Consider the following 162,490-nt stretch of genomic DNA (forward strand, 5'->3'; position numbering starts at 1 on the left):
CTGGCACGGCGATGCTCTGCTACGTCACACCGAAAGAACACCTCGGGCTGCCGAACCGCGACGATGTGAAAACGGGGGTGATTACCTACAAGATCGCGGCCCATTCTGCGGACCTGGCCAAACAGCATCCGCGTGCACAGGAACGAGACGATGCGCTCAGCCTGGCCCGGTTTGAATTCCGCTGGAACGACCAGTTCGCCTTGTCCCTCGATCCCGACACGGCCCGCAGTTTCCATGACGAAACCATGCCCGCTGAGCCGGCGAAAACCGCCCACTTCTGTTCCATGTGCGGGCCGAAATTCTGTTCCATGCGCATCTCAGCGGATGTCCGGGCGTACGCCGAAGAGAACGGCCTCACGAGTGCGGAGGCCATTGACGCGGGCATGGCCGACAAGTCTGCGGAATTCGCTCGGCTGGGCAGTTCGGTTTACCTTCCCATCCGGGCGATCTAAACGTCTGTCCACTTGGGTCCCCTCACGTGATGGCGCATCACGTGGAGCATTCGGACACGAGGTGCTCCGCCGGATGGGGGAGCGGAGATGAATACCCGTTGAACCTGTCTAGTGAGCACTAGCGAAGGGATATCGAACATGGCAACGCACGCCCTAGGCCTTGAGTTAAGCGCCACACCCCGGGTGCTGAGCATCGCCGGTCCCGGCGGTGCTGCAGGCAGGGAAGGCCGGCTAACCCAGCGGGGGCAGGTGGGCCAGGAGCCGCTGCGCGGCATCCATCGGGTCGTCCGCCTCGGTGATCGCGCGCACCACAACAACCCGGCTCGCGCCAGCCGCCACAACCTGCTCGATGTTCGTCAGGTCAATGCCGCCGATGGCATACCACGGCAGGACCCTTCCGGTCGCGGCGATCCGCTCCATCGCGTACTTGGCCAACTCCAGGCCGACCGCAGCCCGTCCGGGTTTGGTCGGTGTCGCCCAGAGGGGACCAACACAGAAGTAGTCCAGCGTCTCGGCGGCCAGAGCGGCATCGATCTGTCCCGGCGTGTGGCTAGAAAGGCCGATCGCGACCGTGTCGCCGAGCAGCCGACGGGCAGAGGACAGAGGCAGGTCCTTCTGGCCGATGTGGAAAACCGGGGCTTCGGAGAGTGCGGCGATATCGGCCCGATCGTTGACGGCCCAGAGTCGTCCGTGGCGCTCCGCGGCATCACGAAGGATGCCGAGGAGTTCCAGTTCTTCGGCAGCTTCGATGGCCTTGTCCCTGAGCTGGATGATGTCCACGCCACCGGCGAAGGCTGCATCCAGGAACTCGGCGAAATCGCCGCGCTCCGTCCGGGCATCGGTGCACAGGTACAGCCGGGCGTGATCATGGTCCATCTGACCAACAATAAAGGCGGTTCGGGGCAGCCGGTACCACTTCGGACACTGGTCGGAATGGAATGGTCCCGTGGCTGAGCGCGGCGTGGATGTTGTTGTCATCGGCGCGGGAATCGTCGGGCTGGGGATCGCTTGGACCGCGACGCAGTCCGGCCGCACGGTCGCCGTTGTCGACCCGGAACCCGCCAGGGGAGCGACGCATGCCGCCGCAGGCATGCTTGCTCCGGTTAGCGAACTGCACTACCAGGAGGAGGACCTCCTCACGTTGACGCTGGCCTCAGCGGCGTTGTACCCCGCATTCGTGGAGTCGCTGGGGGCGAGGACCATCGACGCCGGGTACCTGACCACCCAGACGATCACCGTCGGGGCGGATGCGGCCGACCGGCGATCGCTGGCCGACCTGCGTGAAGTACAGCAGAGGCACGGCCTGGCGGTGCAGCCGCTCACCATCCGCGAAGCCCGCGCCCTCGAGCCCTTGCTCAGCCCACAGCTGTCCGGCGCATTCACCATCGACCAGGACCACCAGGTCGACCCCCGACGGCTGGCCGCACAGCTCCAATCCTCGATCGGCCTGACCGCCGCCCGGCAGGGCTGGACCCACGACCACTCGATCCGGCAGAATGCCGCCGGGCTGCTGCACGAGAATCCGGCGGATGCCACCTCCCGCGTCACCGGGGTGATCCTGGCGGATGGCTCCACAGTGGCGGCCGGTGAGGTCATCGTCGCCAACGGCTTGGCTGCCAGGCAGCTGAGCGGACTGCCCGACCGGCTGACCCTGCCGCTGCGCCCGGTGTACGGAGACATCCTTCGGCTGCGCGTTCCAGAACACCTTCGGCCGCTCGTCACCGCCACCATCCGCGGCCTCGTCCGCGGAGTACCTGTCTACCTCGTTCCGCGCGACGACGGAACGGTGGTTCTCGGTGCCACCCAACGAGAAGACGGATCCGCCGCGGTATCGGCCCGCGGCATCTATCAGCTCCTGCGGGATGCCCAGGTGCTCGTGCCGGCGGTCGCCGAGCTCGAACTCATCGAAGTGATCGCCCGCGCCCGCCCGGGGACGCCGGACAACGCGCCGCTGCTCGGACGGGTCGCCAGCGGCCCAGGGCACCCACCCGACGACATCCCGGGCCTGATCATAGCCACCGGATTCTTCCGCCACGGTGTGCTCCTTACCCCCATCGCGGCTGAGCACTGCCTGCACCTGCTCGACGGCACGGCCGATGCCCGCTGGGATCGCTTCCGCCCCGACCGCTTTTCACCCGCCACCTCGTCTTCACCGCACCCCGAAGGAGTCCGTCCATGACTGAATCCCCACCTGCCGTGATCATGGTCAACGGCTCGGCCCGGACGCTGATGCTCGGCGAGACCGTCACCGACCTAGTGGGGGAGATCACCGGCCGCCGGATTGGCTACGACGGACAGCCAACGGACGGGAAGCGCCTCGGCGTCGCGGTCGCCCGAAACGCCGTCATCGTGCCAAGAAGCCAGTGGGCCGCAACGGCCCTCATGCCAGGCGACGACATCGAAATCGTCACCGCCGTACAGGGAGGCTAGACGTGACACTCACCACGCACATGTGCGGCGATTCGCTGGTGATCGACGGGATCTCATTAGGCTCGCGTCTGATCATGGGAACCGGCGGCGCGCCCAGCCTGGACGGGCTCGGCGCAGCGCTGCTGGCGTCGGGCACCGAGCTAACCACCGTAGCCATGCGCCGCCACAGCAAGGGCACCGCCGGATCCCTCTTCGAGCTGCTGGTCGACAACGGCATCCGCATCCTGCCAAACACCGCCGGCTGTTTCACCGCTAGGGAAGCCGTGATGACGGCCGAACTGGCCAGAGAGGCCCTCGAGACGGACTGGGTGAAACTCGAGGTTATCGCCGACGAACAGACGCTCCTGCCCGACGCCGTCGAGCTCGTGGATGCCACCGAACAATTAGTCACGCGCGGCTTCAAGGTGTTCGCGTACACCAACGACGACCCGGTGCTTGCGCTACGGCTCGAGCACCTCGGCGCCGTCGCTGTGATGCCGCTCGGCGCTCCGATCGGCACCGGCCTCGGCATCCTCAACCCTCACAACATCGAGCTCATCGTCGCCCGCGCCGGCGTCCCGGTGGTGCTCGACGCCGGGATCGGCACAGCCTCCGACGCTGTGCGCGCCATGGAGCTCGGCTGCGACGCCGTGCTGCTGGCCACAGCCGTGACCCGCGCGCAAGATCCGATCAGGATGGCCGACGCCTTCCGGCACGCCGTCATCGCCGGCAGGCTCGCCGCACAGGCCGGCCGCATCCCGAAACGCAAGCACGCGCTGGCCTCCTCCGCTATGGCAGGACGTCCGGACCTGTGAACGCGCTGGTCGAACCGGCCGCCGACCTCACCACGGCGGAGGTAGAACGCTACTCCCGGCACATCGTTATTCCTGAGATTGGCGCCATCGGCCAGCGCCGACTGAAGAACGCGCGCGTGCTCGTGGTCGGTGCGGGGGGCCTAGGCTCCCCGGTGTTGCTCTACCTGGCGGCCGCCGGCGTCGGAACCCTCGGCATCATCGACGACGACATCGTCGACCTCAGCAACCTGCAGCGCCAGGTCATCCACGGCGTGACGGATATCGGCCGGTCAAAACTGGAGTCGGCCCGCGCCGCCGTGGCCGAGCTGAACCCGCTCGTCGTAGTGCGGCTCCACGACGCCCGGCTCGACGCAACGAACGCACTGACGCTGTTCGCCGACTACGACCTGGTCGTGGACGGGTCGGACAATTTTGCCACCCGCTACCTAGTCAATGACGCCGCGGCACTGCTCGGTAAACCCTGCGTCTGGGGGTCGATATACCGCTTCGAGGGGCAGGTCAGCGTCTTTTGGGAAAAGCACGGGCCCACCTACCGAGACCTCTACCCTGAGGCCCCGCCCGCTGGCTCGGTGCCGAGCTGCAGCGAAGGCGGCGTCTTCGGCATGCTCTGCGGCGCGATCGGCTCAATGATGGTGTCCGAAGTGGTGAAGTTGATCACCGGCGTCGGGCGGCCCCTGCTCGGACGGGTCCTGCTCTTCAATGCCCTCGCCGCATCCTGGCGGGAGGTCACGATAGCCAGAGACCCCGCCGGCACACCCATCGCGGAGCTGGTCGACTACCCCGCCTTCTGCGGAACGTCCCCTGCGGAGGACGCCGCCGAGCACAGCCTCACGGTGCGCGAACTGGCCGCTATGCTCGACGCCAGGGGGCGCCGTGAGCGCGACTTCGAACTCATCGACGTGAGGGAGCCGGGAGAACACGAAATCGTGCACATCCCGGGGTCCCGGCTGATTTCGCAGCACCGCTTCGTGTCCGGAGAGGCGCTCTCCAACCTGCCTCGCGACCGGGATATCGTGCTGTACTGCAAAGCGGGGGCTCGGTCGGCCGAGGTTCTCGCCGACTTGCGACGGCTGGGCTACAAGCGGGTGAAACACGTGCCGGGTGGGGTCCTGGCCTGGGTTAGGGAAATCGATCCGTCCCTGCCTCTGTACTAGCGTCCGTCGCGCCCGTGAGGAGCAATAGGACGCGTACACTCACACCAAGAAAGTTGATAAATTCCCAATGATTCGAGTGATCGCTGGGATTGCTGGCAATGCGCCTACGATCTCGAAGCAGTTGATGACGCTGCTGAATTATCATGCGATTGTCTCAATCGCATTCAGAGGATCCGTCATATCGCGACGAATTCGATATTGAGTCAGTGGGCATCTACACGCTGACGGTGATAACTGACGACGAGCGACTGTAGGCAGCTACCGTTTCATCAGTGGAATAGGTCGCATCTGAATCACGACCGCTCTGGGGCTCGCTGTGGTATCCGATAATGCACATTATGTCAGGTAGTCGGAATGCGAGCCCTAGCTATTCACCTGCTTGCACTCCTCCGCACCGGATAGATAGCTCCAACCTCCAGTGCGCCTGCCCTCGTCGTCGGATGAAGCCCTCGACATGCTGAATACGTTTCGTGGCTGTCGTCACGCCGCGAGAACATCGAGCCTCGGTCATGGCCGCGAACTCCCCCACGGCCGCACACTCCGACCGCACGAGCCAGGACAAGCCACTCCCCCGAGATGCCAGCCCCAGAGACGAGCAACACGCAGCGCGATCCGCTTTCCTACATCATATGCAATAATCTGCGTATGAATGCAGATTACAGCAGAGCTCCTGACACAGAACACGTTTCCGTGGAGCTCGCAGTTGAAGTGTTTTCAATGCTTGCCGACGCCACACGAGTGCGAATTATTCTCGCTTTACGCGACGCGGAGCTGTCCGTGAACAGCTTGGCCCAGATCGTTGACAAGTCGCCGGCATCCGTTTCACAGCACTTAGCGAAACTTCGATTGGCGCGCATCGTGCTCACCCGCAACGAAGGCACACGGATCTTCTACCGACTTGCCAATGAGCACGCTAGCCAACTGGTGACTGAAGCCATGTTCCAGGCCGAGCACTCATTGAGCATCGATCCGGCACACCACCGCGCCGCACATCCTGCAACTCCGGATGCTTCCTGATGCTGCAGGTGCTGCGAAACCCCACCTACGCAAAGCTTTTCTCAGCGCAGGTGATTGCACTGCTGGGAACGGGCCTTCTCACTGTCGCGCTCGGCCTACTCGCATTTGACCTTGCCGGCGCGGCGGCAGGATTGGTGCTCGGTACGGCACTAACCATCAAGATGGCCGCCTATGTGGGAGTCGCCCCGCTCATCGCTGCGGCTGTGGACCGGCTGCCAAAGAAGAGTGTGCTGATCGGCGCGGATCTAGTGCGGTTAGCGATAGCGCTCATGTTGCCGCTGGTCTCAGAGATCTGGCAGATCTATCTGCTCGTGTTCGTTCTGCAGTCTGCTTCAGCGACCTTCACCCCGGCGTTCCAGTCGCTCATTCCCTCGGTCTTGCCCGAGTCGCGAGACTATACGCGGGCACTATCGCTTTCTCGGCTTGCCTACGATCTCGAGTCACTGTTGAGCCCAATGATCGCGGCGGTGTTGCTCACGGTGGTGAGCTACAGCAATCTGTTCGTCGGCACAGCACTGGGGTTCACCTCATCCGCCATTCTCGTACTCGCTTCGCGGCTTCCGGGTAGCGTCACCGGACCAACAACTACGACATTCTGGCAGCGACTCCCCCTCGGCGTCATGATCTTCGCCCGCACGAAAACCCTTCAGTTCCTGCTGCTCACCAACGTGGTCGTTGCCGCCGGCACTGCGCTGGTGCTGGTCAATTCGGTCGTGTACGCCCGAAGCGTGTTTGGCCTCGACGACGCAGCGCTCGCTATCACTCTTGCCAGCTACGGGGCTGGCTCGCTGATGGTTGCGTTCAATGTTCCCTGGCTCGTGGAGCGGTTCGGGGTTATCCGCACCATGGTGGCCGGAATGGGGCTCATCGTCGTAGGGCTCATTGCCGCAGTGATCGTGACCGCATCAGCAACCACCTCTTTGGCTGGGTGGGGCTGGCTTTTGGCTACGTGGACGCTGCTCGGCATGGGCACATCACTGGTGAGCACCCCCTCGGCACGATTGCTCGCCGACGCCTCAACACCAGCGGACCGGAACCTGGTCTACACAGCGCAGTTCGCGCTCTCGCACGCGTGCTTCCTCATCACTTATCCAATAGCGGGATGGATCGGGGCGATCGACCTCACCGTCGCGGCCATCGTGCTCCTCGTTGTTGCCGTAGCCGCTGCTGTTTTCGCGACCGGCTTTTCAATCAGGCAAGGATTGCGCACCAGAAACGATCAGCCAGTTCCGGCTTCGACTGAGATCGACGCCAGGTGAGCTTCTTAATTTTCCTTTACGATCGTCACACCATCTCGACGGAGCACAATATGAACGGAAGGCCGGACGTATGCCTAATCGCACAGATAAAATCTCGCTGACGGGGTCTATCTCCTTAGGAACTGGCGTAATGATCGGCGCGGGAATCTTTGCACTCGTCGGTCAAGTCGCCGAATTTGCTGGCGATTTTTTCCCGATCGCCTTCCTCCTAGGTGCGATTGTCGCCGCAGTCAGCTCGTACTCTTACGTCCGGTACTCCAGCGTGAATCCTTCGTCCGGTGGCATTGCCATGCTGCTGAAAGATGCCTATGGCCCTGGTGTGGCCGCCGGGTCGTTCTCACTGTTCATGTTCGTGTCCATGGTGGTCGCCGAGAGCCTTCTGGCGCGAACGTTCGGCACCTACCTACTACGGCCATTCGGCCTGCAGGACTCGGTGATTCTCGTTCCTGTGCTGGGTGTTGCCGCGATCGTCACTGCCGCTATCGTGAACTTCGTCGGCAACACGCTCGTCGAACGTTCAGCGACAACCACTGCAGTAGTGAAGATCCTCGGCATCGCCGTACTCGCCATCGCGGGGCTGATCGGTGTCGCCGCCGGCGGCGATGGACTCTTTTCGAAGTCATCCGGCGACTCCGTCGACCTCGTCGGACTCTTGGCAGGCACCACGCTGTGCGTGCTCGCATATAAAGGTTTCACCACCATCACCAATCAGGGTGATGACATTCGCGACCCGAAGCGCAATATTGCGCGCTCAATCCTCATCTCGCTCGCGATCTGCACGGTTCTCTACCTCCTGATCACGGTGTCCGTGAATTCGAGCATCGGCGCGAGTGGCGCAGTAGATGCCCGTAACTATGCGCTAGCTCAGGCTGCAGAACCGTTCTTCGGCGCATGGGGTGTTGGAATCACCGTCGCGATCGCCGTGGTCGCCACCCTTTCTGGTTTGCTCGCCAGCCTCTACTCTGTGTCACGGCTTTATGCGATGCTGCAGAAAATGCGGCAGGCTCCCTCGCTACCGAAGACGGTCCCCCATCAGCCGATGATCATCACCGCAGGTCTCGCCATCCTCGTGACGGTATTCCTCGATCTCAGCCAGATCGCATCGATGGGGGCGTTCCTCTATCTGTCCATGGACATGGCAGTGCAATGGGGCGTCATCCGCCACCTTCGGTCGAAGATCGAGGCCAACATCTGGATCCCGATTCTGACCATCGTGCTTGATCTCGCGATCCTGATCCCGTTCACCATTCTCAAGGTTCAGAGCGACCTTTTCACCGTGATCGTTGCGGCCGTCGTAGCCGCCGCCATAGTCGCTGCGCAGATCGTCACGATCCGTACACAACGGCGCGCAAAAATGGTGTAGCCAACGCCACAGCTGCAGGGATTCTCTTCACGAACCACACACGCCCACCCAGGCGACGTTCACTCCTGGCTACAAGGGAGCGATGATGTGACAACCTTCGGCGTCAGTGCAGCTAGCAGGATCGAGCCGATCGCTTCGACTGATGAGTCCTTCCAGTTCTGTCTCGAGCGCCGCCAGCTCGACCTGTCGCCTCCGAACATCGTGCAACTTATCGGCGAGCAACACGCTGACATGAGCACACGGGGCTATGCCTTCACCGCGCAGTCCGAGCACCGTCGAAATTTCGAGCAGAGTTAGCCCGGCTCCTTGCCCGCTCCGGATAAACCCAAGCCGGGAGAGCACGGCGGGGTCGTAGGCGCGGTAACCATTTGAATCACGCTGAGGTTGAGGAAGCAAACCCTTGCGCTCGTAAAAACGAATGGTCTGAGTGGGCACCCTGGCGACGGACGCGACTTCTCCTATACGCATACTTTGATAGTAGCCCCTTGACCTTGCACCATGGATTAAGGTTTAGTGTCGCAGTTATGGAAATCACTCTGCTCTACTTCGAAGGATGCCCCAACTGGAAGATCGCCGATGAGCGATTGAAGCTGCTGGCAATCGAGCGCCCTGAAATCACAGTGACTCACCAGTTGGTTGAGACACCTGAACATGCAGTAAAGGTTGGCTTCTTCGGCTCTCCCAGCCTGCAAGTGAAAGGTATCGATATATTCGCGGAGGACGGCGCACAAGTAGGCCTCGCTTGCCGGAGATACCCCACTCCTAACGGTTATGAAGGCGCGCCTACGGTCGATCAGTTGCGTATTGCGCTCGCGAAAGCGTGATCTTCCGCGGCTCAGCACGGCGCATTCCTATCCACTTATTGACTATTTCGAAGGACAATGGCTCATGAGCAAATCGTACGACTTGATCGTTATCGGCGCGGGCATGGCGGGCATCGCAGCCGCTAACAAGTGCGTATCAGCGGGGTGGCGGGTCGCCATCGTCGACTCACTCCCGTACGGAGGCACCTGCGCATTGCGAGGGTGTGACCCGAAGAAAATCCTGCGCCGAGGTGCCGAGATCGTCGATAGTGCTCGCCTCCTGCGCGGCAAGGGCATCAACGAAGCTGGACTGGCAATCAATTGGCCTGACTTGATGAAACACAAACACGGCTTCACTGACCCCGTCCCTCAGCGAATGGAGGACAACCTTGAGCACAACGGAGTCGACACACTCCACGGCCACGCTGGTTTCACCGGGCCCAACGAAATCGATATCGAGGGCACCGGCTACAGGGCTGACCGTTTCCTGATCGCGACGGGAGCGCGCCCACGCCCCCTCGGCTTCTCCGGACACGAAAGCGTTATCGACAGCACAGACTTCCTAGACCTCAATACCCTTCCGGCGCGGGTTCTCTTCATCGGTGGCGGCTTCGTTTCCTTCGAGTTCGCCCACATCGTTGCTCGAGCTGGTAGCAGCGCGGTCATCGTTGATCGCGGACCGCGCCCGCTTAAAAACTTTGACGCGGATCTCGTCGAACTTCTCATCGACCGCGGTCGCGAGGTCGGCATCGACCTTAAGCGAAGCGCGGAGATCACATCGGTTGAGCGGACCGAACGAGGCTACGTAGTCACCCTCGAACGTGACGGCGCCTTCGAGACCATTGAGACCGACCTCGTTGTGCACGGCGCTGGACGCGTCGCTGACCTCGCCTCGCTAGACCTCGACGCTGCCGGCGTGGAGTGGAGCGACCGCGGAGTCACGGTCAGTGGCCATCTTCAGAGCACCACTAACCCCGCCGTCTGGGCCGCCGGTGATTCAGCAGACACTGCCGGAATGCCACTGACTCCAGTAGCAGTGTCAGAGGCGAAGGTCGCTGCATCCAACATGATCAAAGGCACGACCGCTATTCCGGACTACACCGGAATCCCGACCGCCGTCTTTACGATCCCCGAACTCGCGCGCGTTGGCCTATCAGAAGCTGAGGCGAAAGCACAGGGAATCGACCTAAAGGTCCGCTATTCCGACACAAGCAGCTGGTACTCCAATTACCGTATCGGCGAGAATACGGCCGCCGCCAAAATTCTCATCGACCGCTCGAATGACCAAGTTGTCGGTGCCCATCTTCTCGGGCCTGAGTATGGCGAGCTCATCAACACTTTCGGGCTTGCTATCAAGCTCGGGCTCACTACTCGCCAACTCAAGTCGGCAACGGCCGCCTACCCTACGGTCGGATCCGACCTCGGTTCCATGCTGTAGGAACATAGCTTCAGCACAACCTGCAATCCGCTACGTGCGACCTTGGGCTACGGGTGCGTGCGGCGTCATGGGAGAGCCTGAGGCGAAGCGAAAGGACCATTGGACGTCTGTCTCCTACGTTCCTCACAAACTGGGTGGACTAATCTTCATAGATACAGCTTTCCCCTGCCCGCTACACCGATGACAGGACCACCACAGTGCAACCCCGCAACTCACAATCACCGCTGATTCCGCCCGCCGCCCGCAAAGAGCTCACCGTGAAGCAGCAGCGCACTGAGCGACGGGCAGTGAAGGTCGCTGCCCTCAAAAAGAAGCAGGCCGCTGAAAAGCGGAACCGGGTTATCGGCATCGTGACCGGCAGCGTCGCCGCTGTCGGTGTGCTTGCACTGGTCATCACTATGGTCGTCACGAACGGCACCCCAAAAGTAAGCCCGGATGCCATAGACATCACCGGATTGCAGAACTACCCGGATGTCGTCGCAGGACATGTCGAGGGCGCGGTCGACTACGCGCAGACCCCTCCCGCCGGCGGCGAGCACGCAGCTGCGTGGCTCAACTGTGGCGTCTACACCGAACCTGTCCCCAACGAGAACGCCGTCCACTCGCAGGAGCACGGCGCCGTTTGGGTCACCTACAACCCGGATCAAGTGACGGGCGACGACCTGAATACGCTCCAGGATTCTGTGCCTGCGACCTTTTCGGTGCTCTCCCCCCAGCCTGACCTGCAGTCCCCCGTCGTTATCTCAGCCTGGGCCAATCAGGTTGAGCTGGACGGCGTTGATGACCCGCGGCTACAGGACTTCGTCGACAAATTCTGGCAGGCCGGCGACGCGCCTGAGGCAGGTGCCTTGTGCTCAGGCGGGGTTGACGCCCCGGGGCGTATCGCTTGAGCGAACCTACAGTCGCCCCATTAGGGCGGCCACTAGCGCGATTAATCGCGGTAGTGCTTGCTGGCGTCCTGTTGTTGATCGTCGGCATCTTTCTTGGGCGACTGATGTTCCCGCCTGCCCCAACAACGCCCTCGACGACAAGTGCAGAAGCCGGCTTCGCCCGCGACATGCAGGCTCACCACCAGCAGGCGGTAGAAATGGCCATGATTATCCGTGAGAACAGCGGAAATGAGGCCATCCGCACACTCGCCTACGACATCGCCACCTCGCAGGCGCAACAGTCGGGCCAAATGTACGGCTGGTTGACGATGTGGGAATTACCGCAGGCTCCGGCCGAACCACCGATGACCTGGATGATGCAGCCGGCGCTCGACGGCACCCCTAGTGACATGGATTCTACGTTCACGTCGGACGCGACGATGCTCGGATTCGCCACATGGGAACAGATCGAGGCGCTCAAGGCCAGCGGGACTAGCGGGGCTAACGCCGACAAGATGTTTCTCGAATTCATGATCAAGCACCACTCCGGCGGGGTAGAGATGGGCCAAGCACTACTCGAGCGTTCGACCAACGAGGTAGTGACATCCCTTGCGGAAAAAATCGTGCGCACGCAACAGAGCGAGATGACGTATATGAATGAGCTTCTCGCGATGGTCGATGGGCGATGATGGCCAAGCGAGCGCCAAACGCTGCGGCAGTGCGTTCCCCTGCTCTCGTGCGCCCCTAGAACCCCTTACTCTTCCTAGGTAGAGTTCCCACGATCAGGTGAGCCAGCAATCAACTGCGACCGGTCGCGAGTCGAAACCGGATGCCCTGCCCCGGGCGCAACTGAGCCAGAGCGTCGAGCGAGTCATCCGTGATCACTGCGATAACAGGGTAACCGCCCGTCACAGGATGGTCTACAGCAAGAATTGTCGGCGCACCGTCTGGCGACACCTGAATGGCGCCGGGCAGCATGCCTTCGCTGGGCAGTTCGCGCCGCTCTGTGCGTTCCAGTGCGAGGCCTTCGAGGCGGATGCCGGAGCGATCTGAGCGGGCCGATACCTGCCACTCGTGGTCAAACAGTCGCTCCCAAGCCTCCGGCGCGAACCAACTACGACGCGGTCCAGGTCGCACCTCAAGCGTCAGAGCGCTGTCCGAGGGTGCATCGAACGGAACAACGTCAACGGGCGGAACGGGGCCGTGGGGTTCTACTCCCACCAAGAGAACGTCTCCTTCGGCAAGCGGTGCGGGTCCAAGCTGTGCGAGCGTGTCACGTGAGCGCGAGCCAAGCACGAGCGGTGCCTCGATTCCCCCGCGCACCGCCAGGTAGTAACGGATGCCGTGAGTTGCAGTCCCGAATGAGAGGGTCTTCCCTGGGTCAACAAGAGTCGCGCTGTTGTGCGAAACCGAGTGTCCGTCGGTAGTCACAATTCCCCGCGCACCCGTAACGGCTACCCATATCGCTTCTTCAGCTCGCAGCTCGACTGCACCTACAAGAATTTCGAGCCCGGCAGCATCCGGTTCATTGCCAACAAGCCGATTGGCCAGTGCTAGTGCGGCGCGGTCCATAGCGCCAGACGCACCAACGCCTAGATGCGCCAGACCAGGGCGCCCGAGATCTTGCACGAGCGTGAGTGGGCCGGGATGGGCAACGAGCAGCTGGCTCATCGTGCTTCCACCTCAAAGCGCACGGTCATTCCTGGGGTAATCGCCGCAGGAACGTCGCGAGATTCGTCCCATAATGTCACCGCTGTTGTCCCAATGATCTGCCAACCACCTGGTGAGCTGCGGGGATAGATTCCGGCGAACTCCCCCGCCAAACCAACGGAACCTGCCGGTACCATTGGCCGAGAAGTTTCTCGCCGGGGTATATCGAACTCGGCATCCGTGCTTGTGAGGTAAGCAAAGCCGGGTACGAACCCAATGAACGCGCACTGCCAGTGCGCCTGTGAGTGCCGCGACACAAGCTCATCGACGCTGATGCCCAGCAGTAGTGCTGTTGAGTCGAGATCCGGGCCGTCGTACCGCACGGGAATGGGGACACTCGGAGCGCCAGCGTCGGCCACGTCGTCAATGTTAATTGTGCGCGAATAGGTATCAGTGAGCCACTGCTCGGCGGCGCGCAGCGAGAGTCTGGCGGGATCCACTCGGACGAGCACGGTGGATGCTGCCGGAATGAGTTCGAGGATCCCCGCTGTTCGTGCCGCATCGAAGGCACAAAACGCATGAATAGTCTGTTCGAGGGTGGTGAACTCGGCTAGGAGTGCTCGGTCGCCGAACGCGAGAATTTTCATACGAAGGCTCGAATCTCTAGGCCCGCGTTTTCAAGCAGTTTCCGCACTGTCGCCGCCATCGTGGTGGCGCCCGCGGCATCACCGTGTACGCAAAAGGAGTCGAGTTCGACAGGCAAGAGGCTGCCGTCGATCGCCAACACCTGGCCCTCGACCGCCATCCGAACCGCCCGCTCCCCCACCATGATCGGATCGGTAATAACTGCGCCGTCCATGGAGCGTGGCGCCAGTGTCCCGTCCGGCAGGTATGCGCGGTCGACGAACGCTTCACGAAAGAATTGCACACCGTGACGATCCGCGGCTCGATGGATCGCTGTACCGACGAGCCCCAACAAGGGAAGATTTGCCTCTTTCGCTGCGCGTGCCACAGCATCCGCCTGCACATCGTCGATGGCGATGCGGTTGTAGAGTGCGCCGTGCGGCTTCAGATAGCGCACGCGAGCGTCCGCAGCACTGGCCGCGATGGTGAGCGAGTCGATCTGCTCCAGAATGTCGCTAACGAGAGTCGCGGAGTCGACCTCCCTCTCGCGCCTTCCGAAGCCCGCACGATCGCGGTACGACGGATGCACCCCAAGACTCACCCCGTGCCGAACTGCGAGTCGAGCGCTAACGAGCATGCTTCCTGGAGATCCCGCATGGAATCCGGCAGCTACGTTCGCACTAGTAATGAGGCCGAACATTCCGGCATCATCGGGGGTAGCGGCATCCGGAGTTTCCTCGTCGAGGTCCCACTCACCGAGGTCGCTGTTCAGGTCGATAGCGCTCACAGTTCTTAACCAGTCGACAGGGTGGGCGGGTGATCTCGCACGTATGCCGTAGCCTCTTGTTCGTCCAAAACGACCATTCCGCGATCGCTCATCGCTGTCATTGCGAGAGCTTTCAGCCATACTCGGTTCAGGTCTTCTGGGTGCGGCGTCTTAAATTGGAACTGCACAGGGATAGACGGTGACAGCCACACAGTGACTCTGCCGGATCCTTCTGATGCAGGTTTCACCCAACTCAAGTAGAAGGACTCTTGACGACGCAACTTCACTCCTGCCGCTACTTTCACATGAGCCAGGGTTCGATCGGTGAACTCGTACTTTGCGCCAGCACCGTACACGAATTGTCCCATCTTCATATACTGCGCCATGGTGTCCGGTAAAGCGACAGAAAACGTCGCGCTGGTCTTGTTCTGTTGCGAAACAACTTCCTGTGTCGCAAGCTGAGACGGTGGGTGAACTCATTTACGGCAGTGGAACTAGATACGATCTTGAAGACCGCACGTTGGCGCACATCAAAGCCATCACCGGGGCAAGACTGCGTCGGCGGGAATCGTTCTACCTCAGTTGGGTTTCTCCAAACGATCCTGAGACCGGACGGGTAAGCGTCTGGCTATCACCGTCAATCCCTCTGCAATTCCACTTCTTCGGCAACACTCCCCCAAAGATCAACCCTGTCTGGATAAGGGCGCTAGAGCTGAACGCCGCCGGGGACCGAGGAGTGGTCGTTATGACCGAGATTGAAGCAGCAAACTACATCCGTCAAGTTCCCCCTCTGGACTAGTTCGACGGCTCGACTGACAGCAGCCTTTACCCGCCGCGGATAACCGCGTCGGCTGAACGGCACGGAGGCAAAAAGGCATGAGTTTCCTCCTTCCCGCATCGAATGTCAACCCCTTGTCGTGTGCGATGTCTCTGGCGAAACTATCTCTGCCACAGCACCTCAACAATCAAATGAGAAGGGGAAATCTAATGAGCAATAAGGATGAGATCCACAACACCGCCGAGAATCTGAAAGATTAGGTCCACACCATGAATCTTCTACTCATTATTGTCGTTATCGTTGCGATTGTTCTCGCCATCACCGGTGGACTCGTCCAGTCCTTGAACTTCTTGCTCTGGGTTGGATTAGTCCTCGCCGCCATCGCCATTATTGCCTGGCTGATCCGCAGGGTAGCCGGCGGCACAAGATCCGGCGTGTAGTCACGTCTGATTGAGAGGGTACGCCTACCGTCCCGTAGGTGTGCCCCTCTCTTATTTCACGCGGGAGAATAATGAAGAACACAATGACGACCATGATCGACCTCAACGTGTTGCTGGCTGAAGTCGAGAAAAGCAAACGAAATGACGGGACCATCGACGAGAACAGCGTGCTCAAGTTGACCTTGGAATGGAAACTCGATATCGATCAGATAAAGGCGAGCAGCGCACCTGACCCAATCGACGATCCTTCTGATGACGCCGGAGCTACAGCACCAAACAATGAGCCCCATGGCGGAAGGTCCGACGACTGGCGAGCTACCGTCGCTCAATTTCCGGATGACTGATGCGCTACCCGGCTGCGCGCGCGATCGCTGTGCCGATCGGCACCGAATGGTAGAAATACTCTGCGGGCGCGAAAACGTCCTCGCGACATCAGAACTGCAGTGAACGCCAGCGCCTCAAGCTCGCGACCCAAATGGCCGATAAGGGCGACGTTGATGTTCTGGGTGAACCCACCACTGGCCTGCACTTGGCCGACGTCGAGCGGCTCCTCGGCCTGCTCGATCGCCTCGTCAACTCCGGAAAATCTGTGATCGTCGTCGAACACCACCAGGCAGTCATCGCCCATGCCGACTGGATCATCGACCTCTGGGCGAGGGATTACCAGCGATAAATTCGAGGGATGATTTTGTGTCGCGTGATCTGATCTGGTCCCGGATACATGATCATGATCGGCACGTGGTCAGGGCCAGGACCTTCTACCGCGTCGAACCCATCAAGATGTTGTCGGCGTACCTGGGTTGATTCTCGTCTAAGCACCTCCTCGCATCGCTGCAGATCTTCCATGCTGTCGGCACTCCAGATGAGGTACTGAATTCCGACTGAGCCAAGCGCGTGGCTCGTTTGAGAGCCCTTTCCACGGAGATACAGCTCATAATTTTCAGGCCCGACGAGCAGCGCTGCCGAACCATCGCGAACGGAGACAGTGACTTGGAGGAGATCACAGTAAAACGCCACGGATCTATCGAGATCGGAAACAAACATGACTGCGGATGAGAGACGCACAACTGCTCCTCGGCGAACGATTTCAGAGTCTCGCCGGTTAGCGCGCTCAACTGGACAGTCTCCGAGACAGCCAGTTCGTCGTCCTGTGCCAATGATAGGCTCCCCCGCTCTGGAGTAGGGGCTTCACTTGGCTCAAGGCAAACCAACCGGGAGTTACCGTGACGTTCTTCGAATCCATCTCGACCGTATTCCGCAAGTATGCGGACTTCAACGGAGTCGCGAGCAGGCCAGAGTACTGGTGGTTCGTGCTCTTTTCGTTTATCACCACCGCGATCTTCGGATCGCTCAACCTGACCTCGGCCGAGGGAACACTCGCCCTTGGCACAAGCCTCAGCACCGCTTGGTCACTCGCACTGCTGCTCCCCCAGCTCGCGGTCACCGTACGGCGCCTGCGCGATACAGGTCGTAACTGGACAAACATCTTCTGGATCCTCGTTCCTGTCGCCGGCATCATCGTTCTCATCATCTTTTTGACCCAGCCGAGTATTCCCCACCACGTCACAGATAATCCATAACCAATCCATAGACTTCTCCGAAACCACCACACCAACCACCGAAGCGACAGCGACGGACAGTACCGCTACTACTCCACAACCACCTTCCCCTACTTCCTCGGCTGCTACCACGGTGAAGTAACAGATGACGCCATCAACGGCAACAACGCGGCTGTCCCCAGCGGTGGTGCGGGCGGCCGACATCCTACAAAACCAGTCGTACGAATGCGGCGTGATGTACACGTGGCTCGCCGTCTGAGGAGAAAGCACTGCCCCACCGGACACCGTCATGGCCTGGATGGGCATGGAGATGCCTGCTGCTGAGATGACCGGTCTCGCAACCGATGAGCAAATGAGTTTGCCCGGTACGACTACCGGAATTGCTCAGGGACGTCTTTTTCTCACCCTCATGCGTGCCCACCACGTTGGTGGTGTACATGGCCGCCAGCGCAAGCGAGAACGCAGCCACGAGCATGGTTAGAGCCACCGTGGCACACGCGCATCTCCCCCGCTCAGCAACACTGGCCATTCTCAAGTGGCTAATCTGGGAGGATGCACGCGTGCCCCTGCCATTCTGGAGAAAACTACGACGACTGTTGCGGGCGTTTCCATCGCGGCGATGCACTCGCCCCCACTGCGAAACGGCTCATGCGCTCGCGGTACAGCGCCTATGTGCTCGGCGGGACCGCCTATCTGCTGAAGACGTGGCATCCGTCAACGCGCCCGCGAACGCTCGAACATGACCTGGATGTGCGCTGGTACCGACTCGACATCGTCGCGAGCACCGGCGGTAGCATGCTCGACACTCGAGGGACTGTCGAATTTCGTGCTCATTATCGGCATGATGGCATCGCTGACCAACAACACGAAAACAGCAGCTTCGTTCGCGAGAATGGCGCGTGGCTGTACGCCAACGCGGTTGAAGCGCTAGAGCTGCCCGCCACGGCTGAGAACTGAGAAGAAACAGTGGATTACATCCACTCAATCGACTAGGGCACCACCAGTACGCACGAATCGGTCGGCTAGCGGTTGGTCGCTGCGACCCATTCGTCGAGTTTTGCACTCGCACGCCCAGAATCGACGAGATCTTCCGCACGATCAAGTTGCTCACGCAATCGCGCCAAGAGCGGGCGCTGACTCTGTTCGGAATCTTGCGCGAGGTTGAACGACGCTAGTCCTGCCGCGGCGTTGAGCAGCACAACGTCTCGCGCAGGCGACTTTTCGCCAGCGAGCACCGAACGAATTACTTGCGCATTGTGCTCAGGGTCCTTGCCTAGCAGCGCTTCAATCGGTGCGCGCGGGATGCCGAGCTCAAGCGGATCAAGGTCGTGTTCTGTCACAAAACCTCGAGACACCTCCCAGACGTGACTGTGACCGGTGGTGGTGAGTTTGTCGATGCCGTCATCGCCGCGATACACAAGCGCCGTGGCACCACGCGTTTGGAAGACGCCGACAAGCAGGCTGACACGTTCACGGCTTCCCACGCCGACCGCGGAAGCCTGAGGCCGTGCCGGATTACACAGTGGGCCCAGAATGTTGAAAAGAGTAGGTATCGCTAGTTCGCGCCGGGTTGGGCCGGCGTGCGCGAAGCCAGGGTGAAAGAGCGCTGCGTATACAAACGTGATGCCCACTTCGCCCAGCACCTCTGCGACCCGCTCAGGTGTGAGATCGAGATTCAATCCCAAAGCACTGAGAACATCGGATGCTCCGCTCTTGCTGCTCGCCGCACGGTTGCCGTGCTTGATCACCGGCACATCGCCAGCAGCCGCAATGATCGACGCCACTGAGGAAATATTCAGCACAGCACCATAGGGGTCTCCCCCGGTGCCCACGATGTCCAGAGCCATCGGATCTACCGGCAACGGCAGAGCGCTGGCGAGTGCCGCATCCCGAAATCCAACTATTTCATCAACCGTTTCGCCTTTAATGCGGAGGGCGATGAGCATGGCGGCAAGCTGCGCAGGCGTCGCTTCCCCATTCATCACGGATTTCATTGCCCATTCGGCCTGGCTGATCGACAAATCGTTGCCCGAGACGAGAGAACTAAGGATTTCGGGCCAAGTTGGGGTAGATGCCATAACTGAAATACTAACGATGCTGGGCGACTGGCCGGAGATTGAAAAACGAACCCCGAGATATCCGCCATAATAGATAGGTGACCACAGCTGCCCTCAATCGCTCGCTCGGAGCCCAGTCTGTCCAACGACCGAACACTGTTGCGGTCGGTACCATCGTCTGGCTCGGAAGTGAGGTGATGTTCTTCGCTGGCCTCTTCGCCATTTATTTCACTCTGAGGTCCACTTCGCCTGGGTTGTGGGCTGAGCAGACCGAGAAGCTCAACGTGCCGTTTGCCACTACGATCACGATCATCCTCGTGCTCTCGTCTGTGACCTGCCAGTTTGGTGTGTTTGCTGCAGAGCGGATGCAAGTACACCGCACTGGCAAGCTCTTCGATATGAGGAAGTGGGGCATGACCGAGTGGTTCTTCCTCACCTACGCCATGGGCGCTGTATTCGTTACCGGTCAGGTCTTCGAGTACGCAACACTTGTCTCTGAGTACGTCAGTCTCTCGAGCGACGCGTACGGTTCAGTGTTCTACCTCACTACCGGATTCCACGGTCTCCACGTTGCGGGCGGGCTCATCGCCTTCCTGCTCGTGCTTGGGCGTGGATTCGCGGTCAAAACCTTCGGCCACAAAGAAGCAACAACCGCGATCGTTGTTTCTTACTACTGGCACTTCGTCGACGTGGTCTGGATTGGCCTCTTCCTCATCATCTATGTGCTCAAATGAGAAACGGACAAAAAGCAATGGCCACATCGGCAGCACGCGCGTCTCGCAGGTCACGGCCTGTCGGTCGACGCCATCCTCTTGCGACCGTAGCTCTGTTGCTCGTCGGTCTCGTGGGTACAGGTGGCGCTTACGCGCTCTTCACCTCTAGCGCGACGGCAGAGACCAACGCATCCGCCGAGGCACTGGTTGAAGAGGGCGGGAAGCTCTTCGTAGCGAACTGTGCTACGTGTCACGGGCTCAACCTTCAAGGAACCACCCAGGGGCCGACGTTGATCGGTGTCGGTGCAGCTGCTACCGATTTCCAGGTCGGAACCGGCCGTATGCCACTAGCTGTCACTGGTCCGCAGGCAGAAAAGAAGCCTGTTCAGTTCACCGAAGAGCAGATTCAAGCGCTTGCAGTATTTGTCGCTTCGAAGGGTCCCGGCCCCGCTATCCCGGCGGACATGTACCTCACGGGTGAGGGCGATGTCTCAAACGGAGCCCAGCTTTTCGTTAACAACTGTGCAATGTGCCACAACGTTGCCGGTGCCGGTGGAGCGCTCACCGAAGGCAAATATGCTCCGCCGCTTGCCGACATAGCCCCCAAGTACGCATACGAAGCTATGCTCACGGGCCCGCAGAACATGCCGGTGTTCAACGACACCAACCTCACGCCTGAAGAGAAGGCCGACATCATCACGTACCTCAAGTACTTGGATGAGACGCCGTCAGTCGGTGGATTTACCCTCGGGTCTCTCGGCCCCGTTTCGGAGGGACTGTTCATCTGGATTTTCGGACTCGGCGGGATCGTGGCAATCACGGTCTGGCTCACGGCTAAGTCAAACTAGTTAGCGGCCGCTACACAGCGGACGGTTGAAGGGATAAGAATGGCAGACGACCACGGCGATACCGCCCGCAGCATGGCTGCGGGTAAGGACGTCGCGCAGCACAGCGCTCCTGCACACGATGCAGGCACCGCTGTCGTCGCAACCGATGAAGTACCCAACCCTGGGTTCCCTCCGTACCGCCCACGCGTGACGGATCTCGATCCTCGGGTTGATCGGCAGCAGGAGCGCCACGTTTCAGCGTTCTTCTTCGTTTCCATCATCGGAAGTGTGCTCGCTGTAGCCGCCTACATTGCATTTCCCATCGAGCCCGGAAATATGCAGTCGGTTCGCAACAACACCCTTTTTCTCGGCCTCGGAATCACGTTGGGACTGCTCAGCATCGGAATCGGTGCAGTGCATTGGTCAAAGTCGCTTATGGAAGGTCACGACCTCGTTGAGCAGCGCCACAGCACCCGCAGCACCGATGAGAGCCGAGCGAAGGCCATCGAGGTATTCACACTCGGCAACAAGGAGTCCGGCTTCGGCCGACGCACAATGCTTCGCAACACTCTCATCGGTGCGCTCGTCGTCACGCCTCTTCCTGCTATCGCCCTTTTCCGCGACCTAGCTCCAGAAGAAGACCCGGTAAAACTTCTCAAACACACGTTTTGGGAGACTGGCATGCGCCTCGCGCGCGATCCTAGCGGCACCCCCATCAAGGCTTCCGACGTCACACTTGGCTCGGCGTTCCAAGTCATCCCCGAGGGAATCAATGACGCTGAACACCGCATTGAGGAAAAGGCGAAGGCTGCCGTGCTTCTTGTGCGGCTCAAGCCGGAAGATATGGAAGTCTCTGAAGGCCGCGAAGGCTGGAGCTATGACGGAATTGTCGCCTACTCCAAGATTTGCACGCACGTCGGATGCCCGGTCGCTCTCTACGAGCAGCAGACCCACCACCTGCTGTGCCCCTGCCATCAGTCGCAATTCGACATCACGCGCGAAGCCGCAGTGATCTTCGGACCAGCAGCACGTCCACTTCCACAATTGCCAATCGCGGTCGACGCTGAGGGCTACCTCATTGCACAGAGCGACTTCGAGGAGCCCGTCGGACCAAGCTTCTGGGAGCGCCAGTTATGACAACCACACCCACCCAGGACGTACAGTCGAAGTCGCGCGGACAGCGTTTCACCTCAGCTGCAGCGAACTACATTGACGAGCGCACCAGCATCTCTGGCCTCGTCAAAGAGGTAGGTCGTAAGATCTTCCCTGACCACTGGTCATTTATGCTCGGCGAGGTCGCCCTCTACAGCTTTATCGTGATCCTGCTGTCGGGAACGTTCCTGACGTTCTTCTTCGAAGCATCCATGGTCGAGGTCGAGTACGACGGCTCCTACGCGCCGCTGAAGGGCATCGAGATGTCTGTCGCTATGGCATCGACTCTCGATATCTCCTTCGACATTCGCGGTGGTCTCCTGATGCGTCAGGTGCACCACTGGGCTGCGCTGCTCTTCGTGGCAGCGATCGGCTTGCACATGCTTCGCGTGTACTTCACCGGTGCGTTCCGCAAACCACGTGAAATCAACTGGCTCATCGGCTTCGTTTTGTTCATCCTCGCGATGGCCGAAGGGTTCACCGGATACTCACTGCCGGATGATCTGCTCTCGGGTAACGGTCTACGGATCATTGACGGCATGGTCAAGGGAATCCCGGTTATCGGAACATGGATCTCCTATCTGCTCTTCGGCGGAGAATTCCCCGGCGTCGATATCATCAGCCGCCTGTACATCCTGCACATCATGCTCTTGCCCGCAATCATCATTGCGGCAATCGGCGTGCACATGCTGCTGCTCGTGATCAACAAGCACACACAGTTCGCTGGCCCCGGCCGCACCAACAACAATGTCGTCGGTTCACCTGTTATGCCTGGCTTTGCGGCGAAGGCTGGTGGATTCTTCTTCATCGTCTTCGGTGTGATCACGTTGATCGCATCGACATTCTCGGTCAACCCGGTCTGGGTTTACGGACCCTACGACCCCTCCCCCGTATCTGCGGGTACTCAGCCAGACTGGTACATCGGATTCGCCGACGGTGCGCTTCGACTTGTTCCGTCGGGGTGGGAGACCGAGTGGTTCGGGTACACGTGGTCGTTCAACATCATCGCACCGCTGGTGATCCTGGGACTCTTCATCGCCATCGTGGCGTTCTACCCCTTCATTGAGGCGTGGGTCACTGGCGACAAGCGTGAGCACCACATCGCTGACCGTCCTCGCAACGCTCCGACTCGTACCGCGATCGGCGCAGCGGGTGTCACGTTCTACGCAGTCCTCTGGGCCGCGGCAAGCTCGGACCTGATAGCGACGCACTTCAAGCTGACTATTGAGGGAGTCATCCTCTCCTCCCAGGCACTGCTCATCTTCGGACCGATCATTGCGTACTTCCTCACGAAGCGCGTATGCCTGGGTCTGCAGAAGAAGGATCGCGAGATCGCACTCCACGGTTACGAGTCGGGACGAATCGTGCGCATGCCGCACGGTGAGTACATTGAAGTTCATGAACAGCTCGATGAGTACGAGCGTTGGAAGCTCGTCAACTTCACCGACTACAAGCCGCTCATGATCCGCCCGAACGCTGACGGAAAAATCACGACTGGCCAGCGCCTTCGTGCATCCGCCTCACGGTGGTTCTTCGAAGACCGCATCGCGCCCGTATCTCAGCGCGAGATCGAACAATCAAAGGACGAGCACCACTAACTCTCCCCCGAATAAACGCTTGTGGGCCTTCACGGATACTCTCCGCCAAGGCCCACAGCCGTTTAAGGATGTCGAGCCTGGCCGGATAGGAGCAAGCAGCAAACCAGTATCTGCTTCGCTGTCAACAAGGCAGAGGAGCGGCAGCCGACCGTTTAACATGCCCCAGCGAAAGTACGCTTGGGGATGGCCGCAATGGGACACCAAAAACCAACGTCGGCAAACTGTGCAAAGACTCGGTATCACCCACCAAACCCTGTACCGGCAAGTCTCGCCGGTAGAAAAGATTCGACCGGACGGTTCGAAAACTACTCCCGGGACATTGAGCCTTAGAAATAACCATCTTCTTGGGTCAGCGGCCTTTCTTAGCAGGGTGTTGGCAACTTATGCACAGCGACCACGGCAGAAAGACAAGGCCGCGCGCGCCGCAACGCAGGACCCTGCGCGCGACTACCCAGCTGAAGGCTGGGAGCTCAGCTTCTAGTCGAAGACGCGTTTGAGGAAGTCGGCCGTCGAACGGTAGCCGATTCGTTCGAAAAAGTCGGCAGAGCCTCGGCTAGGAACCGTGAGCTGTCGAACGCCGCGCTCCAAACACACTGCTTCGACTGCCTCAACAAGGCGCGTGCCAATGCCCGAGCTCTGAACTGAGCCGTCCACGACGAGTTCTTGCAGTTGTGCTGAACTTCCATTGGTATGGAGCAAGTGCGCGATCGTCGCGAAAGCGTAGCCGACAACGCCAGTATCGGGCTGCTCAGCGACCAATATGAGCGTGGTGGCCTGATCGTCTACGGCATGCGAAAAACTGGCGTCATAGGCCGCACGGTCTGGTGCGTACTCGGTGCCGAGCTGCTTGAGGAGCTCGAATACCGGGCCCGCATCAGCAGCGGTCGCAGAACGTATCCGCACAGTCTCAGCGTGCGAAGTATCCGCGGTAGTACTCATACGTCCACCCTACGAGGCTAACGATAAGAATTCCGCCACCAATGAACGCGATCCATGGTCCAATCGCAACGCCGAGGAACACGAGCGAAACGGATGCGGCGAGCACGATGGGCCACCAGCTCCATGGGCTGAAGTGTCCCTGCTCCGCATCACCGTCTTCAATGTTCGCATCGAGGCGGTCCTCTGCGAGCTCACCACCCTGCGCGTCATGGACTTTGCCAAGGTAGAAGGCGATCAGTGCCCACAGCAGTCCGCTGAGGAGCAGTGTGATCGTTCCTACCCATTCAATACGCTGATGCGCCTGGTCAATGAGCGACCAGCCTGTGTAGAGAGCCGCAAGAACGACAAAGAAGACGGTCAGAATCCAATAAAGCTTGACGTTAGCCTTCATGAGCTATTTCACCTTCTCGTCTGCGAGATCGTATACGGGTGCATCCGGAGCATCTTTGCCCGGGCCGATGCCGACAGGGATTCCAGCTTCAGGGTGATTCAAATCGAACGCCGGCGACTCTGAACGAATTCGTGGAATCGACGTGAAGTTGTGGCGCGGTGGCGGGCAACTGGTAGCCCACTCGAGCGAACGCCCATAACCCCACGGGTCATCGACCGTGACGCGAGGTGCCTTGCGTGCAGTGATGTACACGTTGTAGAGGAAGGGGATCATCGATACAGCGAGGAGAAAAGCTCCGACTGTCGAGACCTGGTTCATCCACGTCACACCATCCTCTTCGAGGTAGGTGCGGTAACGGCGAGGAAGCCCAACGACTCCAATCCAGTGCTGGATAAGGAAGGTCGTATGGAAACCGATGAACAGCAACCAAAAGTGGATCTTTCCGAGTCGCTCATTGAGCATTTTTCCTGTCCACTTGGGCCACCAGAAGTAGAATCCACTGAACATTGCGAAGACGACGGTACCGAACACTACGTAGTGGAAGTGTGCGACGACAAAGTAGGTATCGGACACAACAAAGTCGAGCGGTGGGCTAGCGAGGATAACACCGGTAAGTCCACCGAAGGTAAACGTAACGAGGAACCCGATTGCCCACAACATAGGGGTCTCAAAGGTAATTGAACCGCGCCACATTGTGCCGATCCAGTTGAATATCTTCACCCCTGTCGGCACCGCGATGAGCATTGTCATGAGGGAGAAGAACGGTAGCAATACCGAACCCGTGACATACATGTGGTGAGCCCAGACCGTAACGGAAAGCGCAGCAATAGAGATTGTCGCGTAGATCAGAGTCGAGTAGCCGAAAATCGGCTTGCGGCTGAATACCGGGAACACCTCCGAGACGATTCCGAAGAATGGGAGCGCAATGATGTACACCTCGGGATGACCAAAGAACCAGAATAGGTGCTGCCATAGCAGCACTCCACCGTTGGCAGGGTCGTATATGTGTGCGCCGGCAACTCGATCTGCTCCAAGACCGAAGAGTGCTGCCGCCAAAACGGGGAACGCCATCAGTATGAGGAGCGAAGTAACGAGCGTGTTCCACGTGAAAATCGGCATACGGAACATCGTCATACCCGGTGCACGCATCGTGATGATGGTAGTGATGAAGTTCACAGCACCAAGAATGGTTCCGAAGCCACTCATTGTGAGACCGAAGACCCACAGGTTTCCGCCGATTCCCGGTGAGAACGTGGTGCTCGAAAGCGGGGCGTAGGCAAACCAACCGAAGGATGCCGCACCCTGCGGAGTAAGGAATCCAGCGACAGCGATCAGCGAACCAAAGCTGTAGAGCCAGTAGGCGAAAGCGTTGAGTCGCGGGAACGCAACATCTGGCGCGCCGATCTGGAGGGGCATGAGCACGTTCGCGAAACCAGCAAAGAGTGGCGTCGCAAACATCAGCAGCATGATTGTGCCGTGCATGGTGAACAACTGGTTGTACTGCTCACCAGTTGCAACAACCGCCAGGCCTGGCTCAAAGAGCTGCACTCGGATGACGAGCGCCATCACCCCGCCGAGGAGGAAGTAGAAGAAGGAGGTGATCAGGTACATATACCCGATAGTTTTGTGGTCAGTCGAGGTGATCCAGTTCACCAAGACGTTGCCCTTATGTTCGACGCTCATGAGCCCTATTCCTCGTCGCTGCTGCCGTTGCCGGGCAAGTTCTGGTTCACGTTGTAGTCAACACCGAGTTGACCTTCGTAGCCAGCGGAGCGCTGAGCCTCGATGTAGTCCTCGTACTCAGCCTCGGAGACAACCTTGACCGTGAAGAGCATGAGTGAGTGGTACTCGCCGCACAGCTCAGCACACTTGCCCTGATAGGTGCCTTCCTTGGTAGGAATGAAGTACATGTAGTTGCTCTTGCCAGGGATCATGTCCTTCTTGTACAAGAAGTCGATTACCCAGAAGGAGTGAATCACGTCGCGTGATTCGATCTTGATTTCAACCTTCTTATCGACCGGAAGAACCAACTGTGGCAATTCATCCACGTTGATCGTGCCGTCGGGATTGAAATCAGCCTGGACTCCCGGGCTGTAGACGTTCTCATCGATGTAGTTGAAGTCCCACGCCCAACGCTTTCCAACGACTTCGATGGAAACGTCGGGGTTTACCTCGACCCCTTCAATCGCTGCTTGGTCACGAGCGGTAAAGGCGAAGAAACCGATTACGAGAATCAGGGGCACAATCGTGTAGAAAATCTCGATCGGCAAGTTGTAGCGCAACTGAACGGGGAGCCCGGTCTGTCCGCGGCGACGACGGTAGACGACGGCGGCCCAGATGATGAGCCCCCACGTGATGACACCCACGATCAAAAGCACGATCCACGACGTAACCCAAAGCCCTATAACGCGGCTTGTGTTGCTAGTAGTCTCGGGGTCTCCTGGGAGGTAACCCTGAAGTTGGTCTTGGGTACAACCGGACAAAACCAGCATCGTAACCAGAGCGATGGGGATCGCTGCCCATCGAATTCGGCGGTTAGAGCGCACCTGTGACCTCTCGAAGAACACGGACTAATACCTTTCCAGTCTATAGGGAGCCAGAGTGTCTGATGATTACCGGCTCGCCCCACACAAGAGAAAAGGTGCGCCGGATCGGCGCACCTTTTCAAAAAATTGGTTCGAAACTAGTGAAAACTGTCACCACAGGCACAACTGCCCTCAGCATTCGGGTTGTCGATAGTGAAACCCTGCTTCTGGATGGTGTCTTCGAAGTCGATGCTTGCACCGTCAAGGTACGGAACGCTCATCTTGTCGACAACTACTTCTACGCCGTCGCCGAAGTCAACGCTCACATCGCCGTCGAGAATGCGCTCGTCAAAGTAGAGCTGGTAGATGAGCCCCGAGCATCCGCCCGGCTGTACGGCCAGACGCAAGCGCAGGTCATCGCGACCTTCTTGCGACATCAAGCTACGGACCTTGTCGGTGGCAGCCTCGGTCAGCGCAACCCCATGGGCAGCAGTTTCAACAACGGTTTCAGTCATGAGCTAATTCTACGCCCGACGTTCCAACTTTGCGAGCAGCAGCGCCTCCGTGAGGATGGCGCGCTTGAAAACGCCCAAATGTAACGACTCGTTCGGGCTGTGCGCACGCGACTCAGGGTCTTCGACTCCCGTGACCAAAATTTGCGCCTCAGGGAATACTTCGACGAGGTCGGAAATGAACGGAATCGAACCGCCGATGCCGGTCTGTAGGGGCTCATTGCCCCACGCCTCGTGCATTGCAGCTGTGACAACCTCGACGGCCCAACCGCTGGTATCTACAAGGAACGGGCTTCCACGGTCGACATCCGAGATCTCAAGGTGGGCTCCAAAAGGAGCATTGGCTTCAAGGTGGGCTTTCAGGGCATCGAACGCGTCATTGGGGTCCTGCCCGGGCGCAATGCGCGCACTGAGTTTCACGGTAACGCTCGGCGACAGAGTGTTGGATGCGTTCATTACTGTCGGCGCATCGATGCCTGTGATCGTGATGGCCGGCTTGTCCCAGAGGCGACTGAGCACGCTACCGATGCCCACTGAAGAGACACCGTCAAGCAGGCCAGCTTCATGCCGCAACTTTTCTTCGCTGTATTCGGGTGTCTGTCCATCACGGCTGATCAGTCCGTCTACAGCGACGGCACCGACCTCATCGTGCAGAGTCGCAAGAAGTTTTACTGTCGCGAGCATCGCATCCGGCACCGCTCCCCCGAACATTCCCGAGTGCGAGGCGTGAGAAAGGGTCGACACCTTCAGCTTGAACGTGACGTTTCCGCGCAGGCCGACGGTGAGCGACGGGGTATTGATGTCCCAATTGTCGGAATCAGCAACAACGATGACATCGGCGGCAAGCTTGTCGCGGTTCTCGGTGATGAAGCTCGCAAACGAGCGCGAGCCGAACTCTTCTTCTCCCTCGAAGAATGCCACGAGTCCGAGATCGAAGTCGTTACCCACGGTTGCAACGAATGCGCGGATCGCGGCAACGTGGGCCATGATGCCCGCCTTGTCATCAGCGGCTCCGCGACCGTACAGGCGGTCGCCACGCACGGTCGGCTCGAACGGCGGCGAATCCCAATCCGCATCCTGACCGGGAGGCTGCACGTCATGATGGGCATACAAAAGAATTGTTGGCTTGCCATTCTTAGCCTTGCGCGTAGCAAGAAGCGCCGGATGACCCAGCGTTGTCTCATCAATCGGTGCACGCGCGAGTTCCACGCTGTCGAAAACGCCGATGCCCTCGATCAGCACTTTGGCCGCCTCGGCGCTGCGCTGAACCTCCTCCGAATCGAAGCCATCCCAGGACACTGAAGGGATTCGCACAAGCGATGACAACTCCGCAATTGTTGCTGGCATTGCTGCAACGACCGCCTCAGAAAGTGAGTCGAATAGAGGGTCGGGAGTCGTCGACGCGGACATCGGCTGCGGCGTGTGAGTCATACGGGTAATCTTAGATCGACATCAACGCAAGGAACCTAGTGGCAAAAGCATCTTCGTCCGATAGCAACTCGACTCCCGAAACCCCGGCTGACCACGAAAGTGTCGCCGGAAAGGGACGCCCGACCCCCACGCGCAAAGAGCGCGAAGCGGCCAACCTGCGCCCACTCGTCTCTGACGACCGCAAGGAGGCCCGTCGCCAAGCGCGCACTCAAGTGCAGGCTGAGCGTGAACGCGCTCGCGTCGGCATGGCGAACGGTGAAGAGAAATACCTGCCGGTTCGTGACCGCGGCCCACAGAAGCGCTACGTTCGCGACTACGTAGATGCCCGCTTTAGCGTCGGAGAACTACTGGTTCCCGCGATGTTCGTGGTCATCATCTTGACCCTCTTCCCTCAGCCCGAGGTGCAGGTGTTCGGACTGTTCGCGCTGTGGGGCTTCTTCATCGTCGCAACAATCGACGCAATCCTGCTCGGACTACGCCTCCGCCGCAAGATCGCTGAAAAGTTTGGCGAATCGCGCGTTGAGAAGGTTCGGTGGTACGCCGCGATGCGTTCATTGCAGCTGCGCATCATGCGACTGCCCAAGCCACAGGTCAAGCGCGGGCAGTTCCCGAGCTAGACCTCGCGCTCAGCACCCAGCGCGGCGCTCGCGAGGCCGCGCTGGGTTGGCTAGGCCGCGCGCTCGGCGCGTAAGAGCGTTGCGAGCCTGCGATTGATCGACCGCGCCCAGAATGGGCCGCGGTAGATGAACCCGGTGTAGCCCTGAACGAGGGTTGCGCCCTCTCGCAGGCGGTCAGCGACATCCTCAGCCGTTTCGATGCCACCGACCGAGATCACACAGAACTCGGCAGGAACAACACCGCGGATGACCCGCAATAGTTCTAGCGACCGCGCGGCAACAGGTTTGCCTGAGACCCCACCGGCGCCAGCAGCGTCGATGATGTCGGGTTCCGTCGCGAGCCCTTCGCGAGAGAGCGTCGTGTTCGTCGCGATAATGCCATCGAGTTCTTCGACGGCAAGGCGAGCGATTGCCGCAGCTTCATCATCAGTAATGTCCGGGGCGATCTTGACGAGCACCGGGGTAACACCGGCGGCAGATTTCACTGCGGTAAGCAACGGCTTGAGCCTGTCAATCTCTTGCAACCCACGCAGTCCTGGGGTGTTCGGCGAGCTCACGTTCACGACCAAGTAGTCGGCAAGCGGAGCCAACGCACGAGCACTCGTAAGGTAGTCGGCAACGGCAGCCTCAACAGCAACGACTCGTGACTTGCCAATGTTTATCCCGATAATGGGTCGCTGTGCTCGCTTTCGTGCACGCTCAATCACCAAAGATGCTTTGACTGCACCTGCGTTGTTGAAACCCATCCGATTGATGACGCCGCGGTCGGCAACCAGACGGAAGAGTCGCGGCTTGGGGTTTCCCGGCTGCGGAAGCGCAGTAATCGTTCCCACCTCCACGTGGCTAAAGCCGAGCTGTCCAAGGCCGTGGATTCCAACACCAGATTTGTCGAATCCCGCAGCGACCCCAAATGGTGAATCAAAACTCAGGCCGAGCGTCTCAACTCGAAGTATCGGATCTGGAGTGCGTTGCAGTAAGGGGCCGATGCCAATCCCTGGAAGCGCTCGAATCACCGCGAACGCCAGTGAATGGGCGAACTCGGGGTCGAGTCGCTTGAGAACGGTGCGGAAGAAGAACTCATACATGGGCAGCGGTGCTCTCAGCGATAGAAGACAGTGTTCAACAACGGGGCCAGACTAGGTGTTCGTGCCGTGATCCAAACGGAGCTGGCTAATGGCCGAGTCAAAGTCGTCGAGCGAATCGAAAGCTTGGTAGACGCTAGCGAACCGCAGGTACGCGACTTCGTCGAGATCTCGCAGTGGCGAAAGAATGGCCAAGCCGATCTCGTTCGCATCAATCTGGGCAGCGCCCGTGGCGCGAATTGACTCTTCGACCTTCTGGGCAAGCACTGCCAGATCGCCGTCAGTAACTGGTCGCCCTTGGCATGCCTTGCGCACACCACTAACGATCTTCTCGCGGCTGAATGACTCAACAACCCCGTTGCGCTTGATCACGTTGAGTGACGCCGTTTCGGTCGTCGAGAATCGTCGCCCACACTCAGGGCACTGTCGACGTCGACGAATCGAAAGGCCATCGTCGCTCGTGCGAGAATCGACAACCCGGCTATCGGGATGCCTGCAAAAAGGGCAATACATAGTGGGTCAAGCGTACCCGGTTAGCGGTCTGTGAACCGTGCACTCACAGCCGCGCCGTGTGCAGGAAGATCCTCTGCCGTGCTCAGTGCGACGATGTGCGGCTCAAGCGCCCGCAGCGCATCGTGGCTGTACCGAATCACCTGCTGAGGACGCAAGAACGTATACGCGCCGAGTCCGGACGAGAAGCGCGACTGACCACCGGTAGGAAGCACGTGATTAGAACCCGCCAGATAGTCGCCGAGGCTCACAGGCGACTGCGCACCAAGGAATATCGCACCGGCATTGTCGATCATGTCTAGAACGGTGCCTGACTCTTCAGTCTGAATTTCTAAGTGTTCCGGACCGTAGGCGTTGCTTAGCGCAGCGGCAGCCGCCATGTCGCTGACCAACACGATCGCGGACTGTTGGCCTTCGAGGGCGGTACCTGCGCGCACGGAATGCGCCGTCGCCGCAAGCTGCTTGGCAAGCTCGATGCGCACGGCATCCGCCAACTCCTCTGAATCGGTGACCAAGACTGCGGCTGCGAGCTCATCGTGTTCGGCCTGGCTCAGCAGGTCTGCCGCTACGAGACGCGGCTCAGCATTCGCATCCGCGATGATCAGAATTTCGGTTGGACCAGCCTCGGAATCGATGCCGACCATGCCCCGAACTGCGCGCTTAGCTGCGGCGACGTAAACGTTTCCTGGGCCTGTAATGATGTCAACGGGATCGAGCCCCAAATCTGGGATTCCGTAGGCGAAAGCACCGATCGCTCCCGCGCCGCCCATGGCATAGACCTCGTCGACACCTAGCAAGCCTGCGGCGCCAAGAATTGTCGGATGCACCGCTCCCCCGAAATTGCGCTGCGGAGGGGACGCGAGAGCCACCGAAGAAACGCCGGCGACCTGCGCAGGAACCACATTCATGATCACGCTCGACGGGTAAACGGCCTTGCCGCCAGGAACATAGAGCCCGACGCGGTTGACGGGCTGCCAGCGCTGTACGATCTCAGCGCCATCGCCAAGTTCGGTCATGATCGGTGGCGGAACCTGAGCTTTGCTCGCGGTGCGAACACGGTCAATAGCAAGTTCGAGAGCCTCGCGCACGGCTGGTTCGAGTGCGCGAGTAGCACGAGTGATCTCATCGGCGTGGATCCGTACCCGGTCAGGTCGCACCCGGTCTAGGCGTTCAGCTTGGTCGAGCAGCGCCTGCTCGCCTCGCTCGCGGACATCGTCAATGAGCTGAATCGCCGCAGCAGAGGCGACCGAAACGTCCATTTGAGCACGAGGGATGACACGGGAAAGTTCAGCGCGGCTCAGAGTGGCGGCACGAAGATCGATTGTATTCAGTGACATGGCCTCACCATGTTAGTTCGTTCTGTGCCCGGAATTCTTTCACGCCGATTAGGCTTGATAGAGAAGACATGGATAATTCAGTAGCAACAGAGGGAATCGACGCTTTTAAGAGCGCATTCAGACGCCACGCGGCTGGCGTAGCAGTAGTGACGTCGATCGCACCCGATGGCCATCCGGTAGGATTCACAGCCACATCCCTCGCATCGCTAGCGGCCGTTCCCCCGCTCGCCACCTTCAATATGGCTCAAGTTTCAAGCTCCTGGCCCGCCATCACTATTGGAAACCAGGTCGCGATTCACATGTTGGGTCCGCGTAGCCGTCACTTGGCCGAACGTATGGCCGCTGATCATGACCTTCGGTTTGTTGGAGACCACTGGCACGCCGATGACAGCGGTCTCCCAATGCTCGATGGTGCGACTGCGATTGTGATTGGACGCATCGTTGACGTTCATCCCGTGCACAACAATGCGGTCGTGGTCGTTGAAATCGATCACGGCATTTTGGGCGACGAAGATGAAGCTTTGCTCTACCACGAGCGCACCTACATGCGCCCGCACGCTCTCGACGACTAGTCCAAGCGCGCTACAGACGTGCGCAGCCGACTAGCGCGTACTAGCCTAGGCAGCCGGGACCGAGCAGCGTTTTGAGTTCGCCGTAGAGGTCCGCTGACACCCTGACACGGTAGGGCACTTCAAAGACTCGCGCTACGTCACCGCGCACGAGGCGCAATCGCACTTCGACGTCGCCAGAGTGCCGAATGAGTACATCGCCGAGCCCCGCAACCACATCTGTGGTCGCCCGTTGCTCATTGAGCGATACCACGATCGGTCCGGAACCCAAGCTCGGACCAAGCTCTGGTGAGAACATGCTGACTGCGTGCAAATTCATGCCATCGTCCCGAGCACTTGCTCGCCCGCGAACCACAACGATTGAGTCATTGACAAGTCCCGGAGCGAACTCCTGATAGGTCTTGCCCAGGAACATGACGCTAATCTCGCCGCCGAAGTCTTCGACCGTGACAATGCCGTATTGGTTGCCGCTGTTGCGGGCGACCCGGTGTTGAACACTCGTGACAAGCCCTGCGATCGACACGTGCTCGCCATCGGAGACCACATCACCAGACAGAACCTCGGCGATGGAGGCATCCTGATGCTTCGCGAGCTGAAGCTCGAGACCCGACAGCGGATGATCGGACACATAAAGCCCCAACATCTCGCGCTCGAAGGCGAGCTTGTCGCGCTTTGACCACTCCGGTCGCTCGGGCACGCCATCATCGTCTTCATCGAAATCAAAGATGCCGCCGAACAGATCTACCTGACCGTTGGCTTCGTTGCGTTTGAGGCTCACTGCCGAGTCGCACGCATCCTCGTGGATCTCGAGGAGTCCGCGACGGGTTGCTCCGAGAGAGTCAAACGCACCCGACTTGATGAGAGACTCCACCGTGCGTTTGTTCGCCACCTGGATGGAAACCTTGCGCAAGTAGTCGTGGAATGACTCGAAGCGGCCCTTTTCAGTGCGCGCACGAACTATCTGCTCCACCACCGCGGAACCAACGTTACGAACAGCTCCGAGGCCGAACCGGATGTCGCCAGAAACAGCAGTGAAGTTGACGGTGGACTCGTTGACATCGGGCGCCAGCACCTTGATGCCCATGCGACGGCACTCGCTCAGATACATTCCGAGCTTGTCTTTGGAGTCTCCGACGCTCGTGAGCAGCGCTGCCATGTATTCGGCCGGATAGTTGGCTTTGAGATAGGCGGTCCAATAGCTGAGCACGCCATAGCCGGCACTGTGAGCCTTGTTGAAGGCGTAGTCGGCGAACGGCATGAGCGTTTCCCACAGCACCTTGACGGCTTCTTTGCTGAAGCCGTTGTCGATCATGCCGGTTTCAAAACCGATGAACTGTTTGTCGAGCTCTTCTTTCTTCTTCTTGCCCATTGCGCGACGCAAAACGTCCGCTTGACCAAGCGTGAATCCCGCAACTTTTTGAGCCACGGACATCACTTGCTCTTGGTACACGATCAGACCAAAAGTGGTGCCGAGAATCTCCTTCAGCGGCTCTTCAAGCTCGGGATGGATCGCATCGATGTCCTCCAAGCCGTTCTTACGCAGAGCGTACTTGGTGTGAGAGTTCATTCCCATGGGTCCCGGGCGATACAGCGCGATCACGGCGGAAATGTCTTCGAAGTTGGTGGGCTTGAGCTGCTTGAGCAGCGCACGCATTGGCCCGCCATCCAACTGGAACACACCCAGAGTGTCGCCGCGGGCAAGCAAGTCGTAGGTTTTCTGGTCGGCATCCAGATCAAGATCTTCAATGACCAGCGGCGAGCCAGTGTTTGCCTTGATCATCGTTAGCGCATCTTCGATGACGGTGAGGTTTCGCAGCCCCAAGAAGTCCATCTTGATCAAGCCGAGGCTCTCGAGCGGTGGCTGATCGAACTGGGTGATGATCGCGCCGTCGTCTTCGCGGCGCATGATGGGCAACACGTCGAGCAAGGGTTCGGCAGAAAGCACGACACCGGCCGCATGGACGCCCCACTGGCGTTTCAGTCCCTCGAGTCCCACAGCAGTGTCAAAGACTTTGGCAGCTTCGGCATCAGTATCGACGATGCCACGGATATCTGCGGCCTCTTTGTACCGTGGCGCGTCTTTGTTGCGCACATCATGAAGCGAGATGTCTTTGCCCATGATGGCTGGCGGCATCGCTTTGGTGAGTTTCTCACCTACCGAATACGGCATGCCCAGCACTCGAGCAGAGTCTTTGAGCGCTTGCTTTGCCTTAATCGTCCCGTACGTCACGATCTGAGCAACGCGGTCGTCGCCGTACTTATCGGTGACATAGCGAATGACTTCGCCACGTCGCCGATCATCGAAGTCGACATCGACATCGGGCATCGATACACGTTCGGGGTTCAAGAATCGCTCAAAGATGAGGCCGTGAGCGAGTGGATCCAGCTCGGTAATTCCGACCGCATACGAGGCCATCGAACCCGCTGCAGAACCACGACCCGGGCCGACCCGGATGCCCTGCGCTTTCGCCCACTCAATGAAGTCGGCGACCACTAGGAAGTAGCCGGGGAACCCCATCTGCTGAATTACGTCGACCTCGTATTTGGCTTGTGCGAGGTGCGCTTCGGATGGCGCGCTATTGAACCGCTTGTTCATTCCACGCGCGACCTCCTTTTCAAACCAGGTCGCTTCCGTCTCCCCGTCGGGAACCGGGAAGCGTGGCATGAGATCGCGGCCCTCAAAACTGACTTCGCAACGCTCTGCGATCACGAGCGTGTTGTCGCACGCTTCAGGATGCTCGCGGAACAAGGAACGCATCTCGGCAGCCGACTTGAGGTAGAACTCGTTCGAATCAAACTTGAAACGGTTCGGGTCATCGAGCGTGGACGCTGACTGCACGCACAACAGCGCCGCGTGTGCCGTCGCATCGTGAGAGTGCGTGTAGTGCAAGTCATTTGTCGCGAGCAGAGGCATGTCGAGCTCTTTGGCGAGCTTAATGAGATCGAGTATCGTGCGACGTTCGATATCGATGCCGTGATCCATGATTTCGGCAAAGAAGTTCTCTTTGCCGAAGATGTCTTGAAAGTCAGCCGCAGCCTGTCGCGCCTCGTCGTAGAGACCAAGACGGAGCTTGGTCTGAACCTCGCCACCGACGCAACCCGTCGTAGCGATAATGCCCTTGGAGTACTGGCTGAGTAGCTCACGATCCATTCGCGGCTTGAAGTAGAACCCCTCGATCGACGCCTTAGATGACATGCGGAACAGGTTGTGCATGCCTTCGTTGTTCTGAGAGAGCAACGTCATGTGGGTGTACGCACCACTGCCGCCAACATCATCCCGAGTCTGATGGCTGCCGCCCCAGCGCACGCGAGTCTTGTCGCCGCGAGCCGTGCCTGGCGTGATGTAGGCCTCGGTGCCGATAATCGGCTTAATACCGCGGGCGGTGGCCGACTTCCAGAAGTCATAGGCACCAAACATATTGCCGTGGTCGGTGATCGCGATCGCCGGCATTCCCTGTTCGACAGCAGCGTCGAGCAGAGGGCCAACACGCGCCGCACCATCGAGCATCGAATACTCACTGTGAACGTGCAAGTGCACAAACGAGTCGTTATTAGCAGCCACAGACACTCCGAATTCTTTCGAAATCCAGCCTAGGCCAGCACCCCAAACAGACTCTAACTGACGCGCCCTAGTCGGCCCGAAGCACCTCAAGTGCAGCCTGAAGGTCAGCCGGATATGGCGACTCAAACAGCACCTGTTCGCCGGTCGCTGGATGCGCGAATCCCAGCTTGTGGGCATGCAGCCATTGGCGATTCAGGCCAAGCCGCGCCGAAATCGTGGGGTCTGCGCCGTACATGCTGTCGCCAACACAGGGGTGACGCTGAGCTGCCATGTGCACACGGATCTGATGCGTGCGCCCAGTTTCGAGTTGCACTTCGACCAGAGCAGCAGAAGGAAACGCTTCAAGCGTCTCGTAGTGGGTGATGGAGTCTTTGCCACCGGCAACGACCGCAAACTTCCAGCTTGACCCCGGATGCCGACCGATCGGAGCATCGATTGTCCCCGCGAGCGGGTCAGGGTGCCCCTGTACGACGGAGTGATAAATCTTGTTCACTTCGCGGTCATGGAATGCACGCTTGAGTTCCGTGTAGGCGAGTTCTGACTTCGCTACCACCATGAGCCCGCTAGTTCCCGCATCGAGGCGGTGCACGATTCCTGCGCGCTCGGCGGCACCAGAGGTCGAGATGCGGTATCCAGCACCCGCAAGCGCTCCCAGCACAGTTACCCCATCCCATCCAACCGATGGGTGGGCTGCGACACCGGCCGGTTTGTCAACGATGACAATGTGGTCATCGTCGTAAACGATGCCCAGAGCATCGAGTAGGACTGGCACGATTTGCGGCTCTGTCTTAGAGACCCAGGAGACTTCGATCCACGCACCCTCAGCCAGTCGGTCAGACTTGCCGACTTCGACACCATCCATCGTCACGCCGCCAGATTCGGCAACCTCTGCGGAAAATGTGCGAGAGAAGCCAAGAAGCTTGGCTAGGGCTGCGTCTACGCGCTGCCCCGCAAGACCTTCAGGAACCGGCATACTACGGGTTTCCACAACTGCTCCTTGGGTTCGTGCTCAAAGTAATAACGGGTGCTGCGCTGCGGTCAGTTTTTGACACGAGCGCAAACATAGCAAAAGCCGCCAGCAGCGGAGGAGCCGAAGCTCTCACCGACTGCTGACGGCCTGTGCGAATAACTAGCTGCCGGAGAAACCGGTGAAGCTTGCCGGAGGCCGCTGGGCCGACTGCGGCGCAGCGAAGTCTTCGGGTGACGAGTGGCCCGCTGGCTGTGCAACAGGAGCAGACTCATCCTGAGCCGCATCCTCCTGAGCCGCATCCTCCTGAGCCGCATCCTCCTGAGCGGACTCTTCCTGAGCCGGTGCGCCGGCGGAGACGAGGCTATCGGAGTCGAGTTCGTGGAGTTGGCCCTCGATGTAGCTCTTCAGCTTCTCGCGGTACTCGCGCTCAAAGTCTTGCAGCGACTCGATGCGGCTTTCAATTGCTTCGCGCTCTTGCTCAAGCGAACCGAGCTGATCGCGCTGCTGGGCTTCCGCATCAGCGAGGATTTCTGCCGCGGATGCTTGACCTTCAGCGATGAGTGCGTCGCGCTTCGTAATGCCATCCCGAACGTGCTCTTCGTGCAGGCGGCGGGCGAGCTGGAGCAAGTTGTTGGTGCTGCTGGCATCATCGAGGGCCGACGAAGTGGGCTCAGACTCCGGAGCAGCAGGTGCCGGTGAGCTCTCGATTGCCGCACGAGCGGACGCCGCAACGGGTGCGGGGGCAGCGTTAGTGCTGTTTGGCGACTGCTGCAGTTCGTTCGAACGCGACTCGACAGCGGTCAAACGCTGTCGAAGCTCGTCGTTTTCCTGATTAAGCCGACGCAGTTCGACAACGACCTCGTCGAGAAAATCATCGACGTCATCTTGGTCGTATCCCTCACGGAATTTTGTTGATTCAAAGCGCTTGTTAACCACATCTTCTGGAGTCAAAGCCATTGCCGCCACCTCTAAAACTTTCTTTCAACGTATACACAACGTTTAACCTTCGAGTCACATCGTAACTACGAATCCTGACTAGTTGCCGCGTGCTCTCTGCACAAGAGTACATCTGCACGCGCTAGATCAGGAAGCCCCTCAAAATGGAGGTGAGAATAATGGCCACGAGCATCACAAGCATCCACGACAAATCAAGCGCACCGCTGCCAATGCGGATCATCGGAACAACCTTACGAACCGCCTTGATCGGCGGATCCGTGATCGTGAACACTACCTCCGACAGCACAAGCCCGACACCGCTCGGTCGCCACCCTCTGGCGAAAACGACAACAAGATCGAGAATAAACCGAGCCCACATCGTAAACATGAAGAGGTTGATGGCGATGATGGCCACCGTGGCGACAATTGAAACCGGATTCACTCTTCTAGGTTACCGGTGAAACTCGCTGGCGATGCGCAGGGTAGTTACTGAGCGAAGAACGAGGCGTCGACGTCAGACTCAACCTCGGCCTGCTCACCGCTAACCGCAACGTGTGCCGGCGACAGCAGGAAGACCTTGCTCGTGACTCGTTCAATCTTGCCGTAGAGACCCTGTGACAGGCCACTGGCGAAGTCGACCAAGCGACGAGCATCCGGCTCGCTCATCTGAGAAAGGTTGATGATTACGGGGATGCCCTCGCGGAAGTTTTCAGCAATGAGCTGGGCGTCCTTGTACTGGCGCGGGTGCACCGTCAAAATCTCGTTCATCTCTGCCTCCGCAGTACTGGGCGCAGCGCGACGCAAAGGAGTGACTGGCGCGCGATTAGAGCTCGCTGGTGCCTGTGCTGCCGCAACAGGGGCAACCGGCGCAACCGGCCCCTGCTCGTATTCGTAGTCTTCATCGGCGAGGCCGAGGTAGACCATTGTCTTGCGCAGTGGGTTGGCCATAATAATCCTCCGAATGGTGAAGCTTCTGCTTCGAGATTAACCATGGTCGGGTCGTTTTCCCGTGATTGCCGTGCCAATTCGTAGGTGTGTCGCGCCTTCAGTGATTGCTTCTGCGAAGTCGCCCGACATTCCCATCGAGAGTGCACGGGCGTGCGGATGCTGTGCCCCTATGCGCTCGGACAGCGCCCTTAGAGCGGCGAACGCGGGTCGCGGGTCCTCGCCAAGCGGCGCCACGCCCATGAGGCCTCTCAGCTCGATTCCTGCGGCACTAGCCACACGATCGGTGAAACCTTCAAGTTCGCTGGGAAGCACTCCTCCACGACCTGGATCATCGGTCAGATTCACTTGGACGAACACGTCGAGCGGATCGACTGCTTCGTCAATAGCGAGTGCTGCGATCAAGGAGTCGCGGTCCACCGAGTGGATAGCCTGACAGTAGGCGCGAACCTGACGCGCCTTCTTGCTCTGCAACTGGCCCACGAAGCTCCAGCGTGCGTCGAGATCAGAGAGCTCAGCAACTTTTGGCTGGGCCTCCTGGTGCCGGCTCTCGCCGAAATCTCGCACCCCGAGGTCATGCAGTTCACGCACCAAGCTCGCAGGATGGAACTTGGTGATGACGATTCTAGAGATCGAAGACAGATCGCGAGAAGCCGCGCGTGCGGCATCCGCGATCTGGTCGTCGACGTCTGCGAGTCGTTGGCCTAACGGTGTCAGGTCAGGCATGACTACTACTTCAAGAAATCAGGAACGTCGAGATCGTTGTCGTTCTCGGCATCATCATCAAAGCTGCGATCGATCGTCGCGGCAGCGACAACACTCGGCTGCGACTTCCAGTCAGTGTCTTTTTCCGTCGGCTTCTCAGCGGCAGCGATGTGCTCGGCTGGCGCCTCAGGCACGACATAGTTAGTGCGGCGACCTTCAACAGGCTTAGACGACGGCTCTCCCCCGTCGAACCCTGCAGCAATAACCGTCACGCGCACTTCGTCACCGAGAGTGTCGTCGATAACCGCACCGAAGATGATGTTGGCTTCTGGATGCACTGCCTCTTGCACGAGGCGTGCCGCATCGTTGATCTCGAAGATTCCGAGATTCGATCCGCCCTGAATCGACAGCAGCACACCGTGCGCCCCATCGATGCTGGCTTCGAGCAGTGGGGATGCCACAGCAAGTTCAGCCGCTTTTATGGCCCGGTCGGCCCCTCGTGAAGAACCGATTCCCATCAGCGCAGAGCCTGCGCCCTGCATCACTGACTTGACGTCGGCGAAGTCGAGGTTGATGAGGCCCGGAGTGGTGATGAGGTCCGTGATGCCCTGCACGCCGGCAAGAAGAACTTGGTCGGCGGTGGTGAAGGCTTCGAGCATGCTGATGCCGCGGTCGCTGATCTCGAGGAGGCGATCGTTCGGTACAACGATGAGGGTGTCGACCTCGTTCTTGAGGGTTTCGACACCGATTTCTGCCTGTGACGAGCGGCGCTTACCTTCGAAGCCGAATGGCTTGGTGACAACACCGATCGTGAGCGCACCGATTGACTTCGCAATGCGGGCAACTACGGGGGCACCGCCGGTACCGGTTCCGCCACCCTCGCCTGCAGTAACGAACACCATGTCGGCGCCAGCAAGTGCTTCTTCGATCTCTTCTGCGTGATCCTCTGCAGCACGGCGACCGACCTCGGGGTCAGCGCCTGCGCCGAGTCCACGGGTCAGTTCGCGACCGACGTCAAGCTTGACGTCTGCGTCGCTCATTAGCAGTGCCTGGGCGTCGGTATTGATCGCAATGAACTCGACGCCTCGCAGGCCAAGCTCGATCATTCGGTTGACGGCGTTAACTCCGCCACCACCGATGCCGACTACCTTGATGACTGCGAGGTAGTTCTGGTTTGATGTCACGTTCGGCCTCCACTGGAAACTATCAACCTCGACTTGAGGTTTAAAGTTATGCTCAGTATGTATTTCTTGAATTGAGAGTATGCGGACACTGGGCAACAGAGATGCACCGCTCACCGCGTGTCGGAAAGTGTTCGGGCAATTAGCGGAAATCGCGGTCTCGAGTTCGGTCAGATCGACCAACACGACAAACCAGTCGAGCTCGGGTCAGCTCGGATTAGCTCGGTCGGAAGATTCCGTTGCTCGGAGCTGACACATCGAACTCGCCTGGCCTACCGGCATCCGTTATGGAAATAAGCGACGCCAAGAGCGCAGCCTTCTTGGCAGAGTCACTCGCGCTACCCCAGACGACACGTTGGCCGACGCCCGCAAGCACGAATGACACATCGTCTTTCGTCGTCGCCGAAGCGCTCGTCACTTGCACCCTCAGATCAGACGGGAGCGAGAGTAGGACTCCGGTAACTGCAGCGAATGCCGGACTCGAAGTATCCGCTCCCCCGGCATCAATCAGAGGAACACCATCGATGCGCTCTGCAGACTCCTGAATGGTGATGCCCGCTGGATCGACCAGACGGAACACCCCGTCGATCTTCACCGAGCCGATCGGTTGGCGCTCAACGATATGAACGAGAAGTGTGTCTGGCGGAACGATCTCCGTGACGTAACTGCGAATCAGTGGGAACACCGAAAGCTCCTCAGTGATCGCATCAAAATTGAGCAGAGCAAGCGGCGTGCCCGATTGAGTCTCTACCGCAGACTGGATCTCTGCGGGGTCGATGCGGTTGGTGCCGTCAACAACCACTGTGCGGAGCGCCAAAATTGGCGAGAACACCGCAACAGCGATGAGGGCAAGAAGCGAAGCGACCAGACCGGACACTGAAAGAAGAACCACCTTGCGGGTGCGTGCTCGCCGAGTAAAGCGACGCAACTCTGCTCGCTCTGCCCGCTTTCTGGCTCGCGCTGCGTGACGAAGCTGCTTCTTTGCCAGCGCATCCGGACTCGGCCCACGTCCGCGCAACTTGGGACGAGGTGCGCGTTCAGGGCGAGGCTGCTTGGGTGCTGGCTGCTTGGATGCTGGCTTGGGTGCGGCCGGATTGCCTGCCTTGGGCGCGCCAGCGGCAGGAGAGGAAGGTTTGCGTCGCGGCTTGGCGCGCGGAGCGGCCGACTCGGCGACAGGCTTATCGAAACCCTCAGGCCTCTTCACTCGGCACCTGATCTGCAACACTCGGTGCCGCTGCACGAGACGACCCGCGACTCTCCATTGCCGCAACCAGTTGCGGGATGATGCGGTAGACATCGCCACAACTGAGCGTCATGACAATGTCGCCCTCATTCGCGAGCTCGGCCACACGGTCTGCAGCCAGCTGCCAATCCGGGACAAAATCGACGCGGGTGGCATCCGTGAACTGCGAAGAAACAAGCTCGCCGGTGACACCGGGAATCGGATCTTCACGAGCACCGAAAACGTCAAGCACCACCGTGTGATCTGCGAGCCGCTCATACACTTCAGCAAACTCAGTGGCCATGTCGCGCGTGCGACTAAACAGATGTGGTTGATGCACAGCAATTAACTTGCCACCGCCGAGCACACTTCGTGCACCGCTGAGTGCAGCCTCAACCTCAGTGGGGTGATGGGCATAGTCGTCATAGACGCTCACACCATCAACAACCGCGTGAAGTTCAAAACGACGCTGAGTTCCGGCGAAGGTCGACACAGCATCGATTGCCGCGCCAAGTTCGAAACCGAGCCCTACAAGAACAGCAATTGCTCCCGTGGCGTTCACGGCATTATGGCGCCCAGGAACAGACAATTGCACTCGCTCTTCGCGGCCATCGACGACGATCGAGAAAGCGATAGGACCTTCAGAGGTCAACGAATGCATCCGCACCATCGCATCGTCCGCTTCGCCGAACGTGACCACGTTTTTGTGGGTCAATCGCTTCGTGACTCGAATTGCGCCGGCATCGTCGCTAGACAACACAACCGCCTCAGAGGAACGAGACGCAAACTCGACGAAAGCATCGTCAAATGCTTCGTGCGATCCATAGTGGTCCAAGTGATCAGCGTCGACATTCGTAATCAGGGCAATCGCAGTCGAGTAGAGCAAGAAAGAGCCATCTGATTCGTCAGCTTCAACGACGAAGAGATCGTCAGCTCCTGACCCGGAACTTGTCTCGAGGCCCTGAATAACACCACCATTGACGAAGCTTGGCGAGGCGCCCAGCTCGCGGAGGGCAGTAATGATCATGCCTGTCGACGTTGTCTTGCCGTGGGCTCCGGCAACAGCGACTAGGCGCGTATCGCCAACAAGCCATGCCAACGCCTGAGAACGGTGAAGCACGGGGATGCCCCGCTCAACAGCCGCCAAGTATTCGGGGTTATCTGGCCACAGTGCGCCCGTGTACACCAGCGCATCGGCATCGCCGAGATGTGCGGCGTCGTGCCCAATGCTGATCGTGGCGCCAGCCATGCGAAGCGCGTCAATATTGGCATTCGCTGCACGGTCGGATCCTGTGACGGCGATTCCGGCATCCACAAACAACTGAGCGATACCGCTCATGCCTGCGCCACCGACACCCACGAAATGGGCCGAGGTCAACGGGCCAGGCAACGGCATAGTCAGGTCAGGAAAGATCATGATGTCAATGGTAGATCGCGACCGAGGGCCCGATCGACGAGCTCGAGCATCCGATCGGTTCCATCAAGCGAGCCGATCGTCGATGCCCGCGCTGCCATATCAGCGATTAGCGCACGCCTGCGCAGCATCGGCACGAGTTCGCCGGCGACCCATCGACCGGTGAACTGGACATCCGCAACCAGTACAGCGGCGCCCGCGTCAACTGCGGTGCGAGCGTTGTACTTCTGTTCGCCATTCCCTACCGGATACGGAACATAAATGGCGGGGATGCCGAGTCCAGTCAATTCGGCAACCGTCGACGTGCCTGCACGGGCAATCGCCAAGTCAGCCGCAGCCAGAGCCAGCTCCATACGGTTGCAGTACTTCACCACGACATAGCCTGGCAACTGTGGGTCGTCAACAACATCGCGGTACTCACCGGTGATGTGAAGAACCTGCCATCCCGCACCCAAGATTCGTGTCACCGATCCCGCGACTGTGTCATTGATGCGCTTCGCTCCCGACGAGCCGCCAGTCACGAGGAGGATTGGTTTCTTGGGATCGAGCCCAAAAAACTCGTCTGCTTCAGCGCGAGCGGCAAAACGGTCGAGCGTTTCGATCTCTGCGCGGAGAGGCATCCCGACCACCACACCACCACGAATGGGTGTGCGATCAAAGGCGGTACCGACGAAAGACGTGAAAAATGAGCCAAGGCGATTGGCGATTCCCGGCCTGCTATTCGCTTCGTGAATCACGAGAGGCACGCCAGCCTTGCGCGCACCCAAATACGCTGGAGCAGCGACATAGCCGCCAAACCCGACGACGACATCCACACCACGCGCGGCAATGAGCTCAGCGACATGGTCGATCGTGTCGCGCAAACGGCGCGGAAATTTCAGGGCCGCTCGATTCGGCCGGCGCGGAAAAGGAAGCTTGTCGATCGTGAGTAACTCAAAGCCGCGCTCAGGAACCAGCCGAGCCTCAAGTCCCTCTTCGGTACCAAGCACAAGAACTTCAGCCTCTGGTTCGCGCACACGAATTCGCTCAGCGACAGCAAGAAGAGGATTCACATGACCGGCTGTTCCACCGCCGGCAAGTAAATAGGTGGTCATCGACGTCCTCGTGCTCGATCAGCTGCGAGCATGCGTGAGCGATCCGCAGCAGACTGTGTTGGCGGCGTTGCGGCCGTGGTCATACGCGGTTCAGGCTTGTTGCCCGCTCGCGCAAACGACAGCACTATTCCAATGGCGAGAAGTGTCGCGATCAGAGCAGAGCCGCCAGTTGAAATCAGGGGTAGCGGAACGCCAAGTACGGGAAGCACTCCCAGCACCACCGCGAAGTTCACAAACGCCTGCCCCACTGTCCACACCATGACACCGGCGGTGGCGATCCGCACGAAGCTGTCGTTGGTTGAACGGATGATGCGGATAAACGCAATGGCCAAAACAACGAAGAGCAGCAGCACCACGGTCGCGCCGATGAGTCCAAGCTCTTCGCCAATAATGGCAAAAATGTAGTCGTTGTCGGCGTGAGGAAGCCAGCCGCGCTTGGCGACCGAGTTACCGAGCCCTGTGCCGAAAATGCCGCCGCCAGCCAAAGCCCAATACGCGTGGTCGATTTGCCAGCAGGCATCCTGATAGTCGAGCTCGGTGCATCCGTTGATCCACACACCGATACGCGAACTTCGGGAACTGCTCGTACCCGCAAACAGCAAAGCACCGACCGCAACGCCCAGCACTCCAACGGCGAGAAAACGCATCCGCACACCGGCAAAAAAGAGGCACCCAAACACGATGAGCAGCATGATGGATGCTGTGCCCAAGTCGTTTCCGATGAGGACGAAGCCGATAGCAGCGCCGGCAACGGGGCCGACCGGCAGCAGCACATGGCGCCAGTCGGAGAGCAGATCCTGCTTGGTCGACAGTACCCAAGCGACCCACACGATCACGGCGACCTTCACAAATTCCGAGGGTTGCGCGGTGAAGGACCCGAAGCGAATCCAGTTTTGGTTTCCGCCGTAGCCGTAACCAATCCCGGGAATGAAGACGAGAAGTTGGAGCACACCGCCAAAGACGAGCCCGGGCCACGCCCATCTCTTCCAGAAGCCGACTGGAGCGCGCGACGCGATGAGCATGAGCGGCACCCCGATCACGGCGAACATGCCTTGGCGAAGGAATCGCCCGAAGAAACCTTCGTCGGCGGTGAACGACTCCACGGACGATGAGGAGAGCACCATAACGAGCCCGAAAATCACGAGAAAGAGTGTGGTTCCCAGCAGTAGAAAGAAATTGCTCGACTGTGCCGAAAAGATTCGGGTTACGGGGACACGCGCTGACACTGGCGCGTCAGACGAAGACGCGGGTGTAGACGAAGACGCGGGTGTAGACGAAGACGCCGGTGTAGACGCAGACGCCGGACGCTTTCCGCGAGAGGCAGTTGACGCTTGACGTGGCTGCGGTTTCGACTGTGGCGGGACCGGCGTCGAGTTATTCGGCCGTTGGGGGCGCTGTGGGGGCGTCGGTGGTGTCATCGTCGCTCCCTCCTACTCGTTCACGCACGGCAGTCGCAAATTGCTCTCCGCGATCGGCATAACTGGTGAATTGATCCATGGATGCTGCTGCCGGTGCCAATAAGACCGTGTCACCATCGGTAGCGATTCCGTGCGCCATCTCCACGACGCGCGGCATCACGTGTTCAGTGTCAGTCGAGTCCACCTCGAAGACCGGAATCTGGGGCGCGTGTCGCTCGAATGCCGCAAGGATTGCCAACCTGTCGGTACCGATGACTATCGCCGCTTTGAGGCGCTTAGCGTGCTGCTGAATGAGCGGCGCGACATCCACACCCTTCAGTAGTCCCCCGACAATCCACACAACGGGGTCGACTGCGGAGAGCGATGCGCTGGCCGCGTGAGTGTTTGTGGCCTTGGAATCATTAACCCACGACACTCCCCCGCTCTCAAGCACTACTTGGTTTCGGTGTGCATCCACTTCGAAGCTGGCGACACCGGCACGGAGCGCCTCAACACTAATTCCGGCTGCCCTAGTGAGCGCACTCGCAGCAAGAATATTGGCCAGCATGTGCGGGGCTGCCAGGTTGCGCTGACGAAGCTCTTCGAGAGTAAACAGCTCGACTGCCGCATTGTGGCGGTCATCGTGAAATGCACGTTCGGCGAGCAGGTCGCTGACAATGCCAAAGTCGCTTGGCCCAGGAGTATCGAGACCGAAGCCGATCGCGCGGCAGCCCTCAACTACGTCGGCTTCTTCGACCATCGACTGCGTAGCCAGGACAGCACGGTTATAGACCGCAGCAGCCTTCGTGTTGGCGTACACGGTCGCTTTCGCTTGGGCGTAGGCGTCGCGAGAACCGTGCCAGTCAAGGTGGTCGTCGGCGAGATTGAGGCACACGCTTGCCAGTGGGGAGATTGCTCCCGCACCGTGTCGCGGCATCCCGTGCAACTGAAAACTGGAGAGTTCAACGACAAGAAAGTCGAAGCCATCGGGGTAACGGATTGCGTCAAGCACCGGGATGCCAATGTTGCCGACCGCGCCCGCCCTCATACCTGCGGTCGTAAGAATGTGTGCGGTCAGCTGCGCAGTCGTTGTCTTACCGTTGGTACCCGTGATTGCGATCCACTCTGCAGGCGTGCCGGTCTTGTCGCGCAACCGCCAAGCAAGTTCAATCTCTGTCCACATCGGTACACCAGCGCTGCGGCACCACTCAAGAAGTGCGTGATCGAGTGGATACCCTGGAGAGACGATGACGACGTCTGGCATCTGCGCGGTAAGAGCCGCAACCTGCTCTTCGGACGTGCCGCCAAGCGCAAGAGTCGCGCCAATGACCTGCGCCATCTCGACGCGGTTCTGGGATGCCGCATCCGCGACTACAAGTACGTCAGCCTTGAGCTCGGTGAGAGTATCAGCCGCAGAGAATCCGGTAGCGCCAAGTCCAAGCACTGCGACCTTAAGGTCGCCCCACTCGGAGTTCCAACTGGTGAGGGTGTCGAGGTCGCGCACAGCTACTGGTTGATCCATTCGAGGTAGAAGAGTCCGATTCCGGCGGCAACAAACATTGCCGCGATCAGCCAGAAACGCACGACTACCGTAACTTCTGCCCATCCTTTGAGTTCAAAATGATGGTGCAGCGGGCTCATCAGAAAGATGCGTTTACCGCCGGTGATTTTGAAGTAGGCACGTTGCAGGATCACTGAACCGGTGACGATGAGGAAGAGGCCGCCAATGAGTACGAGAAGAAGTTCGGTGCGGCTCATGATGGCAAGGGCTGCGAGTGCTCCGCCGAGTCCGAGCGAACCCGTATCTCCCATGAATACCTGAGCTGGCGAGGTGTTCCACCAGAGGAAACCAATGAGAGCGCCCGCGATTGCCGCGGCGATGATCGCGAGGTCGAGTGGGTCGCGCACGTCGTAGCACTTGTAGAGCACTTCACGGTCGATGCCAGGGTTGCTGCACGACTGGTTGTTCTGCCAGAAGCCAATGAAGATGTACGACAAGATCGCGAAGATTGCGGAACCCGTCGCGAGGCCGTCGAGGCCGTCAGCCACGTTGACACCGTTTGACGTACTCACGATGATAAGCGTCACCCAGATGGCAAAAAGAATAGCGCCAGCAACAACGCCAAAGGTTGCAAGGTCGAGCCAACTAATGTCGCGCACCCCGGAAATCATGGATGATGCTGGCGTGAGGCCTCCGGGGTCGGGGAAATTGAGCGCCAATGCGGCGAAGCCCGCAGCAACGATGACCTGACCGGCGATTTTCGACCAACCGCCCAGCCCGAGACTGCGCTGCTTGCGCGTCTTCATGAAGTCGTCGATAAAGCCGATGAGACCCAACCCGACCATGAGATAGATCACGAGAAGGCCAGAAAGGGTCACGGTCTCTTGAGCCACCCAGTGTCCAACGAAGTACCCGGCGATAGCGCCTAGGATGAAGACAATTCCACCCATCGTGGGCGTTCCGCGCTTCGTGTGATGGCTCTCTGGGCCGTCGTCGCGAATGAACTGGCCCCACTTCAACCGCACAAACAGGCGAATGAACATTGGAGTCAGCAAAAGGGTGAAGAGGAGCGAGAAGCCCGCTGCAATGAGAAGAGCGATCATGCGGTGACCCCCGCAATCCGGTCACCCAAGTGTCGGAGACCGGCAGAGTTCGACGATTTCACCAACACGACATCGCCCTCCCGCAGTTCCTCACGCAGCACAGCGTATGCCTCTTCGACGCTATCTACGAGTACCGACTCTCCATCCCACGAACCTTCAAGACCGGCGGCATTGTGGATGTGACGGGCCGCGTGACCAATGACGATCAGCTTCTGCACGTTCAGACGCACAATAAGCCGGCCGATGCGGTCGTGCTCTTCGTTTGCGTAGTCGCCCAGTTCTGCTATCTCGCCGAGCACAGCAACCGAACGGTTTTCGGGGCCAACGATCTGCACAAGAGTCTTTAATGCAGCCGCCATGGAGTCGGGGCTCGCGTTGTAGGCGTCGTTGATTACTGTCACGCCGCCTGGAGCGTTGAGCAGTTCCATGCGCCAACGCTCGGCCCGCTCGATCGACTCGAGGGCAGATACTGAACGCTGAGGATCGATGCCGAGCGCACGAGCGGCGGTGATCGCGGCAAGGGCGTTCGTAATGTGGTGCTCGCCCAAGATGCGCAACTGTACGGGGATGACTTGGTCACCGATGTGAAGGTTGAACGCTGTTCCGCGTGCGGTCGCTTCAATCTCGTCGGCCCACACATCCGCGTTGGAATCGAGCCCAAAGAAGCTGACGGATGCGTCGGTCTGCTCGCCCATCGCTTTGACGCGGCCATCGTCGTAGTTGAGAACGGCGGTTGCGTGTGGCGGCAGCGCGGTCACCATTTCGGATTTCGCGCGGGCGGTGGTCGTAGCATCACCAAATTTGCCGATGTGGGCAAGGCCAACCATGAGCACGATGCCGACGTCTGGCATCACGATCGATTGAAGTCGGGCGATATCTCCGATGCCGTCGGCACCCATTTCTACAACAAGGTACTTGCTGTGGTCAGTTACGCCGAGCATTGTGATGGGCGCGCCGACGTCGTTGTTGAACGAACCTTGTGGGGCAACGGTCTCTCCCTCACGTTCGAGGATGCTCCGCAGCATGTTTTTGGTTGTCGTCTTGCCATTCGACCCTGTGACCGCAACAACCTTAAGGTCGCCACGATCCCGGACACGGGCAACAACGGTGCGTGCAAGGGAGTGGAGCGCGTGAACTCCGTCGCCCACAACGATCTGTGCGACATCAAGATCGAGGCGGCGTTCAGCAATCACGAGGGCAACACCGTTTGCGACGGCGCTCTGCGCAAAGAGGTGGCCGTCGGTCGATTCGCCCCGAAGAGCAACGAAGATTGACCCCGCTGTGCTCAATCGAGAATCAGTGTGCACGGCGACTGCCGGCAAACGACGGTCAGCAGTCGTTTCGTCAACAAGCGTCCCACCGACGGCGGTTGCAATCTCGGCGATACTCAGTTCGATCACGTGGTGTGCTCCAGGTTGGGTGAACGCAGCGAAAACTCACCAGCGCAGCGGCAGATCCGGCCCCGACGATCCTGACGGAGTAACCCGGTAGGTGGTAAGCGTCTGGGCCATGATGTCGCGGAATGTCGAGGCAATTACTCCCGAATAGATGGTATCTGGGATACCTGCGGTCGCGATCACAACATACTCAGGATCATCGGCTGGGGCGATTCCTGCATAGGAAATTACGACTTTATCGCCATAGCCGCCATTTTCAGCCACCTGAGCGGTTCCACTCTTGACTGCTACTCGATATCCAGGAATCTGGAGGTTCGGTGCCGACCCGCTGGAGCTGTACACCATCTCCATCATTTGGAGAGTCTGCTCAGAAGCCTCTTTGGAGATGACGCGAGTGCCGTCGGTCGAGGGAGTGTCAGTGACGCTGCCGTCGGGCCAGTAGCAGCCTTCAACAAGGGTAGGAGGGAGCCGAACGCCGTCGTTACCGAGCGTCTGGTAGGCACTGGCCATCTGAATGGAAGTCGCACTAAGGCCCTGACCGAACTGCACCGCGTAGTTCGTGCGCGCGTCCCAATCGCTAGCCTCGTATAACGTGCCGCTCGATTCACCGTTGAAGTCGATGCCCGTTTTCTCGCCAAGCCCGAACGCCTGCAAGTAGTCGTGACGAGCAGACGCCTTCAGTAGATCGGTGTACTGGGCGATCGCAGTGTTCGACGACTCCACGAGAGCACCCGCGAGTGTCAGTCGCTGATCCGCGTGATAGAAGGAGTCGCTGATCACTCCGCCACCATTGGCGAGCTCAAGGGCATAAGGAGACACCACTTGAGTCCGCTGGTTTGCGCTTCCGGAATCAATGAGGGATGCGGCTGTTAGGGCCTTAATGGTCGATCCGGGCTCGTACGGGGTACTGAACGCGCGCGAACCGAGATCTCCAACCTCAGAGAGATTCACATTGTTGGGGTCTACCGTCGGCCAGTCGCTCACAGCGAGCAGGTGCCCGTCGCTCACGCGCATGACGACTCCGGTCGCCCATGTCGCTCCCAGTGCCTCTGCGGTTTGTGCCATTCGCTGCTGCACGTAGAACTGCAGGTCGCGGTCGATCGTCAGTTTGAGAGTTCCACCGTCTTTTTGCTCAAGAATGTCAACGGAGCTACCAGGCAACGCAACACCATCTTCACCGCGCGCATAGCTTGCTTCGCCGTCTTGGCTCGCCAAGCACTCGTCCTTGGTTAACTCGAGACCCGCTTGCGGGCCGTCCGTGCCGATGAATCCGACAAGATTGCCGGCGACTTCCCCGTTCGGGTAGCTGCGTTCAGGTCGCAACTCGTAGTAAAGCCACGCGATGTCGAGTTCAGCGACCGCCTGGTACTGCTCGAGAGTGATCCCCTTAGCCAAGTACTCGAAGTCTGACTCCGGGCTCTCAAGGATCGTCGTGAGTAAAGCCGTTGGGTCTCCCCCAATGACATCGGTGATCTTTGTGAGGTCTTCCAAAACCACCACAGAAGCGTTCTCGCGCAAGAGGGTTACCCGTGGGGAGATCACGATGTCGAACCGCTCGACACTATCGGCAAGAACAGCACCACGCGTGTCAACAATGTCTCCGCGCGTGCCATAGGTCACCCGGGTGAGAGTGCGCTTGGTGTCCGCTTCGGCTGACAGCGCTTCAGCTTGAACGACCTGGAGGTCAATGAGCCGAACCATAAATACTGCGGTCAACGCCACAATCGTGAAAACTACAAAGGTAATCCTGGCACGAGTCGAGCGCGGCTTCATCGGTTCTCCCCGGGTGTGATCGGTTCCATCATCGCGTGACTGGTGCAGGAATTGCGTTATTCTCCGCCTCTGGCGCGGCGCTGGATGCTGCTGCGCTCGACGAAGTCGATGAGGACGCTACCGTCGTGGCGGCAGTTGCTGCCGCCGTCGCTTTCGCGGCCTTCGCGGCGGCTGCGACCTCAGAGCTCACCAGCGGCATCCCGGTCAGGAGCGTGTTACCGACAAGACCGCACTCTCCGCCACAGCCGGTCGGGTCAGCGCTCCCAGGAAGACGGAAGACAGAACCGTTAGCAACATTGAGCGAGTAGGGAGCTGCGTTGGGAATCATTCCGAAACCGGCTGCCTGTGCGGCGAGATTTTGCGACGACGATTGCAGCGCAAGCGACTCAAGCAAATTCTGCTCGGTGCGGTTGAGGAGCTTCTGCTGATCCTGAAGCGAGTCGATCTGGTAAGCACCCTGTGTGACCACAATGCTCAGCAGAAGCTGCGCAGCGAGGATCACAAACATGCTCGCGACAGTGACTACCGCGTAAAGCGCCCGTGGTCGGGCCTTGCGCTGTGCCCGAGTCGTAACGATCTCGATGTGAGACGGTCGCTGTCCAGGGGTCTGCAGCGGCTGTGGCTGCGCATAAGCGAGGTTAGTGCTCATGAGATGACTCGCATTCGTTCAATTGCTCGCAGTCGCACGGGCTTGGCGCGGGGATTGGTTTGTTGCTCGGCCTCGCTGGCCTGCTCAGAACCGCGAACAAGCAGCTTGAGTTCGGGCTTGTGTTCAGGAAGCTCCACAGGGAGCCCAGCAGGTGCTGTGGATCGTGACCGGCGCTGAAGTTCGCGCTTGACGATGCGGTCTTCAAGCGACTGGTACGCCAACACAACCATTCGGCCGCCAACTTCCAACGAGTTGATCGCTGCGGGGATCGCCCGCTCCAGCACGGAAAGTTCTTGGTTAACCTCGATGCGAAGGGCCTGGAACACTCGTTTTGCCGGATGCCCTGCCCGTTGCGCCGCTGCAGGTGTCGCCGCAATGATCAGCTCGACCAATTGAGCCGATGTGGTCAGCGGCTGCTGCTCACGGAACTGCACGATGCGGCTGGCGAATCGCGGTGCCAACTTCTCATCGCCATACGCATAGAAGATGCGGCGGAGTTCAAGTTCGCTGTAGGTAGCGAGGATGTGCTCGGCGGTAATGGGAGTCGAGGCATCCATTCGCATATCTAGCGGAGCGTCTTGTGAATAGGAGAACCCGCGCTCAACTCGGTCGAGTTGAAGCGAGGAGACACCGAGGTCGAAGAAGACGCCCTGGGCGTTCGAGAATCCCAGCGAAGCGAGTGCCTTCGGAATCTCGTCGTAGACAGCATGAACAAAGTGCGTGCGGCTAGCGAAAGGCTCAAGCCGACGTCGAGCGATAGCAAGAGCGTCCTCGTCTCTATCAATCCCCACAAGAGTGAGGTGAGGGAACCGCTGGAGGAATGCCTCCGCGTGACCGGCCATACCGAGCGTGCCGTCAACAAGTACGGCTCCGGAAGCATCGAGCGCTGGTGCGAGCAGTTCAATCGAACGCTCAAGGAGCACTGGGGTGTGGATGGTGTTGTCAGCCATGGTGATTAGGGCTAGTTCTTGGATGCTGATCCCCATCCGATGCGACCTGATATCGGGGAAGAAAATCAGGGCGTTCGGCTGGGAGTCAGCGTCTAAGAGCTAGAAGAGTCCCGGAATCACCTCCTCGGTGGTGTTAACGAAGTCGGCCTCAGTGGCCTCGTAGTAGTTGTTCCAGGCCTCGGTGTCCCAGATTTCTGCACGGTTGCCCGCGCCGATGACCGTGAGATCGCGACCCAAACCGGCGTACTCGCGTAGTCCGGCAGGAATCGTGACTCGGTGTTGCTTATCGGGCGTCTCTTGGTTTGCACCAGAGAGGAACAAACGCAGAAAGTCGCGCCCCTGCTTGCTCGTTACCGGGGCCTTGCGGATCGCTTCGTGCATGACCTCAAACTCGCGCTGGCTAAAGACGTAAAGGCAACGCTCTTGCCCGCGAGTGACAACCACGCCTGAAGCGAGCTCTTCGCGAAACTTCGCCGGCAAAATGATGCGGCCCTTGTCGTCGAGCTTGGGGGCATAGGTGCCTAGAAACACGGCAGCCTCCCCTCAGTCTCCGGCCCGGATTTAGGTAATCTCCACTTTACTCCACTTTCAACCACATATCGAAGGTTTTTGGGCATGAATATTGAAGAATGTTGCAGGAAGCCTGTAAACATATGGAGAAATTGAGTGGAGGGAAATGGAGTAATTTCCCTGCATTGCTACAAATTGACCCCATTCAGGGCACAAAAAAAGGACCAGCCCGAAGGCTGGTCCTAAAAGTGGAGGAAGTTGGGGTTATCCGCGGCCGTCCTGGCGGCGATCCCAACGAGCGTTGATGGTGTCCATGAATGATGCCCCGCGCTTAGACGAGTGACGCGACGAAGTTGAGGGCGCCAGATCTTCGGCATCAGATGCGGACAAGCGCGGCGGGGAGACAAACAACAGCACGCCAACGAACATCACAACAAAACCGAGTACGCCTATGAGCGGCTGCTGGATGATGACCCCAGTAAGTAACGCGATAATGCCGGCGACTCCGACGAGAACGCCGATCACCATCATTCGGTAGTTGGGCTTGCCACGGCGGGGGCTGACTGTAGTGACGAAATCAGCGTCATTTTGATAGAGGCTGCGCTCCATCTCATCGAGGGCCCGCTGCTCTTGCTCTGAAAGCGGCATTTCGTTCCCCTCTCTTTGGGATCCACGGCTAAGTCTCTATAGTACGCCCCGATTCAGTCGGTAGGGTATACGAGTGCCTGAGAGTAACCAGTTAGTTGACCTAGTCCAGCTGAAGATCGACGCGTTCCTCGCCGAAAAGCGCGCCGAGTTGAACGACATTGCGCCAGAACTAACCGAACTCGCTGACGTCGGCGGTGCCCTACTTTCGGGCGGAAAACGATTTCGCGCACTGTTCTGCTACTGGGGATGGCAATCCGTGGCGGGCATTCCTTCGGCATCGAACCCGCTCAACGACGACGAAGTCTCCCGAGAATTGCCCGGAGTGCTCATGTCAGCATCCGCACTCGAGCTCTTTCACGCCGCAGCCCTCGTACACGACGACATCATGGATCGGTCAGACACCCGCCGGGGCGCTCCGGCTGCGCATCGCCGCTTCGAACAGATGCATATCGATGGAGGTTGGGCCGGCAATGCGGAGTCCTACGGTCAATCCTCAGCCCTTCTACTCGGCGACCTGCTTCTCGGCTGGAGCGACGAATTGCTCGGTCGCGGACTCGCGATGCTTCCCCGACCTTCTGCGTTAGCTGCGCGTCAAGAATTTATGACCATGCGAACTCAAGTTATGGCAGGCCAGTTTCTCGACATCCACGACGAAAGCGCCTGGGCTAGCTACCCCGAGTCCGAAGCACTAGACCGCGCACAACGTGTACTAATTTACAAGTCGGCAAAGTACAGCGTCGAAGCGCCACTTGCTCTTGGCGCAAGCCTTGGCGCTGGCAGTGACGAACAGGTCGCAGCCTTGCGCGCATTCGGACTCCCGCTTGGCGTCGCGTTCCAACTTCGTGACGACATATTGGGAGTATTCGGCGACCCAGAGTTGACGGGCAAGCCTGCGGGCGACGACCTGCGCGAAGGTAAGCGAACCGCAATCATCGCGATTGCTCGCCAAAATCTTTCAGCTAGTGCAAATTCGATCCTAGATGAGCTTCTCGGCGACCCTGATCTCACGACCGAGCAAGTCAACATGATCCGCTCCACCCTGCAGGATTCGGGAGCCGTAAATCAGATTGAGAAGGTCATCGCTCGCAACCTTGAGCGCGCCTGCGAAGCGATCGAAAATGCCAATCTGGCGCCCACGGCTCGAGCACAACTGCTCCAACTAGCTACAGCAGCGACAACTCGCACGTCATAGGCGAACGCGAAGGCGAAAGTTAGAAGCCGAGCGCCTGAGCGACTCGGCGCACTTCTGCTTTTCTTCCCGCGCGCAAGGCTTCGACCGGCGATACGCCCAAGCTTGGTTCGCTGTTGAGCAGCCAGTTCATGGACTCTTCTGAGCTGAAGCCAGCATCGCCGAGAACAATCACAGTGCCCTTGAGTTCTCGCAACGGCGCTCCGTCGACGATAAAGACGTCAGGAACTTGCCATACTCCGTCGATTTTGCTCGCGAGTAACGCGCCCTCTTCGATAAGGCGGCGGACTTGGCTGACCTTGAGTCCGAGCTGCTCGGTAAGGTCAGGAACGGTGAGCCAGTTAGTGGGGGGTGATTCAGTCACCCCTTAAGAGTGCCACGGCCATTGTGAGAAACCTGACAGTTCGCACGGCATATGCAGAATATTCACGAGTGCACTCAAGTAACACCAATCACATTAGCCACACCTGCCACACTGGTTGACACTAGATCGCTTCTGTGACAACGTGAAGCCGTGATCTAGGTGACCACACACACCTTCTCGGGGCCGGGAGCAGGAAGAAAGCTATGACATATTTCACTATGGACGACACCGAGAGTGTCGCTCACACAGTTTTCGCTGGGCTAGTTCCAGCAGCAGTCGACAATGGAGAGCGCGCACGTCGCCTCGCTCAACAACGAGCGCGAGCGGGCCGTAGCCTCATGAATACGGTTCCCGTGATTCTTGTCGGATCGCTTGCAGCCGCGACCTTCAACCTCACCGGGCCAGTTGAACCAGTCAACGCAAAGACGCCGAATGACCCGCGCCTCTCAACAGAACGCGCAAACAAGCCGACCGCAGTAACCACAGCTTCCGTGAGTGAAACTGCCGCCACCGTGATTAGCCCAGCACCCGCGAGCTACACAGTGGCCGAGGGCGACACTGTCAGCGACATTGCGTCTCGCTACGGGCTATCGACGGCATCCGTTCTTGCGCTCAACGGACTCAGCTGGTCATCAATGATCTTTCCCGGCCAGAAGCTCACCCTCACCAAGGGCATGACGGCTCCGCTGCCGAGCGTGAGCCACACCAAGACCACCAACGGCCAGTACACGATCGTCGCCGGCGATACCATCAGCGGGATCGCCAACAAGTTCGGCATCTCGACGATCTCGGTGATGTCAGCGAACGGTCTCGGCTGGTCAAGCATCATCTACCCCGGCCAAACGATCCTGATTCCGGGAAACCTCAGTGCACCCGCCGAAGATACTCAGGAATACGACTTCACGACTGACGACAACGACGAAGATGCTGCGGATGCCGACACTGGCACCGTAGGCAACTCCGGTGAGAGCAGCACCGGCACAGAGGTCGAGCCAGAATCTGCGGAGGCGGTAGTCGAGCCTGAAGAACCGGCACCAGCTCCAGAAGCATCGACCCCGGCACCTGCCCCGGTACCAGGCAGCAGCTACCTCGTCGTTTCTGGCGACACCATCGCGGCGATCGCACAACGTTCCGGACTCTCCACTCAAGCCCTGCTCGATGCCAACAGGCTCAGCCAGTCGAGCGTCATCTACATCGGCGACAAACTGACGATTCCGTCGTCAAGCTCAGTGCCCGCGAGCAGCGGCGGCAGCGTCACCTACTTGACAGCAGAAATGCGCACCAACGCTCTAGTCATCATCCAAGTTGGCCGAGATCTCGGAGTATCCGACTACGGAATCACTATCGCTCTCGCGACCGCCATGCAGGAATCGAGCCTGCGCAACCTCAACTGGGGCGACCGCGACTCTGTCGGACTCTTCCAGCAGCGACCCAGTGCTGGTTGGGGCACGGTCGCGCAGCTCACGACACCGTCACATGCAGCACGGCTTTTCTATGGTGGATCGAGTAATCCAAACAAGGACATTACCCGTGGACTCCTCGACATCTCGGGTTGGAAGAACATGACCGTGACCCGCGCTGCTCAGGCGGTTCAGATCTCGGCCTACCCAGACGCGTACGCAAAATGGGAGACATCTGCACGCTCATGGCTGCAAGAACTCGGCTAACCCGCCGAACAGCCGTGTCTAGCGGCACTCTCGGAGCTCAGAACTTTAGACTCTGATAGTGAATGCGAACAACACAGATCCGATGATCGGCCGTCTACTCGACGGTCGGTATCAGATCCGTTCGCGGATCGCCCGTGGCGGCATGGCCACCGTGTACCTTGCAACCGACCTTCGGCTTGAACGCAAGGTTGCCATCAAGATCATGCACGGCCATCTTGCTGACGACAGTAAATTCAAAGAACGCTTCGTTCAAGAAGCTCGATCGTCCGCTCGCCTTGCGCACCCCAACGTCGTGAACGTCTTCGATCAGGGTCAAGACAGCGACATGGCATATCTCGTCATGGAATATCTGCCCGGAATTACCCTGCGTGATCTTCTGCTGGAGCATCGCGTCCTCACCACTGAGCAAACGCTCGACATCATGGAAGCCGTGCTTGCCGGACTCGCTGCGGCCCACAAAGCCGGGATCGTGCACCGTGACTTGAAGCCCGAGAACGTGCTGCTCGCAGACGACGGGCGCATCAAGATTGGTGACTTTGGTCTGGCACGCGCCGCAAGCGCAAACACTGCAACCGGAGCAGCTCTGCTGGGCACCATCGCTTACCTCTCCCCCGAACTCGTTACTCGCGGTGTAGCTGACACCCGCAGCGACATCTACGCCGTCGGAATCATGATGTACGAAATGCTCGTTGGCGAGCAGCCCTTCACAGGCGAGCAGCCAATGCAGATTGCGTACCAGCACGCGAACGATGCGGTGCCGAGTCCCAGCGCAGCAAACCACCTTGTGCCGGCAGAACTCGACGACCTCGTGCTGTGGTCGACCGCGCGTGAACCGGATGATCGTCCTCGCGATGCGCGAGTGCTGCTCGACCAGCTCTACCAAACGCACAGCTCGCTGATGACCGCACTACCGCCGACGGCATCCACTGCGGTGCAGCGCACGATGGTGCTTCCAAGCGCGCCCGCTGCGGAATCGATGGGGTCCACAGCCGAAACCCAAGTATTCGGCGCAGAGCTGCAGCATGTAGCGCCGCCAGCTGCAACACAGGTCTCAGAGAACACCACAACGCTCTCTACGCGGGCGACCAAACGGAAGTCACGCGGCTGGTGGTTGCTCGTACTGATCGTATTACTGGTCGGAGGCGCAGCGGGAACCGGTTGGTACTTCGGTTCCGGTCCAGGATCGCAAGTGACGATTCCCACAAGTATTCAGAACGCGACGCCCGAAGAGGCGCGAGCGACTCTAGAAGAGCTGGGGCTCGTTGTCAGCGACGAACTGGGCGAAACGTTCGACCCGGTAGTCGCCGTCGGCTTAGTCGCCAACTCGACACCCGAAGTCGGCTCGTCAGTTCCGAACGGCGCGCCCGTAACTCTACTTATCTCCAAAGGCCCACAACCCATTGCTGTCCCCGCTTTTGCTGGCATGACCGAACAAGAAGCACGTGACGCCATCGAGGCCGCGCCTTTCACGCTTGTGGAACCCATCATCAAACAATTCGACGGGGACATCGCCGCTGGACTGGTGATTGACGTGCTCGGCGCCGACGAGACCTCAATCCTCGGCGCAGAGACCTACGGCGAGCTGCAAAACGTTTCGCTGATTATTTCCTCAGGGCCGCTGCCCAACGTCGCTTGCGCGACCGTCGATGAAGCGTCACAAATTCTTGCCGGTGTCGGACTCAAGTCGCAGCTCGGCGTTGAAGTCTTCAATGATTGCGAAAAGGGCACCGTTGTTGGGATTGACCCCGAGCGTGATGGCGAGGGAAACGCCCGCACCTTCCGTGAGGGCGACACCACGACGCTCATTATCTCTCGCGGGCCCGACCTCGTTCAGATGCCCGACGTGATTGGCGATGCGATCAACGACGCTATCTCCGAGCTTGAAACCCTAGATTTTGTCGTCAATGTGGAGACTGATCTCCCAAGAGGTTTCTGGGGCGGGCTTGCCAGAGTGGAATCCACCGATCCTGCCGCCGGCAAAATGATCAAACGCGGGTCAGAAATAACCGTCTATGGACCGAAGGTCTAATGAAAGCTATCTAATCAGCTGCCTCACACGACGAAGTAGGCCAGACTATGGAATCTCCTCGTCACCAACGCATAAAGCCCGCCAGCGCGCCACACTCAGTATGAGGTTTGGCGCTCTAGCGGGCTTATTTTTTTGCTAGAAAGCGCGGAGCTCCTCAGCTACGAGGAATGCCAGCTCGAGCGACTGCATGTGGTTGAGTCGAGGGTCGCACAGCGACTCGTAGCGAGTTGCCAGTGTGGCCTCGTCGATCTGTTCTGAACCACCCAAGCACTCGGTGACATCGTCGCCAGTAAGCTCAATGTGGATACCGCCTGGGTACGTTCCCGCGGCACTGTGCGCCTCGAAGAAACCCTTAACCTCATCGACGACGTCATCGAAGCGACGTGTCTTGTAACCGGTTGGCGTGGTGAGGCCGTTGCCGTGCATTGGGTCTGAAACCCAGAGCGGCGTGGCATCCATCTCTTTGATGGCTTCAAGCAGCGGAGGAAGTGCATCGCGGATCTTGCCAGCACCCATGCGAGTGATGAACGTCAATCGACCAGGCTCGCGCTCAGGATCCAGCTTGTCGATGAGCTGCTTCATGGTCTCAGCAGTGGTCGAGGGGCCGATCTTCACGCCGATGGGATTGCGCAGGCGTGAGAAGTAGTCGATGTGGGCACCGTCGAGGTCGCGGGTGCGCTCCCCGATCCACAAGAAGTGAGCGCTCGTGTTGTACGGCGTTCCGGTGCGCGAATCAATGCGCGTCATCGGGCGCTCGTAGTCCATGAGCAAGCCCTCGTGGCTTGAGTAGAACTCGGTGCGCTTGAGCTCGTCGAAGTCGGCGCCGGCCGCCTCCATGAAGCGCACAGCCTTGTCGATCTCCTTAGCGAGGCTCTCGTACTGGCGATTAGCGGGGTTCGCCGCGAAACCCTTGTTCCACGAGTGCACCTGGCGGAGATCCGCAAAGCCACCCTGAGTGAACGCACGGATGAGGTTTAGGGTGGATGCCGCAGTGTGGTAGCCCTCAACCAGACGTGCGGGATCAGCAGTACGCGATTCCGGAGTGAAGTCGAAACCGTTGACGATGTCACCACGGTAAGCCGGAAGTGTGACGTCTCCGCGCGTCTCGAAGTCGCTAGAGCGAGGCTTTGCAAACTGGCCGGCCATGCGGCCCATCTTCACGATGGGCTTCGATGCGCCATACGTAAGAACTACGGCCATCTGCAGAATCGTCTTGACACGGTCACTGATTTGCTGGGCTGTAGCGCCAGCAAAAGTCTCAGCACAGTCGCCACCCTGCAGCAAGAATGCTTCACCCTGTGCCGCACGCGCCAAACGGTCACGCAAGCGATCAACTTCACCAGCGAATACGAGGGGAGGCAGCGATGCGATCTTGTTCGACGCTTCGCCGACAGCATCGGCATCCGGCCACTGTGGCTGCTGCTTGATGGGGAGCGTGCGCCAGTTGTCTAGACCGGCAATCACGGCTGGATCAGCGAGCACGACTGGTTCTGACGGGTCGACCACAGGGAAATTCCTTCATACAATTACTGCGAAAATGGGTGGGTTCGTGACCCTCTAAGAGCCTACCGGCACAACAGGGCGTCTCGTGTCACTGTTAGCGACGAGCAGGAGTCGCGCGTTCCTTAACCGAAGTGGCATAGACATCCACGTATTCCTGGCCGCTGATGCGGTTCAGTTCATACATGATTTCGTCGGTAATTGAGCGCAAGATGAAACGGTCGCCCTCCATGCCTTCGAAGCGGCTGAAGTCGAGCGGTTCGCCGAAGACGATACCAATCCGGCCCATACGAGGAATCTTGGTGCCGATCGGCATGACCTTCTCGGTGTCAATCATCGCGACCGGGACTACAGGAACGCGGCCCTCCAAGATCATGCGAGCAACACCGGTGCGGCCACGATACATCTTGCCGTCGGGACTTCTCGTGCCCTCAGGGTAGATACCAAGCACCTCGCCACGAGCGAGAACCGCGAGCCCAGTATTGAGCGACGCCTCGGATGCTTTGCCACCTGAGCGGTCGATGGGCAGCATCCCTGTGCCATTAAAGAACGCACGCGATAGCCAACCGCGGATGCCGCGACCAGTGAAGTAGTCGCTCTTAGCGAGGAAGAAAATGCGACGGTCCATCACGAGGGGCAAAAACACCGAGTCGATGAACGAGAGGTGATTGCTGGCGAGAATGACGCCGCCCTTGCGTGGCAGGTTCTCAAGCCCCGAAACCCACGGCCGAAAAACGGTTTTTAGGATGGGGCCGGCAACCAGATTCTTCATAAACCAATAGAACATGGTGCCTCTTTCTCCTGCTCGCGGGATCTTCTACTCTACCGCGCAGCGGAACGTACCCCACAAACGGGTGCAAATATTCTCCCTCACCGATGCGGGCATAGCTTGCCCCGCAAGACCTAGCTAGAGTGGAATAGATCACCGTACCGGTGCCAAAGGAGTTGCCGTGAAACAGTTTGATGTACCAGCCATCGTTGAGGCTGACCCGGAAGCGAACGTTACCGATCTCTTAATGGATCGTGTCGCGGCTACGCCCAATAGCGCGTTATTTTCACTCCCCACAGCCAATGGCGGCTGGAGTGATGTCACGTCGTCAGAGTTCCTCACCCAAGTGAAGTCGGTTGCCAAAGGCCTTGTTGCCGCAGGCATTCAGCCCGGCGACAAAATCGGGCTGATGTGCAAGACGCGCTACGAGTGGACGCTCATCGACTTCGCGACTTGGTTCGCGGGTGCGGTGCTTGTTCCGATCTATGAGACCAGCTCGCCAACACAGATTCAGTGGAACCTCACTGACTCTGGTGCGATCGCGATCATCACCGAAACTCCCGACCACTTTGCGCGGTTCGATGAAATTCGCGCTGATGTGCCCGCCATCGCCAACGTGTGGCAGATCGATCTTGGCGATGTAGACAAGCTCGCGGCCTCAGGCAGCGACGTCACCGACGAGGAGATTGAGCGTCGTCGCAATCTAGCCAAGGGCTCCGATCTCGCTACCCTCATTTACACGTCGGGCACCACTGGCAAGCCGAAGGGGTGTGTTCTTACGCACTCGAACTTCGTCGAGCTGTGCCGCAACTCGCAGAAGGCAATCCCTGAAGTTGTGAACCCCGAGTCGAGCACACTGCTGTTCATCACGACAGCACACATCTTCGCTCGCTTCATCTCGATCCTGTGCATCCACGGTGGCGTAAAGGTTGGGCACCAGCCCGACACCAAACTGCTGTTGCCCTCCATGGCATCGTTCAAGCCGACGTTCCTGTTGGCAGTGCCGCGTGTGTTCGAGAAGGTCTACAACTCCTCGGAGCAAAAGGCTGAAGCCGGCGGCAAGGGCAAGATTTTCCGCAAGGCTGCTGACGTGGCAATCGCGCATTCGAAGGCATTGGATGCCGGACACGTCCCTCTCGGCATGAAGATTCAGTTCGCGATCTTCGACCGCCTCGTGCTGTCAAAGATTCGTGCAGCACTGGGAGGACGCGTCAAGTACGCCGTATCCGGTTCAGCGCCGCTGGGGCTTCGCCTCGGCCACTTTTACCGCAGCTTGGGTCTGACGATTCTCGAAGGCTACGGCCTCACCGAGACGACGGCTCCGATCTCGGTAAACAAGCCGTCTAACTTCAAGATCGGTAAGGTCGGTCCCCCACTTCCTGGTGTCTCCGTTCGCATCGCTGAGGACGGTGAGATTCAGGCCAAGGGTGTCTGCGTATTCGATGGCTACTGGAACAACCAAGAAGCCACCGACGAAGTATTCGATGGTGAATGGTTCAAGACCGGCGACATCGGCAAGTTCGATGAAGACGGCTACCTTGAGATCACGGGCCGCAAGAAAGAGATCATCGTTACCGCCGGCGGAAAGAATGTCGCCCCGGCCGCTCTCGAGGATCCCATTCGTGCTAACCCGATCATCGGCCAGGTTGTCGTCGTCGGAGAGCAGCGTGCCTTCATCTCGGCACTCGTCACGCTTGACGAAGAGATGCTTCCGGTCTGGCTCAACAACAACGGTCTCGATGCAACATGGACCTTGGAGCAGGCTGCCAAGAGCCCGGCAGTGCTCGCTGAAGTTCAGCGCGCGATCGACGTCGGCAATGCGAGAGTCTCGCGGGCAGAATCGATTCGCAAGTTCCACATCCTCGATGCGGATCTCACCGAAGCCAGTGGTCACCTCACTCCGAAGATGACCATCAAGCGAAACGTGATTCTCGCGGACTTCGCCGACGTGATCGATGCTCTGTACTCGAACTCACCGACGACTGAAGGTATTTCGCTCAAGTAGTCGTTAGCTCGGGCTAGTACCAGGATGCCTGGCGAATTGCGCGCATTGCTTCGCGCTTAGTCTCTGGTTCGAGACCCTCGATATAGAGATGCCCATCGAGGTGATCGGTTTCGTGTTGAAGAGCCTGAGCCATCAGCCCTTCGCCGCTGAGCTCTACAGGCTCGCCATCAAGGTCGACACCGGTCACGCGAGCGAAGGGGTGGCGTCGTCTCAGAAAGTAGAAGCCGGGCACTGACAGGCACCCCTCATCCACAAGTTCTGGCTCGCCTGACACTTCGACGAGTACAGGATTAATGATGTAGCCGACTTCGCCGTCGATGTTGTAGCTAAACGCGCGAAGGCCGACGCCAATCTGGTTGGCGGCCAAACCAGCGCGGCCAGGGATCTGAACTGATTCGATCAGATCATCGATAAGCGCCACAGCTCGCGCGTCACCGCTAACAATCGGATCGCACATGGAACGAAGCACGGGATCGCCAAAGAGACGAATCTCACGAACAGCCATAGGTTCAGTCGGTCCGAACCTCAGGGAGGCCGTCCATGACGACTGCAGCAAGTTCGAGTGCTGCGTTCTTGGTCAACTTGTTGAGGTCGCGGTAGTGCACCACTGAGCCTGTTGCGAGGCTCGGGTCGTACGGAATGCGAACGATCTCACGCACGCGCGACTTGAAATGCGCCTCGATCTCTTCGAGCTTGACCAGATTGGTTCCCTGCGTGGCAGTGTTCAACGCAACAACGGCGTTCTTGACGAGGTCAGCGTGACCGTTCGACTCAAGCCAGGTGAGCGTCTCGGATGCCAACCGTGCTTCGTCAACACTGCCGCCCGAAACGATGACAATCGAATCAGCTCGCTGAAGTGTGGCGCGCATCACGGAGTGCACGATGCCAGTGCCGCAGTCGGTGATCGCAACTGAATAGAAGCGCTCGGCCATATCGGCGACGACGTTGTAGTCATCCTCGTCGAATGCTTCAGAGACGTGAGGGTCAGTATCAGAGGCGAGAACGTCGAGTCGAGTCTCATCGCGCGAGACAACAGTCTGGAACTCACTAAAGGTGTGAAGCGAGTCTGAGCGCATCACAACGTCGCGCACCGTGGCACGTGTCTGCTTGTCAATGCGTTCCGCAAGCGTTCCGCGGTCAGGGTTGGCATCGATCGCGATAATTCGGTCTTCACGGGTGTCAGCCAACGCCATGCCCAGCAGGGCCGTGATCGTTGTCTTGCCAACGCCACCCTTGCGAGTGAGCACAGGAACAAACCGGGTGCCGCCAGTGAACGTCTTCGTAATGCGCGCCTCAAGAGCCTTGCGCTCACGTGCACGGTACGAGTCGCCCATGTTGACCAAGTGGAACGTAACCGCGTAGACGAGCTCCTGCAAGAAACCCTCAGGCGCTGGGCGACGATTCTTCTTACTCTGGTTGATGAGACGCTCGGCAGTAAGCATCGTTGCGGTCTCGGGCGCTGGGCGAATCTCAGTGCGCTGACGACCTCGACGAGTCATCGGATGATCGACCGGCGGAAGCTCAGGAATAACCGCAGCCTCAGAGGCAACCTCAGGCGGCATGGTGACAACCGATGACGGAACAAACGAGATCGACGTCGTAGCCATCGAAGCAGGGTCGACGTGATGTGCTGTCACCGCAACATCATCAATCGCGACAGCGGCCTCATGCTCTGGAGTCTCGCGAACAGGCATCGGCAACGACAACGTAAAAGTGAGACTTTCGCTGCTCGGTGCCTCTTCGACCGTCGAGTCTTTCGAGTCGTGATCGGCCGACGAATTTTTGTCGTCAGCGGACGACTGCACATCGGGTTTATTGCGCTCAGTAGTCACTTATTGATCCCTTTCAGAAAGCAAACACACAACTTTACCGCGTATAAGGAGCTAAACGTGACCGGTGCTTCAACAACGGCCACGTTCGTAGCCTATAGAAGCGTGCCTAACTGGGCTCAATCTCGACCAAAAGGTCTCCAGCATCCACCTGCTGAGTTTGGGGAATCGCGAGGCGTTTGACCGTGCCAGCAACGGATGCGGTAATTGCTGCTTCCATCTTCATCGCCTCAATTGACGCAACTGGCTGGCCTGCTTCGACCTTCGCGCCCTCCTCGACCTGAAGGGTTACAACGCCAGAGAATGGTGCCGCGATGTGGCCTGGCTTCGAGGAATCCGCCTTCTCCGCTGCAGTCGAATCGACCTTGATACTGAGATCACGCACGAAGACCGGACGCAACTGACCGTTGAGCGTAGCCATCACCGTGCGCATGCCCTTGTCGTCAGCCTCGCCGATCGCCTCAAGCCCAACGAAGAGCTGAACACCCTTGGCGATCTCGACAACGTGCTCGTGACCCTGCCGCAAACCGTAAAGATAGTCGGTGCTGGCAAGAGCAGAAAGATCGCCGTAAGCCTCGCGAGCAGTCTCGAAAATCTGTGTCGGACCAGCAAAGAGGAGCCTGTTGAGCGCAGAACGACGTTCGGTAGGTTCACCGTCGAGAGCAGCCTGATCCTCTTCGCTAATTTCCTCGACGCCAATCTTGACGTTGCGACCCTTGAGAACCTTCGAGCGGAACGGCTCTGGCCAGCCGCCCGGAAGTTCACCCAACTCCCCCGCCATGAACCCAATTACGGAATCAGGGATGTCGTACTTGTCTGGATTCTCTTCAAAGTCAGCCGGGTCGGCCTTCGCTGCGGCAAGCGCGAGCGCAAGATCTCCCACAACCTTGGATGACGGGGTGACCTTCGGCGGACGACCAAGCATCTTGTTTGCCGCGGCGTAAAGATTTTCGATGGTCTCAAACTGGTCTGCAAGGCCCAACGCAATTGCCTGCTGGCGAAGGTTCGACAGCTGCCCACCCGGAATCTCGTGGTGGTAGACCCGGCCAGTCGGCCCGGGAAGCCCCGACTCGAACGGCGCATAGGTGTGACGAACGGCCTCCCAGTACGGCTCGAGATCCGAAACTGCGTCGAGCGAGATTCCGGTGTCGCGTGCGGTGTGCGCAAGCGACGCGATGAGAGCCGACATGGATGGCTGGCTTGTCGTTCCTGCCATCGGAGCGCTAGCGACATCCACAGCATCCGCACCGGCACGCGACGCGGCAAGCAGCGTTGCCAGCTGGCCGCCAGCAGTGTCGTGCGTATGCACGTGCACAGGAGCGTCAAAACGCTCACGCAGAGCCGAAACGAGGGTCTCGGCGGCCTCAGCACGCAAGAGCCCCGCCATGTCCTTGATGGCCAGCACGTGGGCGCCGCTTTCCATGATCTGGTCGGCAAGCTTGAGGTAGTAGTCGAGCGTGTACAGGTCTTCGTTCGGATCGAGCAAGTCACCGGTGTAGCAGAGCGCAACCTCAGCGACAGCAGTGCCCGTGTTGAGCACGGCGTCGATAGCGGGGCGCATCTGCGAAACATCGTTGAGAGCATCGAAGATACGGAAGATGTCTACGCCGGTGTCTGCAGCCTCGCGAACGAAGGCATCCGTCACCTCGGTGGGGTACGGGGTGTAGCCGACAGTATTGCGGCCACGAAGCAGCATCTGGATGGCCACGTTGGGCAGAGCCTCGCGCATTGATGCGAGTCGCTCCCACGGGTCTTCCGCCAAGAAGCGCAGAGCAACGTCGTAAGTCGCCCCACCCCACGCCTCAACCGAGAGCAGTTGGGGCGTCATCCGTGCAACGTGCGGCATCACAGCAACGAGGTCACGCGTGCGCACGCGAGTAGCCAAGAGCGACTGGTGTGCGTCGCGGAAAGTGGTTTCCGTAACCGCAAGTGCCTTCTGCTCGCGCAGCGCCGATGCGAAACCGGCCGGGCCGAGCTCCAGCAGGCGCTGCCGCGAACCGGCGGGTGCCTCAACTGTCAGATCAACCGTCGGAAGTTTGAGCTGCGGGTTGATGATGCCAGCACCATCACCGTTCGGCTGATTGACCGTGACTTCAGCCAACCACGTGAGGATCTTCGTGCCACGGTCCTTCGAGCGGTGCGAATTCACCAGCTCGGGTCGCTCATCGATGAACGCCGTGCTCAGGTCACCAGCAATGAACTCTGGGTCGTCAAGAACACCCTGAAGGAACGGGATGTTCGTAGTGACACCACGAAGACGGAACTCTGCGAGCCCACGACGCGCACGACGCACAGCCGAAGCGAAGTCACGGCCACGGCACGTCATCTTGACGAGCATGGAGTCGAAGTGGGGAGAAATCTGCGAACCTGCAGAAACCGTTCCACCGTCCAAACGGATGCCGGCGCCACCAGGCGAGCGGTACGTGGTGATTTTGCCGGTGTCTGGCCGAAACCCGCTGGCGGGGTCTTCGGTCGTGATACGGCACTGGAGGGCCGCTCCGCGTAGCTTGAGCTCGTCTTGACGCAAGCCCAACTCTTCGAGCGACTCCCCGAAGGCAATTCGCATCTGTGACTGAACGAGGTCGACATCGGTGACCTCTTCAGTGACCGTGTGCTCAACCTGAATGCGGGGGTTCATCTCGATGAAGACGTGCTCGCCCTTGCGCTCCCCCGCAGTGTCGAGCAAGAACTCGACGGTGCCGGCGTTGACGTAGTCGATCGACTTCGCAAACGCGATCGCGTCGCGGTACATCGCTTGGCGCGTTTCTTCGTCAAGGTTGGGCGCAGGGGCAATCTCGACAACCTTCTGGTGCCGACGCTGAACTGAGCAGTCACGCTCAAACAGGTGGATGATGTTGCCCTGCGAGTCAGCAAGAATCTGCACCTCAATGTGGCGCGGGCGCACAACCGCTTGCTCAAGGAACATCGTCGAGTCACCGAAAGCACTTTCGGCTTCACGCATAGCGGCTACGAGAGCGTCGCGGAGATCCTCTTTCTTCTCTACGCGACGCATTCCGCGACCGCCACCGCCGGCAACAGCCTTGGCGAAGATGGGGAACCCGATGTCGTCGGCGCCAGCAAGGAGCTCATCGAGGTCGGTGCTCGCCGGAGTCGACTTGAGAACGGGAACTCCCGCAGCAATTGCGTGCTCCTTGGCGGTGACCTTGTTTCCGGCCATCTCGAGCACCTTCGTCGGTGGGCCGATGAAGGCGATTCCGGCATCCGCTGCCGCATGAGCGAGCTCCGGATTCTCAGACAGGAACCCGTAGCCAGGGTAAATTGCGTCAGCGCCGCACTCTTTAGCTACGCGGATGATCTCCGAGACATCGAGGTAGGCACGAACAGGATGCCCCTCTTCGCCAATGAGGTACGCCTCGTCAGCTTTGAGCCGATGAACCGAGTTTCGGTCCTCGTACGGAAAAACGGCAACAGTTCTTGCACCGAGCTCGACTGCCGCACGCATTGCACGGATTGCGATTTCGCCTCGGTTGGCAACGAGAATCTTCTTGAACATTCGGTCCTTCCTGACAAAAACCAAGCCTAGAGTGGTTGAACTCTGGCAGTTTCCTCAAGGGTGCGCAAAAGTTGGTGGAGTTTTAGGTTTCTTAACTGTAGTGAAGGTATCGTCGTTACTCGTGCACGTACTTAGCGTTAGTTCTCTCAAGGGGGGCGTAGGAAAGACGACTGTGACGCTTGGGCTCGCTTCGGCAGCTTTTGCTCGCGGTCTTCGAACTCTCGTTGTCGACCTTGATCCCCAGTCCGATGTGTCGACCGGCATGGACATTGATGTCACCGGTCACCTCAATGTTGCCGACGTGCTCGCTTCTCCCAAAGAGAAGATCGTGCGCGCGGCTATCGCTCCTAGTGGGTGGACAAAGGGTCGCCCCGGCAAAATAGACGTGCTCATTGGCTCGCCATCGGCGATCAACTTTGATGGCCCGCACCCGAGCATCCGTGATATTTGGAAGCTCGAAGAAGCTCTGGCGAACGTCGAGGCTGACTACGATTTGGTGCTCATCGACTGCGCACCATCGCTCAACGCGCTCACACGAACTGCGTGGGCTGCCAGTGACCGCGTCTCGATCGTCACCGAACCTGGACTGTTTTCCGTTGCCGCCGCAGATCGTGCGCTTCGGGCAATCGAAGAGATTCGTCGCGGGCTTTCTCCTCGACTTCAGCCACTCGGCATCATTGTGAACCGTTTGCGTTCACAATCTCTCGAGCACCAGTTCCGCATCAAAGAACTGCGAGACATGTTCGGCCCGCTTGTGCTCTCCCCGCAACTGCCCGAGCGCACGTCGCTTCAGCAGGCACAGGGAGCCGCTAAGCCGCTTCACGTGTGGCCTGGTGAGAGCGCTCAAGAGATGGCGCGCTACTTTGACCAGCTTCTCGACCGCGTCATGCGTGCGGCTCGAATGGGCGAATACAACAACTAGCGCAGCGTCTGAGCGAGCAGCGGCCGAGTTTGCGTTGCGTGAGTCCGAGAAGTGTGCGCGCTTAGGAAGCACGGGATGCGCGGCGCTTCGCCAGCTCATCCATGGGGTCTTCGCCCTTGACCTTGTCGAGGGCGATAAGGCTTGTCTCAACCTCGCGAAGAACCTTGCCAACTGCGATGCCAAAGACACCCTGGCCGCGGCTGACGAGGTCGATGACTTCGTCGTTTGACGTGCACAGGTAGACGCTGGCGCCATCGCTCATAAGCGTGGTCTGTGCGAGATCATGGATGCCCGATTCGCGAAGCTGGTTGACGGCAACACGAATCTGCTGCAGTGAAATACCGGTATCGAGCAGTCGCTTGACGAGTTTGAGCACCAGGATGTCGCGGAATCCATAGAGTCGTTGCGAGCCTGAGCCTGCCGCACCGCGAACGGTGGGTTTGACGAGCTCTGTACGGGCCCAGTAGTCGAGCTGGCGGTAGCTGATGCCCGCTGCGCGAGCGGCGACAGCACCGCGGTAGCCGGAAGAGTCATTGAGGTCTGGCATTCCGTCAGTAAAGAGAAGGCCAAGGTCGTAGCGTGATGTTTCGCTACGGTTCAATTCACTCATGGCATTGCCCCTCTAGATTCTGATTCGACCAGCACGACAAGCACGACAAGCACGCAACCTTCATGTTGAAGTTGACGCTTAGTCTTTCGTGTTACCCCACGGTAGTCACGCCCGCCGCATCGATCAACGACATTGGCAAAAACTCCGCGGCGTGTCGGAATTAGTCGTGAAACCTGCGCCAATGTCGGTCAATCGTGATCGGCCGAAGCCAGAAAACGATCAACAAATCGACCGTACTACGAATCGAGTCGGCTGAGGGCGGATCGGATAATACTGCTGCGAACAATCTCCAACTGTCCTGCGATTTCGCGAGCCATCTCTGCAGCACGAGCGCGGCTCGATGCATCCTTACGGCGAGCAACCGGCATCAATGCGCTCTCAATGAGCCCGAGTTCGCGCTCAGCCGCGGCACGGAAACCACGCAAGTGCCTCGGCTCGATACCGCTGCGCTGAAGCTCCACAAGCGACTTGAGCACCGCAAGAGAATTTTCGCCAAAAACATCGGATGCCACGATCAGCGACGACGAAATAGCATCACCTAAGAGCATGGGGCTTGCGCCCGCCTCCCGGATGAGCTCGTCGCGAGTGAGCTTGCGCTCCGCAGACAGCATGGAGGCAGCCGCGATGGCACCACCAGGTAATTCGGGGGTGCGCCCAGCATCCATCTCTTCGAGATAGCCACGGATTACTTTGAGTGGCAAGTAATGGTCGCGCTGCATAGAGAGCACGAAACGCAATCGCTCCATGTCGGAGGGCGAAAACTTGCGGTACCCCGACGCTGTGCGCGCTGGCGCTACGAGCTTGCGCTCCTCAAGAAACCGCAGTTTTGACGGAGTGAGGTCAGGAAACTCAGGACTGAGTTTTGCGAGAACTTGCCCAATGCTCAAAAGCACCGGCGCTGGAGCTGGACGCGCTTGACGCGCAACCCCAGCCACTAATTACCAGCCGCCGACGGAAGATCACGGCGCGACGCATAGAACGTGAGCCTGTACTTACCAATCTGAACCTCGGCGCGGTCGCGAAGAACCGCGGTCGACTCGATGCGGTCGCCCCCGAGGTAGGTGCCGTTGAGCGAGCCTAAATCTTTAACATCGAACGTGGTGCCCTGTCGCAAAAACTCGACGTGACGACGCGACACAGTGACGTCATCGAGAAAAATATCTGCCTCAGGATGACGACCAACCGTAGTGACGTCGGCATCCAACAGAAAACGTGCTCCAACGTTTGGCCCACGGCGCACGATTAGCAGCGCAGAACCTGACGGCAGCGCGGTGATCGCTGACTGCTCGTCGGCTGATACATCGCCGCCCATGGCAGCAACCTGAGCAGCAAACTCGAGACTGTAGGTCGCCGTGGTGTCGGTCGACTCGACAACGGGCTGCGCGGAAGTCTCGTTTGCCGACTGTACGTCGGCGCCGTGACCATTATTCATTGATTCAACCATCGCAAACCTCCTGACTAACCAGCGTATCGGATCGGAGCACCCTTCAACCCCTCGGAATACGAGAAATTCGGACCGATTGTGCAACATAAATGAAGCCAGCCCACCAATACAAGAACGCACCCCAGAGCGCGAACGCCCAACCGATCGGATTTGTGACCCATGCGACATCAGGGAACGCCTGCCCGAGCATCAAAATCGGAAGCGCATAAAAGAGCGCCGCCGTAGCTACTTTGCCCAGATGATGAACCGGAAGTGGCCCGAAACCATAGTTGGCCGAAATGATGCCCAGGATCACGAGCACGATGTCGCGAGAAACAATCACGAAGAATAGCCACCACGGAATCACATCTCGTACGGCCAATCCAATCAGCGCGGCAAAGATAAAAAGTCGATCGGCAGCAGGGTCTAGTAACTGGCCCAGTCTGGTGATCTGGTTGAACCGGCGCGCGATCACACCGTCGAGGTAGTCACTGACGCTGGAGAAGACGAGAACGATGAGAGCTAGCGCGTCTTGAGCCGAGATGATGAAGAAGAGAAACAGCGGCACGAGGGCGAGCCTGATGAAACTCAAGATATTGGGCACAGTCCACACACGGTTGCTGATCTCGGGTGAACTACTGAATGCCACACTCCGAGTGTAGCTAGCATCCGCGAGCGAAATGCCGCCATAACAGCACGAAGTTGATGGGCATCAGGCGTACCCTTGACGGCATGTCATGCATCCGCTTTAACACTCCGGCGCAGCGGGCCCAGATGCGGGCGATGGCTCCGTCGATGATCACCGCCGAGGAGGCAGCTGAGCTGCACCCCGCGCCAGAGGTCACTGACAGCAAAATCGCGCGGCTCCGACTTCTCGCCGGCGATGCGAATCCTAAGATTCGCGAGAGCGCGGCCAGCAATCACAACACTCCGGTCGACGTATTCGAGGCGTTGGCACAGGACACCGATGACGGCGTTCGTGCGTGCGTAGCTCGCAACGAATACGCACCGTGTGACGTACTGCGGATGCTCGCCCATGATCCGTCAGACACGGTGCGGGGTTTTCTCGCCATCAACTTCTTCGTTCCCAACGATGCAATGAGCACGCTCTCCGCCGATGACAGCGCCACTGTGCAGCGTCTTGTACGTTGGAAGCACGAACTCGCCACCGCCTGATGGCTGCGGGATCAGTTCGGGTCGATAGCTGGCTATGGGCAGTGCGCGTTTTCAAGACGCGTTCACAAGCGACCGCGGCGTGCCGCGCAGGACACGTCAAGATTGGCGGCGCAAGCGTTAAAGCTGCGCAGGCTGTGAAAATCGGCGATCAAGTGCGCATCCGTATCGCAGGGTTTGATCGCATTCTCGTTGTGAAGCAAACCATCGTCAAACGGGTCTCCGCAGTAACGGCGGCGGAGAGTTTCATCGATGAGACTCCTCCGCCACCATCCCGTGAAGAAATGGCTATGGCCCCTCGGCGCGACCGGGGTGCCGGCCGCCCGACTAAACGCGAACGACGCGAACTCGAGAAGCTACGTGGTCGCAATGAGTTGGACAGGCGACCAGACGAGGACTAGCTCGGTTTGCTCGCTACGCCGTCGAGCCACAGGGTGTCTGAATCATTGCGATTCGGCGACCGACCAGAATCCGAGCACAAGAGGAACTAGGAAAAGTTAGCGGAAGGCCTCTAGAGCTTGCGCAGGGTGAGAATCTGCTCAGCCCGACCGAAGGGTCCATCCACATCATGGAGCACCGTGGACGTCAGGCCCACGCCATCCGCACCAAAATTCACCGAGTTTTCTAGCCCCAGCCACTCCCCCGTCGGAACCCGGTACAGATGCACCTGGAGGTCGACATTCGGGAACGCGTAGCCACCCTCGCCCGGCTTCACCCGCGTGGCAATTCCGTTGCTGGTGTCGACCAGACCTGCAAGCCGGGCAAAGTCGCTAACCGGTTCGGCAGTGAGGAGCGGATAGGGCGTGCGCAACCACACTCGACCACTCCCGGCGGCATGATCCGGTAGCGCTCGCGCTTCGATCGACTGAATGTAGCCACCGGGCCACTGGGCGAGGTTGACTGGCGCCCCCGCATGCTCGAGCGCGGGCATCCGTTGGTCAACAATGCCGACAACGTCGGTGGTATCGGAAGTCTGCAGGCGCCACGCAGTCGCACGCACTGTTACGCGACCGCTAGCGACTAGCTCGGCCTGCACCAACTCAATCGTGCGGCCGGGCCGCACCATCGACGTGACGATCTCAAACTCGCCGTCAGGAATCAGCCCGAGAATCTCATAGCTGATCCGCGCGATGCGGAGGCCGAGTCGCGCCTCAAACGCTTCGAGGACGTGCGCCATAATGCCCGCAACCGGAGCCATATGTTGCTCGTGCGGATTCCACGCACCCTGCGCATGGATTGTCGACTCAAAGTGGGTCTCGTCGTGCCGCACGTAATACGACTGCGCTGTAGGGGTCACAGCACCAGCCTATCCAGCTAGTGCGAACGCAACTTTTCAATCAGGGCACTCTTGTTGAGAGAAGAGTAGCCGTGAAGGTCGAGTTCCCGCGCGCGTTCCTTCAGCTCTGCTACTGTCCAATCGTCGTAGGAGCCGGACTCTCCGCCACGTTTTCCTATCGTGGAGCGGCCCTCCTTTGCTGCTGCATTGGAGATGCGCGCTGCCTTCTCCTTGGATGCGCCATCGTCGCGCAAATCTTCGTAGAGCTCGGGGTCTTTGAGTCGTGAATTCTTGTTGCTCGGCATAGCGACATTACTCCTTATCGGCCGCATCATTCGCGAGGCCCTGTCTCGGCCCAGACTAATCACGTGGGCAGCTCACGAACCCGCCTCACCGAGAACCCGAAGCCAACGCTGAGGGAGCATCCAGAAATCGACTGCGAGCGACGGTGAGCCTCTGATAGCGACTGCGAAACCAGGGCGCGCCCGTGCGGCGGCTTCTCGCGTCGAGGGTTCTAGAACAGCGTTGGCTGAGGCATCGCTCGAGCCGCCAATTCGGGCGGCATCTCTTCTGCGATCAGTGAGCGCTCACCGTTGCTGTCACGGGTGCGAAGCTGTGCACGTGAGCCGACGATGCCCGTTGCCGGATCAAGTGCCGTTCGCTCCAAACCGTGACGACGGATGATCGGGCGCAACTTTGCCGCTAGCCACTGCCGGTACTCCTTAGGCGCGTAGGTTCCGCGGGCATACATCGAGTGATATCGCTGCACCAGCTCGGGATGAGCACTCTCGAGCCACTGAAAGTACCACTCCTTTGTGCCGGGCTTGAGGTGCAGCGCTGAATACGCAATCGACGTGCCGCCAGCCGCTTTTACTTGCGCCACGGCACGCTCGAGATGATCTCGCGTGTCAGTAAGAAACGGCAGGATCGGCATGAGGAAGACTGCACAATCGAGACCCGCTTCCCTGACCGCTGTGACAGTCGCCAGCCGGGCCTTCGCCGTGGGAGTGCCCGGCTCAACCGACTGCTGTAACTCGTCGTCGTAGATCGCGATCGACATCCCCACATCAACGGGCACATGCTCGCTCGCCTCGCCAAGAGTGCCAGATCGCGCCGCAACAGGGTGCCCTTCGTGAGAATAGACAGCGGTGTGCCTGAGCCGGCAAGGGCTGCGATGATCCCCGGCATCAGACGATAGCGGCCCTCCGCTCGCTGATACGGATCAGTATTGGTGCCCAGAGCTACCGGATGTCGGCCCCAACTCGGCTTGCTGAGCTCCTTGGCCAGAACCTCAGCCACGTTGACCTTGACGATGATCTGAGTATCGAAGTCCTTACCAGCATCAAGATCAAGAAACTCGTGCGTCGGCCTGGCGAAGCAATAGGTGCACTGGTGGAGGCATCCGCGCATCGGATTGATGGTCCACCCGAATGGCATGTCACTGGTGGTGGGAACTTTGTTGAGCGCACTCTTGGCGAACACCTCGTAGAAAGTGACACCGTCAAATTCTGGGGTTCGTACAGTGCGCACGAGATTGTTGAGGCGCGCGAGCCCAGGCAACGCATTGGGTGCTTCGCTATTGACCTGCTGCCCGCTCCACCGCATGACAGTATTCGAACATATATTCGAATGTCGTGCAAGCTCGTAGTCGACGGCTACTAGGTCATGAACTACTAGCAACCTGCACGGACCCCGCCTCAGCCAACCCAGTCGTTGGCTAGGCGTGGGTCCGTGGGCTAGTGGCTATTTGGCAAGAACACGCACCGCAACAAGGCCGAGAATGGCACCGTAGATCAGGTGACCTATCAAGGAAAGCAGTGCACCCGCATTGATGGCAAAGAGCGCTCCGCCGAGCATCATCGGCATGATCATCAGGGGTCCGAGTACCCACCAGATCGCACCGTAAACCATTCCGACGATCAGGCCACGGACGTATCCGGTAAGCAGTCGTGAGCCGAACAGCACCGTGAGCCCGATGCCGAAGGCGATCGAAATCATCATGTGCACGAGGAACCCGACGATGGGCGATTCAGAACCGACCATCATCGCCAGCGTGGGGAGTAACCCCATCGTCGCCATCATCATCCCGAACACGATGCCACCGGCGACGCCGCCAATGACACCCGCAGCGACTCGACGACCGAACGACGCAGCGGTCGTTGATGTACCTGATTTAGTTGAATTTATTGTCGTGGACATTGAAGTGCCTCCCGATAGGTGTTGCGTGACTCCCCGAAAATGGGTGGTTGCCACTGACGCTACGGACAAGCGCGTTTGTGCTCTGCGATCTCAGTCACACAACGGGAAAGCAACGGTTTTAGATGGCGGGTACTGCCGCTGTGCCGCGATGCAGGTTCGAAGCCACCGCTCACGCTGATAACGTCATAATCGTGTTTTCTAAAGTGACGGTCCCGACAACTCTCCAGACGCGCGATGGGGAGATGACTCTTCGGTACTCCGAATTAGGAGACATTGACACCATCCTTCAACTGTTGGCGGATGACCCTGTCAGCGCCCTGCGGGGAGACACCGCGCGCCCCGAGGACCGCCCCGCGTACGAAAAGGCGTTCCACGCGATCGCGACTACTCCGGCAAACGCCTTGCTCGTTGTTGTTGCCGCCTCCGGTGATGTTGTCGCGACAATGCAACTGACCGCAATTCCCGGGATGGCACGGCGCGGCTCGCACCGATTGCAAGTAGAAGCCGTGCGCGTTGCCGCAAGTCAGCGCTCCTCTGGCATCGGCGGCGCGATGATGCGCTGGGTCATCGAAACCGCTGCGCCCGCGCTCGGCGCTACGCTGATCCAACTCACGTCGGATGAAGCGCGCACCGATGCCCACCGTTTCTACACAAAGCTGGGCTTCGAGGCCTCGCACATCGGCTTCAAGTACACCATCAAGCTATAACGACCGACGGTAGCGTGCGCCCGCGTGCTCGTCGGGCAGCCGATCTCCTCTCCCGTGCAGCTTGTTGCGCAACGAGCCCGTGACATATTCCTCTGGGTAGAGACCGCGCTCTCGAAGCACCGGGATGACATGCTCTACGACATCTTCGAAGGTGCCAGGCGTGATCGCGTATGCAAGGTTGAATCCGTCAACATCGGTCTCTTCGACCCACTGTTGCAGCTCATCCGCTATCTCTTCGCCCGAGCCAATAATGAAGGGGCCTAATCCCCCTATGGCACCGAGCCGCGCGATGTCTCGAACCTTCCATTCGCTTCCGTCGTCGTTCGCCTGTTGAAAGTTGGCTACGGTCGACTGGATTGCGTTGCTCTTGACGTTGCCGATGGGTTCATCGAGGTCGTACTGCGAAAGATCGATCCCCATCCACCCAGACATAAATACGAGCGCGCCTTCTTCACTGGCGTAGCTCAGATAGTCGGCGTACTTTGCGTGGGCTTTCTCCGAAGTTTCGTCGGTGATGATGGTGAGTAGGGTGTAAATGCGCGCTGAGTAGCGATCCCGACCGGCGGCTTCGAGAGCATCCCGAATCCGTGCAACTGTCGCCTTTAGCCCCGACTTTGTTGAGGCGGCGACAAAGATTGCTTCCGCATTTCCGGCGGCGAACTTGATGCCGCGGGGTGAGGCTCCTGCTTGGTAGATCACCGGTGTGCGTTGCGTCGACGGTTCGGACAAGTGGATGCCGGGCACGGTGAAGTGTGTGCCCCGATGCTCGATGTCGTGGACCTTGCTTGGGTCGGTAAACACTCCCGATTCGCGGTCACGAATCACAGCGTCGTCTTCCCAGGAGCCTTCCCACAGCTTGTAGAGCACTTCGAGATATTCGTCGGCATGATCGTAACGATCGTCATGCTCAAGCTGGTCGTCGTTTCCCATATTGCGGGCTGCCGAGGGGAGATACCCCGTAACGACGTTCCATCCGACTCGCCCCTTCGTAAGGTGGTCGAGCGTCGACATGCGACGGGCGAATGGGTAGGGATGCTCGTAGGCCGTGCCGGCGGTAATGCCAAAGCCCAAGTGCTCGGTCACGTGGGCCATGGCAGAGACCAGCAGAAGTGGATCGTTGACGGGAACTTGGGCGCCGTGACGAATGGCGGCCTCATTGGAGCCAGCATAAACGTCATACGTGCCCAATACGTCGGCAATGAAGATGCCGTCGAAGGTGCCGCGTTCGAGCAGCTGGGCGAGCTCAGTCCAGTAGTCGAGGTCTTTGTAGCGCCACGATTGGTCGTTGGGATGACGCCACATTCCGGAGGACTGATGAGCGACGCAGTTCATGTCAAAAGCGTTGAAACGAATTTGTCTAGGCATGCCACCATGGTGCGCCGGAACGCCTAGCTGCGCACACTCCCGCGAAACAAATGACGCAACAAAGAGACACAAATCGACATGTTATCGCCTCATCTGGCGATTCGGCGCACGCTTATTCCATCCCCCTAACTTTTGGATGGACAAATGCAGATGACAGCGCAAGTACCAGCACCCGCACCTCACGACGCCCACAGTTCGGGAGAGGGCGCGTCACCGCGTGCCGAAATTGGTGGCGAGGAATTCGCTCGCGCCTTTCGTCAATACCCTGGTGGAGTCTCCGTCATCACCGCGGACTCCCCCGATGGCCCTGTTGCTTTCACTGCCACTTCGGTTGTTTCAGTGAGCGCCGCGCCGCCGTTGCTTGCGTTCTCGATCAGCCATCGTGCTTCGACGGCAGCCAGCATCCGGAGCGCCCATTCGTACGTCGTTCATTTTCTGGGACGAGACCAGCTCGAAATCGCCCAATTATGCGCAACTAGCGGTGTCGATCGTTTTGCCGATACCGGGTTGTGGGAACGCCTACCCACGGGCGAACCGTACTTTCCCAGCGCACCGGCCTGGGTCGCGGGAAACCGGATTGATCAGCTTGACGCTGAGACCGCCTCGATTATCCTGTTGCGCGCGACTACGTCGAAGGTCGATTCCGAGGCGGCTGGCGCCCCACCACTCGTGTATTTCAATCGTGGTTGGCATCATCTAGGCGAGCACTCGCAAGTGAGCTAAACGGGTTCGACTATTCCAACCGCTTCTTCGTCGCCCCACGATTCAACGAGAGTGACTCGACCACGCGAATCTCCAATAGCGAGTACGAGCGCAATGATCGCGGTCGCAATCCCGACCACACCCAATGGGTTCGCGATGCCGATAGCGATACCCAACGCGGGCTCCGTGGGGCCGCTGATGATCGTCTGCAGGCCATGAGGTGTCGAATCTGGGATGGTGAGCCCCAACAAAAATCCGCAGACTCCGGATGCGATGAGCAACGCCTGCGTCATCGCACGCGTCTCGAAACCGCGACGTGCTGTGCGCCGCACCGCCATCCCGGTAAGCACCAGTAAGACAGCAAAGATCACGCCCAACGTTGCCGCGTAGACGATTGTGAGGTCGCCGCCGATACCGAACAGGTGTCGGCCGAAGGATATCCAACCAGCCACGGCGATGCCTGCCACGATCACGGCAACGCCGGTGTGCCCTGACCGCGAAACCCCAGGGGTCGCACGAACCCGAATTGCGCTGTACGTCATCACTCGCCCCCATTCACTGTGCTCGCCACAATCGTAGCGAGGGAATCGTGCATAAAGTCACTCAATTGCGCGGCGTGTACTGCTAGCGTGAACCGAAGAAGCCTCAGGAAATACGTGTGTGGGGTCGACCGCTCAAGCCATAGGAGACCAGATGACCGCTTCAGCAGAGGGCCGCGTTGCCGTCTACATCGACTTCGACAACATTGTCATTTCGCGTTATACCCAGAAACACGGCAATGGCGCATTTCAGACAGACAAAGCCCGGTGGCACAGCTCAAACCGCACAGTCACCAGCGCTGTTGGCACCAAACTTGCTGAAGCTGAGGTGGATGTCGAGGCCATCCTCGACTACGCATCATCGTTCGGAACGGTAGCCCTCAGTCGCGCCTACGCCGACTGGTCGGTGCCGGTCAACTCGGGCTACCAGAAGCAGCTCATCAACCGGGCAGTGGAGCTCGTACAGCTCTTCCCGCTGACTCAACAGATGAAAAATGGGGCCGACATCCGTCTGGCGGTTGATGTGATGGAAGACCTGTTTCGACTGCCCGATCTCACGCATGTGGTGATCGTCGCTGGTGACTCTGACTATGTCGCGCTCGCGCAGCGTGCCAAAACTCTGGGGCGCTTTGTCGTTGGCGTGGGAGTTGCTGGTGGAACGAGCCAAGCGCTCACATCGTCGTGCGACAAGTTCGCTGATTATGACTCCTTGCCCGGGATTGAGTTTGGTAGCAACGCACTGCCCGCTTCAGAGGCCGCTCCCGCCAAGAAATCGGCAGCCACTACCACCACCTCCAACTCATCCTCGACGGCAAAGAAAGCGCCTGCTGCGCAAGTGAAGCAGCCTGCTAAAGCCGCCAAGAAGGTCGACCCCGCAACAGCGGGCGTCACAAAGGCTGCCGCTGAGCAGCAGACCGCAAAAGTTAGCCCACTCAAGCTGGTGGTGCGGGCAATTCGGCTCGTGCAGCAGAAGGAGGACTCCGACTGGTTGAACAGTTCCGCAGTCAAGAACCAGATGCTCAGAATTGATCCATCGTTCGATGAGACATCGTTGAAGTTCAAGACGTTCAGCGACTTCGTGACCTCGCTCAGCGCGCACGTTGAGATGCGTGAGCACGAGGGGACTCGGCAACTGAGGCTCAGGCCGAACGCCTCAAACCCCAAGTAGGCAGGGCTGACTAGGTCAGAAGTTGCTCAGCCAAAAGCTCGAGCGCCTTCACGCGCGCGGGCGAGGTGTTTGCCGCATCCGCATCGTGTGCCGAGAGCCCTGGCGTGACCATAACCTCGTCGACGCCGAAGCGGGATGCCAGCGAGCGAATGCGTGCTGCAGCAGCGACCGGCTCGTTGATGACCCAGCGCTCGGCCATGTCATCCACCATCTGTTGTTGCGGCGCAGCGAGCTCGGTTGCCGCTGCCTGTTCTATGGTCGCCAGCGGACCGAGTGGCATTCCGCTGCGCAGGCGAGCCATTTGCTGCAGCTGCGGGAGCGCGGCAGCGCGGGCTTCGGCCGCGGTCTCGGCGACAGCAACATTGAGCGTCAAGAAGGTGCGCGGTTCTTTAAGCTGGTCAGAGGGCACAAAGTTGTCGCGGTATAGCCCCAAGATGCGCTCTGTTCCTTCCCCCGAGAAGTGGTGCGCGAACACATAAGGCATGCCCTGTGCTGCTGCGAGGCGTGCCGAATAGTCGCTAGATCCGAGCAACCAGAGCTCTGCGACCGATGCCGCATTCGGCGTAGCCGTGAGCTCATAGACCTGGCCAGAGTGAAGCTGAAATGCTGCACCCTCCGGATGCATGAGACTGCGGATATCAGCTACGTTGCGCGGGAATGCATCGACATCGCTTGTCGTCCCCGTCATCCGCAAATAGGAGGTGATCACAGGGTCGCTGCCAGGAGCACGCCCGATGCCGAGGTCGATTCGTCCGGGGAAGGCAGCTTCAAGAATCGCAAACTGTTCGGCAACCACCAGCGGGGCATGGTTGGGCAGCATCACTCCCCCAGACCCGACACGGATCCTCTTGGTTTGGGCCGCCAAGATGCCGATCAACACTGCGGGGTTGGTGGATGCCACCGCTTTCATATTGTGGTGCTCGGCAACCCAGTAGCGCGAGAACCCGAGTTCATCGGCACGCTGCGCAAGCGTTGTAGTCGCGGCAAGCGCGTCGGCGGAGGTCTGGTTGCTGCGAACAGGAATCAGGTCGAGAACAGAAAGACGAAGTGGTGTAGTCATCATTACTAGTCAACCGCTGAACGGCGGGGATATTCCTGTACGTTATCGGTTCAATAGACTGGGGCAATGCACGCCGCTGAGCAGTCTTCATCCACCCCGAGCGAGACTCGAGCGCCAGCGTCACGCCCACAATCAGCTTCCCGGCGGCGCCGCATCCTCTTTATCTCACTCATCTCATTCGCGTCGCTCATTGTGCTGGCGGCGATCGGCATTCTCGTATGGGCCAATGTTGGCGTAATGCAGGCCGAGCTGGGTCCACTGGACAAGGTGCGCACGAATCCTGCGGTCTCCCTGCACGAGACCCCCGATTCGTTCATCCTCTCCCCCGCTGACGGGGCTTCAGGCACGGGCTTGGTGTTCATTCCTGGTGCGAAAGTCAGCGCCGATGCTTACCTGTACAAACTTTCGGGTGCCGTCGTTGAGTCAGGGCTGACCGTTGTGGTGACTAAACCCATCCTCAATCTGGCGTTCTTCGATCAGCACCCCCTGACCACCTTCACCAGCGCAGCACCGGATGTCGACACTTGGTTCGTTGGTGGGCATTCACTTGGTGGGGTTCGTGCCTGCCAGTACGCGGCTCAACCCGATGTGAACGGACTCATTCTCTTTGGCAGCTATTGCGCAAACGACCTCGCGGACGTCGATACTCGCGTGTTGAGTGTGAGCGGCAGCGCAGACCTACTCAGTACACCGGAGAAGATTATGGATGCCGCCCACCTGTTGCCGACATCCACCACGTTCTTTCCTATCGAGGGCGCCAATCACGCTCGCTTTGGCGACTATGGTGAACAGCCCGGTGACGGCGTCGCGAGTCTTGACAGCTCCATCGTGCGCGATGTGATTACGGCAGAGATCGGCAGCTTTGTTCGCAAGGGATAGCGCAGCAGCCTCGTTGCTAGCGAGGCACCTTCGTTGTTAGGCAAGGATCGGGATTGTGCCCGTTGCCGCATAGCCAGCAGCCTCTGGCAGCGGTTCGCCCAGGCTCTCTAACGAGGCGTGCACGTCGGCCGCAACGTCGTGCTGCTCGTGCTGCCCGTGGTGCCCCATCGAGATGATCGGGATCGATTCGGTGAGTGCAATTAGGCCGTCGGAGATTGTGGCAATCGGGTCGGCATCCGTGCTGGAGAAGATGGGGAACGAGCGACCCTCATCAGGAAGCCTGCGCCCGCGCCGAATAACCACAATGGTGGCTGCCGCGAGAGGGATCGCAATAATACTCGGCGCTGCGACCCACATTGATGCGCTGAGAAGCCCGTAGGCTCCCCACACGCTATAGCCGAGCACGAGCAACCACTGGGTGGTCTCTGAAATGCCGGCAAGACGCACTGCGTCGTTGCGGCTCTGCCAGGTGATTCGTGCTTGCGGAACCCACATCAGGAAGGAGAAGGCGGTGCCCACGAATCCAAGTGCGTTAATAGCGATATCGGTGATGTCCATACCGAGTGCTCGTTCTTTCTGACGGCCCAAGGAAGAACTCCTGATTGGGCACAAATTGCTAGGCATCCACGCGATGTCTCGGCAATTCTAAGCATAAAAAGCATCGCGTGCCAGACCGCGTTTTACCCCCAGTTAACGCGGCACTTCGGCGCCCGGATTCTTACGCCGATTTCCACGCCCAGTCAGCGACTTCGGGCATATCTTCGCCGTGTTCGCGCGTGTACTGCTGCGCGTGAAGTCTGGTGTCTTGCATCTCTTGCCAGAAGGCCGCGTGCCGCGACATTAGGCCAGGAACGCGCTCGAGTACGTCGATGACCAGGTGGTACCGGTCGAGGTCGTTCATCATTACCATGTCGAACGGGGTGGTTGTGGTGCCCTCGTCTTTATACCCCCGCACGTGCAGGTTCGCGTGTCCAGCGCGCTTATAGGTGAGGCGGTGGATCAGCCACGGATAGCCATGATGCGCAAAGATCACTGGCTTGTCTATCGTGAAGAGTGCGTTGTATTCGGCATCACTGAGGCCGTGCGGATGTTCGGATTCACTGTGCAGGCGCATCAAGTCGATGACATTCACGACTCGTACTCGCAGCTCGGGGATCCGTTCCCGCAAGATCTGCGCGGCAGCCAGAGTTTCTAGAGTAGGAACATCGCCAGCACAGGCGAGTACGACATCCGGTTCTTGGCCAATAATTTCGGTGCCTGCCCAGTCAAACAGCCCGATTCCCCGCGTGCAGTGTTCGATAGCGGCGGGCATATCAAGCCAGTTGTTTTCGGGATGCTTTCCGGCGATGACGACGTTAATCTTGTCGACAGAACGGAGGCAGTGATCGTAGGTGGCAATGAGCGTGTTGGCATCGCAAGGCAAATAGGCCCGCACAACATCGGGCTTCTTATTCATGACGAGGTCAAGAAATCCCGGATCTTGGTGAGAGGCACCGTTGTGGTCTTGCCGCCACACGTGTGAGCTCAGTAGGTAGTTGAGCGACGACACGGGCCGACGCCACGGAATAGTCGTTGACCCTTCCAACCACTTCGCATGCTGGTTGAACATTGAGTCGACGATATGGATGAACGCTTCGTACGAGTTGAACATGCCGTGTCGGCCTGTGAGCAAATAGCCTTCCAGCCAGCCCTGGCACTGGTGCTCGCTCAGCATCTCCATGACGCGACCCGCACTAGCAAGATGATTGTCGGAGTCGATGGGGAGGAATCCGGCATCCCACTGCTTATCGGTCACATCGAATACGGCACTCAGACGATTGGATGCCGTGACGTCGGCACCAAAAATTCTAAAGTTGTCTGGATTGTCGCGAATCACATCGCGCAGCCACTCCCCGAGGGCACCCGTCGCTGAGCTCGTGGTTTTTCCGGGGCTGGGAACATCTACCGCGTAGTCACGAAAATCGGGCAACCGCAGTGGGGTGCGCAACAGTCCACCGTTGGTGACAGGGTTGGCGCTCATCCTACGGTCACCACCTGGCGCAAGTGCCGTCACCAGCTCGCGTGGTACACCGTTGTCATCAAAGAGCTCTTCTGGGCGGTAGGAGGCCATCCAGTCATGAAGCTGCTGTAGGTGTTCTTCGGTGTCTCGCACGCTAGCGAGCGGAACCTGGTGAGAGCGCCAGTTGTTTTCCACAGGGTTGCCGTCAACAACTTGCGGGCCAGTCCAGCCCTTCGGCGTGCGCAAGATGAGCATCGGCCAGGCAGGGCGACCCTTAAGGGTTCCTGCTGCCGCTGCCGCCTTGATCTGCGCAATGTGATCGATGATGTCGTCGAGCGTCTCAGCCATGCGTTCATGCACGTCACGGGGATCCTCGTCATCAAAGCCGCCCGCTACGACATAGGGCGTGTGACCGTAGCCGCGCATGAGGTCGCAGAGTTCCTCTTCGGGGATGCGCGCCAGCACGGTCGGGTTCGCAATCTTGTAGCCGTTGAGGTGCAGGATCGGCAGAACCACGCCATCGCGTTCGGGGTCGATGAACTTGTTCGAGTGCCAGGCGGTAGCCAGTGGTCCAGTCTCTGCTTCACCATCCCCTACGACTGTAGCTACGAGAAGGTTGGGATTGTCGAACGCTGCACCGTAGGCGTGCGAAAGCGCATAGCCCAGCTCGCCTCCCTCATGGATCGATCCCGGAGTTTCTGGCGCTGCGTGACTGGGAATACCACCGGGGAACGAGAACTGCCTAAACAGTTTGCGGATGCCGTCCGCGCTCTTGTCGATATCACCGTACGTTTCGCTGTAGGTGCCATCCAGGTATGCACTCGCGACTACGGCTGGCCCGCCGTGTCCTGGTCCGGCGACAAAGATGGTGTCGGTGTCGCGTTCGCGAATGATCCGATTGAGGTGCGCCCACACAAAGTTCAGCCCCGGGGTTGTTCCCCAGTGCCCCAGCAGCCGGGGCTTGGTGTGCTCACGGCGCAAGGGTTCACGCAGTAGCGGATTGTCGAGGAGGTAGATCTGACCGACCGCAAGATAATTGGCGGCCCGCCACCACGCATCCAACTGATCGAGAGTTTCGGACTGAACTTCGGCCGTTCGGGCTCGGCACCACGGTGCGCGGGGGGAAGAATGGGGAACAGCCACGAGGTTTCCTGTCTCTGATCGCGATGAATTGTGCTGGCTAATCCGTGCAGTGAAGTCGCGCTCGTCAAGGAGCTTGTTGGCTCAGTGTATGAGTATTTTTTCCAGAGCCGCTGAGCGTGCTCACGCTGCGCCTGACGCTGCGAGCCGTTGTTGCACGCTTAGGCAAGCGAGAGAAAGAGTTTTTCGATCTCCTCAGGCTGGGGCGACCCGTCGGCGTCAGGGTTGACAAGGCACTCTTTCATTGCCCCGGAGATGACGAGGAAACCAGCCCGGTCTAGTGCTTTGGATACAGCGGAGAGCTGGTGGATGACGTCCGCGCATCCTGCACCGCCTTCTACCGTAGTGATGAGCGCCCCAAGTTGCCCTTGTGCACGACGCAACCGGTTCACAATCTTCTTTTGCGCTTCGGAGTCGTTGGTTGGCAACGACAGTGAAATCTCGGAGGCCATTATTGTCTCTTTTCTCTGGCGTGATTTGACAGTTGCGATACCCCGTGGGGTATAGTTTTCAGCATACCCCCTAGGGTATTAATTCGTATAGTCAGTCGAACGAAAGCAGAATTATGTGCAGAGCAGTTACGTGCCGCGTATGCGGTAAAACAACGTGGGCCGGATGCGGCGAACATATCCAGACGGTCAAGCGCAGCGTTCCCGTATCCAACTGGTGCAACGGCAAGCACACGCAGTCAGAGATTGACGCAGCCAAGAGCACCAAGGGCGGCTTCTTTGCTCGCCTATTCGGTCGTTAGGAGATCACATGTGTGCACAAGTCACTTGCCAGAACTGCGGTAAGCCCACCTGGGCTGGCTGCGGAGAACATATCGAGGATGCCCTCGCCAACGTCGCCGAGCGCGACCGTTGCCACTGCTAACTCGTAACCACTGTTAGCCCCGCCCTCCCCCGAACATAGCCTTCAATCAATGGAGTAATAATGCTTCTCGAACGTATCTATGACACCGACCTCGCCCAGGCAAGCTATTTCATTGGTTGTCAGGCCAAGGGCGAAGCGATCGTTGTTGACCCACGCCGCGACCTCGATGTGTACCTTGACATTGCCGCCAAGAATGGAATGACCATCACGGCGGTCACCGAAACGCACATCCATGCCGACTACCTCTCGGGCACGCGCGAGCTTGCTGCCCGCACGGGTGCGACGATCCTTGTTTCCGACGAAGGCGGCCCAGACTGGACGTACGGAAGCGCATTCGACGGTGCTGTGCGGATGAAAGACAAGCACACCATCACGCTTGGGAACATCACGCTCCAGGCCGCACACACGCCGGGGCACACTCCCGAACACCTCTCCTTTCTGATCACAGACGGTGCACAGGCAGACGCCCCCGGCTTCATGCTGAGCGGAGACTTCGTGTTCGTGGGAGATCTCGGGCGACCCGACCTTCTTGACGAAGCAGCCGGAGGAATCGATACCCGCTTCGACGGAGCGAAAGATATCTTTGCGAGCCTTCGTGATCGGTTCCTCACCCTGCCCGACTATGTGCAGGTACTTCCTGCTCACGGTGCGGGAAGCGCCTGCGGAAAAGCCCTTGGAGCCATCCCCACAACGACCGTCGGCTACGAACGCGCATTTGCGTGGTGGAGCCACTACGTTGCCAATGATGATGAGCAGGGCTTCATCGACGAACTACTGAACGGCCAACCGGACGCGCACGCCTACTTTGGTCGGATGAAGATCCAGAACCGGCAGGGCCCGAACGTCATGGGCGCAGTCACTGAGCTGCGCGAGTACACGACCGCAGAAGTCGCTTCGGCACTCGACGCTGACAGCGCCATCCTCATCGACACCCGCAACAACACCGAAGTACACCTCGGCACAGTGCCGCGGTCACTCAACGTGCCCGGCCCCGACAAGGCGGCCAGCTACGGCGCGTGGGTCTACAACCCTGACGCTGAGACGCGGCCCGTCATCCTCTTGGCAGCCGATCTGGAGCACGCGGAAGAGCTACGCGACCACCTCGTACGAGTCGGCATTGACACGGTGACAGGCTTCGTTTCCACCCTTGATGGCCTCAACCTCGTTGTGCCCGAGTTGGTATCACCTGCCGAGCTAGATGACGTCGACCGAGTTTTGCTCTTAGACGTTCGCAACAGGACTGAGTTTACCGAGGGCCACATTCCTGGGGCAGAACAGTTGAGCGGCGGTCGCGTCATGTGGTCACTCGATGAACTTCCTCATGAGGGAACCATTGTGACGTACTGCCAGAGCGGAGTGCGTAACAGCGTCGCCGCGAGTGCCCTCCGTCGCGCCGGCTACGACGTTGTTGAACTCGACGGCTCGTACCTCGGATGGCTCGCAATGCCCGGTGCCGTACCCGCGGTATAACGCGCGCTCATGGACCCGAATCTGATCATCGCGCTGTTCCTCGCAGTACTCGTGGGAGCTTCCCTCGGGCTGCTCGGCGGTGGCGGCTCAATTCTGACCGTGCCGATCCTGACGTACGTCGTGGGAATGGATCCGCAACAGGCAATTTCGGCGTCCCTCTTTATCGTCGGAGTCACGAGTGCGGTGGGCGTCTTCCATCATGCTCGAGCGGGACGAGTGCGGTGGAAAACAGGACTGATCTTCGGCGTCGCAGGGATGGCAGGAGCCTTCACCGGCGGAATTATCGGCGGATTCATCCCCGGTACTATCCTGATGGTTCTCTTCGCGGCAATGATGGTTGCCACCGCAACCGCCATGATCCGCGGGCGCAAGAAAGTACCTGCAGGGTCAGCCCACGAGTCCACGGCGCTTCCTGTCCTTCGAATTATTCGTGACGGCTTCTTGGTAGGTATCGCTGCGGGACTCGTCGGTGCGGGAGGCGGATTCCTCATCGTTCCGGCGCTGACACTTCTCGGTGGGCTGCCTGTTGCCGTTGCAGTGGGCACCTCTCTGCTCATCATCGCAATGCAATCGTCTGCAGGCCTGGCCGCACACCTTTTCACTGTTGAGCTCCCTTGGCCCACTATTCTCGCCTTCACCGCCATCGCGGTCGCGGGTTCCTTTATCGGAGCTGCACTGGCTGGCCGCATTCCAGAAACCGCACTCCGCAAAGGGTTTGGAATCTTTGTACTCGTCATTGGTGCTTTCGTGCTCGTGCAAGAAATTCCACAGCTGATACCACTCCTGACGGGTGCCTGACCGCTCGTAACCGCTCGTAACCGCTGGTCGCCTACGCTCGCGCTGGGTCGCCGGGTTTCCAAATAACCACATGTTTCATAAGGAGAAAAAATGTTCCGACCCCTCGCAGCTCTCGCAGGATCCCTCGTCGTGTTGGCGTCGATCGCCGGATGTTCGGCATCGGTTGACCCGATCGAACTCAGCGCCGATACCATCCTCATTGACGTTCGCACGCCCGGAGAATTCACGGCCGGCCACCTTGACGGCGCAAACCTCCTCGACCTCAACGGAGGCCAGTTCGCGGAGGCGCTCCCCACCCTCGACCCCGACGCTGAGTACGCGGTCTACTGCAAGTCGGGCAACCGCTCCGGGCAGGCTGTCGCGATGATGGAAGATGCCGGCTTTGAGAACGTGATCGACCTTGGATCGATTGGTAACGCGACCAAAGTCACCCAGATCGAAGTCGTGCAATAGCACAAGCTGTTCGCTCGCTTCGGCGAACCGGCGCTCGCTCCCCCGAGAGCAATCGCCGCACGCTGCGGCTACGAATCACTAATGTGAACATGACATCGCACTCAAGTACGCACTACAGCGCAAGAAATCCGGTTGATCCTGCCACCCAGGGTTTCTCACGCGTTGTCGTTCCCACAGCCTTGGGGGATGTTGTCGTGCACGCCTCCCCCAACGCTGCCCCACATTCCGAAACAGCAACTGTGCTCATCCACGGTGCGGCCGGCTCGTGGACCACCTGGCTGCCACTTATCCGCGCCGCCCACAACACGGGAGAACCGCTCCACAACGTCGTAGCGCTCGATTTACCTGGCTGGGGTGACAGCGGAAGCCTCCCCAGCGGTGCAACTGTCGACGACATGGTGGATGTCGTGGCCCACGTCGCGAGAAAACTCGGCTTCGTGAATTGGCACGCCAATGGCCATTCGCTTGGCGGACACCTCGCACTCACCCTTGCGGCGAGCTATCCCGAGCGCACGCTCAGCGTGACCGCGATTTCTGCGACCGGACCTGGCGCACTGGCTGTGCTTCGGCATCCAATTCGGAGCTTCAGAACTCTGCCCCTGCTGGCAGGGATGTTGGGCGCGATGCGGTTCCTCGCAGGCATCGGGCCTGCGGGCGGCGCTCTGATTCGCGTGCTTCACCGACTGCGTCTTCTTGGTCCGCTCAGCTCACCCCTGTTCGCGCAGTGGAGCAAGCTCGATACCTCAGTCATTGACTCACTCGCCTCAGAGATTCGACCCCATGCTTTCGTGCGTGCCGCTGAGGCCGCCTCCCGATATGACGAGCGCGAGTGGTCGAGCATTCACTGCCCGGTAACCCTGATTCGTGGCGAACGAGACGCCTTCGTCAGCACCCGCGATGATTCCTGGTTCACGGAAATGCTGCCCCACGCGACACAGTATGTGACCGCGACCGCAGGGCATTTTGCCCACGTGGAGAGTGCGGGCCTTCAAGCTCCTGCACGCGCAGAGATACCAGTCGCGGCCTAACCGCGCCCTGCCGAGTACGCTACGTACATGGTTGATGCCACCGCCGATGTACTCTCCGACGCCCGTGCACGAGCCAACAGCAGCACGAGAGACGAGAGCGGTATCGACGACACCATACTGAGCGCCGATGACCGGCAACGGCTCGTCTTCGATCGCGTACTCGACGAGGGTCGAGGTTGTTGCGGTCTTCTCTCCCGCCAAGATGGCGGCGACAAGGTTGTCGCGCAGCGGGCCAGGAAACCCGAACTCTGAACGAGGTAGATGATGGAGTTGCCAACACGTCACAGGATAGCGAGTTTCATCAGATGACCTGCCAAGATAAGGGGTTGATAGAACCTCCCTATTCAAACACTTCTGAACCCCCGCTGATTGAACTCTCATACGCTCTGGCTATGGTGAGAACATGAGCATCGATATTCCTTCCCCAGAAGATTTCACTGAACTGTCTCAGCATCGCAATGCTGGCTGCGTGACACTGTATGTAGCTTCCGGAGGTGGCGGTGACCGCCCGCCGATAGGCCGCGACACAGAAGCCGCCCGGCTTGCTCTGCGCTCAGCAGCCACTGACACACTGGCTGAACTCGACACGATTGGTGTTGAGAAGGTCGAACGCGACGCAATCAGTGAAGCGTTGGAGTCGTTGGAGCGTGACCGCAACCTGTGGGCCACGCCAGCCCGCACAATCGCCGTTTTTGCGTCCCCGGAATTCACCCGCGCCTTTCGACTGAGGAATGAACTGCCCTCACACAGCGCGGTAGGTGACCGGTTTGACCTCGGGCCGCTCCTGCGGGCGACCACGTTTGGGCATAGCGGGTACGTGCTCGCTATTACAGAAGGGGATGTGCGTCTACTCTTCCTAGGATCGGATGCGTCAAGCGAGCAGGTAGATCTTCCCCAACTGCCCGATGACGTAGGTGACTCCCTCGAAACGACGGATACGGATGGCCGGTTTGACCGCCGCCGTGCAGACGGCGCCCTCGGACCCAAGATCGAGCAACGCCGCTACTGCTCAGCAGTGCAGGATGCAGTGCTCGACGTCATTGGTGAGTCTGGTCTCCCCCTTATATTGTCTGCCGCCTCAGATTTGGAGCCTGCCTACCGGGAGGTGAACAGTTATCAGGGCCTGCTTGAGCACGGCATCGATGCAAACCCCAGCTCGCTGTCGTTGGAGGAGCTGGAAAAACGTGGCCGTGTCGTATTGGACCAGCACTCAGAGGGCGAACTTGCTTCGTGGCGGGAAAACTTTGGCACTATGCGCGCCAATGGTCTCGCTAGTTCCCAGTTGAGCGATGTTGCCCATGCGGCAACCGCCGGACTCGTCGACACCCTGCTGTTCGATCTCGCCTCGGCTGAAGAGGGAAGCATCGACGAAGGTGGAGCAATCACGATTGCTGATAAACCCGGTCCCACCACGTATGGGCTCGTCGACGAGGTTGCGGTTCGGGTTCTGCGAACCGGTGGCTCCGTGAAAGCTGTGCGCCGGGAGGATCTTCCTGACGACAAGCCTCTGGCTGCCACGTTCCGCGGAACGCCTTAGACGGTTGCGGCGACGACCCTAGGCTTTCACCAGCGCGTCAGCGAACTGGTTCATGGCTAGTTGGTGATGTTGGTGATGACATCTTCGAGGGTTTTTGTGAGCGTTACTAGCGAGTCAACGGTGACCCATTCTTCGGCTGCGTGGGCTCCCCCGCCGTCTACTCCGAACAAGACGGTCGGGATTCCGGCGTCAGAGAGCAGAGCGCAATCAGTCCAAAACGGTTCTCCGCGCACGCTCGGTGTTACGCCCATAGTGTTAGTCGCGGCGGAAATGAGCGAGGCTACGACAGGCTCATCGCGGTCGACGTTGAACGGGTTGCGTTCTAAACCCGCGCTCACTCTGTAGATGAAATCGGCGTCGCCCGCAGCGATCATGTTGAGAATAACGCGTAGCTCCGCCTCGACAGTGGTCGAGTTCTCGCCGGGCAGTGTGCGGCGTTCCAGCGTGATGGTGCACGAGGCTGGGTAGCTCGATTGCTCTTCGCCCCCAGTGATAATGGAGGCGTGGATGTTGCCGGTGCCGAGCATCGGATGCGGGGTGCGTTGAGAAAGCTCCACATCGTGTTCGCCAAGGGCGATGAGGAACGCGCCCGCTTTCACGATTGCGTCGATGCCGAGGTCGCGACGGGAGCCGTGTGCTGCGCGCCCGTGGATGGTCACCTCGAACCACGCAAATCCGCGGTGCGCTATGACAACGTCTAGGCCGCTGGGCTCCACGACGATGGCGCAGTCAGCGGTGTAGTGACGAAGCACTTCTTCAGTGCCGGCGCTGGCGAACTCTTCGTCGGCGACGAACGCGAGCACGATATCGCCAGCGTGCGGCTGAGCGGCTGCGACGTCTGCAGCGACCATGATGGCGGCGATGCCCGACTTCATGTCATAGGCGCCACGGCCGTACAGGGTGCCATCCCGATGTTCGGGGGTGAGCCCGTCGCCGTCGTAGCTGCCCAAAGACACCGTGTCGATGTGACCGTTGAGCATGATGCTGCGACCACCACCGGTGCCTCTGCTAATCGCGACTATCGAGGGGCGGCCAAGAGTTTCTTCGAGCCGGTGACATTCGAAGCCTCGCTCAGAAAACCATGCGGTCACGTAGTCAGCGATCATCGACTCCCCCGGCGCGCCCGGAACGAGATCGGGGTTCGATGAGTCGATGCGGATGAGGTCCTCGAGCAGAGTGACCACGGGATGCTGGGTGGCGGGCATCCGGCTAGAAACCTTTCGGATTCGCGGCACGACCCTCGGTGCTCAGCAGCACCACGACTGCGTCATCGCTAATGCCGAGAGCTGCACGGCGCGCGGGATCGGTGAGCACTGCGCGGGCGCCCGCAAGGGTTGACGCACCGCAGGGCCCAGAATCGACACCCTGGTTTGCTAGGTCGCGCACAGCCACCAGCGCTTCGGAGTCGGTGACAGTAACGGATGCGTCGAGTCCGGCCTGCAGTACAGGCCAGGCGATTTCTGAGACGGAGCCACAGTTCAGGCCCGTCATCACGGTGGCGGCAGTAGAGACGGGCGTGATTCGACCGGCACGCAACGAGGTCGTCACTGAGGAAGCAGTGTCGGGTTCAACCGAGAGCACTGAAGGCGTGTGTTCTGTGGAGCGGTAGTGCACGACGGCTGCTTGAGCGAACGATCCGACCCCGGAGGGAGCGACGACAAGGTCGAGGCGCTCAACACCGGCATCATGAAGTTGTTCGTCGATTTCGGCGAACATGGTGTCGTAGCCATCGACAATCCACTGGGGAATATCCTCGTACCCACTCCAGGACGTGTCTTGGATCAGCACGACGTCGTCGCGGGTCGCGTTTTTGGCATGCTGCACGACATCGTCGTAGGGCACGCTGAGTTCAACCAGCGTCGCACCCTCCGAACGAATCGCGTCCATTGCGGCCTGAGAAACTTCCGCGGGCACGTAGATTGTGGCCGGCAGCCCCAGCAGCTTCGCGACGTGCGCCACGGCCCGCCCATGATTACCGTCCGTCGCCGCAGCAAGAGACAGTTTGCTCTTAACGCCGAGGCGGGCACGGAGTTCGTCGAGAGTAAGGGCAACGCCCGGAGACCCTACCCGAGCCGACAATGCACGGGAAATGGCGTAAGAAGCACCAAGAATCTTGAACGCCGGCAACCCCAGACGCTGCGACTCATCTTTGACGAACACCGCCCCGACCTTCAACGTTGCGGCCGCCTCCGGCACAGAAATAAGCGGTGTTGCGGCGTAGCCCGCGAGAGAGTGATGAAACTCGCGAACTGTCGAGCCCACTGGTTCGGTGCGCCAGGAGCGCGCGGCCGGGTTCGAGTACCAGCCTGCTGCGGCATCCGGTGTATTGGTCGTCATCGTCTTTCCCTACTTCGGCGTACGTGAAGCTCGTTAGTCGGGCGCGAGCCCAAACGATAGCCTCATCGTCTCGTATCCTCACGACAAAACAAAGGGGAAGCTTGCGGATGGCTCGTCTCCAGAACGCTCACAGCATCAGAGGTGTCGGCGGTCACTTGGATACCGAACCTCACGACAATGTGTTCGGCCCGCAACTCCACCAGAGATGGCCGAGGGTAATCCCACGCCGGAACTTACTCGGGCACACTCCTGTGCGCACCGGGAATGACACGCGCTGTCCGATACGTGTCAACCGCAATCACTGTGCCAACAATGACGAGCGAGAGCGCCATTGATGCTAGGACGTCGCTAGCCCAGTGGTAGCCCAGATAGAGGCGACTCAGGGCGGTGCCGATAACGAACACCACCGCCACAACGTATGAGACCGCAGCCCATCCTGGATTATTGCGACGCGAGAACACCAGAAAGGTCAGGATGATGAAGAAGTCTGCGACGCCAAGCACATGTCCTGACGGGAATGAGAATGTCCCATCGATGCCGTACAGCATGAGGTCCTCTGGCGGGCGGCTTCGCCCAACCACGCGGGTGATGATCTGCACAATGATCACTCCGCTGAGGGTGCCTGCGGCTAGCAAAAATGGTCGCCACGAATTCTTGGCCCGAACACCCCAAGTCACGGTGACCGCCAACACGATGATGGGCAGGGCAACTGGCCCAAAGATCTCTGTGAAGATGATCATGAGTAGGGTCAACGTTTCCGACTGGTTGTCCTCTAGCCACGCTTGAATCGCGGTGTCCATTGCGGTGAGAATTTCTGGCTGAAGTACCGACCACCAGAGTGTCAGCAGGCTGACAAGACCGACGAGGATCAGACATCCCGCGACCACGTACAGTCTCACCTTCGTCGCCGCCGGAACAATTCGGTCGTCAACGAAGAGCCTCGTGTAGAGCTTCGAGCGGCGGGTGTCGCTCGAAGGTGACGCTGGGTCGCTCATGCTCGTGTTCATGCGCCGGCGACCCGCTTGCGTTCCTTTTTCAGGTCATATTCTGGTCGTGGCCAGCCCAACTCCAACTCGCGCAGTTTCGTGAGGACGATCTGCTGCACCGCCAATCGGGCATACCACTTGTGGTCGGCGGGAATGACATACCAGGGCGCTTCGCTCGTGGATGTTCGTTCGAGAGCGATTTGGTAGGCCTCCTGCAGCGCCCGCCACCGCTCGCGGTCATCGACGTCGCTCGGGTTGTATTTCCACAATTTCGAGTTGCGGCGGAGCCGGGCCACCAATCGTGTCTTTTGTTGTTTCTCGCTGATCTGAAGCATCACCTTGATGACCGTGGTTCCGTTATCGATGGCCTTCTGTTCGAAGGAGTTGATCCTGCCATACCGTCCTTCGATCGTCTCTGGGTCTGCAAGGTTTTGCACCCGGGCCGCGAGCACGTCCTCATAGTGGGATCGATCGAAGATGCTGACCATTCCAGGTTCCGGGAGGCGTTTGCGCACCCGCCACAGAAATCCGTGACGCTTCTCTTCGTCGGTGGGGGCTGTGAAGCCGTGCACGACGACGCCTGAAGCATTCATTCCAGCGAGGGCATGCTTAACGATCCCTCCTTTGCCAGAACTGTCCATCCCCTGCAAGACGATCAGCAACGACGCTGTTCCTCCGACCGTGCTATCGGCAAAGAGTTTGCCCTGCAATTTGCGGAGGCTGCGACCGTGCTTCAGGAGCATCGCCTTGCCCTCTTTTTTCGAGATATCGATTCCGGGAGTTGCTGTCGGATCAACTTCCGCTAGCTGAAAACCGGGATCCACGCGGTGGATTTCGCTTGGGTCTTGTGACCACGGTGATTTTGGCATAGGAGATAGTAACTCGTTGGGCGACTCGCATACACTATGCGTCATGAATGATGCTTCCGTGTCGGGCGCTGCCCGCAGTGCAAAGAACAGCACTCCGCTTCGCGGTTTGGCCCGATTAGGTTTCGCCGTCAACGGGCTAGTGCATATCCTCATCGGGATGTTGGCCATCGGCATCGCGACGGACGGTGGAAGCACTGACGCTGACCAATCTGGCGCGTTCACACAACTGGCTTCCACTCCAGGCGGAGTATTGCTGCTGTGGACGGTAGTCATTGGCATGTTTGCCCTCGGTTTGTGGCTACTTATTTCGGGCTTCCTCATGAAGGGCGGGGATTCCAAACGCAAATGGGCGCGGCGCGGCGCCGAAGTCGCCAAGGGCCTCACCTACTTCGCACTGGGCGCCAGCGCGGTCCCCTTTGCGCTTGGCGGCTCATCAGATTCGGCTAGCAGCACCAGCAGTGCCAGCGGCAAGCTAATCTCGGCGCCTGGCGGTGTCTTCGTGTTGATTCTTGTGGGAATCATTATTCTCGTCGTCGGCGTTTATTTCGTGCACAAGGGCGTGACTCAGAAGTTCACCGAAGATATCTCTCTTCCCTCCGAGCCGACGAGAAAGTTCGTGCTGGGCCTCGGCATTGCAGGATATGTCTCGAAAGGAATCGCGATAGGCATTGTGGGGATCCTCGTCGTCGCAGCCGCTCTCACGCAAGACCCGAGCAAGTCCACCGGGCTCGATGGGGCGTTGACGAATTTGGTCGCCCTCCCGTTCGGTGTTGTTATTCTGTTCGTGATCGCAGCCGGCCTTATTGCCTACGGGCTATATTGCTTCGTCAGGGCGTGGCGCGCTCGACTCTGAACGTCCCCGGCCTCGGGTAGTCGACCCACCTTTTATTCGGCGCTCGCCGTCAATTTTCGCAGCCAACGGTGCCACCACGACGATCGCGATGCCGACTCCGAGCAGCAACGCACCGAAAGTGTCACTCAGCCAGTGAGCCCCCAAATACGTGCGGCTGACCATCATCAACACGGTGTACACCGCGCCAGCAATCCACACCCATACCCGGGGAAACAGAATCGCCATGACAAACGCCATGACCGCTGCGTTGGCGACGTGTCCAGAGGGGAATGAACCGAAGTCCACGTTAACGATGATGGTCTCTGGCCGCGCGCGCCCGAACAGGTGCTTGAGAAGCTGCACGGTGCCACCCGTGACCACAGTGGCGATCAAGAAATAGAGGGCAGCCCACGGACGCTTTATCAGGAGCAATGCGATGATGATTGCGCCCGGCACGATAAAACTGGCGACCACGCCTGCGCCCAGATAGTTCATAACGAGCGCCACAGATTGCCAGACCGGCGTCCGATTTTCGCCCAGTACCGTCATCCACAGAGTATCGATCGGAAGCGGCATGCCGTGGTCGCGCACAACGATGAATGATCCCAACCCGACAACCAGAGCCAACGCGACAAATCCGCTCACCAAGGGCCACACTCGACGAACGCGTTTCGCGCGAACGGTCGCGGCAACTTCCGGATGCTTGTTCACCATGGGGCAATGCTAGAACTTTCTGCAGGGGAAGAGAAAAACAATCAGAACCCTTGCGTACTTCAAGAGCTATAGTCATTCCACCGCTGGCTCCCGTCGACGGTACTCCATGGAATCCGCAATGCCCCGGGACGAATAATGCCCAGAAAGTTTGAGGTGGACTGATGACTGCAACGACCCGTGAGAACACGTCGCCTCCACAAACCGCGGCCGTGATTTATAACCCGATCAAAGTCGACCTCGAGGTGATCAAGTCCGCAGTTGCGGCGGAGGAAAAAGCCGCCGGTTGGAACCCCACGCAGTACTTTGCCACCACGAAGGACGACCCAGGGCAGGGCGCTACGCGAGAAGCTTTGGATGCCGGAGCAGACATGGTCATCGTTGCTGGCGGCGACGGAACGGTGCGGGCGGTCGCGGAGGTCGTGCATGACAGCGACGCGACGCTGGCCCTGATGCCTTCCGGAACAGGCAATCTCTTCGCCCGCAACCTCGACCTCACTTTGGATGACATCGAGGGTTCGGTTCACACTGCCTTCACTGGGGTGGAGCGGCCCGTTGACATTGGCCTCATTGAGATTCGCGACGAAAATGAGAAACTGAGCAAACACGCCTTCGTGGTCATGGCGGGGCTCGGACTTGACGCGAAAATGTTGGTCAACACTGACGAGGACCTCAAGAAGAAGATTGGGTGGTTGGCGTACGTCAACGCCATCGCGAAGTCACTCGCCGATAAGAGCGAACTCCGCGTCAGATACCGACTCGACTCCGGGCGGGCGCGCGCCGCTCGCGCACACACCGTCATCATCGGAAACTGCGGATCCCTTACAGCCAATGTTCTTCTGCTTCCCGACGCGGCCCCGGATGACGGATTCTTCGATGTCGCGGTCATGCGCCCTGAGGGGGTCGTTGGTTGGCTGCAGATCATGGGGAAAGTTTTCTGGGAGAACGGTGTTCTTCGCCGCGTCAAGGGTGGCGAAGCGCTAACCACTAAAGACGTGCGCGCCTTGAACTATGTGAGAGCGAAGCAAATGACCATGCGCCTGCAGACCGCCGAGGAGATCGAGCTCGACGGCGACAGCTTCGGAAAGGCCATTGCGCTCAAGGCCCGCATCAAACCGGCCGGACTGCGGATGCGTGTGCCCCAGCCGGAATCCGGGGAAACCGACACTTCTCGTGCGAGCTAGGCCGACGCGGATGCCGAGCTCACGTGCGTTGGAGTGACGTCTCCAGGACTACAGATCAGTTGCTGGAGCCGGCTGTGCGAGCCGGGGATGTAGAGCAGCGAGGATGCGGGCAACATCCATTGCGATGGCGGCCGAAGCACCCATCGATGTCGCCGGAGCGGAATCCTTCCTCGCGTCCAGTTCCGCCATAAGGGCCGCAAGCGACTCTGTCGCCGCAGAGTACGCCGGCTGTTGTTTCTCTTCCGAGCCCCAATCGCGCAGCAGCGCAGAGACCGCATCGAGGGTCACACTCAGCGACGGACGCAACTCGGGTCTCAGCTCGACCTCGATTGGGGTGCCCCACACCGCCCCGGCAAGCACATCGGTGAGATCCCGCACGTGAAAGGTAACGTTTTCGAGGGCAGCCAGATCGTCGTAGTCAGCCCCCAAATCTCGGCGGTGGCGGCGAGCCCGCGGATTGACTTTACGGCTGTCGTCGGCATGGAGCACCGCGGCCCGCACGTCGCGGGAAACGCTGACAAGGTCATCCTTGCGGGATGCCCAGCCATCGCGTTCCGGCGGCCAGCTTTCTGCCAGGGCCTCGGCTACCTCTGACAGATGATCTGCCAGCACCAAGCGATAGTTCGAGAGCTGCCGGCCCACGGCATCGAAGCTCAGGGTGGGAAAGATTAACATGTTGACGAGGAGCCCAACCGCAATGCCGAGGCTGACTTGCTCAAGGTACCCAATCGAGTACGAGTCGGCGTCGGGGCCGCCGATGATGAGTACGAACAGCACCGTGACCGGAATGAATTCACGGTTAGCGCCGAACCACCCGGTGGCAGCGATCAGCGCGCCAATGCCGACGGCGAGCGACATGGTCGCGACATTCGGCTCGCTGAAGACGATCACTGCGCCGGCGAGCAGAATTCCGACGGCAAGACTTCCGAGGGTTTGCAGGGCACTCTTCACCGAACCCATGAGCGTGGGGTACATGCTCACGAGGGCGCCGAGCGGCGCGTAGTAGGGGTAATTGTCGGCCACGCCGGGAAGGTACGGTGCGATAGTCCACGCAATGCCAACGGCGACGGTGGCTTTGGCCGCCTGCACAATGCGCGACCGGGTTATGTGCGACTTCATCCGCCACGCAGTTTTCTTCACTGGCTCAAGCGGGATGCCGGTCATTGCGCGTTTATTCAAGCGCTCGCCGCGACCTTTACGACGCCAGGCGCGGGCTCAGGGTGCTCGATTCTGATGCGGTCCGGGCGAAAGCCGTGTTCGATGCCCCAGAGTACGGCGTTGGTCCTGCTGTTCGTTCCGATGCGTCGATAGCAGCTTCGGATGTGGGTCTTGATCGAATTGATCGAGAGGTGGATTCGCTCGGCAATCTCTGCGTTGGAGAGCCCTTGAGTGATCAGCGCCAAGATCTCCGCTTCGCGCTCAGTAAGCCCCTCTTCTCGGCCCGGCCAGTCGCCTGCGACAACCGTTGGAGTGCCCCTGCCTCCGGTGTGGATCCGCTCACCGCCGGCGTGGATCGCCTCCAGAGCGGCCACGAGCCTAGACGCCGACAACCCCTTGGAGATGTACCCGTCGGCTCCGTTAGCAAGCGCCGCTTCTATCTGTGCCGGATCGAGATTCCACGAATAGACAGCCACCACTTCGACCAGCGGATTCGAGACAAGCTCTCGAACCGCGGCACGGTCTCCTCGAGTGGCAGCGAAGGTGTCATACAGGGCGATGTCCACAAAGTCGCCAACTTGCTTATTCAGATCGAGTTCGACCACGTCGATCCTGTTTTGATAGGACCGCAACATCCCCACGACACCGCGAGCAACCACTTCGTAATCGTTGACCAGAGCAACGCGGACTGTATTCATACATCCACGATATGGCCTCCGAGCGATTCTTGGTCAAAGTTCACCCTTTAGGGTGAGGCAGCCAAAGACTGCCCAGAATATTCTCAGTTTGTGGGCATGGCCACCGGGCCCTGCCCGCGTCTCCACCAACTACATTCGACACCCTCCCCCAGACGAATAGGAGCTCAGTCATGAGCGCATCAGACAAGATCGAAAACTCTGCTGAAGATCTCAAGGGCAAGACCAAAGAGACTGCAGGAAGGGCCACCAGCAATGAGAAGCTCGAAGCCGAGGGGAAAACCGATCAGAGCAAGGCCGACATCAAAAAGGCCGCCGAAAACGTTAAAGACGCGGTCACGGAATAGTCCCTGCATAACTAGCAACAGCTACCCAAAAACTCGTCTCGAAAGGTAATTCCCTCATGAACACTCTATTAATCATCGCTGCGGTCATCGCGCTCATTCTGCTGATCACCGGCGGATTAGTCCAATCTCTTAACTTCCTTCTCTGGGTCGGAATCGTGCTGGCCATCATTGCCGTCATCGCCTTCCTGCTCCGAAAGCTCACCGGTCGCCGGGCCTAAAACCCGGACCAGCTGGACTCGCAGAAACAGTTCGCCAGAACTTCGCTGCGTCCTGCTGCCCAAAGCTGGGGGTGTCTGAGACCCGAACACCAGGCACCCCCATTCCATACCTGCCCCCTGCTACCTGCTACCTGAGCCGGTATCGCAAGAAAATACGCCCACCCCAGTAGCCCCCCCATAAGAGAAAAGAAAAGAAAAGATGAGCATGACTGTCGACCAGAGCGGTAGTAACCCACTTGCTTTACATTCTGGCAGCATCACCCTGCCGCCAACCGAGCCGATCGACATGACGACTTTGTTCACCGGCAAGCTGTCCGTAGTCGACCCCGTCGGCGTAGATGAGCACTCTGTGAACAGGACAACACCCGACGCTCACGGGATGCCTCTTCCTGTGGCAGCCAGCGCCCACGCCAACCGTGCCGCCGGTGACAACCCCATCGCCGAATGGCTCGGCACCCTGTCTCCTCAGTCCGATAACCAGCTGCCCGACAAACCTCACCGCCAATATCGCAGACCAACCCACAACTGATCCCGCCGATCAGCCTGACGTGGATGGACTTGCAGCGCGATGATGCGTTCGCGTGGCTTATGCCTGGGCCCGTCGAGCGTTACGCGCCTCGAGTAGCGACATACACCGTGTTGGATGACACCCCACCGGTGAGCGCATTATCGAAGTCGACCGTGTGCGCGACCGGGTTCTCGAAGACCTCACCAAGTCGCTGCATGAACTCGTCGTCAGTCGGGTCATCCGACCAGAGTGCAAAGACGCCACCATCCGCGAGGTAAGCGCGCACTCGCCCTAAACCGGCCACGGTATAGAGGTCGGCATGGCTGGGGTCGAGCTGGTGTCGCGGTGAGTGGTCGACATCCAGCAGGATCGCGTCGTACTGCTTTGTGGGTTCGGCACGCATCACGGCAAAGAAGTCGGCATGCGTAAGGGTGGTGCGGATGTCGCCGGTCAGTTCAGCAGACACCGGCAGCAACCCGCGTTGATGCCAGTCGATCACGGCGGGCAGCGCGTCGATGACCTCGAGTGAGGCGACGCGGGGATCGGCGAGAGCGGCAACAGCGGTGTATCCGAGTCCGAGTCCCCCGACGACGACCCGCAGGTTATCCCCGCTGACCGCAGCCAGACCGAGATTGGAGAGGGCAATCTCTGCGACAGTGAACAGGCTCGACATGAGGTACTCGTCACCCAGCTTGACCTCGTACACGTCAACGCCAAGCGTCGGCTCGAGTCGGCGCCGCAGGGTGAGTTCCCCCATCGGAGTCTCTTGCCAATCGAGCTCTTCAAACCGGGAGTTGATCATGGGTTGAGCCTAACGAGGTTTGACTGCACGGATGACGCGGACGATACAATATCAAGCCCCGGTTTTGGTGGAGGCTCGGTGAGGCCCATTTCATCCCTGTGATGGTGGGTGGTTCGCTGCAAAAGTGGTCTTCAGCCTCGACTCAAGAGGCCGCGATGAGGTTCTGCGCGAAGAACGCGGCCAATTCGTCGGTCGCAGTCAGTGGCAGCACGTGTGCGACGTACTGGTCGGGGCGCACCACCACGACGCAGCCCACTTCACGGTCGATTCCACGCAGCTCGAAGATGTCGCTGGTCGGGTCGACACCCGACACCTTTTCGTAGTCGACCAGTTCGTACGGGCCGCTGCACGGCAAGAATATCTTGGGCACACGCATGATCTCGACCTGGTCATGGGACTGCTGATAGATCACCTTCGCGTCGAACAGATGGTCGGTATCGGTGCCGACGGGCGTGTAGAAGACCACCGGCGAATCCGGTGACGTCGCCAGCCACTCCGCCCAGTCCGACAGAGCAGATGGCTCCCCGGCCGCCGGCGCGTCCGCGAACGCGTACAGGCGCCAGCGACCGTCCGCACGGGCGTGGTGACCGAGGTGCATCGGGTTGCCGTCGGCGACGCGGATAACCTCCGCCGACTTGAAGCGTTTACCCACCGGGTAACCAGTCGCCAGCGTCTGGTGCGCCACGTCACCGATCAGCATCGACGGCTGGTACTCGGTCATGAACCCAGCCGGGAACTCCGCGGTTGCGACGTAGAACTCACCGAGCGCCTGTGGGTTGTCAAACTCCTCCGGCTTCTTCGCCATGAGCGTCGACCACTCCTTATCGAAGTCGATGAGATTCTTCGCAATGACCTGACGCTCCGCTGAATAAGTCGCCAGCAGCGACTCAGGGCTGCGCCCTTCCAGAACGTATGCCAGCTTCCAGCCAAGATTGAAACCGTCCTGCATCGACACGTTCATCCCTTGGCCCGCCTTCGCGCTGTGCGTGTGGCAGGCATCCCCGGTGATGAACACGCGCGGCGTGCGGTGCTCTTCACCGGCGGGCACGTCGTCAAACTTATCGGTGAGGCGATGGCCAACCTCATACACGCTGTACCAAGCGATGTGCTTCACATCGAGGGAATATGGGTGCAGTATCTCGTTCGCCTTCCTGATCGCAGTCTCCTGTGTGGTCGCCCGCACGGCGCCGGCGTCGTTCTCGACCTGATCGCCGAGATCGACGTACATCCGGAACAGGTGCCCACCCTCACGAGGGATGTGTAGGATGCTTCCGGCTTCCGATTGGATCGCACATTTGGTGCGGATGTCGGGGAAGTCGGTCACTGCGAGGGTGTCCATGACCGCCCACGCGTGATTGGCCTTGTCCCCCACGAGCGTGCGGCCGATGCCGTCGCGCACGCCGCTGCGTGCGCCGTCGCATCCAACCACGTACTTAGCGCGGACCACCCGTTCTTGGCCTTCCCGCGCTCCCGCTGTCTCGCGCAGGGTGACCGTGACGGGGTACTCACCGTCATCCGCGATTTCGACCCCGATAAACTCAAACCCGTAGTCGGGTGTCATCCGTGCCGGCGAATTCGCCATCACCTTCGCAAAGTAGTCGAGCACTCGCGCCTGGTTGACGATGAGGTGCGGGAACTCGCTGACGCCTGCCGCGTCATCAACAGTGCGGGCGGTGCGAATGATGTTTTCTGGCGCACTCGGATCGGGTGTCCAGAAGTTCATCTCGGTAATGTGGAACGCCTCATTGATGATCTCGTCGGCGAATCCGAACGCCTGAAAGGTTTCGACGCTGCGCGCCTGGATGCCATCAGCTTGGCCGATAACGAGCCGACTCGGCCGTTTCTCTACCACCCGCGCGTTAATGTTGGGGAACTGTGAGAGCTGGGCGGCAAGGATCATACCCGCCGGCCCTGCCCCGACAATCAGAACATCTACCGCGTCGGGCAACTCGTCCGGGCGATCAATCCCGGTGCTGACCGGAGCGCTGATGCGCGGATCGCCTGACACGTAGCCGTGGTGGTGGAACTGCATGGAATCTCCTCGGTTGTAGTGTGTGGGCAGCGCCGGCGGGCTCAGACCGTGACGAGCTCAGGCTTTGTTGAGCCCGTAGATGGGACTGCGTGCTTGTTCGGCCTCGTTGTCAGGGCCGAGGTCGATTCCGCCGCGGTCTCGTAGCAGCAGTGTTGCTATCAGCCCAAGCGTCACCATGCCAGCCAAGTAGACCGTGACGGAGTCGGTCGAACCGGTTGCCTGAACCAGTGCCTGTGCGATGGTCGGCGCGAATGCGCCGCCGATGATGGCACCGATCGCGTAGGAGATTGATACTCCTGAGAAGCGAATCGATGCGGGAAACAGCTCCGTGTAGAGAGCAGCCTGAGGCCCGTAGGTGAGGCCAAGGCCCACAGTCAGAATGACGAGACCCAGCGTGAGCAGCGCGATGCTGCCGGTGTTCACCAGCGGGAAGATGGAAATTACTCCGATCATTAGCGCAATCCAACCAACGATGTAGGTGGACCGTCGACCCAACTTGTCGGAGATCAGACCGCCAAGCCAGGTGAAGATCAGCCAGGTAAAGCCCGAGAAAGTTACAGCCCCCAGCACCTCCGCGGTCGGGAGTGCGACCGGCCCGTCAGGATTGGTTGCGTAACGCTGGATGAAGCCACCGGTGGTCATGTATCCGACCGCGTTGTTGCCGGCGAACACAACCGCGGCGATAAGCACGAGTAAGGAGTGCTTCTTGAAGAGTTGGATGATCGGCATCTGCGTCACTGCTTTGCGCTTGGCGATCTCGAGGAACACCGGGCTTTCCTCAACGCGGCGACGAACCCAATAGCCGACGAAGATAAGCACGATACTCAGCAGGAACGGAATGCGCCATCCCCATTCGAGAAAGGCATCCCCGGGGGCGATAATGGCCATCAGCGCCATTGTTCCCGACGCGAGCAGCAGCCCGATCGGCACGCCGATCTGGGGTGAGGCACCAAACAGGCCACGCTTGGTCTTCGGCGCATGCTCGACAGCCATCAGTACGGCGCCACCCCACTCGCCGCCGGCAGAAATACCCTGCAGGATTCGTAGAAAGACGAGCAGGATCGGCGCGGCGATACCGATCGCCGCATAAGTCGGCAGGAGTCCGACGAAAGTGGTGGCCACACCCATCAGAATGAGCGTGAGCATGAGCACAAACCGTCGGCCGCGCTGATCGCCTAGATGCCCGGCGAGAAACGCGCCGAGAGGCCGGAACAAGAAGCTGATTCCCACCGTGATGAACGACAAAATCTGAGCGAATTCCTCGCCAGCCGGGGCGAAGAATAGTTGACCGAAGACTAGGCTGGCGGCGAATGCGTAGATGAAGAAGTCATACCACTCAACAGTGGTACCGACGATGGTAGCGACGACAACACGGCGCTGATCTTTCGCGGTCTGAATCGTGCCGGTCGGGGTAAGCCTCGACTCTGGGAGGTGGGGTGCAGACATCTGTGGTGACTCCTTCGTCATTGTTCAGCCGTCATTGTTCAGCAGGGGGCTGCTGACTTCGCTGGCATAACCGGCAGCCCTCGGTGGCTTGCCGTCCTGATAGAAATCATATACGATTTCAGATACAATGCAAGGGCGAGGGAACTAATGAACGACGACACCGCAGTCAGCAGCTCGATGGTGAATGCTGACGACAACCGCTTCACCGCCCTCCCCGGTCGCCCGGGCAAAATCGTCGCCATCCACCTGAACTATGTATCGCGCGCCGAGCAGCGCGGCCGTCGCCCCACCCACCCGTCGTACTTCTTCAAGCCGTCCAGTTCGGTCGCTGCCTCCGGGGGCACCATCGAACGCCCCGCCGGTACCGAATTGCTCGCATTCGAGGGTGAGATCGCCATAGTAATCGGAGCACGCGCCCGACGCGTGAAGCTTGAGGAGGCATGGTCGCACGTCGCTGCCGTCACCGCGGCGAACGACTTCGGTCTCTATGATCTGCGCACGAACGACAAGGGCTCGAACGTGCGTTCTAAGGGTGGCGACGGCTTCACTCCGATCGGACCGATGCTCATCAACGCGCACGCGGTCGACCCCGCCGCACTGCGAGTACGCACGTGGGTGAACGGCGAGCTTGCCCAAGACGACACCACGTCAGGCTTACTCTTCTCGCTCCCCCAGCTGGTGGCAGACCTCTCGCAGCACTTCACCCTTGAGCCGGGAGACGTCATCCTCACGGGCACGCCCGCCGGTTCATCTGTCGTTCTCTCCGGAGACATCGTGGAGGTAGAGGTGGATGCACCGACCGCCGCCGCCGCCGCCGCCGCCGCCCCAACTTCAGGCAGGCTCGTGACCACGGTGACCCAGGGTGAGGCAGAATTTGACCCCACTCTCGGCTCACTCCCCTCGGTCGATGACACCCAACGAGGCGAGGCATGGGGCTCTCCCGCCGCCGGCGCCACTGCCCTCCCCACCCGCGAAACTGCAGCCGATTCCCGCGAGAGTGCATTGTCGGAGACAACGAATGCGCCATCGTGGCTCAGCGCGGAACTTCGGCGCAAGCTCGAAGCAGTCCCCGTCGCGGCCCTGTCTGCACAGTTGCGCAAGCGAGGCCTGAACAACGTCACAATCGACGGGGTGCGACCGATGCATCCGGGCGTCAAGATCGTCGGCACCGCGAAGACCCTCCGCTTCGTTCCTGGGCGCGAAGACCTGTTCACCTCGCACGGCGGCGGGTACAACGCCCAGAAGCGCACATTCGACGCGGTCGGCGAGGGCGAAGTGATCGTCATCGAAGCTCGCGGTGAGCCCGGATCAGGCACCCTCGGCGACGTCCTCGCACTCCGCGCCAATGCCCAGGGCGCCGCGGCCATCGTTACCGACGGTGGAGTGCGCGACTACGATGCCGTGGCGGCCGTCGGCCTCCCGATCTACTCCAATGGTGCCCACCCTGCCGTTCTCGGCCGCAAACATGTGCCGTGGGACCACGACATCACGATCGGCTGCGGCGGCACGACCGTACAACCCGGCGATGTAATCGTCGGCGATAGCGACGGTGTGATCGTCATCCCCCCGTCCCTCGTCGAAGAAGTCGTGAATGCTGCCCTCACGCAGGAGGAAGAGGATTCTTGGGTCGCCGAGCAGGTGACCGCCGGGCATCCGCTCGATGGGCTATTCCCCATGAACGCCGAATGGCGTGCGAAGTACGAAGCTCGCCCACTCGACCACGACAGCACGAAGGGCGGAGCACTGTGAGCGAGACGACGCTACACTCCACCAGCAAGTCCGAGCACGCCTACCAGTGGATCCGCGAACGAATCGCCCGCCACGAGTACGGCCCAGGCTTTCGTCTCGTGCTCGGCCCGATCGCAGACGGGCTCGACATGAGTGTTGTTCCTGTTCGCGAGGCAATCCGCCGACTTGAGGCCGAGGGTCTGGTCACCTTTGAGCGCAACGTCGGCGCGCGCGTCTCGCTCGTCGACCCGGATGCGTACGCCGACACCATGCTCACCCTCGGGATCGTCGAGGGTGCAGCGACTGCACTGTCCGCACCACTACTCACCGCCGACGACCTCGCACGAGCCAGTGAGATCAACGACCGGATGTACCGCCTCCTCGACCATTTCGATGCGCACATGTTCACGACACTCAACCAGCAATTCCACTCGGTGCTGTTCGAGCCCTGCCCCAACGTACAACTGCGCGAACTGGTCTACCGCGGCTGGTCCCAACTTTCTGGACTACGCGACTCCACGTTCTCGTTCGTGCCCAGCCGCGCGAACCAATCTGTAGAAGAGCACACCACGATCCTCGCCCTTATTCGCGACAACGCCGATCCACTCGAAATCGAGCTAGCGGCGCGCAACCACCGACGACGCACCAGCGATGCGCTCACCGCCGCTCGGCTACGCGACGGCGCAACCCCTCACCCCCACTCCCACTGATCCGGAGGCCTCCATGACCGACACCACACTGAAAACTCAGCACCTCCCCGTAGACCTGCCCACGCGCATCCAGCACTACATCGATGGCGAGTTTGTCGATTCCGTCGACGGCGACACGTTTGATGTGCTCGACCCGGTCTCGAACGAGACCTACCTGCAGGCGGCTGCCGGTAAGAAGGCCGACATCGACCTCGCGGTCGCCGCAGCCAAGCGTGCATTTACCGAAGGCCCCTGGCCACAGATGCTGCCGCGTGAGCGCTCGCGCATTCTCCACCGCATTGCCGACATCGTCGAGTCTCGCGATGCCCGCCTCGCCGAACTGGAGAGCTTCGACTCCGGTCTTCCGATCACCCAGGCGCTCGGACAAGCTCGTCGAGCCGCCGAGAACTTCCGCTTCTTCGCAGACCTCATCGTGGCTCAGTCCGATGACACCTACAAGGTGCCCGGTCGCCAGATCAACTACGTCAACCGCAAGCCGATCGGCGTCGCGGGCTTGATCACGCCATGGAACACTCCATTCATGCTGGAGTCGTGGAAGCTCGGTCCGGCGCTGGCCACGGGTAACACCGTCGTGCTCAAGCCGGCGGAATTCACGCCCCTTTCCGCCTCACTCTGGGCCGGCATCTTCGAAGAGGCAGGGCTTCCCCAGGGAGTCTTCAATCTGGTCAACGGTCTTGGCGAAGACGCCGGTGATGCACTCGTGAAGCATCCCGACGTCCCTCTCATCTCGTTCACTGGCGAGAGCAGCACCGGTCAGCTGATCTTCGCCAACGCCGCGCCCTACCTCAAGGGCCTTTCGATGGAGCTCGGTGGCAAGTCGCCCGCGATCGTCTTCGCCGATGCCGACCTCGATGCGGCCATCGACGCAACCATCTTCGGAGTCTTCTCGCTCAACGGCGAACGGTGCACGGCAGGCAGCCGCATCCTCGTGGAACGGTCGATCTACGAGGAGTTCGTCGAGCGATACGCCGCACAGGCGAAGCGCGTGATCGTCGGATACCCCCATGACCCGAAGACCGAGGTTGGGGCGCTCGTGCATCCCGAGCACTACGACAAGGTCATGAGCTACATCCAAATCGGCAAGTCAGAGGGGCGCCTCGTCGCTGGCGGCGTCCGCCCCGACGGCTTCGACACGGGAAACTTTGTTGCGCCGACCGTCTTCGCCGATGTGGTACCGGATGCGCGAATCTTCCAAGAGGAGATCTTCGGACCGGTCGTGGCGATCACCCCCTTTGACACCGACGACGAGGCGCTGGAACTTGCCAACGGAGTCAAGTACGGTCTTGCCGCATACCTCTGGACCAATGATCTCAAGCGCGCGCACAACTTCTCGCAGGCAATCGAGGCCGGCATGGTGTGGCTGAATTCGAACAACGTGCGGGATCTCCGCACCCCCTTCGGCGGAGTGAAGGCATCCGGGCTCGGTCACGAAGGCGGCTACCGCTCGATCGACTTCTATACCGACCAACAGGCCGTGCACATCACGCTCGGTGCCGTACACAACCCCACCTTCGGCAAGTCGGAGGAATGACCCAACCACGAGAAGCAAGGACGCTGACATGAGTACTATCACCCCCAATTCGCCAGAACCCGTCATCACTGTGGAGGATCCAATCCCCGCATCAAACCGGATTGCGACACCACACGCCCCGGCCCCCGACATCCTGCGCTGCGCGTACATGGAGATTGTCGTCACCGACCTGGCGGTATCCCGTGCCTTCTACGTCGACGTGCTGGATCTCGTCGTCACCGAGGAAGATGAGAACACTGTCTACCTGAGGTCGATGGAAGAGTTCATCCACCACAACCTTGTGTTGCGTAAGGGTCCGGTCGCGGCTGTTGCAGCGTTCTCATATCGTGTGCGCTCCCCCGAAGAGCTCGACAAGGCGGTCGCATTTTACGAGGAACTCGGCTGCCGCGTGGAGCGCCGTGCGGAGGGCTTCACCAAGGGCATCGGCGATTCAGTGCGCGTTGAAGACCCGCTCGGCTTTCCGTATGAGTTTTTCTACGATGTTGAGCATGTCGAACGCCTGGCATGGCGGTACGAGCTATACACCCCTGGCGCACTAGTGCGGCTGGACCACTTCAATCAGGTGACGCCGGATGTGCCACGCGCGGTCGCGTACATGGAAGACCTCGGGTTCCGGGTGACTGAGGACATCCAAGACGAAGCGGGTACGATCTACGCTGCGTGGATGCGCCGCAAGCCGACCGTGCACGACACCGCCATGACCGGCGGCGACGGTCCGCGCATGCACCACGTCGCGTTCGCCACGCACGAGAAACACAACATCATCGCCATCTGCGACAAGCTCGGCGCGCTCCGCCGTTCGAATGCAATCGAGCGTGGCCCAGGCCGCCACGGAGTCTCGAATGCGTTCTACCTGTACTTGCGCGACCCCGACGGGCACCGCATCGAGATCTACACGCAGGATTACTACACCGGCGATCCCGACAACCCGGTCGTCACGTGGGACGTGCACGACAACCAGCGCCGTGACTGGTGGGGCAACCCGGTGGTCCCCTCCTGGTACACAGACGCTTCGCTAGTACTCGACCTCGATGGCAACCCACAGCCGGTCGTGGCGCGAACCGACACGTCTGAGATGGCGGTAACCATCGGTGCAGACGGCTTCTCGTACACTCGCAAGGGCGACGAGCGCGATGACCTCCCGGCGTGGAAGCAGGGCGAGTACAAGCTCGGCCACCAGCTCTAACCTCACACCAAGCGCGAAACTTCATAATCGCACGGGGCCGCTCAGCGGCGACCGTGCACGGGTGAAGTCTTACGGGAGAAGTCTTACGGGAGAAAGGAACGACGGATGCTAGGTCCAAAGACCATTGCAGGGATCGCGGATGAGCTGGCCCAAGCAGAGCGCGACCGCACGATGGTGCCGCTGCTGACGAAGCGCCACGAAGGCATGACGGTGGAGGACTCCTACGCTGTACAGAACGAGTGGCGCCGCCGTGGAATCGATGCTGGCCGTCGTCCGGTCGGGCGCAAGATCGGACTCACCTCAAAGGTAATGCAGGTTGCCACCGGCATTACCGAGCCGGACTACGGGTCGATCTTCGCCGATCAGGTGTATGAGAACGGTGCGGTCATCGATCACGCACGGTTCTCAAACGTGCGCATCGAGGTGGAGCTGGCGTTTGTTCTCGCCCATCCCGTTGAAGGTCCGGATGCCACCATCTTCGATGTGATGCGCGCGACCGAGTACGTTGTTCCCGCGCTGGAGATCTTGAGTTCGCGCATCGAGATGGAGGGGCGAACCATCGTCGACACCATCAGCGACAACGCCGCGCTCGGCGGTATGGTCTACGGCGGCAATCCGGTACGCCCAGACGAGGTTGACTTGCGGTGGATCTCCGCGCTGTTGTATCGCAACGAGGTGATCGAGGAATCCGGTGTTGCCGCAGCGGTGCTGAACCATCCTGCGACGGGTGTCGCGTGGCTGGCGAACAAGCTTGCCCAGCACGGTGACCGGCTCGAGGTCGGCGAAATTGTTCTTGCCGGGTCGTTTACCCGCCCGATGTGGGTTTATCCGGGCGATACTGTGCTTGCCGACTTCCGAGAATTGGGGACGATCACATGTCGCTTCGTCTAGCTCCGACCTTCCGCGACCGGTTGGCCGAGTCATCCCGCCCTCTAACTGGGATGTGGGTGTGCACAGGAAGTGCCCTTGTCGCCGAGATTTGTGCCGGCTCGGGTCTCGACTGGCTGCTCATCGACATGGAGCACTCGGCGAATGGCGTGGAATCAACCCTCGCCCAGCTGCAGGCTGCGGCAGCGTATCCGGTGACCCCCGTGGTGCGGGTGCCGAATGCCGATGCCACCGTCATTAAGCAGGTGCTCGATATTGGAGCCCAGAACCTTCTCGTGCCGATGATCTCGTCCGCCGATCAGGCGCGGGAGGCCGTCGAAGCGGTGAGGTACCCGCCGAGAGGGCGGCGCGGTGTTGGGAGTGCTCTCGCGCGCTCTGCCCGCTGGAACCGCGTCGATGACTACCTCACCGATGCCGACAAACACATCTCACTGATTGTGCAGATCGAGACGGCTGCGGCCATCGACTCCGCCGCAGAGATTGCCGCAGTCGACGGCGTTGACGCGGTTTTCGTCGGCCCTTCCGATTTATCGGCATCGATGGGACTGCTCGGTCGGCAGACGCATCCGGATGTTGTCTCCGCCGTTCATCGTACATTCGACGCCGTGCACCAGTCCGGCAAACCGGTAGGGGTGAACGCCTTCGATCCCGTCACGGCGCAGTCCTACCTTGATGCCGGCGCGGACTTCATCGTCGTCGGAGCAGACGTCTCACTCCTCGCGCGCGGATCCGAAGCTTTCGCGGAGCGCTGGGTGTCATCTACAGACAACAGCGATACTGCCCGACCAAGCTATTAACAGCACTGACTCATGCACAACGATCACGCGCGGCAATTAGGCGTTGCCATCCCCAGCGTTGAACCGTTCAGCTTCTTTCTCGTGGAGCAACTTCACCGCTTCGGCTGCCGTAAGCGCGAGAATCGTATCTTCGTCGATGCCGTGGCCGCTGAGCGCCCTAACTAGGTAGAGCGGCAGCGGATCGCGGGAAACAACAATTCGCGGCTGGCCACGGTCAGGCAATATCTGTTTGCGTACACAAGCCAAAAAGGTGTCTCGGTCGACGGCGAGCTGCTCTCGAAGAATGTGCGCCCACATGCTCACACCGTACGTTGACGAATTGACCGGTTTCGAAATGCGTGTCCTGAGAATGCGCCCATCCCACAGCGACAACTCATAGGTGCGATGATGACTTACTGGTTTGCCAGCAGCCCCGCGCACGAGTTCCCAGTTCTCTATTGTGCAAAAGTCGTCGTGATGTTCTCGCGTTGCGGCCGGGTATTTACTCACCGCCGCGCTCAAACCAGTCAAGAAGCTGCTCATCAGTTGACAACTTCACGAGTTGCACGAGCGCCCAATTGCTTGCATGGTTGGGAGCCCGCTCAAGTCGCGCTTCCCAATCCTCTGCATACTCGCGAAGAGACATCACCAAATCCGTAAGAGCATCATCGACCGTTGCGCCTTCTGAGACAAAGGGGCGACCCTCCATCAGTGCTACAGTTCGGCCGTCTTCGCGAGAGAGACTCACGCTAGGTGACACCGTGCGGAAGAAATATGACCGCAAACGTTCTACGGGCAAGACAACAGAAACTTCGCCATCTCTTTGAACAGTAACCGTCCGGCCGCGCGCATTCGCATCGAACACATCCTTGAGATGCGTACGTGTAGCGGTAAACGAGCCGTAATCGGCGACGAGTGACATTATGACCTTCTCCATGAAAATGACGTGCGTACATCGTGTACGTCACGTACATCCTACGTCATTGTGCGTGTCGGAGGCTAGCCCCTTGACGAGCTTCGTCTTTTGTACACTGAGGCGATGATCGATCTCGCCTGGGATGGCTACATCAACGTCCGCGACTTGGGTAGCCTGCCGACCGCCCTCTCCAGCACTGGGTTTACTGCCACCGGCCGGATCGCACGAGGCCCGCGCCGAGAACTACTCACCGCAGCCGGTTGGGGTGCGGCACGCGCGTGGGGTCTCGCCTCAGTAGTGGATATCCGTTGCGCCTACGAGGTCGGTGCGGGCGAAGGTGACCCCGCCGTTTCGGCAGAAACCTTCGCCCGCATCACGATCGTGAATGCACCAACCGAAGATCAAGACGACGCCGAGTTCATGCGAGTCTGTGCCCCCATCCTCGACTCCCCCGAATACTGGGCGCACAACTGGCGACTCCAACCCCAACTCGTGCGCGGTGCGCTCGAAGCAATCGCATCCGCACAACCAGGCATGCTCGTGCACTGCAGCGCAGGACGAGACCGCACCGGGATGATCAGCGCCCTCCTTCTCGGCAACGCCGGAGTTGATCCCAACGCTGTGGCAGCCGATTACGCCGCTTCTGTTCACGCGATGGCCGCAGTTGCGCAGCTCGCGCCCGAAGTGGAGCCTCAGAAAGTGCGGTCCCGCAAAGAAGTTGACCAATGGATGCTCGACAAACTGCCTATTGTTCGGGACACAGCCGCACACACTGACGAAATTTTCAACCTGCTGCACGTATCGGCGTATAGTCGCTCGGCTTTGCGTGCACTGCTCACCGAAGCATAGCTAGCAGCGCCGAGGAGACGCTCCGTCAGCTCAGGCTGCGGAGCGACCGCGACCAGCTAAGCCAGCTCGAACTAACAGCACGTAGATCTGGCAGCCGACACAGTAGTCGAACACCGAGTTCAGGAATGCGGCGACGAATGCGAATTCTGCAGCGACGACGAGCGCGTAGGGTACGGCCGCGAGGTGCAACACGATGCCGATCACGGTTACGGCGAAACCGACACCTTGCGAGAACGTTGGCGGCCGCGGATCTTCGAGGTGGCTAGGCGCGCTCAACCAACGACGAAGGGTGCTTTTGTAGAGCAAGCCATAGGGGTGTCGCTTGATCCCCGCGAACGCTCCCCAGGCGAAAAGGGCAGCAATGATGTTGAACAGGATGAAGGCCGGCTGGCTGGCTCTCGCCCCGATCAAAGCGGGTGGCGACGCAGCAGCGCCCAAACCTAGACCGATCACGGTGAGCAGCAGGACCGCCGTGATGCCGGCACCGAAGCGGGGGCCGCGCGGGTCGATCCCGTCGTGTCCCGGCTTAGCAGCCAAGGCCGCCTTCGAATGGGAAAGTTGTGTCTGCTCGGGGGTGCGGGGTTGCTTCGAGTTGGTGGTCATTGTTGTCCTCCTCGTCAATGTGGGTCGCTAGTGCAGGACCGGGCTGAGCATCCGGTCGAGTTCGGCTCTCACGTCGCCGATTTTAGGGGTGCCGCCGATGCGGGCCTGCAGCACACCGTCGCCATCAAGGATGAACGTGTTGGCGACTGCAACAGGTTGAATTTGTTCGCAATCTCGGGCCGCGAAGTCACATCGATGTCGACGTGATGAACGACTGTGCCAGTTCGGCCACACCCCAACTCAACGACAAACTGCAGCAATGGGAGGACTACTACAACGACGATCGACCCCACGGCGCCCTCGCAGGCAGCACATCCTACGAACACCTCAAACAGAAAACCCAAGGCCCACTGTCATAGGCCTCCGTCAGTTGCACAGCTAGTCGTTAGTCATACGGGTGGAACACCCGCTCACCATCTTGCTCCGCATCAGAGCGGGATGTGGCAACCTGCGGCGATGACGTAAAGGTACGGCCCGTGAACCGCGGTGGCTACTACCGCAAATGCGATAGCAACGGCGCCGAGGGCGGCGATGGGGGCGATGGCCGTACGGATCGATGGCGGTGTAATCAGGTGGCCGATGCGATTGGGGCCTGCGGCGTGGAGGAGCGCGCCGACGGTGTGGCGATCCGGCTGAGCGGTGATGCCGACTTGTGGCTCCCCCAGCTTGAGCAATGCGCTTGCTAGCGCTGGTGTTCCTACCGAGCGGCGAGCCGCATCATCCGCTGCAATTTCAAGGTAGTGCGGCACCGCATTGATAACGGCCGCCATGAGTGGCAACCAGCGCAGGGGCGCAACCACGACATCGAGGGCGGCATGGATGAGGTGGTGGTGTGCGCGCACGTGCTCGCGTTCGTGGGCAAGAACCGCCACGAGTTCTTCGGTACGGAGTGCCGCACTCAGGGTGTCGGAGATCACGATTCCGCCGTGGTGTTGCGGGAGAGAGAACGCGGTCGGGTGCGGGTCTTGAGTCACGAGGACCTGGTGTCCGTGGAGCCTGGCACGTTGCGCCCGCGCCGCAATGTCACGCGCGGTTGCTGCTGTTGCTCGCCCGCGACGCAGCCCGCGAACGACGGCGACAGCAATGAGCGTAGCCAGAGCGAGAGCGGGTAAGAAGATGAGAATTGCAGAGGGGATGACGGTGGCGACCACGCCAGCAGAGGGGAAGGGTGTGGCCGCAGCGATACAGCGCTGACAGACTCCCGTGATGGTCTCCGGCAGAATGGCGGGTCCGGTGAACATCCACGCCAGCATGAGGCTCAATGCGGCCGAGGCCATCAACCAGAGCGCGACGGCGCCGAGCAGCAGCGCGATCGCCGCGCGGGGTGCCCGCATGAGGGCGGGAGCTGCAGCCTGCACGAGCTTCGGTCCGGCCAGCATTGTCGCTACGAGTGTTGTGGCGAGTAGAACAGGCAAGAGTAATGCGGTCACGCGAGTTTATCCTGCTGTGCGAGGTAGTCACGAAGGAGTTTGAGATCGTGCGGGTCGATCGAATCGACAAAGTGCAGAATCGCAGTGGCACGATCGCGACTGGTGTCGAGGGCGACCTCCATCAGGCGCGCTGTGTGTTGCTCACGCGTACAGCGAGCCGCATATTTCACGGCTCGACCTTCGCGTTCGGAGACCACAAGCTCCTTGCGGTCAAGGTTTCCCAGAACCGTGGCAATGGTCGTATAGGCGTGCTTTTCGCCGAGGCGCGTGATGACGTCGCGGATGCTCAGCGGCCCGTCATCCCACAGCGCGTCCATCACGTGCTGTTCCAAACTGCCCAATGGCAGTGGTCGGCACGGTGGTTCGGAGCGTGGTTCGTCACTCATACGGTGACCGCTTCGCGAGGGATAGTGACCGGGCAGGCAACCTGACCGCGCAGTCGCCACACCATGGCCACAGCAGTAAAGACGAGTGCGCCTCCCGCTAGGAACGGCTGGAGCGGCGCGAACCAGGTCAATGCGCCCGTGTAGCCGAGGGCGAGCAGGGCGATCTTGTTGCAGACCGGGCATCCAACTGCGAACCAGGCGAGCATGCCGCCGGTGAGGGCGAAGCGTCCGGTGCGGCGTTCTTCGCGGTCGGCTGAGGCAGGCATCGACACCGCTTCTTCAGCATCCGATGCACCTAAATCGACGCTCGCCGCGCGGCCGTACGGGCGAACATAGGTGGCGATAAGGATGCCCGACATCACGGAAGTGACGATCCACACGGGGTAGTTCCACCACACCGGCGAAATCTCACGGGTGAAGAGGCTGTTGGGGATCAGTACCGTCGCGATGCCGATAACAACGCCGACCACGATCATTGCGAGTGCTGCGGCGAAAATCTGCCGCGGTGTCCACACCCGGAGCGCCTGCCCGGCAAACACTAGAGACTCTTGTGACGCGACAAGCCAGCGATGGGTGAAATTCATACTTACCACTATGCCTGATTGGCTACTATCCTGCATAGTCGACTATGTTGGATAGTTGATGTTGCCCCGAGAGGATTATTGATGAGTGAACAGGCAAGCCCCACCGGTCGAAAGAATCGCGGAGCACGGAGCTGGCTCGTTCCCATCGGCATCATCGTGATCGCCGGCCTGCTCCTCGCCACTGTGATCCTGCAGTTGCGTCCCGATCAGACTCCAGCCGGTGCGATCAGCGAATCCGGTGACAGTAATACCGCCGCCCCCTCCGAGCAGCCTGACCTCACCCAGTTCGAGTATCGCGACCCCGCCGATGTGCAAGCGGCAGGTCCCGTCGATGCCCCGGTTGGACTCATCGTCTTCTCCGACTATCAGTGCCCCTTCTGTGCAAAATGGACGCAAAACACGCTGCCGACGATGATGGAATACGCCGATGCCGGAGATCTTCGCATCGAATGGCGAGACATCAATATGTATGGGAAACCATCCGAGCGCGCCTCTCGCGCCGCCCACGCAGCGGGTCTCCAATCAAAGTTCTGGGAATTCCATGACGCGCTGTACCCCAGCGGTGAACACCTCCCCGAAGCGGAACTGACCAAGGACGCTCTCGTCGCTCTTGCCACCGAACTCGGCCTAGACGCCGAGCAGTTCGCTGCCGACATGGACTCCCCCGCGGTCGTTGAGACAATCAATAAACGTGCTGAGGAGGCACGCCAACTCGGTGTCACCGGAACCCCCTCCTTCATCCTCAATGGGGTTCCCATCGTTGGCGCGCAACCCACCGAGGTGTTCGTGGATGCCGTGGAGAGTGCCCTCGCTGCGGCAGAAAACGGGCAATAAATGGAGATCGGTTTACTGACCGCGTTTCTGGGCGGGATGCTCGCGCTGCTGAGCCCCTGCAGCGCGCTTCTCCTCCCCGCATTCTTTGCCTCCACCGTGGGCACGAAGATGCAACTGCTTGTCCACGGAGCCGTCTTCTACCTCGGGCTCGCTCTCACCCTCGTACCCTTCGGCCTTGGGCTGGGTGCGCTGGGTTCGCTTCTCGTCTCGGAGCGTGGCCTGATCATTGCGGTGACCGCCGTGGTGCTGGTCATTCTGGGCATCGCTCAAATCTTTGGCTTCGGATTCGATCTGTCCCGGATGCTCCCCGGTGCGTCCAAGCTGCAGGAGTCGGCATCCGCGCGCACAGGTCTCGTGCGAACCCTTCTGCTGGGTGCTGTTGGCGGTGTCGCCGGATTCTGTGCCGGACCAATTCTTGGCGCCATCCTCACCCTCGCTTTCGGTCAAAGCAACCTCTGGAATGCTGGAGCACTACTCGCCATCTACGGCCTCGGAATGGTCGTGCCGCTGGTTGTGATCGCAGCCCTCTGGCAGAAAATGAGCGCCCGCGGGCGACGCATGCTGCGCGGGCGAACCTTCACAGTGCTTGGCCGCGAATTGCACAGCACCTCGGTCATCACCGGAACTCTCATCGTTGCGGTTGGTGCCCTGTTCTGGTTCACCAACGGTCTCGTCAGCCTGCCGACTCTCATCCCGACCGACGTGCAGGTGTGGATGCAGGAACGCGGAGCCGTGCTCGCTAACCCCCTCGTCGACATGGTCGCGATCCTCATGGTGGCTGCTATCGTGCTCACGGTCTGGGGCATGAGGCGTCGACGGATTGTTCCGGCGCGACCGCAGGAATCAGCTGTCGAGCGGTCACAATAACGAAGACGATCAGCAACAAGAATATGGTGCCATCGGCGGCGATGTAGAAGTAGTGCCAGAGTGAGCCGGCGGTTTCTTGCCCGGCGAGCACCGCATCCGTTCTCGCATTGAGCGGCGGGCGGATGATCAGCACTTCGGTCAGCAGAACCGCCCACAGCCCGATCAGTAGCCCCCATTGCAGTCGTGAGGCGCGTGGTCGGATCATAGCGGCCGTCAGTATTGCGACGAGTGCCAATGCGGTCATGTTCATGGCGAAGAATACGAGACGCCCAATTCCAAGCCCTAGCTCGAGCGTGATGCCGGGTGCCTGAAACTTCAGCGGCGTCTCCAAGAAGGAGATGGCAATGATCAGCCCCAGCCAGATTGCGGGAGTGACAAGGCGAAGGGCGAGGCTCGTGCGTTGCATGCTTCCAACTTATCGGAGCGACCCGCACGTTAGGCGGTTAGCTCCGCGTGGAGCCCCTCTCGTGAGCCTAGGAAGAGGAGCGGGCGCGGCCAACCACGCCAGCGCGAGCGAGCAGCACGTAGAGCTGGCATCCGAGGCAGTAGTCGAAGACCGAGTTGAGGAATGCGGCGATGAAGGCCATGCCCGCAAAAATCACGAGGGCGTAGGGCACGGCGGCGAGGTGCAGCACGATGCCGATCACAGTGATGACGAATCCGACACCCTGCGAGAACGTTGGTGGTCGCGGGTCTTCGAGGTGGCTCGGCGCACTCAGGCGCGGGCGAATCACTGCTTTGAAAAACACTCCGTAGGGGTGACGCTGGATGCCGGCGAAGGCTCCCCAAGCGAAGAGTGCAGCAATGACGCTGAACAGAATGAAGGCCGGCTGGGTGGCCCGCTCCCCCATTGAGGCAGGTAGCGATGCAGCAGCATCCAAACCCAACCCAACCACGGTGAGCAGGAGCGCTGCGGTGATTCCGGCACCGAAACGGGGACCGCGCGGGTCGACCCCGGCTTGTCCGGGCTTGGCACCCAGGGCTGCCTTCGAGCCGGAAAGTTGGGTCGCTTCGGGCGTGCGTTTGTCATTCGAGGTCATTGTCGTCGCTATCTTCGCTGTCTCTAGTGCTCGTTAGACAAGGACCGGGCTGAGCATCCGGTCGAGTTCGGCACGTACGTCGTTGATCTTGGGGGCGCCGCCGATGCGGGCCTGCAGTACACCATTGCCATCGAGGATGAACGTGGTTGGCGACTGCAGCAGGTTGAACTGGTTCGCGATCTCGGGCCGTGATGTCACGTCGATGTCGACGTGAACGACTGCGCCGGTTCCGTTGTCAAGTTCGTTCGCGAGACCGCTGAGAAGGGTGTGGGTTGTCTTGCAGGGGGTGCAGACCTCGGTGGAGAACTGGAGCAGGGTGACGCGGGTTCCGAACTCGGGGGCACCGGCGATAGAGATGCGGTTGTCAGCATCCGTTGCACTAGTTCGGGTTCGCTGGATGCGGCCGGTCAGGGCATGCCAAACCAGACCCAGTGCGGTGGATAAAGCTACCAGGCCGAGCAGCACAGTCAGGGTTTCCAAGGCGTTCACCTTTCAAGAGTATTGGGGGTTCAAGCGCGTGGACGAAGTGTGACGAGAAGTTACTCAAGCCAAGTCGAATGCGACCCCGGATATTCCTAGGAGCGTCAGAAATGTGGCACCCCTCGGAACAATTACGGCTAGATGCTGATGTGGTCCTTCACGGCAGCTTCCATGTCTGCGAGTCCGGGAGCCATGGCGGCGTCGACAGCGAGGGGGTTGGCGTGGTTGAGTTCCTGCATTCCTCGACCGTCGGGCGCCGAAGCGTTGATCTCGTGCTCGCCGTCGGCGAGTCCGGTCATGACCTGGGCGACAACATCCAAGACGGGGCGACGCTTCCAGTCGGCGTTCTGGGTGCTCATCATCGCGGTGTCGGTGGCGCCCGGGTAGACGGTTGCGACGTGAACGCCGGTGCCGTGGAGTTCGCGGCGCATCGCTTCGCCGAAGGCGGCGAGGCCTGACTTGGTGGCGGCGTAGACGGCGTAGAACGGCATGGCGACAAGAGCAATCTCGCTTGAGATGTTCAGGATGAGGCTCCCATTGGCTGCTCCGCTGGTGCGCAGTTGTGGCAACAGTGCCTGAGTGAGGAGTACTGGTGCGGTGAGGTTGAGGTCGATCATCGCGGTGGCTTCTGCTGCGGTGGACTCTTCGAGTCGGCCAGCGCGCACGTTGCCGGCGTTGTTGATGAGAAGGTCAATCGAGTCCCACGACTTCACGGCCTCGACTACACGCTCGGCAGCATCCGCCTTACCCAAGTCTTGGACGAGAATTTCGGATGTTCCGCCCGCTTCTTTCACGAGATCCGCAGTCTTCTGCAGTGTTTCTTCTTTGCGGCCGACGAGCAGTAGGTGTGCACCCTTGGCGGCGAACTCGAGGGCGAGTGCTTGGCCGATTCCTTGGCCTGCTCCGGTGACAATTCCGCGACGGTTATTGAGATCCATTATGGGGATCCTTCCTATTATGGGGACGGGCCGCGATGGCGACCCAGAAACAAACTCTCGTTATGTACCGAACGGTACCATAGCGTTCTGGGCTTTGCTACCGAAAGGTTCCAAACTCCCCCGAAACGCCGTAAGCTGAAGAAATGAGCACCACCGTCCCTGCCACAACCGGCCGCCCCCGCCTCTTCGATGAAGAAGCGGTGCTGACCGAACTGACGGCAATGTTCTGGCGTCAGGGCTACACCATGACCTCAATGAACGACATTGTGCAGGCCAGCGGCGTTCACAAACCCAGCCTCTACCGCACCTTCGGCAGCAAAGAAGAACTCTTCGCAACAGTGCTGCGCCGCTACCTCGCCGAGCGCATCGCCATGTTCACCAACATGATCGAGCAGGCCGGCCCCGGCATCGAGGGCGTGCACAACTTCCTCACCCTTTTTGAGGCGGATGCCGTCTCCGCCCACGGTCGCGACGGCTGCCTGATGGTCATGGCCTCGAACGAACTCCGCGGCGCCCTGCCCGGCTACGAGTTCTCCGCCGACTACCGACAACAAATGGGCGGCTGCCTTCGCGTCCTTGTCGCGCGAGCAGTGCCCAATGCCGAGCATGGGCTCATTCAAGCGCGCACAGACTTATTGACGACTTACCTGCTGGGGCTCCAGGTGGTCATGCGGGCCGGCGCCGACGCTAACGAAATCCATCAGCAGCTCAACGCCATGCACGTCACCGTCGACACCTGGTGAACCGGGGCCGCGCAAGGCGGGCGTTGGCGCCGAGCAGGAGTGCGAGCTAGAGCGCGGCGCCTGCCGCTGTGGCCTCGGGCACCTCAATGAGGCGCCCCGTCGCTACATCATAGATCTAGCCGTAAACCGGGATGATCAGCGCCCTTCTGCTCGACCGCGCTCCATGATTCAGGAGACGGAGGCTATTCCAACGCGCAGCGTGTTGGATGACACCCCGCCGGTGAGCGCAGGCAGGTTTCGTTTAGCGTCCGACAGAGGGTCGACGTGCGATCTGCACGTTGACGCCCTTCTCCCGCAACCTGTTCACGTGGCGGTGGTCGATCCCGGAATCCACGATAACGACGTCGAAATCGGAGAGCGGAAGCATGGCATGCAATGCTCGCTTCTCGAACTTGGTCGAGTCGGCGAGGAGCACCCTCATGCTGGCAGCCTCGAACATTGCTCGTTTGACGTCGACGGTTTCTAGGGTCTGATGAAAGCAGATGTCGTCGACGATGGCCGATGTGGACATCACAAAGAGGTCTGCACGCAGCTCAGCGATCTCACGCACGGTCATTCGCCCCATGAAGGCGCTACACCAGTTGTAGTACTCCCCGCCGAGTCCGATTATCTCGATGCCCCTCGTACCGCGGAGCTCGTTCATGATGGTGAGCGTATTTGTAATGACTTTGAGTGGCGTCTTGGTGTTCAGGTGTGGAATGAGGTTTAACACAGAGGTCGAGTCATCGAGCATAATCGCCTGGTTCGGCTCAATGTATTCCATCGCGGCGAGCGCCATCGCCTCCTTCTCCGCATGTTGGCGACCGACGCGATAGGCGTCACTTGACTCCACTAGGGCTGTGGAGGTTGCGGTGGCTACACCTCGGCTCTTACGCAGCAGTCCCTGGTCTTCGAGTTCGTCAAGGTCACGGTGGATGGTCATCGCACTAATGCCGAATTGCTCAGCAAGTTGCTCGATCCGTACCGAGCCCTCCGCCATGACGACTTCGCTGATCGCGAGTTGCCGCGAGTGCTGCCGGCCGGCTCGCGAGGGCAGGTGAGAAGACATGCTCGCCATCTATGACCTCCTGATCTTCACTACCGTAGCCCAGCGGCTTCGTCAATGATGCTTGCGAACGCCGCCGGATCGTGGGCGAATCTTCCCAGGAACAGACCATCGGCCCCGCCCCCAAGGGCGCTGAGAAGACCTGGTTTTGCGCTGCCGCCATAGATTACCGCAGTATCAGCCAGCCCGAGCTCGTCAATATGTCGCCGCAGTCTCTCGATCACTGCCACCACGTGCGCCGCCGGTGCTGGCTCTGCTTGACCTATTGCCCACTCCGGCTCGTATGCAACGACAAGGTCACGCAGCCCTGTCGCATTCGCTATAGCCGAATCAAGTTGCGCGATGCACAGCTGTGCCGCGATGTCGGGGCCGATGTGCTCCGCCTCACCGACACACAGCACCGGGGTTAACCCGTTACGAAGAGCAGCGGCAAATTTTCGGCGGACCGTGAGGTCGTCTTCCTGAAAAAAGCGACGCCGCTCAACATGCCCGACTTCTACATAGCTGCACCCGAGACGCGCGAGATCCGCCCCGCTCACTCCTCCTGTGTAGGCACCACGATCCTCCCAGAAGAGGTCTTGGGCTCCCACTGCGATGGGTGAGTCAGCAAGCACTTCGATGACGGCGCTGAGTGCGGGAAGCGAGGGAAGTACAAACAAACGCACGCGCCCTGAGATGACAGACGGGCGCCCACTCGCCGCCTCCCTGAGTGTTACCGCCCACTCCACGCTGGCGTCGACGTCGAGGTAGAGCTTGAGGCTCACCCCCAGCGTCACGGGCGCTCGGGGGTCAGCCACAGGATCCGGTGCTCTCGTATCTTTCGATTACAGCGACCTTGTCTGCAGAGGCGGACGATTCATCGAATTCGTAGCCCAGCCATTCTCTGGCAAGTCGTCGAGCGAGCTCCAATCCGACGACGCGCTGACCGAAGGTCAAAATCTGGGCGTTGTTGCTGAGAACGCTGCGCTCGACGCTGAAGCTGTCATGCGCAGTTACCGCGCGAATGCCGGGAACCTTGTTAGCTGCGATGGCGACGCCGAGCCCAGTCCCGCAGACCAAGAGTGCCCGATCGGCAGCGCCGTCGCGCACTTTCTCTGCCGCTGCGATGGCCACCGCTGGATAGGCGGTGGTACCCTCAGCGTCAACACCTACGTCGATGACTTCTGAAACCCGCGGGTCCTTCTCGAGGTCGGCTTTGAGTGTTTCTTTGTATTGGAATCCAGCTTCGTCAGATCCGACGACTACACGCCATGTGGGGGCCATAATTGCTGCTCCTTAGTTCTTGGTATCGGTTGCGAGCACGTGGCCCGCTACTGTCATCGCCCTGGCGAGGGAGATCGCGCCGGGGTCGGGAGTTCCTAGGCTTTTCTCCATGTGTGGGCGGGCGCGTCCCATTCGAGGGAGCATGTCGGCGGTTGCGTCTGCAGCACGTGTCGCTTCGATCGCGGCGACAGTCCAAGCCGCGGAGAGCGATTCTCCCGATGCGACCTGCGAGGTGAGAGTTTCGGCGAACGGCACGAGCGCATCCACCATCGTCTTGTCGCCGACTTCGGCCTTGCCGTAGCTCTTGATGGAATCGCAGGCTGCCGCGACCGACTGCGAAACATCGGATGCGGTGGGTGCGTGCTCGTCACCGATCCGCTCGCCAGCCGCGCGAAGCGCAGCGCCCCACAGCGCACCGGAGGTTCCACCAGCTTTGTCAGCCCATGCGTCACCCGCGCGGATAAGCACAGTTCCGGTGCCCGCACCCGCGGCAACAGCCAAATCAGCTGCGGCGGCAGCCGCTCTGGTTCCCCGCTGCATTCCGATGCCGTGGTCTCCGTCTCCGGCGATCGCGTCTAAGCGACCCAGCTCGTCAGCGTCACGATCGATCATGTCGCGGATAGCGCCAATGATCGCTTGTGCGATCGGTCCTACCGCAGCCGACTCCACTGAGGCGTCCGGAACAGCCTCAGGCATCTCAGTGTTTGTAGATTCAAGAATGGGTTCGCTACCTGCGCCAGTTGGTACGACGACGCCCTTGCGGTATCCGGGTGTGTAGCTGGGTGACGACCATGCGGCCTCGAGTTGGTCGTCAAGCCAGAACAGAGTCAGCGAGACTCCGGCCATTTCGAAGCTGGTGGCGTATTCACCAACCTCTGGTTCTACAACGGTGATTCCAGCGTTCGTGAGAAGTTTTTCGACGGCAGCGTAAATTACGAACAATTCCTCGGACTTGACTGAGCCCAAGCCGTTTACGATGACAGCCGCACGCAAGCTGTCGGCGAGGGAGATATCGTGCGGAGCCTCGTCGAGCAATCCGGCAACTAGACGTACGGCGATTTCGTTCGCTGTTGGCAGCGGAATAACTTCAATGCCGGGTTCACCATGAATTCCCATCCCAACCGCCATCTGACCTGCGGGGACCGTGAAGAGCGGTTCGCTCGCACCAGGGAGCGTGCATCCGGAGAATGCCACGCCGAGCGATCGGACTCGCGAGTTTGCACGGCTCGTAAACTCGGCGACCTCGTCGAGGCTCATGCCTTGTTCTGCCGCCCAGGCTGCCGCACGGAATACCGCTAGGTCTCCGGCAACTCCACGACGTTTGGTATGTTCCGCGGGTGACGCACTGTAAATGTCGTCGGTCACGCGCACTGTGCGGCAAGGAATTCCCTCGTCGATGAGCCGTTTCTCGGCCTGATCGAAGTTCAGAACATCGCCGGCATAGTTGCCGTAAGTAAAAATGACCCCAGCCTCGGTGGCGACCGATTTGGCTACGGAGTAGATCTGCTGGGTGCTCGGTGAGGCGAATACGTTGCCCATAGCTGCGGCGTGGGCGAGCCCCGCACCGACCAGACCTGCAAAGGCGGGATAGTGTCCCGAGCCGCCACCGATCACGACAGCGACCTGCCCGTGTGGCGTTGCCGTTGCTCGTGCAACTCCCCCAGTCACACGTCGCACGAGGGTTCTGTGGGCGGCGACGAAGCCTGCAGCGGACTCGTCGGCGAAGTCTGCCGGGTCATTCAGAACGTAGCTCATGATGTCTTTCGTGGTTAAAAGTGGATGGTGTGTATGTGTTGGTGCGAGTGTGGGGCGGATGCTCGTGTGAGCGCGCATCCGCCCCACCTAGTCGCCGGGTGGGACGGCCAGATCTTCGAACGGGATTAGCCGCCGTAGGTGAACGGATCCGTCATTTTGTCGACGTTGTCTACGGTGATGAGGATGCAGTCAAACGACTGCTTCTCGGTCTCAGGAGCGTTGCCTGTCTTGATGAACTCGTCGGCCAACTTGACCGCTTCCTTCGCGAAGACTGCTACGGGCTGCAGCACCGTATAGGCGAGCTCCCCCGCGGTCACTGCGTCGACTGCGTCGGGCGATCCGTCGAAGCCTCCGACTACGACACCGTCGAGCTTTCCGGCCTCTTTCAAGGCAGCGATCGCCCCGAGCGCCATCTCGTCATTACCCGAGATCACTCCAGTCAGACTGGGGTTCGATTGGAGCAGCGACTGCATCTTGTCGTGACCCTTGGTGCGGTCCCAGTCGGCTACCTCTGTGCCCGCTTGAACGAGATCGGGGTACTGGCCGATGACAGTTGTGAATCCGTTAGAGCGCGTCTGTGCATTGTTATCGGAGGGCGCACCGAACAGTTCGACATAGTCTCCGACCTCGCCCATCTGGGCGACCCATTCTTGGGCACCGATAGCGGCGCCCTGTGCGTTATTCGAGACGAGTTGCGCCTTCGCAATCCCCGTTTCGTTGATTTCTGCGTTGACGAGGAACACGGGGATCCCGGCAGCATCGGCCTTCTGCACGGCCGCCACTGACCCGTCGGCGTTGGCAGGGTCGAGGATGATCGCTACTGACTTATTCGAGATCGCGGTGTCGATCAGCGTGTTTTCTGTGTTGGTATCACCCTTGTGTGCTCCAACGGTTGCTTCATAGCCGAGCTCCTCTGCTGCGGCTTTAGCGACATCCCCTTCGGTCTTCCAGTACGGATTAGCGGGGTCGTTGACGATGATCGTGATCAGACCTCCGCCTTCTCCGCCGGCGGAATCGGATGAGTCGGGTTCTGCCGTAGAGCATCCTGCGATTGTCAGTACGACTGCGCCCACGGTAATGAGGGCGGTAATTGCCTTCTTGCGCATCATGTGATGCGTCCCTTCTGTTGGTTTTCCCTTGGTGGTACGGCACAGAAAAGCCTGCGCCGCGTGGCAAATCAGTTCGTGCCGACAGGTGCCGGTGGTTCTTGATTCGACGTCGAGTTGTCCGCTGGGGCGGTGGGTTTGGTCTGTGCAGCGGGGCGGCGACGGCGTCCGTATTGCAGGCTGTTGAGGAGCACTGCGATGACGATCACTGCGCCGATGAAAACCATCTGCCAGTAGGCCGAGACTCCGACAATCACGAGACCGTCGGAGAGGAATCCGATAACGAAAGCTCCAAGCAGTGTGCCTTTGACACTGCCGCGGCCTCCCATTAGCGAGGCTCCTCCGATAACCACTGCTGCTATGGCAGTGAGCTCGTAAGTGTTTCCCGCAGTCGGGCTGGCGCTCGTGAGCGTCGAGGCAAGGATGAGTCCGGCAATTGATGCACAGATCCCCGAGATGACGTACACCCAAATCTTCACTCCGCGTGCGGGTACGCCGGAGAGTTCCGCTGCGCGCTCGTTTCCGCCCGAGGCGTAGAGCCAGCGGCCGAAGACAGAGCGGCTGAGGATCAGTCCGAGCACGATCGCGATAATGCCCATGATGAGTACACCGATAGGAATGTTAAAGATGCGGTTGAAGCCGAGCCACGCAAATCCGGTGTTGCCTAGCTCCGGGTCGCCGGAAAGGTTGTTGATGGTCAGACCGTTGGTCATCAGCAGCGCAAAACCGCGGACGACATAGAGCATGCCTAGAGTGGCAACGAATGGCGCAACGTTGAATCGGGAGATGAGAAAGCCGTTGACAAATCCGATCGCCGCCCCGACCCCACAGGAGAGGATCACGACGACGGGGACGCTGGGGTACAGAACTACGCCGAAGATATTGAGGGGGACTCCCTGCATCAGGAAGCCGGCAATCACCGCGGAGAACCCGAGGGTTGATCCGACCGAGAGATCGATCCCGCCGTTGAGCACCACAAGCAGCATCCCCATGCCAAGGATCGCGTAGATCGCCACGTGTGATGCCATGATCAGCACGTTTCCGGTGGTCAGATAGTTCGGCGAGAGCATCGAGAAGACAATGATGATGAGGATCAGCGCCAGGAATGCGCGCCCCTCAATCAGCAGTTTCGTGATGGAGAACTTTTTCTTGTTCTCAGTGATGGTCGTAATTGTCGTCGTCATTGTCGATCCGTCCTGGGGGTGCGCTATGCGGCCACGGCTTCGCCCGAGGCGGCCATGATCATCTCTTTGGTTGCATCTGGGCCGAACTCGGCGGAGATCTGTCCGCGGCGGAGCACAATGATGCGGTGGGCAATGCTGAGGCACTCGCCGACCTCTGAGGTGGAGTAGACCACCGCGAGGCCTTCGCGAGCTCGATCGGCGAGCAGTTTGAATACTTCGGCTTTGGCACCGATATCGATCCCACGGCTGGGCTCGTCAAGCAGCATCACTCGCGGCTCGGTCGCGATTACTTTGCCGATGACGACCTTCTGCTGGTTGCCGCCCGACAGTGCCCCAATGGGCAATTCAGGTCCGGGGGTTTTGACCGTCACGGTGCGGATGAGATCTTGTGCGCGATCCTTTTCTACTCGACGCGAGAGTAGCCCGTTGACGACTGAGTCGCGCAGGCTGGCAAGTGTGAGGTTCGATCCGACGTCGAAGGTCTGCACGAGACCGTCGCGCTGGCGGTCCTCGGGTACCAGACCGACACCGAGTGCGATGCGTTCGGCGATGGATTCTTTGCCCAGTGGTCGGCCATCCAACAGGATTTGGCCGCTGTCGGCTGGTTCGCGACCGGCGATGGCTTCAAGCAGTTCGGTGCGTCCGGCACCCATCAGTCCGTAGAGGCAGACGATTTCTCCTGCGCGGACGTTAAGGTCCAGATCGTTGACTACGACTCGTTCGGGATTCTCCCGATCAAGAACGCGCAGCGCTTGAACGCTCAGTACGGTCTCACCGAATTCATAGCCTGTGGGCGGTGAACCTAGGTCGAAGTTTTCGCCGACCATGTTGTGCACGATCCACTCAAGGTCGATGTTCGCGCGCTCGTCTTTTGCGGTCATTGCACCATCTCGCAGCACGACGGCGTGGTCGGTAACTTCTAATGCTTCCTCGAGGTGGTGGGAGATGTAGACAATGGCGACGCCGCGGGCGGTGAGTTCGTGGATGATCGTGAATAGGATCTCGACTTCGGCCGCAGCTAACGCCGAGGTCGGTTCGTCCATGATCAGGATTCTGGAGTTAACCGAGAGTGCGCGGGCGATTTCGATGATCTGCTGCTGGCCGACTCTGAGGTCGGAAACTAAGGTGTCTGGCTCGATCCGAAATTGCATCTCTTCGAGGAGCGTGCGAGTCTGCCGAGTTTCTTCGGCATAGTCCACCCCAAACGGCCCTCGAATTTCGCGACCCATGAAGATGTTGTCGCGCACAGAGAGGTTCGGGGCAAGGCTGAGTTCCTGGTGGATTATCGAGATTCCACGATCGCGTGCATCCGTCGTGGAGTTGAACACGACTGGTTGTCCGTCGAGAACTATGTTTCCCGAGGTCGGCTGTTCGACGCCGGAAAGGATCTTCATCAGTGTCGACTTGCCTGCACCGTTTTCGCCGAACAGGGTGGTAACTGTGCCGCGTTTGATCTCGAAGTTCACGCCTTTGAGCGCGTGGGTTCCGCCGTACTGTTTCACGATGTCACGTGCTTCGAGCACAACGTCGTCGAGCTGTTCACTCACTGGATCGTCATCTCTACCGGAGTGACCAGCCATGAGCTGGGGTTGATCAAAGTAAATGCGCCAGTGATTTCGATCGTCGCGCCTGTGAGGTTCGCTGTATCCAGGTTTGCCAGCACTTGCGCCTTGAGTTCTTCGTTGAGGGCGGATGCTGCGTCTTGATAGTCGATCTGGTTGACAAATTGCCCGAATTCGATCTCACCGGTCGCATCCCGCAGTTCGGTGCCGTTGATCGCGGGGCCAGTCTGGATCCGAATCAATAGGTCACCGGGGATGCCGTCGACGGCAACCTCGTAAATACCTGATTGTCCTTCCCCGACCACGCCGGTAAAGGTGGTGCTGTATACGGCTCCGCCCGAGCTTTGCACGGCGTACTTTGCGGCAGCAGCAGCGGGGTCCTCGGCGATTGCGGTGGCGAGGGTTTCGGCGTCGGTTGCTTGTTCAGAGATGGCTGATTGCACGCCGGGGAATGTCTCTCCCCCGTAGCTTGCGGCATTGAACTCTTGTGTTCCTTGCGCGAGTGGGTCGTCGGCTTGGACGATCTTGGTTCCGGCAATCATCCCGATGAGGACAACAACGATTGCTCCTAGCCCGATGCCTCGCTTGGCTGCCCGTGAGAGTGGGGCCCGCGGTGTCTTCACGGTCGTTTCTGTTGTGGTGGGGTCGCTCACGGGATGAGCACTTTGGATTCGGTGTCGTTTGGGCGAATCTGGAGCTTACGTCCGGTGCCCTTGCGGAACAGGTCAAGTGCTTTCTCATAGTCGTCAAGGGTGAACGAGTGACTGATCATCGCCGTGGCGTTGACCGCTCCAGCCTCGAACATCTCGACGGCACGACCGAAGGAATTGAGCACAGCCATGGTGCCGACTATGGAGATCTCATCTCGGTAGATGCGGAACGGTGAGAACTTTGCGGTGCCGTCAGCTGGTGCGACGCCGAAGTCTTGGAAGAAGCCAGCCGGTTTTACCCTGGTGAGTCCATCTTCGATTGCGCGAAGGTTGCCGGTGCAATCGATGACGACATCCCATTTCTCGCGGTCGGCATCTTCGGCAGACGTGTAGCGCAGCTCGATGCCACATTCCTTGGCGACCTCGAGCCGGTCCTCGTTCAGGTCGATGATGGTGACGGATGCGGCGCCGGTGCGGGTGGCAAGTTGCGCCATGAGCAGCCCCATAGTTCCGGCTCCGTAGACGAGCACGTGGTCTCCCAGACGGCGCGGCAGAACGTCCCAGCCTCGGATCGCGCAAGCGAGAGGCTCAATAAGTGCGGCCTCGTAGAGGTCCGTTTCGGGCTTGAGCTTGTACACGTTGCCTGCCGGTGCAACGAAGAATTCTTGGGATGCGCCGTCGGATGCGACGACGCCGAGTCCGTTCCAGAAGCGACACAGGTTCTGATGCCCGTTGAGACAGAACTCACACTCGCCGCAGGTGGTGCTGGGGTTAATGGCAACATGGTCGCCAACCTTGAAATCGAACACCTTGTCGTTCACTGCCTCGCCGAGGGCGACGATAGTTCCTGTGGCCTCATGGCCGGGAACCAGAGGAAACACGGTGCCTTCGAACTCCCCATCGAACACATGAGTGTCGGTTCCACAGATGCCCACCGCAGCGGTCTTGATCAAGATCTCTTTATAGCCGGGTGTAGGTTTCGGTCGCTCTTCTAGAGCAAGCTCACCTTGAGACGTGAATACTACTGCGCGCATCTTTGCTCCCGTTTTACGTGTCCCTCCGCGCGTTCACCTTCGCGTCGTTGGGAGGTCTTGAGGTTCTACGAAATAGAAAATTTCGTGTTGCATTCTCGCATTCATCTAACATGAACACGTTACAAACACCGTAAATGGCGATACGAGCCGTGTCAAGCGACAAACTCACCGGATTCTCGATGTGACGTTTCAGGAAGCACTCAGATAGGCACGATTATCACATTAGGGAATTCACATGGCACGTAACGGCAGCTTCACCTTCGACGGAGGTGCCGACACCTATTTCGGTACCGCCTGATCACGATCGGCATCTACGGCTTCTGGGTCGAGTAGGTGGGATGGCGAAGAACTCGTCATGCACGACGGTGGTGCGGATATCGCCGGTCGGCTCAGCGGACCCCGGCAGCCGCGCGTCTCTTGGGTCTGGACAACCCTTCGCTAGAAGGAGGTATCACCACACCGGCATCGATTTCTTCCAGGGTGATCGGCGGGCAGGCCAACTCGCTCTTCCAATACATCTGGGTGATCCATGCGGCTGCTGAGACTTCGCGCCAAGAATCGAGTTCACGGGCCATCCAATCCTCGGGCGGACTTCGCTTGCATTCCGGTCATGTCGCGAGCGTGCTAGTCGTCGGCGGTGATCGCACCGAACTGCGTGGTAACCGCGTAGCGGCGTCCCCGAATCCGGCTTTGACGCACCTCGATCGGCGCGCCGTCATGAATGCCAAGACGGGTGATGTGCAGAATCGGTTCACCCGGATCGCAGGCGAGGTATTGAATATCCAACGCATCGGCAATATCCGCTCGAAGCTCCTCTCGCCCACCGTCTAACATGATGCCGCATCGCTCACGAAGTTCTTTGTAGAGCGCAGTATTGGAGAAGTCCGCCCCGGAGAGAGGTTCAACGAGTGTGTTCGGCAGCCACACCTCGTCCCATCCGAGTGGCTCGGAGTTGGCGTACCGGATTCTCCTCAGATGGAAGAGCGGAATTGATGGGGAGCGATCGAGGAGCGCCGCCACGCGGGGGTTGGTAGTAACGACCTGCTCTAGGACCGTGCTTCGCTGGATCATCCCGGCAGCGTGAACAGAAGCGAACAAACTGTGGAGCGGACCAAACACGAGCCCTTCTCCTGACTCCACAACACGTTGCCGACGCCCGCGTTGCGCCGTAATCGCACCACTGTCCCGCAACGGCCGCAGCGCATTGCGCACAGTTCCCCGGCTCACCCCGTAGGCCTGCGCCAGTTCCAGTTCACCGGGAAACCCGTCAGTGAATTCACCTCTCGCCACACGCTCTCCCAGATCGACAGAAATCGTTCTCCACAACGGTGCAGCTCCGTCGATGTCGTGAGTCGAAGACCCGCTCATGTTCACGCTCTTTCTTCTCTCAGGAAATGTATGTACATTTTAATTCGCAATGTTCCCTCCCATGAGACGAGTCAATGTCATCGCCACGCAGCACAAGCAAATCGACCCGTCGATCTTGGAAAGGATATGCCCTTGCGACGGCTAGCTTGTTGCTAGTTGCCGGTGTCGTGGGAGTCGGCGTCGCCGCTCAACAACGTGGTGAAGCAGCTCCGGGCGCAACAGCAGGCACAAACGAGAACCAGGCTGACACCGGCGGAGAGTCGGAGCTTGATATGTCGCGGCGGATCGACGGGGATCCCACGGCTCTCGGGGCGGTCGACGCGCCGGTCGTACTTATTGAGTATGCCGATTTTCGATGCCCATTTTGCGGAATCTACGCTCGCGACACCATGCCACAACTCATCCAAGAGTATGTGGACTCCGGATTAGTGAGAATGGAGTGGCGCGACCTGCCAGTGTTCGGCGACGAGTCAGTCGCCGCGGCTGTGGCCGCGCGCGCGGCCGGAGAGCAAGGTCTGTTCTGGGAGTTCGGCGAAGTGGTATTCGCTGGCGCACCCGAACGCGGCCACGTCGCGTTACCGCGCGAGCGACTGATCGAAATCGCCCGACAAATCGGGGTGCCAGATCTGGCCGCATTCGAAGCGGATTTGACGGACCCGGAGTTGCTGGCGCGCGTGGAGGCAGATCTTGCGGAAGCACGATCCCTCGGAGTCACGGGCACCCCAACGTTTCTTGCCAATGACACCCCGCTGAGCGGAGCACTACCCATCACCGCGTTCCGGGACGCGATTGATACCGAACTCGAGCAAGCTAGGAACTGATGGATATCGGTTATGCCGGAGCATTTTTCGGCGGCATCCTGACCCTATTGAGCCCGTGTTCGGTCATGCTGCTCCCTGCGTTCTTCGCCTATGCATTCAGCTCGCCCACACGGTTGCTGGCGCGTACCGGCATCTTCTACTTGGGGCTGATCGCGACTCTGGTCCCGATTGGGGCCCTAGCTGGGTCCTTCGGGGCACTGTTCACACAAGATCGTGAGGCGTTCGTGGTTGTCGCGTCCGCAGCGATCATCGTCCTCGGCCTAGTGCAACTTTCCGGTATCCGATTGCCCGGTCTTTCTCGCGGCAACGGCGCGGAAGGAACGTCGAAAGTCTCAGTGTTTCTACTTGGTGCCGTTTATGGTGTGGCCGGGGTGTGCGCTGGTCCCATCCTCGGGTCGGTCCTCACGGTCGCCGCCATCGGCGGTGACGCCATCTACGGTGGGATTCTGCTGGCCGTCTATGCCCTGGGCATGGTCGTTCCGCTGGTGATTCTCGCCCTGGTGTGGGATCGCGCCAAAGTCGGTCAACGTAAGTGGTTGAGGCCGCGTTCCTTGCGCATAGGACGGTGGCAGAACTCCTGGCTGATGATCGTCTCCGGTGCACTTTCTGTCGGCATTGGTGTTCTCCTGTTGGTCACGGAGGGAACAGCGGGGCTCGGCGGAATTCTGACTATTTCCGACCAATTGGCTGCAGAGAGCTGGGCGCTGAACGTATCCTCCGGAGTCTCAAACTTGGTCTTCAGCATCATCGCTGTGCTCGCAATTTCGGTCGTCGTCACCATGTATGCCGTCCGGTCGAGTCGGCGACAGCGACGCACTATGGCGGCGGAGAATGAGCGGACCCCGTGATGACGTTCGGCAGCGGCGCGAAGGTGATGCGTCTTACTCTCGGTGCACAATACTTACCCGGAGTCGAACTCGGCCAGCCCGCGCACTGCACTCCCACGAAAGGAAACCGATGAACCGTCGCATAGCAACACTGAGCCACAATTTACGCGGATGGCCGTTACGACGTTGGATGGTCGCGGCAGGCACCTCAGCGTTGACCTATGTGGTTGTCGCGGTCCCGACCGATCTCATCGACACCCCCGTGTTCTCGCGCGAGATTCCCCCCACATGGTGGGCGCAGCCCGCACTCATTATCACCGCAGTGCTCGCCGGACTGCTCACCGCCACATACGTGTCACGACCCGACGGCGAGAGCCGACAGAGCACCGTGCGGCTAGGAGGGGCAGGGGCGGTGGTGTCTTTGTTCGCCGTCGGGTGCCCTGTATGCAACAAACTCGTCCTTATCGCACTGGGCACCAGTGGCGCACTGCAATTCTTCGAACCCATCCAACCGTATCTTGCCGCCGCCTCCATCGGTCTCCTGGTCTGGGCACTCACCCGCAGACTGACCAGCGAAGAGGCCTGTCCCGTGCCCCGCGCCCGCCCCGACGACATTGCCCTAGTGCAGACAGGTGAAGTGCATGACCGAACCGAGTGATCCAGATGGGCGATCACCGCGTCCCCAAACCGGAACGCGGGTCGCGCCAATGACGATCTGACTCGAACGCATGATTTATGAGCCGCCCCATAGCGCCGAGCCACACCCCACCGTCAGCAGTCCCCGTCAGCTCCGATTTGAGCGGGCGAACGTCAGTGTCTCTCCCCGCGCGCCGCCCATCCACACGTCCTGGCAGGCGGCAGCCATTTCACCAAGACCCTCGACGACAGAGGCGAAGACATTCCCGGGGACCCAACCCTGGTCCCCGTTGATCAGCAGATTGTTTCGGCCGTAGAACAGTGCAAGGTCAATGATCTTGGTGAGTTCTTGCGGCCCCTCTCCACTGCTGTACCCGTGGGAAGGTGTGGCAAGGTCGTTGGCATCGAACTCGAAATAGCACAGGTCGCCCGGTATCGGAGTGATCGTGGTGTTCTCCTTGCCTGGCTCTACTGCGGCGAAAGCTGGTACCAGATTATAGATTTCGTTGCGGGCATACTTGCCGTGAAAGACAGCGGACGACAGCGGGAGCGCATCCCAAACCGCTGCGGCAGTGCGAGGTGCCTCATCGTCCAGTAGTCGCGCCAGGCAGCTTACGCCTCGCTTTTCGAGCGTAACTGTAATGTATCGAGCCACTGGACTTCCCTTCATCTTTCTTTGAGACTAGATTGCGTTGTGTAGGATTGTCAACAATAATGAACCCGTGGTGGATTGGGCGATATCCGCAAATCCGCATGCGCACACGGAGGGAACAATGTCAGCAGCGGAAACTGTCGGTGGCATTCCCAGCGGGCCGGCTGTGCAGATCGGAATCGGGGTGGTCGCTCCCTACGACATGGCGCTGGATGCCGAACTGTGGCGCTGGGTTCCCGCCGAAGCCGCGCTGCTCTTTGCGCGAACACCTTACGACCCGCTCCCTGTCACTCTCGAGATGGTTGAGCTGCTCAGCGATGAGGCCGGCATTCGTGCGGCGGTGCAGCAGCTCAAGACGGTCGCCCCTTCCGCCTATGCGTTTGCCTGCACGTCTGGCAGTTTCGTGAATGGGCGCACCGGCGAGAAGGCAATTGCTGCGGTCTTGGCTGACGCGGGGGATGCTCCAGCCGTCACTACCTCTGGAGCCATTGTGGCCGCCTTGACGCACCTGGGTGTTAGCAGGGTCGCCATCGCGACTCCCTACGATGCAGAAATCACCGCTCGCCTACAGCGCTTCCTGACCGAGAGTTCTCTGGAGGTCACGGGTGTCGCGCATCTCGGTTTGGACTCGAAAATGTGGACAGTGCCCTATACGCGCACCGCGGATCTCATTCGGCAAGCCAACTCGACGGATGCTGAGGCCATCGTCGTTTCATGCACCAACCTGCCGACCTACGACCTGATCGCTCCTCTGGAGCGTGAACTGGGCAAACCAATCGTCTCGGCAAACCAAGCAACCATGTGGGCGGCACTCGCCCTGTGCGGGTTGTCCGCGATCGGCCCGGGACAACGGCTACTCGCACACTGACCTAGGCGCTCGTCACTCAGTAGGACGTGACAGCCTTCAAGAACTGTTGGGTTCTCTCCTCTTTCGGATTCTTGAAGATCTGGTCCGGTGGGCCCTGTTCAACGACGACGCCCTTATCGAACATCACTACCCGATCAGAAATCTCCTGCGCGAACCGCATTTCATGAGTGACCATGAGCATGGTCATGTCGGTCGTGGTCGCCAGCCGCCGAATCACGCCAAGCACCTCCCCGATCAGTTCAGGGTCGAGCGCAGATGTCGGCTCGTCAAAGAGCATGACCCGAGGCCTCATGGCCAAGGCGCGAGCTATGGCCACGCGCTGCTGCTGACCGCCGGAGAGCTCTGGCGGAGTGTGCTTCATATGCTCTTTCAGGCCCACGAGCTCCAGCAGATCCACCGCACGCTCATGGGCTTCCTGCTTGGAGATTCCGAGAACATGAATCGGCGCCTCGATGACATTCTCCAAAACGGTCATATGCGGAAAAAGATTGAACTGCTGGAAAACCATCCCCACCTTGCGGCGAGTGATCTGGGTTTGCTTGGTCTCCTTGCTCTTTACGCCCTCCCGTGCATCCCACAGAACGTCCCCGCCCACGGTTACCAGACCAACATCCGGGGTCTCCAGCGTCATGAGGATTCGCAGAATAGTCGTCTTGCCTGATCCTGATGGACCAATGATGGAGACCTTCTCTCCGGCCTTCACCTGGAAGTCCAAGCCACGAAGAACCTGATTGCTCCCCCAGGACTTGCTGACGTTGGCGAATGAAATCTCGATATCGCGGGGAGATTCCTTGGTGTTGAGACTTTGCAGAGTGTCAGTGTGTGGGGACAAAGCGTCGCTCCAGTCGTTTGATTAGCAGTGAAGTCGGGAAACTAATGGCGAGGTACATCAGCCCGATTATGGTGATGGGCTCGAGGTAACGGTAGTAGCTGCTTCCGATCGACAACGCTGATCCGAGCAGCTCGATGATGGTAATGGATGAGAGTATCGCCGAGTCTTTGAACATCATGATCAGATAGTTGCCCAGTACCGGAATGATTGGCCGCACGGCCTGCGGCACGACAATTCGCATCCAGGTACGCCACCGGGGAAGGCTCAGCGCCGTCGCCGCCTCCCATTGTCCCTTCGGCAGCTGTTCGATCCCGGCGCGATACACCTCTGCGGTGTAGGCGCTGTAGTTGAGCCCGATCACTACGATCCCTGTCGGCAGAGCGTCAAAGGTGACCCCCATCAGAGGAAGCACATAGAAAGCCACGTACGCCTGAACCAGCAACGGCGTACCGCGCACGAATGAAACATAAAACGTGAAGAGCGGTGAGATGACCGGGATCTTCAGGTAGCGAACAATGGCCACCAGAAGGCCGACCACAAGGCTGATGAAAAACCCGAGGAAGGTTATCTGAAGGGTCAGCCAGAGGCCCTTCGACAGGGCCGGAATAATCGAAATCGCGAAATCATTGTCCCAGATGATCATGAGGAGACCCTTCCGGCCAATGCCTTGATAGGTCTAGCTTTCGCGAGCGACTTCCGGTCCAGCGCGAAGCGTTTCTCCAGATACCTGATGAGCCAGCCGATGAGCAAAGACAACAGGTAGTAGAGCACCAGGATAGTGAGAAACAACTCCACTGTCTGCCCGGTAATGGTGCGGGCCGTGAACGCACGCCACGTCAGATCCGCAACTGTCACTAGCGAAACTAACGACGTGTTTTTCAGCAGGTCGACCATAACGTTTCCGAACGCCGGGAGCATCGCAGGGATGGACTGCGGTATGAGGATTCGCCTCATACGAAGTGCCGGAGTCATTCCAAGCGCTATTGCCGCCTCCGTTTGCCCTTTCGCTCTGGACCGAATTGTTCCACGCACGACTTCTGCCGCGTAAGCGCCCTCGTTCAGTCCGAGTGCCAGCACTCCTGCGACCAAGGGGGCCAGTTGGATGCCAAGGAACGGCAAGGCATAGAAGAACCAGAACATCTGCACGAGCAGCCCAGATCCCCGGAAGAACTCAACGAAGATGGACGATGGCCAGCGGAGCCACCAATGCTGTGACAGTCCACTCAGCCCGGCGGTAAATGCAACAACAAGGGTGAGGGCGGCGCCGAGAACTGTTACGAGTATGGTGACGCCTAGGCCCTGAAGGAGGAGCCCCGAGTAATCGAGTATGGCAGTCAATCCGCAACCAGCCTTTCTTGCAATGGGAGAGGAGGCAGCGGGGCTTCACCGCGAACTACGTCGATTCGGCCCCGCTGCGAACATTGGTTGCTTTAGCCCTCGTTCTCGCAGAGTTCGGCAGCGGTGACGCCCTTGGCCGCTTCGGGATCGAAGCCCCACTTGACCATGATGTCCGTGTAGGCCTGGGTCTCTTTGAACACGGCGAGCTGCTTGTTATATTCAGCAAGTAGCTCTGTGTCGCCCTTGCGGAACGCCGCACCGGATCCGGTGCGAGGAGCATCAGCAATCGGCGCGGTCACTTCAATGCTCGGATCTTGTTCGACCAGCGACTTGAGCGAGAGTGTGGGCAGCAGGAAGGCGTCGGCACGCTTGGCCGTCACTGCTTCCATACCGCTCCGGCTGTCCTTGACCAGGACCCGCTGACCCTCGGGAACCTCGAAGTTCTTCAGGATCCCCTCCTCGAAAGCTCCGGAGAGAACGGCGATCTTCAGATCCGGGTTCGCGAGCACATCGGCGATTGTCTCGATGCCTTTCGGGTTCCCCACCGGGGTGCCGAACGATTCTGTCGAAACGATCACCGGTTCGGAGTATGCCACTGCGGCACAACGCGACTGTTTCATGAACAAGCCGGCGGCGATCACATCCCACCGATTGGCATTGAGACCGGGAATCATTGCATCGTATGGCGTGACGATTCCCTGGATCTCACCGATTCCCATCGTTTTCAGAACCTCACGAAGAACATCGGGTTCCGCACCGCTGACGGAACCATCGGCGTTGACCTCCGTGTACGGGGGCTCGTTGGCAATGCCCACTCGGAGGTATCCCTGGTCCCTTGCGAGTTCCAATGTGCCGTCGGCGCTGGTGCTCTCGCCTCCGCCGCCTGGCGTTACTGCTGAACAGCCACTGATGCTGCCCAAGAGAAGTAGTCCAGCCGCAGCCGCCCCAACCCTCCGCAGTACTGTGTGACGTGAATAGTGTCGGTTCATCATTGACTCCGATCTCTAAGGGCCCGACTCTGGGCCGTGATGCAGCGCTTTCAGGTAGCTCCGCATCGAATGTTCTTGGTGCTTGGGTAAGAACCTAATCACTCCATGTAGGATTGTCAACAATCATCGATTACAATTAACTCACGCACTATCTCACATGGAGCGGAAACCATGCCGAACAGGACACCCCGCACTACCGCACCGAGCGTCGGACTGCTGTACCCCGGCCTAGGCGCCGACGATGACTTCGACTTTCTGGAAAAGACCACCAACGGTGCCATTCGGCTGCCTCTGGTTCGTACCGCCGGCGGTGACGTTGCGCATCAGGTCGACGAGTTGTTGGCTGTCGGCGGGTCGGAGAACTTACTCAACGGTGTGAAGGAACTGGCGGCCTACGCCCCAGACTCGATCATGTGGGCATGTACTTCCGGAAGCTTCGTCTACGGCTGGGCAGGCGCGCACAGTCAAGCCGCCGAGGTCAGTCAGGCCAGTGGAGTGCCTGCTTCCTCCACGTCAATCGCGTTCGCTGAAGCCTGCCGTGCCCTGGAGATCGTCTCGGTCGCCGTAGCCGCAAGTTATCCTGACGACCTGGCTCAGCACTTCAAGCGGTTCCTCGGCGATGCAGGTATCTCCGTCGTTTCTTTCCGCAGCAACGATATCGCCACGGCTGGCGAGGTCGGTCTGCTCGGCAGGAATGAGATCCTCGCGATGGCCTTGGCTGCAGATCACCCGGATGCCCAAGCAATTCTCGTCCCGGATACCGCCATGCATTCGCTCCGCTTCATCAATGATCTGGAACAGTCCGTGGGCAAAACCGTTCTGACGGCGAATCAGGTTACTGTTTGGGAGGGCCTGCGGATCGCGGATCGGATGCTCACCCTCGATTCGCTCGGCACGCTCTTTCGTTAGTCCTTCGCTTCGCGTGCTACCCGCTGGGTTGGCTGCTGGGAACGAAGCCGAGCTTTTTATCGACCACATTCAGAAGATCGTGTCCTTGCACGTAGCGGTCACAGTTGTCGGCAAAGAGTGCGGAGAGCCTCTGCAGCCATCCAGCAGCATCCCCACTGAGGTGCGCCGAGATGAGCACATTCTCCATCTGCCAGAGTGGGCTGGTTGCTGGCAACGGTTCTGTGCTGAAGACATCGAGGGCCGCCGCGTTGATGCCGCCGCGGTTAAGGGCATCCACCAGTGCGCCCTCATCGACCAATTCGCCGCGACCCACGTTGATCAGGCGGGCCGTGGGCTTCATTGCCGTGAGCACGGTCGCGTCGACCAAATCGCGCGTCTCCTCCGTCAGTGGCGCGATCAAGACCACGTAATCGCTGTCCGGGATGACCGCTGCTAGCCGATTCGACGCATGCACTGTTCCGAAGTCGGGATCCCCAACCCGCGCAGTCCGGCCGACTCCTTCGACCCGCATCCCGACGGCGGCGAGGAGTCGCGCGGTCTCCCTGCCAATCGATCCGGTTCCGACGATCAGGGCGCTAGTGCCGTCGATGCGTTCTGTCTCGCGATGTTGCCAGATCCCGCTCTGTTGCCTCCGAAGTGATCCGGGGATGTCTTTGGCGAGCGCCAAGATGCTCCCCAGCACAAATTCCGCGATCGGCCGGTCAAATATGCCGCGAGAGTTTGTGACGACGACGTCCGAGTTCCTCAGCCCATCAAAAAGAAGTTTGTCGACGCCTGCGGCCGCCACATGGATCCACTTCAACGAGTCCGCGTGCTCCCAGACATCTTCGACTGCCGAGGAAAAGAAATCCCACAGCAGAAGCGCGTCCGCGCCCGGCAGCGCATCCGCTAGTTCGGCAGCGTGCGTGTATCGGACCTCTGCAGCGACTTCCACGAGCTGCATGCAATCGGGCAGATCGTCTTTGTACAACACGACCAGGATGGGGCGCTCGGTGCTCATCACTAGCCCACCAGCCGGAGCGCAAGCAGCGCATATGCCCGCGCCGCGACGATCAGTTCATCGGTACTCACAGACTCGTTGGCCTGGTGTGCCTGATCATGAAGTCCACCGGGCCCGAGAACGATGCAGGGTATGCCGACGTCCCTCGCAATGAAGCCTCCATCACAGGCGGCGCTCCAACCGCCGACTGCCTGCCTGACGCCGCCGGCGTCGACAACCGAATCCACGGCGCCTTGGATGAGCGGGTGTCGACGATCCGTCGTGAATCCCGGCATCTCCATTTCGACGACCAGCTCTACGACAATCCCATCACCATCGATGCCAGATTCGCGGATCTGCTCCAGCAAGCGATCGACGATCGTCTGGGCGTCTTCATCAGGCATGAGTCGTCGATCCAGCGTCACAGAACATTCTGATGCGACAACCGAGGTGCCCGTGCCGCCAGCGATCGTTCCCACGCTCCACGTTCCGGACCCGAGCAACGGATCCGGTGCGGAGGTGAGGGCTTCGTGATCCGCCCGGACAAGTTCAAGGATCCGGGCCGCTGCCGCGATGGCGTTACGTCCGTCGTGGGGTCGTCCGGAGTGGGCAGCCTGGCCGCTGACCGTGAGTTTCAGGTAGCTGTCCCCGCGGCATCCGATCACCGTCTGAAGGTCCGTCGGCTCGGCGACGACGCATGCGGCGAAGGTGTCTCGCGGAGCGACCGGCGCATAGGCGCGAATGCCAAGCCCGAGGTCTTCCTCATCAACGGTGCAGACGAGCTGAATGGGACCGCGAGGCATATGCGCAGAACCACGGACGGCCGCCATGGCAAGCACGATCGCCGCCAGTCCGCCTTTCATGTCGGTCGCCCCGCGCCCGTACAACCGGCCATCCCGCACGAAAGGTTCGAACGGGTCACTTTCCCAGCCGTCTCCGACCGGGACAACATCCGAGTGTCCGAGGAACATGAGGCCGGGAGCTGACCCGCCGGGCAGTGTTGCCACGAGGTTTGCTCGCCCCGGGGCCACCTCGGTCAGTTCCACGGAAAAGCCGTGACGCTCGCAAGCCTCCCGGAGCACGGCTACCGTCGCTTCCTCGCTCGATCCGGGGTTTCCCCCACCCGCTGCGATGAGGGAGACGGCCAACTCTTGCAATTCTGCAATGTCGAGACTGTCTAGGACTGCTTGCTCGGCGCCAGTCACTGCAGCGGCGGTAATGGCCGCGGCGGTCAACGGAGTGTCCGTGCGTGATCGAGCGCACGAGTGAGGCGTTGCACGCCCTCCTCGATGCGATCCGGTGTCGATGAGGCGAAGCAGAGTCGCAGCGCGTCATCGAACTTGCCGCTTGGGGACAGCGCCGAACCGGGAATGAAGGCGACGCCCTCGGCTAGGGCGGACTTAAACAATTCCGTGGTCGACGTCAGCTTGTCCTCTCCCTCAAGTGTTACCCAGAGAAAGAAGCCGCCCTCCGGATCCGTGATCGAGACACGGTCACCCAGGTTGCGCCGCAAGCTCTCGGTCATGGCGATCTTGCGCTCCAGATATAGGGCTTTGATCGCTTTAAGATGCTCCGAGAGACCGCCACGTCGGATGAATTCGGCGATCAGCTGCTGCGCGGGAACGTTGGTGCACGTGTCCATCGCCTGCTTGGCATTGATCACGAGTTCGCGAATCGACGGATCCGTGTCGACCCAACCGACTCGGAGACCGGGAGCGAGGATTTTCGAGAATGTGCGCACGGAAAAGAGCAACGGATCCGCTGGACTGAGGCTTTGGAAGCTGGGCAGATCTTCACCGGAGAAACGCAAGAGTCCGTACGGGTCATCGTCGATGATGACCGAGTTCCATTTGTGAGCTAGCTCCAGAAGTAGCTCACGGCGGGTCGCAGACAATGTCGTCCCGGACGGGTTCTGGAAGTTCGGAATAACGTAGATCGCTTTGGGCGTCCGGCCAGCTTTCTCGACCAACTCGGGCAATGCCTCCACAATGAGCCCGTCACTGTCGATCGGCGCCTCAAGCAGTTCGGCCCCATAGCTCGCCGCTGTGGCGCTTCCGTTGGTGTAGGTCGGACTTTCGACGATCACGAGATCGTCGGGATCCACGAAAATCTTGCAGGCCAGGTCCAGCCCCTGCATACCGCCAGCGGTAATAATCACGCGATCGTGGGATGTGGGCTCCGACGTCGTCGAGAGATACTCGACAAGCTGGTCGAGTAGTGCCGGCTCCCCCTCGGTCGCGCCGTAAGTAAAGCTACTGTGGTCCAGCTGCGACGCGAGAATGTCCTGAAAGGCTTCGAGCGGCACGGCTTCGTCGGCGGGTGAACCCATCGCAAAGCGAACGATGTCGTGGGATTGGGCGGCGAGCAAGGACGTGCTCGAGTCAATGATCGACCCCGTCAGTCGGGCGGCGCGGGCCGCGTATGGCAGCATTCTGGTCTCGTTAGTCATCGGTTCCCTATCTGAATCAAGTCTCGCGGCAGGCTCGTGAACGTCTCGACGCCGTCGGCTGAAACCCTGAATGGTTCTGAGAGCTCGTAGCCGTAATTGTCCATCCACATTCCACATATCAAGTGGAAAGTCATGTTTTCCTGCAATACGGTTTCGTCTTCACCGCGCAGGCTTACTGTGCGCTCGCCCCAATCAGGCGGGTAGCCGATTCCGATGGAATAGCCAATGCGGGAGGACTTCGCCAAACCGCGTTTAGCCAGCACGGCATCCCACACCGCGGAGAGCTCGCGCGCCTGCACCCCTGGCCTGATCGCATCCAACACCGCGTGGATTCCTTCGCCAACCGCACCGACGACCTTCTGCATGTCCTGCGATGGCCTGCCGAGCATAAGGGTCCGAGCTAGGGGAACGTGGTATCGCTTGTAGACTCCAGCCAACTCGACCACGACGGCCTGGTCTTCGGTGAATCGGTCTTCACTCCAGGTCAGATGTGGAGTATCGGCGGCCTCGCCGGTGGGCAGCATCGGCACTATTGCCGGGTAGTCCCCGCCGAACTCGGCCGTGCCTGAGATCTGGGCCTTGCTGATCTCTGCGGCGACATCGCACTGCCTGGCACCTACCCTGACGTTCTCAATTGCCGCCGTCATAGCGCCGGTGGAGATCTGGGCTGCTGCGCGCATCAATCCGATTTCGGCCGGGGATTTGATCACCCGCACCCAGTTGACCAGTTCGACGCTGTCGACGAAGTTCCACTCCGGAAGGGCTGCTACGAGCGACAGGTATGCCTTCGGCGAGAAAAAGTACGAGTCGAGCTCAAGGCCGACCGTTCCACCCACGGCGCCAGCGATAAGACCAAGATCGCGAAGTTTGCCACTCACCCAGTCAAAGGGATGCATGGTCGGCCGCTGCACGAACTCTTCTGGGTAGCCGAAGATGTTTTCCCGCTGCAGCCACGCCGTTCTGGACGCGCCGTTGGCATCCATCGCCCTCATAAACAGGATCAGGTCTCCCGCGGAAGGTACGAACAAAAACTGTGGAGTGTAGAAGGACCACGCGTTGTAGCCAGTCAAGTAGTAGATGTTCGACGGGTCGGAGACGAGCAGTGCCGACATCCCCTGCTCCGACATCCGCTCACGAACGTTCAGGAGACGCTGGTCATACTCGCTTTCGGAAATATTCACAGGAGCACGCATTCTCTTCGTAGATTGTTGACAATCAGACTACCGAGCACATTTAGCAGACGCAAGGCTCCCCAGTGAAATACACCTTGGTCCATCTGCGGCACGCTTTGGCGAACGGCGGATGGAGGCTAGGTGAGGCCGGGCTCGTCGACCAACTTGCCGGCCCGCATCGAGGCGGTCAGGTCCTCGACGGCCGATGCCATGTGCTCAGTGATCGCCTGAGCTAGGCGGTCGGCATCACCGACCGTGAGGAGGTCTACGAGTCGCTGGTGTTCCTCGACCAGCGCTTCGGGTCGAGGATAGGAGGCCCCAAGGTTGACCATGCACATTCGCGACTCCGCGGCGAGGGTGGAGTAGATCCTTGTCAGCCGGGAATTGTTTGCGCTCTGGACCAATGCCAAGTGATAGTCGAGGTCGAGTTCCGATAATCGACGCCAGTCCTCCGGAGCCACGAGGGAGGCCATGCTCGAGATGATGGCCGACAGCCGCCCTGCGATGGCGGCGATCTCGCCTAGTTCCAGCGCGAGGATGGCCTTCGCCGCAGCGAGTTCTATCGCCTCCCGGGCGGCATAGATCTCGCTCACGTCCGCGACCGTCAGATCGAGAACGAACACGCCGCGGTTTCGGTGGCTGACTAATAGACCTTCCTGGCTCAAGCGTTGGAGCGCCTCGCGCACCGGCCCCCGAGAAACATGCAATTGTTCGACCAAGTTCGCCTCGCGAATCTGCTCACCGGGCTTGAACGAACCGTCGATGATCCGTTCGCGCAACTGGTTCGCGATCAATACCGAAGTCGGTCGACCTTCTAGGGCCGACAGGCCACCTTCACCATCCATCATGTCCTCCTTTGAGAAACCATACAGTTGCCCGGTCCGTGCGTTCGCTCGCATCACCGCGGAATAGCTAGGTACTTGTACTCCAGAAACTCATCGATTCCGACCTTGCCGCCTTCGCGCCCGAGACCGGACTGTTTAACCCCGCCGAACGGTGCTGCGGGGTTCGATACCAAGCCGGTGTTCAGACCCACCATCCCGACTTCGAGCTCGTCGCCCAGCCGCAACGCGCGATCAATGTCTTGGGTGAAGAGATACCCGACGAGTCCCCACTCCGTGTCGTTCGCGAGTGCGATGGCTTCGTCATCGTCGTCGAAGACAACGACTGGAGCTACCGGCCCAAAGATTTCGGCTCCCATCAGCGTCGAGTCAGGGCTTACATCGGCAAGCACCGTGGGCGGATAGAAGTAGCCCGGGCCGTCTGGTCGACTGCCTCCGACAACAATTTTCGCTCCACGGCGAACCGCGTCGTCGACGAAGTCTTGAACCTTGTCGAGTCCGGCAGCGTCGATCAGTGGTCCGATGTCGGTCCCCGGTGCGGCGCCGTCCCCGACCTGCAGAGCAGACATGCGCGCGGACAGTTTTTCGGTGAACTCGGCGGCCACCGAGCGGTGCACAAGGAATCGATTCGCAGCAGTGCACGCCTCCCCCATGTTCCGCAGCTTGGCCATCATTGCGCCGTCCACTGCACGATCGATATCGGCATCCGCACAGACGATAAAGGGTGCGTTGCCACCCAGCTCCATAGATGAGCGCATTACATTCTCTGCCGCCTGCGTCAACAGGAGCTTGCCGACCTCGGTCGACCCGGTGAAGCTGACCTTGCGAGCAATTCCGCTCTTCATCCACACTCCGACAACGCTGGAAGCCTTGGACGTCGTCACGACGTTGAGCACGCCATTAGGTAGCCCCGCTTCGTGCAGGATCTGCACCAGAGCCAACGAGGTAAGAGGCGTCTGCGCCGCTGGCTTGAACACCATGGTGCAGCCTGCCGCGATCGCTGGCCCGATCTTGCGCGTGCCCATGGCAAGCGGGAAGTTCCACGGCGTAATAAGCACGCAGGGACCGACAGGCACGCGGGACACCAGAATTCTATTCTTGCCGTCACCGGTGGTGGTGTAGTCGCCGCTGATCCGAACGGCCTCCTCGGAGAACCACCGGAAGAACTCGGCTGCGTATGCCACTTCGCCGCGCGCTTCGGCTAAGGGTTTGCCCATCTCGGCGGTCATGATCGCTGCGAGGTCGTCGGTCCTCTCGATGATGAGATCGTATGCCCGACGCAGAATCTCGCTGCGCTGGCGAGGCGGAGTCTTGGCCCAGTCTGCCTGTGCGGCCCCGGCAGCCGCGATTGCCCGATCAGCGTCGGCAGGGGAACCGTCCGCGACGTGGGCGAGTGTTTCGCCGGTCGCAGGGTTCTCAACCGCAAAGGTTTTCCCCCCTTCGGCGTCAACCCACTCATTCTCGAGGTAAAGACCTGTCCGGAGTCCGGCGATAACGGTTTGTGCGTCTCGGGCAGTTGTTGTCAGAGTCATGGTCTTCCTTTGCTTTGATTCGGAACTCGCGGGGTCGGTGCGTCGAGCAATTCGGCCAGATGCATGGTTGTTCGTGTGGAATCCAGCTGCATAACCTGCATACTGCAACTAAACCCATCAGCCAGAACTGGGGTGGTTGCGGGGGTCTGACGCAACGCCGGGGCGAGGGCCTGTTCAGCGACATCCATGCTGATGTCGAAATGGCTCGGCTCGAATCCGAAGTTGCCCGCGACCCCACAGCACCCGGTGGCTTCGCGGACCTCTCCCACGCCGATGGCCCGCAATGCCACCATCTGCGACTTCGCCCCGAACACCGAATACTCGTGGCAGTGCGTCTGCACGGTGACCTCCTTCGGCGCCATGCCGCCGTGCCAGTCGGGCTGCCAACCAGCGTCGACGAGCTCGGTCACCATCCCCGAGAAGCTGCGGATGCGACTAGAGACGCGGCGGGCGGCAGCCGAATTAACCAGCTCGGGGAGATCTTTTTTGAAGGCCGCAGCGCAGCTGGGTTCGATCACCACAATCGGGCCATCCGAACCATCGTCGAGGGTGGCGGCGGCCTTTCCCAATAGTTTCTTCGCCGCAGTGAGCTGGCCGGTCGAAATCAGGGTCAGCCCACAGCACACGTCGGCGTTGCATTCCACAGTTTTGCCTGCACTGTTGAGTACTCGTTGCGCGGCACCGGCCACGGCGGGTCGAAACCCCTTCGTGAAACTGTCGATGATGAGCGTAATGTCCGCCGCCGCGGCACCGTCGACCCGACGCCCGCGGGCGAGTGCCTGGCGAAGTTGACGAGCGCTGGCAAATCTCGGCAGGGCACGTTTGGTGGTGAGCCCACCGAGCACAGATACAGCCTTACCCAACGGCGACGCCACAATAAGATTCAGAAGCGGCGCCACGTGCACGGTCAACTTCAGCCAGGTTGGCAACCAGCCAAGCGAGTAGTGCGACATCGGGCGCAGCCGATTCCGATAGAAGTGGGAGAAGAACTCGGCCTTGTAACTGGCCATGTCCACGCCCACGGGACAATCCGTCGAGCATGCCTTGCACGACAGGCAGAGGTCAAGAGCTTCGCGCACGTCTTCCGAACGCCATCCCTCCTCCACACTCGAGGCTCCGCGAACCATCTCCTGGAGCACACGCGAACGCCCCCTGGTCGAATCCTTCTCGTCCTTGGTCGCCCGAAAACTGGGACACATCACGCCGCCGGAGTCCGACCGGCAACGCCCAATCCCGACACATGCCTGAACGGCATGCGTGAATGGGTCGATCTCGTGTTGTGTGGGCGAGCGCGTGTGCGGTCGCAGATCAAAACTGGTGCGCCATTCACGCTCTGGCACCCCGCTGAGGGCGAGGTTGTCGATGAACAGATCCGGGTCGACCAGAACTCCCGGGTTCAGGATGCCGGTGGGATCCCAACAATTTTTGAAGCGCACAAAGGCATCGATCATCGACTGCGAGTACATGATCGGCAGAAGTTCGCTCCTGGCCCGTCCGTCGCCGTGTTCACCCGAAAGCGAGCCGCCATGTCGAACGACCAGTTCCGCGGCCGCCCGGATGAACGCCTCCATCACGTTCCTCCCCGTTTCGGTACGTGGGTCGAAGGTGATCCGAACGTGCATGCAGCCGGCACCGAAGTGCCCGTACATCACACCCTGCAGGTCGAACCGCACCAATAGCCCTCGAAAATCGCGCAGGTATGCTGCCAAATTTTCGGGGGCGACGGCGGAGTCTTCCCATCCCGGCCACGATTCCCCACCGGTGTGAAGCCGGGCAGAAAGCCCAGCGCCGTCTTCGCGTACCCGCCACAGCGAGGCACGTTCTTCGAGGTCAGGGACCACCCTCCCTTCAACCAGCCGACCGTTCTCTCGTAACCGGGCAAGCAACCGGTCGGCGGTGGCCGCAACCTCGGTGATATTTTCGCCATCGAGGTCGACATATAGCCAAGCCTTGCCCTGCGGCAGGCCGAGCACCGAATTTTTCCCGCGTCGATGCCGCATGGTTTCGACGATCGCTTCGTCGATTCCCTCAATGGCAGCCGGAGAGAATTCGAGAATGGACATGACGTCTTCGGCTGCTTCGACCACATCGTTGTACCCCAGGCTGAGAAGCAACGCAGCAGCCGGAGTGGGCACGAGCTGGACCGTCGCGCTCACTACGATCGCGCAGGTCCCTTCACTGCCTGCGAGCGAGCGGGACACATCGAAACCATGCTCCGGCAGCAGGTGAGCAAGATGAAAGCCCGAAACTTGTCGTGGGATCCGCTCAAGCTCTAGTCGAAAATCGCTGAGGCTGTCATCAACCAGACTGCGCAGGGCTGCGGCCAGACTCGCGGCTTTCGCTTCGGCTGGTGCGTCCCCCGCAACTGTGGCTTCTATGCCCGTTCGCGTCGCGGTTATCCGAATGCCGTCCGCCGTAACCAAGTCGAGGGCGATGATGTGATCGGATGTGCGCCCGTATCTGACTGAGTGATTGCCGCAGGCATCATTGGCTATCGAGCCTCCCAGTGTTGCCCGAGACTTGCTGGATGGGTCCGGGGCGAAGGTCAGCTCACCCCCGGTTGCCTGCTGTACCAGGTTTTGGAATGTGGTGAGCACGATTCCGGCTTCAGCCGTGGCCTGTCTGGCGTTCTGGTCGATGTGCAGTACCGCGTTCATGTGTCGCGAAAAATCGAGCACAATACCGGGGCCGACCGCGTTGCCCGCCATTGATGTCCCACCACCACGGGGAACCACGGGCACGGAGAACGAGTGGCATACGGCGAGGGTTTCGGCTACTTCCTGCGCAGTGCGCGGGAAGATAACTCCGAGCGGTTCCACACGGTAATTGGAGGCATCGTAAGCGTACTCGGCCAGCCTTCGCGTGGACGTGTCGAGGTGGATGCCCCGCTCGCGCAGCGCGGCAAGCGGCGCCTCAAGGACTGCTATCGTCATCGGCTAACCACACTCTCTCTTGCCGGTTTCCTAATCGTCTTGGACGGCGTGCAGTGCAGCACCCAGACGGTGGAGCCCGCTTGCGATTTCCTCGGAGTCGACGTTCAGGGCGGGAATAATCCGGACGACGTTGCCGCCTGGGCCGCAGGTGAGTAGAAGCAGGTTTTCCGCGATGGCTGCCTGCTGAACCGCGTTGGCCAGTGCCGTGTTGGGTTCACCGGTCTCCGTCACAAATTCGATTGCCTGCATCAGACCTAGGCCGCGCACATCGCCTATCAGCGGATTGGTCAGTCGCAGCGCATCGAGGCCCGCACGCAGTTGATCGCCGCGAACGCGGGCATTCTCGACCAGACCCTCTTCGCGAACGACATCCAGTGTCGCCACCGCTGCTGCTGCGGATACGGCGTTGCCTCCATAGGTTCCCCCTTGCGAGCCCGGCCAGGCTTTGCTCATCAAGTCGGTGGATGCGGCGATCGCCGAGATCGGGAAGCCGCTGGCTAACCCCTTGGCGGTGATCAGAACGTCTGGTTTAGCGGTGCTGTACTCGTGCCCCCAGAACTTGCCGGTGCGGCCCACGCCTGCTTGCACTTCGTCGAGGATGAGCACGATGCCGTGACGATCTGCCCGCTCGCGCAGTCCCTCCAGGAACCGCGGCGGAGTGGGCAGATAGCCGCCATCACCAAGCACTGGCTCAATGATGAAACCTGCCGTGTCTGCGGGCGAGGAGATCGTCTGAAGTAAGTAGTCGAGTTCTTTCAACGCAAAATCAATGGCCGTCTCAAGATCCCAGCCATAGCGGAAGGCATACGGGAATGGGGCGATGTGTACGCCGCCCATGATGGGGCTGAACCCGGAGCGAAACTTTGTGCCGGCACTCGTCAGTGAAGCAGCGGCTACGGTGCGGCCGTGGAATCCGCCGTGGAAAGCAATGATGTTTGGACGCCCAGTGGCCATCCTGGCGAGTCGGATGGCGGCTTCGACCGCTTCTGACCCGGAGTTCGCATAGAAGACGCTGTCTAAGCCGCTCGGCAGCACCTCACCGAGTCGCTCCGTCAGCGCAATCAGTGGCTTGTGCATGACAGTCGTGTACTGCGCGTGGATGATTATCCCTGCCTGCTCTCGAGCTGCCTCTACGACACGAGGATGACAGTGCCCGGTGCTCGTGACGCCGATTCCCGTTGTGAAGTCCAGATACTTCTCACCGTCGGTACCGTAAATCCAACTACCGAGGGCCCGCTCCACAACGACGGGAGTGGCTTGCTTCAATAGCGGGCTTAGAGTTGCTTTGGTAAGCAACGGTTTCAGAGCGGTCATAAGAATATCTCCTCAAGATGGAGTTGCTGATTGTCAACAATATGACACTACGGGCTAGTGAAGCCTGATTCAAGTCTGATTGTTGACAATCTGATTATCTTGGGGTCAAACTTGCGCAATGGATGATCTCGCCGATTTCACCGCCACAGAACTGCTCTCCGGCTACCGATCGAACGCTGTATCGCCGGTCCAGGCGACCCAAGCCGTCCTCGACCGCCTGAACCGCCTCGACGGAGAATTCAATGCTTTTTGCCTCGTCGACGAAGAAGCCGCACTGCGTCAAGCACGAGAATCAGAGGCCAGATGGCAAGCTGGCACACCCCTGGGCATCCTCGACGGCGTCCCCACAAGCATCAAAGACCTACTGCTCACACGCGGGTGGCCAACTCTGCGTGGGTCCCGTTTAACCAACAAAGATCAAGACTGGGCCGAGGATGCTCCCGCTGTCGCACGGCTGCAGGAAGCCGGAGCCGTACTGATCGGCAAGACAACTACCCCAGAATTCGGCTGGAAGGGCGTAACCGATAGCCCTCTTACGGGCAACACCGGAAATCCTTGGGACGCCACCAAAACCAGCGGAGGCTCGAGCGGAGGCTCCGCAACGGCGGTCGCGCTCGGCATGGGACCGCTCTCGGTAGGTACCGATGGCGGCGGATCAATACGGATCCCCGCAGCCTTCTCCGGAATCGTCGGACTCAAGCCCACCTATGGTGCCATTCCTATCTATCCGACAAGTCCCTTCGGCACCCTCGCCCATCATGGACCCATGACACGCACCGTGGAGGATGCTGCCCTCATGATGGATGTGCTGACGGGTTTCGATTCCCGGGACTGGTCGGCGCTGACGCCACCGACGAAGTCCTTTCAGAACGGACTCAAGAAGGGCATCGCCGGACTGCGCATCGGCTACAGTCGCGACCTTGGCTATGTGCGTGTCGACCCTGACGTTGCGGCGTCTATCGACGCGGCCGTCAAAGTTCTGTCCGACTTGGGCGCCATCGTCGAAGAAGTCGACCCAGGATTCACTGACCCAATAGACGCCTACCACACGCTCTGGTTCGCTGGGGCGGGCAAGGTGATCGACAGCTATGACCGCCAGCGGTGGGCGGAGATGGATCAGAGCCTCCTCGAGGCCGCACGGGCTGGTCAACAAACAACCGCCATGGAATTCCTGGCGGCCACCCAAGTGCGCGCCGACCTCGGCCTCACCATGGGCGCCTTCCACCAGAAATACGACCTCCTCGTGACTCCTACCGTTCCGATCGGCGCGTTCGATGTGGGCATTGAGGTTCCCCACAACTCCGGCTTGACCCGGTGGGCCGAGTGGACGCCATTTACTTACCCATTCAATCTCACTCAACAACCGGCAATAAGCGTGCCGTGCGGGCTGACCTCAACCGGCCTTCCGATCGGTCTGCAGCTGGTCGGGCCTCGTCACTCGGATGCGCTCATTCTGCGTGCTGCTGCCGCATACGCCGATGCTGCCCCGTTTGGCAGGCCACCGGTGCTGTCCAGCTGACGTCGCAGCGTCACGGCCGTGACGTTCTGCCTGCAACGAAAGGAAATAATGTCGAGAATTACCATCGACACTGCGAAAGCCCCTCGCCCCGCCGGACCTTACAGCCAGGGAATCGTGGCCCACGGCTTCCTTTTCAGCGCAGGCTTCGGACCGTTGGACCCGGAGACGGGCATGATGCCGGAAGGCGTCGGCGACCAGACACGACAGGTGCTGCGCAACATTGCCGCCGTACTTGCGGAGCACGGCGCAACCCTCGATGACGCCGTTAAGGTGACGGCACATCTTCAGAACCTGAAAGAAGACTTTGCCGAGTACAACGAAGCGTACAGAGAGTTCTTCAGCGCACCGTTCCCGGTGCGCACCACCGTTGGCTCACAGTTGTTCGATTTCCTCGTCGAAATTGATGTCGTCGTGGCGCTACCGGCCAGCACAAGGCGATGAATCAGCTGCGAGAAGGAGACGCTCCGTCAGTTCACGATTCGGATCGACGCCGACCAACGAGGCCAGCTCGAACCAGCAGCACGTAGATCTGGCAGCCGACACAGTAGTCGAACACCGAGTTGAGGAATGCGGCGATAAAGGCCATGGCCGCAAAGATGACGAGTGCGTAGGGTACGGCCGCGAGGTGCAACACGATGCCGATCACGGTTACGGCGAAACCGACACCTTGCGAGAACGTTGGCGGCCGCGGATCTTCGAGGTGGCTAGGCGCGCTCAACCAACGACGAAGGGTGCTTTTGTAGAGCAAGCCATAGGGGTGTCGCTTGATCCCCGCGAACGCTCCCCAGGCGAAAAGGAGAGAAATGATACTGAACAGGATGAAAGCCGACTGGCTGGCTCGTGCGCCGATCCCCGCGGATGGCGACGCAGCAGCGTCCAAACCTAGACCGATCACAATGAGGAGCAGTACCGCAGTGATTCCGGCACCGAAACGGGGGCCGCGCGGGTCAATGCCGCCTTCACCGGGCTTGGCCACCAGGGCCGCCTTCGAATGGGAAAGCCGTGCCTGCTCGGGGGTGCCTGGCTGCTTCGAGTTGGTGGTCATTGTTGTCCTGCTCGTCAATTTGGGTCGCTAGAGAAGGACCGGGCTAAGCATCCGGTCGAGCTCAGCTCTCACGTCGTTAATTTTGGGAGCACCGCCGATGCGCGCCTGCAGCACGCCGTTGCCATTGAGAATGAAGGTAGTAGGAGACTGGAGCAGGTTGAACTTGTTCGCAATCTCGGGCCGTGAGGTCACGTCGATGTCCACGTGGATTACTGTTCCGGTTCCGTCATCGAGCTCGTCGGCGAGATCGCTCAACAGCGCGCGAGTCGTCTTGCAGGGGGTGCAGACCTGGGTGGAGAACTGCAGCAAAGTCACTCGGGAACCGAATGCCGGTGCATCCGGAATCGAAATGCGGTTCTCGGACGCTGCGCCAGTATTCGAGGTCCGCTGAATGCGGCCGGTTCGGGCACGCCAAACCACACCCAGCACGGTGGATACAGCCACCAAGCCGAGAAGCACAGTCAGGGTTTCCACAACAATCATCTCCCCATAGTATTTACTGATCGAGAGTATTTACTGATCGAGCGCGTCGACGTTGTGTGACGCGAGATTACTCAAGGTAAGTCCCGTGCAGCTTCGGATATTCCGATGTGGACCAGAAAAGTAGAACTCTTCGCAACGGTGCTGCGCCGCTACCTCGCCGAGCGCATCGCCATGTTCACCAGCATGATCGAGCAGGCCGGCGCCGACGAGATTCGTCAGCAACTTCAGGCCATGCATGTCACCGTCGACGCCTAGTGAATCGACACTCTGCTCACGTTCAGGGCGTTGCGGCGATGGTTGGATTCCAAGCGCGGTCGAGGGTATTGGCATAGATTGGATGGGCGGCTGCCGCCCGGGCGCCTGCGGCACTTGCGTGCGGGAGCTCACGAGCGGAACATCTGTGAAGGATACGTCTACCTCAGTCGAATTTTCCCTGGTGCAAGACCCACCTCCGGAGATTTCCGAGGAGGATGCCACGGCTCTCGCCGACACGCTTTTTGGCATTGACGCTACGGCCCGTTCGCTCGGCAGCCATCAGGACCGCAATTTCCTTCTGGACGACTCGGGCGAGCGCACTCTCCTGAAAATTTCCAACCCTGCCACCACAAAAGCTGAACTCGAGGCACAATCGCTCGCCGCCGCACACCTCGCCGCACGGGAGTCCAGCATCCGGGTGCCGCTCACCCGCACCGGACGTGACGGCGCACGCGTACAGGAACTCACGGTCGACGGCCAGCAACTGCACGCCCGCGTGCTCGACTTCGTCGACGGCACACCCCTCTCTGGCGGGCGCTACCTGTCCCCCCAGGCTGTACGCGCGATTGGAGCTCTCGCAGCTCGTGTCGCGGTCGCTTTCGCGGACTTCGATGCCCCCGGCATCGAGCGCTCAAACCAGTGGGATCTCCGCCGCGCTTCGGCCGTGCTCGACGCGCTCCTGCCTCATGTCGATGACGAAGCGCTCCGCTCGCGCCTTCGCGTGGCGGGCGATGCCGCGTGGGCACAGGTGTCTTCCTTATCCGCTGAGCTTCCGGTCCAGACGATCCACGGCGACCTCACCGACGATAATGTCGTCTCGAACGACACGCTCACGGGTGTTCCCGACGGGATCATCGACTTCGGCGATGTCAACCGTAGCTGGGCTGTCGGCGAGATCGCCATCACGGTTTCCTCCCTTTTGCACCACGCCGGGGCGACACTGCCGTCCGTCCTGCGCGCCGTCACCGCGTACCACTCAATCCGTCCGCTCTCGCTCGCTGAGGCCGAAGAGCTCTGGCCACTCGTGGTGCTCCGCAGCGTGATACTCGTCGCAAGCGGCCACCACGTGCAAACTACCGACCCCGACAATGAGTATGCGAGCGAGAACTTGCTGCACGAGTTGCGCATCTTCGAGCAGGCCACCTCCGTACCGTTGGCCGTGGCGAACGAACTCGTTCGCAGTTCGCTCGGACACGATGTGCGGCACGCCAGCCTGCCATCGGGCGGAACGCTGTTCCCGGCGCTGAATCCGAGCACTGTCGCAGTGCTGGATTTCTCGGCGACGAGTGCGGCGCTCGACAACGGGCGCTGGCTCGACGACGAAGCCGAAGCGGAGATCGCAGCCGAGGCCATCACCGCTGGTGCTTCCGCCACGGTTACCCGCTTCGCCGAGCCCCGGCTCACCCGCGCGCGCGTTCCGATCGATCCAGAGCCCCTGAATACTCCGCTCGGCATCGAGCTCACACTGGCAAAGCCGCAGGAACTGACCGCCCCCTGGCCGGGCATTGTCACACACAGCGCCGACGGTGTTGAGTTCCGCGGCAACGGAGTGCTTCTCACACTCGAGGGTGCTGAAGCGCTTGTTCCCACCGGCTCGGATGTGGACGCTGGCGCGCCAATCGCCCACGTGCAGCACCGGCTCTGCGTGCGGGCGTCGCTCGGCGACGTCGAGGTGCCCTGGTTTGTCGGCCCGGAACTCGCTGCCGCCTGGCGCACTCTCGCCTGCGATCCAACACCGCTCGTGCTTGGACAGACGCTTCCCAGCACCGACCGTGATTCGGCCGCCCTTATTGTTCGCCGACGGGGCACCGTCGCCGACGCCCAGGAGTTCTACTACGACGAGCCTCCGATGATGGTGCGCGGATGGAAAGAGTATCTCGTCGATGCCGATGCCCGGGTCTACCTCGACGTACTCAACAACGTCACCTCGATCGGACACGCGCACCCGCGCCTCGCCGACGCCGTCACCCGGCAGTGGAGCCTCCTGAATACCAATTCCCGCTTCAACTATCCGGAGGTCGTGGATTTTTCCGAGCGTTTGAGCGCGTTGCTCCCCGATACCCTCAGCTCAGTCTTCCTCGTCAATAGTGGCTCGGAGGCGGTCGACCTCGCGCTGCGCATTGCCCGGGCATGGAAAGGACGCAGCGACGTGCTCGCCGTTCGCGAGGCCTACCACGGCTGGACTTACCTTTCGGATGCCGTATCCACTTCGATCGCCGACAACCCTGACGCCCTCAGCACGCGGCCGGACTGGGTGCACACCGTCGATGCACCGAACACCTACCGAGGTAAGCACCGCGGCACGGAGTCCAGCCGCTACGCTGACGAGGCTGTGGCCGAGGTCGAGCGCCTGGCCGCCGCCGGAACCCCAGTCGGCGCCTTCATTGCGGAGACTTTCTACGGCAACGCAGGTGGCATCGCCCTGCCCGACGGCTACCTCGACGCGGTCTACAGCGCAGTGCGCAAATGTGGCGGCCTCGCGGTCGCCGACGAGGTTCAAGTCGGTTACGGCCGCCTCGGCGAGTGGTTCTGGGGCTTCGAGCAGCAAGGAGTTGTGCCGGATATCGTCGCGGCCGCCAAGGCTATGGGCAACGGGCATCCGCTCGGTGCAGTAATCACAACTCCGGAGATCGCCGCTCACTACCGCTCGCAGGGCTACTTCTTCTCCTCAGCAGGCGGCAGTCCGGTGTCGAGCGTTGTCGGTCTCACTGTGCTCGATGTGATCCGCGATGAAAAGTTGCAGGAGAACGCAGTCGAAACCGGCAGCTACCTCAAGAAGCGCCTCGCATCGCTTGGCGAGCGCCACCCGCTCGTCGGAACCGTGCACGGCAGCGGCTTCTATCTCGGTCTTGAATTCGTACGAGACCAGGCAACACTAGAACCGGCCACCGAGGAAACCCAGGCTATTTGCGAGCGCCTGCGTGAGGTGGGCGTCATCGTTCAACCCACGTCGGACCATCAGTGCGTGCTCAAGATTAAACCGCCGATGTGTCTCACGCGCGCGAGTGCCGACGCCTTCGTGGATGCCCTTGATCAGGTACTGACGACTGGGTGGTGACACCGGCCGACGAGAACGAGCCGTCGCCGACCTGCGCGAACAACTAGATCTCGGGATCACCCAGCGGCGCGGAATCGCTCCTCACCGCAGCGGTTTCTGCTGGCGGGGCAGTCAGCGGCTGGTTCGCGCTGTGGCGGCCGGGCTGCGGTTTTTGGTGCCCTATTTCACCGCCCCGTCGACCGCCGTGGGGCCGGCCGTGGTCGGCGTACTCCTCACGGAAGAATCCGATTCGCCACTGCCCCATCTCCATCCGGGCACCCGTGCGCAGCACCCGCCGGCCTGGGTGCTCGTCAGGGAGCGGCTGCGACCCTCCCCCAACCTCGCCCAGCGAATACAGAACATACTCGTCGTCGGATTCATGGCGAATCTCGGCGTGAAATGGCTGCAAGCCCGGGAGCTGCAGATCCGCCGACGGCGACGAACCAATCGTGGTGATGCCCGGCAGAAGTTCAACCTCGCGCGGCATTTGGCCATTCCAGTTCTCGGATCCAACCACGAAGAAGAGCCGAGGTCGACCTCCCCCAAATGCGTAGTGAGTTGTGGTGATCTTCCGGCGAATCAGGCGATCAAAGGTGGGCACGAGGGGCAACAGGGTTGCTGGCGGCAGCAGCACGGCACGAACTTTCGTGGTTCCGGCGCTGCGGCGTCGCAGCAGCGGAGCTAAGGCCTTCCGGCTGCCGAGAGCAATATGCGAGGAGCCGGTGAGCACACGCTGGGTGACCGACGCGTGCACAGCGCCAAGCTGAACTATCACACCGTCCGGGCCAGACAGGGAGACGCTGAGACCCCGCTCGGCCAGTGCTGTGGCGAGACCGCGAAGATCTTTGAGCTTAATCGTTCCTGTCTGCACGAAGAGTTCGGGCTTGTTGGAGTACACCTCGATGTGTAGGCCGCTGGCGGTAATGGTGCCGCTCATTTGTTCGGGCGCGGGCGCGGCGGTGTCGGATGACGCGGCCGATGTTCTGATCGGCTCCACGAGGGAAAAAACTAGGTCGACATCAAGTCGAGTGGTGGCGCTCATCGCTACGGGGCGAGCGGTTCGGTGCCGGACCCCTCGCTCGTGGTGACTCTCAGGGTTCCGTTCAACTTCCAGGTGGCGCGCGGAGCATCCGGACCGACATCACGCGGCACTTCGACGATCATGTCGATGAAGCTGTAGTTGATGACAGCGCTCTTGCCGGTGAGATACGACCACATCTCTTTACCGAGATCGGTCCAGTCCTTGATCTCGTGCACCTCGGGGCCTGCTGCGTTCGAAGCTGCTGTGGGGTTGTCGATGTCAGACATGGTTGCTTCCTTTTCGCTTGCGTTCAGGAATCAGGCAGCCATCGTGTTCGAGTCCGCCCACTCTAAGGCAACAATATCTGAGGCCGTCGCCTCGGGGAAGCCCCTTTCGAGAGATCTAGGGCATTCTCACCAGGAGTCGTTTAGATCAGTCGCCGCTTCCTAGCCCGGTCTACGAAGACTCCGGCAACTTGTCCAAAGATCAGCGCCGGCACATACGTGAAAACGGTAACCAGCGCGATAAGGGGCTCTCCTGTCTCTTCCGTGGGTTAATTCCTGCCGGGGAGCACGGGTTTGTGGCCACCGAGGCTGAGCATCGCGAGGGCGATGAGGGCGTCGGGGGATTTGAAGCCGAAGGCGATGCGGGTTATG

Annotated in this window: 168 protein-coding genes and 2 pseudogenes (1 of these 170 cut by a window edge); 67 read left to right on the top strand and 103 right to left on the bottom strand. The window is 59.9% G+C overall.

Translation table 11 applies throughout. The features are described 5' to 3' along the window. Positions 1–452 carry the 3' portion of a phosphomethylpyrimidine synthase ThiC gene (thiC, locus tag ACTJJW_RS03390; protein WP_462642684.1) on the top strand. 1,201 nt of this gene lie to the left of the window's left edge, so 452 of the gene's 1,653 nt are visible here — the last part of the coding sequence; its start codon lies off the left edge, out of view; it ends in the stop codon at positions 450–452. Positions 453–683: 231 nt separating this feature from the next. Here the strand turns inward: thiC and thiE are convergent, their stop codons facing one another. Further along, on the bottom strand, positions 684–1,328 hold the full coding sequence (gene thiE, locus ACTJJW_RS03395; protein WP_462642685.1) for a thiamine phosphate synthase: 645 nt from the start codon (positions 1,326–1,328) through the stop codon (positions 684–686). Between the two features lie 70 nt (positions 1,329–1,398). Between thiE and thiO the strand changes: the two genes are divergently transcribed. The 7 genes from thiO (at position 1,399) to ACTJJW_RS03430 (ending at position 8,469) form a co-directional block, all read left to right on the top strand. Beyond that, positions 1,399–2,631 carry a glycine oxidase ThiO gene (gene thiO, locus ACTJJW_RS03400; protein ID WP_462642686.1) on the top strand — a complete coding sequence of 411 codons (1,233 nt, stop codon included), beginning with the start codon at positions 1,399–1,401 and terminating at the stop codon, positions 2,629–2,631. Continuing rightward, the gene (thiS, locus tag ACTJJW_RS03405) at positions 2,628–2,882 is read left to right on the top strand and encodes a sulfur carrier protein ThiS (protein WP_462642687.1); all 255 of its coding nucleotides are present in this window, start codon (positions 2,628–2,630) and stop codon (positions 2,880–2,882) included. The genes thiO and thiS overlap by 4 nt, the downstream gene beginning before the upstream one ends. 20 nt (positions 2,883–2,902) lie before the next feature. Then, a complete protein-coding gene (locus tag ACTJJW_RS03410; protein WP_462642890.1) occupies positions 2,903–3,676 on the top strand; it encodes a thiazole synthase in 774 nt (257 codons plus the stop codon). Then, positions 3,673–4,830, top strand: a complete 1,158-nt coding sequence (gene moeB / locus ACTJJW_RS03415) for a molybdopterin-synthase adenylyltransferase MoeB (RefSeq protein ID WP_462642689.1) — start codon at positions 3,673–3,675, stop codon at positions 4,828–4,830. Before ACTJJW_RS03410 ends, moeB begins: the two co-directional genes overlap by 4 nt. Before the next feature lie 645 nt (positions 4,831–5,475). Then, the gene (locus ACTJJW_RS03420) at positions 5,476–5,847 is read left to right on the top strand and encodes an ArsR/SmtB family transcription factor (protein WP_462642691.1); all 372 of its coding nucleotides are present in this window, start codon (positions 5,476–5,478) and stop codon (positions 5,845–5,847) included. Continuing rightward, on the top strand, positions 5,847–7,106 hold the full coding sequence (locus ACTJJW_RS03425; RefSeq protein WP_462642692.1) for an MFS transporter: 1,260 nt from the start codon (positions 5,847–5,849) through the stop codon (positions 7,104–7,106). The genes ACTJJW_RS03420 and ACTJJW_RS03425 overlap by 1 nt, the downstream gene beginning before the upstream one ends. Before the next feature lie 70 nt (positions 7,107–7,176). Further along, positions 7,177–8,469 carry an APC family permease gene (locus ACTJJW_RS03430; RefSeq protein ID WP_462642693.1) on the top strand — a complete coding sequence of 431 codons (1,293 nt, stop codon included), beginning with the start codon at positions 7,177–7,179 and terminating at the stop codon, positions 8,467–8,469. A gap of 69 nt (positions 8,470–8,538) precedes the next feature. Here the strand turns inward: ACTJJW_RS03430 and ACTJJW_RS03435 are convergent, their stop codons facing one another. Beyond that, the gene (locus tag ACTJJW_RS03435; RefSeq protein WP_462642694.1) at positions 8,539–8,937 is read right to left on the bottom strand and encodes a heavy metal-responsive transcriptional regulator; all 399 of its coding nucleotides are present in this window, start codon (positions 8,935–8,937) and stop codon (positions 8,539–8,541) included. 56 nt (positions 8,938–8,993) lie between these two features. On the opposite strand from ACTJJW_RS03435, the gene ACTJJW_RS03440 reads away from it, so the two are divergent. From ACTJJW_RS03440 to ACTJJW_RS03455, 4 genes are all read left to right on the top strand, one after another. Next, a complete protein-coding gene (locus ACTJJW_RS03440; RefSeq protein WP_462642696.1) occupies positions 8,994–9,293 on the top strand; it encodes a thioredoxin family protein in 300 nt (99 codons plus the stop codon). A 64-nt stretch (positions 9,294–9,357) separates the two neighbouring features. Further along, complete coding sequence (locus tag ACTJJW_RS03445; protein ID WP_462642697.1) at positions 9,358–10,710, top strand: dihydrolipoyl dehydrogenase family protein; 1,353 nt, start codon at positions 9,358–9,360, stop codon at positions 10,708–10,710. 197 nt (positions 10,711–10,907) lie between these two features. After that, complete coding sequence (locus ACTJJW_RS03450; protein ID WP_462642699.1) at positions 10,908–11,600, top strand: DUF3105 domain-containing protein; 693 nt, start codon at positions 10,908–10,910, stop codon at positions 11,598–11,600. Continuing rightward, complete coding sequence (locus ACTJJW_RS03455) at positions 11,597–12,268, top strand: DUF305 domain-containing protein (protein WP_462642700.1); 672 nt, start codon at positions 11,597–11,599, stop codon at positions 12,266–12,268. Before ACTJJW_RS03450 ends, ACTJJW_RS03455 begins: the two co-directional genes overlap by 4 nt. Positions 12,269–12,377: 109 nt before the next feature. On the opposite strand, the gene ACTJJW_RS03460 is transcribed toward ACTJJW_RS03455, so the two are convergent. Genes ACTJJW_RS03460 through ACTJJW_RS03475 form a run of 4 tightly spaced genes read right to left on the bottom strand, consistent with a single transcriptional unit; the run spans position 12,378 to position 14,987 of the window. Beyond that, a complete protein-coding gene (locus ACTJJW_RS03460; protein ID WP_462642702.1) occupies positions 12,378–13,250 on the bottom strand; it encodes a 5-oxoprolinase subunit C family protein in 873 nt (290 codons plus the stop codon). Continuing rightward, positions 13,247–13,876: a 5-oxoprolinase subunit B family protein gene (locus ACTJJW_RS03465; protein ID WP_462642703.1), complete on the bottom strand. Its 630-nt coding sequence runs from the start codon at positions 13,874–13,876 to the stop codon at positions 13,247–13,249. The genes ACTJJW_RS03460 and ACTJJW_RS03465 overlap by 4 nt, the downstream gene beginning before the upstream one ends. Then, positions 13,873–14,640: a LamB/YcsF family protein gene (locus ACTJJW_RS03470; protein WP_462642704.1), complete on the bottom strand. Its 768-nt coding sequence runs from the start codon at positions 14,638–14,640 to the stop codon at positions 13,873–13,875. The genes ACTJJW_RS03465 and ACTJJW_RS03470 overlap by 4 nt, the downstream gene beginning before the upstream one ends. A 5-nt stretch (positions 14,641–14,645) precedes the next feature. Continuing rightward, complete coding sequence (locus ACTJJW_RS03475; RefSeq protein WP_462642705.1) at positions 14,646–14,987, bottom strand: DUF7882 family protein; 342 nt, start codon at positions 14,985–14,987, stop codon at positions 14,646–14,648. A gap of 98 nt (positions 14,988–15,085) precedes the next feature. Between ACTJJW_RS03475 and ACTJJW_RS03480 the strand changes: the two genes are divergently transcribed. The 4 genes and pseudogenes from ACTJJW_RS03480 to ACTJJW_RS03495 form a co-directional block, all read left to right on the top strand. After that, positions 15,086–15,418 (top strand): DUF7882 family protein, encoded by a 333-nt coding sequence (locus tag ACTJJW_RS03480; protein WP_462642706.1) that lies wholly within the window; start codon positions 15,086–15,088, stop codon positions 15,416–15,418. 248 nt (positions 15,419–15,666) lie between these two features. Beyond that, positions 15,667–15,837 (top strand): hypothetical protein, encoded by a 171-nt coding sequence (locus ACTJJW_RS03485; protein WP_462642707.1) that lies wholly within the window; start codon positions 15,667–15,669, stop codon positions 15,835–15,837. Positions 15,838–15,920: 83 nt separating this feature from the next. After that, on the top strand, positions 15,921–16,181 hold the full coding sequence (locus tag ACTJJW_RS03490) for a hypothetical protein (RefSeq protein ID WP_462642708.1): 261 nt from the start codon (positions 15,921–15,923) through the stop codon (positions 16,179–16,181). 101 nt (positions 16,182–16,282) lie between these two features. Then, positions 16,283–16,486: pseudogene (locus ACTJJW_RS03495) on the top strand (hypothetical protein); the annotation flags it as partial. 11 nt (positions 16,487–16,497) lie between these two features. Here the strand turns inward: ACTJJW_RS03495 and ACTJJW_RS03500 are convergent. Further along, complete coding sequence (locus tag ACTJJW_RS03500) at positions 16,498–16,902, bottom strand: VOC family protein (protein ID WP_462642709.1); 405 nt, start codon at positions 16,900–16,902, stop codon at positions 16,498–16,500. Between the two features lie 158 nt (positions 16,903–17,060). Between ACTJJW_RS03500 and ACTJJW_RS03505 the strand changes: the two genes are divergently transcribed. The 3 genes from ACTJJW_RS03505 (at position 17,061) to ACTJJW_RS03515 (ending at position 18,353) form a co-directional block, all read left to right on the top strand. Beyond that, positions 17,061–17,417 carry a DUF805 domain-containing protein gene (locus ACTJJW_RS03505; RefSeq protein WP_462642711.1) on the top strand — a complete coding sequence of 119 codons (357 nt, stop codon included), beginning with the start codon at positions 17,061–17,063 and terminating at the stop codon, positions 17,415–17,417. 268 nt (positions 17,418–17,685) lie between these two features. Further along, complete coding sequence (locus tag ACTJJW_RS03510; RefSeq protein ID WP_462642712.1) at positions 17,686–17,877, top strand: hypothetical protein; 192 nt, start codon at positions 17,686–17,688, stop codon at positions 17,875–17,877. 71 nt (positions 17,878–17,948) lie between these two features. Next, a complete protein-coding gene (locus ACTJJW_RS03515; RefSeq protein WP_462642713.1) occupies positions 17,949–18,353 on the top strand; it encodes a YchJ family protein in 405 nt (134 codons plus the stop codon). A gap of 65 nt (positions 18,354–18,418) precedes the next feature. Here the strand turns inward: ACTJJW_RS03515 and trpD are convergent, their stop codons facing one another. Continuing rightward, a complete protein-coding gene (gene trpD, locus ACTJJW_RS03520) occupies positions 18,419–19,474 on the bottom strand; it encodes an anthranilate phosphoribosyltransferase (RefSeq protein WP_462642715.1) in 1,056 nt (351 codons plus the stop codon). A gap of 77 nt (positions 19,475–19,551) precedes the next feature. Here trpD and ctaE point away from each other — a divergent pair, with 77 nt between their 5' ends. From ctaE to qcrB, 4 genes are read left to right on the top strand one after another with little or no spacing between them, the layout of a single operon-like run. Further along, the gene (gene ctaE / locus ACTJJW_RS03525) at positions 19,552–20,187 is read left to right on the top strand and encodes an aa3-type cytochrome oxidase subunit III (RefSeq protein WP_462642716.1); all 636 of its coding nucleotides are present in this window, start codon (positions 19,552–19,554) and stop codon (positions 20,185–20,187) included. Between the two features lie 17 nt (positions 20,188–20,204). Next, positions 20,205–21,014 (top strand): cytochrome bc1 complex diheme cytochrome c subunit, encoded by an 810-nt coding sequence (gene qcrC, locus ACTJJW_RS03530; protein ID WP_462642891.1) that lies wholly within the window; start codon positions 20,205–20,207, stop codon positions 21,012–21,014. Positions 21,015–21,053: 39 nt separating this feature from the next. Further along, positions 21,054–22,130: a cytochrome bc1 complex Rieske iron-sulfur subunit gene (gene qcrA / locus ACTJJW_RS03535; protein WP_462642717.1), complete on the top strand. Its 1,077-nt coding sequence runs from the start codon at positions 21,054–21,056 to the stop codon at positions 22,128–22,130. Next, the gene (gene qcrB, locus ACTJJW_RS03540; protein ID WP_462642719.1) at positions 22,127–23,743 is read left to right on the top strand and encodes a cytochrome bc1 complex cytochrome b subunit; all 1,617 of its coding nucleotides are present in this window, start codon (positions 22,127–22,129) and stop codon (positions 23,741–23,743) included. Before qcrA ends, qcrB begins: the two co-directional genes overlap by 4 nt. A gap of 477 nt (positions 23,744–24,220) precedes the next feature. Here the strand turns inward: qcrB and ACTJJW_RS03545 are convergent, their stop codons facing one another. From ACTJJW_RS03545 to ACTJJW_RS03570, 6 genes are all read right to left on the bottom strand, one after another. Then, a complete protein-coding gene (locus ACTJJW_RS03545; protein WP_462642720.1) occupies positions 24,221–24,682 on the bottom strand; it encodes a GNAT family N-acetyltransferase in 462 nt (153 codons plus the stop codon). Then, a complete protein-coding gene (locus ACTJJW_RS03550; protein ID WP_462642721.1) occupies positions 24,651–25,073 on the bottom strand; it encodes a cytochrome c oxidase subunit 4 in 423 nt (140 codons plus the stop codon). Before ACTJJW_RS03550 ends, ACTJJW_RS03545 begins: the two co-directional genes overlap by 32 nt. Positions 25,074–25,076: 3 nt before the next feature. Further along, positions 25,077–26,756, bottom strand: a complete 1,680-nt coding sequence (ctaD, locus tag ACTJJW_RS03555; RefSeq protein ID WP_462642722.1) for an aa3-type cytochrome oxidase subunit I — start codon at positions 26,754–26,756, stop codon at positions 25,077–25,079. Between the two features lie 5 nt (positions 26,757–26,761). After that, positions 26,762–27,619, bottom strand: a complete 858-nt coding sequence (gene ctaC, locus ACTJJW_RS03560) for an aa3-type cytochrome oxidase subunit II (protein ID WP_462642892.1) — start codon at positions 27,617–27,619, stop codon at positions 26,762–26,764. Between the two features lie 137 nt (positions 27,620–27,756). Further along, on the bottom strand, positions 27,757–28,113 hold the full coding sequence (locus tag ACTJJW_RS03565) for a HesB/IscA family protein (protein ID WP_462642723.1): 357 nt from the start codon (positions 28,111–28,113) through the stop codon (positions 27,757–27,759). Positions 28,114–28,122: 9 nt separating this feature from the next. Next, a complete protein-coding gene (locus tag ACTJJW_RS03570) occupies positions 28,123–29,541 on the bottom strand; it encodes a M20/M25/M40 family metallo-hydrolase (protein WP_462642724.1) in 1,419 nt (472 codons plus the stop codon). A gap of 38 nt (positions 29,542–29,579) precedes the next feature. Here ACTJJW_RS03570 and ACTJJW_RS03575 point away from each other — a divergent pair, with 38 nt between their 5' ends. Continuing rightward, positions 29,580–30,158, top strand: coding sequence for a DUF3043 domain-containing protein (locus ACTJJW_RS03575; RefSeq protein ID WP_462642726.1), 579 nt, complete (start codon positions 29,580–29,582; stop codon positions 30,156–30,158). Between the two features lie 50 nt (positions 30,159–30,208). On the opposite strand, the gene ACTJJW_RS03580 is transcribed toward ACTJJW_RS03575, so the two are convergent. The 3 genes from ACTJJW_RS03580 to hisD are packed head-to-tail and all read right to left on the bottom strand — an operon-like array spanning position 30,209 to position 33,087. Further along, positions 30,209–31,243 carry a quinone-dependent dihydroorotate dehydrogenase gene (locus ACTJJW_RS03580; protein ID WP_462642727.1) on the bottom strand — a complete coding sequence of 345 codons (1,035 nt, stop codon included), beginning with the start codon at positions 31,241–31,243 and terminating at the stop codon, positions 30,209–30,211. A gap of 51 nt (positions 31,244–31,294) precedes the next feature. Beyond that, positions 31,295–31,753 (bottom strand): transcriptional regulator NrdR, encoded by a 459-nt coding sequence (gene nrdR / locus ACTJJW_RS03585; protein ID WP_462642728.1) that lies wholly within the window; start codon positions 31,751–31,753, stop codon positions 31,295–31,297. 20 nt (positions 31,754–31,773) lie between these two features. Then, a complete protein-coding gene (gene hisD, locus ACTJJW_RS03590) occupies positions 31,774–33,087 on the bottom strand; it encodes a histidinol dehydrogenase (RefSeq protein ID WP_462642729.1) in 1,314 nt (437 codons plus the stop codon). 68 nt (positions 33,088–33,155) lie between these two features. Here hisD and ACTJJW_RS03595 point away from each other — a divergent pair, with 68 nt between their 5' ends. Next, positions 33,156–33,659 (top strand): flavin reductase family protein, encoded by a 504-nt coding sequence (locus ACTJJW_RS03595; RefSeq protein WP_462642731.1) that lies wholly within the window; start codon positions 33,156–33,158, stop codon positions 33,657–33,659. Between the two features lie 40 nt (positions 33,660–33,699). Here the strand turns inward: ACTJJW_RS03595 and dnaE are convergent, their stop codons facing one another. From dnaE to ACTJJW_RS03690, 19 genes are all read right to left on the bottom strand, one after another. Next, positions 33,700–37,164 carry a DNA polymerase III subunit alpha gene (gene dnaE, locus ACTJJW_RS03600; protein WP_462642893.1) on the bottom strand — a complete coding sequence of 1,155 codons (3,465 nt, stop codon included), beginning with the start codon at positions 37,162–37,164 and terminating at the stop codon, positions 33,700–33,702. Between the two features lie 121 nt (positions 37,165–37,285). After that, entirely contained in the window at positions 37,286–38,206 is a 921-nt protein-coding gene (locus ACTJJW_RS03605) for an RluA family pseudouridine synthase (RefSeq protein WP_462642733.1), read from the bottom strand. Between the two features lie 141 nt (positions 38,207–38,347). Next, positions 38,348–39,145 carry a DivIVA domain-containing protein gene (locus tag ACTJJW_RS03610; protein WP_462642734.1) on the bottom strand — a complete coding sequence of 266 codons (798 nt, stop codon included), beginning with the start codon at positions 39,143–39,145 and terminating at the stop codon, positions 38,348–38,350. A gap of 121 nt (positions 39,146–39,266) precedes the next feature. Then, on the bottom strand, positions 39,267–39,566 hold the full coding sequence (locus ACTJJW_RS03615; protein ID WP_462642735.1) for a YggT family protein: 300 nt from the start codon (positions 39,564–39,566) through the stop codon (positions 39,267–39,269). 44 nt (positions 39,567–39,610) lie between these two features. Next, positions 39,611–40,072 (bottom strand): cell division protein SepF, encoded by a 462-nt coding sequence (locus tag ACTJJW_RS03620; protein ID WP_343923112.1) that lies wholly within the window; start codon positions 40,070–40,072, stop codon positions 39,611–39,613. Between the two features lie 36 nt (positions 40,073–40,108). Continuing rightward, the gene (locus ACTJJW_RS03625; RefSeq protein WP_462642736.1) at positions 40,109–40,795 is read right to left on the bottom strand and encodes a YggS family pyridoxal phosphate-dependent enzyme; all 687 of its coding nucleotides are present in this window, start codon (positions 40,793–40,795) and stop codon (positions 40,109–40,111) included. Between the two features lie 5 nt (positions 40,796–40,800). Beyond that, positions 40,801–41,958, bottom strand: coding sequence for a cell division protein FtsZ (gene ftsZ, locus ACTJJW_RS03630; RefSeq protein WP_462642738.1), 1,158 nt, complete (start codon positions 41,956–41,958; stop codon positions 40,801–40,803). A 214-nt stretch (positions 41,959–42,172) separates the two neighbouring features. Next, positions 42,173–43,159 carry a cell division protein FtsQ/DivIB gene (locus tag ACTJJW_RS03635; RefSeq protein WP_462642739.1) on the bottom strand — a complete coding sequence of 329 codons (987 nt, stop codon included), beginning with the start codon at positions 43,157–43,159 and terminating at the stop codon, positions 42,173–42,175. After that, a complete protein-coding gene (gene murC, locus ACTJJW_RS03640; protein ID WP_462642741.1) occupies positions 43,146–44,594 on the bottom strand; it encodes a UDP-N-acetylmuramate--L-alanine ligase in 1,449 nt (482 codons plus the stop codon). Before murC ends, ACTJJW_RS03635 begins: the two co-directional genes overlap by 14 nt. Next, the gene (locus ACTJJW_RS03645; RefSeq protein WP_462642742.1) at positions 44,591–45,685 is read right to left on the bottom strand and encodes a UDP-N-acetylglucosamine--N-acetylmuramyl-(pentapeptide) pyrophosphoryl-undecaprenol N-acetylglucosamine transferase; all 1,095 of its coding nucleotides are present in this window, start codon (positions 45,683–45,685) and stop codon (positions 44,591–44,593) included. The genes murC and ACTJJW_RS03645 overlap by 4 nt, the downstream gene beginning before the upstream one ends. Then, a complete protein-coding gene (gene ftsW / locus ACTJJW_RS03650; RefSeq protein WP_462642743.1) occupies positions 45,682–46,911 on the bottom strand; it encodes a putative lipid II flippase FtsW in 1,230 nt (409 codons plus the stop codon). The genes ACTJJW_RS03645 and ftsW overlap by 4 nt, the downstream gene beginning before the upstream one ends. Before the next feature lie 148 nt (positions 46,912–47,059). Continuing rightward, positions 47,060–48,604, bottom strand: a complete 1,545-nt coding sequence (murD, locus tag ACTJJW_RS03655) for a UDP-N-acetylmuramoyl-L-alanine--D-glutamate ligase (RefSeq protein WP_462642745.1) — start codon at positions 48,602–48,604, stop codon at positions 47,060–47,062. Then, a complete protein-coding gene (mraY, locus tag ACTJJW_RS03660; protein WP_462642746.1) occupies positions 48,589–49,686 on the bottom strand; it encodes a phospho-N-acetylmuramoyl-pentapeptide-transferase in 1,098 nt (365 codons plus the stop codon). Before mraY ends, murD begins: the two co-directional genes overlap by 16 nt. After that, complete coding sequence (locus ACTJJW_RS03665) at positions 49,683–51,086, bottom strand: UDP-N-acetylmuramoyl-tripeptide--D-alanyl-D-alanine ligase (protein ID WP_462642748.1); 1,404 nt, start codon at positions 51,084–51,086, stop codon at positions 49,683–49,685. Before ACTJJW_RS03665 ends, mraY begins: the two co-directional genes overlap by 4 nt. 36 nt (positions 51,087–51,122) lie before the next feature. Beyond that, on the bottom strand, positions 51,123–52,856 hold the full coding sequence (locus ACTJJW_RS03670) for a peptidoglycan D,D-transpeptidase FtsI family protein (protein ID WP_462642749.1): 1,734 nt from the start codon (positions 52,854–52,856) through the stop codon (positions 51,123–51,125). A 28-nt stretch (positions 52,857–52,884) separates the two neighbouring features. Next, a complete protein-coding gene (gene ftsL / locus ACTJJW_RS03675) occupies positions 52,885–53,505 on the bottom strand; it encodes a cell division protein FtsL (RefSeq protein WP_462642750.1) in 621 nt (206 codons plus the stop codon). Beyond that, the gene (gene rsmH / locus ACTJJW_RS03680; RefSeq protein ID WP_462642751.1) at positions 53,502–54,455 is read right to left on the bottom strand and encodes a 16S rRNA (cytosine(1402)-N(4))-methyltransferase RsmH; all 954 of its coding nucleotides are present in this window, start codon (positions 54,453–54,455) and stop codon (positions 53,502–53,504) included. Before rsmH ends, ftsL begins: the two co-directional genes overlap by 4 nt. A gap of 99 nt (positions 54,456–54,554) precedes the next feature. Beyond that, entirely contained in the window at positions 54,555–54,986 is a 432-nt protein-coding gene (mraZ, locus tag ACTJJW_RS03685; protein WP_129071303.1) for a division/cell wall cluster transcriptional repressor MraZ, read from the bottom strand. A 243-nt stretch (positions 54,987–55,229) separates the two neighbouring features. Continuing rightward, complete coding sequence (locus ACTJJW_RS03690; RefSeq protein ID WP_462642752.1) at positions 55,230–55,613, bottom strand: DUF3040 domain-containing protein; 384 nt, start codon at positions 55,611–55,613, stop codon at positions 55,230–55,232. 73 nt (positions 55,614–55,686) lie between these two features. Between ACTJJW_RS03690 and ACTJJW_RS03695 the strand changes: the two genes are divergently transcribed. Then, positions 55,687–56,805, top strand: coding sequence for a polyprenyl synthetase family protein (locus tag ACTJJW_RS03695; RefSeq protein WP_462642753.1), 1,119 nt, complete (start codon positions 55,687–55,689; stop codon positions 56,803–56,805). Positions 56,806–56,824: 19 nt separating this feature from the next. Here ACTJJW_RS03695 and ACTJJW_RS03700 read toward each other — a convergent pair whose 3' ends face one another. After that, a complete protein-coding gene (locus tag ACTJJW_RS03700; protein WP_462642754.1) occupies positions 56,825–57,166 on the bottom strand; it encodes an Rv2175c family DNA-binding protein in 342 nt (113 codons plus the stop codon). Between the two features lie 203 nt (positions 57,167–57,369). Here ACTJJW_RS03700 and ACTJJW_RS03705 point away from each other — a divergent pair, with 203 nt between their 5' ends. Continuing rightward, positions 57,370–58,833, top strand: a complete 1,464-nt coding sequence (locus ACTJJW_RS03705) for a muramidase family protein (RefSeq protein WP_462642755.1) — start codon at positions 57,370–57,372, stop codon at positions 58,831–58,833. 58 nt (positions 58,834–58,891) lie between these two features. Beyond that, positions 58,892–60,862, top strand: coding sequence for a Stk1 family PASTA domain-containing Ser/Thr kinase (gene pknB, locus ACTJJW_RS03710; protein WP_462642757.1), 1,971 nt, complete (start codon positions 58,892–58,894; stop codon positions 60,860–60,862). A 135-nt stretch (positions 60,863–60,997) separates the two neighbouring features. On the opposite strand, the gene ACTJJW_RS03715 is transcribed toward pknB, so the two are convergent. Both ACTJJW_RS03715 and ACTJJW_RS03720 read right to left on the bottom strand, forming a co-directional pair. Then, the gene (locus ACTJJW_RS03715; protein ID WP_462642759.1) at positions 60,998–62,368 is read right to left on the bottom strand and encodes a class II 3-deoxy-7-phosphoheptulonate synthase; all 1,371 of its coding nucleotides are present in this window, start codon (positions 62,366–62,368) and stop codon (positions 60,998–61,000) included. Between the two features lie 91 nt (positions 62,369–62,459). Beyond that, positions 62,460–63,149 (bottom strand): lysophospholipid acyltransferase family protein, encoded by a 690-nt coding sequence (locus ACTJJW_RS03720; protein ID WP_462642760.1) that lies wholly within the window; start codon positions 63,147–63,149, stop codon positions 62,460–62,462. Between the two features lie 163 nt (positions 63,150–63,312). Here ACTJJW_RS03720 and ACTJJW_RS03725 point away from each other — a divergent pair, with 163 nt between their 5' ends. After that, on the top strand, positions 63,313–65,136 hold the full coding sequence (locus ACTJJW_RS03725) for an AMP-dependent synthetase/ligase (RefSeq protein ID WP_462642762.1): 1,824 nt from the start codon (positions 63,313–63,315) through the stop codon (positions 65,134–65,136). A gap of 13 nt (positions 65,137–65,149) precedes the next feature. Here the strand turns inward: ACTJJW_RS03725 and def are convergent, their stop codons facing one another. From def to ACTJJW_RS03740, 3 genes are all read right to left on the bottom strand, one after another. Beyond that, positions 65,150–65,641, bottom strand: coding sequence for a peptide deformylase (gene def / locus ACTJJW_RS03730; protein WP_462642764.1), 492 nt, complete (start codon positions 65,639–65,641; stop codon positions 65,150–65,152). Between the two features lie 4 nt (positions 65,642–65,645). Continuing rightward, positions 65,646–66,968 carry a MinD/ParA family ATP-binding protein gene (locus tag ACTJJW_RS03735; RefSeq protein WP_462642765.1) on the bottom strand — a complete coding sequence of 441 codons (1,323 nt, stop codon included), beginning with the start codon at positions 66,966–66,968 and terminating at the stop codon, positions 65,646–65,648. A 106-nt stretch (positions 66,969–67,074) separates the two neighbouring features. After that, positions 67,075–70,479 carry a pyruvate carboxylase gene (locus ACTJJW_RS03740; protein WP_462642767.1) on the bottom strand — a complete coding sequence of 1,135 codons (3,405 nt, stop codon included), beginning with the start codon at positions 70,477–70,479 and terminating at the stop codon, positions 67,075–67,077. A 121-nt stretch (positions 70,480–70,600) separates the two neighbouring features. Here ACTJJW_RS03740 and ACTJJW_RS03745 point away from each other — a divergent pair, with 121 nt between their 5' ends. After that, positions 70,601–71,401, top strand: coding sequence for a ParA family protein (locus ACTJJW_RS03745; RefSeq protein WP_341952039.1), 801 nt, complete (start codon positions 70,601–70,603; stop codon positions 71,399–71,401). A 61-nt stretch (positions 71,402–71,462) separates the two neighbouring features. Here the strand turns inward: ACTJJW_RS03745 and ACTJJW_RS03750 are convergent, their stop codons facing one another. The 4 genes from ACTJJW_RS03750 to ACTJJW_RS03765 all read right to left on the bottom strand — a co-directional run bounded on the left by ACTJJW_RS03750 (position 71,463) and on the right by ACTJJW_RS03765 (position 74,083). Continuing rightward, entirely contained in the window at positions 71,463–72,011 is a 549-nt protein-coding gene (locus ACTJJW_RS03750; protein WP_462642769.1) for a MerR family transcriptional regulator, read from the bottom strand. A gap of 236 nt (positions 72,012–72,247) precedes the next feature. Further along, positions 72,248–72,946: a transcriptional regulator FtsR gene (gene ftsR / locus ACTJJW_RS03755; RefSeq protein ID WP_462642771.1), complete on the bottom strand. Its 699-nt coding sequence runs from the start codon at positions 72,944–72,946 to the stop codon at positions 72,248–72,250. Beyond that, the gene (locus ACTJJW_RS03760) at positions 72,946–73,455 is read right to left on the bottom strand and encodes an FHA domain-containing protein (protein ID WP_462642773.1); all 510 of its coding nucleotides are present in this window, start codon (positions 73,453–73,455) and stop codon (positions 72,946–72,948) included. Before ACTJJW_RS03760 ends, ftsR begins: the two co-directional genes overlap by 1 nt. Before the next feature lie 43 nt (positions 73,456–73,498). After that, a complete protein-coding gene (locus ACTJJW_RS03765; protein ID WP_462642774.1) occupies positions 73,499–74,083 on the bottom strand; it encodes a CDP-alcohol phosphatidyltransferase family protein in 585 nt (194 codons plus the stop codon). An 83-nt stretch (positions 74,084–74,166) separates the two neighbouring features. Here ACTJJW_RS03765 and ACTJJW_RS03770 point away from each other — a divergent pair, with 83 nt between their 5' ends. Together ACTJJW_RS03770 and ACTJJW_RS03775 are read left to right on the top strand one after the other, a co-directional pair. Continuing rightward, a complete protein-coding gene (locus ACTJJW_RS03770) occupies positions 74,167–74,610 on the top strand; it encodes a hypothetical protein (RefSeq protein WP_462642776.1) in 444 nt (147 codons plus the stop codon). Next, positions 74,610–75,008 carry an RNA-binding S4 domain-containing protein gene (locus ACTJJW_RS03775; RefSeq protein ID WP_462642778.1) on the top strand — a complete coding sequence of 133 codons (399 nt, stop codon included), beginning with the start codon at positions 74,610–74,612 and terminating at the stop codon, positions 75,006–75,008. The genes ACTJJW_RS03770 and ACTJJW_RS03775 overlap by 1 nt, the downstream gene beginning before the upstream one ends. 110 nt (positions 75,009–75,118) lie before the next feature. Here ACTJJW_RS03775 and ACTJJW_RS03780 read toward each other — a convergent pair whose 3' ends face one another. The 4 genes and pseudogenes from ACTJJW_RS03780 to ACTJJW_RS03795 all read right to left on the bottom strand — a co-directional run bounded on the left by ACTJJW_RS03780 (position 75,119) and on the right by ACTJJW_RS03795 (position 78,082). Beyond that, positions 75,119–75,904, bottom strand: coding sequence for a thioesterase family protein (locus ACTJJW_RS03780; protein WP_462642780.1), 786 nt, complete (start codon positions 75,902–75,904; stop codon positions 75,119–75,121). A gap of 17 nt (positions 75,905–75,921) precedes the next feature. Further along, positions 75,922–76,188, bottom strand: coding sequence for a DUF7218 family protein (locus ACTJJW_RS03785; RefSeq protein ID WP_343923163.1), 267 nt, complete (start codon positions 76,186–76,188; stop codon positions 75,922–75,924). A gap of 209 nt (positions 76,189–76,397) precedes the next feature. Continuing rightward, a pseudogene (locus ACTJJW_RS03790) lies at positions 76,398–77,488 on the bottom strand (Rv2578c family radical SAM protein). A gap of 138 nt (positions 77,489–77,626) precedes the next feature. Then, positions 77,627–78,082 carry a hypothetical protein gene (locus ACTJJW_RS03795; protein ID WP_462642782.1) on the bottom strand — a complete coding sequence of 152 codons (456 nt, stop codon included), beginning with the start codon at positions 78,080–78,082 and terminating at the stop codon, positions 77,627–77,629. A 191-nt stretch (positions 78,083–78,273) separates the two neighbouring features. Between ACTJJW_RS03795 and ACTJJW_RS03800 the strand changes: the two genes are divergently transcribed. Continuing rightward, positions 78,274–78,789: an N-acetyltransferase family protein gene (locus ACTJJW_RS03800; RefSeq protein WP_462642784.1), complete on the top strand. Its 516-nt coding sequence runs from the start codon at positions 78,274–78,276 to the stop codon at positions 78,787–78,789. On the opposite strand, the gene ACTJJW_RS03805 is transcribed toward ACTJJW_RS03800, so the two are convergent. After that, a complete protein-coding gene (locus ACTJJW_RS03805) occupies positions 78,784–80,154 on the bottom strand; it encodes an LLM class flavin-dependent oxidoreductase (RefSeq protein WP_462642786.1) in 1,371 nt (456 codons plus the stop codon). The genes ACTJJW_RS03800 and ACTJJW_RS03805 overlap by 6 nt on opposite strands. A gap of 144 nt (positions 80,155–80,298) precedes the next feature. On the opposite strand from ACTJJW_RS03805, the gene ACTJJW_RS03810 reads away from it, so the two are divergent. Continuing rightward, complete coding sequence (locus tag ACTJJW_RS03810; RefSeq protein WP_462642788.1) at positions 80,299–80,877, top strand: flavin reductase family protein; 579 nt, start codon at positions 80,299–80,301, stop codon at positions 80,875–80,877. Here the strand turns inward: ACTJJW_RS03810 and ACTJJW_RS03815 are convergent. Next, positions 80,874–81,398: a hypothetical protein gene (locus ACTJJW_RS03815; protein WP_462642790.1), complete on the bottom strand. Its 525-nt coding sequence runs from the start codon at positions 81,396–81,398 to the stop codon at positions 80,874–80,876. The genes ACTJJW_RS03810 and ACTJJW_RS03815 overlap by 4 nt on opposite strands. Positions 81,399–81,549: 151 nt before the next feature. Here ACTJJW_RS03815 and ACTJJW_RS03820 point away from each other — a divergent pair, with 151 nt between their 5' ends. Beyond that, entirely contained in the window at positions 81,550–82,563 is a 1,014-nt protein-coding gene (locus tag ACTJJW_RS03820) for an NYN domain-containing protein (RefSeq protein WP_462642792.1), read from the top strand. Positions 82,564–82,573: 10 nt separating this feature from the next. Here ACTJJW_RS03820 and ACTJJW_RS03825 read toward each other — a convergent pair whose 3' ends face one another. Next, positions 82,574–83,623, bottom strand: coding sequence for an LLM class flavin-dependent oxidoreductase (locus ACTJJW_RS03825; RefSeq protein WP_462642894.1), 1,050 nt, complete (start codon positions 83,621–83,623; stop codon positions 82,574–82,576). 66 nt (positions 83,624–83,689) lie between these two features. On the opposite strand from ACTJJW_RS03825, the gene ACTJJW_RS03830 reads away from it, so the two are divergent. Beyond that, entirely contained in the window at positions 83,690–84,502 is an 813-nt protein-coding gene (locus tag ACTJJW_RS03830) for an alpha/beta hydrolase (protein WP_462642794.1), read from the top strand. A gap of 36 nt (positions 84,503–84,538) precedes the next feature. On the opposite strand, the gene ACTJJW_RS03835 is transcribed toward ACTJJW_RS03830, so the two are convergent. From ACTJJW_RS03835 to ACTJJW_RS03845, 3 genes are all read right to left on the bottom strand, one after another. Continuing rightward, the gene (locus tag ACTJJW_RS03835) at positions 84,539–85,090 is read right to left on the bottom strand and encodes a hypothetical protein (protein WP_462642795.1); all 552 of its coding nucleotides are present in this window, start codon (positions 85,088–85,090) and stop codon (positions 84,539–84,541) included. 130 nt (positions 85,091–85,220) lie between these two features. Further along, complete coding sequence (locus ACTJJW_RS03840; protein WP_462642797.1) at positions 85,221–87,644, bottom strand: phosphoketolase family protein; 2,424 nt, start codon at positions 87,642–87,644, stop codon at positions 85,221–85,223. Between the two features lie 158 nt (positions 87,645–87,802). Further along, positions 87,803–88,093, bottom strand: a complete 291-nt coding sequence (locus ACTJJW_RS03845) for a metal-sensitive transcriptional regulator (protein ID WP_462642799.1) — start codon at positions 88,091–88,093, stop codon at positions 87,803–87,805. Between the two features lie 481 nt (positions 88,094–88,574). Here ACTJJW_RS03845 and ACTJJW_RS03850 point away from each other — a divergent pair, with 481 nt between their 5' ends. The 6 genes from ACTJJW_RS03850 to ACTJJW_RS03875 all read left to right on the top strand — a co-directional run bounded on the left by ACTJJW_RS03850 (position 88,575) and on the right by ACTJJW_RS03875 (position 93,800). Continuing rightward, entirely contained in the window at positions 88,575–89,984 is a 1,410-nt protein-coding gene (locus ACTJJW_RS03850) for an MBL fold metallo-hydrolase (RefSeq protein ID WP_462642801.1), read from the top strand. A gap of 9 nt (positions 89,985–89,993) precedes the next feature. Beyond that, the gene (locus tag ACTJJW_RS03855) at positions 89,994–90,782 is read left to right on the top strand and encodes a sulfite exporter TauE/SafE family protein (RefSeq protein ID WP_462642802.1); all 789 of its coding nucleotides are present in this window, start codon (positions 89,994–89,996) and stop codon (positions 90,780–90,782) included. A 90-nt stretch (positions 90,783–90,872) separates the two neighbouring features. Next, on the top strand, positions 90,873–91,235 hold the full coding sequence (locus ACTJJW_RS03860) for a rhodanese-like domain-containing protein (RefSeq protein ID WP_462642803.1): 363 nt from the start codon (positions 90,873–90,875) through the stop codon (positions 91,233–91,235). Positions 91,236–91,324: 89 nt separating this feature from the next. After that, entirely contained in the window at positions 91,325–92,263 is a 939-nt protein-coding gene (locus ACTJJW_RS03865) for an alpha/beta fold hydrolase (protein WP_462642805.1), read from the top strand. Between the two features lie 27 nt (positions 92,264–92,290). Then, positions 92,291–92,515, top strand: coding sequence for a hypothetical protein (locus tag ACTJJW_RS03870; protein ID WP_462642807.1), 225 nt, complete (start codon positions 92,291–92,293; stop codon positions 92,513–92,515). Positions 92,516–92,666: 151 nt separating this feature from the next. After that, the gene (locus tag ACTJJW_RS03875) at positions 92,667–93,800 is read left to right on the top strand and encodes a baeRF11 domain-containing protein (RefSeq protein WP_462642809.1); all 1,134 of its coding nucleotides are present in this window, start codon (positions 92,667–92,669) and stop codon (positions 93,798–93,800) included. 56 nt (positions 93,801–93,856) lie between these two features. Here the strand turns inward: ACTJJW_RS03875 and ACTJJW_RS03880 are convergent, their stop codons facing one another. The 4 genes from ACTJJW_RS03880 to ACTJJW_RS03895 all read right to left on the bottom strand — a co-directional run bounded on the left by ACTJJW_RS03880 (position 93,857) and on the right by ACTJJW_RS03895 (position 97,992). Next, complete coding sequence (locus ACTJJW_RS03880) at positions 93,857–95,005, bottom strand: ArgE/DapE family deacylase (RefSeq protein ID WP_462642810.1); 1,149 nt, start codon at positions 95,003–95,005, stop codon at positions 93,857–93,859. A gap of 4 nt (positions 95,006–95,009) precedes the next feature. Further along, a complete protein-coding gene (locus ACTJJW_RS03885) occupies positions 95,010–96,137 on the bottom strand; it encodes a diaminopropionate ammonia-lyase (RefSeq protein ID WP_462642812.1) in 1,128 nt (375 codons plus the stop codon). A gap of 233 nt (positions 96,138–96,370) precedes the next feature. Further along, the gene (locus ACTJJW_RS03890; RefSeq protein WP_462642814.1) at positions 96,371–97,132 is read right to left on the bottom strand and encodes a phosphatase PAP2 family protein; all 762 of its coding nucleotides are present in this window, start codon (positions 97,130–97,132) and stop codon (positions 96,371–96,373) included. A gap of 8 nt (positions 97,133–97,140) precedes the next feature. After that, on the bottom strand, positions 97,141–97,992 hold the full coding sequence (locus ACTJJW_RS03895) for a PPK2 family polyphosphate kinase (protein ID WP_462642815.1): 852 nt from the start codon (positions 97,990–97,992) through the stop codon (positions 97,141–97,143). A gap of 43 nt (positions 97,993–98,035) precedes the next feature. On the opposite strand from ACTJJW_RS03895, the gene ACTJJW_RS03900 reads away from it, so the two are divergent. Then, on the top strand, positions 98,036–98,845 hold the full coding sequence (locus ACTJJW_RS03900; RefSeq protein ID WP_462642816.1) for a DUF1206 domain-containing protein: 810 nt from the start codon (positions 98,036–98,038) through the stop codon (positions 98,843–98,845). Here ACTJJW_RS03900 and ACTJJW_RS03905 read toward each other — a convergent pair. Further along, on the bottom strand, positions 98,807–99,538 hold the full coding sequence (locus ACTJJW_RS03905) for a phosphatase PAP2 family protein (protein ID WP_462642817.1): 732 nt from the start codon (positions 99,536–99,538) through the stop codon (positions 98,807–98,809). The two genes, ACTJJW_RS03900 and ACTJJW_RS03905, sit on opposite strands and share 39 nt — an antisense overlap. A gap of 161 nt (positions 99,539–99,699) precedes the next feature. Here ACTJJW_RS03905 and ACTJJW_RS03910 point away from each other — a divergent pair, with 161 nt between their 5' ends. Continuing rightward, positions 99,700–100,719 (top strand): diacylglycerol/lipid kinase family protein, encoded by a 1,020-nt coding sequence (locus ACTJJW_RS03910; protein WP_462642818.1) that lies wholly within the window; start codon positions 99,700–99,702, stop codon positions 100,717–100,719. Positions 100,720–100,767: 48 nt separating this feature from the next. Here ACTJJW_RS03910 and ACTJJW_RS03915 read toward each other — a convergent pair whose 3' ends face one another. Both ACTJJW_RS03915 and ACTJJW_RS03920 read right to left on the bottom strand, forming a co-directional pair. Continuing rightward, entirely contained in the window at positions 100,768–101,883 is a 1,116-nt protein-coding gene (locus ACTJJW_RS03915; protein ID WP_462642819.1) for an FUSC family protein, read from the bottom strand. Between the two features lie 11 nt (positions 101,884–101,894). Next, positions 101,895–102,575, bottom strand: a complete 681-nt coding sequence (locus ACTJJW_RS03920) for a response regulator transcription factor (RefSeq protein ID WP_462642820.1) — start codon at positions 102,573–102,575, stop codon at positions 101,895–101,897. Between the two features lie 170 nt (positions 102,576–102,745). Here ACTJJW_RS03920 and ACTJJW_RS03925 point away from each other — a divergent pair, with 170 nt between their 5' ends. The 3 genes from ACTJJW_RS03925 to ACTJJW_RS03935 all read left to right on the top strand — a co-directional run bounded on the left by ACTJJW_RS03925 (position 102,746) and on the right by ACTJJW_RS03935 (position 103,666). Further along, positions 102,746–102,919 (top strand): CsbD family protein, encoded by a 174-nt coding sequence (locus ACTJJW_RS03925; protein ID WP_462642821.1) that lies wholly within the window; start codon positions 102,746–102,748, stop codon positions 102,917–102,919. A 56-nt stretch (positions 102,920–102,975) separates the two neighbouring features. Further along, on the top strand, positions 102,976–103,137 hold the full coding sequence (locus ACTJJW_RS03930; RefSeq protein WP_462642822.1) for a hypothetical protein: 162 nt from the start codon (positions 102,976–102,978) through the stop codon (positions 103,135–103,137). Between the two features lie 205 nt (positions 103,138–103,342). Next, positions 103,343–103,666 carry a hypothetical protein gene (locus ACTJJW_RS03935; protein ID WP_462642823.1) on the top strand — a complete coding sequence of 108 codons (324 nt, stop codon included), beginning with the start codon at positions 103,343–103,345 and terminating at the stop codon, positions 103,664–103,666. A gap of 79 nt (positions 103,667–103,745) precedes the next feature. On the opposite strand, the gene ACTJJW_RS03940 is transcribed toward ACTJJW_RS03935, so the two are convergent. The 3 genes from ACTJJW_RS03940 to ACTJJW_RS03950 form a co-directional block, all read right to left on the bottom strand. Then, complete coding sequence (locus ACTJJW_RS03940) at positions 103,746–104,447, bottom strand: polyamine aminopropyltransferase (RefSeq protein WP_462642824.1); 702 nt, start codon at positions 104,445–104,447, stop codon at positions 103,746–103,748. A gap of 142 nt (positions 104,448–104,589) precedes the next feature. Further along, entirely contained in the window at positions 104,590–106,479 is a 1,890-nt protein-coding gene (locus ACTJJW_RS03945; RefSeq protein WP_462642825.1) for an FAD-binding monooxygenase, read from the bottom strand. Between the two features lie 57 nt (positions 106,480–106,536). Continuing rightward, positions 106,537–107,925, bottom strand: a complete 1,389-nt coding sequence (locus ACTJJW_RS03950) for an MFS transporter (protein ID WP_462642826.1) — start codon at positions 107,923–107,925, stop codon at positions 106,537–106,539. 147 nt (positions 107,926–108,072) lie between these two features. Between ACTJJW_RS03950 and ACTJJW_RS03955 the strand changes: the two genes are divergently transcribed. The 6 genes from ACTJJW_RS03955 (at position 108,073) to ACTJJW_RS03980 (ending at position 114,765) form a co-directional block, all read left to right on the top strand. Further along, entirely contained in the window at positions 108,073–109,674 is a 1,602-nt protein-coding gene (locus tag ACTJJW_RS03955) for a fumarylacetoacetate hydrolase family protein (protein ID WP_462642827.1), read from the top strand. Then, positions 109,671–110,363, top strand: coding sequence for a GntR family transcriptional regulator (locus ACTJJW_RS03960; protein ID WP_462642828.1), 693 nt, complete (start codon positions 109,671–109,673; stop codon positions 110,361–110,363). The genes ACTJJW_RS03955 and ACTJJW_RS03960 overlap by 4 nt, the downstream gene beginning before the upstream one ends. Before the next feature lie 13 nt (positions 110,364–110,376). Beyond that, the gene (hpaE, locus tag ACTJJW_RS03965; RefSeq protein ID WP_462642829.1) at positions 110,377–111,894 is read left to right on the top strand and encodes a 5-carboxymethyl-2-hydroxymuconate semialdehyde dehydrogenase; all 1,518 of its coding nucleotides are present in this window, start codon (positions 110,377–110,379) and stop codon (positions 111,892–111,894) included. Between the two features lie 28 nt (positions 111,895–111,922). Continuing rightward, the gene (hpaD, locus tag ACTJJW_RS03970) at positions 111,923–113,080 is read left to right on the top strand and encodes a 3,4-dihydroxyphenylacetate 2,3-dioxygenase (protein ID WP_462642830.1); all 1,158 of its coding nucleotides are present in this window, start codon (positions 111,923–111,925) and stop codon (positions 113,078–113,080) included. A gap of 105 nt (positions 113,081–113,185) precedes the next feature. Next, positions 113,186–113,971 (top strand): fumarylacetoacetate hydrolase family protein, encoded by a 786-nt coding sequence (locus tag ACTJJW_RS03975; protein WP_462642831.1) that lies wholly within the window; start codon positions 113,186–113,188, stop codon positions 113,969–113,971. Beyond that, the gene (locus tag ACTJJW_RS03980; RefSeq protein ID WP_462642832.1) at positions 113,956–114,765 is read left to right on the top strand and encodes an HpcH/HpaI aldolase family protein; all 810 of its coding nucleotides are present in this window, start codon (positions 113,956–113,958) and stop codon (positions 114,763–114,765) included. The genes ACTJJW_RS03975 and ACTJJW_RS03980 overlap by 16 nt, the downstream gene beginning before the upstream one ends. A gap of 36 nt (positions 114,766–114,801) precedes the next feature. Here the strand turns inward: ACTJJW_RS03980 and ACTJJW_RS03985 are convergent, their stop codons facing one another. Together ACTJJW_RS03985 and ACTJJW_RS03990 are read right to left on the bottom strand one after the other, a co-directional pair. Continuing rightward, positions 114,802–115,254, bottom strand: a complete 453-nt coding sequence (locus ACTJJW_RS03985; RefSeq protein ID WP_462642833.1) for a cytotoxic translational repressor of toxin-antitoxin stability system — start codon at positions 115,252–115,254, stop codon at positions 114,802–114,804. Beyond that, positions 115,247–115,666, bottom strand: coding sequence for a hypothetical protein (locus ACTJJW_RS03990; RefSeq protein WP_462642834.1), 420 nt, complete (start codon positions 115,664–115,666; stop codon positions 115,247–115,249). The genes ACTJJW_RS03985 and ACTJJW_RS03990 overlap by 8 nt, the downstream gene beginning before the upstream one ends. 117 nt (positions 115,667–115,783) lie before the next feature. On the opposite strand from ACTJJW_RS03990, the gene ACTJJW_RS03995 reads away from it, so the two are divergent. Beyond that, entirely contained in the window at positions 115,784–116,509 is a 726-nt protein-coding gene (locus ACTJJW_RS03995; protein ID WP_462642835.1) for a tyrosine-protein phosphatase, read from the top strand. A 30-nt stretch (positions 116,510–116,539) separates the two neighbouring features. On the opposite strand, the gene ACTJJW_RS04000 is transcribed toward ACTJJW_RS03995, so the two are convergent. Next, on the bottom strand, positions 116,540–117,112 hold the full coding sequence (locus tag ACTJJW_RS04000) for a DUF4395 domain-containing protein (RefSeq protein WP_462642836.1): 573 nt from the start codon (positions 117,110–117,112) through the stop codon (positions 116,540–116,542). A 206-nt stretch (positions 117,113–117,318) separates the two neighbouring features. On the opposite strand from ACTJJW_RS04000, the gene ACTJJW_RS04005 reads away from it, so the two are divergent. Beyond that, positions 117,319–117,471: an integrase core domain-containing protein gene (locus ACTJJW_RS04005; protein ID WP_462642895.1), complete on the top strand. Its 153-nt coding sequence runs from the start codon at positions 117,319–117,321 to the stop codon at positions 117,469–117,471. 69 nt (positions 117,472–117,540) lie between these two features. On the opposite strand, the gene ACTJJW_RS04010 is transcribed toward ACTJJW_RS04005, so the two are convergent. Genes ACTJJW_RS04010 through ACTJJW_RS04020 form a run of 3 tightly spaced genes read right to left on the bottom strand, consistent with a single transcriptional unit; the run spans position 117,541 to position 119,512 of the window. Next, entirely contained in the window at positions 117,541–118,542 is a 1,002-nt protein-coding gene (locus ACTJJW_RS04010; protein WP_462642837.1) for a M56 family metallopeptidase, read from the bottom strand. Beyond that, a complete protein-coding gene (locus ACTJJW_RS04015) occupies positions 118,539–118,928 on the bottom strand; it encodes a BlaI/MecI/CopY family transcriptional regulator (protein ID WP_462642838.1) in 390 nt (129 codons plus the stop codon). The genes ACTJJW_RS04010 and ACTJJW_RS04015 overlap by 4 nt, the downstream gene beginning before the upstream one ends. Further along, a complete protein-coding gene (locus ACTJJW_RS04020) occupies positions 118,925–119,512 on the bottom strand; it encodes a hypothetical protein (protein ID WP_462642839.1) in 588 nt (195 codons plus the stop codon). The genes ACTJJW_RS04015 and ACTJJW_RS04020 overlap by 4 nt, the downstream gene beginning before the upstream one ends. 81 nt (positions 119,513–119,593) lie before the next feature. Between ACTJJW_RS04020 and ACTJJW_RS04025 the strand changes: the two genes are divergently transcribed. Both ACTJJW_RS04025 and ACTJJW_RS04030 read left to right on the top strand, forming a co-directional pair. Next, positions 119,594–120,346 carry a DsbA family protein gene (locus ACTJJW_RS04025; RefSeq protein ID WP_462642840.1) on the top strand — a complete coding sequence of 251 codons (753 nt, stop codon included), beginning with the start codon at positions 119,594–119,596 and terminating at the stop codon, positions 120,344–120,346. Beyond that, on the top strand, positions 120,347–121,213 hold the full coding sequence (locus ACTJJW_RS04030) for a cytochrome c biogenesis CcdA family protein (RefSeq protein ID WP_462642841.1): 867 nt from the start codon (positions 120,347–120,349) through the stop codon (positions 121,211–121,213). On the opposite strand, the gene ACTJJW_RS04035 is transcribed toward ACTJJW_RS04030, so the two are convergent. The 4 genes from ACTJJW_RS04035 to ACTJJW_RS04050 all read right to left on the bottom strand — a co-directional run bounded on the left by ACTJJW_RS04035 (position 121,137) and on the right by ACTJJW_RS04050 (position 123,671). Then, positions 121,137–121,619, bottom strand: coding sequence for a hypothetical protein (locus ACTJJW_RS04035; RefSeq protein ID WP_462642842.1), 483 nt, complete (start codon positions 121,617–121,619; stop codon positions 121,137–121,139). The genes ACTJJW_RS04030 and ACTJJW_RS04035 overlap by 77 nt on opposite strands. Before the next feature lie 67 nt (positions 121,620–121,686). Next, positions 121,687–122,253, bottom strand: a complete 567-nt coding sequence (locus ACTJJW_RS04040; RefSeq protein ID WP_462642843.1) for a DUF4395 domain-containing protein — start codon at positions 122,251–122,253, stop codon at positions 121,687–121,689. Between the two features lie 33 nt (positions 122,254–122,286). After that, entirely contained in the window at positions 122,287–122,742 is a 456-nt protein-coding gene (locus ACTJJW_RS04045; protein WP_462642844.1) for a TlpA family protein disulfide reductase, read from the bottom strand. 128 nt (positions 122,743–122,870) lie between these two features. Further along, positions 122,871–123,671: an SDR family NAD(P)-dependent oxidoreductase gene (locus ACTJJW_RS04050; protein ID WP_462642845.1), complete on the bottom strand. Its 801-nt coding sequence runs from the start codon at positions 123,669–123,671 to the stop codon at positions 122,871–122,873. Between the two features lie 143 nt (positions 123,672–123,814). Between ACTJJW_RS04050 and ACTJJW_RS04055 the strand changes: the two genes are divergently transcribed. Further along, positions 123,815–124,414 (top strand): TetR/AcrR family transcriptional regulator, encoded by a 600-nt coding sequence (locus ACTJJW_RS04055; RefSeq protein WP_462642846.1) that lies wholly within the window; start codon positions 123,815–123,817, stop codon positions 124,412–124,414. A gap of 241 nt (positions 124,415–124,655) precedes the next feature. Here the strand turns inward: ACTJJW_RS04055 and ACTJJW_RS04060 are convergent, their stop codons facing one another. The 10 genes from ACTJJW_RS04060 to ACTJJW_RS04105 form a co-directional block, all read right to left on the bottom strand. Beyond that, positions 124,656–125,462, bottom strand: coding sequence for a DeoR/GlpR family DNA-binding transcription regulator (locus ACTJJW_RS04060; protein ID WP_462642847.1), 807 nt, complete (start codon positions 125,460–125,462; stop codon positions 124,656–124,658). A gap of 29 nt (positions 125,463–125,491) precedes the next feature. Continuing rightward, entirely contained in the window at positions 125,492–126,256 is a 765-nt protein-coding gene (locus tag ACTJJW_RS04065) for a triose-phosphate isomerase family protein (RefSeq protein ID WP_462642848.1), read from the bottom strand. After that, complete coding sequence (locus ACTJJW_RS04070; RefSeq protein ID WP_462642849.1) at positions 126,249–126,722, bottom strand: ribose-5-phosphate isomerase; 474 nt, start codon at positions 126,720–126,722, stop codon at positions 126,249–126,251. Before ACTJJW_RS04070 ends, ACTJJW_RS04065 begins: the two co-directional genes overlap by 8 nt. 12 nt (positions 126,723–126,734) lie before the next feature. Beyond that, the gene (locus ACTJJW_RS04075) at positions 126,735–128,477 is read right to left on the bottom strand and encodes a dihydroxyacetone kinase family protein (RefSeq protein ID WP_462642850.1); all 1,743 of its coding nucleotides are present in this window, start codon (positions 128,475–128,477) and stop codon (positions 126,735–126,737) included. Positions 128,478–128,602: 125 nt separating this feature from the next. Beyond that, positions 128,603–129,586 carry a substrate-binding domain-containing protein gene (locus ACTJJW_RS04080; RefSeq protein ID WP_462642851.1) on the bottom strand — a complete coding sequence of 328 codons (984 nt, stop codon included), beginning with the start codon at positions 129,584–129,586 and terminating at the stop codon, positions 128,603–128,605. A 68-nt stretch (positions 129,587–129,654) separates the two neighbouring features. Then, complete coding sequence (locus ACTJJW_RS04085) at positions 129,655–130,767, bottom strand: ABC transporter permease (protein ID WP_462642852.1); 1,113 nt, start codon at positions 130,765–130,767, stop codon at positions 129,655–129,657. Between the two features lie 23 nt (positions 130,768–130,790). Then, the gene (locus tag ACTJJW_RS04090; RefSeq protein ID WP_462642853.1) at positions 130,791–132,314 is read right to left on the bottom strand and encodes a sugar ABC transporter ATP-binding protein; all 1,524 of its coding nucleotides are present in this window, start codon (positions 132,312–132,314) and stop codon (positions 130,791–130,793) included. Beyond that, entirely contained in the window at positions 132,311–132,982 is a 672-nt protein-coding gene (locus ACTJJW_RS04095; protein ID WP_462642854.1) for a DUF2291 family protein, read from the bottom strand. The genes ACTJJW_RS04090 and ACTJJW_RS04095 overlap by 4 nt, the downstream gene beginning before the upstream one ends. After that, complete coding sequence (locus ACTJJW_RS04100; RefSeq protein ID WP_462642855.1) at positions 132,979–134,013, bottom strand: zinc-dependent alcohol dehydrogenase family protein; 1,035 nt, start codon at positions 134,011–134,013, stop codon at positions 132,979–132,981. The genes ACTJJW_RS04095 and ACTJJW_RS04100 overlap by 4 nt, the downstream gene beginning before the upstream one ends. Before the next feature lie 624 nt (positions 134,014–134,637). Then, positions 134,638–135,381 carry a GntR family transcriptional regulator gene (locus ACTJJW_RS04105; protein WP_462642856.1) on the bottom strand — a complete coding sequence of 248 codons (744 nt, stop codon included), beginning with the start codon at positions 135,379–135,381 and terminating at the stop codon, positions 134,638–134,640. 74 nt (positions 135,382–135,455) lie between these two features. Here ACTJJW_RS04105 and ACTJJW_RS04110 point away from each other — a divergent pair, with 74 nt between their 5' ends. The 3 genes from ACTJJW_RS04110 to ACTJJW_RS04120 all read left to right on the top strand — a co-directional run bounded on the left by ACTJJW_RS04110 (position 135,456) and on the right by ACTJJW_RS04120 (position 137,687). Beyond that, positions 135,456–136,202, top strand: coding sequence for a DsbA family protein (locus tag ACTJJW_RS04110; RefSeq protein WP_462642857.1), 747 nt, complete (start codon positions 135,456–135,458; stop codon positions 136,200–136,202). Further along, positions 136,202–137,050 (top strand): cytochrome c biogenesis CcdA family protein, encoded by an 849-nt coding sequence (locus tag ACTJJW_RS04115; RefSeq protein ID WP_462642858.1) that lies wholly within the window; start codon positions 136,202–136,204, stop codon positions 137,048–137,050. The genes ACTJJW_RS04110 and ACTJJW_RS04115 overlap by 1 nt, the downstream gene beginning before the upstream one ends. A gap of 109 nt (positions 137,051–137,159) precedes the next feature. Next, the gene (locus tag ACTJJW_RS04120) at positions 137,160–137,687 is read left to right on the top strand and encodes a hypothetical protein (protein ID WP_462642859.1); all 528 of its coding nucleotides are present in this window, start codon (positions 137,160–137,162) and stop codon (positions 137,685–137,687) included. A 126-nt stretch (positions 137,688–137,813) separates the two neighbouring features. Here the strand turns inward: ACTJJW_RS04120 and ACTJJW_RS04125 are convergent, their stop codons facing one another. Continuing rightward, positions 137,814–138,320, bottom strand: coding sequence for a DUF3830 family protein (locus tag ACTJJW_RS04125; protein ID WP_462642860.1), 507 nt, complete (start codon positions 138,318–138,320; stop codon positions 137,814–137,816). A gap of 118 nt (positions 138,321–138,438) precedes the next feature. On the opposite strand from ACTJJW_RS04125, the gene ACTJJW_RS04130 reads away from it, so the two are divergent. Beyond that, positions 138,439–139,185, top strand: a complete 747-nt coding sequence (locus ACTJJW_RS04130) for a maleate cis-trans isomerase family protein (RefSeq protein ID WP_462642861.1) — start codon at positions 138,439–138,441, stop codon at positions 139,183–139,185. 16 nt (positions 139,186–139,201) lie between these two features. Here ACTJJW_RS04130 and ehuA read toward each other — a convergent pair whose 3' ends face one another. The 4 genes from ehuA to ehuB form a co-directional block, all read right to left on the bottom strand. Next, positions 139,202–140,017 (bottom strand): ectoine/hydroxyectoine ABC transporter ATP-binding protein EhuA, encoded by an 816-nt coding sequence (ehuA, locus tag ACTJJW_RS04135; protein ID WP_462642862.1) that lies wholly within the window; start codon positions 140,015–140,017, stop codon positions 139,202–139,204. Continuing rightward, positions 140,001–140,660, bottom strand: a complete 660-nt coding sequence (gene ehuD, locus ACTJJW_RS04140) for an ectoine/hydroxyectoine ABC transporter permease subunit EhuD (protein ID WP_462642863.1) — start codon at positions 140,658–140,660, stop codon at positions 140,001–140,003. The genes ehuA and ehuD overlap by 17 nt, the downstream gene beginning before the upstream one ends. After that, positions 140,657–141,355 carry an ectoine/hydroxyectoine ABC transporter permease subunit EhuC gene (ehuC, locus tag ACTJJW_RS04145; protein ID WP_462642864.1) on the bottom strand — a complete coding sequence of 233 codons (699 nt, stop codon included), beginning with the start codon at positions 141,353–141,355 and terminating at the stop codon, positions 140,657–140,659. The genes ehuD and ehuC overlap by 4 nt, the downstream gene beginning before the upstream one ends. A 92-nt stretch (positions 141,356–141,447) precedes the next feature. Further along, positions 141,448–142,347 (bottom strand): ectoine/hydroxyectoine ABC transporter substrate-binding protein EhuB, encoded by a 900-nt coding sequence (gene ehuB / locus ACTJJW_RS04150; RefSeq protein WP_462642865.1) that lies wholly within the window; start codon positions 142,345–142,347, stop codon positions 141,448–141,450. Between the two features lie 168 nt (positions 142,348–142,515). Between ehuB and ACTJJW_RS04155 the strand changes: the two genes are divergently transcribed. Continuing rightward, positions 142,516–143,253 (top strand): maleate cis-trans isomerase family protein, encoded by a 738-nt coding sequence (locus ACTJJW_RS04155; protein WP_462642866.1) that lies wholly within the window; start codon positions 142,516–142,518, stop codon positions 143,251–143,253. 16 nt (positions 143,254–143,269) lie between these two features. Here the strand turns inward: ACTJJW_RS04155 and ACTJJW_RS04160 are convergent, their stop codons facing one another. The 8 genes from ACTJJW_RS04160 to ACTJJW_RS04195 form a co-directional block, all read right to left on the bottom strand. Then, the gene (locus ACTJJW_RS04160) at positions 143,270–144,253 is read right to left on the bottom strand and encodes a D-2-hydroxyacid dehydrogenase (RefSeq protein ID WP_462642867.1); all 984 of its coding nucleotides are present in this window, start codon (positions 144,251–144,253) and stop codon (positions 143,270–143,272) included. Between the two features lie 2 nt (positions 144,254–144,255). Then, positions 144,256–145,467: a M20 family metallopeptidase gene (locus ACTJJW_RS04165; RefSeq protein WP_462642868.1), complete on the bottom strand. Its 1,212-nt coding sequence runs from the start codon at positions 145,465–145,467 to the stop codon at positions 144,256–144,258. Next, complete coding sequence (locus tag ACTJJW_RS04170) at positions 145,464–146,681, bottom strand: aminotransferase-like domain-containing protein (protein WP_462642869.1); 1,218 nt, start codon at positions 146,679–146,681, stop codon at positions 145,464–145,466. Before ACTJJW_RS04170 ends, ACTJJW_RS04165 begins: the two co-directional genes overlap by 4 nt. After that, positions 146,678–147,862, bottom strand: a complete 1,185-nt coding sequence (locus ACTJJW_RS04175; RefSeq protein WP_462642870.1) for a M24 family metallopeptidase — start codon at positions 147,860–147,862, stop codon at positions 146,678–146,680. Before ACTJJW_RS04175 ends, ACTJJW_RS04170 begins: the two co-directional genes overlap by 4 nt. 128 nt (positions 147,863–147,990) lie before the next feature. Then, on the bottom strand, positions 147,991–148,701 hold the full coding sequence (locus ACTJJW_RS04180) for a GntR family transcriptional regulator (RefSeq protein WP_462642871.1): 711 nt from the start codon (positions 148,699–148,701) through the stop codon (positions 147,991–147,993). 50 nt (positions 148,702–148,751) lie between these two features. Next, on the bottom strand, positions 148,752–150,227 hold the full coding sequence (locus ACTJJW_RS04185; RefSeq protein ID WP_462642872.1) for an NAD-dependent succinate-semialdehyde dehydrogenase: 1,476 nt from the start codon (positions 150,225–150,227) through the stop codon (positions 148,752–148,754). Further along, complete coding sequence (locus tag ACTJJW_RS04190; RefSeq protein WP_462642873.1) at positions 150,224–153,160, bottom strand: FAD-binding and (Fe-S)-binding domain-containing protein; 2,937 nt, start codon at positions 153,158–153,160, stop codon at positions 150,224–150,226. The genes ACTJJW_RS04185 and ACTJJW_RS04190 overlap by 4 nt, the downstream gene beginning before the upstream one ends. Before the next feature lie 30 nt (positions 153,161–153,190). Beyond that, positions 153,191–154,474 (bottom strand): aspartate aminotransferase family protein, encoded by a 1,284-nt coding sequence (locus tag ACTJJW_RS04195; RefSeq protein WP_462642874.1) that lies wholly within the window; start codon positions 154,472–154,474, stop codon positions 153,191–153,193. 118 nt (positions 154,475–154,592) lie between these two features. On the opposite strand from ACTJJW_RS04195, the gene ACTJJW_RS04200 reads away from it, so the two are divergent. Together ACTJJW_RS04200 and ACTJJW_RS04205 are read left to right on the top strand one after the other, a co-directional pair. Continuing rightward, positions 154,593–155,993: an amidase gene (locus ACTJJW_RS04200; RefSeq protein WP_462642875.1), complete on the top strand. Its 1,401-nt coding sequence runs from the start codon at positions 154,593–154,595 to the stop codon at positions 155,991–155,993. A gap of 48 nt (positions 155,994–156,041) precedes the next feature. Next, positions 156,042–156,434, top strand: coding sequence for a RidA family protein (locus ACTJJW_RS04205; protein WP_462642876.1), 393 nt, complete (start codon positions 156,042–156,044; stop codon positions 156,432–156,434). A 31-nt stretch (positions 156,435–156,465) separates the two neighbouring features. Here ACTJJW_RS04205 and ACTJJW_RS04210 read toward each other — a convergent pair whose 3' ends face one another. Together ACTJJW_RS04210 and ACTJJW_RS04215 are read right to left on the bottom strand one after the other, a co-directional pair. After that, entirely contained in the window at positions 156,466–157,038 is a 573-nt protein-coding gene (locus tag ACTJJW_RS04210) for a DUF4395 domain-containing protein (protein WP_462642877.1), read from the bottom strand. Between the two features lie 27 nt (positions 157,039–157,065). Then, positions 157,066–157,521 carry a TlpA family protein disulfide reductase gene (locus ACTJJW_RS04215; RefSeq protein WP_462642878.1) on the bottom strand — a complete coding sequence of 152 codons (456 nt, stop codon included), beginning with the start codon at positions 157,519–157,521 and terminating at the stop codon, positions 157,066–157,068. Between the two features lie 105 nt (positions 157,522–157,626). Here ACTJJW_RS04215 and ACTJJW_RS04220 point away from each other — a divergent pair, with 105 nt between their 5' ends. Then, positions 157,627–157,776, top strand: a complete 150-nt coding sequence (locus ACTJJW_RS04220) for a hypothetical protein (RefSeq protein WP_462642879.1) — start codon at positions 157,627–157,629, stop codon at positions 157,774–157,776. A gap of 181 nt (positions 157,777–157,957) precedes the next feature. Next, positions 157,958–160,834 carry an aminotransferase gene (locus ACTJJW_RS04225; protein ID WP_462642880.1) on the top strand — a complete coding sequence of 959 codons (2,877 nt, stop codon included), beginning with the start codon at positions 157,958–157,960 and terminating at the stop codon, positions 160,832–160,834. Positions 160,835–160,877: 43 nt separating this feature from the next. Here ACTJJW_RS04225 and ACTJJW_RS04230 read toward each other — a convergent pair whose 3' ends face one another. Both ACTJJW_RS04230 and ACTJJW_RS04235 read right to left on the bottom strand, forming a co-directional pair. Next, positions 160,878–161,855 carry an FHA domain-containing protein gene (locus tag ACTJJW_RS04230; protein WP_462642881.1) on the bottom strand — a complete coding sequence of 326 codons (978 nt, stop codon included), beginning with the start codon at positions 161,853–161,855 and terminating at the stop codon, positions 160,878–160,880. Between the two features lie 2 nt (positions 161,856–161,857). Beyond that, positions 161,858–162,121: a hypothetical protein gene (locus tag ACTJJW_RS04235; protein ID WP_462642882.1), complete on the bottom strand. Its 264-nt coding sequence runs from the start codon at positions 162,119–162,121 to the stop codon at positions 161,858–161,860. Positions 162,122–162,490 lie beyond the last annotated feature (369 nt).

The organism is Rhodoglobus galactosidasius, from assembly GCF_054957775.1.

What these genes read in the sequence shown, in the direction of transcription:
- thiE (WP_462642685.1), bottom strand. Translation starts at nt 1,328, where the DNA reads ATGGACCATGATCACGCCCGGCTGTACCTGTGCACCGATGCCCGGACG.
- thiS (WP_462642687.1), top strand. Translation starts at nt 2,628, where the DNA reads ATGACTGAATCCCCACCTGCCGTGATCATGGTCAACGGCTCGGCCCGG.
- ACTJJW_RS03410 (WP_462642890.1), top strand. Translation starts at nt 2,903, where the DNA reads ATGTGCGGCGATTCGCTGGTGATCGACGGGATCTCATTAGGCTCGCGT.
- ACTJJW_RS03420 (WP_462642691.1), top strand. Translation starts at nt 5,476, where the DNA reads ATGAATGCAGATTACAGCAGAGCTCCTGACACAGAACACGTTTCCGTG.
- ACTJJW_RS03425 (WP_462642692.1), top strand. Translation starts at nt 5,847, where the DNA reads ATGCTGCAGGTGCTGCGAAACCCCACCTACGCAAAGCTTTTCTCAGCG.
- ACTJJW_RS03430 (WP_462642693.1), top strand. Translation starts at nt 7,177, where the DNA reads ATGCCTAATCGCACAGATAAAATCTCGCTGACGGGGTCTATCTCCTTA.
- ACTJJW_RS03435 (WP_462642694.1), bottom strand. Translation starts at nt 8,937, where the DNA reads ATGCGTATAGGAGAAGTCGCGTCCGTCGCCAGGGTGCCCACTCAGACC.
- ACTJJW_RS03440 (WP_462642696.1), top strand. Translation starts at nt 8,994, where the DNA reads ATGGAAATCACTCTGCTCTACTTCGAAGGATGCCCCAACTGGAAGATC.
- ACTJJW_RS03445 (WP_462642697.1), top strand. Translation starts at nt 9,358, where the DNA reads ATGAGCAAATCGTACGACTTGATCGTTATCGGCGCGGGCATGGCGGGC.
- ACTJJW_RS03460 (WP_462642702.1), bottom strand. Translation starts at nt 13,250, where the DNA reads ATGAGCCAGCTGCTCGTTGCCCATCCCGGCCCACTCACGCTCGTGCAA.
- ACTJJW_RS03465 (WP_462642703.1), bottom strand. Translation starts at nt 13,876, where the DNA reads ATGAAAATTCTCGCGTTCGGCGACCGAGCACTCCTAGCCGAGTTCACC.
- ACTJJW_RS03475 (WP_462642705.1), bottom strand. Translation starts at nt 14,987, where the DNA reads ATGGGACAATTCGTGTACGGTGCTGGCGCAAAGTACGAGTTCACCGAT.
- ACTJJW_RS03485 (WP_462642707.1), top strand. Translation starts at nt 15,667, where the DNA reads ATGAATCTTCTACTCATTATTGTCGTTATCGTTGCGATTGTTCTCGCC.
- ACTJJW_RS03490 (WP_462642708.1), top strand. Translation starts at nt 15,921, where the DNA reads ATGACGACCATGATCGACCTCAACGTGTTGCTGGCTGAAGTCGAGAAA.
- ACTJJW_RS03510 (WP_462642712.1), top strand. Translation starts at nt 17,686, where the DNA reads ATGGCCTGGATGGGCATGGAGATGCCTGCTGCTGAGATGACCGGTCTC.
- ACTJJW_RS03515 (WP_462642713.1), top strand. Translation starts at nt 17,949, where the DNA reads ATGCACGCGTGCCCCTGCCATTCTGGAGAAAACTACGACGACTGTTGC.
- trpD (WP_462642715.1), bottom strand. Translation starts at nt 19,474, where the DNA reads ATGGCATCTACCCCAACTTGGCCCGAAATCCTTAGTTCTCTCGTCTCG.
- qcrC (WP_462642891.1), top strand. Translation starts at nt 20,205, where the DNA reads ATGGCCACATCGGCAGCACGCGCGTCTCGCAGGTCACGGCCTGTCGGT.
- qcrA (WP_462642717.1), top strand. Translation starts at nt 21,054, where the DNA reads ATGGCAGACGACCACGGCGATACCGCCCGCAGCATGGCTGCGGGTAAG.
- qcrB (WP_462642719.1), top strand. Translation starts at nt 22,127, where the DNA reads ATGACAACCACACCCACCCAGGACGTACAGTCGAAGTCGCGCGGACAG.
- ACTJJW_RS03545 (WP_462642720.1), bottom strand. Translation starts at nt 24,682, where the DNA reads ATGAGTACTACCGCGGATACTTCGCACGCTGAGACTGTGCGGATACGT.
- ACTJJW_RS03550 (WP_462642721.1), bottom strand. Translation starts at nt 25,073, where the DNA reads ATGAAGGCTAACGTCAAGCTTTATTGGATTCTGACCGTCTTCTTTGTC.
- ctaD (WP_462642722.1), bottom strand. Translation starts at nt 26,756, where the DNA reads ATGAGCGTCGAACATAAGGGCAACGTCTTGGTGAACTGGATCACCTCG.
- ACTJJW_RS03565 (WP_462642723.1), bottom strand. Translation starts at nt 28,113, where the DNA reads ATGACTGAAACCGTTGTTGAAACTGCTGCCCATGGGGTTGCGCTGACC.
- ACTJJW_RS03570 (WP_462642724.1), bottom strand. Translation starts at nt 29,541, where the DNA reads ATGACTCACACGCCGCAGCCGATGTCCGCGTCGACGACTCCCGACCCT.
- ACTJJW_RS03580 (WP_462642727.1), bottom strand. Translation starts at nt 31,243, where the DNA reads ATGTATGAGTTCTTCTTCCGCACCGTTCTCAAGCGACTCGACCCCGAG.
- nrdR (WP_462642728.1), bottom strand. Translation starts at nt 31,753, where the DNA reads ATGTATTGCCCTTTTTGCAGGCATCCCGATAGCCGGGTTGTCGATTCT.
- hisD (WP_462642729.1), bottom strand. Translation starts at nt 33,087, where the DNA reads ATGTCACTGAATACAATCGATCTTCGTGCCGCCACTCTGAGCCGCGCT.
- ACTJJW_RS03595 (WP_462642731.1), top strand. Translation starts at nt 33,156, where the DNA reads ATGGATAATTCAGTAGCAACAGAGGGAATCGACGCTTTTAAGAGCGCA.
- dnaE (WP_462642893.1), bottom strand. Translation starts at nt 37,164, where the DNA reads ATGCTCGATGGTGCGGCGCGTGTTGGCCCTCTGCTCGACGCTGCTGTC.
- ACTJJW_RS03610 (WP_462642734.1), bottom strand. Translation starts at nt 39,145, where the DNA reads ATGGCTTTGACTCCAGAAGATGTGGTTAACAAGCGCTTTGAATCAACA.
- ACTJJW_RS03620 (WP_343923112.1), bottom strand. Translation starts at nt 40,072, where the DNA reads ATGGCCAACCCACTGCGCAAGACAATGGTCTACCTCGGCCTCGCCGAT.
- ACTJJW_RS03625 (WP_462642736.1), bottom strand. Translation starts at nt 40,795, where the DNA reads ATGCCTGACCTGACACCGTTAGGCCAACGACTCGCAGACGTCGACGAC.
- murC (WP_462642741.1), bottom strand. Translation starts at nt 44,594, where the DNA reads ATGATCTTTCCTGACCTGACTATGCCGTTGCCTGGCCCGTTGACCTCG.
- ACTJJW_RS03645 (WP_462642742.1), bottom strand. Translation starts at nt 45,685, where the DNA reads ATGACCACCTATTTACTTGCCGGCGGTGGAACAGCCGGTCATGTGAAT.
- murD (WP_462642745.1), bottom strand. Translation starts at nt 48,604, where the DNA reads ATGGATCAACCAGTAGCTGTGCGCGACCTCGACACCCTCACCAGTTGG.
- mraY (WP_462642746.1), bottom strand. Translation starts at nt 49,686, where the DNA reads ATGATCGCTCTTCTCATTGCAGCGGGCTTCTCGCTCCTCTTCACCCTT.
- ACTJJW_RS03670 (WP_462642749.1), bottom strand. Translation starts at nt 52,856, where the DNA reads ATGAAGCCGCGCTCGACTCGTGCCAGGATTACCTTTGTAGTTTTCACG.
- ftsL (WP_462642750.1), bottom strand. Translation starts at nt 53,505, where the DNA reads ATGAGCACTAACCTCGCTTATGCGCAGCCACAGCCGCTGCAGACCCCT.
- rsmH (WP_462642751.1), bottom strand. Translation starts at nt 54,455, where the DNA reads ATGGCTGACAACACCATCCACACCCCAGTGCTCCTTGAGCGTTCGATT.
- ACTJJW_RS03690 (WP_462642752.1), bottom strand. Translation starts at nt 55,613, where the DNA reads ATGCCGCTTTCAGAGCAAGAGCAGCGGGCCCTCGATGAGATGGAGCGC.
- ACTJJW_RS03705 (WP_462642755.1), top strand. Translation starts at nt 57,370, where the DNA reads ATGACATATTTCACTATGGACGACACCGAGAGTGTCGCTCACACAGTT.
- ACTJJW_RS03720 (WP_462642760.1), bottom strand. Translation starts at nt 63,149, where the DNA reads ATGTTCTATTGGTTTATGAAGAATCTGGTTGCCGGCCCCATCCTAAAA.
- def (WP_462642764.1), bottom strand. Translation starts at nt 65,641, where the DNA reads ATGGCTGTTCGTGAGATTCGTCTCTTTGGCGATCCCGTGCTTCGTTCC.
- ACTJJW_RS03740 (WP_462642767.1), bottom strand. Translation starts at nt 70,479, where the DNA reads ATGTTCAAGAAGATTCTCGTTGCCAACCGAGGCGAAATCGCAATCCGT.
- ACTJJW_RS03750 (WP_462642769.1), bottom strand. Translation starts at nt 72,011, where the DNA reads ATGAGTGAATTGAACCGTAGCGAAACATCACGCTACGACCTTGGCCTT.
- ACTJJW_RS03760 (WP_462642773.1), bottom strand. Translation starts at nt 73,455, where the DNA reads ATGGTTGAATCAATGAATAATGGTCACGGCGCCGACGTACAGTCGGCA.
- ACTJJW_RS03770 (WP_462642776.1), top strand. Translation starts at nt 74,167, where the DNA reads ATGTCATGCATCCGCTTTAACACTCCGGCGCAGCGGGCCCAGATGCGG.
- ACTJJW_RS03775 (WP_462642778.1), top strand. Translation starts at nt 74,610, where the DNA reads ATGGCTGCGGGATCAGTTCGGGTCGATAGCTGGCTATGGGCAGTGCGC.
- ACTJJW_RS03785 (WP_343923163.1), bottom strand. Translation starts at nt 76,188, where the DNA reads ATGCCGAGCAACAAGAATTCACGACTCAAAGACCCCGAGCTCTACGAA.
- ACTJJW_RS03795 (WP_462642782.1), bottom strand. Translation starts at nt 78,082, where the DNA reads ATGTCCACGACAATAAATTCAACTAAATCAGGTACATCAACGACCGCT.
- ACTJJW_RS03805 (WP_462642786.1), bottom strand. Translation starts at nt 80,154, where the DNA reads ATGCCTAGACAAATTCGTTTCAACGCTTTTGACATGAACTGCGTCGCT.
- ACTJJW_RS03810 (WP_462642788.1), top strand. Translation starts at nt 80,299, where the DNA reads ATGCAGATGACAGCGCAAGTACCAGCACCCGCACCTCACGACGCCCAC.
- ACTJJW_RS03815 (WP_462642790.1), bottom strand. Translation starts at nt 81,398, where the DNA reads ATGACGTACAGCGCAATTCGGGTTCGTGCGACCCCTGGGGTTTCGCGG.
- ACTJJW_RS03820 (WP_462642792.1), top strand. Translation starts at nt 81,550, where the DNA reads ATGACCGCTTCAGCAGAGGGCCGCGTTGCCGTCTACATCGACTTCGAC.
- ACTJJW_RS03825 (WP_462642894.1), bottom strand. Translation starts at nt 83,623, where the DNA reads ATGACTACACCACTTCGTCTTTCTGTTCTCGACCTGATTCCTGTTCGC.
- ACTJJW_RS03830 (WP_462642794.1), top strand. Translation starts at nt 83,690, where the DNA reads ATGCACGCCGCTGAGCAGTCTTCATCCACCCCGAGCGAGACTCGAGCG.
- ACTJJW_RS03845 (WP_462642799.1), bottom strand. Translation starts at nt 88,093, where the DNA reads ATGGCCTCCGAGATTTCACTGTCGTTGCCAACCAACGACTCCGAAGCG.
- ACTJJW_RS03850 (WP_462642801.1), top strand. Translation starts at nt 88,575, where the DNA reads ATGCTTCTCGAACGTATCTATGACACCGACCTCGCCCAGGCAAGCTAT.
- ACTJJW_RS03855 (WP_462642802.1), top strand. Translation starts at nt 89,994, where the DNA reads ATGGACCCGAATCTGATCATCGCGCTGTTCCTCGCAGTACTCGTGGGA.
- ACTJJW_RS03860 (WP_462642803.1), top strand. Translation starts at nt 90,873, where the DNA reads ATGTTCCGACCCCTCGCAGCTCTCGCAGGATCCCTCGTCGTGTTGGCG.
- ACTJJW_RS03865 (WP_462642805.1), top strand. Translation starts at nt 91,325, where the DNA reads ATGACATCGCACTCAAGTACGCACTACAGCGCAAGAAATCCGGTTGAT.
- ACTJJW_RS03870 (WP_462642807.1), top strand. Translation starts at nt 92,291, where the DNA reads ATGGTTGATGCCACCGCCGATGTACTCTCCGACGCCCGTGCACGAGCC.
- ACTJJW_RS03875 (WP_462642809.1), top strand. Translation starts at nt 92,667, where the DNA reads ATGAGCATCGATATTCCTTCCCCAGAAGATTTCACTGAACTGTCTCAG.
- ACTJJW_RS03880 (WP_462642810.1), bottom strand. Translation starts at nt 95,005, where the DNA reads ATGCCCGCCACCCAGCATCCCGTGGTCACTCTGCTCGAGGACCTCATC.
- ACTJJW_RS03885 (WP_462642812.1), bottom strand. Translation starts at nt 96,137, where the DNA reads ATGACGACCAATACACCGGATGCCGCAGCAGGCTGGTACTCGAACCCG.
- ACTJJW_RS03890 (WP_462642814.1), bottom strand. Translation starts at nt 97,132, where the DNA reads ATGAGCGACCCAGCGTCACCTTCGAGCGACACCCGCCGCTCGAAGCTC.
- ACTJJW_RS03895 (WP_462642815.1), bottom strand. Translation starts at nt 97,992, where the DNA reads ATGCCAAAATCACCGTGGTCACAAGACCCAAGCGAAATCCACCGCGTG.
- ACTJJW_RS03900 (WP_462642816.1), top strand. Translation starts at nt 98,036, where the DNA reads ATGAATGATGCTTCCGTGTCGGGCGCTGCCCGCAGTGCAAAGAACAGC.
- ACTJJW_RS03905 (WP_462642817.1), bottom strand. Translation starts at nt 99,538, where the DNA reads ATGGTGAACAAGCATCCGGAAGTTGCCGCGACCGTTCGCGCGAAACGC.
- ACTJJW_RS03910 (WP_462642818.1), top strand. Translation starts at nt 99,700, where the DNA reads ATGACTGCAACGACCCGTGAGAACACGTCGCCTCCACAAACCGCGGCC.
- ACTJJW_RS03915 (WP_462642819.1), bottom strand. Translation starts at nt 101,883, where the DNA reads ATGACCGGCATCCCGCTTGAGCCAGTGAAGAAAACTGCGTGGCGGATG.
- ACTJJW_RS03920 (WP_462642820.1), bottom strand. Translation starts at nt 102,575, where the DNA reads ATGAATACAGTCCGCGTTGCTCTGGTCAACGATTACGAAGTGGTTGCT.
- ACTJJW_RS03925 (WP_462642821.1), top strand. Translation starts at nt 102,746, where the DNA reads ATGAGCGCATCAGACAAGATCGAAAACTCTGCTGAAGATCTCAAGGGC.
- ACTJJW_RS03930 (WP_462642822.1), top strand. Translation starts at nt 102,976, where the DNA reads ATGAACACTCTATTAATCATCGCTGCGGTCATCGCGCTCATTCTGCTG.
- ACTJJW_RS03935 (WP_462642823.1), top strand. Translation starts at nt 103,343, where the DNA reads ATGACTGTCGACCAGAGCGGTAGTAACCCACTTGCTTTACATTCTGGC.
- ACTJJW_RS03940 (WP_462642824.1), bottom strand. Translation starts at nt 104,447, where the DNA reads ATGATCAACTCCCGGTTTGAAGAGCTCGATTGGCAAGAGACTCCGATG.
- ACTJJW_RS03945 (WP_462642825.1), bottom strand. Translation starts at nt 106,479, where the DNA reads ATGCAGTTCCACCACCACGGCTACGTGTCAGGCGATCCGCGCATCAGC.
- ACTJJW_RS03950 (WP_462642826.1), bottom strand. Translation starts at nt 107,925, where the DNA reads ATGTCTGCACCCCACCTCCCAGAGTCGAGGCTTACCCCGACCGGCACG.
- ACTJJW_RS03955 (WP_462642827.1), top strand. Translation starts at nt 108,073, where the DNA reads ATGAACGACGACACCGCAGTCAGCAGCTCGATGGTGAATGCTGACGAC.
- hpaE (WP_462642829.1), top strand. Translation starts at nt 110,377, where the DNA reads ATGACCGACACCACACTGAAAACTCAGCACCTCCCCGTAGACCTGCCC.
- hpaD (WP_462642830.1), top strand. Translation starts at nt 111,923, where the DNA reads ATGAGTACTATCACCCCCAATTCGCCAGAACCCGTCATCACTGTGGAG.
- ACTJJW_RS03975 (WP_462642831.1), top strand. Translation starts at nt 113,186, where the DNA reads ATGCTAGGTCCAAAGACCATTGCAGGGATCGCGGATGAGCTGGCCCAA.
- ACTJJW_RS03980 (WP_462642832.1), top strand. Translation starts at nt 113,956, where the DNA reads ATGTCGCTTCGTCTAGCTCCGACCTTCCGCGACCGGTTGGCCGAGTCA.
- ACTJJW_RS03990 (WP_462642834.1), bottom strand. Translation starts at nt 115,666, where the DNA reads ATGTCACTCGTCGCCGATTACGGCTCGTTTACCGCTACACGTACGCAT.
- ACTJJW_RS03995 (WP_462642835.1), top strand. Translation starts at nt 115,784, where the DNA reads ATGATCGATCTCGCCTGGGATGGCTACATCAACGTCCGCGACTTGGGT.
- ACTJJW_RS04000 (WP_462642836.1), bottom strand. Translation starts at nt 117,112, where the DNA reads ATGACCACCAACTCGAAGCAACCCCGCACCCCCGAGCAGACACAACTT.
- ACTJJW_RS04005 (WP_462642895.1), top strand. Translation starts at nt 117,319, where the DNA reads ATGAACGACTGTGCCAGTTCGGCCACACCCCAACTCAACGACAAACTG.
- ACTJJW_RS04015 (WP_462642838.1), bottom strand. Translation starts at nt 118,928, where the DNA reads ATGAGTGACGAACCACGCTCCGAACCACCGTGCCGACCACTGCCATTG.
- ACTJJW_RS04020 (WP_462642839.1), bottom strand. Translation starts at nt 119,512, where the DNA reads ATGAATTTCACCCATCGCTGGCTTGTCGCGTCACAAGAGTCTCTAGTG.
- ACTJJW_RS04025 (WP_462642840.1), top strand. Translation starts at nt 119,594, where the DNA reads ATGAGTGAACAGGCAAGCCCCACCGGTCGAAAGAATCGCGGAGCACGG.
- ACTJJW_RS04030 (WP_462642841.1), top strand. Translation starts at nt 120,347, where the DNA reads ATGGAGATCGGTTTACTGACCGCGTTTCTGGGCGGGATGCTCGCGCTG.
- ACTJJW_RS04035 (WP_462642842.1), bottom strand. Translation starts at nt 121,619, where the DNA reads ATGCAACGCACGAGCCTCGCCCTTCGCCTTGTCACTCCCGCAATCTGG.
- ACTJJW_RS04040 (WP_462642843.1), bottom strand. Translation starts at nt 122,253, where the DNA reads ATGACCTCGAATGACAAACGCACGCCCGAAGCGACCCAACTTTCCGGC.
- ACTJJW_RS04050 (WP_462642845.1), bottom strand. Translation starts at nt 123,671, where the DNA reads ATGGATCTCAATAACCGTCGCGGAATTGTCACCGGAGCAGGCCAAGGA.
- ACTJJW_RS04055 (WP_462642846.1), top strand. Translation starts at nt 123,815, where the DNA reads ATGAGCACCACCGTCCCTGCCACAACCGGCCGCCCCCGCCTCTTCGAT.
- ACTJJW_RS04060 (WP_462642847.1), bottom strand. Translation starts at nt 125,462, where the DNA reads ATGTCTTCTCACCTGCCCTCGCGAGCCGGCCGGCAGCACTCGCGGCAA.
- ACTJJW_RS04070 (WP_462642849.1), bottom strand. Translation starts at nt 126,722, where the DNA reads ATGGCCCCCACATGGCGTGTAGTCGTCGGATCTGACGAAGCTGGATTC.
- ACTJJW_RS04075 (WP_462642850.1), bottom strand. Translation starts at nt 128,477, where the DNA reads ATGAGCTACGTTCTGAATGACCCGGCAGACTTCGCCGACGAGTCCGCT.
- ACTJJW_RS04080 (WP_462642851.1), bottom strand. Translation starts at nt 129,586, where the DNA reads ATGATGCGCAAGAAGGCAATTACCGCCCTCATTACCGTGGGCGCAGTC.
- ACTJJW_RS04085 (WP_462642852.1), bottom strand. Translation starts at nt 130,767, where the DNA reads ATGACGACGACAATTACGACCATCACTGAGAACAAGAAAAAGTTCTCC.
- ACTJJW_RS04100 (WP_462642855.1), bottom strand. Translation starts at nt 134,013, where the DNA reads ATGCGCGCAGTAGTATTCACGTCTCAAGGTGAGCTTGCTCTAGAAGAG.
- ACTJJW_RS04105 (WP_462642856.1), bottom strand. Translation starts at nt 135,381, where the DNA reads ATGAGCGGGTCTTCGACTCACGACATCGACGGAGCTGCACCGTTGTGG.
- ACTJJW_RS04110 (WP_462642857.1), top strand. Translation starts at nt 135,456, where the DNA reads ATGTCATCGCCACGCAGCACAAGCAAATCGACCCGTCGATCTTGGAAA.
- ACTJJW_RS04115 (WP_462642858.1), top strand. Translation starts at nt 136,202, where the DNA reads ATGGATATCGGTTATGCCGGAGCATTTTTCGGCGGCATCCTGACCCTA.
- ACTJJW_RS04120 (WP_462642859.1), top strand. Translation starts at nt 137,160, where the DNA reads ATGAACCGTCGCATAGCAACACTGAGCCACAATTTACGCGGATGGCCG.
- ACTJJW_RS04130 (WP_462642861.1), top strand. Translation starts at nt 138,439, where the DNA reads ATGTCAGCAGCGGAAACTGTCGGTGGCATTCCCAGCGGGCCGGCTGTG.
- ehuD (WP_462642863.1), bottom strand. Translation starts at nt 140,660, where the DNA reads ATGATCATCTGGGACAATGATTTCGCGATTTCGATTATTCCGGCCCTG.
- ehuB (WP_462642865.1), bottom strand. Translation starts at nt 142,347, where the DNA reads ATGATGAACCGACACTATTCACGTCACACAGTACTGCGGAGGGTTGGG.
- ACTJJW_RS04155 (WP_462642866.1), top strand. Translation starts at nt 142,516, where the DNA reads ATGCCGAACAGGACACCCCGCACTACCGCACCGAGCGTCGGACTGCTG.
- ACTJJW_RS04160 (WP_462642867.1), bottom strand. Translation starts at nt 144,253, where the DNA reads ATGAGCACCGAGCGCCCCATCCTGGTCGTGTTGTACAAAGACGATCTG.
- ACTJJW_RS04170 (WP_462642869.1), bottom strand. Translation starts at nt 146,681, where the DNA reads ATGACTAACGAGACCAGAATGCTGCCATACGCGGCCCGCGCCGCCCGA.
- ACTJJW_RS04180 (WP_462642871.1), bottom strand. Translation starts at nt 148,701, where the DNA reads ATGATGGATGGTGAAGGTGGCCTGTCGGCCCTAGAAGGTCGACCGACT.
- ACTJJW_RS04185 (WP_462642872.1), bottom strand. Translation starts at nt 150,227, where the DNA reads ATGACTCTGACAACAACTGCCCGAGACGCACAAACCGTTATCGCCGGA.
- ACTJJW_RS04190 (WP_462642873.1), bottom strand. Translation starts at nt 153,160, where the DNA reads ATGACGATAGCAGTCCTTGAGGCGCCGCTTGCCGCGCTGCGCGAGCGG.
- ACTJJW_RS04195 (WP_462642874.1), bottom strand. Translation starts at nt 154,474, where the DNA reads ATGACCGCTCTGAAACCGTTGCTTACCAAAGCAACTCTAAGCCCGCTA.
- ACTJJW_RS04200 (WP_462642875.1), top strand. Translation starts at nt 154,593, where the DNA reads ATGGATGATCTCGCCGATTTCACCGCCACAGAACTGCTCTCCGGCTAC.
- ACTJJW_RS04205 (WP_462642876.1), top strand. Translation starts at nt 156,042, where the DNA reads ATGTCGAGAATTACCATCGACACTGCGAAAGCCCCTCGCCCCGCCGGA.
- ACTJJW_RS04210 (WP_462642877.1), bottom strand. Translation starts at nt 157,038, where the DNA reads ATGACCACCAACTCGAAGCAGCCAGGCACCCCCGAGCAGGCACGGCTT.
- ACTJJW_RS04215 (WP_462642878.1), bottom strand. Translation starts at nt 157,521, where the DNA reads ATGATTGTTGTGGAAACCCTGACTGTGCTTCTCGGCTTGGTGGCTGTA.
- ACTJJW_RS04220 (WP_462642879.1), top strand. Translation starts at nt 157,627, where the DNA reads ATGTGGACCAGAAAAGTAGAACTCTTCGCAACGGTGCTGCGCCGCTAC.
- ACTJJW_RS04230 (WP_462642881.1), bottom strand. Translation starts at nt 161,855, where the DNA reads ATGAGCGCCACCACTCGACTTGATGTCGACCTAGTTTTTTCCCTCGTG.
- ACTJJW_RS04235 (WP_462642882.1), bottom strand. Translation starts at nt 162,121, where the DNA reads ATGTCTGACATCGACAACCCCACAGCAGCTTCGAACGCAGCAGGCCCC.